General features: G+C 39.9%; 157 protein-coding genes, 3 tRNA genes, 3 rRNA genes and 72 pseudogenes (2 of these 235 only partly in view). 126 read left to right on the forward strand and 109 right to left on the reverse strand.

The genetic code is table 11. The features are described 5' to 3' along the window. Positions 1–91 carry the final stretch of a DEAD/DEAH family ATP-dependent RNA helicase gene (locus tag E3U36_RS05205; protein WP_180817332.1) on the forward strand. It extends 1739 nt beyond the left edge of the window, so 91 of the gene's 1830 nt are visible here — the last part of the coding sequence; the start codon falls outside the window, past its left edge; the stop codon is at positions 89–91. Between the two features lie 86 nt (positions 92–177). Here the strand turns inward: E3U36_RS05205 and btsR are convergent. Then, positions 178–894, reverse strand: a pseudogene (gene btsR / locus E3U36_RS05210) (two-component system response regulator BtsR). 2 nt (positions 895–896) lie between these two features. Further along, positions 897–2593 (reverse strand): annotated as a pseudogene (locus E3U36_RS05215) (LytS/YhcK type 5TM receptor domain-containing protein). 253 nt (positions 2594–2846) lie between these two features. Here E3U36_RS05215 and E3U36_RS05220 point away from each other — a divergent pair. The 3 genes and pseudogenes from E3U36_RS05220 (at position 2847) to E3U36_RS05230 (ending at position 6130) form a co-directional block, all read left to right on the forward strand. Beyond that, positions 2847–3818: pseudogene (locus E3U36_RS05220) on the forward strand (HlyD family secretion protein). Positions 3819–3827: 9 nt separating this feature from the next. After that, positions 3828–4970, forward strand: coding sequence for an ABC transporter permease (locus E3U36_RS05225; RefSeq protein WP_180817544.1), 1143 nt, complete (start codon positions 3828–3830; stop codon positions 4968–4970). Beyond that, positions 4970–6130 (forward strand): annotated as a pseudogene (locus E3U36_RS05230) (ABC transporter permease). The gene E3U36_RS05225 and the pseudogene E3U36_RS05230 overlap by 1 nt, the downstream one beginning before the upstream one ends. Positions 6131–6133: 3 nt before the next feature. Here E3U36_RS05230 and E3U36_RS05235 read toward each other — a convergent pair. Then, on the reverse strand, positions 6134–7012 hold the full coding sequence (locus E3U36_RS05235; RefSeq protein WP_180817545.1) for a U32 family peptidase: 879 nt from the start codon (positions 7010–7012) through the stop codon (positions 6134–6136). Positions 7013–7025: 13 nt separating this feature from the next. Beyond that, positions 7026–8017, reverse strand: a pseudogene (gene ubiU / locus E3U36_RS05240) (ubiquinone anaerobic biosynthesis protein UbiU). 251 nt (positions 8018–8268) lie between these two features. Here ubiU and ubiT point away from each other — a divergent pair. Both ubiT and E3U36_RS05250 read left to right on the forward strand, forming a co-directional pair. Beyond that, a pseudogene (gene ubiT / locus E3U36_RS05245) lies at positions 8269–8745 on the forward strand (ubiquinone anaerobic biosynthesis accessory factor UbiT). Positions 8746–8780: 35 nt separating this feature from the next. Further along, on the forward strand, positions 8781–9287 hold the full coding sequence (locus E3U36_RS05250; protein ID WP_180817333.1) for a GNAT family N-acetyltransferase: 507 nt from the start codon (positions 8781–8783) through the stop codon (positions 9285–9287). Here E3U36_RS05250 and E3U36_RS13405 read toward each other — a convergent pair. Beyond that, positions 9246–9567 (reverse strand): annotated as a pseudogene (locus E3U36_RS13405) (GIY-YIG nuclease family protein). The gene E3U36_RS05250 and the pseudogene E3U36_RS13405 sit on opposite strands and share 42 nt — an antisense overlap. A 381-nt stretch (positions 9568–9948) precedes the next feature. Between E3U36_RS13405 and E3U36_RS05255 the strand changes: the two are divergent. Further along, positions 9949–10137 carry a DUF1471 domain-containing protein gene (locus tag E3U36_RS05255; protein WP_180817334.1) on the forward strand — a complete coding sequence of 63 codons (189 nt, stop codon included), beginning with the start codon at positions 9949–9951 and terminating at the stop codon, positions 10135–10137. A gap of 105 nt (positions 10138–10242) precedes the next feature. Next, the gene (locus tag E3U36_RS05260) at positions 10243–10683 is read left to right on the forward strand and encodes a YhbP family protein (protein ID WP_180817335.1); all 441 of its coding nucleotides are present in this window, start codon (positions 10243–10245) and stop codon (positions 10681–10683) included. Here E3U36_RS05260 and nrdG read toward each other — a convergent pair. The 5 genes and pseudogenes from nrdG to pyrB all read right to left on the reverse strand — a co-directional run bounded on the left by nrdG (position 10680) and on the right by pyrB (position 15527). Beyond that, entirely contained in the window at positions 10680–11144 is a 465-nt protein-coding gene (gene nrdG / locus E3U36_RS05265; protein WP_180817546.1) for an anaerobic ribonucleoside-triphosphate reductase-activating protein, read from the reverse strand. The genes E3U36_RS05260 and nrdG overlap by 4 nt on opposite strands. A 5-nt stretch (positions 11145–11149) precedes the next feature. After that, positions 11150–13287 (reverse strand): annotated as a pseudogene (gene nrdD / locus E3U36_RS05270) (anaerobic ribonucleoside-triphosphate reductase). A gap of 346 nt (positions 13288–13633) precedes the next feature. Continuing rightward, positions 13634–14017, reverse strand: a complete 384-nt coding sequence (locus E3U36_RS05275) for a RidA family protein (RefSeq protein WP_180817336.1) — start codon at positions 14015–14017, stop codon at positions 13634–13636. A gap of 98 nt (positions 14018–14115) precedes the next feature. After that, positions 14116–14580 (reverse strand): aspartate carbamoyltransferase regulatory subunit, encoded by a 465-nt coding sequence (gene pyrI, locus E3U36_RS05280; RefSeq protein WP_180817337.1) that lies wholly within the window; start codon positions 14578–14580, stop codon positions 14116–14118. Between the two features lie 11 nt (positions 14581–14591). Beyond that, the gene (pyrB, locus tag E3U36_RS05285) at positions 14592–15527 is read right to left on the reverse strand and encodes an aspartate carbamoyltransferase (RefSeq protein ID WP_180817338.1); all 936 of its coding nucleotides are present in this window, start codon (positions 15525–15527) and stop codon (positions 14592–14594) included. Positions 15528–16329: 802 nt separating this feature from the next. Between pyrB and rraB the strand changes: the two genes are divergently transcribed. Further along, the gene (gene rraB / locus E3U36_RS05295) at positions 16330–16752 is read left to right on the forward strand and encodes a ribonuclease E inhibitor RraB (protein WP_439647290.1); all 423 of its coding nucleotides are present in this window, start codon (positions 16330–16332) and stop codon (positions 16750–16752) included. A 136-nt stretch (positions 16753–16888) separates the two neighbouring features. Here the strand turns inward: rraB and E3U36_RS05300 are convergent, their stop codons facing one another. The 3 genes from E3U36_RS05300 to pepA form a co-directional block, all read right to left on the reverse strand. Continuing rightward, positions 16889–19786: a valine--tRNA ligase gene (locus E3U36_RS05300; protein WP_180817341.1), complete on the reverse strand. Its 2898-nt coding sequence runs from the start codon at positions 19784–19786 to the stop codon at positions 16889–16891. A gap of 16 nt (positions 19787–19802) precedes the next feature. Further along, the gene (locus E3U36_RS05305; protein ID WP_180817342.1) at positions 19803–20252 is read right to left on the reverse strand and encodes a DNA polymerase III subunit chi; all 450 of its coding nucleotides are present in this window, start codon (positions 20250–20252) and stop codon (positions 19803–19805) included. A 63-nt stretch (positions 20253–20315) separates the two neighbouring features. Further along, positions 20316–21824 (reverse strand): leucyl aminopeptidase, encoded by a 1509-nt coding sequence (pepA, locus tag E3U36_RS05310; protein WP_180817343.1) that lies wholly within the window; start codon positions 21822–21824, stop codon positions 20316–20318. 291 nt (positions 21825–22115) lie between these two features. Here pepA and lptF point away from each other — a divergent pair, with 291 nt between their 5' ends. Continuing rightward, positions 22116–23213: an LPS export ABC transporter permease LptF gene (lptF, locus tag E3U36_RS05315; protein ID WP_180817344.1), complete on the forward strand. Its 1098-nt coding sequence runs from the start codon at positions 22116–22118 to the stop codon at positions 23211–23213. Beyond that, a complete protein-coding gene (lptG, locus tag E3U36_RS05320) occupies positions 23213–24289 on the forward strand; it encodes an LPS export ABC transporter permease LptG (RefSeq protein ID WP_180817345.1) in 1077 nt (358 codons plus the stop codon). The genes lptF and lptG overlap by 1 nt, the downstream gene beginning before the upstream one ends. 30 nt (positions 24290–24319) lie before the next feature. On the opposite strand, the gene ampH is transcribed toward lptG, so the two are convergent. The 4 genes and pseudogenes from ampH to E3U36_RS05340 all read right to left on the reverse strand — a co-directional run. Beyond that, the gene (gene ampH, locus E3U36_RS05325; RefSeq protein WP_238337524.1) at positions 24320–25633 is read right to left on the reverse strand and encodes a D-alanyl-D-alanine-carboxypeptidase/endopeptidase AmpH; all 1314 of its coding nucleotides are present in this window, start codon (positions 25631–25633) and stop codon (positions 24320–24322) included. Between the two features lie 311 nt (positions 25634–25944). After that, complete coding sequence (locus tag E3U36_RS05330; protein ID WP_180817346.1) at positions 25945–26259, reverse strand: IpaD/SipD/SspD family type III secretion system needle tip protein; 315 nt, start codon at positions 26257–26259, stop codon at positions 25945–25947. A gap of 14 nt (positions 26260–26273) precedes the next feature. Then, the gene (locus E3U36_RS05335) at positions 26274–26600 is read right to left on the reverse strand and encodes a hypothetical protein (RefSeq protein ID WP_180817347.1); all 327 of its coding nucleotides are present in this window, start codon (positions 26598–26600) and stop codon (positions 26274–26276) included. A gap of 61 nt (positions 26601–26661) precedes the next feature. After that, positions 26662–26790: pseudogene (locus tag E3U36_RS05340) on the reverse strand (IS5/IS1182 family transposase); the annotation flags it as partial. Between the two features lie 222 nt (positions 26791–27012). Here E3U36_RS05340 and E3U36_RS05345 point away from each other — a divergent pair. Beyond that, positions 27013–27288 carry a helix-turn-helix domain-containing protein gene (locus E3U36_RS05345; RefSeq protein ID WP_180817548.1) on the forward strand — a complete coding sequence of 92 codons (276 nt, stop codon included), beginning with the start codon at positions 27013–27015 and terminating at the stop codon, positions 27286–27288. A gap of 58 nt (positions 27289–27346) precedes the next feature. On the opposite strand, the gene mdh is transcribed toward E3U36_RS05345, so the two are convergent. Next, a complete protein-coding gene (gene mdh / locus E3U36_RS05350) occupies positions 27347–28285 on the reverse strand; it encodes a malate dehydrogenase (RefSeq protein WP_180817348.1) in 939 nt (312 codons plus the stop codon). Positions 28286–28705: 420 nt separating this feature from the next. On the opposite strand from mdh, the gene argR reads away from it, so the two are divergent. Together argR and E3U36_RS05360 are read left to right on the forward strand one after the other, a co-directional pair. Next, entirely contained in the window at positions 28706–29176 is a 471-nt protein-coding gene (argR, locus tag E3U36_RS05355; protein ID WP_180817349.1) for a transcriptional regulator ArgR, read from the forward strand. 168 nt (positions 29177–29344) lie between these two features. Continuing rightward, positions 29345–29943, forward strand: a pseudogene (locus E3U36_RS05360) (class 1 fructose-bisphosphatase); the annotation flags it as partial. A gap of 57 nt (positions 29944–30000) precedes the next feature. Here the strand turns inward: E3U36_RS05360 and E3U36_RS05365 are convergent. After that, positions 30001–30924, reverse strand: coding sequence for an IS5 family transposase (locus E3U36_RS05365; protein ID WP_180817350.1), 924 nt, complete (start codon positions 30922–30924; stop codon positions 30001–30003). A gap of 58 nt (positions 30925–30982) precedes the next feature. Here E3U36_RS05365 and uraA point away from each other — a divergent pair. After that, a pseudogene (gene uraA, locus E3U36_RS05370) lies at positions 30983–32218 on the forward strand (uracil permease). Positions 32219–32349: 131 nt separating this feature from the next. Further along, on the forward strand, positions 32350–33072 hold the full coding sequence (gene hda / locus E3U36_RS05375; RefSeq protein WP_180817549.1) for a DnaA inactivator Hda: 723 nt from the start codon (positions 32350–32352) through the stop codon (positions 33070–33072). A 40-nt stretch (positions 33073–33112) separates the two neighbouring features. Here hda and arsC read toward each other — a convergent pair. After that, positions 33113–33474 (reverse strand): annotated as a pseudogene (gene arsC / locus E3U36_RS05380) (arsenate reductase (glutaredoxin)). Between the two features lie 12 nt (positions 33475–33486). Then, entirely contained in the window at positions 33487–34953 is a 1467-nt protein-coding gene (gene bepA / locus E3U36_RS05385; protein ID WP_180817351.1) for a beta-barrel assembly-enhancing protease, read from the reverse strand. 136 nt (positions 34954–35089) lie between these two features. Between bepA and E3U36_RS05390 the strand changes: the two genes are divergently transcribed. After that, on the forward strand, positions 35090–36154 hold the full coding sequence (locus tag E3U36_RS05390; protein WP_180817352.1) for an AI-2E family transporter: 1065 nt from the start codon (positions 35090–35092) through the stop codon (positions 36152–36154). A gap of 57 nt (positions 36155–36211) precedes the next feature. Here E3U36_RS05390 and bcp read toward each other — a convergent pair whose 3' ends face one another. Beyond that, positions 36212–36682, reverse strand: coding sequence for a thioredoxin-dependent thiol peroxidase (gene bcp / locus E3U36_RS05395; protein ID WP_180817353.1), 471 nt, complete (start codon positions 36680–36682; stop codon positions 36212–36214). A 163-nt stretch (positions 36683–36845) separates the two neighbouring features. Further along, positions 36846–36983: a hypothetical protein gene (locus E3U36_RS05400; RefSeq protein WP_180817354.1), complete on the reverse strand. Its 138-nt coding sequence runs from the start codon at positions 36981–36983 to the stop codon at positions 36846–36848. Between E3U36_RS05400 and E3U36_RS05405 the strand changes: the two genes are divergently transcribed. Beyond that, a complete protein-coding gene (locus E3U36_RS05405) occupies positions 36977–37900 on the forward strand; it encodes an IS5 family transposase (protein WP_180817355.1) in 924 nt (307 codons plus the stop codon). The genes E3U36_RS05400 and E3U36_RS05405 overlap by 7 nt on opposite strands. 41 nt (positions 37901–37941) lie before the next feature. Here the strand turns inward: E3U36_RS05405 and E3U36_RS13540 are convergent, their stop codons facing one another. Beyond that, positions 37942–38340, reverse strand: a complete 399-nt coding sequence (locus E3U36_RS13540; protein WP_180817550.1) for an ACT domain-containing protein — start codon at positions 38338–38340, stop codon at positions 37942–37944. Between the two features lie 348 nt (positions 38341–38688). On the opposite strand from E3U36_RS13540, the gene dapA reads away from it, so the two are divergent. The 3 genes and pseudogenes from dapA to E3U36_RS05425 all read left to right on the forward strand — a co-directional run. After that, positions 38689–39606 carry a 4-hydroxy-tetrahydrodipicolinate synthase gene (gene dapA / locus E3U36_RS05415; RefSeq protein ID WP_180817356.1) on the forward strand — a complete coding sequence of 306 codons (918 nt, stop codon included), beginning with the start codon at positions 38689–38691 and terminating at the stop codon, positions 39604–39606. 9 nt (positions 39607–39615) lie between these two features. Next, a complete protein-coding gene (gene bamC, locus E3U36_RS05420) occupies positions 39616–40665 on the forward strand; it encodes an outer membrane protein assembly factor BamC (protein WP_180817357.1) in 1050 nt (349 codons plus the stop codon). A 276-nt stretch (positions 40666–40941) separates the two neighbouring features. Further along, positions 40942–41349 (forward strand): annotated as a pseudogene (locus E3U36_RS05425) (phosphoribosylaminoimidazolesuccinocarboxamide synthase); the annotation flags it as partial. Positions 41350–41406: 57 nt separating this feature from the next. On the opposite strand, the gene E3U36_RS05430 reads toward E3U36_RS05425, so the two are convergent. After that, positions 41407–42330 (reverse strand): IS5 family transposase, encoded by a 924-nt coding sequence (locus E3U36_RS05430; RefSeq protein WP_180817358.1) that lies wholly within the window; start codon positions 42328–42330, stop codon positions 41407–41409. 102 nt (positions 42331–42432) lie between these two features. On the opposite strand from E3U36_RS05430, the pseudogene E3U36_RS05435 reads away from it, so the two are divergent. The 6 genes and pseudogenes from E3U36_RS05435 to E3U36_RS05455 all read left to right on the forward strand — a co-directional run. Further along, positions 42433–42707, forward strand: a pseudogene (locus E3U36_RS05435) (neutral zinc metallopeptidase); the annotation flags it as partial. A gap of 124 nt (positions 42708–42831) precedes the next feature. Beyond that, positions 42832–43284, forward strand: coding sequence for a DUF441 domain-containing protein (locus E3U36_RS05440; protein WP_180817359.1), 453 nt, complete (start codon positions 42832–42834; stop codon positions 43282–43284). After that, positions 43284–44288 (forward strand): annotated as a pseudogene (locus E3U36_RS12545) (tRNA(Met) cytidine acetyltransferase TmcA domain-containing protein); the annotation flags it as partial. The gene E3U36_RS05440 and the pseudogene E3U36_RS12545, both read left to right, overlap by 1 nt. 283 nt (positions 44289–44571) lie before the next feature. Then, positions 44572–44679, forward strand: coding sequence for a GNAT family N-acetyltransferase (locus E3U36_RS12550; RefSeq protein WP_238337526.1), 108 nt, complete (start codon positions 44572–44574; stop codon positions 44677–44679). A gap of 36 nt (positions 44680–44715) precedes the next feature. After that, positions 44716–45009, forward strand: coding sequence for a hypothetical protein (locus tag E3U36_RS05450; protein WP_180817361.1), 294 nt, complete (start codon positions 44716–44718; stop codon positions 45007–45009). Then, positions 44943–45149, forward strand: a complete 207-nt coding sequence (locus tag E3U36_RS05455) for a tRNA-binding protein (RefSeq protein WP_180817362.1) — start codon at positions 44943–44945, stop codon at positions 45147–45149. Before E3U36_RS05450 ends, E3U36_RS05455 begins: the two co-directional genes overlap by 67 nt. A 43-nt stretch (positions 45150–45192) precedes the next feature. On the opposite strand, the gene E3U36_RS05460 is transcribed toward E3U36_RS05455, so the two are convergent. Next, positions 45193–45387: a YpfN family protein gene (locus tag E3U36_RS05460; RefSeq protein WP_032114903.1), complete on the reverse strand. Its 195-nt coding sequence runs from the start codon at positions 45385–45387 to the stop codon at positions 45193–45195. Positions 45388–45466: 79 nt separating this feature from the next. Between E3U36_RS05460 and E3U36_RS05465 the strand changes: the two genes are divergently transcribed. Then, positions 45467–45844, forward strand: coding sequence for a DUF454 family protein (locus tag E3U36_RS05465; protein WP_180817363.1), 378 nt, complete (start codon positions 45467–45469; stop codon positions 45842–45844). Positions 45845–45895: 51 nt separating this feature from the next. Here E3U36_RS05465 and dapE read toward each other — a convergent pair whose 3' ends face one another. Both dapE and E3U36_RS05475 read right to left on the reverse strand, forming a co-directional pair. Continuing rightward, positions 45896–47026 carry a succinyl-diaminopimelate desuccinylase gene (gene dapE / locus E3U36_RS05470; RefSeq protein ID WP_180817364.1) on the reverse strand — a complete coding sequence of 377 codons (1131 nt, stop codon included), beginning with the start codon at positions 47024–47026 and terminating at the stop codon, positions 45896–45898. A gap of 2 nt (positions 47027–47028) precedes the next feature. Then, a complete protein-coding gene (locus E3U36_RS05475) occupies positions 47029–47229 on the reverse strand; it encodes an ArsC/Spx/MgsR family protein (RefSeq protein ID WP_180817365.1) in 201 nt (66 codons plus the stop codon). 93 nt (positions 47230–47322) lie between these two features. Here E3U36_RS05475 and E3U36_RS05480 point away from each other — a divergent pair. The 7 genes and pseudogenes from E3U36_RS05480 (at position 47323) to E3U36_RS05515 (ending at position 52578) form a co-directional block, all read left to right on the forward strand. Further along, positions 47323–48246: pseudogene (locus E3U36_RS05480) on the forward strand (IS5 family transposase). 61 nt (positions 48247–48307) lie between these two features. Further along, positions 48308–48544, forward strand: coding sequence for a FimD/PapC N-terminal domain-containing protein (locus E3U36_RS05485; protein WP_180817366.1), 237 nt, complete (start codon positions 48308–48310; stop codon positions 48542–48544). Beyond that, positions 48541–48933, forward strand: a pseudogene (locus tag E3U36_RS12945) (fimbria/pilus outer membrane usher protein). The gene E3U36_RS05485 and the pseudogene E3U36_RS12945 overlap by 4 nt, the downstream one beginning before the upstream one ends. 26 nt (positions 48934–48959) lie before the next feature. Continuing rightward, complete coding sequence (locus E3U36_RS05500; protein WP_180817369.1) at positions 48960–50153, forward strand: fimbria/pilus outer membrane usher protein; 1194 nt, start codon at positions 48960–48962, stop codon at positions 50151–50153. Between the two features lie 51 nt (positions 50154–50204). Next, positions 50205–50489, forward strand: a complete 285-nt coding sequence (locus tag E3U36_RS05505) for a FimD/PapC C-terminal domain-containing protein (RefSeq protein ID WP_180817370.1) — start codon at positions 50205–50207, stop codon at positions 50487–50489. Positions 50490–50506: 17 nt separating this feature from the next. Beyond that, complete coding sequence (locus tag E3U36_RS05510) at positions 50507–51847, forward strand: fimbrial protein (RefSeq protein WP_180817371.1); 1341 nt, start codon at positions 50507–50509, stop codon at positions 51845–51847. A 65-nt stretch (positions 51848–51912) separates the two neighbouring features. Then, positions 51913–52578: a fimbrial biogenesis chaperone gene (locus tag E3U36_RS05515; RefSeq protein ID WP_238337527.1), complete on the forward strand. Its 666-nt coding sequence runs from the start codon at positions 51913–51915 to the stop codon at positions 52576–52578. A gap of 61 nt (positions 52579–52639) precedes the next feature. On the opposite strand, the gene mqo is transcribed toward E3U36_RS05515, so the two are convergent. Both mqo and E3U36_RS12950 read right to left on the reverse strand, forming a co-directional pair. Beyond that, on the reverse strand, positions 52640–54304 hold the full coding sequence (gene mqo / locus E3U36_RS05520; RefSeq protein WP_180817373.1) for a malate dehydrogenase (quinone): 1665 nt from the start codon (positions 54302–54304) through the stop codon (positions 52640–52642). Between the two features lie 252 nt (positions 54305–54556). Further along, the gene (locus E3U36_RS12950) at positions 54557–54688 is read right to left on the reverse strand and encodes a hypothetical protein (protein ID WP_255479092.1); all 132 of its coding nucleotides are present in this window, start codon (positions 54686–54688) and stop codon (positions 54557–54559) included. Between E3U36_RS12950 and E3U36_RS05525 the strand changes: the two genes are divergently transcribed. The 3 genes and pseudogenes from E3U36_RS05525 (at position 54682) to E3U36_RS05535 (ending at position 58140) form a co-directional block, all read left to right on the forward strand. After that, positions 54682–55605 (forward strand): IS5 family transposase, encoded by a 924-nt coding sequence (locus tag E3U36_RS05525; RefSeq protein ID WP_180816122.1) that lies wholly within the window; start codon positions 54682–54684, stop codon positions 55603–55605. The two genes, E3U36_RS12950 and E3U36_RS05525, sit on opposite strands and share 7 nt — an antisense overlap. A gap of 203 nt (positions 55606–55808) precedes the next feature. Then, positions 55809–57171 (forward strand): annotated as a pseudogene (dcuC, locus tag E3U36_RS05530) (anaerobic C4-dicarboxylate transporter DcuC). A gap of 177 nt (positions 57172–57348) precedes the next feature. Beyond that, positions 57349–58140, forward strand: coding sequence for a sulfite exporter TauE/SafE family protein (locus tag E3U36_RS05535; protein WP_180817374.1), 792 nt, complete (start codon positions 57349–57351; stop codon positions 58138–58140). Here E3U36_RS05535 and E3U36_RS05540 read toward each other — a convergent pair. The 4 genes and pseudogenes from E3U36_RS05540 to E3U36_RS05555 form a co-directional block, all read right to left on the reverse strand. Next, positions 58137–58631, reverse strand: coding sequence for a nickel/cobalt transporter (locus E3U36_RS05540; protein ID WP_180817551.1), 495 nt, complete (start codon positions 58629–58631; stop codon positions 58137–58139). The genes E3U36_RS05535 and E3U36_RS05540 overlap by 4 nt on opposite strands. Before the next feature lie 78 nt (positions 58632–58709). Beyond that, on the reverse strand, positions 58710–59141 hold the full coding sequence (locus E3U36_RS05545; protein WP_180817375.1) for a HoxN/HupN/NixA family nickel/cobalt transporter: 432 nt from the start codon (positions 59139–59141) through the stop codon (positions 58710–58712). Then, positions 59132–59803, reverse strand: a complete 672-nt coding sequence (locus E3U36_RS05550; protein ID WP_180817552.1) for a DUF1007 family protein — start codon at positions 59801–59803, stop codon at positions 59132–59134. The genes E3U36_RS05545 and E3U36_RS05550 overlap by 10 nt, the downstream gene beginning before the upstream one ends. Positions 59804–60312: 509 nt before the next feature. Continuing rightward, positions 60313–60507: pseudogene (locus tag E3U36_RS05555) on the reverse strand (metal-independent carbonic anhydrase family protein); the annotation flags it as partial. A gap of 77 nt (positions 60508–60584) precedes the next feature. Here E3U36_RS05555 and E3U36_RS05560 point away from each other — a divergent pair. Then, positions 60585–61508 (forward strand): IS5 family transposase, encoded by a 924-nt coding sequence (locus E3U36_RS05560; protein WP_180817376.1) that lies wholly within the window; start codon positions 60585–60587, stop codon positions 61506–61508. A gap of 57 nt (positions 61509–61565) precedes the next feature. Here the strand turns inward: E3U36_RS05560 and E3U36_RS12555 are convergent. The 8 genes and pseudogenes from E3U36_RS12555 to E3U36_RS05595 all read right to left on the reverse strand — a co-directional run. Then, positions 61566–61836, reverse strand: a pseudogene (locus E3U36_RS12555) (DUF4440 domain-containing protein); the annotation flags it as partial. A gap of 511 nt (positions 61837–62347) precedes the next feature. Then, a complete protein-coding gene (frdD, locus tag E3U36_RS05565; RefSeq protein ID WP_180817377.1) occupies positions 62348–62704 on the reverse strand; it encodes a fumarate reductase subunit FrdD in 357 nt (118 codons plus the stop codon). Between the two features lie 13 nt (positions 62705–62717). Continuing rightward, positions 62718–63110, reverse strand: a pseudogene (frdC, locus tag E3U36_RS05570) (fumarate reductase subunit FrdC). Between the two features lie 10 nt (positions 63111–63120). Further along, positions 63121–63855 (reverse strand): succinate dehydrogenase/fumarate reductase iron-sulfur subunit, encoded by a 735-nt coding sequence (locus tag E3U36_RS05575; RefSeq protein ID WP_180817378.1) that lies wholly within the window; start codon positions 63853–63855, stop codon positions 63121–63123. Continuing rightward, positions 63848–65644 (reverse strand): annotated as a pseudogene (frdA, locus tag E3U36_RS05580) (fumarate reductase (quinol) flavoprotein subunit). Before frdA ends, E3U36_RS05575 begins: the two are co-directional and overlap by 8 nt. Positions 65645–65813: 169 nt before the next feature. Then, entirely contained in the window at positions 65814–66668 is an 855-nt protein-coding gene (locus E3U36_RS05585; protein WP_180817379.1) for an IS5 family transposase, read from the reverse strand. Positions 66669–66728: 60 nt separating this feature from the next. After that, the gene (locus E3U36_RS05590) at positions 66729–67466 is read right to left on the reverse strand and encodes a L,D-transpeptidase family protein (protein WP_180817380.1); all 738 of its coding nucleotides are present in this window, start codon (positions 67464–67466) and stop codon (positions 66729–66731) included. Positions 67467–67602: 136 nt separating this feature from the next. Further along, on the reverse strand, positions 67603–68526 hold the full coding sequence (locus tag E3U36_RS05595; RefSeq protein WP_180817381.1) for an IS5 family transposase: 924 nt from the start codon (positions 68524–68526) through the stop codon (positions 67603–67605). 430 nt (positions 68527–68956) lie between these two features. On the opposite strand from E3U36_RS05595, the pseudogene E3U36_RS05600 reads away from it, so the two are divergent. From E3U36_RS05600 to nqrM, 8 genes and pseudogenes are all read left to right on the forward strand, one after another. Next, positions 68957–70293: pseudogene (locus E3U36_RS05600) on the forward strand (Na(+)-translocating NADH-quinone reductase subunit A). A gap of 10 nt (positions 70294–70303) precedes the next feature. Beyond that, positions 70304–71545 (forward strand): annotated as a pseudogene (locus E3U36_RS05605) (NADH:ubiquinone reductase (Na(+)-transporting) subunit B). Further along, positions 71538–72333 (forward strand): annotated as a pseudogene (locus tag E3U36_RS05610) (Na(+)-translocating NADH-quinone reductase subunit C). The pseudogenes E3U36_RS05605 and E3U36_RS05610 overlap by 8 nt, the downstream one beginning before the upstream one ends. Next, positions 72326–72962, forward strand: a pseudogene (locus E3U36_RS05615) (NADH:ubiquinone reductase (Na(+)-transporting) subunit D). Before E3U36_RS05610 ends, E3U36_RS05615 begins: the two co-directional pseudogenes overlap by 8 nt. A gap of 8 nt (positions 72963–72970) precedes the next feature. Then, positions 72971–73566 (forward strand): annotated as a pseudogene (nqrE, locus tag E3U36_RS05620) (NADH:ubiquinone reductase (Na(+)-transporting) subunit E). Between the two features lie 15 nt (positions 73567–73581). Beyond that, positions 73582–74809, forward strand: a pseudogene (nqrF, locus tag E3U36_RS05625) (NADH:ubiquinone reductase (Na(+)-transporting) subunit F). 79 nt (positions 74810–74888) lie between these two features. Beyond that, entirely contained in the window at positions 74889–75920 is a 1032-nt protein-coding gene (locus E3U36_RS05630) for an FAD:protein FMN transferase (RefSeq protein ID WP_180817382.1), read from the forward strand. A 10-nt stretch (positions 75921–75930) separates the two neighbouring features. Continuing rightward, positions 75931–76158, forward strand: a complete 228-nt coding sequence (gene nqrM, locus E3U36_RS05635; protein WP_180817383.1) for a (Na+)-NQR maturation NqrM — start codon at positions 75931–75933, stop codon at positions 76156–76158. 56 nt (positions 76159–76214) lie between these two features. Here the strand turns inward: nqrM and E3U36_RS05640 are convergent. The 3 genes and pseudogenes from E3U36_RS05640 to pitA form a co-directional block, all read right to left on the reverse strand. Continuing rightward, positions 76215–76742: pseudogene (locus E3U36_RS05640) on the reverse strand (PI-PLC domain-containing protein); the annotation flags it as partial. Between the two features lie 56 nt (positions 76743–76798). Then, positions 76799–77722, reverse strand: a complete 924-nt coding sequence (locus E3U36_RS05645; protein WP_180817385.1) for an IS5 family transposase — start codon at positions 77720–77722, stop codon at positions 76799–76801. 225 nt (positions 77723–77947) lie between these two features. Then, the gene (pitA, locus tag E3U36_RS05650; RefSeq protein WP_180817386.1) at positions 77948–79432 is read right to left on the reverse strand and encodes an inorganic phosphate transporter PitA; all 1485 of its coding nucleotides are present in this window, start codon (positions 79430–79432) and stop codon (positions 77948–77950) included. A 290-nt stretch (positions 79433–79722) separates the two neighbouring features. On the opposite strand from pitA, the pseudogene E3U36_RS05655 reads away from it, so the two are divergent. The 3 genes and pseudogenes from E3U36_RS05655 to E3U36_RS05665 all read left to right on the forward strand — a co-directional run. Further along, a pseudogene (locus E3U36_RS05655) lies at positions 79723–80661 on the forward strand (aminoacetone oxidase family FAD-binding enzyme); the annotation flags it as partial. A 74-nt stretch (positions 80662–80735) separates the two neighbouring features. Then, the gene (locus E3U36_RS05660) at positions 80736–81659 is read left to right on the forward strand and encodes an IS5 family transposase (protein WP_180817388.1); all 924 of its coding nucleotides are present in this window, start codon (positions 80736–80738) and stop codon (positions 81657–81659) included. A gap of 87 nt (positions 81660–81746) precedes the next feature. After that, positions 81747–81980, forward strand: a pseudogene (locus E3U36_RS05665) (NAD(P)/FAD-dependent oxidoreductase); the annotation flags it as partial. Positions 81981–82502: 522 nt separating this feature from the next. Here E3U36_RS05665 and pckA read toward each other — a convergent pair. After that, on the reverse strand, positions 82503–84125 hold the full coding sequence (gene pckA / locus E3U36_RS05670; protein WP_180817389.1) for a phosphoenolpyruvate carboxykinase (ATP): 1623 nt from the start codon (positions 84123–84125) through the stop codon (positions 82503–82505). A 180-nt stretch (positions 84126–84305) separates the two neighbouring features. After that, positions 84306–84839, reverse strand: a complete 534-nt coding sequence (gene hslO / locus E3U36_RS05675) for an Hsp33 family molecular chaperone HslO (RefSeq protein ID WP_180817390.1) — start codon at positions 84837–84839, stop codon at positions 84306–84308. Between hslO and E3U36_RS05680 the strand changes: the two genes are divergently transcribed. The 4 genes from E3U36_RS05680 to hemB all read left to right on the forward strand — a co-directional run bounded on the left by E3U36_RS05680 (position 84833) and on the right by hemB (position 89345). Beyond that, positions 84833–85756 (forward strand): IS5 family transposase, encoded by a 924-nt coding sequence (locus E3U36_RS05680; protein WP_180817391.1) that lies wholly within the window; start codon positions 84833–84835, stop codon positions 85754–85756. The two genes, hslO and E3U36_RS05680, sit on opposite strands and share 7 nt — an antisense overlap. A gap of 43 nt (positions 85757–85799) precedes the next feature. Next, positions 85800–86780 (forward strand): trans-sulfuration enzyme family protein, encoded by a 981-nt coding sequence (locus E3U36_RS05685; protein WP_180817553.1) that lies wholly within the window; start codon positions 85800–85802, stop codon positions 86778–86780. A 26-nt stretch (positions 86781–86806) separates the two neighbouring features. Continuing rightward, positions 86807–88225, forward strand: coding sequence for a Na+/H+ antiporter NhaC family protein (locus E3U36_RS05690; RefSeq protein WP_180817392.1), 1419 nt, complete (start codon positions 86807–86809; stop codon positions 88223–88225). 142 nt (positions 88226–88367) lie between these two features. Continuing rightward, the gene (gene hemB, locus E3U36_RS05695) at positions 88368–89345 is read left to right on the forward strand and encodes a porphobilinogen synthase (protein ID WP_180817393.1); all 978 of its coding nucleotides are present in this window, start codon (positions 88368–88370) and stop codon (positions 89343–89345) included. A 30-nt stretch (positions 89346–89375) separates the two neighbouring features. Here hemB and crcB read toward each other — a convergent pair whose 3' ends face one another. Next, positions 89376–89759 carry a fluoride efflux transporter CrcB gene (gene crcB / locus E3U36_RS05700; RefSeq protein ID WP_180817394.1) on the reverse strand — a complete coding sequence of 128 codons (384 nt, stop codon included), beginning with the start codon at positions 89757–89759 and terminating at the stop codon, positions 89376–89378. Positions 89760–90502: 743 nt separating this feature from the next. Here crcB and hcp point away from each other — a divergent pair. Next, positions 90503–92101, forward strand: a complete 1599-nt coding sequence (hcp, locus tag E3U36_RS05705; protein WP_238337547.1) for a hydroxylamine reductase — start codon at positions 90503–90505, stop codon at positions 92099–92101. A gap of 191 nt (positions 92102–92292) precedes the next feature. After that, the gene (locus tag E3U36_RS05710) at positions 92293–93216 is read left to right on the forward strand and encodes an IS5 family transposase (RefSeq protein WP_180816040.1); all 924 of its coding nucleotides are present in this window, start codon (positions 92293–92295) and stop codon (positions 93214–93216) included. A 786-nt stretch (positions 93217–94002) separates the two neighbouring features. On the opposite strand, the pseudogene E3U36_RS05715 reads toward E3U36_RS05710, so the two are convergent. Continuing rightward, positions 94003–94857 (reverse strand): annotated as a pseudogene (locus E3U36_RS05715) (IS5 family transposase). On the opposite strand from E3U36_RS05715, the gene E3U36_RS12565 reads away from it, so the two are divergent. Further along, positions 94851–95387 carry a phosphoethanolamine transferase CptA gene (locus E3U36_RS12565; RefSeq protein ID WP_238337531.1) on the forward strand — a complete coding sequence of 179 codons (537 nt, stop codon included), beginning with the start codon at positions 94851–94853 and terminating at the stop codon, positions 95385–95387. The pseudogene E3U36_RS05715 and the gene E3U36_RS12565 overlap by 7 nt on opposite strands. 220 nt (positions 95388–95607) lie before the next feature. Then, a pseudogene (cptA, locus tag E3U36_RS12570) lies at positions 95608–96402 on the forward strand (phosphoethanolamine transferase CptA). A gap of 55 nt (positions 96403–96457) precedes the next feature. Here the strand turns inward: cptA and E3U36_RS05725 are convergent. Continuing rightward, positions 96458–97381, reverse strand: a pseudogene (locus E3U36_RS05725) (IS5 family transposase). Positions 97382–97472: 91 nt separating this feature from the next. Between E3U36_RS05725 and E3U36_RS12575 the strand changes: the two are divergent. Then, positions 97473–97637, forward strand: a complete 165-nt coding sequence (locus tag E3U36_RS12575; protein ID WP_439647282.1) for a hypothetical protein — start codon at positions 97473–97475, stop codon at positions 97635–97637. Positions 97638–97888: 251 nt separating this feature from the next. On the opposite strand, the gene E3U36_RS05730 is transcribed toward E3U36_RS12575, so the two are convergent. After that, on the reverse strand, positions 97889–98812 hold the full coding sequence (locus E3U36_RS05730) for an IS5 family transposase (RefSeq protein WP_180817395.1): 924 nt from the start codon (positions 98810–98812) through the stop codon (positions 97889–97891). Between E3U36_RS05730 and E3U36_RS12955 the strand changes: the two genes are divergently transcribed. Together E3U36_RS12955 and E3U36_RS05735 are read left to right on the forward strand one after the other, a co-directional pair. After that, entirely contained in the window at positions 98806–98940 is a 135-nt protein-coding gene (locus tag E3U36_RS12955; RefSeq protein WP_255479093.1) for a hypothetical protein, read from the forward strand. The genes E3U36_RS05730 and E3U36_RS12955 overlap by 7 nt on opposite strands. A 424-nt stretch (positions 98941–99364) precedes the next feature. Beyond that, positions 99365–100660, forward strand: a complete 1296-nt coding sequence (locus tag E3U36_RS05735; RefSeq protein ID WP_180817396.1) for a dicarboxylate/amino acid:cation symporter — start codon at positions 99365–99367, stop codon at positions 100658–100660. Positions 100661–101169: 509 nt separating this feature from the next. On the opposite strand, the gene fbaA is transcribed toward E3U36_RS05735, so the two are convergent. From fbaA to dnaQ, 6 genes are all read right to left on the reverse strand, one after another. After that, complete coding sequence (gene fbaA / locus E3U36_RS05740) at positions 101170–102261, reverse strand: class II fructose-bisphosphate aldolase (protein ID WP_180817397.1); 1092 nt, start codon at positions 102259–102261, stop codon at positions 101170–101172. A 61-nt stretch (positions 102262–102322) separates the two neighbouring features. Continuing rightward, a complete protein-coding gene (gene pgk, locus E3U36_RS05745) occupies positions 102323–103486 on the reverse strand; it encodes a phosphoglycerate kinase (protein WP_180817554.1) in 1164 nt (387 codons plus the stop codon). Positions 103487–103562: 76 nt separating this feature from the next. After that, positions 103563–104594, reverse strand: a complete 1032-nt coding sequence (epd, locus tag E3U36_RS05750) for an erythrose-4-phosphate dehydrogenase (protein ID WP_180817398.1) — start codon at positions 104592–104594, stop codon at positions 103563–103565. 121 nt (positions 104595–104715) lie between these two features. Next, positions 104716–106710 carry a transketolase gene (gene tkt / locus E3U36_RS05755; protein ID WP_180817399.1) on the reverse strand — a complete coding sequence of 665 codons (1995 nt, stop codon included), beginning with the start codon at positions 106708–106710 and terminating at the stop codon, positions 104716–104718. Between the two features lie 328 nt (positions 106711–107038). Then, a tRNA-Asp gene (locus E3U36_RS05760) sits at positions 107039–107115 on the reverse strand. Positions 107116–107232: 117 nt separating this feature from the next. Then, the gene (gene dnaQ / locus E3U36_RS05765) at positions 107233–107997 is read right to left on the reverse strand and encodes a DNA polymerase III subunit epsilon (protein ID WP_180817400.1); all 765 of its coding nucleotides are present in this window, start codon (positions 107995–107997) and stop codon (positions 107233–107235) included. A gap of 59 nt (positions 107998–108056) precedes the next feature. Here dnaQ and rnhA point away from each other — a divergent pair, with 59 nt between their 5' ends. Beyond that, complete coding sequence (gene rnhA / locus E3U36_RS05770) at positions 108057–108527, forward strand: ribonuclease HI (protein WP_180817555.1); 471 nt, start codon at positions 108057–108059, stop codon at positions 108525–108527. On the opposite strand, the gene E3U36_RS05775 is transcribed toward rnhA, so the two are convergent. Beyond that, complete coding sequence (locus tag E3U36_RS05775) at positions 108524–109240, reverse strand: class I SAM-dependent methyltransferase (protein WP_180817401.1); 717 nt, start codon at positions 109238–109240, stop codon at positions 108524–108526. The two genes, rnhA and E3U36_RS05775, sit on opposite strands and share 4 nt — an antisense overlap. 44 nt (positions 109241–109284) lie before the next feature. On the opposite strand from E3U36_RS05775, the gene gloB reads away from it, so the two are divergent. Together gloB and mltD are read left to right on the forward strand one after the other, a co-directional pair. Then, positions 109285–110037, forward strand: coding sequence for a hydroxyacylglutathione hydrolase (gene gloB / locus E3U36_RS05780; protein ID WP_180817402.1), 753 nt, complete (start codon positions 109285–109287; stop codon positions 110035–110037). Between the two features lie 89 nt (positions 110038–110126). Continuing rightward, positions 110127–111491, forward strand: a complete 1365-nt coding sequence (gene mltD / locus E3U36_RS05785; protein ID WP_180817403.1) for a murein transglycosylase D — start codon at positions 110127–110129, stop codon at positions 111489–111491. Positions 111492–111512: 21 nt separating this feature from the next. On the opposite strand, the pseudogene serA reads toward mltD, so the two are convergent. Together serA and rpiA are read right to left on the reverse strand one after the other, a co-directional pair. Next, a pseudogene (gene serA, locus E3U36_RS05790) lies at positions 111513–112601 on the reverse strand (phosphoglycerate dehydrogenase); the annotation flags it as partial. A 291-nt stretch (positions 112602–112892) separates the two neighbouring features. Then, on the reverse strand, positions 112893–113558 hold the full coding sequence (gene rpiA, locus E3U36_RS05795; protein WP_180817404.1) for a ribose-5-phosphate isomerase RpiA: 666 nt from the start codon (positions 113556–113558) through the stop codon (positions 112893–112895). 143 nt (positions 113559–113701) lie between these two features. Between rpiA and E3U36_RS05800 the strand changes: the two are divergent. Further along, positions 113702–114622 (forward strand): annotated as a pseudogene (locus E3U36_RS05800) (LysR family transcriptional regulator ArgP). Here the strand turns inward: E3U36_RS05800 and E3U36_RS05805 are convergent. The 3 genes and pseudogenes from E3U36_RS05805 to E3U36_RS05815 all read right to left on the reverse strand — a co-directional run bounded on the left by E3U36_RS05805 (position 114619) and on the right by E3U36_RS05815 (position 116905). Beyond that, positions 114619–115347, reverse strand: a pseudogene (locus E3U36_RS05805) (oxidative stress defense protein). The pseudogenes E3U36_RS05800 and E3U36_RS05805 sit on opposite strands and share 4 nt — an antisense overlap. Before the next feature lie 215 nt (positions 115348–115562). Beyond that, positions 115563–116414: a small-conductance mechanosensitive channel MscS gene (gene mscS, locus E3U36_RS05810; protein WP_180817405.1), complete on the reverse strand. Its 852-nt coding sequence runs from the start codon at positions 116412–116414 to the stop codon at positions 115563–115565. 103 nt (positions 116415–116517) lie between these two features. Beyond that, positions 116518–116905: pseudogene (locus tag E3U36_RS05815) on the reverse strand (YacL family protein). A 267-nt stretch (positions 116906–117172) separates the two neighbouring features. Here E3U36_RS05815 and E3U36_RS05820 point away from each other — a divergent pair. From E3U36_RS05820 to E3U36_RS05830, 3 genes and pseudogenes are all read left to right on the forward strand, one after another. Then, entirely contained in the window at positions 117173–118096 is a 924-nt protein-coding gene (locus E3U36_RS05820; protein ID WP_180815966.1) for an IS5 family transposase, read from the forward strand. Between the two features lie 238 nt (positions 118097–118334). Beyond that, entirely contained in the window at positions 118335–118670 is a 336-nt protein-coding gene (locus E3U36_RS05825; protein ID WP_180817406.1) for a hypothetical protein, read from the forward strand. Between the two features lie 189 nt (positions 118671–118859). Next, positions 118860–119785 (forward strand): annotated as a pseudogene (locus E3U36_RS05830) (IS5 family transposase). Positions 119786–119900: 115 nt separating this feature from the next. Here E3U36_RS05830 and acnB read toward each other — a convergent pair. The 6 genes and pseudogenes from acnB to E3U36_RS05860 form a co-directional block, all read right to left on the reverse strand. Then, positions 119901–122498 (reverse strand): annotated as a pseudogene (gene acnB / locus E3U36_RS05835) (bifunctional aconitate hydratase 2/2-methylisocitrate dehydratase). 456 nt (positions 122499–122954) lie between these two features. Then, positions 122955–124379, reverse strand: a complete 1425-nt coding sequence (gene lpdA, locus E3U36_RS05840) for a dihydrolipoyl dehydrogenase (RefSeq protein ID WP_180817556.1) — start codon at positions 124377–124379, stop codon at positions 122955–122957. Positions 124380–124582: 203 nt separating this feature from the next. Then, positions 124583–126196 carry a pyruvate dehydrogenase complex dihydrolipoyllysine-residue acetyltransferase gene (aceF, locus tag E3U36_RS05845; RefSeq protein WP_180817407.1) on the reverse strand — a complete coding sequence of 538 codons (1614 nt, stop codon included), beginning with the start codon at positions 126194–126196 and terminating at the stop codon, positions 124583–124585. A 12-nt stretch (positions 126197–126208) separates the two neighbouring features. Further along, on the reverse strand, positions 126209–128872 hold the full coding sequence (gene aceE / locus E3U36_RS05850) for a pyruvate dehydrogenase (acetyl-transferring), homodimeric type (RefSeq protein ID WP_180817408.1): 2664 nt from the start codon (positions 128870–128872) through the stop codon (positions 126209–126211). Between the two features lie 166 nt (positions 128873–129038). Next, the gene (gene pdhR / locus E3U36_RS05855) at positions 129039–129794 is read right to left on the reverse strand and encodes a pyruvate dehydrogenase complex transcriptional repressor PdhR (RefSeq protein ID WP_180817409.1); all 756 of its coding nucleotides are present in this window, start codon (positions 129792–129794) and stop codon (positions 129039–129041) included. Between the two features lie 152 nt (positions 129795–129946). Further along, positions 129947–130870 (reverse strand): IS5 family transposase, encoded by a 924-nt coding sequence (locus tag E3U36_RS05860; RefSeq protein WP_180815912.1) that lies wholly within the window; start codon positions 130868–130870, stop codon positions 129947–129949. On the opposite strand from E3U36_RS05860, the gene E3U36_RS05865 reads away from it, so the two are divergent. Together E3U36_RS05865 and E3U36_RS05870 are read left to right on the forward strand one after the other, a co-directional pair. Next, a complete protein-coding gene (locus E3U36_RS05865; RefSeq protein WP_180817410.1) occupies positions 130864–131037 on the forward strand; it encodes a hypothetical protein in 174 nt (57 codons plus the stop codon). The two genes, E3U36_RS05860 and E3U36_RS05865, sit on opposite strands and share 7 nt — an antisense overlap. A gap of 267 nt (positions 131038–131304) precedes the next feature. Further along, complete coding sequence (locus E3U36_RS05870) at positions 131305–132228, forward strand: IS5 family transposase (protein ID WP_180817411.1); 924 nt, start codon at positions 131305–131307, stop codon at positions 132226–132228. 319 nt (positions 132229–132547) lie between these two features. Here the strand turns inward: E3U36_RS05870 and E3U36_RS05875 are convergent, their stop codons facing one another. From E3U36_RS05875 to dnaB, 3 genes are read right to left on the reverse strand one after another with little or no spacing between them, the layout of a single operon-like run. After that, positions 132548–133744, reverse strand: a complete 1197-nt coding sequence (locus E3U36_RS05875; RefSeq protein WP_180817412.1) for an amino acid aminotransferase — start codon at positions 133742–133744, stop codon at positions 132548–132550. A gap of 58 nt (positions 133745–133802) precedes the next feature. Continuing rightward, positions 133803–134888, reverse strand: a complete 1086-nt coding sequence (gene alr, locus E3U36_RS05880) for an alanine racemase (RefSeq protein WP_180817413.1) — start codon at positions 134886–134888, stop codon at positions 133803–133805. A 40-nt stretch (positions 134889–134928) separates the two neighbouring features. Beyond that, positions 134929–136338 carry a replicative DNA helicase gene (gene dnaB, locus E3U36_RS05885; protein WP_180817557.1) on the reverse strand — a complete coding sequence of 470 codons (1410 nt, stop codon included), beginning with the start codon at positions 136336–136338 and terminating at the stop codon, positions 134929–134931. A gap of 346 nt (positions 136339–136684) precedes the next feature. Between dnaB and E3U36_RS05890 the strand changes: the two genes are divergently transcribed. After that, complete coding sequence (locus E3U36_RS05890; protein WP_180817414.1) at positions 136685–137005, forward strand: hypothetical protein; 321 nt, start codon at positions 136685–136687, stop codon at positions 137003–137005. 48 nt (positions 137006–137053) lie between these two features. On the opposite strand, the gene dusA is transcribed toward E3U36_RS05890, so the two are convergent. Then, positions 137054–138088, reverse strand: coding sequence for a tRNA dihydrouridine(20/20a) synthase DusA (gene dusA, locus E3U36_RS05895; protein WP_180817415.1), 1035 nt, complete (start codon positions 138086–138088; stop codon positions 137054–137056). 323 nt (positions 138089–138411) lie between these two features. On the opposite strand from dusA, the gene E3U36_RS05900 reads away from it, so the two are divergent. The 3 genes from E3U36_RS05900 to E3U36_RS05910 all read left to right on the forward strand — a co-directional run bounded on the left by E3U36_RS05900 (position 138412) and on the right by E3U36_RS05910 (position 140728). Beyond that, a complete protein-coding gene (locus E3U36_RS05900) occupies positions 138412–139335 on the forward strand; it encodes an IS5 family transposase (RefSeq protein WP_180816509.1) in 924 nt (307 codons plus the stop codon). A gap of 317 nt (positions 139336–139652) precedes the next feature. After that, the gene (locus tag E3U36_RS05905) at positions 139653–139970 is read left to right on the forward strand and encodes a pentapeptide repeat-containing protein (protein WP_180817416.1); all 318 of its coding nucleotides are present in this window, start codon (positions 139653–139655) and stop codon (positions 139968–139970) included. 497 nt (positions 139971–140467) lie between these two features. Then, a complete protein-coding gene (locus E3U36_RS05910) occupies positions 140468–140728 on the forward strand; it encodes a hypothetical protein (protein ID WP_180817417.1) in 261 nt (86 codons plus the stop codon). A 63-nt stretch (positions 140729–140791) separates the two neighbouring features. On the opposite strand, the gene E3U36_RS05915 is transcribed toward E3U36_RS05910, so the two are convergent. Next, on the reverse strand, positions 140792–140974 hold the full coding sequence (locus E3U36_RS05915) for a hypothetical protein (protein ID WP_180817418.1): 183 nt from the start codon (positions 140972–140974) through the stop codon (positions 140792–140794). Here E3U36_RS05915 and E3U36_RS05920 point away from each other — a divergent pair. From E3U36_RS05920 to E3U36_RS05940, 5 genes and pseudogenes are all read left to right on the forward strand, one after another. Then, positions 140968–141891: pseudogene (locus E3U36_RS05920) on the forward strand (IS5 family transposase). The gene E3U36_RS05915 and the pseudogene E3U36_RS05920 sit on opposite strands and share 7 nt — an antisense overlap. 364 nt (positions 141892–142255) lie before the next feature. Next, complete coding sequence (locus tag E3U36_RS05925; RefSeq protein WP_180817419.1) at positions 142256–142642, forward strand: pyrimidine dimer DNA glycosylase/endonuclease V; 387 nt, start codon at positions 142256–142258, stop codon at positions 142640–142642. A 128-nt stretch (positions 142643–142770) separates the two neighbouring features. Continuing rightward, positions 142771–143706 (forward strand): annotated as a pseudogene (locus E3U36_RS05930) (IS5 family transposase). A 182-nt stretch (positions 143707–143888) separates the two neighbouring features. After that, a pseudogene (locus E3U36_RS05935) lies at positions 143889–145284 on the forward strand (alanine/glycine:cation symporter family protein). Positions 145285–145649: 365 nt separating this feature from the next. Further along, positions 145650–146573 carry an IS5 family transposase gene (locus E3U36_RS05940; RefSeq protein WP_180816509.1) on the forward strand — a complete coding sequence of 308 codons (924 nt, stop codon included), beginning with the start codon at positions 145650–145652 and terminating at the stop codon, positions 146571–146573. A 312-nt stretch (positions 146574–146885) separates the two neighbouring features. Here E3U36_RS05940 and E3U36_RS05945 read toward each other — a convergent pair whose 3' ends face one another. Next, the gene (locus E3U36_RS05945) at positions 146886–147278 is read right to left on the reverse strand and encodes a helix-turn-helix domain-containing protein (protein WP_180817420.1); all 393 of its coding nucleotides are present in this window, start codon (positions 147276–147278) and stop codon (positions 146886–146888) included. 265 nt (positions 147279–147543) lie between these two features. Here E3U36_RS05945 and E3U36_RS05950 point away from each other — a divergent pair, with 265 nt between their 5' ends. The 3 genes from E3U36_RS05950 to E3U36_RS05960 all read left to right on the forward strand — a co-directional run bounded on the left by E3U36_RS05950 (position 147544) and on the right by E3U36_RS05960 (position 150353). After that, on the forward strand, positions 147544–148467 hold the full coding sequence (locus E3U36_RS05950) for an IS5 family transposase (RefSeq protein ID WP_180817421.1): 924 nt from the start codon (positions 147544–147546) through the stop codon (positions 148465–148467). Positions 148468–148689: 222 nt separating this feature from the next. Continuing rightward, the gene (mgrB, locus tag E3U36_RS05955) at positions 148690–148842 is read left to right on the forward strand and encodes a PhoP/PhoQ regulatory lipoprotein MgrB (protein WP_180817422.1); all 153 of its coding nucleotides are present in this window, start codon (positions 148690–148692) and stop codon (positions 148840–148842) included. A gap of 149 nt (positions 148843–148991) precedes the next feature. After that, positions 148992–150353: an amino acid permease gene (locus tag E3U36_RS05960; RefSeq protein ID WP_180817423.1), complete on the forward strand. Its 1362-nt coding sequence runs from the start codon at positions 148992–148994 to the stop codon at positions 150351–150353. 58 nt (positions 150354–150411) lie between these two features. On the opposite strand, the pseudogene pagP reads toward E3U36_RS05960, so the two are convergent. Both pagP and E3U36_RS05970 read right to left on the reverse strand, forming a co-directional pair. After that, positions 150412–150944, reverse strand: a pseudogene (gene pagP / locus E3U36_RS05965) (lipid IV(A) palmitoyltransferase PagP). Between the two features lie 20 nt (positions 150945–150964). After that, positions 150965–151888: an IS5 family transposase gene (locus E3U36_RS05970; protein WP_180817424.1), complete on the reverse strand. Its 924-nt coding sequence runs from the start codon at positions 151886–151888 to the stop codon at positions 150965–150967. On the opposite strand from E3U36_RS05970, the gene E3U36_RS12960 reads away from it, so the two are divergent. The 4 genes and pseudogenes from E3U36_RS12960 to E3U36_RS05985 all read left to right on the forward strand — a co-directional run bounded on the left by E3U36_RS12960 (position 151882) and on the right by E3U36_RS05985 (position 155546). After that, the gene (locus E3U36_RS12960; RefSeq protein WP_255479094.1) at positions 151882–152004 is read left to right on the forward strand and encodes a hypothetical protein; all 123 of its coding nucleotides are present in this window, start codon (positions 151882–151884) and stop codon (positions 152002–152004) included. The genes E3U36_RS05970 and E3U36_RS12960 overlap by 7 nt on opposite strands. Positions 152005–152531: 527 nt before the next feature. Beyond that, on the forward strand, positions 152532–153341 hold the full coding sequence (locus tag E3U36_RS05975) for a hypothetical protein (RefSeq protein ID WP_439647283.1): 810 nt from the start codon (positions 152532–152534) through the stop codon (positions 153339–153341). 136 nt (positions 153342–153477) lie between these two features. After that, a pseudogene (locus E3U36_RS05980) lies at positions 153478–154506 on the forward strand (DUF4056 domain-containing protein). 485 nt (positions 154507–154991) lie between these two features. Beyond that, positions 154992–155546, forward strand: a complete 555-nt coding sequence (locus tag E3U36_RS05985; protein WP_439647284.1) for a protein bax — start codon at positions 154992–154994, stop codon at positions 155544–155546. Positions 155547–155552: 6 nt separating this feature from the next. Here the strand turns inward: E3U36_RS05985 and E3U36_RS05990 are convergent. Both E3U36_RS05990 and gntK read right to left on the reverse strand, forming a co-directional pair. Further along, positions 155553–155786 (reverse strand): annotated as a pseudogene (locus E3U36_RS05990) (GntT/GntP/DsdX family permease); the annotation flags it as partial. Next, a pseudogene (gene gntK, locus E3U36_RS05995) lies at positions 155783–156324 on the reverse strand (gluconokinase). The pseudogenes gntK and E3U36_RS05990, both read right to left, overlap by 4 nt. A gap of 383 nt (positions 156325–156707) precedes the next feature. Here gntK and zur point away from each other — a divergent pair. After that, positions 156708–157178 carry a zinc uptake transcriptional repressor Zur gene (gene zur, locus E3U36_RS06000; protein ID WP_180817426.1) on the forward strand — a complete coding sequence of 157 codons (471 nt, stop codon included), beginning with the start codon at positions 156708–156710 and terminating at the stop codon, positions 157176–157178. A 204-nt stretch (positions 157179–157382) separates the two neighbouring features. On the opposite strand, the gene lexA is transcribed toward zur, so the two are convergent. Then, complete coding sequence (gene lexA / locus E3U36_RS06005; RefSeq protein WP_180817427.1) at positions 157383–157997, reverse strand: transcriptional repressor LexA; 615 nt, start codon at positions 157995–157997, stop codon at positions 157383–157385. A 101-nt stretch (positions 157998–158098) separates the two neighbouring features. After that, the gene (locus tag E3U36_RS06010) at positions 158099–158443 is read right to left on the reverse strand and encodes a diacylglycerol kinase (RefSeq protein ID WP_238337548.1); all 345 of its coding nucleotides are present in this window, start codon (positions 158441–158443) and stop codon (positions 158099–158101) included. A 153-nt stretch (positions 158444–158596) separates the two neighbouring features. Here E3U36_RS06010 and plsB point away from each other — a divergent pair, with 153 nt between their 5' ends. Next, on the forward strand, positions 158597–161047 hold the full coding sequence (gene plsB, locus E3U36_RS06015; protein ID WP_180817428.1) for a glycerol-3-phosphate 1-O-acyltransferase PlsB: 2451 nt from the start codon (positions 158597–158599) through the stop codon (positions 161045–161047). A 93-nt stretch (positions 161048–161140) separates the two neighbouring features. Here the strand turns inward: plsB and ubiA are convergent, their stop codons facing one another. From ubiA to pgi, 3 genes and pseudogenes are all read right to left on the reverse strand, one after another. Then, the gene (gene ubiA / locus E3U36_RS06020) at positions 161141–161995 is read right to left on the reverse strand and encodes a 4-hydroxybenzoate octaprenyltransferase (protein WP_180817429.1); all 855 of its coding nucleotides are present in this window, start codon (positions 161993–161995) and stop codon (positions 161141–161143) included. A gap of 34 nt (positions 161996–162029) precedes the next feature. Next, positions 162030–162560, reverse strand: a pseudogene (ubiC, locus tag E3U36_RS06025) (chorismate lyase). Between the two features lie 212 nt (positions 162561–162772). Next, entirely contained in the window at positions 162773–164422 is a 1650-nt protein-coding gene (gene pgi, locus E3U36_RS06030) for a glucose-6-phosphate isomerase (RefSeq protein WP_180817430.1), read from the reverse strand. 267 nt (positions 164423–164689) lie between these two features. On the opposite strand from pgi, the gene lysC reads away from it, so the two are divergent. After that, positions 164690–166069: a lysine-sensitive aspartokinase 3 gene (gene lysC, locus E3U36_RS06035; protein ID WP_180817431.1), complete on the forward strand. Its 1380-nt coding sequence runs from the start codon at positions 164690–164692 to the stop codon at positions 166067–166069. Between the two features lie 74 nt (positions 166070–166143). On the opposite strand, the gene E3U36_RS06040 is transcribed toward lysC, so the two are convergent. From E3U36_RS06040 to E3U36_RS06050, 3 genes are read right to left on the reverse strand one after another with little or no spacing between them, the layout of a single operon-like run. Continuing rightward, positions 166144–166683 carry a tetratricopeptide repeat protein gene (locus E3U36_RS06040; RefSeq protein WP_180817432.1) on the reverse strand — a complete coding sequence of 180 codons (540 nt, stop codon included), beginning with the start codon at positions 166681–166683 and terminating at the stop codon, positions 166144–166146. After that, complete coding sequence (locus E3U36_RS06045) at positions 166674–167318, reverse strand: tetratricopeptide repeat protein (protein WP_180817433.1); 645 nt, start codon at positions 167316–167318, stop codon at positions 166674–166676. Before E3U36_RS06045 ends, E3U36_RS06040 begins: the two co-directional genes overlap by 10 nt. Positions 167319–167334: 16 nt before the next feature. Then, on the reverse strand, positions 167335–167484 hold the full coding sequence (locus E3U36_RS06050; RefSeq protein ID WP_180817434.1) for a hypothetical protein: 150 nt from the start codon (positions 167482–167484) through the stop codon (positions 167335–167337). A gap of 351 nt (positions 167485–167835) precedes the next feature. Here E3U36_RS06050 and E3U36_RS06055 point away from each other — a divergent pair, with 351 nt between their 5' ends. After that, a complete protein-coding gene (locus E3U36_RS06055; RefSeq protein WP_180817435.1) occupies positions 167836–168759 on the forward strand; it encodes an IS5 family transposase in 924 nt (307 codons plus the stop codon). A 56-nt stretch (positions 168760–168815) separates the two neighbouring features. Here the strand turns inward: E3U36_RS06055 and E3U36_RS06060 are convergent. The 7 genes and pseudogenes from E3U36_RS06060 to E3U36_RS06090 all read right to left on the reverse strand — a co-directional run. Beyond that, positions 168816–169670: pseudogene (locus E3U36_RS06060) on the reverse strand (malate synthase); the annotation flags it as partial. A 387-nt stretch (positions 169671–170057) separates the two neighbouring features. Beyond that, a 5S ribosomal RNA gene (rrf, locus tag E3U36_RS06065) occupies positions 170058–170173 on the reverse strand. A 154-nt stretch (positions 170174–170327) separates the two neighbouring features. Further along, positions 170328–173231 (reverse strand): 23S ribosomal RNA (locus tag E3U36_RS06070). A gap of 336 nt (positions 173232–173567) precedes the next feature. Next, positions 173568–173643: transfer RNA gene (locus E3U36_RS06075), tRNA-Ala, on the reverse strand. Positions 173644–173710: 67 nt separating this feature from the next. Beyond that, positions 173711–173787 (reverse strand) — tRNA-Ile (locus E3U36_RS06080). Positions 173788–173839: 52 nt separating this feature from the next. After that, positions 173840–175384, reverse strand: a 16S ribosomal RNA gene (locus tag E3U36_RS06085). Together the 16S, 23S and 5S rRNA genes with 2 tRNA genes alongside form the textbook arrangement of a ribosomal RNA operon. A gap of 633 nt (positions 175385–176017) precedes the next feature. Next, positions 176018–176167, reverse strand: coding sequence for a hypothetical protein (locus E3U36_RS06090; RefSeq protein WP_180817437.1), 150 nt, complete (start codon positions 176165–176167; stop codon positions 176018–176020). Between E3U36_RS06090 and E3U36_RS06095 the strand changes: the two genes are divergently transcribed. Continuing rightward, positions 176161–177084 (forward strand): IS5 family transposase, encoded by a 924-nt coding sequence (locus E3U36_RS06095; RefSeq protein WP_180816253.1) that lies wholly within the window; start codon positions 176161–176163, stop codon positions 177082–177084. The two genes, E3U36_RS06090 and E3U36_RS06095, sit on opposite strands and share 7 nt — an antisense overlap. A 227-nt stretch (positions 177085–177311) precedes the next feature. Here the strand turns inward: E3U36_RS06095 and ygfZ are convergent, their stop codons facing one another. Next, complete coding sequence (gene ygfZ, locus E3U36_RS06100) at positions 177312–178298, reverse strand: tRNA-modifying protein YgfZ (RefSeq protein WP_180817438.1); 987 nt, start codon at positions 178296–178298, stop codon at positions 177312–177314. A gap of 257 nt (positions 178299–178555) precedes the next feature. On the opposite strand from ygfZ, the pseudogene sdhE reads away from it, so the two are divergent. Beyond that, positions 178556–178818 (forward strand): annotated as a pseudogene (gene sdhE / locus E3U36_RS06105) (FAD assembly factor SdhE). A gap of 46 nt (positions 178819–178864) precedes the next feature. Further along, a pseudogene (locus tag E3U36_RS06110) lies at positions 178865–179206 on the forward strand (protein YgfX). An 18-nt stretch (positions 179207–179224) separates the two neighbouring features. On the opposite strand, the pseudogene fldB reads toward E3U36_RS06110, so the two are convergent. The 3 genes and pseudogenes from fldB to E3U36_RS06130 all read right to left on the reverse strand — a co-directional run bounded on the left by fldB (position 179225) and on the right by E3U36_RS06130 (position 182074). Further along, positions 179225–179732, reverse strand: a pseudogene (gene fldB, locus E3U36_RS06115) (flavodoxin FldB). A gap of 498 nt (positions 179733–180230) precedes the next feature. Beyond that, positions 180231–181154, reverse strand: a pseudogene (locus tag E3U36_RS12580) (S8 family serine peptidase). Then, positions 181151–182074 carry an IS5 family transposase gene (locus tag E3U36_RS06130; protein WP_180816122.1) on the reverse strand — a complete coding sequence of 308 codons (924 nt, stop codon included), beginning with the start codon at positions 182072–182074 and terminating at the stop codon, positions 181151–181153. Before E3U36_RS06130 ends, E3U36_RS12580 begins: the two are co-directional and overlap by 4 nt. On the opposite strand from E3U36_RS06130, the gene E3U36_RS06135 reads away from it, so the two are divergent. The 6 genes from E3U36_RS06135 (at position 182068) to lysS (ending at position 188545) form a co-directional block, all read left to right on the forward strand. Further along, on the forward strand, positions 182068–182223 hold the full coding sequence (locus E3U36_RS06135) for a hypothetical protein (protein WP_180817439.1): 156 nt from the start codon (positions 182068–182070) through the stop codon (positions 182221–182223). The two genes, E3U36_RS06130 and E3U36_RS06135, sit on opposite strands and share 7 nt — an antisense overlap. Positions 182224–182255: 32 nt before the next feature. Continuing rightward, positions 182256–183167: a site-specific tyrosine recombinase XerD gene (gene xerD, locus E3U36_RS06140; protein ID WP_180817440.1), complete on the forward strand. Its 912-nt coding sequence runs from the start codon at positions 182256–182258 to the stop codon at positions 183165–183167. A 22-nt stretch (positions 183168–183189) separates the two neighbouring features. Continuing rightward, positions 183190–183900 carry a bifunctional protein-disulfide isomerase/oxidoreductase DsbC gene (gene dsbC, locus E3U36_RS06145; RefSeq protein WP_180817441.1) on the forward strand — a complete coding sequence of 237 codons (711 nt, stop codon included), beginning with the start codon at positions 183190–183192 and terminating at the stop codon, positions 183898–183900. Between the two features lie 10 nt (positions 183901–183910). Continuing rightward, a complete protein-coding gene (gene recJ, locus E3U36_RS06150; protein ID WP_180817559.1) occupies positions 183911–185647 on the forward strand; it encodes a single-stranded-DNA-specific exonuclease RecJ in 1737 nt (578 codons plus the stop codon). Positions 185648–185922: 275 nt separating this feature from the next. Further along, a protein-coding gene (gene prfB, locus E3U36_RS06155) for a peptide chain release factor 2 (protein ID WP_180817442.1) occupies positions 185923–187021 on the forward strand; the annotation gives its coding sequence in 2 pieces (ribosomal slippage) (positions 185923–185997 and positions 185999–187021; 1098 coding nt in all). Positions 187022–187030: 9 nt separating this feature from the next. Then, positions 187031–188545, forward strand: coding sequence for a lysine--tRNA ligase (gene lysS / locus E3U36_RS06160; RefSeq protein ID WP_180817443.1), 1515 nt, complete (start codon positions 187031–187033; stop codon positions 188543–188545). Between the two features lie 105 nt (positions 188546–188650). Here the strand turns inward: lysS and E3U36_RS06165 are convergent, their stop codons facing one another. Next, on the reverse strand, positions 188651–189310 hold the full coding sequence (locus tag E3U36_RS06165; protein ID WP_180817444.1) for an epoxyqueuosine reductase QueH: 660 nt from the start codon (positions 189308–189310) through the stop codon (positions 188651–188653). An 826-nt stretch (positions 189311–190136) separates the two neighbouring features. Then, positions 190137–190267, reverse strand: a pseudogene (locus E3U36_RS06170) (IS5/IS1182 family transposase); the annotation flags it as partial. Positions 190268–190407: 140 nt separating this feature from the next. Between E3U36_RS06170 and E3U36_RS06175 the strand changes: the two are divergent. The 22 genes and pseudogenes from E3U36_RS06175 to E3U36_RS13195 all read left to right on the forward strand — a co-directional run bounded on the left by E3U36_RS06175 (position 190408) and on the right by E3U36_RS13195 (position 213100). Further along, positions 190408–190848: pseudogene (locus E3U36_RS06175) on the forward strand (NADH-quinone oxidoreductase subunit A). 20 nt (positions 190849–190868) lie between these two features. Next, positions 190869–191545 (forward strand): annotated as a pseudogene (locus tag E3U36_RS06180) (NuoB/complex I 20 kDa subunit family protein). An 82-nt stretch (positions 191546–191627) separates the two neighbouring features. After that, positions 191628–193429: pseudogene (gene nuoC / locus E3U36_RS06185) on the forward strand (NADH-quinone oxidoreductase subunit C/D). 56 nt (positions 193430–193485) lie between these two features. Continuing rightward, positions 193486–193979: pseudogene (gene nuoE, locus E3U36_RS06190) on the forward strand (NADH-quinone oxidoreductase subunit NuoE). Continuing rightward, positions 193976–195331: an NADH-quinone oxidoreductase subunit NuoF gene (gene nuoF, locus E3U36_RS06195; RefSeq protein ID WP_180817445.1), complete on the forward strand. Its 1356-nt coding sequence runs from the start codon at positions 193976–193978 to the stop codon at positions 195329–195331. The pseudogene nuoE and the gene nuoF overlap by 4 nt, the downstream one beginning before the upstream one ends. A gap of 86 nt (positions 195332–195417) precedes the next feature. Next, the gene (gene nuoG, locus E3U36_RS06200) at positions 195418–198150 is read left to right on the forward strand and encodes an NADH-quinone oxidoreductase subunit NuoG (protein ID WP_180817446.1); all 2733 of its coding nucleotides are present in this window, start codon (positions 195418–195420) and stop codon (positions 198148–198150) included. Next, positions 198150–199123: pseudogene (gene nuoH, locus E3U36_RS06205) on the forward strand (NADH-quinone oxidoreductase subunit NuoH). The gene nuoG and the pseudogene nuoH overlap by 1 nt, the downstream one beginning before the upstream one ends. 17 nt (positions 199124–199140) lie before the next feature. Next, positions 199141–199683: an NADH-quinone oxidoreductase subunit NuoI gene (gene nuoI, locus E3U36_RS06210; RefSeq protein ID WP_180817447.1), complete on the forward strand. Its 543-nt coding sequence runs from the start codon at positions 199141–199143 to the stop codon at positions 199681–199683. 12 nt (positions 199684–199695) lie between these two features. Beyond that, positions 199696–199932 (forward strand): annotated as a pseudogene (locus tag E3U36_RS06215) (NADH-quinone oxidoreductase subunit J); the annotation flags it as partial. 56 nt (positions 199933–199988) lie between these two features. Further along, positions 199989–200909: pseudogene (locus E3U36_RS06225) on the forward strand (IS5 family transposase). A gap of 36 nt (positions 200910–200945) precedes the next feature. Next, a pseudogene (locus E3U36_RS06230) lies at positions 200946–201293 on the forward strand (NADH-quinone oxidoreductase subunit J); the annotation flags it as partial. Continuing rightward, positions 201290–201592, forward strand: a pseudogene (gene nuoK, locus E3U36_RS06235) (NADH-quinone oxidoreductase subunit NuoK). The pseudogenes E3U36_RS06230 and nuoK, both read left to right, overlap by 4 nt. Beyond that, the gene (gene nuoL, locus E3U36_RS06240; RefSeq protein WP_180817450.1) at positions 201589–203436 is read left to right on the forward strand and encodes an NADH-quinone oxidoreductase subunit L; all 1848 of its coding nucleotides are present in this window, start codon (positions 201589–201591) and stop codon (positions 203434–203436) included. Before nuoK ends, nuoL begins: the two are co-directional and overlap by 4 nt. 19 nt (positions 203437–203455) lie before the next feature. After that, positions 203456–204973, forward strand: a pseudogene (gene nuoM, locus E3U36_RS06245) (NADH-quinone oxidoreductase subunit M). Between the two features lie 6 nt (positions 204974–204979). Next, complete coding sequence (nuoN, locus tag E3U36_RS06250; protein WP_180817451.1) at positions 204980–206434, forward strand: NADH-quinone oxidoreductase subunit NuoN; 1455 nt, start codon at positions 204980–204982, stop codon at positions 206432–206434. Positions 206435–206635: 201 nt separating this feature from the next. Continuing rightward, positions 206636–207952: pseudogene (locus tag E3U36_RS12585) on the forward strand (isochorismate synthase). Between the two features lie 116 nt (positions 207953–208068). Beyond that, positions 208069–209742 (forward strand): annotated as a pseudogene (menD, locus tag E3U36_RS06260) (2-succinyl-5-enolpyruvyl-6-hydroxy-3-cyclohexene-1-carboxylic-acid synthase). After that, positions 209742–210515 (forward strand): annotated as a pseudogene (gene menH / locus E3U36_RS06265) (2-succinyl-6-hydroxy-2,4-cyclohexadiene-1-carboxylate synthase). The pseudogenes menD and menH overlap by 1 nt, the downstream one beginning before the upstream one ends. Positions 210516–210517: 2 nt before the next feature. Next, a pseudogene (gene menB / locus E3U36_RS06270) lies at positions 210518–211370 on the forward strand (1,4-dihydroxy-2-naphthoyl-CoA synthase). Between the two features lie 52 nt (positions 211371–211422). Continuing rightward, a pseudogene (menC, locus tag E3U36_RS06275) lies at positions 211423–211842 on the forward strand (o-succinylbenzoate synthase); the annotation flags it as partial. A gap of 17 nt (positions 211843–211859) precedes the next feature. Continuing rightward, a complete protein-coding gene (locus tag E3U36_RS06280; protein WP_369412958.1) occupies positions 211860–212885 on the forward strand; it encodes an AMP-binding protein in 1026 nt (341 codons plus the stop codon). Between the two features lie 68 nt (positions 212886–212953). Further along, on the forward strand, positions 212954–213100 hold the full coding sequence (locus tag E3U36_RS13195; RefSeq protein ID WP_369412959.1) for a hypothetical protein: 147 nt from the start codon (positions 212954–212956) through the stop codon (positions 213098–213100). 320 nt (positions 213101–213420) lie between these two features. Here the strand turns inward: E3U36_RS13195 and E3U36_RS06285 are convergent. Continuing rightward, positions 213421–214873, reverse strand: a pseudogene (locus tag E3U36_RS06285) (catalase). Between the two features lie 267 nt (positions 214874–215140). Between E3U36_RS06285 and E3U36_RS06290 the strand changes: the two are divergent. Then, positions 215141–215614, forward strand: a complete 474-nt coding sequence (locus E3U36_RS06290) for a YfaZ family outer membrane protein (protein ID WP_369412960.1) — start codon at positions 215141–215143, stop codon at positions 215612–215614. A 130-nt stretch (positions 215615–215744) separates the two neighbouring features. Here the strand turns inward: E3U36_RS06290 and tyrP are convergent, their stop codons facing one another. Further along, positions 215745–216899 carry a tyrosine transporter TyrP gene (tyrP, locus tag E3U36_RS06295; protein ID WP_439647285.1) on the reverse strand — a complete coding sequence of 385 codons (1155 nt, stop codon included), beginning with the start codon at positions 216897–216899 and terminating at the stop codon, positions 215745–215747. A 273-nt stretch (positions 216900–217172) separates the two neighbouring features. Here tyrP and E3U36_RS13545 point away from each other — a divergent pair. Further along, positions 217173–217832: pseudogene (locus E3U36_RS13545) on the forward strand (class I SAM-dependent methyltransferase). A 93-nt stretch (positions 217833–217925) separates the two neighbouring features. Here the strand turns inward: E3U36_RS13545 and yfaE are convergent. The 4 genes from yfaE to ubiG all read right to left on the reverse strand — a co-directional run bounded on the left by yfaE (position 217926) and on the right by ubiG (position 222730). Continuing rightward, positions 217926–218192 (reverse strand): class I ribonucleotide reductase maintenance protein YfaE, encoded by a 267-nt coding sequence (gene yfaE, locus E3U36_RS06305; RefSeq protein WP_180817454.1) that lies wholly within the window; start codon positions 218190–218192, stop codon positions 217926–217928. Positions 218193–218197: 5 nt separating this feature from the next. Beyond that, a complete protein-coding gene (gene nrdB, locus E3U36_RS06310) occupies positions 218198–219334 on the reverse strand; it encodes a class Ia ribonucleoside-diphosphate reductase subunit beta (protein WP_180817455.1) in 1137 nt (378 codons plus the stop codon). Positions 219335–219345: 11 nt separating this feature from the next. Next, positions 219346–221637, reverse strand: a complete 2292-nt coding sequence (gene nrdA / locus E3U36_RS06315) for a class 1a ribonucleoside-diphosphate reductase subunit alpha (RefSeq protein WP_180817456.1) — start codon at positions 221635–221637, stop codon at positions 219346–219348. 361 nt (positions 221638–221998) lie between these two features. Then, on the reverse strand, positions 221999–222730 hold the full coding sequence (ubiG, locus tag E3U36_RS06320) for a bifunctional 2-polyprenyl-6-hydroxyphenol methylase/3-demethylubiquinol 3-O-methyltransferase UbiG (RefSeq protein WP_180817457.1): 732 nt from the start codon (positions 222728–222730) through the stop codon (positions 221999–222001). Positions 222731–222896: 166 nt separating this feature from the next. On the opposite strand from ubiG, the gene gyrA reads away from it, so the two are divergent. Next, positions 222897–225524, forward strand: coding sequence for a DNA topoisomerase (ATP-hydrolyzing) subunit A (gyrA, locus tag E3U36_RS06325; RefSeq protein WP_180817458.1), 2628 nt, complete (start codon positions 222897–222899; stop codon positions 225522–225524). A 142-nt stretch (positions 225525–225666) separates the two neighbouring features. Further along, a complete protein-coding gene (gene rcsC / locus E3U36_RS06330) occupies positions 225667–228525 on the forward strand; it encodes a two-component system sensor histidine kinase RcsC (protein WP_180815863.1) in 2859 nt (952 codons plus the stop codon). 126 nt (positions 228526–228651) lie between these two features. Here the strand turns inward: rcsC and E3U36_RS06335 are convergent. Continuing rightward, positions 228652–229575 (reverse strand): annotated as a pseudogene (locus E3U36_RS06335) (IS5 family transposase). Here E3U36_RS06335 and E3U36_RS06340 point away from each other — a divergent pair. Continuing rightward, positions 229569–229709 carry a hypothetical protein gene (locus tag E3U36_RS06340; protein ID WP_180815864.1) on the forward strand — a complete coding sequence of 47 codons (141 nt, stop codon included), beginning with the start codon at positions 229569–229571 and terminating at the stop codon, positions 229707–229709. The pseudogene E3U36_RS06335 and the gene E3U36_RS06340 sit on opposite strands and share 7 nt — an antisense overlap. Here E3U36_RS06340 and rcsB read toward each other — a convergent pair. Both rcsB and rcsD read right to left on the reverse strand, forming a co-directional pair. Next, positions 229706–230353 (reverse strand): response regulator transcription factor RcsB, encoded by a 648-nt coding sequence (gene rcsB, locus E3U36_RS06345; protein ID WP_180815866.1) that lies wholly within the window; start codon positions 230351–230353, stop codon positions 229706–229708. The genes E3U36_RS06340 and rcsB overlap by 4 nt on opposite strands. A 1-nt stretch (position 230354) precedes the next feature. Continuing rightward, positions 230355–230686, reverse strand: partial view of a phosphotransferase RcsD gene (gene rcsD, locus E3U36_RS06350; protein WP_180815868.1) — the 3' end only. 2404 nt of this gene lie beyond the right edge of the window; 332 of the gene's 2736 nt are visible here — the last part of the coding sequence; its start codon lies off the right edge, out of view; it ends in the stop codon at positions 230355–230357.

Below are 230686 nucleotides of genomic sequence, written 5' to 3' on the forward strand. Positions count from 1 at the left end.
TGAACGTCGTAGTGAGCGTGAACAGTTCAGTGGTCGTAACGAAGGGAATAATAACGCTGGATTACGCCGTCGTAGCAATCACAATATCTAATGTAATAGGATTATTGTCCTATTTAGCGCCAAAAGCTGAATTCAATTGAATTCAGCTTTTTGTTTATTAAAAGGTTATCAACCGAATTAGCATAATCCTAACGCTTCTTTAAAGACTTTCAGGTAGCGACGGCTGATCGGAATATGCTGATCATTACTTAATACCAGTTTTGCCTGATTATTTTCAGTAAAAATAATTTCTTTTAGTTGGGCCATATTGATCAAGTATTGGCGGTGGCAACGAACCAATGTGGTACGCATTTCGATAGTGCGTAGTGTCAGTTCGGTAAATCCTTCTTGATTTTTGTTGTTCATAACATATACACCATTCATACGAGATGTAATGTAGAGCACTTCGCCAAGGGGTATCAACCAAATACGATTATGGCCTACACATGGAATGTATTTAAGGGAGATATTACTCGACAATTGTTCAATATTCTGTTTTTGTCGATAGTGATGTAACCGCTGAAGGGTTTTTGATAAACGGTTTTTTTCTAACGGTTTTAGCAAATAGTCAAAAACATGCTCCTCAAAAGCTTGAATAGCGTCTTCGTCGAAAGCGGTAACAAATATAATATAAGGCCGATGTTGCGGACCGAGCATTTGTACCATTTCAAGTCCTGTAATGCGAGGCATTTGAATATCAAGGAAAACAACATTCGGTTTTTTATGATGAATAACCCTGAGCGCTTCAATGGCATTAGAGCATTAGCTAATAATATCAATATTGGCTTCCTGCTCTAATAGGTAACGTAAATTCTCGCGTGCAAGAGGTTCGTCATCAACAATTACAATCTTCATTGTTAAGTCGCCTGGTTTGTTACGTTAATATCGGTGATACACAGCCTGACACAAGTAAATTGTTCTGGTTGGCAGAAGATATTGATACCATATTGTTCACCGTAGTGGAGTTTCAGACGCTTATCTACCAGCTTTATGCCTAATCCATCATTGATTTCCGCAGGTTGATATAATCCTGCATTATCTTTAATTTCAATATAAATATGCCCATGTTGTTGAAAGGCACGAAGGCTAATTCGGCCAGTATTTAATAAATGTGCGGTTCCATGTTTGATCGCATTTTCAACTAGAGGTTGTAGTGAAAACGTCGGTAATTTAGTGACTTGCAATTTTGGCGGGATCTGGATTTTAATTTGCAGATGCTCACCAAAACACGCTTTTTCAATTTGTAAGTAAGTGTTTACATGTTCAATTTCTGCATACAATGTTGTTATCGTTTCAGGGCGTTTTAAATTTTTACGCAAGAAGATAGAGAGTGAGTTTATCAGTTCAGTAGCTTGTTTGCGGTCGTTACGTATCACGGCTTGTAGGGTATTGAGTGTATTAAATAAAAAATGAGGATTAACTTGTGCATGAAGCAATTTTATTTCTGACTTTAACAAAGATTGTTTATTTCGTTCATATTGGCCGGATAGAGTTTGGGCGGATATGAGGCTAGCAATAGCCTCTCCTAAAGTAAGATTAATTGAACTAAATAATCGATTTTTTCCTCATAAAGCTTAATGGTACCAATAACTTGTTGATTTTCTGCTCGTAACGGGATCACTAAAACTGAACCAATTTTACAGTTGATACTCATTGAGCATTGATAGGGTTCTTCATTTCTGTCTGCGTATACCACCTGATTATTTTTAATCGCACGCATTGTTGGTTTAGAAGTAAGTTTAGCGCCGGCAATATGATGATCAGAGCCAATGCCAACAAAAGCGAGAATTTTTTCTGTATCAGTGATTGCAACTGCACCAATTTGTAATTGTTGATAAATAATCTTAGCAACATGCATACTATTATGAGTATTAAATCCTTGGCGCAATATTCCTTCGGTATGAGCCGCAATTTTTAACGCTTGGGTAGAAAGGGCCGTGGTATATTTTTCAATAATAGCGCGCCTATCCAACAAAATACGAATAAATATCGCTGCACCTATACTATTGCTAATAATCATCGGCAGGGCAATATTTTTAACCAGGGCGATAGCGTTAGCAAAGGGTTTTGTTCGTAATAAAATGATTAACATTTGCAGAATTACAACTAAAAAAGTCACACTGGCAGCAGTATAGGGATTAAACAGCTTGTTGATTTGCATCTGTTTTATGTAATAACGATGTACCAATCCGCCAATTAAACCCTCCATAATCGTTGACAGCATGCAACTAGTTGCTGTTGCACCACCGAGTGAATAACGGTGTATTCCGCCGGTAATACCAACCAATATTCCCACACTGTGACCGCCGAGGAAACCGCTTAATACGGTACCGATGGCGCGAGTGTTAGCAATTGCATCACCAATATATAACCCCAAATAGCTACCGATAATTGAACAAGCAGCAAAGATAACATAACACATCAGCTTATGAGAGGTAAAAATCGTGACTTTTAATAATGGAATAATGAGCGTGGTTTTACTAAGTATCCAGGCGATAATTAAATAAACACACATTTGTTGGAGTAATAACAGTAATAAATCAAAGGCATACATAGTTAATCCAGTAAAAAATACATTTCATGGTATCGCATAACTGAATGAGCAAGACTAAAATTGAATGGTTACTAGTCAAAATATGAGTAGGATAAAGATTAGATTGTACAATAGTAAAGGTATACCGTCTGTTTTGTGCGATTTAGAGCACGAATTTATTAACAACTTACATTTTAAAAGCGCATACTGAATTGTTTGTTAATTGCAAACAGTATAGTTGTATGTGAAATAGTTAAGGTATGTTATAGTTAATATGAAAAGAAGAATCTCATTTTTAGTGCTACTGATGCTGATCGTTGTTGCGATTGCTGTATTGCTTTATACACAGAATAAGCACATTTTGTTACAAGGAGAAGTTGATGCACCTGAAGTCATCGTTACCTCTAAAGCTAGAGGACGTGTAATTGAGCGTCATATTGAACGCGGTGACATGGTACAAAAAGGACAATTGTTGATCACCTTGGAAAGCGCGGAATTGCAAGCGCAACTAGCGGCATTGAAGGCAGTACGTGATCAAGCTAAAGCGCAACTTGATTGATCTTTAAATGGTACTCGCGAAGAGACGATCAGTAATGTTCAAGCTGTATTAAAACAGGCCCAATCCCAATATACCAATGCAAATAACGAATATATCCGACTGAATAATTTATCGGGTAAAGGCTATGTTTCGGCTAATGAGTTAGATAAAGCACGGCCGGCGAAAGATGTCGCTTTCCATCAGGTAAATAGCGCTCAGGCGCAATTAGATGAAGCTAAAAATGGTGATCGCATTGAATTGCGGAATAAATATGCCGCTGCATTACGGCAAACCGAGCAACAAATGATTGAGTTGCAGGTGCAAGTTGATGATTTACTTGTTAAAGCACCGGTTGATGGTGAAGTTGGCCCCATACCGGCCGAAGTTGGCGAATTATTTAATGCCAATAGCCCACTGCTGACACTTGTTTGTTTGCCACAGGCCTACTTTATTTATAATTTACGCGAAGATATTATGGCCTACGTTCGTAAAGGCGATAAGGTATCGATACGTGTTCCTGCTTTACAGGACAAAATTATTGTAGCGGAAATACGCTATATTGCACCAATGGGCGACTATGCAACTAAACGCGCAACACGTGCAACTGGAGACTTTGATTTAAGGACATTTGAAGTACGCTTTTATCCACTAGAGCCTATTGATGGATTGCGTCCTGGGATGAGCGCACTGTGGGCTTGGGATAAATAGATGTTTTTTATGACAATAAAAGCAATATGGGCTAACTTTAGTTTTGCTTGTAATCAAGAAATACAGATTGCTGTTCGTAGCCCGATCCTACATTGGTTAAGTTGGATATTTCCATTACTTCTATTTATATTAGTAAGCGATAACTTTTCTGAAGGAACCTTGTTAAATCTTCCGGGTTCAGTGGTTGATCATGACCATAGCCTATTATCAAATAAGTTAATTCGTAATTTAAATGCAGCGCCACATGCTGATATTAAAGAGATTGATGGCACAATCAATACTTCGTTATTACGTTTAGGCAGTGCTAAAGATTATGCTTTGCTCTACATTCCCTCTCATTTTGAAAAGGATGTTCTTACGGGTCGGCAACCGACAGTCAGAATGTATTATAATGCCTTATTTTATGCCTCTGGCAGTTATGCCATCCAAGATTTTAGCGGGGTAATCGCTCAACTGAATGCACAATTCCGTCCAATATTAGCTTCATCAATGGGACGTAGTATACCTCCTTTGGCCATAGTTACCCTCTCTTATGACAGTCTGTTTAACCCTAGTGGAAACTATATCTATTATCAGCAATTTGCTGCTACTATCCATATGTTACAGTTGTTTGTTATCACTTGTACTATCTATATTATGTCGCGTGGCACGGCATTATTAACCAACAAAACATTTACCAGTGCATTATTAGGCAAATTAGCGCCTTACACCCTGTTTTTTACCACATTATTATTAATTGAAATTGCTGCTCTCTCTTTTTTCTTTGACGCTCAAATTACCGGTAACCCGTTTTACCTTTTGCTGATGGGCTTTTTTTATGTCATTGCCGTCCAGAGTGTCGGTATGTTGTTATTCGTTTTTACCAAAAGTATTTTTACTGCCTATAGTTTGATCGGCATGTTGGTTAGTCTGGCATTAGCTTTTTCCGGTTTTGCCATGCCAATAATGGCAATGGCTTGGCCCGCACAGATTGTAGCAAATATTCAACCACTTACTCATGTACTAAATGTGATGTTTGATATTTTTTTGCGAGATGTTTCTTTGCTACGCGTCATGCAAGTCTGTTTAATATTACTAATTTACCCTGCTATTTGTGCCTTTTTGATCCGTAATCGCCTGTTAACAAGGCTAAGAATGCAGGAGGCATTTTGATAAAGCTATATTTTCGGACTTTTTATCGGGTATTACTTGGCATGTTGGCAAAGCCTATGTGGTTATTGTTGTTGATTTCGTTATCGATTATGAGTCTGGTTTATATTCGGCCAGTACTGTGGGATTTGCCGGTAGCAATTATTAATCAAGATCATAGTTCTGCTAGCCGCTTACTGATGAACCGACTGGATACGATACCAAAAATAAAATTACACAGTTATGATGATTTTGCCAGAGCAAGGGCTGATATGCGTGAACGGAAATTGTTTGCCATTATTCTTATTCCTATCGATTTTGAAAAGAGTTTACTCAATGGTAAAAATATTACGGTACCCGTTTATGGTGATGGTACTAATTGACTTGCCAGCGGCCAAATACAGCAAGAAATTTCCTCTGCTTATATTCAGTTGTTAAACGAATATAATACTCAACGGCTAAGAAATGCAGGGTTTACTGATCAACAGGCCAGTACATTATTAACACCCATTAAAGGAATAACAGAACCTTTATTCAATCCGGGCCCGAGTTTTGCTGCGATTGTTTTTCCAGGTTTATTGGTCATGTTATTACAACACTCATTGTTAGTCGCTTGTGTGAAAGCCTATATTGACGTTCACAGAGCGGCAAACGGCAAAATTTCATCCGCTGTTTATCTGGGGGCATGGTCAGCGTTGCTACCCATTTGGTTATTCCTATCGGCCATCTTTTTTGCACTTTGGCCTTGGGTATTGGGTTACCGACAAGAAGCACCACTTTATCAGCTTGTGATCGTCACCTTACCATTCTTATTGGCGGTTTTAGGATTAAGTAAGTTTGTTACCGAATTTTTACGTAGTGTCGAAATGATTTATCTAACACTGGCTTTTCTAACCACGCCGGTATTTTATATTTCAGTCGCTATTTGGGCATTACAAGCAATGCCGGATTGGGTAAGAATGGTTGCTTATTCCTTACCTTCAACATGTGCAATAAAAACGATAGCGGGTATTAACCAACTTGATTTAAGTTTATCTGACGTAGGTATTGATATCTTGATGATGCTAATGTTAGGCACAATTTATGCGTTACTTGGCATATTGATCAATATGTTACGTAGTGGCGAACTGCGCCAGTTCAGCCACCATTTGCGTTGTTTATTGAAAAGAAAAAAACGTTATTAATTTTTATGGTATAAGCGATAAACCGGCTGCGTGCCGCCAAAAGCCGTTACAGTTTGTATCATTAGTTAATGTTAGTGGATACTGACCTTGCTGATTAGCTCTAAATTGTTCGAAAATACTGAGTGAATCTAGATTTTCAGCGGAGATCCGCACTATATCGACTAATCCGACCATTGACGTTTGTTCATTGCCTAGATTATAGCAGTAGCCACTTTGCGTCTGGGTACCATTTAGGGTAAAGAGTAATTTCTTTTCCTGCGAAAAGACTTTTCTACCCTGTGGATATTTTTCACAACAAGTATCACAGTTATCTTTATGGCGATTTTCTGAGCGGGCAGTAAAACAGCGAGCTGACAGTGCTAGTGGTAGATGTCCATAACCAAATACTTCGACTTCAAAATTGTGGCGAAATCCTAGCTGTTCACATTGATAAAGCAGATATTGTAACCAATCACGAGAAAGTTCAATCGGTAAGCACCAACGTATCATTCCTTGGCGATAAAGCAGGCGTAAGGTATAGGCATTGTAGCAATTGAGTCCATATCCTGCCATAAAGGGTATTTTTTGCTCAATAAGCTTATTAACGACACCGAAATCGTGTGCTTCAACTAAAAATTCACCATTATCGACCAATTTAGCTATTTGTCGAAGCTCGGCCGCGTTTTGCAATAAAGATAAACTAGAGATTACTACTTGTTTACCGTGTAAAGTTATTTCTTTTGCCAGTTCAAGCCAGTCTGCTGCTTGCATTTCTCGACGCTTACTACAAACCGTTTCACCAAGATAAATAATATCTGCGCTACTGTTCATCGCTTGTTGATAAAACTGAATTAATGTTTCTTTTGACCAATAATAAAGTACTGAACCTAAGGAATATTTCATTTTTCGTCTTATCCTATTGCCATTTACGATGATAAGCACCTAATGTGGTCTGTTTACCTTCAGAGAGATTTTCCAATACATTGCTCCAGTTTTGATTGGTAATGAATTTTTTAGGATCATTTTTGCAATAATCAATAGCTTGCCGCCAGATATGGGTAACGTCGCCAACATAAGTTGGGCTTCGCTGGCGGCCTTCGATTTTGACAGCGGCAATATCTGCCAGCATCAATTCTGGTAACAATTCCAACGTATTTAGGCTAGTAGGCTCTTCTAATACATGTTTTTTCCATTGAGACAGTATCTTCCTTTACAAAGAGTTGGGTAACTAGCATTTTCATTATTTGAATAGCAATCGATTAAAATGTTATTTAAGCGCGACTCCATACCTTGGTCGGTTTGTTGCCAGCGTACAAATCTGGCTGGAGAACAAGCCCCCACGGTATTGGGTGATTCTCCTGTCAGATAAGAAGAAAGATAACAGCGTCCTTCCGCCATGATGCAAAGGCTGCCGAAAGCAAAAACTTCCAATGCTACCGGGCTGGTTTTGCCTAACTGTTTAACTTGATGTAATGATAGAACACGAGGAAGCACTATTCGTTGGACAGCGAAATTACGGTGATAAAATTGAATCGCTGCAATATTTGTCACTGAAGCTTGAACGGAAACATGACGTTCAATATGGGGATATTTATTGGCCGCATATTCTAAGATAGCCAGATCAACCAGGATCAGCGCATCAACACCGATTTGCGCAGCCATATCAACAGCGGATAGCCAGCGATTAAAACCATTGGGGTGAGCAAAAGTATTGATAGCAACATGTAATTTGCAATTATGATCATAAACGTATTTGACGGCTTCAACCAATTTTTTTTCGCTAAAATTTAAACCAGCAAAATGACGTGCATTAGTGTCATCTTTAAAACCAATATAGACCGCATCAGCTCCATTATCGACAGCTACTTTTAAGGCAGGCAGGTTGCCTGCCGGACATAATAATTCCATTGATGATCCTAGCGTATAGTTAGATGTCTATCGATTGTAGTCAAGGTGTAATATGGTTGTTTTGACTTAAACCAGATTACTTTCTTTTGTGAATTGATTTTGCTGGATGGAGCATAAAATTGAACGGACTTAATCTATTGTTGGTTAAATTTTGATGTGGATTCAAGGATATTAATTAATAATTTGGCAGAATTGATGATTATCATTAATGCTTAAAAATATATCATAAAAGTGTAAGAGGAATTTGCAACGTGTTAAAAAAAATTCGCCAGCAAATTATCCAACAAGGGCCTAAATTGATGCGTTTACCATTAAAAGCTACGCCTTTTATATTAGAGCGTCAAATTCTGGAGCAATTACTAAGTTGGCAATTTCAGCAGGCATTAAACGATGGCGAACTGGATTTTTTGCAGAATAAATGGCTAAGAGTTGAGGTGCAAGATGTACAACTTGTTTGGTATATTAGCCTGCAGGCAGGTAAAATCATAGTTAGTAAGGATCAACAAGCAGATGTCAGTTTTTGTAGTGATGCGAATGATTTAATTTTAATTGCCGCGCGTAAATAAGATCCTTATACCTTATTTTTCCAACGTCGATTGCATATCGAAGGTGATACAGAGCTTGGTTTGTATGTAAAAAACCTTTTAGATGCATTTGAGTTAGAGACCATGCCGGCAATTTTACGTTTTGGTTTATTGCAATTAGCCGATTTGATTAAACTAGTATAAAATAAAAATATTGATTATAAAGAGCGTGCATTATCATGCTAATTCGAGTTGAAATTCCTATTGATGCGCCAGGTATTGATCAATTATTACGTCAAACTTTTTCCACCGATGCTGAGGCTGATTTGGTGCAGAAATTGCGTCAGGACGGTTTATTGGTATTGGGAATGGTGGCGACTGATGATACAGGAAAAATTATTGGCTATATCGGTTTTACGTTAGTAGATGTCAACGGTGATAAGGAGTGTCAATGGGTGGGGTTAGCTCCATTAGCTGTTGATAGCGCTTATCAGCGACAAGGTATTGGGGCAAAATTGGTTTGTGAGGGATTAGATAGTCTAAACGAATGTGGTTATAAAGCGGTAGTAGTGTTGGATGATCCGGACTATTACCGTCGTTTTGGTTTTACTAAGGCTTTACCGCATACATTAACATGTAAATGGCCTGGAATGGAGGCCTATTTTCAAGTTTATGCGTTAGATAATGGTAATTTAGCCGATTATTCAGGATTGGTTAAGTTTTCGTCTTATTTTGATGATTGCTAATTTGGCAAGATAACCAACCAGATCTAAAGGTTGGTCTGCGACAAGTTGTTCTTTTTGTGCTTTGGTTAATTGTTTTATTTGATATTCTAAGGACAATGCATCTGAATGACTTGTTAGTTGGCATTGGTAGACTAATAAAAGAGGGGGGGTTACCTCTTAAAGCTTTAGCACCTTTGCCTCAGAGAGGTTTTTGTAGGCGGCGCTCGATATCTGTGGTGATAACAGTATAAAGCGTATTTTGTCCATTTTTTATCAAGTAAATTGACCAATGCTTTTTCATCATATTGGTTTGATTAAATTAGGTTTTAGTTAATTTTATAGAAAAAATAAGTCAATGTTCTATACTGATTTTGTGGTGATTATGTGCCCTGTAAGGTGTGTAAACACTATTTTAACAAAATTAAAAGAATTATTTTTTATATGTTATTCATTTTTTTTGAAAGACAGCAACAAAAAAAACTAATCCAAAATTTTAACTAGTGCCTATACTATGATCTATATCACAGGAATAACCAATAATATTTCTGAATGATAATAATCAATTAAGGAGTTTATGATGAAAAAATTACCAGCTGCTTTAATTTTGGTTTTAGGTGCGTTGTCATGCGGTGCAATCGCTGATGAGGCAAAACAAGTCATGCAATTTCCTACCCAGTAGCCAATGGATGTTGTCTCTGTTGTTGTGGTAGAAACGCCTACTAGTGCCGTTGAGCAGTTAGCTAAAGAAGATACCAAAAAAGGGGCAACTACTAGCTATTATGTTACCTTTTTAGCCTATACACAAAATAAAGTACAAGCTAATGCTCGCATCTATGGTAACAGTCAAGCTACTTCTCCAGCCTATAGATAATTGGTAGTATAAATTATCGGATGATGATAGCGCTTTAATTTTTGATAAAAACACGCTGAAGAGTTATTCTCAGCGTGTTTTTACTTAAGTATATATATTACGACTATGTTAGCTGATCAATCATCATTAGCTATTATGCAACAATATCTTTCGCGTCAGCATGTTTTTTCGCTATTTACCTCTTTTCAGTCAGATGTCTGGCCTGCCATTTGTTTTTATACCTTTAACTCCCAAACGATGTCGTTATATTTTTTGACTGAAACCAGTACTTGCCATGGGCAACTGATGCTTAAAAACCCGTTTGTGGCTGGCACTATTTGTTGTCAAAATAAAACAGTGGCCAACATACAAGGAATACAATTTATCGGTAAAGTCGATTATCTAACCGGTAAAGAAGAAAAGCAAGCCAGGCAAGATTATAATCGACGATTTCCAGTCGCTATGGCAGCCAGTATCCCTATTTGGCAATTATCTTTACAACAGATCAAAATGGTCAATAATAAGTTAGGTTTTGGCACTAAACAGGTCTGGCATCGTGATAGTTAATTCAGTCTATGGATCACTTGATTATGACTACCTCGCCATAATAGATTGGGGTCATAGCGCGCTTGAATAAATTTACCATCAACTAATACATCAAGATAGTTAACCACGGCTCGTTGATTATCAGTTAATTGGTTAAGGGTATAACCGGTCCACAACCAAATATCTTTATCTGGGCATTCGCGTTTAATGCGTTTAACCAGTTGTAAAATCGTCTCTACATTTTGTGGATGTAATGGGTCGCCGCCAGAGAGGGAAAGTCCCTGACGAACGAGCCTTTGGTCTTGCAAATCAGTGATGATTTGATTTTCTATTGCTTGGGTAAACGGTTTACCCGAATCAATTTTCCAGGTGCTTTTGTTGTAACAACCTTTGCATTGATGGAGACAGCCCGCAACAAATAACGTACAACGTGTTCCTGGGCCATTGACCACATCAACCGGGTAATATCGATGATAATTCATAATCATTATCCAAGTTGACCATTTTTCAAATGTTTAACGCGTCGTTTGACTTCTTCTTGTTTACCGCTATTGAATGGTCTAGCATCGGGACTGCCAAGATAACCACAAACGCGACGAATAACCGAAACGCGGGTTGGATCATGATTGTCGCAAGATGGGCAGACGAATCCTTTACTGGTACAGGCAAATTCACCTGCAAAACCACATTCATAACACTCGTCAATTGGGGTATTGGTGCCATAATAGGGGATATGGTGGTAACTGTAATCCCAGACATCTTCTAATGCTTTTAAGTTATGCTGTAAGTTTGGATATTCACCGTAGCAGATAAAGCCGCCATTGGCTAAAGCTGGGTAAGGAGCTTCAAAATCAATTTTATCGTAGGGATTGACTTGTTTTTCGACATCCAGATGAAAACTATTGGTACAGTATCTTTTATCAGTAACCCCCTCAATTAAACCGAATTCAGCCACATCTAAGCGACAAAATCGGTCACATAAATTCTCACTGGGGGTACTATATAAGCTAAATCCATAGCCGGTTTCAGCTTTCCAGTGATCTGTCGCTGCACGTAGCTGCTTAATGATCTGATAGGATTTTTGTCGCAGAGTTTGATCATCAAAAACATGTTGTTGCGTACCATAAAGTGCATTGATTGTTTCATGCAGGCCGATATAACCTAAAGAGATCGATGCACGACCACGTTTAAATATTTCAGCAATATTGTCTTCTGCTTGTAAACGAACGCCACAAGCACCTTCCATATAAAGAATTGGGGCGACACGCGCTTTGACATTTTCCAGTCTGGCGATACGCGTCATCAGTGCTTTTTTGGTAATTGCCAATCTGTTCTCCAATATTTGGTAAAATCGTTGTTCGTCACCTTTGGCCTCAATTGCTATCCGGGGCAAGTTAATACTGATCACACCGAGATTATTACGTCCTTCATGAATAGCTTGACCTTGCTCTTCATAAACGCCCAAGAAACTGCGGCAACCCATCGGTGTTTTGAAAGAGCCGGTGACGTTTACCACCTTCTCGTAGTTAAGAATATCTGGATACATCCGTTTACTGGCACATTCAAGTGTAAGCTGTTTAATGTCGTAGTTGGGATCGCCATATTGGTGATTGACACCCTTACGGATAGCAAAAAATCATTTTGGAAATACCGCGGTTTTACGATTTTTACCTAATCCAGCTAAACGATTTTGTAAGATAGATTTTTGGATTAACCGTGACTCGTTTGAGGTTCCTAAGCCAAATCCAAAGGTAACAAAAGGTGTTTGGCCATTTGCAGTGTGAAGTGTATTGACTTCATATTCTAGTGATTGAAAAGCGTCATAACACTCTTTTTCTGTTCTGCTCTCAGCATAGGCAAATTGGTCGGCAATTTGCCATTCTTTGGCAATTTTTAAGTTTTTTTTATAGCTCGCCTGAACAAATGGAGCCAGCACTTCATCGATACGATTAATAGTAGTACCACCATAAATATGGCTGGCCACTTGGGCTATAATTTGTGCTGTGACGGCGGTGTCGGTTGAAATTGATTTTGGTGGCTCAATTTCAGCATTTCCCATTTTAAAACCTTTGGTTAACATGCCTTGCAAATCGATAAGCATACAGTTAAACATTGGAAAAATGGTGAGTAATCCAGATCATGATAGTGAATTTCACCACGTTCATGCGCCATAACGACATCACGCGGTAAAATATGTTGCTTAGCATAATTTTTAGCAAAAATACCTGCTAATAAATCGCGTTGAGTTGGAATAACCTTACTGTCCTTATTCGCATTCTCATTAAGTAACGAAACATTACTTTGCTCAATTAAGCCGCGAATTTCGTGAGTGAGACGGCTACGTTGTTCTCTGGCAATGTCCCGTTCATGGCGATATTAAATGTAATTTCTGGCCAGATCGTTATAAAGACCAGCCATCAGTTGATTTGCAACTGCATCTTGAATTTCATGAATATCAACGGTTTGGCGGTTGCCTAATTGTTGTTCGACGACTGAGGAGACAACTGCACAATATTGATCATCGCAAATCCCAGTGGCAGTGGCTGCACGCATGACGGCTTCTTGGATCCGATTTTTATCAAAAACGACCTGACAACCATCGCGTTTAATAACTACTGTTTTCACAATAGGCTCCTCCAATTATTATCCACAACTTAATCACAATTAATTAGGTAGCATTAAATTGTGGATAACTTGTCTATAAATTCTATATATAGTGCTTTTAAGTACATTAAAGTACAATATATAGTATCTGGAGGTTATTTAGCAGGGCTTTTATTGATCTAAAACAAAGAAGTTTGATGTTGTTTGCTTTTTAGCTAAATGTTAATAACAGCAGAGAGGTTTAAGTTGCTAATTATTTAAAAATCTTTATAGAAAAAGTTTCTATAAAGATTTGGTTAAGTAAATGGTTAAATCATAAGCGTTAGCTAAGTTTGATTAGGCATAATATCAAAGTTAGGGGTTTTTATTAACGAATAGCTATCGCTTCAATTTCAATACCAACATCTTTTGGTAAGCGAGCAACTTCGACGCAAGAACGAGCAGGATAAGGCGCATTATGTTGGTTAAAAAACGCTTCATAAGTGGCATTTACGCTCGCAAAATCATTCATATCTTTAACAAAAACGGTAGTTTTAACAATATTAGCCACACTGAGCCCCGCTTTTTCTACGATAGCCTGAATATTTTTCAGTGACTGTGTTGTTTGGGCAATTATGTCTTCAGCTATTTCACCGGTTTTCGGATCAATCGGAATTTGGCCGGATGTAATAAGCATGTTGCCAAGATCAATACCTTGCACATAAGGGCCGATAGCTGCTGGTGCATTTTCAGTTTTAATTTCGTATGACATAAGTTGTTATTTACCTTGTAGTCTAAAAGTTAATTATAAATTTACTACCACCACTATTCTAGTGGTCGACATGAATGAGAGGGTTATATAATACTGCATTACATATTATTAATTACCGCATGTCGATCAAAGGTTTTTTCACAATATTTGCATGTCAGAATGACTTCATTATGTCGCTGCTTAATGATAAAACTGCTACTGACCGGTTCATTATTGCTAATGCAGTTACTGTTAGGACAGATCAAAACTGCATCAATTTGCTCAGGTAAGGTAATTGATAGCTTTTTTTCCACTTTATAGTCTTTAATACAGTTAACCGTGGCATGGGGAGCATACATTGCCAGTTCGTTTGCTTGTTCAGGGGTGAGAAAGGTATTTTCAATTTTAATCAGATCTTTTTTACCTAAGTGATTAGAAGGTAGATTTAAACCTATGGTAATACGCTGATCAGTTTGCGTTAATTTAAACAACGAAAGTAATTTAAAACCCATTTGGGCAGGAATATGGTCGATAACGGTGCCACAGCTAATTGCTTCTACTTGTAATTTGTGGTTATTTGCCATAATTGAATGCCTCAGAAATTAATGGTTTTATTTAAGATCAGTGCTAGAAGTGCTTGTCGTGCATAAATACCATTACCGGCTTGCTGAAAATAGTAAGCATGTGATGTTTTATCAACATCTGTAGTAATTTCGTCCATGCGTGGTAGAGGATGTAAAACTTTCATGCCAGGTTTAGCGACAGCTAATTCATGGCTGTTTAAAATGAATTGGGCTTTAACATTGGCATATTCAGAAGGATCTAAACGTTCTTTTTGCACTCGAGTTATATAGAGAATGTCCAGTTTTGGCAAGACCGCCTCTATGTTGTCATGTAAACTATAAGTTACCCCTTTTTCTTCTAGCAGCTGAAGGATATGAGCTGGCATCGATAAAGCTTCAGGTGCAATAAAATAGAGATGATTATTATCAAACTTCGATAATGCTTGGGTTAATGAATGAACGGTTCGGCCATATTTTAGGTCACCAACCATCGCAATATGCAAATTATTTAAGCTGACTTGGCTCTCTTGAATGGTGAATAGATCGAGTAATGTCTGGGTAGGATGTTGGTTGGCACCATCACCGGCATTGATCACCGGAATTTTTCCTGAAAATTGAGCCGCTAAACGTGATGCACCCTCTTGTGGATGACGAATAACAATGGCATCAACATATTGACTAATAACCGATATCGTATCGGCCAAGGTTTCGCCTTTTTTACCTAACGAAGTATTATTACTGTCGGAAAAACCCACCACCGCAGCACCTAAGCGGTGAATGGCTGTTTCGAATGAAAAGCGTGTACGGGTGGAAGCTTCAAAGAAACAACTGGCAATCACTTTATGTTTTAGCAGATTCGGTTGGGGATGTTGTTTTAGTGATGTAGCAACTTCAAGTACAGTGAGTAGATCTTCACGCTTTAAATCATTAATCGAGATTATGTCTCGAAGATACAACGGATTAACCATCGTGTTGTTCCTCCTTTCTTTGTGCCATATCTAAGTATTGTTATGCCAAAAAAAAGCCCCTCATTGAGGGGCTTGAATAAATAGGGTCAATTGAGGAGGAAATGCAATAACTAAATAGCCCAATGGCAGCAATGCATATATTGATTCTTTTAAGCATTGGTTATGCATTTCTTCTCCCACAAAAATTTTGTGGCATTATACGCCGCTCTGTCAGTATAGCAAGTGATTACAGAAAGAAAATTGAAAAAATGGTTAAAAATATAATGCATTGAATTCAGAAAAATTTTTGCGCGGTAATAAAATAATTGTTACTGAACCTACTGAGGAATATTTTAGCAACATTAAACCTACAATTCTTAGCTGCCAATAATCAAATGGGTGGTCTATTTTTCGTTATCTGCTAATCGAAAATCAATTTTTTTGTTGATATTCACTTAAATAATCATACCAGAGTTGCTTTTTATTAAATAGAACTCGGTAACTTTACTTATTTTTTTATATTGAACTTATATTCAAATCATGATCATAAAAAATCCAAATCAATCTGAATATAAATTTCTTTGTTGTAATAGTAGCTCTCCTTCGTTGGCTATGGGAGAATGCAAAAGTTACTGTCATATTAATACAGAGGGCGCGCGACATGGTTAATAAAAAAGTACTAGGAGAGCAGCACGCAGATACCAGTTTGGATGTTGAAAATGTAGCGACGGATAGCAGTGATCCTAATGTGTTTTATGAAATAGAGCAGTACCTTTCAGCTGAAGAGTTGACGTCTTTTAAAAAAGCATTATCAGAACAGCAAATTTCCACAGAAAATTTGTTACTGGAGCAAAAAGCAGTTGCAGAGCAGCGAGCAGAGACGCATTCAATCATCGAAGAATTATTGGTAGATGGTAGTGATCCGAATGCTTTGTATGAAATAGAACATCACTTTTCGGCCAAAGACTTTAAGTTATTGGAAAAAGCGGCAATAGTGGCATTTAAATTGGGTTATGAAGTGCATGATGCTGAAGAGCTAGAAATTGAAGATGGTACAGTACTGATGTGTTGTGATGTCTATCGAGATAGCGCGCTTGATGCAGAATTAATTGATAAGCAAGTCGTACAATTGATGATGTTAACTGAGAAAATTGGCATTAACTACGATGGTTGGGGTACTTTCTTTGAAGATCCTAATTATGATGATGCGGAAGAAAAAGACGTTGAATCGAAGGCATTACACTAGAATCAAATTGTTAGAATAGAAAGGACAGGGATTATAAATCAGCTGATGATGCATATTGAGTTGAGTAAGTAGGGTGGTTAGAGTAAATTTGTCAGTTAACAACACTGCTACATAAAGTAGCAATGTTGTTTCTTATTTAAAGTGAGCTAATAGTTACTTTTTGATTAGTCAGTTTTTGTTTTGCTGCTAACTGTCCCGCCAGGCGCTCACGCTCTTTTTTAACAACAGCAGCAGGCGCTCGGCCGACAAAACTATCGTTAGCTAACTTGTTTTCAATCGCCTCTATCTCTTTGGTTAATTTATCCAGCTCTTTATCTAGCCGCGCTAGTTCGGTATCTTTATCGACTAAATCTGCCATTGGGATCAACACTTCTGCACCATCTATCAGTTTAGTTACAGCAAGTGGTGTTGGTTGCTGTTCATCCAAAATAGTAATAGAACTAAGGCGGGCCATTGCTTGAATAAAATTCAGATTTTCTGTAATACGCCGTTTGGTTGCATGATTAGCACCACGTAGTAGCAGATCTAATGGCTTACCGGGTGAGATATTCATTGCTGCCCGAATGTTACGTATGGCAATAATCAGTTCTTTGATCCATTCCAGATCATAACGCGCTTCTTCATCAACTTTGGCTGGTTCAAAGATTGGGAAAGGCTGTAACATAATAGTGTCTTGTTGGATGCCTTTAATTACTTTCACCCGTTGCCAAATCGTCTCGGTAATAAATGGAATAATAGGATGTGCCAGCCGTAATAGGCTTTCCAGTATTTCAATCAAGGTATAACGTTTGGCACGAATTTCTGTCTCATTTACTTTATGGATAGCCGGCTTAGACAGTTCTAAGTACCAATCGCAGAACTGGTTCCAGGTAAACTCATACAAAATATTGGCAGCGATATCAAAACGATAAGTATCCAATGCTTCACGATACAATTTTACCGTTTGGTTAAATTCTGCCATGATCCAGCGATCAGCCAGCGAAAAAGTCATTTCCCCACCATGCTGACCACAATCTAGACCTTCTGTATTCATCAGGACATAACGACTGGCATTCCAAAGTTTATTACAAAAATTGCGATAACCAGTAAGACGTTTCATATCCCAATTGATGTCTCGCCCGGTCGATGCTAATGCTGCAAGCGTAAAGCGTAAAGCGTCAGTACCATGCGCTTCGATGCCTTGCGGATATTCTTGACGGGTACGTTTAGCAATTTTTTCAGCTAATTGGGGTTGCATCATATTGCCAGTACGTTTTGTCAGTAAATCTTCCAGCGAGATACCATCGATCATATCCAATGGATCGATGACATTGCCTTTGGATTTTGACATTTTTTGCCCTTCTTCATCGCGGATCAGGCCTGTCATATAGACGGTTTTAAAAGGAATTTGCCCTTGGCCATTTTCATCTTTGATGAAATACATCGTCAGCATGATCATGCGTGCTATCCAGAAAAAGATAATATCAAAGCCACTAACCAACACATCCGTTGGATAGAAAGTTTTTAACGCCTCGCTATTTTCTGGCCAGCCTAATGTTGAAAAGGTCCACAGACCAGAAGAGAACCAGGTATCTAATACATCTTCATCTTGATGTAGGCTAATATCAGCGCTGAGGTTGTTATCTCGACGAACTTCCTCTTCGTTATGTCCGACATAGACGTTACCGTTTTTATCATACCAGGCGGGTATTCTATGTCCCCACCATAATTGGCGTGAAATACACCAATCTTGAATATCCTTCATCCAGGAAAAATACATATTCTCATACTGTTTAGGTACAAACTGAATACGGCAATCTTTTACCGCCGCAATGGCTTGCTCTGCTAATGTTAGGGTACGAACATACCATTGATCTGTCAGAATGGGTTCAATAACAACACCGCCACGATCGCCATAAGGGATGGTCAGTTGATGCGGCTTTACGGCAACTAATAATCCTAATTTTTCTAATTCGTTGACCATCGCTTTACGGGCAGCAAAACGTTCTATTCCCTGATAGTTTGCAGGGATTGTTGTGGTATAAATAGTGCTAGGGTTGCCTGCGTTGTCGAATACTTCAGCTTGTTGGCGGATATGGCCATTGAAATCGAAAATATTGATCATTGGCAACTGATGACGTTTTCCCACTTCATAGTCGTTAAAATCGTGTGCTGGTGTGATCTTCACACAGCCGGTGCCTTTTTCCATATCGGCGTGTTCATCACCGACGATAGGAATACGGCGATTAACCAATGGCAGTATAATTTGTTTGCCGATTAAATCCTTATAGCGCGGATCAGCGGGATTAACTGCAACACCCGTATCACCAAGCATGGTTTCTGGTCGAGTCGTGGCAACAACCAGATAATCTTGGCCTTCGGCAGTTTTTACCCCATCAGCAAGGGGATAACGTAAATGCCACATAAAACCGTTAACTTCTCGATTTTCAACTTCTAAATCGGAAATAGCGGTATGTAGCTTAGGATCCCAGTTAACTAATCGTTTGCCGCGATAAATAAGATCATCTTGATAGAGCAGAATAAATGCTTCTTTTACTGCTTTCGAGAGGCCTTCATCCATGGTAAAGCGTTCACGTTGCCAATCAACAGAGTCACCCAGTCGTCGCATTTGCTGAGAAATATTACCGCCAGACTCGGCTTTCCATTGCCAAATTTTTTCAATAAACGCTTCTCTGCCATAGTCATGACGAGTGTTATTCTCTTCTACATCAATTTTGCGCTCAACAACCATTTGAGTGGCGATCCCCGCGTGATCTGTGCCACTTTGCCATAGGGTATTTTTCCCTTGCATGCGCTGGTAGCGAATTAAGGTATCCATGATCGTTTGCTGAAAAGCATGCCCCATATGCAGGTTACCCGTGACATTAGGCGGCGGGATCACGATACAAAAACTCTCTTTGCTGTTATCACCGTGTGGTGCAAAATAGCCGTTTTTTTCCCAGTGTGCATATAAAGGTTGTTCAATTGCAGCTGGCTGATAAGTTTTTTCGAGTGATGGCTCAGACTGAGTTTGATTTGCGGGTTTCTTTTCCATCTTGCTTCGTTATTTATTAAGTGGTTGGAGGTGGTGCCATGATCAAATTAAAACCCATACTGCGATAAGTTTTGTATCGTTCACGTGCCAACTGTTTCAAATTTTCATCAATGGGTACAAAGTCTATCACTTCATGGAAGGCTGTGGCAAAGTTTGCAAATGTTGATTGTAGATTTATCAATATATATCTTGCTGAGCTACCACGTTTTGTTGGCCAACAAAGCTCAACCGGCGCGCCATAGCGAGGGCCCTCACCGGCTAAATTGTGTGGGACAAATTGATAAGGTTCTATTTGCCAAAGTATTTCATCCAATTTTTCGGCTTGTATTTGATCCTCACAAGCAATTAAAACACGTTTACCCATCCGCCAGTTTTCTGCTGCTAGCTGACAGGCTAACCATTCATGACTTTCAAGTTCTGCTTGTGAAGATAGCTGCGCTATTAAATAGAAAGTTGCTTTTTTCATCGCATTACTATTATAGAAAAAGGGTATTGCTTACAACACCCTATTATAAATTCACTGGTGCGATTATTCGTCACAGTTTATATAAGCACGATTTAACAGAAATTGAGCAAGTAAAGCCACCGGGCGGCCTGTTGCTCCTTTTGCTTGTCCTGATTGCCAAGCTGTTCCTGCAATATCTAAATGTGCCCAGTGATATTTAGTAGCAAAATGTTCCAGGAAACAGCCAGCGGTAATTGCACCACCCGAACGGCCGCCTATATTGGCAAGATCTGCAAAATTTGATTCTAACTGCTCAGAGAACTCTTCAGCCAGAGGCAGTCGCCATGCTTTATCGCCTGCTTGCTTAGCGGCATTCAGTAATTCATGTGCTAAGGGATTATGGTTTGACATTAATCCACTATAGTGATTACCAAGTGCAATAATACAGGCTCCGGTTAAAGTTGCAACATCAATTACCAAATCAGGATCAAAACGTTCTACATAAGTTAGTGTGTCACAAAGAACCAATCTTCCTTCCGCATCAGTATTAAGAACTTCTACTGTCTGCCCTGACATGGTGGTTAAAATATCACCAGGGCGATAAGCTTTACCGCTCGGCATGTTTTCACAGCCGGCCAACACTGCGGTGACGTTAATCGGCAGTTTTAGTTCAGCAACAAAGCGCATAACGCCATAAACAGTTGCGGCTCCACACATATCGTATTTCATTTCATCCATGCCATCGGATGGTTTAATAGAAATCCCACCAGAGTCAAAAGTTAATCCTTTACCGACCAACACAATCGGTTTAGCCGTTGGATCGTCACTTCCTTTATATTGCATGATCGACATTAGCGATTCGTTTTGTGAGCCTTGGCCTACGGCTAAATAGGCATTCATCGCCAGTTCTTTCATCTGTTCTTCGCCGATCACTTTGGTGGTAAGATTTTCATAATCATCGGCTAATTGACGTGCTTGTGAGGCTAAATAGGCTGCATTGCAAATATTGGGCGGCATGTTAGCCAGATCTTTGGTTGACTTTATACCCAGCGCGACAGCCAGGCCGTGTTGAATAGCGCGCTCGCCATTAGGTAAATCACGGCGTTTTGGAACATTGAAGACAATTTTACGTAATGGAGGTCGTGGCTCGCTCTTATTGCTTTTAAGTTGGTTAAATACATATAATGTTTCTTTTGCAGTTTCTACTGCCTGGCGAACTTTCCAATAATTATTGCTGCTTTTTACATGCAATTCAGTTAGAAAGCAGACGGCTTCCATTGAGCCGGTTTCATTCAAGGTATTAATTGTTTTTTGGATAATCTGTTTATATTGACGCTCATCGAGTTCACGTTCTTTTCCGCATCCAACTAACAGAATGCGTTCAGATAATATATTAGGAACATGGTGAAGTAATAGCATTTGGCCAACTTTACCTTCCAGTTCTCCGCGGCGTAGTAAGGCACTGATATAGCCGTCACTGATCGTATCCAGTTGTTCGGCTATAGGGGATAAGCGGCGAGGTTCAAATACCCCAACAATGATACAGGCGCTACGCTGTTTCTCTGGGCTACCGCTTTTTACACTAAACTCCATGCATTCTCCTGAATTTTAAAGACAAAGATTAATACTATCGCTAAAATTAACGAACAGTATAAATTTACCTTATGAAATAGCAGCTTTATGTTAAACTAACCGAATGGTTTACGGATAGTAATAGGTAACGATTAAGCATATTCTGTTTGGTGATCGAATAGTTAATGCTTCATTTATCATCATGATACATTGTAACCATTAAGAAAACCAAAATATTGTACGTAACTGTAACTATACGACGAAGTTAGCTATTTTGCTGCAAAAAAAAATTTTTTCACAGGTGTAATTAGTGTGATTATAATTCGATACTTAGTTAATGAAACGCTGAAAAGTCAAGTTGCAATACTTTTTATCCTGATTTTAATTTTTTTTAGTCAAAAAACAATCAATATATTAAGTTCAGCGGTTCAGGGAAATATTCCTTCCGATTTAGTTTTTCCTCTTCTGGGGCTTGGAATTCCTGAAATGGCACAATTGATTTTTCCATTAAGTCTGTTTCTTGGCCTGTTAATGACCTACAGCAAACTCTATATCGATAGTGAAATTACTGTCATGCATGCCTGTGGCTTAGGTAAACGGGTATTAGTGACAGCGGCTTTAATTTTGGCATTGTTTACCGCTCTGGTTGCGGCAATAAATGTAGCCTTGATGTTACCCTGGTCGGCAAAATATCAAGAGCAAGCATTAGCCGATGCGAAAGCCAATCCTGGTTTGGCCAGTATGGTTGAGGGACAATTTAAAACCACTAAGGATCAAAATATTGTTCTTTATATTAGTGATATAAAAGGCAAAAATTTTACTGATGTTTTTATGGCGCAATTACGCCCGATTAATAACCAACGTCCTTCCGTGGTGATTTCTGAAAGTGGACGTATCCGAGAGGATCAAAACGGTAATCAAATTGTGGTATTAGATAAGGGAACCCGCTATGAAGGTACAGCACTATTACGTGATTTTCGTATAACGGATTTGAAAGATTATCAGGCGGTAATCGATCATAAAGAAACCGCAGTTACAGACGATAAAATCGAGCAAAAGGATATGTTGCAATTGTGGCGTGCTACAGATGCTAAATCAAAATCAGAATTTCACTGGCGCTTAACATTAGTCGTTTCGGTACTTATTATGGCCTTGATGGTTGTGCCACTAAGTGAAGTTAATCCCAGACAGGGACGAGTCTTAAGTATGTTACCTGCGATGTTGCTTTATTTAATTTTCTTTTTATTACAAAGTACCCTGCACTCTAATGCTGAGAAAGGTGAAATTGATCCCAGAATAACAATGTGGCTGGTTAATGGGGCTTTTTTGCTATTAGCTATCATATTGAATATTTGGGATACCCTTTCGATGCGTCGAATACGTGCTAAGTTCTTTAAAGGAGTCGCCTGATGTTTGGTGTATTAGATAAATATATTGGGCGTACTATTCTCTCCTCAATCCTAATGACCCTTTTTATGTTGGTTTCATTATCGGGCATTATTAAATTTGTTGAGCAATTAAGAAAAGTCGGTGATGGTGACTATACCACCTGGAGTGCCGGAATTTTTACTTTATTAACCGTTCCGAGAGATATTGAAGTATTTTTTCCGATGGCAGCACTGTTAGGCGCATTACTTGGATTGGGAACCCTGGCAACCCGTAGTGAATTGGTAGTGATGCAGGCGGCTGGTTTTTCTCGCTTACAGGTTGCGATGTCAGTGATGAAGACCGCGATCCCTTTAGTAATTTTGACGATGGTTATTGGTGAATGGGTTACGCCTGCAGCAGAGCAGTGGGCAAGTAACTATCGGGCTGAAAAAATTGTCGGTCGATCGCTAATGGTGACAGATCGTGGATTATGGGCTAAAGATGGTAATAATTTTATTCATATTCAACGCGTTATCGATCAAAATGACATAAAAGAAATTTCCATCTACCAAATTGATGCGCAGAAAAAACTGCAAGCTGTCATTTTTGCCGCTTCAGGTCGCTATAATTCTGATACTCACCAGTGGCAATTGTCACAAGTAGATAAGTCATTGATTAATAATGAAAAAGAAATTACTGGTTCTCAGAGTTTATTGATGGATTGGAAAACCAACCTAAGCCCAGAAAAATTAGGGGTAGTTTCTCTGGAACCTGATTCGTTAGCAATCAGGGGCCTGTATAAATATGTTAAATATCTTAAGGAGAGTGGGCAAGAAGCATCAGTCTATCAACTAAGTATGTGGAAGAAAATTCTGTCACCACTTTCTGTTGCTGTTATGATGTTAATGGCACTATCATTTATTTTTGGCCCGCTGCGCAGTGTCGCAATGGGGGTAAGGGTATTGATCGGTATCTCAGGGGGATTTATTTTCTATCTGCTAAATGATGGCTTTGGTAACCTAAGTTTAGTCTATGGTGTTCCTCCTCTGATAGCAGCAATGTTACCTAGTGTATTATTTCTGGGATTTAGCATTTTATTATTAATGCGACGCCAATAATTAGTTTTGACAGCATGGTTAGGTATATTTTCAATGCACTACCATGCTGATAAAAAATTTATTTCTTATTATTTGGCTTAACCATGCATCAGGGCTTTCTAGCAGTTTTTTGACCAGATTTGCCGCAAAATCTTGTTTGGTTGGCTGGAAAGGATTGTTATTGTGATTTATGGTTAACGCGGCAGTTAAATCATTAACTACTTCGGTTAACCCACTAAATTTACTGACTTTTTTGCGTGAAATAACGGCAAATATACCAATACGTTGTTGTGGGATCATGGTCATATAGGTATTAAAACCACCACCGCCACCAGTTTTTTGATAGATACCGGGAATGCCATCGTGCGGATTCATATAAACCCATCCAAGGCCAATACCATCTGCATGGCCAGCGACGTCCATACCTTTAATGTCGGTAAGCATATCGCGAGCAAAATAGATCGCTTGTTCACGTTGAGCGGTTTGTTTACTTACTTGCGTATTGGTTGACAGAAATTGTTGCATCCATCTTTGCATATCAGCTGGCGTTGAATAAACCCCTCCACTACCGGCGGCAGATAAGGTACTAATACATGGACTGGATTTATAACCTACCATTAGGCGAGAACATTGATTGGTAGTTGGTGTAAAGGTGGTATCATACATTTCGGCTGGTAAGGTAATTTTTTCGGCAAATAATTGCTTATAAGATTTTCCTGCCGCTTTTGCCAGGGCATCGGCTAATAGATCATAAGCCAGATTAGAATAAGCAGCTTTGGTTCCTGGTAAGCATTTAATTTTTGCCTTTTTGAGCCATGTCCAACGGTTTGATTGGGTTGGCCAAACAAATACCGGCCGGCCGATTTTACCGCCAGGTTGCTCTCTTGGTAAACCACTGGTATGACTCGCTAGGTGATATAATCGAATAGGCTGTTTGCCATGATAAATAGGAATATGAGTACCGAAATAGCTGTAGTTTTGTAGGGGATCAGTAATACGTAATTTTTTATCCGCTTCTAATTTGATCATGACTTCACTGGTCATTAGTTTGGTTAATGAAGCAATGCGGATCAGTGAATTAGGGCCCGGCTTTTGTCGCGCTCCGGGCGCAGTTTCACCGTAATAGCGGGTCACTATCTGATCATTATCGATGACAACGATTGCCATCCCTTGTGGATTTGTTTCAGCAAAAATTTGGCTAGCAAAACGATCAACCAAATCAGTGGTTTTTTCTGTAGCGGGTTGATGACGATTAAGAATTTCTAGTGCTGTTGGTGAAATTGATGAAGCTTTGTTTCTGTTGTCGATGACGAGCAACCAGTGAGCGATAAAAATAGTGTCAAGGCTGAAAAGAATTTTAGGCAAAATAGTTGCATTCTTAATAAACCAGTATCAATAAATTTTTATAAACAATCGCCTGATAAATACTTAATTTTTCATTAACTACTTCATCAGCCAGCAGGAAAAAATAGATTATGCTATCGATGCTAAACGAATTATATAATATAACTCTCTAATTATAGAAAAATTGTGAATATAAGCTACAAAACTATTTTCTAATGTTTTATTGACAGCACAAAAATCTAATTCTTATAGTGGTTAATATTGAATCGATAAAAGAAAAGAGTAGCCATAACACACTACTCTTTATTATTTAATTGGAAGCTGGTAAGGGATTAACGTAAAAAACTTTTCGCACTATCTAACATAGCATTGATGGTACTGCTTAAAATTTTAACGAAGTTATCATAGTTAGCATTGGCGGCATTATAGCGTTGTGACATTTCATCTAGCATGGCTTGATAATCTTTTGTAGTGGTATCAATGGCGGTATTAATCAGATTGAAACGAGCCTGGGAGATCTCAAGATTATCTCTAGTTGGTTGTTGCAGATTTTTCACTATTTCTATAACACGTTCTAGTGGCTTGATATCAATTTTAATTTTAATTGTAATACCTTGGGTTAAACTATTGGCATTGATTTGATCCAAATTGGGTGCTTCAATTAAAGTGCCAGTAACTTTTTGTTCAAATGATTGGGGCGATAGCTTTGCATCAGTGCCAATGCTTGTGCTTCGGTGTAACGCACATCGCTGTCATCGCCAACTTTTTGATAATCTCCATCCGCATGTTGAATAAATTTAATTTCTTGTTGATAGATGATCCCGTCGGGCTCTTGCGATAATTTAGTTTTCAATTGTTGGAAATCATCCAATATTTTTTGCTGTTTAAGAGTGATAAAGTTATCTTTTGAGCTTTCGTTAACATAGTTACTGACTTCGGAAAGTAAGCCACTAATTTCCTGGAATTTTTCCATACTATTTTTAAACACATCGCGGCTTTGTTGAATAAATCAGAATTAGCCGCCAGGATGGCTCCCTCTGCTACACCTGTTATCCGATCCTGACGCTGTGTGGCATACCCAACAACGTCATAAGGTTCAGCGCTTTGACCATCGCCATTGCTTCACCTACCTGAGCCTCATAGTCACGCAGGCTCAGATGGCCACCCAGTAAAGTTTTTAAGAAGAGAGCCTCACTATATTTCTTAAAATATCTTTAAAATCTCTCTATTTTTTGTAATCAAGTTCAAAAAAGAGATTTTTAAGAAAAAAATAAGAAACTATTAAAGAAAAAAATGTTATTTTATTTCTAATAACAAGTTCTAGTTCGAAATACATGTCAGAACTATCTGTTATTTATACCACTAAGACAGCAATATATTTAATAGAAAAAGGATTAAAAATGATTTCACAGAAATCTGATTGGCATCCTGCGGATATTATTGCAGCGCTAAGAAAACGCGGAACAACATTAGCAGCTATATCAAGACAAGCAGGTTTAAGCTCTTCAACACTAGCCAATGCATTATCTCGGCCCTGGCCAAAAGGAGAATGGATAATTGCGAACTTTTTAAACCTTCATCCTTCTGAAATATGGCCAAGCCGTTATTACGATTTCAATACAGGAGAATTAGTAGAACGAAATATTCGTCGGCCTACTAATAAAAATAACGAATAAATTATAAAAAAACCGCAGACTCATATCTGCGATTTATTATTTAATGAAGTTAATAATATTATTTATTAATAAAATCTTCGCCTAATTTAATATCTTTATTGAGTGTCTCTAACATATTTTCCAATTTATTTTTTTCAAATTTATTCATAATATTAATAGGTAATCTTTCTTCAATCCCATTTTTACCTAAACGTATTGGCTTAGCAAAAAAACGAGCATATGCACCATCACTTTCCACATATGCACACTCGATTATATTTTCTTTACCATTTAAAGCATCAATTAATGATAAACCAAAACGTGCAGCGGCTTGGCCCATAGAAAGTGTCGCTGATCCGCCACCAGCTTTTGCTTCAACAACTTCAGTGCCGGCATTTTGAATACGCTTGGTTAGCTCCTCAGCTTCCTGCTCGGTAAAGCTAACATTGGCAATTTGAGAGAGTAGCGGTAGGATCGTTACGCCAGAATGACCACCAATAACCTTCACTTCGATTTCTTGAGGCTTTTTACCTTTTAATTCAGCAACAAAAGTATTAGAACGAATAATATCTAAGGTTGTTACCCCAAATAATCGATTTCTATCATACACGCCGGCCTTTTTTAATACTTCTGCTGCTATCGGAACAGTAGTATTAACAGGATTAGTAATAATAACAATTAACGCCTTAGGACAGCTCTGAGCAACTTTTTCAATCAGATTACGAACGATACCGGCATTGATATTAAACAAATCTGAGCGCTCCATACCTGGTTTCCTGGCAACACCTGCCGAAATTAATACTACATCAGCACCGTCAAGTGCGGGTGTCGGATCTTCACCAGCAAAACCAATTACCTTTACATCTGTTGGAATATGGCTTAAATCTTTAGCAACACCAGGGGTCACAGGAGCAATATCATAAAGAGAAAGCTCTGAGCCTGATGGAAGCTGGTTTTTAAGAAGAAGTGCAAGTGCTTGGCCGATACCACCTGCTGCTCCAAGAATAGCTAATTTCATGCTGATACTCCTTTATATGATGACACTTCAAAATGGCTTAAAAACTTTCAACCTATTACATACGTTATTCATAACACAGTCTATTAATTACGATTAATTCTTGTTAATAAATAAATCTTGTAAATTTTTTCTTTCATTTTAAATAAAATTCTTATCTACTAATGCGATAAGGGGCACTTTTTTAATATTGCTTAGGTAGCAGCATAATTTAGAGACACGACTGCCATTTTTTACAAATAACATTATTTTTTAAACAATAATTTATCGCTAATTTCCACAAAGTAGGCAAATAACTGACTAATAATTTTTATTATTGCTATTTTTATTATTTTCATAGCACCAGGCTAGAACTGCTTGTTGCATAAAAATTCACCTTTATACATAATACCGCTCTACTTAACGTCTTGAAAAAGGTGATTTATGTATGTTTCGTCTAAACAAGAAGATCTAGTGAAAGCTTTTAAAGCTTTGCTCAAGAAAGAAAAATTTAGCTCCCAAAGTGAGATCGTTATAGCACTTCAAGAGCAAGGCTTTGAAAATATAAACCAGTCAACAATTTCTAGAATGCTGACAAAGTTTGGTACGGTGCGTAACCGTAATGCTAAAATGGAAATGGTTTATTGCCTACCTGCTGAACTGGTTGTTCCCACAACAACTAGCCCGCTAAAAAATTTGGGATTAGATGTTAACTACAATCAATCAATTGTGGTTATTCGTACTAGTCCTGGCGCTGCACAGCTCATTGCTAGTTTATTAGATTCGTTAGGAACTTCAGAAGGAATTTTAGGTAGTATCGCCGGCGATACTACCATTTTTTCTACCCCAACTTTGGGATTTTCCACCGAACAACTTTATGAAGCCATCTTGAATTTGTTTGAACAAGAGTTGTAAAAGCCAAAGTTATCGCGCTGATCAGCGCGATAATATGAAATGAATCGTTCTCTTGATCAGTAAAAATAATCCAACTATTAATTTTGGCCTAATTTGGCTAAACTGCACGCACACAAGGAACACGATTTCTTACAAAATCTCTATAAAATTAGACTCAGTACCTTGGTCATGAAAACATTAGACGAATTTATCGTTGAAAAACAACATGATTTTCCTCATGATACGGGTGAACTTACCGCATTATTATCAGCAATTAAATTAGGTGCAAAAATCATTCACCGCGATATTAATAAAGCCGGTTTGGTGGATATTTTAGGCGCAAGTGTGGTGCCTCTAATATTCAAGGCGAAGTTCAAATGAAACTTGACCTATAAGCTAATGAAAAATTAAAAGCCGCTTTGAAAGAGCTAGGAGAGGTTGCTGGCATTGCTTCCGAAGAAGAAGACGAAATCGTAATTTTCGCTGGTGATCGGGCAGAAAATGCCAAATATGTTGTGCTAATGGATCCATTAGATGGTTCATCAAATATCGATGTAAATGTTTCCGTTGGAACTATTTTCTCTATTTACCGCCGTATTACACCAATTGGCCAATCGGTTACTAAAGCAGATTTTTTACAACCGGGCCATCAACAAGTCGCGGCCGGCTACGTTGTCTATGGTTCTTCAACCATGCTGGTTTACACAACCGGTTATGGTGTGCATGCCTTTACCTATGATCCTTCTCTGGGCGTCTTCTTTTTATCTCACGAAAAAGTGATGTTTCCACGGCTTTGTTGAATAAATCAGAATTAGCCGCCAGGATGGCTCCCTCTGCTACAGCTGTTATCCGATCCTGACGCTGTGTGGCATACCCAACAACGTCATACGGTTCAGCGCTTTGACCATCGCCATTGCTTCACCTACCTGAGCCTCATAGTCACGCAGGCTCAGATGGCCACCCAGCAAAGTTTTTATGCGGAACATCGCTGTTTCTGCCACTGAACGCCGGTGATAACCCACTTTCTTTTTCCACATATCATTACTCCTGCTCAGACGCTGATTCGCCACCGCATGGTTACGTTCATGGTACTTGTCCGGCCAGTATTTCGCTCCGCTTCGCGGCGGGATAAGGGGCCTGATTTTCTTTCTTAGCAACGCATCGTGGCAGTAACAGGCGTCATAAGCACCGTCTGCTGACACTTCCCTGATTTTCCGGTGGTTTTGGTTAATCAGGCCCGGCAGTGCCTGCGCATCTGTCGTTCCGCTGAGCGATAAGTCGGCACAGATAATCTCATGAGTCACACTGTCTGCTGCCAGATGAAGCTTGCGCCACACTCTTCGTCTGTCAGCCCCATGCTGCCTGACTTTCCATTCACCTTCGCCAAAGACCTTCAGACCGGTACTGTCGATGACCAGATGCGAGATTTCACCACGCGTTGGCGTTTTTATGCTGATGTTGACGCTCTTTGCTCGTCTGCTGACCAGCGAGTAGTCCGGACAGCACAGCGGCAAAGACATGAGTTTAAAAATCGAATCAACGAAGCCCTGTAATGCCCGGAGCGACAGGTTAAACACACGCTTCATCATCAGGACAGTGGTAACAGCCATATCGCTGTAGTAAAGCGGCCGGCCACGACCTTCAGGCGAAGAACTGTCAGTCCATCCAGCGATGGCCGACTCATCAAGCCAGACCGTCAGGGAACCACGTTGTCTGAGTGCCTTGTTGTACGCGGGCCAGTTGGTAATTTTAAACTTTTGCTTTGCCATGGGGACCTGATGTTGAAACGAATTTAGCGATCAGCTCCGCCAATCACCTAAAAGTTCGATTTATTCAACAAAGCCGACCCGCCGTGTAATTGGCGTAGCAGAAAGGCCGCCGCTAAGAGAAACCATTCCATTAAGTTTTCAGCATCTGTTTGCTATGTTTGGGGCGACAGTATTAGTCCCCATTTTATTTCACATCAATCCTGCAACCGTTCTATTGTTTAATGGTATTGGTACACTACTCTATTTGATTATTTGTCGAGGACGTATTCCTGCTTATCTGGGCTCAAGTTTTGCTTTTATTTCACCAGTGTTATTGTTATTACCGCTAGGTTATGAGTTAGCATTGGGTGGATTTATTATTTGTGGGCTACTTTTTTGTTTTGTTTAGTCCCACTGATTGTAAAAATAGCAGGTAGAAATTGGATCAATATTATTTTCCCCCTGCGGCAATGGGCGCGATTGTTGCGGTTATTGGTCTGGAATGAGCGCAAACGGCGGCTGGCATGGCAGGGCTTTTACCTAAAGCGGATATTCCAGTTGGTTCAAGCAGTTTGATTATTTCAGTGGTGACGTTGATCGTGAACATTCTATGTTCGGTAGTTTTTCGTGGCTTTTTAGCGATTATTCCTATTTTGCTTGGTGTGATTGTCGGCTATTTACTTGCATTTTTAATGGGAAAAGTGGATTTAACTCCAGTTATTACCGATCCATGGTTTTCATTACCAACATTTTATTCTCCACGATTTGAGTGGTTTGCTATTTTGACTGCAGCGCTAGTTGTTATTGCGGAACATGTAGGTCATTTGGTTGTGACTGCGAATATTGTTGGGCGGGATTTATTAAAATATCCTGGTTTACACCGTTCAATGTTTGCTAATGGTTTATCAACTACCATTTCAGGATTTTTTGGTTCAACACCGAATACCACCTATGGTGAAAATATCGGTGTGATGGTGATAACTAAAGTATATAGCACCTGGGTAATTGGTGGTGCGGCAATTCAGCTTATTCCTGTTCCTGTGATGGGGGCGTTTCGCTATTACTTTATGGTGTTATAGCGGCATCAGGTATCCGAGTGTTAATTGATTCTCGGGTAGATTATAATAAACCACAAAATCTAATATTGACTTCCGTTATTCTGATTATTGGGGTAAGTGGTGCGACTATCCATATTGGTGCTGCTGAGTTGAAGGGGATGGCGCTTGCTACCATTATCGGTATTATTATGTCGTTAGTTTTTCGCCTGATGAATATTATTCGTCCGGAAAAAACTTATATAACTACTAAGCTTTGAGTCGGTAGAGACGATTAAAAAATAGCTAATTTTTACTGGAATAATAGGTAAATTATTAGTTCCATCGGATGATATTGTTTAAGTTCATCTAATTACAACTTTTGTGTTAAGCTGTATGTGTTTTCTTATCTATACAGAAAGAGGTGCTTCTGAATACGCCGTCGCAGCTTTCATTAGCTTTATCCACGCCTGATGATGAAACCTTTGCCAGTTTTATTACTGGCGAAAATGGTATTTTATTAACGGCTATCAAATCTGCTATCAATCAATCCCATAGCAGCTATATTTATTTTTGGTCTCAGCAAGAAGGTAGTGGAAAAAGTCATTTATTACACGCTGCATGTAGTGAATTGTCACAAAAAGGCGAGGCAGTTGGTTATGTTCCTCTGGATAAACGTAGCTATTTTGTCCCTGATGTTTTAGACGGTATGGAACATTTAGCTCTGGTTTGCATTGATAATGCTCATTGTATTGCCGATGATGAAGAGTGGGAAATAGCACTTTTTAATTTATATAATCGTATCTTGGAAAACGGCAAAAGCTGTTTATTGATAACCGGTGATAGGCCGCCTAGGTTGATTGATTTAGCATTACCTGATTTAGCATCCAGACTTGATTGGGGACAGATCTATAGACTTCATTCACTGAGTGATGAAGATAAGATCCAGGCACTGCAATTACGCGCTAAATTACGCGGTTTCGAGTTATCTGAAGAGGTTAGTCGTTTTGTTTTAAAGCGTTTGGATAGGAAAACCCGCACATTATTTACTATGTTAGATGAGTTAGATCATGCTTCGATTGTTGCTCAACGTAAACTGACTATTCCCTTTGTTAAGGATATTCTTAAACTTTAATTTAAGAGGTAAACTTATTTTACCTCTTAAAGATACACGGTTATTTAAATAGCTTTTTTACTTGTTCTGGTGGACGTCCTAGCTGAGCATGGTTATCAACGACAACGATAGGTCGCTCAATCAATATATTGGGTTATCATGCATTGCTTGCAGTAAGATATCATCTGATAACGAGCTGTCAGATAAATTAAGTGTTTGATAAATTGTTTCGTTGCTTCTCATTAATTGACGCGGTTCAGTGAAACCCAGTTGTGAAAGTAAAGTTTTCAAGTTATTAATACTTGGTGGTGTTTTAAGATATTCAATAATGCGTGGTTTAACCCCCATATCTTCTAAAAGCTGTAGGGTTTGTCGACTTTTTGAACACCGAGGGTTATGGTAAATCGTCACTTGTTGAGACATAAGGTAATATCCTTAGCGTTTTTGTAATTGTTTATCACGTGTTTGTAACTGGCGTAGTGTATCAATACGGGCATCATATCTTGCTTGATCATAACTACCGGTTTTTGTTAGCCGACTGGCATCGGTAAGATATTGAATGGCAGTACCATAATTACTACGCAAAGCCATAGCTTCTGCATAATCTGCTAACTGTTCACTACGCTTACCTTGCTTAGCTGAAACTTCTGCCAACAAAGTCCAACCATTTAAGTCATTGGGGTTATCGAAGGTGTATTTACGCAATAATTGACTGCCTTGATCATACTGATTATTAGCAATATAGGCATTTGCCAGATTAATTTGTAGAATTGGGTCATTTGGTGTTTTGGTTAGTGCATTTTGTAAACGAGAAATAGCCTTTAGTGGCTGATTTAACCCTATATCTATATCGGTCATTAGATCAATAAACCAGGGATTAGCAGGTTGCTTAGCCAAAAGTAAGCGCACAATGTTGCTAGCAGCCTGATATTTTTTATCTTCATTAAATTGTAGCGCGTGACCATAATCAGCCGCCATTCTTTCTTTAGTATCACCTTGGCTATACTGAGATAAAATTTGTTCAAGGTTCGGTTTTTGCCCGTCTGTATACATGGCAAGAATGCGTACCCGAGCTAGCATAAAATCCAATGATGGTGGGAGATCCACTTTCGGATATTGATTTGAACGATTTAGTGCATCCGCTAAACGACTATCTGGTAATGGATGGGTTAATAGCATCTCAGGTGGTTTTGACATATACCGGCTCTGATCGGCTAAAATTTGCATAAAATCAGACATGGCGCGCGGATCGAATCCGGCGCGACGTAAAGTCTGTATACCAATTCGGTCAGCTTCTTGTTCGTTAGATTGAGTAAAGCTTATTATACCTTGTTGCACACCGGCTAATGTTCCTGTCAGTGCCGCAATACCTGCTTGTGGATTAGCCATCACTAACAGTGCTGAACCAATGGCGCCTATCCAGGCCAATGGTGCGTTCCGTTCACGATCTTCTAGCATACGGGCAAGATGTCTTTGTGTTACATGAGAAATTTCATGGGTGATCACTGAGGCCAGCTGACTTTCATTTTGGCTATAACGAAACAGGGCAGAATGGAGAACGACGTTGCCACCAAAATAAGCGTAAGCATTAATATTAGGATTATTTATCAGGTAAAAATGGAACGGAGTTTTTACTGAGTGGGCATTTTTTACTAAGCGCATGCCAATATGATTAATATATTGGTTTAACATGGGATCGTAAATAAGTGGTGTGCTAGCACGTAATTGGCTAGTTAGTGCGTCACCAATGACGATCTCTTGATTAATAGTTAGTGTACCACCTGCTGTGGTACCAATATCGGGCAAATTATCTTCAATAGCGGTATAAACAGGCTTCATAGTAACTGCTAACATTATTGTTATTACAATAGTAATGAGTGGTTTAGTAAATTTTGTATTCATAAACCGGAAGTATCCCTTACGATTGATTATATTGTTAAATGATATTTTTTATGATAGCAAAGCTTACTGGATAATCTGTCAATTGGTATAATTTCGTGGATTAAAAGACTAATTTACCACATTCAGGAGTGAATATATGCTGGAGATGTTTTTGCAATGGTATCGTCGAAGATTTTCAGATCCTCAGGTCGTTGCATTGTTTATCAGCCTGATTATCGGTTTTTGTATCATATTCTTTTTTCATGATATTTTAGCTCCTTTATTAGTTGCTATTGTGTTGGCTTATTTACTTGAATGGCCAACCCAACAACTGGGTAATTTAGGCTTATCAAGGCTGATGGCGTCGTCCATTGTACTGACAATATTTATGGGTATTAGTGCCATGGTTTTTTTAATTATTGTGCCCATTGTCTGGCAGCAAGGCATGAATTTATTATTTGATTTACCTTCAATGGTAAATAGCTTTAATGAATATGCCAAAGCATTGACTGAACGCTATCCCGCTTTAGTTGATGCCGGTATTATTGATATGATAGCGGATAATTTACGCGGTCGTTTATCGACTTTAGGTGACTCTGTGGTTAAGTATTCTGTTGCTTCGTTTATTGGTATTATTACCATAGCAATATATCTGGTTTTAGTACCGCTAATGGTATTTTTTCTACTGAAAGATAAGACTAAAATAATACGTGGTTTACAACGTATTTTACCACGTGATCGGTTATTGGTAGGACAAGTTTGGCAGGAAATGAACCAACAGATCACTAACTATATCCGTGGTAAAGTTATTGAAATGGTTATTGTTGGTATCTGTACTTATATCGCCTTTGTTTTTTTAGGTTTGCGCTACTCGCTATTTTTGTCAGTACTAGTCGGTATTTCTGTCTTGATCCCCTATATTGGTGCGGTGGTGGTTACCATCCCAGTAGTTTTAGTTGCTTTGTTTCAATGGGGTATTGGACCTGACTTTTGGACTTTACTAATCGCTTATTTAATTGTTCAAGGGCTTGATGGCAATTTATTGGTGCCCATTTTATTCTCTGAAGCGGTTAATTTGCATCCGTTAGTTATTATTTTATCTGTCGTAGTATTTGGTGGGCTTTGGGGTTTTTGGGGGGTATTTTTTGCCATTCCATTGGCAACTTTAATTAAAGCCGTTATGCATGTGTGGCCGGAAGATAATCTCGTAACTGAAAAATAATTTTTTAATTGTTAATTGCCACCAAAACAGGCAGGGGCAATTAACAATCGATTTTAATCACGGATGAGTATTAAGATAATTCAGTACAATTTGGTGATGATCACTAGTTTTAAATTTGTCAAACACATGTTCAATATCACCTTTTGCATTAATCAGAAAACTGATGCGATGAATGCCATTAAACGTTTTTCCCATAAATTGTTTTGCTCCCCATACACCGAATTTTTCCGCTACCTCATGCTTATGATCCGATAGTAATGTAAAATTTAGCATCTCTTTTTCAGTGAAACGTAATAACTTTTCTGCTTTATCAGTACTTATACCAAAAACTTCAACACCCATTTGTTTTAATTTATCCATTTCGTCACGTAATCCACAAGCTTGTATTGTACAGCCAGGAGTCATTGCTTTAGGATAAAAATAAATCAAAATTCGTTGACCAAGATAATCAGATAAATTGATTATTTCGCCATCTTGGTCAGGAAGGCTAAATTGGGGGGCCTTATCACCGGCTTTCAATGGGCTCATTAGATTCTCTCCGTTTAATTCTATATGTTATTGCGATTTGCTGATAATGCTAATTGTACATTGGACATTTAATTTTGTGCACAATTGTTTAAATCTATTTTTGTTAATTCACTCATTATCACCAATAAAACTTTGGGCATTCATATCAATTTCAAGTTGTTGATCATATTTGTTTGTTGCTGGTTGTATTTTTGCAACCAGTTTGGATAGGTTGAAGTTGGCTTTGTTGAATAAATCGAACTTTTAGGTGATTGGCGGAGCTGATCGCTAAATTCGTTTCAACATCAGGTCCCCATGGCAAAGCAAAAGTTTAAAATTACCAACTGGCCCGCGTACAACAAGGCACTCAGACAACGCGGTTCCCTGACGGTCTGGCTTGATGAGTCGGCCATCGCTGGATGGACTGACAGTTCTTCGCCTGAAGGTCGTGGCCGGCCGCTTTACTACAGCGATATGGCTGTTACCACTGTCCTGATGATGAAGCGTGTGTTTAACCTGTCGCTCCGGGCATTACAGGGCTTCGTTGATTCGATTTTTAAACTCATGTCTTTGCCGCTGTGCTGTCCGGACTACTCGCTGGTCAGCAGACGAGCAAAGAGCGTCAACATCAGCATAAAAACGCCAACGCGTGGTGAAATCTCGCATCTGGTCATCGACAGTACCGGTCTGAAGGTCTTTGGCGAAGGTGAATGGAAAGTCAGGCAGCATGGGGCTGACAGACGAAGAGTGTGGCGCAAGCTTCATCTGGCAGCAGACAGTGTGACTCATGAGATTATCTGTGCCGACTTATCGCTCAGCGGAACGACAGATGCGCAGGCACTGCCGGGCCTGATTAACCAAACCCACCGGAAAATCACGGAAGTGTCAGCAGACGGTGCTTATGACGCCTGTTACTGCCACGATGCGTTGCTAAGAAAGAAAATCAGGCCCCTTATCCCGCCGCGAAGCGGAGCGAAATACTGGCCGGATAAGTACCATGAACGTAACCATGCGGTGGCGAATCAGCGTCTGAGCAGGAGTAATGATATGTGGAAAAAGAAAGTGGGTTATCACCGGCGTTCAGTGGCAGAAACAGCGATGTTCCGCATAAAAACTTTGCTGGGTGGCCATCTGAGCCTGCGTGACTATGAGGCTCAGGTAGGTGAAGCAATGGCGATGGTCAAAGCGCTGAACCGTATGACGTTGTTGGGTATGCCACACAGCGTCAGGATCGGATAACAGCTGTAGCAGAGGGAGCCATCCTGGCGGCTAATTCTGATTTATTCAACAAAGCCGTTGAAGTTATGAGTGATAAATAAACAAGTAAATTGTTCAACTATAGCGGGAGCGACATTAACAATAACATTGGCAATTATTATTGAAAAATATTCTTTATAAACGCCAGAAGTGGTTTTTTGCATAATAGATAATAATTTTAATTCAGTATCATGCTTAAGCAACATTGCTGCTATCAAAGAAATTGATTGCCTGCTATCTGATAACATCGTAATAAAGAAGAATTGTTTGCCAAATATAGCAATAAAGCTATCTTCAATATTACATTGACATTTGTTGACCAGTTGGATAACGGTATTACTCTTACCGGGATGATCTGCAACAAGTACAATAATAATGATTGATTGTTGTTCACTATGTGGCCAGTCGTTTTCCTTATGAATTTATGATTTCTGAATATCTTATGGTAACCATAAAAAAAAGCTTCTGCCAAGATAAAAAAACAAATATATCAGTATAATAAGTTTACATACTGAGTAGTGATAAAATGATATTTGATGGAATGAAATATTCACATTTTTGCTAATTTTATAATTTTAAAAGATTTATTTGCTGATAAAATAATAAATTGAACGAGAAAAATAAACTGGAAATATGATGATAATCATTATGTATTTTTCTTAAAACAGAGTGGTTATTAATAAATTTCATTAAATTTTGGGTATAAGAAGGTTTTTTTCTTTAGACTGAAAAAGTACCATAATGTTAATGTCTCATTTAGGAAAAAGGTTATGGTTAATAATTCTATTAAATATCGGAATTTTTTGCGTGGCAGTCTTGCTGCGATTGTTACCCCAATGGATATAAAAGGGCAAATAGATAAACCCAGTCTGAAAAAACTGATTGATTATCATGTTAATAATGGCACAACTGCGATTGTATCTGTTGGTACAACTGGAGAAACAGCAACACTTGATCATAGTGAGCACTTGGATGTGGTATTGACGACATTAGAGTATGCTGATGGCAGAATTCCGATTATTGCAGGCAGTGGCGCAAATGCTACAAAACAAGCTATTGCATTAACTAAATCTTTGGAAAAAACCGGGGTTGTTGCCTGTTTGGCGGTAACACCATACTATAACAAACCTTCACAAGAAGGACTTTATCAGCATTTTAAAGCGATTGCCAAACAGACAGATTTACCACAAATCTTATACAATGTTCCTTCGCGCACCGGTTGTGATTTATTGCCCGAGACAGTTGCCAGATTAGCAAAGTTAGGTAATATTGTTGCCCTTAAGGAAGCTAGTGGTGATTTAAGTCGTGTGAATCGCATTCGCAGATTAATTAATGATGAAAATTTTATTTTGCTTAGCGGTGATGATGCAACTGCGTTAGAATTTATGCAATTAGGTGGGCAGGGGGTAATTTCAGTAACAGCCAATATTGCCGCCAAATTAATGGCTGAAATATGCAAATTAGCATTATCAGAAAAGTATGCCGAAGCGCATAAGTTAAATTATCGACTAAGTGAATTGCATCATCAATTATTTATTGAGCCTAATCCGATTCCAGTTAAATGGGCTTGCTATCAGTTAGGACTTATTAATTCTGATAAATTGCGCTTACCGATGACACCATTAACACTGACCGGTCAGATAGCGGTACAAAAGGCGCTAAAGATCGCTGATTTACAAAAAATTTAGGGAAAGTTAATGGCAACAATATTGCACAAATCAAAGGCTATTAAGCTTGCAGGGCTGTCACTCGCTATATTTTTGGTAGCCTGCACGAGCAATCAACGTTATAAGCGTCAAGTCAGTGGTGACGAATCATATTTAAATACACTTCCGTTAAAAAATTTGACGATTCCTCAAGGTATATCGTTACCGTTACAAAACGGTGAATATGATATTCCGCCAGCTAATCAAAATGGTGCTGTAGGTAAAGCATTAGATATTCGTCCTCCTATTCAAGCACTTTCGTTACTTAGTGATACCCATACCGAAAATAGCCTAACCGCGAGTCGTTTATTTTTAACTAATACAGCTGAAAACAGCGCCCTTTGGTCGCAAATTAACGCTATTTTGCAACAAAAAATGATTAAAGTGAGGCAAAAAAATGATCCTGACCACTCCTTGATTACCGATTGGATTACCTGGCCGCGAGTAGATGAAGATATTGCGATACAAACCAGACAGAAAATTCAGCTGAACCCACAAAATAATCAAATAGTCATCATGGTAACTAATGAAGGTATAAAGCAGGGTGAAGATAGCATCACCGATCAGGCAGAAATACAGCGCTATAATATTTTAATGTTAAATGAGTTGATTGATTCAATAAATAAGCTGCGTAGTACCGCAACCAGTTCTGGTGCCCAAGATTGTTATGCCATTATTGATGTGCAAACGGGTAGTGATAGCAGTGGCTTACCTCAAATAATTGTACGTGCGCCTTATGATGTTGTTTGGGATAGATTACCCTCTGTGCTTGAAAGCATTGGTATACAAGTTGGTGACCGTAGTCGTTCTACCGGATCAATTACCCTCACTTTTAATGGTATGAGTGATAGTGATTGGCAAGCGATTGGCGTCGATAATCCAACCATGACAAAAGGGGATTATAAATTACAAGTTGGCGATATGAATAATCGTAGTAGTCTACAATTTATGGCGGTAAAAGGGACAACCTTAACACAAAAACAAAATGATGAAATGGTCTCGGCATTAAAAGCGGCGTTTAGTAAAGTGAGTAGTAATTAGTTAATAAAACTAGGTTTATTACAATTAGCTATAACATTGCTTATATAAATGATGGATGGTTGGTAGTGATTTATTCACTATGGATCATCTGTTTTTTTGTTTTACTCGGTCAGTTTTTAGGCTAATTAAAATGTTTCCAGTAAAGTAATTTAATTAACATAAATAACCGCTAATCTGTTATTCTCCTTTTCCTAACAAAGTAAACGTTTGCGTCTTGCGTTAACGCCATATTTAAGCGTTTTTTTATTAAAATGATCAAATTTCGGAGTAAATAAAATGCAAAAAAAAGCTGAGTTGTATCGTGGAAAAGAGAAAACCGTATATTTTACGGATGATCCTAATTTATTAGTATTAGAATTCCGCAATGATACATCGGCACTAGATGGTGAGCGTATAGAGCAGTTTGAACGTAAAGGAATGATAAATAATAAATTTAATTATTTCATTATGCAACAACTGGAGCAAACCGGCATTCCAACCCAAATGGAACGATTACTGTCAGATACTGAATCATTAGTAAAAAAATTAACCATGATCCCGGTTGAATGGGTTATTCGTAATCGAGCAGCTGGTTCTTTAGTTAAACGGCTTGGTATCGAAGAGGGTAGGTTGCTTGAGCCACCTATCTTTGATTTGTTTTTGAAAAATGATACGCAGCATGATCCAATGATTAATGAATCTTACTGGCTTTGTTGAATAAATCAGAATTAGCCGCCAGGATGGCTCCCTCTGCTACACCTGTTATCCGATCCTGACGCTGTGTGGCATACCCAACAACGTCATACGGTTCAGCGCTTTGACCATCGCCATTGCTTCACCTACCTGAGCCTCATAGTCACGCAGGCTCAGATGGCCACCCAGCAAAGTTTTTATGCGGAACATCGCTGTTTCTGCCACTGAACGCCGGTGATAACCCACTTTCTTTTTCCACATATCATTACTCCTGCTCAGACGCTGATTCGCCACCGCATGGTTACGTTCATGGTACTTATCCGGCCAGTATTTCGCTCCGCTTCGCAGCGGGATAAGGGGCCTGATTTTCTTTCTTAGCAACGCATCGTGGCAGTAACAGGCGTCATAAGCACCGTCTGCTGACACTTCCCTGATTTTCCGGTGGGTTTGGTTAATCAGGCCCGGCAGTGCCTGCGCATCTGTCGTTCCGCTGAGCGATAAGTCGGCACAGATAATCTCATGAGTCACACTGTCTGCTGCCAGATGAAGCTTGCGCCACACTCTTCGTCTGTCAGCCCCATGCTGCCTAACTTTCCATTCACCTTCGCCAAAGACCTTCAGACCGGTACTGTCGATGACCAGATGCGAGATTTCACCACGCGTTGGCGTTTTTATGCTGATGTTGACGCTCTTTGCTCGTCGGCTGACCAGCGAGTAGTCCGGACAGCACAGCGGCAAAGACATGAGTTTAAAAATCGAATCAACGAAGCCCTGTAATGCCCGTAGCGACAGGTTAAACACACGCTTCATCATCAGGACAGTGGTAACAGCCATATCGCTGTAGTAAAGCGGCCGGCCACGACCTTCAGGCGAAGAACTGTCAGTCCATCCAGCGATGGCCGACTCATCAAGCCAGACCGTCAGGGAACCGCGTTGTCTGAGTGCCTTGTTGTACGCGGGCCAGTTGGTAATTTTAAACTTTTGCTTTGCCATGGGGACCTGATGTTGAAACGAATTTAGCGATCAGCTCCGCCAATCACCTAAAAGTTCGATTTATTCAACAAAGCCCAACAAAGTATGAGTCGTACTGACGCGAATAAACTTTCGGTTAAGCTTGAATTGCAAGCTGACTGTTTTGCTGGTGTATGGGGCAATAAAATGGATGAGCAAGGTCTGCTAGAAGAAGGCGATTTACAACAAGCATTAGCGGCGGCCCAGGCAATCGGTGATGATCGTTTACAGCAACAAAGCCAAGGACGTATTGTACCCGATAGTTTTACCCATGGTACCTCTGAGCAGCGTTATACTTGGTTTAAAAAAGCTATGATAGCGGTGATTTTAAAAGTTGTAATACTTTTGGCGCACTATAGCGCGATAAAAGTTGCCTCGAGTTTGCATAATTTTAACGGCTAATAGGCTCTATTATTTATTTTGATCAGTCATGATTTATTGATAGGATAAATTAATTATATATTTTTATTGGTAAATAATTTTATGGGTAATTTTGATTCAACATTACTTATTTTATTAGTGTTGGCTGGCTTAGGAATAATTAGTCATAACATGACGGTGGCATTGGCAATGCTATTTTTGTTAGTTGTTCGCATGACGCCGCTTAATAATTTTTTCCCTTGGGTTGAAAAATATGGCTTAACCATCGGTATTTTGATTTTAACTATTGGTGTAATGGCCCCTATCGCCAGTGGCAAGATCTCGCCGCAAGATGTTATTAACTCTTTTTTTAACTGGAAATCGTTGTTGGCGATTGTGATTGGCATTTTGGTCTCTTGGCTTGGCAGTAGAGGCGTCTCTTTGATGTCTAATCAACCGTCAACAGTTGCCGGATTATTGGTTGGTACAGTGATAGGCGTTGCTGTTTTCCGTGGTGTTCCAGTTGGTCCATTAATAGCAGCAGGTCTTCTCTCGTTACTAATTGGCAAGTTTTAGTGACTATTGCAAGCCTGATTAATTTACAATCTCAGTTACGCATTCAGGGGCAACGCCGCTTACTCGTGCTAAGCGGTAATAGCAACTGGATCATTGAACAGCTAATTGCACTTAGGCAGGGGATAATTTGCGATTGGCCAACCATTTCACCACATTGGCCTGATGATATACCACCACAAAATGCGGTGTCACTATTAGTACAAGAGTTCTTACATGGTGTTTTTGATGCCACTAAGGGTTTTCATACTGAAGCATTACTGATGTTGGCAGGGACATTAAAAGCGGGTAGTTATCTCATTCTTTGCCTGCCTGAGTGGGGGACTTGGTTTCAACAGCCAGATCAAGATAGTCAACGCTGGAATGAAGTGGCGTCGACAATAGCAGTGCCAAATTTTGTCTGTTGGTTAAAGTATCATCTACAACATGATGCTAATGTTTTGCTATGGTGTGAAGGTAAACCTTTTACCGCTGATAAGCTACCACAATTAACTGCCTGGTATCAGCCGAATAGACAACCAACGATTGAACAACAAAGAATTTTGCAGCGCCTGCTAGCTGTTAAGGTGGTAGTTTGGGCATTAGTTGCCCCGCGTGGCCGTGGAAAAGCTGCGTTAGCAGGTATGTTAATTGAACGTTGGCAGGGGGAATGTTGGGTTTGTGCGCCGGCAAAATTAGCGTCAATGGTATTAACACACTATACCGACAAAAAAATTCGCTATTGGTCAATTGACCATTTATTGGCTGATTGTCGATTACAAAAACCACGTAAGGTTGATTGGTTAATTATTGATGAAGCGGCGATGATCCCGATTGCGCAACTAAATCAATTAACGCACTATTTTCCACGTTTACTCTTTACTACCACTGTTGATGGCTATGAAGGTACAGGGCGCGGATTTTTGCTAAAACTTTGTGCGCAATTAGCTCAATGTCACATTTTGACTTTAACCACGCCGATCCGCTGGGCATCAAATGATCCGTTGGAGAATTGGTTAAATAATAGCTTGTTATTAAAAGAATATATACCAAAATCAACGAAGCTAGCTAAATTAAATAACCAACACATGGTGTTGTTACCTATATCACAGTCTTCATTAATTGAAAAACCAAAATTATTATCAGCAATATATGGTTTACTGACTAATGCGCATTATCGTACCTCACCGCTTGATTTAAGACGATTATTGGATGCGCAAGGGATGCATTTATTGGTTGCACAGCAAAAGGAAAATTTGTTAGCTGTGTTATGGTTAGTGGATGAAGGTGGATTATCTGCGTCGCTTGCCCATGAGGTATGGGCTGGACGGCGTCAACGTTGCTGCAGCTTTTCGTCGTCAGGGTGTGGCAACAAAATTACTCAGTTTTTATAAGCAGCAGGCGATGGAAGAGGGGTAAGATTTTCTTTCTGTCAGCTTTGGCTATTGTGAGCAGTTGCAGTCATTATGGCAGCAAAATGGTTTTCATTTAGTCAGAGTTGGCAGCCGTAAAGAAGCGACCAGTGGATATTATACCGCTATGGCGGTATTGCCTTTATCAACAGCGGCTAAACAATTGGTGTCACGGGCGCAATATTTGTTAAAGCAAGACGCTTTTTATATCAATCAGCTAACCGATTTAGCACTAACAGCAACTAGCGATGATCAATTAAATGATGAAGATTGGCAGGTGTTGCTTATGGTAATAGAAGTTTTTCAGCTAGCTATCCAGAAATCCGACGGTTATTAATGCAGTCGTCACTGGTTTTAACAGCGACTAGAATTCACTGTGAACATACTTTATCTATTGAGATATGCTGTCAGCAGTTAAACTTGACGGGTCAAAAAATGTGGTTAAAACAGATACGCAACGATATTGCTGCGGCATGATCAGAATTGGACTGGCAGCGAGCAGAAAAACTTAAATCATGGGTTAATGCTTCTTTTGCTTAGGCCAGTCATCTTCATCATCCCATTTGTCGTTAAAATCACGGTGAGGAGGAAGTTTTGGTTTGTTATCTAAAAAACGTTTAGGATCGATTTTTTGCATCTGTTTGACGGCACTCCAAATGATACCAATCAGAAGCAAAATAATAATAATCCACCAGTAATCAGTTATCCAATGCATAGCTGTTTTTCCATTAGCAAATGTAGTAAATAAAGTATACTCTTTTTTCCTTTATCGTATAACTATTATAGATTTAAGTATGAGTTTACAACGAATTTTACTCATTATTGTCGGCTGGTTTAGTATTATCTTAGCGATATTGGGTATACTTTTGCCATTATTACCCACTACCCCTTTTTTGTTATTAGCCGCCTGGTGTTTTTCTCGCTCATCACCACGTTTTCATTACTGGTTACTTCATAACTCATGGTTTGGTAAATATATTCGTCATTGGCAACAACATAAAGCGCTGCCTAAAGGGGTTAAAATTAAGATAATTGTTATTATTTTATTTAGTTTTATTTTTTCGCTTTGGTTTGTAGAAAGTTGGTGGATCAGTGGGACACTCCTCATTATCTTAGAGATATTGCTCGCTTATCTATTAAGGTTGCCACAAAGCGATGGGGGAAAAAATTAACCCAATTTATTATTTAGCTAATGATATAGCTAGTGAATTTAAATTTTGGGTTCATAATAATATTTTTTGCATAATTTCCTGATAAACGAGACTTAATTTCTGAAGATCAGCAACACTAACACATTCATCAACTTTATGAATGGTTGCATTTAAAGGGCCTAATTCAACAATTTGTGCCCCCATTTTAGCAATAAAGCGGCCATCTGATGTTCCTCCATCAGTTGATAACTGAGGTTGATAGCCGCAATATTGTTCTATCACCTGGCTGACAATATTAATTAATTTACCTTTTTCTGTTAAAAATGGATGGCCGGATAATGACCACTCAATTTTATAATCGAGTTGATATTTTTCTAGTATTGCTTCAACTTGGTGGCGAATTTGTTGCTCGGTGAGTTCGTTGCTAAAGCGAAAATTGAATTGTATGATTAACTGGCCAGGAATAATATTGTTACTACCAGTACCAGCATGAATATTGGAAATCTGCATGCTGGTGGAAGTAAAATACGCATTGCCTGCATCCCATTTTTTATTAACTAGTTCATGTAAAAAAGCTAATGAACTATGTATTGGATTATTGGCTAAATGGGGGTAAGCAATGTGCCCTTGCGTTCCTTCGATGGTGATTTTGGCGGTGAGTGATCCTCGACGACCATTTTTGATAATATCACCAATTTTAATCTGGCTAGATGGTTCACCAATTATGCAATAACCAATTTGTTCATTGCGTATCATTAATTCATCAACCACTTTTACCGTTCCGTTAGTGGCTTTAGCCTCTTCGTCAGAGGTAATTAAGAAGGCCAATCGGCCAGAATGGTTGGGAAAATCGCTAATAAATCTTTCGGCGGCAATAATCATTGCCGCAAGGGAACCTTTCATATCGGCTGCTCCTCGGCCATAGAGCAGTCCGTTATTTAATGTTGGTGTAAAGGGACGATAACGCCAATTGTCAGTTGCACCTGGCGGAACAACATCGGTATGTCCAGCAAAAGCTAGCGTTTCACCTTGTTCGCCATGATATGCCCATAGATTGGTGGTATCGTCAAAGGGCATGACTTCAATTGAAAAACCAAGTTTTTTCAATCTATTAATTAAAATTGTTTGACAGCCATTATCATCGGGGCTAACAGAGGGTTGTTGAATAAGTTGTTGCGCAAGCTTAAGAACAGGACAAATCATAGTTAGCCTCTGTGATGAATAAATTGTTGGTATTGGTCTATAGAAAAACCGAGTAGATAATGGTTACCAGTAGTTGTTAATAATGGGCGTTTAATAATTGCTGGATATTTTAGCATTAACTCTTTAGCACTAGCGACATCAATAATATTCGCTTTTTGCTCATCGGACAATTTTTTCCAGGTTGTACCACGTTTATTGATCAAGGCTTTCCAGCCTAAGTAGGCTTTGTTGAATAAATCGAACTTTTAGGTGATTGGCGGAGCTGATCGCTAAATTCGTTTCAACATCAGGTCCCCATGGCAAAGCAAAAGTTTAAAATTACCAACTGGCCCACGTACAACAAGGCACTCAGACAACGAGGTTCCCTGACGGTCTGGCTTGATGAGTCGGCCATCGCTGGATGGACTGACAGTTCTTCGCCTGAAGGTCGTGGCCGGCCGCTTTACTACAGCGATATGGCTGTTACCACTGTCCTGATGATGAAGCGTGTGTTTAACCTGTCGCTCCGGGCATTACAGGGCTTCGTTGATTCGATTTTTAAACTCATGTCTTTGCCGCTGTGCTGTCCGGACTACTCGCTGGTCAGCAGACGAGCAAAGAGCGTCAACATCAGCATAAAAACGCCAACGCGTGGTGAAATCTCGCATCTGGTCATCGACAGTACCGGTCTGAAGGTCTTTGGCGAAGGTGAATGGAAAGTCAGGCAGCATGGGGCTGACAGACGAAGAGTGTGGCGCAAGCTTCATCTGGCAGCAGACAGTGTGACTCATGAGATTATCTGTGCCGACTTATCGCTCAACGGAACGACAGATGAGCAGGCACTGCCGGGCCTGATTAACCAAACCCACCGGAAAATCAGGGAAGTGTCAGCAGACGGTGCTTATGACGCCTGTTACTGCCACCATGCGTTGCTAAGAAAGAAAATCAGGCCCCTTATCCCGCCGCGAAGCGGAGCGAAATACTGGCCGGACAAGTACCATTAACGTAACCATGCGGTGGCGAATCAGCGTCTGAGCAGGAGTAATGATATGTGGAAAAAGAAAGTGGGTTATCACTGGCGTTCAGTGGCAGAAACAGCGATGTTCCGCATAAAAACTTTGCTGGGTGGCCATCTGAGCCTGCGTGACTATGAGGCTCAGGTAGGTGAAGCAATGGCGATGGTCAAAGCGCTGAACCGTATGACGTTGTTGGGTATGCCACACAGCGTCAGGATCGGATAACAGCTGTAGCAGAGGGAGCCATCCTGTCGGCTAATTCTGATTTATTCAACAAAGCCTATTTTTGCCTGATTATATTGCTGGTAGTAGAGTCAAGTTAACTTTATCTGATTTACGACTTGATTTAATCATCCCTGATGATGGGTTACAAAATATTCCAAGGGGTTATGTTGATCCTAACTTATTGGATGCTGGTAGTTCTATTTTTTTCTTAACTATATTGGAAATTATTATCATATTAATAATGATAATAATGTCAAAGATCAAGATATTGCTTATCTCTCTTTTAATGGTGGTATGAATTTGGATGTATGGCAATATCGGCAACAGTCGAATTACACTTATTCACGACAAGCAGGGTCTCACTGGAGTAATATCCGTAGTTATTTGCAACGACCTCTTCCCACGATTACGGTGATGTTGTCATTAGGTCAATTGGTTACAAAATGAAAATTTTTTTCTGGGTTGAATTTTAATGGACTAGCTCTTGCTAGTGATGAGCGGACTTTACCTGATTCCTTGCGTGGTTATGCGCCGGTTGTACGGGGAGTCGCTAATACAACTGCAACTGTAACTATCAAGCAAAATGGTAATCAAATTTATGAAAAGACAGTATCACCGGGTGCTTTTTCGATTACCGACCTCTACCCTACCAGTTATAACGGTGATCTTGATGTTGAAATTACCTAGACAGACGGCTCAGGCGCCGTTTTAGTGTGCCATTTTCAGCGGTTCCGGAATCTCTTCGCCCCGGTAGCTATCGCTATAATTTTTATTTCTGGCGAACACGTAATATTGGTCAGGATTCAGTGTTTGCTGATGCTATTTATCAGTATGGTTTGAGTAATATTCTCTCTGTCAGTTCAGGTTTGCGGCTTGCTGATAAATATCAGGCTATTATGTTAGGTGGTGTATATGGCAGTCGATTTGGCGCATTAGGGTTTAATACCACTTATTCTAATTCAGTTGTTGCTATCAATAATCAATCTGCTGATCGTTCTGAACGCCTTCAGGGCTGGATGGCTAATCTGTCTTATAGCCGCACTTTTAATATAACCAATACCACAATTTCATTGGCTGGTTATCGTTATTCGACAGAGGGTTATCGGGAGCTTGCAGATATTTTAGGCATTCGTGAAGCTGTTACTCGAGGCACTCAATGGAGCTCTTCAACTTATAGACAACTTAATCGGCTTGAGCTGACCTTAAGTCAACAATTAGGTGAATTTGGTAATCTATTGCTTTCAGGTTCAATGCAAAATTATCGTGATAACCGGCCGCGCGATAGCCAGTTGCAATTAGGTTACAATAAAGCGTTTGATAATGGCTTAACAATGAATGTTGTCGTTGCTAAGCAGCAGTTGGCTGAATTAAATGAACATTTAGGCAAAGAAGAAACCTCTACCTCTGTTTCCTTTTCTTTTCCATTGGGTAGTCAATATGCTAGTTATACGCCGACAGTAAGTAGCAGCTATACCCATGGTGGAAATATCGGTGATCAATACCAGGTAATGTTGTCAGGAACAGCAAATGAACAACAAAGCCTAAATTATAGTATTGGTTCTAGTTATGTTAGGCAGTATGACCAATCTACCGTTAATGGAAGCTTGCAAAAACGTTTTTCCAATATGAATTTGGGTGTTAATGCGTCTAAGGGCAAAAACTATTGGCAGGTTGGCGCTAATGCTCAGGGAGCTTTAGCACTTCATAGTGGCGGGATAACTTTTGGCCCCTATCTGGGCGATACTTTTGTTTTAGTTGAAGCTAAGGGGGCGTCTGGTGCCTCTGTCTTGAATGCTCAAGGAAAAGTAATTGACGATAATGGTTACGCATTGGTCCCATCTATAACACAATATCGTTACAATAAAATTATTATTGATCCACAGGGAATGGCGGAAAATTTTGAATGAAACGAGAACGAAAAACCAGTTGCGCCGTACGCCGGTGCTGCTGTTAAAGTCATGTTTAAAACCCGTGCAGGTTATGCCTTATTGATTAAAGCACAGTTAGCTGATCATGCTGCTCTCCCTATTGGTACTGAAGTTTTTGACCAAGAAAATAATGTGATTGGCATGGTTGGTCAAAATAATCAAATGTATGTCAGAACGGAACAAGATTCCGGTACCTTACTATTAAAATGTGGTGAGGCGGTTTCCGAACACTGTTATCTAGATTACTCGCGTATGGGTCATGCATCAGATAAACAGCCTATTACAAAATTAACAGCTATGTGCGTTCAACGTTAACTAGCAGCTGGAGTAAGATGATGAAATATATTTCTTATTGGTTAAGAACAGGTTTATTAATCGCGACCCTTTTTACTATATCGTTATTAGCAAGCGCAAATTGTAAAATAACCGGTGTTTCTCAAACTGAGGATAATCGTTCCGCTCAGATGCTTTTTGGTCGGATCAATCTTACTGATACTTATTTTCAGCCGGTTGGTTCGTTACTCGCTTCTATTGTTGTTCCTCCAACCGCTTATACTTTTGGTGGAGCTAATGCTTCCTCGGTATTGTGGATCTGTGACGAGGCCGATCTGCCTCAGCTTTATTTTTTGGTGGCAACAAATGGTGATGATAGAGTCGGTGGATTTCATGAAACTGGTCTTATTGATGGATTGCCTGATGTATATGCATCCTGGCTTGCGTATGTTGGTATAAAACAAACCATGGCAGGTGTTGTTGTACAACGTAATTGGAAAAGGGTTCCACTTACTACTTATTTATTGGTTAAAGGAACGCAACCAGGGAAAGGTCAAATACATATTCGATTACAAGATATTCCGCCAATGCAAGTGGAACTTTATCGAGTCAGTACAATTCCACCCAGCAATGCGGTTTCGAATTATTGTAGTGGGTTAGGTACAAGAGGTTTAGGTTATGCGAGTGCAACAGGAACAAATTACCAATGTACCCAACCGAATGCTTATATTCAATTTGTTGGCCCGGGAATTGTACATGACAACGAAGGGGAAGATTCTGCCCATAATTTTCGCTTTTGGGGGGTAGATAATGGTTTTGGCTACGGTTTGCGGCAGTCTATTACGTTGAGTAATAATGCCACTTGTGTAGCAAAACATGCTACACCATTAGTGCTTTTCCCTACTATTTCTAGCCAAGAATTATTGGCAGGTGGTACCAGAGAAGCTGATATTTCTGTCCAAATCGAATGTAGTGATAATGTGAACTCAGGTACGACAAGTGGGCAAACAGCAATTGGAATTCAAGTTTCGCCAGGTGCTTATCGCGCTGCGCAAGGGTTAAATTTGATTAATGCTCAAGGTGGTGTAATGGCACTCGTTTCAGATAATTATGGACTTGATGCTACATTAGCAACCGGGGTTGGTATTACTTTGCGTAATAGTGTTACTCAACAATCGATGGTATTTGTTGCTCAACCTGGTATTACTGGTATCGGGCCCAGTGGAGAAAATATTGGCTGGTATCCTGTGCTTAGAGATGCTAAAAATCTGGGTCCTTCAGTTTCTGGTTATACACATTACTTACACTCATACACCGTGGTACTACAGCAATTACCAGATCAAGTTATTAAACCAGGAAAAATACATGCTACCGCGTATGTATTGGTAAAAGTACAATGAAGCGACTAACAGTTGTTGTAGCATGTTTATCACTATTCTGGCTGATACCAGGTAAAGCTGGGATCATGGCCAATATGACCCGAATTATTTACCATCAGGGTGATAAAGAACGTTCTGTTTTGTTAGCCAATACTAATAAATACCCGGTTATTGTGCAGAGTTGGGTGGATCATGGTGAAGCAGATCCACAAGCAGAAACACCTTTTGTGGTGCTTGCTTCAATTTTTCATCTGCCAGCGCAAAAAATCCAGGCTATTAGAATTGTTTATAATGGTGATCATCTGCCGGATGATAGAGAGTCAGTTTTTTGGTTAAATTTGAATGAAATACCGCCTAATTTACATCATCAAGCGTTAAATCAGAATAATGCTAAAGTTAGCCTGGCAATGAATAAACAATTAAAATTGTTTTATCGCCCGAAAAAATGGGCTGATTTTCCCGCCAAGCTGGCAGATAAAATAACTTTTACCCTGCAACAAAAAGATCAAGAATGGGTCTTGATCTGCAAAAATTCATCACCTTTTCATATTTCCTTTTCTCAAATCGTTTTTGACAGTCAGCATCAGCGTGATCCGATTAAACAACAGATTGATATGATGACGCCTCCATTTTCAGAGCATATATATCGATTTGAACAACCATTTTCTCAGCACAATGGACAGATAATCTTTTCATATCTGAATGATGCCGGTTTTTCTGTGCGAGAAGTAACCACTCTGCAAACACCTTAGTTTGCTCACCTAGATTAATAGTTAAAAACTATAAATCCGAATTTTTTTGGCCTATTAGCTTTTATTTAACAAAAGAGCATCTGCTGTTTGCCGGCTGTTGTTTGGGTTTTATCGGTTGATTAGTTTGCTCCTGTTGCGTAACAATATAATTAAGGCCCAATATTTCACTGGTGTATCGGCGGATCTGGTTAAGTAATGTTGGATTTTGTTCTAAATACTGACCATAGGATGGAATGATTTCATGTAATTTGGCATTCCACTGATTTTTTACTTTATCAGGAAACGCCTTCTCTAATAAATTTAACATAATATAAGGCGAGGTTGATGCGCCAGGTGAAGCGCCAAGCAGACCAAAGACGGTTTTATCATCAGAGATAAAAGTTTCCGTGCCGAACTGTAGTGTGACGGGTTTATTTTTGGCATTTTTTATGATTTGTACGCGTTGCCCAGCGATTACTAATTGCCAATCTGCTTTTTTGGCGTTTGGGTAATATTCTAACAAAGATTGATAACGTTCTTCATCATTTAACATTAATTGACTGACTAAATATCTCACTAAATCTAAGTGTTTGATGCCAATGGCAATGATGGGAATTATATTACTGTCATTGGTAGCAGCAAAAAGATCTAGTTGACTACCATATTTGAGAAATTTATTAGCATAAGTCGCAAAAGGTCCGAATAGAACATATTTTTTACCGCCCAAATAGCGTGTATCGATATGGGGAACTGACATAGGGGGAGCGCCAAGTGCTGGTTTTCCATAAACTTTTGCGGTATGTCTGTTGACTACCTCAGGGTTATCGGTAACAAGAAATTCACCACCAACAGGAAATCCGGCATACTGTTTTGCTTCTTCTAACCCTGTGTATTGTAGTAATTTAATCGTTGCACCACCTGCACCAATAAAGATTAAGCGAGTTTTTATATGACTATCTTCGCCGGTTGTGAGGTTTTTAAAACCGACACTCCAAGTGCCATCATCATTACGACTAATTGCGTTCACTTCAGCTTTGGTCTGTAACTTAAAGTTTGGATGTTTGAGCAGATTGGCAACTAACTGACGGGTTATTTCACCATAGTTTACATCAGCGCCAATATCCATTCGTGTTGCTGCAACGGGTTGTTTTGCATCTCGCCCTTCTATAATAAGTGGTGCCCACGATTTCATTTCCTCCGCAGAGGTAGAATATTTCATGCCATAAAACATAGGATTTTTGATCATAGCTGCATAGCGTTTTGCTAAGAAATTAATGTCATCTTTTCCCCAAACAAAGGCAATGTGTGGAACAGGATTTATAAAAGTTTGGGATTGGTGGAGAACCAGGTGTTTTAGTTGGTAAGCCCAGAATTGTTTGGAAATTTCAAATTGATGGGCAATTTCTATTGCTTGAGTGATATCAATTTGCCCATCTTTTTCAGATGTATAGTTCATTTCCATGAAGCCTGAATGACCGGTACCTGCATTATTCCAGCCATCAGATGTGTCACCCGCGATCCTATCTAGTCGCTCATACATGCGGATTTGCCAATCTGGTTGCAATTCTGCTAAATATGTAGCTAGTGTCGCACTCGTAATACCAGCGCCGATAAGCACAATATTAACAGTAGGTTCATTGGTTGAAGTATTGATCGTGTTTGAAGCTGTTGGCCTAAATAAATAAATTAAAAAAATAATTACTAACAGACCAATAATCCCAGCTGTATATTTTAATGATCTCTTCATATGAAAATGCACCTTAATTATCGATGAATCATATCAAACATAAGAACTAATTATGGTATTCTGTTGCTCACTCCGCAATAATTTGATGGTTAATTACATAATATGTTGTTTATTATAAAATATTATTGTTTTTTAATTGTTAAATATTATTAACGGTTTAATTTTTTATAAAAAATACTTATAATTAGGTATAAAAAAATACTTTTTGTGTTCTAAAAATAGGTAACAAAAGATAAAAAGTGATAATACTGCTTAAAAGTTAGTATTTAATGGTGATAAAATAGGCAAAACAAGGGTTAATAGGCTTTGTTGAATAAATCGAACTTTTAGGTGATTGGCGGAGCTGATCGCTAAATTCGTTTCAACATCAGGTCCCCATGGCAAAGCAAAAGTTTAAAATTACCAACTGGCCCGCGTACAACAAGGCACTCAGACAACGCGGTTCCCTGACGGTCTGGCTTGATGAGTCGGCCATCGCTGGATGGACTGACAGTTCTTCGCCTGAAGGTCGTGGCCGGCCGCTTTACTACAGCGATATGGCTGTTACCACTGTCCTGATGATGAAGCGTGTGTTTAACCTGTCGCTCCGGGCATTACAGGGCTTCGTTGATTCGATTTTTAAACTCATGTCTTTGCCGCTGTGCTGTCCGGACTACTCGCTGGTCAGCAGACGAGCAAAGAGCGTCAACATCAGCATAAAAACGCCAACGCGCGGTGAAATCTCGCATCTGGTCATCGACAGTACCGGTCTGAAGGTCTTTGGCGAAGGTGAATGGAAAGTCAGGCAGCATGGGGCTGACAGACGAAGAGTGTGGCGCAAGCTTCATCTGGCAGCAGACAGTGTGAATCATGAGATTATCTGTGCCGACTTATCGCTCAGCGGAACGACAGATGCGCAGGCACTGCCGGGCCTGATTAACCAAACCCACCGGAAAATCAGGGAAGTGTCAGCAGACGGTGCTTATGACGCCTGTTACTGCCACGATGCGTTGCTAAGAAAGAAAATCAGGCCCCTTATCCCGCCGCGAAGCGGAGCGAAATACTGGCCGGACAAGTACCATGAACGTAACCATGCGGTGGCGAATCAGCGTCTGAGCAGGAGTAATGATATGTGGAAAAAGAAAGTGGGTTATCACCGGCGTTCAGTGGCAGAAACAGCGATGTTCCGCATAAAAACTTTGCTGGGTGGCCATCTGAGGCTGCGTGACTATGAGGCTCAGGTAGGTGAAGCAATGGCGATGGTCAAAGCGCTGAACCGTATGACGTTGTTGGGTATGCCACACAGCGTCAGGATCGGATAACAGCTGTAGCAGAGGGAGCCATCCTGGCGGCTAATTCTGATTTATTCAACAAAGCCGGGTTAATACTGTTATTAATCAAACTTTAATTGGTAAATTGTTTTTTCATAGTTACTTTATTATTAATATAAATAATATCCATGATAATTAAATAAATTTTTTATTATTATTTTTTGAAGGCCTTGGTGTAGATGTAGAGGAGTAAAATGATGGAACTTTTGATTGGTGTATTGGTTACGATTGGAATAGGTCGTTATATTATTAAAGGCTATTCGGCCACTGGTGTTTTAATGATAGGCGGAATATTGCTGCTTATTATCAGCGCAATTATGGGGGAAAATATATTACCGAATGATGTGCCAGTTACGGGTTGGAAAACCACCGATATTTTAGAATATATCAAATATCTACTGATGAACCGTGGTGGTGATTTAGGGATGATGATTATGATCTTATGTGGTTTTGCTGCTTATATGACTCATATCGGGGCTAATGATGTTGTGGTTAAAATAGCATCTAAGCCATTACAAATGATTAATTCTCCCTATGCATTAATGGTTGCAGCCTATATTGTTGCTTGCGTAATGTCACTGGCTGTGTCTTCAGCAGCGGGATTAGGGGTCTTATTGATGGCGACCCTATTTCCGATTATGGTGAATGTCGGCATTAGTCGCGGCGCCGCTGCAGCAATCTGTGCCTCACCTGCGGCAATAATTTTGGCTCCTACATCAGGTGATGTTGTGTTAGCAGCGAAAGCATCAGGCATGCCACTAATTGATTTTGCTTTTAAAACCACCTTTACCGATTTCGATTATTGCTATTATTGCTATGGCGATTAGCCACTTTTTTTGGCAGCGCTATCTCGACAGACGTGAGCAGGTAAAAACCGAAAAGCTTGATGTTAATGAAATTAAGACCAATGCGCCTGACTATTATGCTATTTTACCTTTTACACCGATTATTGGGGTTTTAATTTTTGATGGTAAATGGGCACCTCAATTACATATTATTACAATTATTGTTGGCTGTATTATTCTAACGAGTCTGATTGAATTTGTGCGCTGTTTTAAAGTAAAAACGGTGTTTGATGGGTTAGATGTTTGTTATCGTGGTATGGCTGATGCATTTGTCTCAGTTGTCGTACTGCTGGTGGCAGCCGGGGTATTTGCGCAAGGATTAAGTACTATTGGTTTTATTTCCTCGTTGATGAATTTGTCACAATCTTTTGGTTCTGGCGCTATAATGATGATGATTGTGCTGGTGGTGATTACTATGTTGGCGGCGATGACAACCGGTTCCGGTAATGCGCCATTTTACTCTTTTGTTGAATTGATCCCACGTTTAGCCAGCCAAATGGGAATTAATCCAACTTACTTGGTGATCCCTATGTTACAGGCCTCTAATCTTGGTCGAACAATGTCACCTGTATCCGGCGTGGTGGTTGCGGTGTCTGGGATGGCAAAAATTTCGCCTTTTGAGGTAGTTAAACGTACGTCTATTCCAGTTTTAGTTGGACTATTGGTTGTTATTATTGCGACTGAAATTTTAGTTCCAGTTCATCCTATATGAATTTTCCCTTTTACATCAAATCCGGAACGATGGCTGTAATCATGTTCCGGCTTTGATGAACAGGTATGTTGGCCATATTTTAACCTCATGTTTAGGGTTGATATTTATCATTAATTATCACTTTCCTGATGGACCGTTTAATCACTAATGTAAATTCTCTCTGCAAGGTAATTAATCATGTTTTTGGTAGCAGAATTGATAGTTGGCGCAATTTTGGGGTTAATTATTAGCTTAACGGGTGTTGGTGGGGGAGTTGTTGTATTACCGGTTTTAACCTATTTTTTTGGTATGGATGCCTTGTCTGCTGTTGCAGCCGCCAATTTTCTCTCTATGTTGATGAAAATCTCATCTTCTTATATACATTTTCGTTTAGGCAATGTTCCGATTAAAAGTGCCATGGTTGTGTTAGCTATTATGATACCTGCCACAGCATTGACAAGTGATCTGGTAAGTTATTTGAGCCAATTACAAAGTTATCAACAGCAAGTTGAGTTAGGCATTAATATACTTATTGTAGTCGCTATTATTTATTACCTTTTTCTGCTTATTTATCGGATATTTTTTTCATTTTCAATCAACCAGTTTGAAAGAAATAATACTATTGATATCAAGTCATTATTCTTGCCGGCTATCAGTGCTGGCGTAGTGCTTGGTGCTACCGGAGTAGGTGGTGTTGTTGTTGTATTACCGCTATTGCTACGCTATCTAAAATTATCTATCAAACAAGCGATTGGCACCGCGATTTTTATAACAACTATTTTGTCAGGTTCATCAGCAATTGCTTATATGCGCAATGGACATACTCACATTATTCTTGCGCTTACCCTATGCATAGGATCATTAATGACTATTCCGTTAGCCAAATATTTAATGTTGCGTTTATCTGATCGTGTTTTGCAGTATCTAACCCTGTTATTTATTTTATCTAGTGCCATTATGATGAGTATAAAGTTCTGGCATTATTTTTAGCGACCAAAAATATAAGAACCCATCGTTTGTGGAATTTCAACACTCTGAAACATAAGCAATCCGGCAATAACTAACACTATTCCACCGATTAACATTATTCCTAAACTCCAGTAAGGATTGACATTAAACCCTTGCCATTTCGAAAACCGAATAGCTAAATGGCTAGCGCTATGGACTAGTAAAGCAATTCCGCTAATAGTGATTGCAGTTCCTAAGGCCATCATTAGCGCGGCGATAATCCCCCAAGAATAAACACCGACTACATAAGAAAAAAGTAGAACAATTAATGCGCCAGAGCAGGGACGTGCTCCCATCGCGGCTATAACTGCAAGTTGGGTTCGCCAATTGCCTTGTAATTCATCATCAGACAATACGTGTTTGTGGCCACAATTGCAGTCATGAGCATGTTGATGTTGGTTAGGCGAATGGATTTTAGTAAATTGAAAGGGGGCTTGACGAGATTGTTTAAATACTTTTCTTAGTCGGGAGATTGCTTTTAGACATAGTTACAGACCAAGAAAAAAGACTAAGCCATAGCTTATTTGTTCTAACCAGAAGCGACTTAGATGTCAGTGTCGGCTAGATAGCTGGAATAAGCCAAGAACAATGGATGTTAAAACAATAGCAATAGAGCCCTGTAATAATGATGCTAATAGCGTTAGGGTAAGGCTTTTTTTTAGTCTTGAAGAGTGGGTGGCAATATAGGTGGTAATAATGATTTTGCCATACCCTGGTCCCAAGGCATGTAATAAACCATAACAAAAGCTAAAGCCAACGAGTAATAATCCTGCTTCAGTTGGTGAGCTCGCCACTCGCATCAGGAGAGAAGAAAGATGTTGATTAAGTTCTCGTTGCCAATTTACCGCTAGTTGTAAACCAAAATGCCAATATTTGAACAAATAAAATGACAATATGCCAAAAAAAGGACTAAATAATCCGATTACTAGATAGTACTTTTTATTAAGTAAATTGATTGCTGGCTTGCTGGGCATTATTGACATGTTATGTTTACCTTTTGCGCAAATTGTTGGCCGAGACTAAGGTCTTCTTGCGGTGTTTCTGCTTTATCAAGAGAGAGGGCATAATCGATTATCGATGCGCTGGGCTTAGGTGTTATAAGCTGAATTTGGCATTGGATTGAGGTATTAGTTGATGAAATTTTTGCTTTGTTGCTATAGGTCATATCAACATAATAATTTGGGTCATAAGTCATTATGGTTAATGTCTTACCAGTTAGAGTTTCTGGCTTAGCTAATTTTAGAGTAAAAGAGAGCACGGCTTGGTTCCCTTTGCGCGATAGGTGATAGTCTTTTGGGTAAAAGGAAAATTTTATTAATTTATTTTTATAATATAGGGAGGTAAAATAGTGTTGTTTAATAACATTAGCCATTACTTCAGCACTTAATTGTTTCCACACTGTATAACTTTCTTTTGCTTGTTGTGCATCATAGAGTAAATCGGCTGATGTAATGGCATCCATAACCCAAGTCATTTTCATGGCAATGAGATTACCATCTTTTATTTGTAATTCATTTTGCATATTAATAAAACTGTGGGGATGAGCAAAAACGGTTATTGAATAGCATAATGTTAACGCCATTAATAGATTTTGTAGCAAAATTTTCACTATAGCTATTGATTTGTAAGGGTGCATTTGAGTCATCAAATAGGATATTTTGATTAACCGAAAATAGCATATCTATGCTATCAATTTTCTTTGATAATTAAATGTTACTTTGCTATTTAATCGGTTAAAAGGTTTATTACTTATATTTACTCAGATTTTTTGCAATCTTGGCTCATATTTCATTGATAATAAATTTATTGTTATTTAAACCCTCCATTTTTGTTATAAATAGATTAATTAATCGCTTTATTCGATCAATTATTATCAATTGATAGTTTTTGTAAATCATAAATGTTTGTATCGATCGTTTTAAACGATTGGAAGTCATTTGAATTAATATGTTAAAAATAAAAGAACAAGGAAGAAGCTTAACAATACATGGATGTATTTATAAATACTAAAATTAGTATCTACAAAGTGAAGTGATAGAGAAAAATTATATTTACCTGTTTAGGGCTATTTTTAATTCAAATTGGTGACTACCTAATTAGTCACCTTTGTATAGCTGAAGCTTATTTTGAACAGGTAGCTAATTTAAAAAATTTTTAGTTGTTTGCCGGTACTTCAGATGAATGATGAGTTGATATTTTCCATTCTTTTCCATCCCAGACGTAGGTAAATGTATAACGAGCTGAAACAGTGGATTTATCTTTAAAAGTAAAAGTATAAGTACCGATATCGATTGCCTTATTACAACCAATACGAATAGTTCGACCATCAATTTTTCCTACAGGCTTTTTGGGGCTTTGTTGAATAAATCGAACTTTTAGGTGATTGGCGGAGCTGATCGCTAAATTCGTTTCAACATCAGGTCCCCATGTCAAAGCAAAAGTTTAAAATTACCAACTGGCCCGCGTACAACAAGGCACTCAGACAACGCGGTTCCCTGACGGTCTGGCTTGATGAGTCGGCCATCGCTGGATGGACTGACAGTTCTTCGCCTGAAGGTCGTGGCCGGCCGCTTTACTACAGCGATATGGCTGTTACCACTGTCCTGATGATGAAGCGTGTGTTTAACCTGTCGCTCCGGGCATTACAGGGCTTCGTTGATTCGATTTTTAAACTCATGTCTTTGCCGCTGTGCTGTCCGGACTACTCGCTGGTCAGCAGACGAGAAAAGAGCGTCAACATCAGCATAAAAACGCCAACGCGTGGTGAAATCTCGCATCTGGTCATCGACAGTACCGGTCTGAAGGTCTTTGGCGAAGGTGAATGGAAAGTCAGGCAGCATGGGGCTGACAGACGAAGAGTGTGGCGCAAGCTTCATCTGGCAGCAGACAGTGTGACTCATGAGATTATCTGTGCCGACTTATCGCTCAGCGGAACGACAGATGCGCAGGCACTGCCGGGCCTTATTAACCAAACCCACCGGAAAATCAGGGAAGTGTCAGCAGACGGTGCTTATGACGCCTGTTACTGCCACGATGCGTTGCTAAGAAAGAAAATCAGGCCCCTTATCCCGCCGCGAAGCGGAGCGAAATACTGGCCGGACAAGTACCATGAACGTAACCATGCGGTGGCGAATCAGCGTCTGAGCAGGAGTAATGATATGTGGAAAAAGAAAGTGGGTTATCACCGGCGTTCAGTGGCAGAAACAGCGATGTTCCGCATAAAAACTTTGCTGGGTGGCCATCTGAGGCTGCGTGACTATGAGGCTCAGGTAGGTGAAGCAATGGCGATGGTCAAAGCGCTGAACCGTATGACGTTGTTGGGTATGCCACACAGCGTCAGGATCGGATAACAGCTGTAGCAGAGGGAGCCATCCTGGCGGCTAATTCTGATTTATTCAACAAAGCCGCTTTTTGGCTAAAAAGTGTTTGAAATAGTCGGTACGCTCAGCATCCGTTAAACGAACTTGACTTGATATAGTTGGTAATAGTACTGCATCATCGAGATAGTTTGCCGAAACCTTTTTCGCATCGCCACCTTTTTAATGAATCATTCCAGCGCTCAAATAAACCAGCAATTTGTTGTTGATCTACCTTTACACATTTGGGAGCTGTCTCTAGAGCGAATGTATAACTAGAGAGTAAAGTTAGTGGAATAATTAAAAAACTCAGTTTTCTCATAAATGTCTCGCTATTAAGTATTATTTTTTTATGATGTTTTAGAATGATTATTATTTCATATGGAAATAATTTTTCCTATATTTAGTAACCTATTTCAGTAATAGCCAGAACCGGTAAAAAAATTAAAATTTCCACTGAAACTTTTTTCATGCTGGTATTTAAAAAGTTCATTTTATAAATCAATTTCATATAGTTAACTGGAATTGTTTTTTGCCGATGTTGATTAAGGCACAATTAAAGATTAGGTTAATCAATAGGATTAGTACAATGGTTACTTTAACTAATAGCGGTTTTTATTGTTAGTTACCCAACGTTTTAGTTATCAATCTTTCATTAGTTTAAACCGGTGGAATTCGTGGTTAGTAATCCGTATCTGACAGTTAATAATATAGATGAACTGGAACGAACGTTTGCTAAGCCGTCTATCAATTAACCTAGCCAATGCTTATCACAAACAATAAAGCCAGATGTTTTGAAACTATCTGGCTTTTTTTATTAGATTAACTTTTGATTAGAGTTTGATGATAGCAATAATAGCAATCACACTAATAATGGCAGCCGCACCATAAAAAATCCATTTACCGGCTGGAATCGCTATTTTTAGATCATGCATGCCATGATGAAGTCGATGCAGTCCACACCAGATAGGTAAAATGATCATTAATAGCAAAAAAATACGGCCAATAAAGCTTTGGCAAAATGTCAGAATGCGTTCATAACTTAACATTTCTGGTGCTAAACCTAGAGGAATAAAAATTGCTAGCAAAAGAATAATAACCGGAGAGATAATTGCACTCCACATACCACCAGCACCAAATAATCCCCAAAAAATAGGTTCATCAGAACGTTTAGGAGGTTGCTTCATCATTGTTCTCCTTAAATTATATTAGCGCTATAGCTAAGATAATGATTGTTGCTAGAAAAGTAATACCCCAAAGTAATTTTATAATGATTTCTTGGGCTATTTTTTTATTTTTTATCATGATATTAACAGCTTTAGGCGCCAGTTCGAACCAGGTTTTTGTATGGAATAAAGTGGCTATTAAAGTGAAAATATTAATTAATAAAACGATTGGATTATGCATAAAGGTAACATAATTAAACCAGCTTTCAGGCCCTGCTGTTAACGAAAATAGGCCATAAAGCACGACTAAACTAAACCAAATTTGAGGGATGGCGGTTGCTTACCGAATAACATAAAAACAATAAAATCCAATCTGTTGCCACCAATTTGATGACATTTCGCGTACATAAGGCTTACGTTTTGTCGTCATTTTTTCTTCCTTATCTTGGTTTCAACATAGCAATAATAAAATCTTCTGCGCTTGCGGCTTTTCCTTGCTGAATAGCAGCGGCAGGATCGACATGTTTAGGACATACTTCAGAGCAGTAACCGACAAATGTACAGCTCCATACACCATTATCGCTATTTAATAATGGCATGCGCTCTTTTTTGCCTTTATCGCGGCTATCAAGGTTATAACGTTCTGCCTGTGTGATTGCAGCAGGGCCAATAAATTCTGGATTAAGGCCAAATTGAGGGCAAGCTGCATAACACAGGCCACAATTAATACAGCCAGAGAATTGATGATATTTAGCCATTTGACTAGGGGTTTGTTTATTGGGACCATCACTAACTTTACGATTATTACCAATAATATAGGGTTTAATAGCTTCAAGACTCTCAATAAAATGGGTCATATCTACCACTAAATCTCTTTCGATAGGAAAATTGCCTAATGCTTCTACTTTTAAGCCATCGGTATAGTCCCGTAAAAAAGTCTTGCAGGCTAATTTAGGCATCTGGTTAACCATCATACCGCAAGAGCCACATATTGCCATACGACAAAACCAACGGTATGAGAGCTCAGGTGCTAAGTGGTCTTTAACATAACCGAGAGCATCTAGTAAAGAGGTCTGTTCATCATAAGGTACTTCATAAGTAACAGAATAGGGGACATCGTCAGTTTTAGGATTATAGCGCATGATTTCCATTTTCAGTTTTTTCATCTTAGCCATTCACCTGCTCCTTCTTTGCTTGCTCTTGTGCTGTTGCTTCACCACCATAAACTCGCTTAGCTGGCGCTAATTTGGTAATTTTCACATCGCGATAAGCAATATTTGGGGCGCCTTGTGAGTTATAATAGGCAAGAGAATGTTTTAGAAAATTAACATCATCACGGACAGTACAACCCTCATCCAGACGCTGATGAGCACCACGCGATTCTTTGCGATAGAAAGCAGAATGAGCCATACATTCCGCTACATCTAGACTAAAGCATAATTCGATAGTGTAGAGCAGTTGAGTATTAAAGACGCTGCTATGGTCTGTAATTTCAATATGTTTAAAGCGTTCTTTAAGTTCAGCCAGTTTATCCATGGTTTTTTGCATTAATTCAGGTGTACGATAGATGCCACAACCTTACTCCATTGCTATCCCCATTTCATCACGGATGTTAGCCCAATTCTCTTTACCTTTTTGGTTGATCAGTTTGGTTAAATTGGTTTCAACTTCACGCGCTTTTAATTCAATGGCGTTATTATTGGCTGGAGAGACTTCAGTGTCATATTTAGCCGCTTCAATGCCAGCTAATCGCCCAAAAACGACTAATTCTGCTAAAGAGTTAGAACCCAGACGGTTTGCACCATGTAAGCCAACTGACGAACATTCGCCCACAGCAAACAGACCTTTAATTGATGTTTCACATTTCTGATTCGTTTCAATTCCCCCCATTGTATAATGTGCGGTTGGGCGAACAGGGATAGGATCAGTAACGGGATCGACGCCGACATAAGCTTTGGCTAATTCACAAATAAAGGGTAGGCGTTCATGTAGTTTCGCAGCGCCCAAATGGCGTAAGTCAAGATGCACGACATCACCGCGTGATGACTTTATTGTGCTACCTGCACGCCACTCATGCCAAAAAGCTTGAGAAACCTTGTCTCGAGGGCCTAATTCCATATATTTATTTTCTGGTTTACCTAGAGGGGTTTCAGGCCCTAAACCATAATCTTGTAGATAACGATAGCCATCTTTGTTGATGAGGATCCCGCCTTCACCTCTACAACCTTCAGTCATAAGTATTCCAGAACCTGGCAAGCCAGTCGGATGGTATTGGACAAATTCCATATCACGTAATGGAATGCCATGCCGTAATACAATACCCATACCGTCACCGGTAACAATTCCGCCGTTAGTATTATAACGGTAAACACGGCCGGCTCCACCGGTGGCCATAATAACGGCTTTTGCGTTAATTTGAATATGAGTGCCCTCCATCATATGGATAGCGATTAGGCCATGTACTCTTCCTTCATCAACCAGAATGTCTAACACAACATGTTCATCAAATCGCTGGATTTGTGGGTATTTGAGAGATGTTTGAAATAGAGTATGCAACATATGGAAGCCTGTTTTATCAGCAGCAAACCAAGTGCGCTCGATTTTCATTCCTCCAAAGCGACGGACATTCACTGTACCATCTTTTTTACGACTCCATGGGCATCCCCATAATTCCAGTTGTGTCATTTCGGTTGGACAATGTTTCACAAAATATTCAACCACATCTTGTTCACATAACCAATCTCCCCCTGAAACTGTATCATTAAAGTGATAATCATAGGTATCATGGGATTGAGCAATTGCAGCTGCGCCACCTTCTGCAGCGACAGTATAACTGCGCATGGGATAGACTTTTGAAACTAAAGCAATTTTTAGATTGGGATTAGCTTCAGTAGCAGCAATTGCTGCCCTCAAACCAGCTCCATCAGCGCCTATTATGACTAAATCAGCATTAAAGGTTTGCACACTATGCTTCTCCATTACTAATTGAAAATAAACTTCATGTTGTTACGGCATTGTTATTTAATTATGATTAATAATTAACAATAAATTATTATTTCGCAATTTATAACAAATTGGGCTTTGTTGAATAAATCAGAATTAGCCGCCAGGATGGCTCCCTCTGCTACAGCTGTTATCCGATCCTGACGCTGTGTGGCATACCCAACAACGTCATACGGTTCAGCGCTTTGACCATCGCCATTGCTTCACCTACCTGAGCCTCATAGTCACGCAGCCTCAGATGGCCACCCAGCAAAGTTTTTATGCGGAACATCGCTGTTTCTGCCACTGAACGCCGGTGATAACCCACTTTCTTTTTCCACATATCATTACTCCTGCTCAGACGCTGATTCGCCACCGCATGGTTACGTTCATGGTACTTGTCCGGCCAGTATTTCGCTCCGCTTCGCGGCGGGATAAGGGGCCTGATTTTCCGGTGGGTTTGGTTAATCAGGCCCGGCAGTGCCTGCGCATCTGTCGTTCCGCTGAGCGATAAGTCGGCACAGATAATCTCATGATTCACACTGTCTGCTGCCAGATGAAGCTTGCGCCACACTCTTCGTCTGTCAGCCCCATGCTGCCTGACTTTCCTTTCACCTTCGCCAAAGACCTTCAGACCGGTACTGTCGATGACCAGATGCGAGATTTCACCACGCGTTGGCGTTTTTATGCTGATGTTGACGCTCTTTGCTCGTCTGCTGACCAGCGAGTAGTCCGGACAGCACAGCGGCAAAGACATGAGTTTAAAAATCGAATCAACGAAGCCCTGTAATGCCCGTAGCGACAGGTTAAACACACGCTTCATCATCAGGACAGTGGTAACAGCCATATCGCTGTAGTAAAGCGGCCGGCCACGACCTTCAGGCGAAGAACTGTCAGTCCATCCAGCGATGGCCGACTCATCAAGCCAGACCGTCAGGGAACCGCGTTGTCTGAGTGCCTTGTTGTACGCGGGCCAGTTGGTAATTTTAAACTTTTGCTTTGACATGGGGACCTGATGTTGAAACGAATTTAGCGATCAGCTCCGCCAATCACCTAAAAGTTCGATTTATTCAACAAAGCCCCTTTCATCTGCTGTAGCTGGCGATGATTGATGGTTAGTAAATTTGTTTACTAAGTATTGTCCTTGCTGAATATTAATTACTGGCAATCGACTTGTTTTAGTAAAATATTCATACGCGGGTTGCTGTTGTCGCCAGAAGGTATAGTAACGTGAATTACGATGGCGATTCATATTGTTAGAAGTCATTTTAAATGGATATATATTGACTTGTATTTCATATTGACCATTTTGTAATGCATTTTCCACATAACGATAGATTTCATTTATATAGCTATCAGTCATCGCGTAGCAGTCAATTGATTTACAGCCACCATGTACCATCAAACAAGCGCCAGTATAGCCATGAGCCTGGTCGTATTTATTGGGACAACCTAAATTACAAGCGCGATAATATTTGCTATCAGGTTTTAATTGTGAGCGTGTGATGCGATAAAACCCTTCTGTACTCTTTAAGTCACCTTCTCTTTTCTTAGGTCCTAATCCACCAGAGAAATTACATATTGGATAACTTTTAAATAGTGAAAATAAGCCTTTTTCATTTTTAGTATAGAGTTCTAGCACTCTTTCTTCTTTGAAAATTTGAATAAATATTGAATTATTTAAATATTTTTTGCCGTTATTACTGCTATCTGATGGGTAATATAGCTTTGTCGCTGAGTAGCTATTATTGATAAAAAATGACAGAGAAAAGATCCCTATGCTAATAAAAAAAGAGAGTTTCATAAGCTTCCATATAAAAGTGATGTATTGTACAAAAAAAATACACAAATATTAATCATATATTTGTATTGTAGTTTTTTATAGGCTTTGTTGAATAAATCAGAATTAGCCGACAGGATGGCTCCCTCTGCTACACCTGTTATCCGATCCTGACGCTGTGTGGCATACCCAACAACGTCATACGGTTCAGCGCTTTGACCATCGCCATTGCTTCACCTACCTGAGCCTCATAGTCACGCAGGCTCAGATGGCCACCCAGCAAAGTTTTTATGCGGAACATCGCTGTTTCTGCCACTGAACGCCGGTGATAACCCACTTTCTTTTTCCACATATCATTACTCCTGCTCAGACGCTGATTCGCCACCGCATGGTTACGTTCATGGTACTTGTCCGGCCAGTATTTCGCTCCGCTTCGCGGCGGGATAAGGGGCCTGATTTTCTTTCTTAGCAACGCGTCGTGGCAGTAACAGGCGTCATAAGCACCGTCTGCTAACACTTCCCTGATTTTCCGGTGGGTTTGGTTAATCAGGCCCGGCAGTGCCTGCGCATCTGTCGTTCCGCTGAGCGATAAGTCGGCACAGATAATCTCATGAGTCACACTGTCTGCTGCCAGATGAAGCTTGCGCCACACTCTTCGTCTGTCAGCCCCATGCTGCCTGACTTTCCATTCACCTTCGCCAAAGACCTTCAGACCGGTACTGTCGATGACCAGATGCGAGATTTCACCACGCGTTGGCGTTTTTATGCTGATGTTGACGCTCTTTGCTCGTCTGCTGACCAGCGAGTAGTCCGGACAGCACAGCGGCAAAGACATGAGTTTAAAAATCGAATCAACGAAGCCCTGTAATGCCCGGAGCGACAGGTTAAACACACGCTTCATCATCAGGACAGTGGTAACAGCCATATCGCTGTAGTAAAGCGGCCGGCCACGACCTTCAGGCGAAGAACTGTCAGTCCATCCAGCGATGGCCGACTCATCAAGCCAGACCGTCAGGGAACCGCGTTGTCTGAGTGCCTTGTTGTACGCGGGCCAGTTGGTAATTTTAAACTTTTGCTTTGCCATGGGGACCTGATGTTGAAACGAATTTAGCGATCAGCTCCGCCAATCACCTAAAAGTTCGATTTATTCAACAAAGCCTTTTTTATATTAAAAATTAATAATTTTGTCTCCTGTCATTTTTGTCTTATTTTGGCAAAAATACTGACATTCTTCGAAAAAAATGATTTATAAGATCGTTTTTTGCGAAGTGTGCTCAATATATTAAACAATTTATTCTTATGTGCTTGAACTAAATCACTTGTTCTATCAGACAGAAAGCGAGGGAACTGATAAAATCATCTGCGTTAAAATAATAGGTAAATTGTAATTAATTAGTTTATATTCATTAGCTGGCTTGTTTCAATTATTCAACAGCCTTTTGATTATTGGTTGCTATCTGATTTCATTTGCAATCGTTAGCTTAGGGTTTAACTGATAAACTTGTGCAATTCTTATGATTAAAATTAAAAAAGGACTCGACCTCCCGATTGCAGGAGTGACCGCTCAAGTAGTAGAGGATGGCCCTGTTATTCATCATGTAGCAGTATTGGGTGAAGAGTATATAGGGATGCGTCCTTCAATGTTGGTGAAGGAATGTGAGCAAGTTAAAAAGGGGCAAATTCTTTTCGAAGATAAGAAAAATCCAGGCGTATTTTTCACCAGCCAGGCTTGTGGCACTATCATAAAAATCAATTGAGGTGAACGCCGAGTTCTTCAATCTATTGTTATTGAAATTAATGGCGATGAGCAAATCGTATTTAACCGCTATGATAATAATCAAATCGATACATTAACGTATCAACAAGTAGAAGCTAACTTCCTTCAGTCAGGTTTGTGGACAGCATTGCGAACGCATCCTTTTAGCCATACTCCAGTGCCAGGTACTAGCCCAAAAGCAATTTTTGTTACTGCGATGGATACGCGTCCACTGGCGGCTGATCCCTTGTTGATTATTGCAGCGGAGGAAACGGCTTTCAATCAATAATTGTTTGAAAGTATTGACTAAATTAACAGAAGGAAAAATTTATTTATGCCATGGAAACGGCAACTTAGTCAAGTTAACTTATAATGAAAAAATTATTTATAAGCAATTTATTGGACCACATCCTGCAGGGTTAGTCGGTACCCATATCCATTTTCTAGAGCCGGTAAGTATAGAGAAAACTGTTTGGTATTTAAATTATCAAGATGTGATTGCGATTGGTAAACTTTTTACAACGGGTCATCTTTATTCGGATCGCGTTATCTTAATTGCTGGGCATCAAGTTAAAAAACCACGTTTAGTTCGTACTTGTTTAGGCGCTGATCTCTATGAGTTAACTGATGGTGAAATAAAAATAGGCGAAAATAGGATTATTTCAAGGTCAATCTTGTGGGGCAATAAATGTGATGATACTCGGGGTGGGAAGATTCCATAATCAAGTTTCGGTATTGAGTGAAGGACGTGAAAAAGAGTTATTTGGATGGATTGCGCCTGGAATAAATAAGTTTACTATCACCCGTACAACACTTGGCCATTTCCTGAAAAATAAACAGTTTAATTTCACCACCACGACCAATGGTAGTGAACGTTCTATCGTTCCTATTGGTAATTATGAACGTATTATGCCACTTGATATTATGATCACTCATTTATTACGAGATCTGCTTGTTGGTGATTTAGCCAGCTCACAGCAACTTGGTTGTTTGGAAATGGATGAAGAAGATTTGGAGCTGTGCACCTATGTATGCCCAGCCAAATATGAGTATGGTCCTGTACTACGTGAGGTATTGGCCAGAATTGAGCAATAAGGTTAACTACATGGGCTTAAAAAATTTATTTGAAAAGTATGAACGTCATTTTGAACACGGTGGAAAACTAGAAAAATACTATGTGCTCTATGAGGCTGTGGCAACTATTTTTTATACTCCGGTAACCATCACACATGGGAGTTACCATGTTCGTGATAGTATTGACCTAAAACGAATGATGATTTTAGTCTGGCTGTCGGTTTTTCCAGCCATGTTTTGGGACATGTATAATGTCGGTGCACAAGCGATCCCAGCTCTTTATCAATTACATAGTGAAGCTGAGTTGCAAAAGATCCTTGTTTCTGATTGGCACTATATAGTTGCTCAATTTTTGGGCGCTTCATTAACACCAGAGAGGCAGGCTGGGTAAGTAAAATATTGCTTGGGTCGGTATATTTTTTACCTATCTATATGGTTATTTTTTTGGTTGGTGGTTTTTGGGAAGTATTATTTTCGCTGCTCCGTGGTCATGAAATCAACGAAGGTTTTTTTGTCTCTTCTATTCTGTTTGCCCTGATTGTGCCGCCTACTATACCGCTTTGGCAGGCGGCATTAGGTATTACGTTTGGTATTGTTGTGGCGAAAGAAATTTTTGGTGGTACTGGGCGTAATTTTTTAAATCCAGCATTAGCTGGGCGCGCATTTCTATTTTTTGCTTATCCTGCGCAAATTTCAGGTGATTTAGTTTGGACTGCGACAGATGGTTATTCTGGCGCTACGCCATTATCACAATGGGCTAGGGGCGGAGATCATGCACTAATAAATAATTTGACACATCAGCCTGTTACCTGGATGGATGCTTTTTTGGGCAATATTCCAGGCTCAATTGGTGAAGTTTCAACATTAATGATCTTAATCGGTGGAGAATTGATTATTTTTTGCCGAATAGCTTCATGGCGTATCGTTGCCGGTGTACTGATAGGCATGATGGTAATGTCTTATCTATTTAATGTTATTGGATCAACGACTAATCCTTTATTTGCGATGCCTTGGTTACTGGCATTTGGTACTAGGCGGTTTTGCTTTTGGCATGATGTTTATGGCGACTGATACCGTTTCGGCTTCTTTTACCAACAAAGGTAAATGGGCATACGGAATATTGATCGGTGTAATGTGTGTTCTCATCAGAGTCATTAATCCTGCTTATCCGGAAGGGATGATGTTGGCAATTTTGTTTGCTAACTTATTTGCGCCTCTGTTTGATTATCTGGTAGTTCAGGCAAATATTAAACGGAGAAAAGCCCGTGGCTAACAATAAAATAAAAAATCCAAAAGATAGCAGCGGCAGAACATTTCTTGTGGTATTTATTCTGTGTTTAGTGTGTTCAGTAGTTGTATCTGGTGCAGCGGTAGGTTTGAAATCTAAACAGCAAGCGCAAATATTATTAGATAAGCAACGTAATATTCTTGATGTTGCTGGTTTACTCAAACCAAAAATGTCAGCTGAAGAGATACAATCTCTTTATAATACTCGTATGAGCGCTAAGATTTTGGATTTCAACACAACTGAAATATCAAATAGTAATGGCAACTTCGATCTTAATAGTCAGCTACGTAATGATGAAACCCGAATTGCATTATCTCCTGAACAGGATGTTGCTAAGATCCGTTATAGAGCCAACTCGGCAGAAATTTATTTAGTCAACGATGATAATGGAAAAACCATCGCACTGGTTACCGGTTTATGGTTCTGGTTTATGGTCGGTAATGTATGCTTTTATCGCTGTTGATATAGATGGAACGACATCACGAGGTATAACTTATTATTCTCATGGTGAAACGCCAGGTCTAGGTGGAGAGGTAGATAATTTACAATGGTGCGCCCAATGGATTGGTAAAAAACTTTATAATCAACAAGGGAAACCGGCGATAAAAATTGTGCGTGGTGGAGCATTAGATGGTCCCTCTAGTATCGATGGCCTATCAGGGGCAACACTGACATCAAACGGTATCCAGAATATGTTTGATTTCTGGTTGGGTAATAATGGTTTTGGCCCATTTCTGAATAAAGTACGCAAAGGAGAGTTAAATCATGGCTGATAGTAAAGAGATTAAACTCGTGCTAATTGGACCTTTATTGGATAACAATCCTATTACATTGCAAGTTCTAGGTGTTTGTTCGGCTTTGGCGGTAACGACTAAATTAGAAACCGCCCTTGTGATGGCCATTGCTGTGACTTTAGTCACTGGTTTTTCTAGTTTTTTTATCTCATTGATCCGTCATTATATTCCTAATAGTGTGCGAATTATTGCTCAAATGACAATCATAGCTTCTGTAGTTATCGTTGTAGATCAAAGCCTGCGCGCTTACGCTTATGAAGTTTCTAAGCAACTTCCAGTATTTGTCGGTTTAATTATTACTAATTGTATCGTCATGGGACGTGCTGAAGCTTATGCAATGAAATCACCACCAATTGAAAGTTTTATGGATGGTATTGGTAATTGTTTGTGATATGGTGCTATTTTAATTTTAGTTGGTTTTCTAAGAGAACTATTTGGTTCAGGTAAACTATTCGGTATTACTATTCTGCAATCGGTTCAGAATGGTGGTTTGTATCAGCCAAATGGCTTGTTCCTGCTTGCACCAAGCGCGTTTTTCATCATAAGTATGTTGATTTGGGGACTGGGGACTGCGCACATTGAAACCTTCACAGGTTGAAAAGGAGTAACTGACGCAATGGAACATTATATCAGCTTGTTTGTTCGAGCTGTGTTTATTGAAAACATGGCTCTTGCCTTTTTTCTGGGGATGTGTACATTTTTGGCGGTTTCTAAAAATGTCAAAACAGCCTTTGGAGTAGGAATTGCAGTTACTGTTGTTCTGGGTATTTCAGTACCTGCGAATAATTTAGTTTATAATTTCATTCTACGTGATGGTGCCCTGATAGAAGGCGTTGATTTAATTTTTTAAACTTCATTACTTTTATCGGTGTAATTGCGGCATTAGTACAAATTCTAGAAATGATTTTGGATCGTTATTTTCCCGTCCTTTATAACGCATTAGGTATTTTTCTACCACTAATAACCGTTAATTGTGCGATTTTTGGTGGTGTCTCGTTTATGGCTCAGCGCGAATATCATTTTAGTGAATCTATTGTTTATGGATTTGGTTCAGGATTGGGATGGATGCTGGCCATTGTTTTAGTGGCATCTATTCGTGAGAAAATGAAATATGCAGATATCCCATCGGGTTTAAAAGGTGTAGGGATCACCTTTGTCACTACTGGTTTGATGGCATTGGGTTTTATGTCTTTTTCCGGTGTACAGTTATAAGGGTGAAAATAATTCATGGATATTATTATTCTTGGTGTAGCAATGTTTACCATAATTGTGTTAATTCTAACGGCAATGATTTTATTTGCCAAATCTAAGTTAGTAAACACAGGGGATGTAAAAATTGAAGTTAATGGTGACCCTGAAAAGAGTTTTGCTGCGCCAGCAGGTGACAAGCTATTAAATATGTTGTCCAGTCAGGGAATTTTTGTTTCATCTGCCTGTGGTGGCGGTGGTTCTTGTGGCCAATGTCGGGTGACAATCAAGCATGGTGGCGGTGATATCCTGCCGACTGAACTTGCCCATATTAATAAGCGTGAAGCTAGAGCTGGATGTCGTTTGGCTTGCCAGGTTAATGTAAAACATGATCTAGCAATCGAATTACCTGAGGAAATTTTTGGTGTAAAAAACTGGGCATGTGAAGTTATTTCGAATGAAAATAAAGCGACTTTCATTAAAGAATTAAAATTGAAAATTCCAGCAGGAGAAGTTGTCCCATTTCGGGCAGGTGGCTTTATTCAGTTCGAATGTCCTCCACATAAAGTTTCTTATGCTGATTTTGATGTATCTGATGAGTATCGTGAAGATTGGGATAAATTCAATTTATTTCGTTATCTTTCTGAAGTAAAACAGCAGACAGTAAGAGTTTATTCGATGGCAAATTATCCAGAAGAGCATGGGATAATCATGCTAAATGTCAGGATAGCAACACCTCCGCCGAAAGCTGCCGATTTACCTCCGGGTATTATGTCTTCATACATTTGGTCATTAACACCAGGCAACAAAGTCACTATTTCTGGGCCATTTGGTGAATTTTTTGCTAAAGAAACCAATGCGGAAATGATTTTTATTGGTGGTGGTGCGGGTATGGCACCAATGAGGTCACATATTTTTGATCAATGAAAGCGTTTAAAATCTAAACGAAAAATCAGCTTTTGGTATGGGGCCTCGTTCAAAACGTGAATTATTTTATGTTGAAGATTTTGATCAATTAGCTGCTGCTAATGAAAATTTTACCTGGCATGTTGCGCTATCAGATGCAATACCTGAAGATAACTGGCAAGGGTATACTGGTTTTATTCATAACGTTTTATATGAAAACTATTTGAAAGATCACCCAGCGCCAGAGGATTGTGAGTTTTATATGTGTGGTCCTCCTGTGATGAACGCCGCAGTTATTAAGATGCTTAAAGATTTAGGTGTTGAAGATGAAAATATTTTATTAGATGATTTTGGTGGTTGATTGTTTGATTGTTTCCGGTATTTTAACTTTTTGTGTCATCATTGAGTTAATATGGACTTAATATGCTTAAAAAAATTTTATGCTAAAAAATAAATTATTCAATTTGATTATTACCTTATCTACTATTTTCATGCTTTGTGGTTGTTTTGAGACAGAGCAAAAGAGTATTCAAGGGCAAACGATGGGAACTTACTATGTTGTTAAGTATGTTAGTGAATCATCTCATCCTTTTTGGGAAATATTGCGTGACGATATTGATAGCCGTTTAGAAGAAGTTAACTATCAAATGTCAACTTACCGCCCTAAATCTGAATTAAGCCAATTTAATCAATTTCAACATGTAAATACGCCATTTCCTGTTTCGTTAGCCATGATGACAGTGATTAAAGAAGCAATTCATATTAATAAATTAACCAATGGTGCGCTCGATATTACTATCGGACCATTGGTTAATTTATGGGGATTTGGCCCGGAAGGAAGGATAACCAAAGCACCACCGGAAGAGACGCTGCAGTTGCGCCGGCAATGGATTGGTATTGATAAACTTGCGATTAGAGGTAATAGCCTGATAAAAAAAATACCTCAGCTCTATATAGATCTGTCAGCTATCGCTAAGGGTTACGGCGTTGATGTTATAGCAGAATATTTAGAGTCACAAAATATTGATAATTATATGGTCGACATTGGTGGTGAAGTCCGCACCAAAGGCCATAACGGTAAAGGTGTAGCGTGGCGTATTGCGATTGAAAAACCTTCGGATAAAGGGCTAGAACAGTCGGTACAAGAAATTATTGAACCTGGAAATATGTCAGTTGCTACCTCTGGTGACTATCGTAATTATTTTGAACAAGATGGAGTTTATTATTCACATACTATTGATCCGAAGACCGGTAGACCGATTATTCATAATTTGATTTCTATTACTGTTATCGCCCCGACTTGCATGATGGCAGATGGTTTATCTACTGGTCTAAATGTGTTGGGGGCTGAAAAAGGAATGGAGTTAGCTGAACGTTTAAATTTACCGGTTTTCATGGTCGTTACGACTAAGAAAGGTTTCGAAGAACGTTATAGTTCAGCATTTAAACCTTATTTAGTAAAAAAAATGTAGAGGAGTCATTATGTTAAAAATATTTATCGCTACTTTGGTTTTTTTCCTGCTTGCTTTTATTGCTATGTCACTTGGCTATATTATTAAACGCAAGCAACTTCAAGGAAGTTGTGGTGGATTAAGTAATATAGGCATTGAAAAAGTTTGTGATTGCCCGGAGCCATGTGAGCTTCGCAAGAAACGTATAGCAATGGAAAAGCGTCAAAAGCATCAGCAGATTAACAACCGTATTATTTAATAAAAAATCTCGTTATTAATACTAATAACGAGATTATTAATATTTTGATTTTTTTATTATCTTATATCTTTAAAATATTTAGGTGAATCGACCATAACTTCATCTGCACCTAGTTCTTTAGCCAGTTTATAATCAGCTTCATCTTTTATGCCAAATAAAACGATATGTGCACCACCGCTGGCGCGGAAACATTTCATTGCTTCATGATCCCAAACTAAATCTGAGGATGAGCGAGCTTCACCAAGAGTATATTTTTCCACAACTTCTACTTTACGTCGCAGTTCCAGTCCATACCAGCGCTGAGTATTAACTTTTTTATCAATCACACAATGATGATTCATGGTAATATTTGCTAGAATATCACGCGTTTCATCACGACTTTCAAAACGTTGTACATGATCAGATAAAGCATTCAAGAAAGCTTGGTTGGTGGAATAAAAGCGAGTACGTAGAAACGCTTTTTTTTCTTTTAACAATTTTTCAATTGCTTTTGCTTGTTCGTAAGGATCGGCATCGGGAGATTTTAGATCGATATAGAAATCGGTCGCTGGAAACTGTTGCAGTACTTGCTTCAAGGTCGGAATGGCTTTGTTGAATAAATCAGAATTAGCCGCCAGGATGGCTCCCTCTGCTACAGCTGTTATCCGATCCTGACGCTGTGTGGCATACCCAACAACGTCATACGGTTCAGCGCTTTGACCATCGCCATTGCTTCACCTACCTGAGCCTCATAGTCACGCAGCCTCAGATGGCCACCCAGCAAAGTTTTTATGCGGAACATCGCTGTTTCTGCCACTGAACGCCGGTGATAACCCACTTTCTTTTTCCACATATCATTACTCCTGCTCAGATGCTGATTCGCCACCGCATGGTTACGTTCATGGTACTTGTCCGGCCAGTATTTCGCTCCGCTTCGCGGCGGGATAAGGGGCCTGATTTTCTTTCTTAGCAACGCATCGTGGCAGTAACAGGCGTCATAAGCACCGTCTGCTGACACTTCCGTGATTTTCCGGTGGGTTTGGTTAATCAGGCCCGGCAGTGACTGCGCATCTGTCGTTCCGCTGAGCGATAAGTCGGCACAGATAATCTCATGAGTCACACTGTCTGCTGCCAGATGAAGCTTGCGCCACACTCTTCGTCTGTCAGCCCCATGCTGCCTGACTTTCCATTCACCTTCGCCAAAGACCTTCAGACCGGTACTGTCGATGACCAGATGCGAGATTTCACCACGCGTTGGCGTTTTTATGCTGATGTTGACGCTCTTTGCTCGTCTGCTGACCAGCGAGTAGTCCGGACAGCACAGCGGCAAAGACATGAGTTTAAAAATCGAATCAACGAAGCCCTGTAATGCCCGGAGCGACAGGTTAAACACACGCTTCATCATCAGGACAGTGGTAACAGCCATATCGCTGTAGTAAAGCGGCCGGCCACGACCTTCAGGCGAAGAACTGTCAGTCCATCCAGCGATGGCCGACTCATCAAGCCAGACCGTCAGGGAACCGCGTTGTCTGAGTGCCTTGTTGTACGCGGGCCAGTTGGTAATTTTAAACTTTTGCTTTGCCATGGGGACCTGATGTTGAAACGAATTTAGCGATCAGCTCCGCCAATCACCTAAAAGTTCGATTTATTCAACAAAGCCAAGTTTAATATGGAACATTTGGTGATATTAATGGACTCAAGTAATATTTAAATGATATAGATAATATATTATTCAATGAAAAAAAATAGCGATGTCCACATTAAGCATCACTATTACTATTTTTTGTTATATATAGTTTATCTGATATGTCTATATAAATTTTAATGATATCCAATAAAACAAACCAGAAAGTATAATAGAAATAGGTAATGTAAATAACCAAGCCAGTAATATATTTTTAATTGTTTTAGCTTGTACACCACCATCAACAACCATTGTACCGGCTACCGCAGAAGATAAAACTTGTGTTGTTGATACAGGCATACCAGTATAACTTGCAACACCAATGGAAATTGCCGCAGTAACTTGAGCAGAAACACCTTGCGCATAAGTCATACCTTTTTTACCAATTTTTTCACCAATCGTTATAGCAACACGTTGCCAACCAATCATAGTACCGACAGAAAGCGCCAAAGCAACGGCAATAATAATCCACAGTGGCGCATACTCCACTGTATTAAGCAAATCGTTACTCAAGTTACGCAGAAAACGAGCATCCGAAGAGGACGTCTCTGGTAGTTTAGCTACATCTAATGCTGTATCAGATAAACACATTAATAATCGGCGCATTTGATTACGTTGTTCAGGTTTTAGTGCTGAATAACTTTGAATATCCGTCAACATCAGTGATGTCTGTTTTAGCACAGTAATAGGACGTGAATTATCACAATGGAATTTCTCATCTAAAATTTCCAATTCCGACTCATGTTGTGACTTATTAACAATATGTTTTACCGCTGACTGATGCTCTTCATAATAATATTGTAGATGCACTATCGCGTCATGGGTACGAGTGATATCATAACCACTGGCATTCATATTAAGCACAAACCCGGCAGGCGCCACGCCAATTAACACTAGCATAATAAGACCAATACCCTTCTGACCATCATTAGCACCATGAGAAAAACTGACGCCAACGGCAGATAAAATCAATGCAGTACGTGTCCAAAAAGGGGGTTTTCTTTTACCATATTTCTTCTCTCGCTCAGCTGGTGTTAAATGAATACGACGACGTTTTTTCGTACCACTCCAATAACGGCGTAAAAAGAAAATTAGCAATCCAGCTATAACAAAACCAATAGCAGGAGAAATGATGAGGGAAAGAAAGATTTCAATGACTTTTGGAATGTTCAATGCATCCACTATAGAGGAGTCTGTCACTAATGCATTGGTTAAACCAACACCAATAATGGCACCTATTAATGTATGTGAACTAGAAGCCGGTAACCCCAAATACCAGGTACCCAAATTCCAAATAATGGCCGCCAATAGCATGGAAAAAACCATTGCCAGGCCATGAGCAGAACTTACATTCAAGAGAAGATCTGTTGGCAACAAATGCACAATAGCATAAGCAACACTCAAGCCACCTAAAATAACGCCAAAAAAGTTAAAAACACCAGCCATAACAACCGCAAATTGAGCTCGCATTGTTCGAGTATAGATAACCGTTGCTACTGCATTTGCGGTATCATGGAAACCATTAATTGCTTCGTAAAATAGCACAAATAATAGCGCTAGTATTAATAACAGACCGGTGTAAAAATCCAAACCAGTAAATAAATGTAGCATAAACCTTAAGCCCATTTGTTGAATATGAACTCAATGCATTATCAGTGACAAACGTTAGCGGTGGAAGCAAAATTTACATCTTTTTTGACTTTAATTGACAAAAAAAACAAAAAAAACAAAAATATTCTTTACTTTCATTAAGTTAATAAAATCAAGAATATGTAGATTTATAGTGCTTACTAACATTTGTCCACACACATTTAAATCGTAATAAATATTTTACGCTATTTAATAAAAAACGCGCTATTTGTATTATTAATAAATATCTTTTCAGATAAAAGAGAAATTTTGTGGAAAAATTTGACGTAATCATTATAGGTGCAGGAGCGGCCGGTCTATTTTGTGCAGCCAATGCAGGCCAAAAAGGGTTAAAAGTACTTATATTGGATAATGGCAAAAAAGCGGGTAGAAAAATTTTAATGTTTGGTGGCGGACTATGCAACTTCACCAATCTTTATATTGATCCTAATGCTTATATATCTACTAATCCCCATTTTTGTAAGTCAGCACTGGCTCGCTTTACGCAATGGGATTTTATTGAGTTAGTACAAAAACATCATATTCCTTATCATGAAAAAACATTAGGTCAACTTTTTTGTGACAATAGCGCACAAGATATTGTCGATTTACTATTAACTGAATGTAAAGTAGCTGGCGTTAGTTTACTCTTGCAAAGCGAAATCACTCAGATAAAAAAAATAGATAATAAATTTTTAGTGTATGTTAATGAAAAAATTATTAGTTCAAACGCACTAATTGTTGCTAGCGGTGGCCTTTCAATGCCTAAATTGGGGGCAACTCCTTTTGGTTATCGTATAGCTGAGCAATTTGGCCATACCATCCAACCGACGCGAGCAGCTTTAGTGCCTTTCACATTACATAAGGAGCTGCTTGACGTTTTACACACACTTTCTGGCATTGCTATTCCAGTAAAAATCAGTTCACAAAATGCCATGACATTCCAAGAAAATCTTCTGTTTACACATAGAGGATTATCAGGCCCAGCTATTTTGCAAATCTCAAGTTACTGGCAACCTGGGGAGCATATAAGTATTAATTTATTTCCCAATATTAATCTTATCGATTGTTTAATCCATGAACAAACCATTCATCCTAATCTGTCGTTAAAAAACTTATTAACAAAATATGTACCTAAACGACTTATCGAGACATTACAAGTATTAAAAAAAATCCCAGATAACTCGTTAAAACAGCTTAATATGAAACAGGCTTTGTTGAATAAATCGAACTTTTAGGTGATTGGCGGAGCTGATCGCTAAATTCGTTTCAACATCAGGTCCCCATGGCAAAGCAAAAGTTTAAAATTACCAACTGGCCCGCGTACAACAAGGCACTCAGACAACGCGGTTCCCTGACGGTCTGGCTTGATGAGTCGGCCATCGCTGGATGGACTGACAGTTCTTCGCCTGAAGGTCGTGGCCGGCCGCTTTACTACAGCGATATGGCTGTTACCACTGTCCTGATGATGAAGCGTGTGTTTAACCTGTCGCTCCGGGCATTACAGGGCTTCGTTTATTCGATTTTTAAACTCATGTCTTTGCCGCTGTGCTGTCCGGACTACTCGCTGGTCAGCCGACGAGCAAAGAGCGTCAACATCAGCATAAAAACGCCAACGCGTGGTGAAATCTCGCATCTGGTCATCGACAGTACCGATCTGAAGGTCTTTGGCGAAGGTGAATGGAAAGTTAGGCAGCATGGGGCTGACAGACGAAGAGTGTGGCGCAAGCTTCATCTGGCAGCAGACAGTGTGACTCATGAGATTATCTGTGCCGACTTATCGCTCAGCGGAACGACAGATGCGCAGGCACTGCCGGGCCTGATTAACCAAACCCACCGGAAAATCAGGGAAGTGTCAGCAGACGGTGCTTATGACGCCTGTTACTGCCACGATGCGTTGCTAAGAAAGAAAATCAGGCCCCTTATCCCGCCGCGAAGCGGAGCGAAATACTGGCCGGACAAGTACCATGAACGTAACCATGCGGTGGCGAATCAGCGTCTGAGCAGGAGTAATGATATGTGGAAAAAGAAAGTGGGTTATCACCGGCGTTCAGTGGCAGAAACAGCGATGTTCCGCATAAAAACTTTGCTGGGTGGCCATCTGAGCCTGCGTGACTATGAGGCTCAGGTAGGTGAAGCAATGGCGATGGTCAAAGCGCTGAACCGTATGACGTTGTTGGGTATGCCACACAGCGTCAGGATCGGATAACAGCTGTAGCAGAGGGAGCCATCCTGGCGGCTAATTCTGATTTATTCAACAAAGCCTATGAAACAGATAAATACGATTGCGTAAATGCTACACAACTGTCAGATACAACCAAATAGCACAGAAGGTTATCGTACCGCAGAAGTCAATCTTGTAGGCGTTGATACAAATAGTATTTCCTCAAAAACGATGGAATCAGAAAAAGTAGCCGTACTCTACTTTATTGGTGAAGTGGTTGATGTCACTGGTGGGTTAGGCGGATATAACTTTCAATGGGCATGGAGTTCAGCTTGGGCGTGTGTTCAACACCTTACAAAATCATAACTATCTCGTTATAGTTAAATTTTTAATATTGTCAGCTAAAGTGATCTAGCCATTTGCTATCAACGATAAAACCAATTGTTTTTAAATTTTGAATTAAATATCATATAAATATATTATAATTATCAATATATTATCATAATGAATGATTTTTTTACATTTATATTAAAAAAATCACTTTACAAATGATAGCGATAACCATTATCATTAAAATACTTTCAGATGAACCTTTCTGGAATCATATGAAAGGACGACATTGCTCACATTGCTTCCAGTGTTTACTTATGCCAGCCTAGCGCTGGCACTTTTTTAACTTTTATCAATTTTTAACAAAATGTTTTAATAGACCTCACTCCTGACTTATATCCTATCCGCTCTAACAGAACCGCAAAACGATAGAGAAAATTTAAGCAAAATTTTGCCATTCCTTTTCAGTTCATGAAATTCACAACTAAATAAAAAGTGCATAGTTTTTATTATATTCTATGCACTTTTTATTTTACTATTGACAACTATTATTGAAAATTACAGCTCAGGGCCAGCTTTCACAAGTGCTGACCCAACTGTGGTATCAGTATATTTTTCAAAGTTATTAATAAATCGCTTAGCCAAATCTTTAGCTTTAAATTCCCATTGGCTGTTATCTGTATAAGTATGACGAGGATCCAGAATATTGTTATCAACTCCTGGCAAATTGGTAGGTACAGCTAAATTAAAAATGGGTAAATTTATGGTTTCTGCTTTATCTATATCCCCATTTAAGATCGCATCGATAATTGCACGAGTATCTTTGATCGAAATACGTTTAGCCGTTCCATTCCAACCGGTATTAACCAGATATGCTTTTGCACCAGCCGCTTTCATTCGCTTACCTAATACTTCAGCATATTGAGTAGGATGTAATGTCAGAAAAGCCGCGCCAAAACAGGCTGAAAAAGTTGGCGTTGGTTCAGTTATACCGCGCTCAGTGCCCGCTAATTTAGCGGTAAAACCCGACAAAAAGTGGTACTCAGTTTGTTCAGGCGTCAAACAAGATACCGGCGGCAAAACACCAAATGCATCAGCTGTCAAAAAAATAACTTTTGTCGCATGGCCTGCTTTTGAAATCGGTTTAACAATATTATTAATATGATAAATAGAATAAGAAACGCGGGTATTTTCTGTTTTGGCTCCATCATTAAAATCAACAGAGCCATCAGTCAAAACAGTGACATTTTCTAATAATGCATCGCGTTTGATCGCATGATAAATATCAGGCTCTGCCGCTTCAGACAAATGTATGGTCTTAGCATAACAACCACCTTCAAAATTAAACACACCATCATCATCCCATCCGTGTTCATCATCACCAATTAATTTACGTTTAGGATCGGTCGAAAGAGTTGTTTTTCCGGTGCCCGACAAACCAAAGAAGATAGCCACATCACCTTTTTCACCAACATTAGCGGAGCAATGCATTGACGCAATTCCTTTTAATGGCAGCAAATAATTCATGATCGAAAACAATCCTTTCTTCATTTCACCGCCATACCAAGTACCGCCAATCAGTTGCATACGCTCAGTCAAATTAAACGCCACAAAATTTTCTGAGTTTAAGCCTTGAGCCTGCCAGTTGGGATTAGTACATTTTGCGCCATTCATTACAACAAAATCTGGTTGAAAATCAATCAATTCTTGTTCAGTAGGTCGAATAAACATATTTTTGACAAAATGTGCCTGCCAGGCAACTTCGGTAATAAAACGCACTTTCAAACGGGTATCTGCATTTGCACCGCAAAAAGCGTCAATGATAAATAAACGCTTACCTGACAATTGGTTAGTCACCAAATCTTTTAATGATTGCCAAACCGCTTCGGTCATCGGTTTGTTATCATTTTTTCCTTTACCTTGATCCGCCCACCAAACAGTATCCTTAGAAACGTTATCACGAACGATATACTTATCCTTTGGTGATCTACCAGTAAAAATACCGGTATCAACCGCTACTGCGCCTAAGTTGGTTTCAATCCCACGTTCATAGCCTTTTAAAGAAGGTTTTGTTTCTTCTGCAAATAGTTGTTCATATCCTGGGTTATAAACGATTTCAGTTACTTGATGAATACCATATCTAGCTATCTCTTCTGGAGTAATCTTTTTTTTTGCACTCATTAATTTATGCTCCTAAATGAATATTAACCTTAATTTTTACTCGAAATTAACAGCGATAAAAATCAATAAATTTTATCTAAACTATTTTCTGAACTAAAAATGCGATCTAGAGCAAAATCAACGCTACAGTAAAAAATGTATTTATATCCTTTATTACGGTATAAAATAAGCAATACTGACTCAATGAATTTGCTGTTTTTTAATTCGCTTCAATTCCTCTATATATTGTTTATTAAACAGATAGACAGCCCCACAAAATTCACATTCAATATCAATTTCACCACGTTCATGCAATATATGCTCAATATCTTCATCACAAAGAGATAGCAAAATGTTTTCACAACGCTTTTTTGAACAACTGCAATGAAAGGCGACTAGCTGTGGATCATATAATGTCACATCTTCTTCATGATAAAGACGATGAAGAATTTCCTTTGGCTCTAAAGTTAATAGTTCCTCGCCCTTAATCGTAGCGGTTAATTGCACCAGATGATCAAATTGATGCTGACTTTCAATACCAGCAGAGGGCAATACCTGCAATAATATTCCACCAGCAGCAGGCTCACCATTTATTTCACCTGAATGAATGAATAAACGTGTCTGCAACTGTTCTGCTTGTTTAAAATAATCATGGCTTTGTTGAATAAATCGAACTTTTAGGTGATTGGCGGAGCTGATCGCTAAATTCGTTTCAACATCAGGTCCGCATGGCAAAGCAAAAGTTTAAAATTACCAACTGGCCCGCGTACAACAAGGCACTCAGACAACGCGGTTCCCTGACGGTCTGGCTTGATGAGTCGGCCATCGCTGGATGGACTGACAGTTCTTCGCCTGAAGGTCGTGGCCGGCCGCTTTACTACAGCGATATGGCTGTTACCACTGTCCTGATGATGAAGCGTGTGTTTAACCTGTCGCTCCGGGCATTACAGGGCTTCGTTGATTCGATTTTTAAACTCATGTCTTTGCCGCTGTGCTGTCCGGACTACTCGCTGGTCAGCAGACGAGCAAAGAGCGTCAACATCAGCATAAAAACGCCAACGCGTGGTGAAATCTCGCATCTGGTCATCGACAGTACCGGTCTGAAGGTCTTTGGCGAAGGTGAATGGAAAGTCAGGCAGCATGGGGCTGACAGACGAAGAGTGTGGCGCAAGCTTCATCTGGCAGCAGACAGTGTGACTCATGAGATTATCTGTGCCGACTTATCGCTCAGCGGAACGACAGATGCGCAGGCACTGCCGGGCCTGATTAACCAAACCCACCGGAAAATCAGGGAAGTGTCAGCAGACGGTGCTTATGACGCCTGTTACTGCCACGATGCGTTGCTAAGAAAGAAAATCAGGCCCCTTATCCCGCCGCGAAGCGGAGCGAAATACTGGCCGGACAAGTACCATGAACGTAACCATACGGTGGCGAATCAGCGTCTGAGCAGGAGTAATGATATGTGGAAAAAGAAAGTGGGTTATCACCGGCGTTCAGTGGCAGAAACAGCGATGTTCCGCATAAAAACTTTGCTGGGTGGCCATCTGAGGCTGCGTGACTATGAGGCTCAGGTAGGTGAAGCAATGGCAATGGTCAAAGCGCTGAACCGTATGACGTTGTTGGGTATGCCACACAGCGTCAGGATCGGATAACAGGTGTAGCAGAGGGAGCCATCCTGTCGGCTAATTCTGATTTATTCAACAAAGCCTTGCCGATATTGAAAAGGGTATTTATGCTACCGCAACCGCATCGGGTGTCGCTGCAACATTACTAGTATTAAATTTGCTACCACAAAACTCTCATATTATTGCCATGCAAGGGGTCTATGGCGGTACTTACCGTATATTTGAAAAGTTAATCAAAGAAACAAGTGGTCATCAAGTTGATTACATTGATCTCAATAATCTCCAACTCGTCAAACAACATTTACGCAATAATACCCGTCTGATTTGGATAGAAAGCCCTACTAATCCGCTATTAGAACTTGTTGATATCAGTAAAATTTGTCAGTTGGCAAAAGAAAATAACATCATAACCTGTGTCGATAATACTTTTGCTACCGCCTGGAATCAAAAACCCCTTGAATTAGGCGCTGATATTGTCATGTTGTCTACCAGTAAATACATAGGCGGACACTCAGACTTAATCGGTGGCGCCGCTATCACTAATCAATCTACAATAGCCGATAAAATTGATGGTATTAAAACAACCATCGGTGCTATTGCTTCACCTTTTGATGCTTATCTTGCATTAAGGGGATTAAAAACTTTAGATCTTCGCATGACAAGACAATGCGCTAATGCACTGACAATTGCCAAGTTTTTAAATAATCATCGTAATATCACAAAAGTATACTATCCAGGGCTATCAGATAATCCCCAGTATCATATTTGTCAGACACAAATGAAAACTGGTGGCGCTGTTGTTACCATTAACATTAATGGCAATCGAGATAACGTAAAAAATATTATCAGCAAATTGCAATATTTTGTTCTGGCCGAGTCATTAGGTGGTGTTGAAAGCATGGTAAATCATTCAGCAACAATGTCCCATGCCGCTATGACTGAAGATGAAAGAGTCAAAATGGGCATTTACAATACAACATTACGTCTATCCGTAGGGATAGAAGATATTAACGATCTACTTAACGATTTAGAGAAAGCACTTAATTTTTAATATTAAGCTAGAGACAGGGTATCGCAATGAATGACTACGGAATTTGGACAGTAATTACGCCGCTTATCACTATTATACTCGCGATAATAACACGTCAAGTGATCTTATCATTATTGATAGGTATTTTAGTTGGTTATACCGTTATTAACGATCACAATATTTTGTTAGGCATTCAAGCAACACTAACAGGAATTATTGCTACTTTTGCCTCCCCCGGCAATACACAAACTATTATTTTTATTTTGTTAATTGGCGGAATTATGCGGTTAATTAGCGTCACCGGCGGTGTTAGAAGTTTAGTATATTTACTAACCAATAAAACGCGTTTAATAAAAAATAAAAAAGCAATTCAACTGATAGCCATGTTTATTTCAATAATCATTTTTATTGAAAGTTCTATTAATCAATTAGTCGCTGGTGCTTCCACTAAAAATATTGCTAGATATTATGGTGTTTCCGCAGAAAAAATGGCCTATATTATTCAAACCTCTGGTGTCTCTGTATGTTCTTCTGTCATGATCAATGGTTGGGGAGCAGCCATGATGGGGGTTATTGGCGTACAAATCTCTAAAGGTTTTATTTCTGGCGAACCATTCGAAATTCTTGCTACCGCTATGCCATATAATATTATGGCTTGGTTATCACTAGCTTCAGTACTATTTTATATCCTCACCGATTATTCATGGGGGCCGATGAAAATAGCTGAACAAAAAGCGATTGCCAATCAACATCGATCTCATCAGCCATCTTCCATTACTGATGAGGAAGTCATTGATCATCCAGCAACCAACACTGTATTGAACTTTTTTATTCCTATTCTGGCAACGGTTTTAATGGTACCTATCGCTCTATATATCACCGGTAATGGCGAGTTCACTAAAGGCAGTGGCTCAACCTCAGTTTACTGGGCAGTTATATTTGGTACTTTAGTCTCTTTTATCTGGTTTTTAGCCCGCCATATTTTGACGATCGAAAGTTTCTTTAAGGAAATTTATATCGGTTACGCCAGCATGATCAAAATTAGCTCAGTGATGATTTTAGCTTTTTTAATGGGCAATGTTTCTGCCGATCTTAATACTGGTGCTTATATTGCACAAATTTCTTCAGGCGTGTTGCCGGCAGGGTTTTCGATAGCTTTCATTTTCTTAATCAGCGCTATCATGTCATTAGCAACCGGCACTTCATGGGGAACTTTTGCTATTATGATCACAATTGGCGTGCAATTAGCGCTTTCCGTTAATATGCCTACCGAATTAATGATCGGAGCAGCAATTACCGGCTCGATTTTTGGTGATATGACTTCGCCAATTTCTAGCGACGCCATCGTTGCTTCAATGGCGACTGATTGCGATCATATTGAACATATCAGAACCCAGATGCCTTATGCTATTGTTACCGCAATAATCGTATTAATTATTTATCTCTATTTAGGATTCAGCCAATAAGACAAAATGGCATGCATAGAGAAAAAGCGCTATCAATAAAGATGTAAGATGAATTAATAGCATTTATAATACGATGCAAATATTATTATTAAAAAAATTATATGATTCATTATAATTTATGTAACAATAGCAAGGAGAAGGTGTGCAATACCAACAGCCTATTCGTCGTTTAAGGCGATTACGTCAAACAGAAACAGTTCGCGCTTTATTTAAAGAAACAATTTTAACGCTAAATGATCTTATATTGCCCATTTTCGTGGAAGAAGAAATTAAAGATTCTCAGCCTATTGCAACTATGCCTGGGGTTTTTCGTATCCCGGAACACAAATTACCTTATGAAATCGAACGGATCGCTAAAGCCGGGCTCAAGTCAGTGATGTTATTTGGTATTTCCCATCATCTTGACGAAACAGGTAGCGATAGCTGGCAAGAGAATGGTTTAGTTGCCCGTATGTCAAAAGCCTGCAAGGATAGCGTACCCGATATGCTAGTCATGTCAGATACTTGTTTTTGTGAATACACCTCCCACGGCCACTGTGGTGTTTTAGGTAGCAATGGCGTTGATAATGACGCAACATTACTCAACCTCGGCCGACAAGCAGTCACTGCGGCAAATGCTGGTGCTGATTTTATCGCGCCCTCTGCCGCAATGGACGGGCAAGTCAGGGCAATTCGTGAGGCGCTGGATAAAGCAGGTGTTACTAACACCGGTATTATGTCCTATTCAACCAAATTTGCATCTAACCTTTATGGCCCTTTTCGCGAAGCGGCAGGTTCTTGCTTAATTGGTGATCGCAAAAGTTATCAAATGGATCCAATGAATCGTCATGAAGCAATTAGAGAATCATTGATAGATGAGCAAGAAGGCGCTGACGTTTTAATGATAAAACCTGCTGGTGCTTATCTCGATATTATTCGTGATATTCGTGAGCGAACTGAACTGCCATTAGCAGCTTACCAGGTCAGCGGTGAATATGCCCAAATTAAATTTGCTGCTCAAGCAGGCGCGATTAATGAAATCGATGTTGCGCTAGAAACATTAGGTGCCATCAAACGTGCCGGTGCTAATCTGATTTTGAGCTATTTTGCGTTAGATTTAGCAGAAAAAGAGTGTCTTTAATCAATTTAGGTTGACAAAAATTGTCAGATGCTAGCGATTCTGAATTAATTGATAAATCACTATACCAAGGTAAGTTACCAATAAGGTACTAACCACATGAATTAAGATTTCCAAAAATCCATGATAGTAGCGCTGTTGCTGAAAGGAGAGCATAACTTCCAATGAAAAGGTAGAAAAAGTTGATAAACCACCACAAAAACCGGTCATTACCATCAATCGCCACTCAGGTGATAGGGTATAATGGTTAGCAAAATAAGCAAAAGCAAGACCTAATATAAAACTAGCAATAACATTTGACAGATAAGTCCCTAATGGTACAAGTGCAATTAATGGATTTAATTTGGTTGACAAAAGCCAACGTGAGATACCACCAAGCGCAGAGCCTATTGAGATCGCCAAAAAGATTTTAATCATAAATTTATTTCATCCAATAGAACACATCATCAGCAATATTTTGTGCCATTTTTTCTATAGTAGCAATCGCCTTGATATAACAAATAATTAATAGTAAATAATACAATAATAATTTATTAGTATTCCCAATAGCTGGAAATTATGCCACCCTACCGCCTAAATTCACTTCTTTGATCGCATTAATCGTGATAAGTTAAAATGACTTAAAGTGTATACCCCAATATAGTTATCTCTTTTCATTTGCTACCATAACTTTTGCGTTTCCCGTTGGCAACAGTGGTCAATTAGCGCTTAAGCATAAAACTTAATGATTAAAAGTAGAGGCATTAATTAAAGCGTAAAAATACCATTATGGTTGCATTAATACCCATCAATGAAAATGAAAGTATAGTGATAAACAGATAGATATTTTACTTAATAGTGGTGTAATGGTAGATGCCTAGCCGTCACTACCCTAGATATTAACGCTGTCGCTAACTTAACTAATATTATAAGCGTGATGTTCAATGATAATAAAAAGCAAAATTGTTGGTTGTTTATACCATTATTACTGTTAGATGCATTCCCTTTAACGCCAAAACTATACTAAATCAATTTTCTATCAAGTTGTTTTAAAAATATATTTTCAACTGCTTAAGCTCAAGTATAGTATAAACGTGCATATAAAATGCAAATTTAACGGAGTTAACATGTTTTGTGTGCAATGTGAGCAAACAATGTGCAGTTGAGCTAGCAATGGCTGTATTTATACTCGTGGTGTATGTGGTAAAACAGCTGAAACATCTGATTTACAAGATCTATTGATCGCTGAGCTACAGAGTCTATCGGCATGGACAGTTAAAGCTTATCAAAACGGTATCATTGATCATCAAGCCAACCACTTTTCACCGCGCATCCTTTTTTCTACTTTAACTAATGTAAATTTTGACTCTTCGCTTATCATTGCCTATACACGTGAAGCAATAGCCAAACGTGAGGCACTGAAAATCCAATGCTTAGCTAAAGATCCAACGATTATTATAAATCATCCAATGGCCGAACTGCAGTTATTCAGTGACGATCCTAGCGAGTTACAGTATCAAGCAGCAGAGTACGCGCTACATAAAGATAAAGAGGTGATTGGTGAAAATATTCTTGGTTTACGTCTGCTTTGTCTGTACGGTTTGAAAGGTGCTGCGGCTTATATGGAGCATGCCAGAGTTCTCGGTCAATACAATAACGATATTTACTACCAATACCATAAAATTATGGCATGGTTAGGTAGCCTGCCATCTGATATGGATGCCTTATTGCAATGTGCAATGGAAATTGGTCAGATGAATTTTAAAGTAATGGGCATTTTAGATGCCGGTGCAACTGACACTTATGGCCACCCAATACCCACTCAAGTTAACGTAAAACCCATTGCAGGTAAATGTATTCTAGTGTCTGGCCATGATCTGAAAGATCTACACAACTTATTGCAACAGACTGCAGGTACAGGTATTAATATTTTCACCCATGGTGAAATGTTACCAGCACACGGCTACCCAGCAATACATAAGTTCAAACATCTGGCCGGTAACTATGGAGGTGGCTGGCAGGATCAACAAATCGAGTTTGCCAAGTTCCCCGGCCCCATTATTATGACATCAAATTGTATTATCGATCCATTTGTTGGCAACTATTCCGATCGTATCTGGAGCCGCAGTATTGTTGGATGGCCAGAGATAAACCATTTGAAAGGTAACAATTTTAGCCCCGTGATTGCTATGGCACAGCAGATGGCTGGATTCCCATATAGTGAAATTGAACATAAGATTACAGTTGGTTTTGGTCGCCACACTCTGCTGGATGCAACAGATACACTAATTGAGTTAATCAACAGTAAAAAATTACGCCATATCTTTCTAGTAGCTGGTTGTGATGGAGCGCGCGCTAATCGTAGCTATTTCACCAATTTTGCCACTCATGTGCCAAATGATTGTATAATTCTAACTTTAGCTTGTGGTAAATATCGTTTTAATAAATTGGATTTTGGTGAAATAGCAGGCTTACCACGCTTAATCGATGTTGGTCAATGTAATGACGCTTATGGTGCAATTATTCTTGCCACCAAGCTGGCGAAAAAATTATCGTGTAACGTGAATGATCTACCACTATCACTGGTTTTTTCCTGGTTTGAGCAAAAAGCGATTGCTATTTTACTCACCTTGCTGTCACTTGGCATAACTAATATCATAATTTGCCCAACGACACCCGCTTTCTTGACGCCAGATTTGCTCACTATCTTCGAGAAAAAATTTGGTTTAAGAAAAATCACTAATGTGGAGCAGGATATGCGGCAATTGCTGTCTGCATAAGAATAAAAGATATCAATAGATACAATTAATGCCAGGGAACGGCAGCGGGCCGCACCTTTGTTTAACGCTAGCGCCTTCAATTCCTTACCAATGGCGGTAACTTTATTGTTTTCACTGGCTTTGTTGAATAAATCGAACTTTTAGGTGATTGGCGGAGCTGATCGCTAAATTCGTTTCAACATCAGGTCCCCATGGCAAAGCAAAAGTTTAAAATTACCAACTGGCCCGCGTACAACAAGGCACTCAGACAACGCGGTTCCCTGACGGTCTGGCTTGATGAGTCGGCCATCGCTGGATGGACTGACAGTTCTTCGCCTGAAGGTCGTGGCCGGCCGCTTTACTACAGCGATATGGCTGTTACCACTGTCCTGATGATGAAGCGTGTGTTTAACCTGTCGCTCCGGGCATTACAGGGCTTCGTTGATTCGATTTTTAAACTCATGTCTTTGCCGCTGTGCTGTCCGGACTACTCGCTGGTCAGCAGACGAGCAAAGAGCGTCAACATCAGCATAAAAACGCCAACGCGTGGTGAAATCTCGCATCTGGTCATCGACAGTACCGGTCTGAAGGTCTTTGGCGAAGGTGAATGGAAAGTCAGGCAGCATGGGGCTGACAGACGAAGAGTGTGGCGCAAGCTTCATCTGGCAGCAGACAGTGTGACTCATGAGATTATCTGTGCCGACTTATCGCTCAGCGGAACGACAGATGCGCAGGCACTGCCGGGCCTGATTAACCAAACCCACCGGAAAATCAGGGAAGTGTCAGCAGACGGTGCTTATGACGCCTGTTACTGCCACGATGCGTTGCTAAGAAAGAAAATCAGGCCCCTTATCCCGCCGCGAAGCGGAGCGAAATACTGGCCGGACAAGTACCATGAACGTAACCATGCGGTGGCGAATCAGCGTCTGAGCAGGAGTAATGATATGTGGAAAAAGAAAGTGGGTTATCACCGGCGTTCAGTGGCAGAAACAGCGATGTTCCGCATAAAAACTTTGCTGGGTGGCCATCTGAGGCTGCGTGACTATGAGGCTCAGGTAGGTGAAGCAATGGCGATGGTCAAAGCGCTGAACCGTATGACGTTGTTGGGTATGCCACACAGCGTCAGGATCGGATAACAGCTGTAGCAGAGGGAGCCATCATGGCGGCTAATTCTGATTTATTCAACAAAGCCCTGTAGAAAAATAGAGAAAAAAGACAAGCAACCAGATAAAGGCTACTAAGTTATTTTTTTTATTTGGTGAAGAATTAAACATATAATTTATGCTCATCAATTTTGGTTTTTTTAACATAAGTTTTTATGTCTTATTTTCATTATCAGCTATTTTGGTGGCTGATAATTTTTTGAACATTAATCTAAATAGAAATAATTGCAACAAAAATATTGTTACCTTTAAGCAATTGTTTGGAATATGTTGCCAGTTTTTTGGTTGGAAAAATTATATTTTAATTTGACTAACACCATAGTCAATTATTTTTGTTTTTTATAATAAATATAAAAAATACTGTAATAATAACAATAGTAAGTTTTTTTTGTGACAAAATAAATAAAATTCAATCTTCTTTTTGCATCTTTTATCTGTTTTGCCGAAAGTATTAACTAAACGATTTATTGGGTTAATTTGGGGAATTAAATATCTTGATAGCTTAAATTTAATATTGATAATTAGTGTTTAGAAAAATTTATATTTAACTAGAGAGATTGTAATAAAGAATTAAACCGGCGAAATAGAATATTATTGAATAATAATTATTTGTGTAAAATAGATTTATTAATAAAAAATATTTTATTGTGAAATTTATAATAAAAAAATTTATTAAAAGATTAATAATAATGTAAGTGAAAACGGCTTTGTTGAATAAATCAGAATTAGCCGCCAGGATGGCTCCCTCTGCTACAGCTGTTATCCGATCCTGACGCTGGGTGGCATACCCAACAACGTCATACGGTTCAGCGCTTTGACCATCGCCATTGCTTCACCTACCTGAGCCTCATAGTCACGCAGCCTCAGATGGCCACCCAGCAAAGTTTTTATGCGGAACATCGCTGTTTCTGCCACTGAACGCCGGTGATAACCCACTTTCTTTTTCCACATATCATTACTCCTGCTCAGACGCTGATTCGCCACCGCATGGTTACGTTAATGGTACTTGTCCGGCCAGTATTTCGCTCCGCTTCGCGGCGGGATAAGGGGCCTGATTTTCCGGTGGGTTTGGTTAATCAGGCCCGGCAGTGCCTGCGCATCTGTCGTTCCGCTGAGCGATAAGTCGGCACAGATAATCTCATGAGTCACACTGTCTGCTGCCAGATGAAGCTTGCGCCACACTCTTCGTCTGTCAGCCCCATGCTGCCTGACTTTCCATTCACCTTCGCCAAAGACCTTCAGACCGGTACTGTCGATGACCAGATGCGAGATTTCACCACGCGTTGGCGTTTTTATGCTGATGTTGACGCTCTTTGCTCGTCTGCTGACCAGCGAGTAGTCCGGACAGCACAGCGGCAAAGACATGAGTTTAAAAATCGAATCAACGAAGCCCTGTAATGCCCGGAGCGACAGGTTAAACACACGCTTCATCATCAGGACAGTGGTAACAGTCATATCGCTGTAGTAAAGCGGCCGGCCACGACCTTCAGGCGAAGAACTGTCAGTCCATCCAGCGATGGCCGACTCATCAAGCCAGACCGTCAGGGAACCGCGTTGTCTGAGTGCCTTGTTGTACGCGGGCCAGTTGGTAATTTTAAACTTTTGCTTTGCCATGGGGACCTGATGTTGAAACGAATTTAGCGATCAGCTCCGCCAATCACCTAAAAGTTCGATTTATTCAACAAAGCCTTTCTACAGTTATTCAAATCATTATTGTAACAACCGGTCAAAGTAATACCATTGGTCTAAGAGATTCCCTTTTATACAGCACTCTTTGGCTCATTCCTGCACTGTTTTTTTCTCGCCATATCAAATTGGTTGCCGCCATTATAGGCATTTTTCTCTGGCTATCTTCTGCCATCGCCTTGGCATATTATATTGTTTATGGCCAACAGTGTTCACAAAGTGTCATGTTTATCATGTTTGAAACAAACACACATGAAGCAAGTGAATTCTTAACCCAATATTTAAGTATTAAAGTTATCGCAAGCCTATTGGTTTATACACTTATCGCTATTTTTTTTATGGACACGCATAAAACCTATTCATATTTCCGTTTCGGCCAAAGTTATATTGACAACAATTATTATCGGTATTCTTTTTGGTGCCCCTTTTTACAAAAAAGTCATCAAATCAAACGGTGATCTTGATGATCTAATGCCATATTTAAATGCCAGGATGGCTTATGCTGCTCCTTGGCAATTTATTAGCGGTTATTTTCTTTATCAAAATCAGCTTACTAATATGGAAGCTATGTTAACCCACAATGCTAAAATACCCCCTTTAAAAAATTTGATTGATAATAATGGCGCTACTCCAAGAACATTAGTGTTAGTCATTGGTGAATCGACAAGTCGAAACCGTATGAGTTTATATGGATATGGCCGCCAAACAACACCACAATTAAGCGCATTAAAAGCACAATATCCAAATAATTTCAAAGTATTCAACGATGTAGTTACCTCACGCCCTTACACTATCGAAGTGTTACAACAAGCATTAACTTTTGCCGATCAATTACACCCAGAACTTTATAAAACAGCTCCTTCGTTAATGAATATGATGAAGCAAGCGGGTTATAAAACTTTCTGGATCACCAATCAGCAAACCATAACTCAGCGTAATACGATGTTAACCGCATTTTCGCGCCAGACAGATAAACAATATTATCTAAACAACGATATGGCGTAAAGTTCACGACAATATGACACATCAGTATTAGCACCATTCAATGAAGTCTTAAAAGATCCAGCAGAAAAGAAATTCATCATTGTCCATTTACTTGGCACCCATATGAAATATGCCTATTGTTACCCTAAAGATGAGGGAATATTTGATAATAAAATAGATACTATGCCCACCAATTTGGCTAAAAGTGATCAAGCCGATTATAACGACTATGATAGTGCACAACACTTCAACGATAAGGTAGTGGCAACACTAATCAGAGATTTTGCTGCATCTAACGAAAACGGTTTCTTGGTCTATTTTTCTGATCATGGCGAAGAGGTTTTTGACACACCGCCACCCCATATTTTAGGTCGTAATGAAGCAGCACCAACCCGTCCTATGTATGAGATCCCTTTTATTATCTGGCAATCAACCCAATGGATTAATACTCACCAACGCCATTTAGATACCATGGTAAATAGGCCCTAGGCTTTGTTGAATAAATCAGAATTAGCCGCCAGGATGTCTCCCTCTGCTACAGCTGTTATCCGATCCTGACGCTGTGTGGCATACCCAACAACGTCATACGGTTCAGCGCTTTGACCATCGCCATTGCTTCACCTACCTGAGCCTCATAGTCACGCAGGCTCAGATGGCCACCCAGCAAAGTTTTTATGCGGAACATCGCTGTTTCTGCCACTGAACGCCGTTGATAACCCACTTTCTTTTTCCACATATCATTACTCCTGCTCAGACGCTGATTCGCCACCGCATGGTTACGTTCATGGTACTTGTCCGGCAAGTATTGCGCTCCGCTTCGCGGCGGGATAAGGGGCCTGATTTTCTTTCTTAGCAACGCGTCGTGGCAGTAACAGGCGTCATAAGCACCGTCTGCTAACACTTCCCTGATTTTCCGGTGGGTTTGGTTAATCAGGCCCGGCAGTGCCTGCGCATCTGTCGTTCCGCTGAGCGATAAGTCGGCACAGATAATCTCATGAGTCACACTGTCTGCTGCCAGATGAAGCTTGCGCCACACTCTTCGTCTGTCAGCCCCATGCTGCCTGACTTTCCATTCACCTTCGCCAAAGACCTTCAGACCGGTACTGTCGATGACCAGATGCGAGATTTCACCACGCGTTGGCGTTTTTATGCTGATGTTGACGCTCTTTTCTCGTCTGCTGACCAGCGAGTAGTCCGGACAGCACAGCGGCTAAGACATGAGTTTAAAAATCGAATCAACGAAGCCCTGTAATGCCCGGAGCGACAGGTTAAACACACGCTTCATCATCAGGACAGTGGTAACAGCCATATCGCTGTAGTAAAGCGGCCGGCCACGACCTTCAGGCGAAGAACTGTCAGTCCATCCAGCGATGGCCGACTCATCAAGCCAGACCGTCAGGGAACCGCGTTGTCTGAGTGCCTTGTTGTACGCGGGCCAGTTGGTAATTTTAAACTTTTGCTTTGCCATGGGGACCTGATGTTGAAACGAATTTAGCGATCAGCTCCGCCAATCACCTAAAAGTTCGATTTATTCAACAAAGCCTAGGCCCTATAGTATTATGCATTTGATTCACACTTGGTCAGATTTAGCCGGGCTTGATTATGATGGATTGGATGTCAGTAAAAGTGTCATTAACAAAGATTTTCAACCTTCTCCCCGTTATATTGGTGATCCTTATAACAAACAGCAACCACTAAAAACATATGATCAACTAAAAAAATAGTCCTTTCATTTATTCCTCTCCCCGGGTTAATTCTTAGGGGAGAGTTACACCATTAATCATAAAATTTATAGATACAAATCATATCTGATAACCAGTTTTAAACTGGCCAGTTTTCAAACAATTCGTTAGTAACGTACTTTTGTTTAAGATATCAATTAATCAATAACTAAAAAGCTAAATTATTAGTTAAAAATGGGCTTTGTTGAATAAATCAGAATTAGCCGCCAGGATGGCTCCCTCTGCTACAGCTGTTATCCGATCCTGACGCTGTGTGGCATACCCAACAACGTCATACGGTTCAGCGCTTTGACCATCGCCATTGCTTCACCTACCTGAGCCTCATAGTCACGCAGGCTCAGATGGCCACCCAGCAAAGTTTTTATGCGGAACATCGCTGTTTCTGCCACTGAACGCCGTTGATAACCCACTTTCTTTTTCCACATATCATTACTCCTGCTCAGACGCTGATTCGCCACCGCATGGTTACGTTCATGGTACTTGTCCGGCCAGTATTTCGCTCCGCTTCGCGGCGGGATAAGGGGCCTGATTTTCTTTCTTAGCAACGCATCGTGGCAGTAACAGGCGTCATAAGCACCGTCTGCTGACACTTCCCTGATTTTCCGGTGGTTTTGGTTAATCAGGCCCGGCAGTGCCTGCGCATCTGTCGTTCCGCTGAGCGATAAGTCGGCACAGATAATCTCATGATTCACACTGTCTGCTGCCAGATGAAGCTTGCGCCACACTCTTCGTCTGTCAGCCCCATGCTGCCTGACTTTCCATTCACCTTCGCCAAAGACCTTCAGACCGGTACTGTCGATGACCAGATGCGAGATTTCACCACGCGTTGGCGTTTTTATGCTGATGTTGACGCTCTTTGCTCGTCTGCTGACCAGCGAGTAGTCCGGACAGCACAGCGGCAAAGACATGAGTTTAAAAATCGAATCAACGAAGCCCTGTAATGCCCGGAGCGACAGGTTAAACACACGCTTCATCATCAGGACAGTGGTAACAGCCATATCGCTGTAGTAAAGCGGCCGGCCACGACCTTCAGGCGAAGAACTGTCAGTCCATCCAGCGATGGCCGACTCATCAAGCCAGACCGTCAGGGAACCGCGTTGTCTGAGTGCCTTGTTGTACGCGGGCCAGTTGGTAATTTTAAACTTTTGCTTTGCCATGGGGACCTGATGTTGAAACGAATTTAGCGATCAGCTCCGCCAATCACCTAAAAGTTCGATTTATTCAACAAAGCCTTAAAAATGATAAAAAAAGTCGAATAGCCACTATTACTAGAACATTTTATTAATTAAATAAACTAATAATATCCGCTTGTTAAGTCACAAAATTTAAAATTATTCATTAAATTATATGGTTTGTTCACTTTAATACTGTTATGGTTATCATTCTACACTGTAGTATTGCAGACAAAATAAAAATACTAACGTGCCTAATAATAAATAACGTAAATCATTTTTGACATAAAATGTAACACTTAATTAAATAACAAATAATCAATATAAACATTCATTTAACTTGATACTAAACATGTATCTATACCAGGATATTGTATCAATTTCGATAAAAACAAATCGATATTATTTCTCATTTTAAATACATTTATTTAACACAATTAAAGGAAAGGATAACTTAGGTAATAACACTGAAATACTAATTCAGGGCTTGTTAAATAATATGAGATCTAATACCGGCCTGACTAAAACGGAATCATTATGAAATCGAAAAGTTTAACCACTTGGATTATTGTAGGCCTGATCGCCGGGATAATAGTTGGATTTGCATTAAATTCATTCACCAATCCAGAAATAACCGCCAGCTACGCCAAAAATATTTCGATCATTACAGATATTTTTTTGCGTTTGATTAAAATGATTATTGCACCATTAATTATTTCAACCTTGATCGTCGGGATCGCCAAAATGGGTGACGCCAAAACCTTAGGGCGTGTTTTCTCAAAAACATTGTTACTGTTCATGGTTGCTTCTTTCATTTCAATTACCATTGGCCTGGTTATTGTTAATATTCTTACACCAGGAGTAGGTATCAATTTCGTGGCAGAGACCAATTCAACGGTGACAAATATCGAACCAACCACTTTTTCTTTCCACAATTTTATTTCCCATGCTATACCTACTAGTATCATTGATGCGATGTCGCGTAATGAGATTTTACAGATTGTAATTTTCTCAATTTTTATGGGATGCAGCATATCTGCCATAGGTAAAAAAGGTGAACCGATTATTAAAATTCTAGATTCACTGGTTTACGTAATGTTGAAGCTGACAAGCTATGTTATGCTTTTTGCCCCTATTACTGTTTTTGCTGCTATCTCAGCCCTGATTGCTGAACGCGGATTGAGTGTACTGATCAATACTAGCATTTTTATGGGAGAATTTTACTTTACTCTAGCGTTACTCTGGGTGATCTTAATTGGGGTATCCGTGTTAATCGTTGGCCCATGCATTTTACGCTTAGTCAAAAACATCATGGAACCGGCTTTACTCGCTTTCACCACCTCAAGTTCTGAAGCGGCTTTTCCGGGTACTTTAGAAAAACTGGAACAGTTTGGTATTTCTAATAAGATTGCTAGCTTTGTTTTACCAATTGGTTACTCATTCAACCTTGTTGGTTCAATGGCTTATTGTTCATTTGCAGTTATCTTTATCGGTCAAGCATGTAATATCCATTTAAGTATGGGTGAACAAATCACTATGTTGTTGATTTTGATGCTGACATCTAAAGGTATGGCTGGTATACCACGGGCATCGTTGGTCGTTATTGCAGCGACACTAAGCCAATTTAATATTCCAGAAGCCGGCTTAATTTTATTAATGGGTATTGATCCTTTCTTAGATATGGGACGTTCAGCAACGAATGTCATGAGTAATGCCATGGGATCGGCACTGGTTGGTCGCTGGGAAGGTGAACACTATGGCGACGGTTGCCGAGGCACACCGAAAGAAAAATCTGATAATCTTTTTACTGATAAAATTAGTTTGAAATCTTAATAATAGATAATATTCCAGCCAAATAGCACAACAAGACGCGCCTGTAGGCGCGACTTATTTACTTAAGATATAATATGCTTGATTGATTTTAAGTATTTAATTAATTCAACTTAAGAAGGATTAGCCATTTTCATTTTTAGCTGGCTAACAGATAAAATTGGTTGGCCAGCAACAAGTCATCCCTTTTCGGATGTTGAAGTTGCTGCTTATTTAACATATGTATCAATTCGATATTTGTAAACAAAGTTTGGGTACACTGCAATGATTTGAATACCAGTATAGCTGGTATTCGTCGCTTAATATGTCGATGTTCCGTTTTTACCCGAATGGTTAATTATTTATTCTATTCAACAGTAATATCTTTAACCGTATAATATTCTATTAGTTTTGTTAAAATTGATATCTCACTTATACCTAAAACATCTTTTTTGTCAAAACTTACGTCGGATAATAAAAAACCCTATGGTTCACCATAGGGTTGAGAACTAGGAAAATAAAATAGCGTTTAATTACAGCACATTGATACAGTTTAACTCTTTGTTTAACTCTTTATATGCAAGTTCTAAACGCTCAATCATGGAAGTCTGACCCGCACGCATCCAAACACGAGGGTCATAATATTTTTTATTAGGTTTATCTTCACCTTCTGGATTACCCAGTTGGCTTTGTAGATAACCTTCATTTTTCTTATAATAATTCAAAATGCCTTCCCAGGTCGCCCACTGGGTGTCAGTATCAATATTCATTTTTACCACACCATAACTGACCGCTTCTTTAATTTCTTCAGCAGTAGAGCCTGAACCTCCATGGAAAACAAAATTCAGATTATTTTCCGCTGGCAAATTAAATTTCTGCGCAACGTACTGTTGTGAGTTGTGTAGAATTTTTGGTGTTAATTGAACGTTGCCTGGCTTATAAACACCATGCACATTACCGAAAGATGCCGCAATAGTAAATCGATGACTAATTTTACTCAATTGCTCATAAGCATAAGCGACATCTTCAGGCTGTGTATAAAGCGATGAGCTATCTAAGCCAGTGTTATCGACACCATCTTCCTCACCACCAGTGCAACCTAACTCAATTTCTAATGTCATGCCCATTTTGCTCATCCAATGCAAATATTGAGAGCAAATTTCAATATTTTCCGCCAATGACTCTTCAGACAAATCGATCATATGCGATGAAAACAGTGGCTTACCGGTGGTTTTATAATATTCCTCGCCAGCATCTAGCAAGCCATCAATCCATGGCAGTAGTTTACGTGCACAATGATCAGTGTGTAAGATAACAGCGACACCATAATGTTTTGCCATTTGATGCACATGATGAGCACCTGATATTGCGCCTAAAATCGCAGCTTGTTGACCTTCTGCTTTGAGACCTTTACCAGCGATAAACGCAGCACCACCGTTAGAAAATTGGACAATTACCGGAGAACGAACTTTAGCAGCGGTTTCCAAAACAGCATTAATCGAATCTGTACCGACACAATTGACTGCCGGCAACGCAAATTTATGTTCTTTTGCAACGGCAAAAACTTTTTGCACATCATCGCCGGTAATAACACCTGGTTTTACAAAATCAAAAATCTTAGACATGAGATAAAATCCTATTATTGGACAGGTGAACAGTGCTACCTGTCATTTTCTTCAGATATAATTACTGTTTTGCTCGTTCTTCTAACACAACAACTGCAGGTAATTTTTTACCTTCCACCAATTCAAGAAAAGCACCACCGCCAGTAGAAATATAAGAAATTTTATCCGCAATACCAAACAGATCAATCGCCGCTAATGTATCACCACCACCTGCTATAGAAAAAGCTTCACTTTCTGCAATTGCTTGGGCAATCACTGCGGTGCCGTGGCGAAAATTAGGGAACTCGAAAACCCCAACTGGACCATTCCATAAAATCGTTTTTGCTTTTTTAAGAATACCCGCCAAACGTTCAGCCGTTTCATCGCCTAAGTCCAAAATCTGCTCATAATCTTTAACATCATTGACAGATTTCATTACCGCATCGGCTGTTTCAGAAAATTCAGTCGCTACACGAACATCAGTAGGTACAGGAATATCGCAAGTAGATAATAATTTTTCTGCTTCTGTGATCAAGTCATCTTCATATAAAGAACGGCCGACTTTATGACCTTCAGCTGCGATAAAGGTATTGGCAATACCGCCTCCCACAATAATTTGGTCGGCAATTTTTGCTAAAGAATCCAAAACAGTTAATTTAGTCGAAACTTTTGAACCACCAACGATTGCAACCATTGGCCGAGCAGGCTCTTTCAATGCTTTACCTAATGCGTCCAACTCAGCAAATAACAGCGGCCCTGCGCATGCTATAGGAGCAAATTTTGCCACACCATGGGTTGATGCCTGAGCACGGTGCGCCGTACCAAATGCATCCATTACATAGATGTCACAAAGTGCAGCATATTGCTTAGATAAATTTTCATCATCCTTTTTTTCACCCCGGTTGAAGCGTACATTCTCAAGAACCACCAGCTCGCCATTAGCAACTTCAACTCCATTTAAATAATCTTTTACTAAACGAACAGGATAGTCGAGCTTATCTGCTAAATAGTCTACAACGGGTTTCAATGAAAATTCCTCATTATACTCACCTCCAATCGGTCGACCTAAATGAGACGTTACCATTACCTTTGCGCCTTGCTTGAAAGCGATTTCAATCGTCGGTAAAGAAGCACAGATCCGTGCATCAGAGGTAACTTTGCCATCTTTGACAGGAACGTTTAGGTCAGCCCGGATGAATACTTTTTTACCAGCCAGATCTAAATCGGTCATCTTAATTACAGATATGGTGAATCCTCTCGTTGATTCTCTAAATTATTAATCTTCTGCTGTGTATGGAGAGCAATATTCCCCATACTGTCTGTCAACAGATAGATTTGTTGAAACCAGTAGCAGCCATTGCTAATGTCGTATCAAGCATACGATTGGCAAAACCCCACTCATTATCGCACCAAACTAAAATCTTAATTAGGTGTTGCCCACTAACTCGTGTTTGCGTACCATCTACAATAGCACTATGTGGGTCATGATTAAAATCTGTTGATACTAACGGCAATTCAGTATAATCAACTATACCACGAAATGAACCTTCTGCTGCTTGTTGCACCAGCTGATTGACTTTAGCTACCGTTACTTTAGATCTTACCGTCACACTGAGGTCGATCGCCGTTACATTGATAGTTGGTACGCGAACCGATATCGCTTCAAAATGATCTTTGAATTTTGGAAATATTCGTGTGATCCCAGCAGCCAAGTTGGTATAAACAGGAATAATAGATTGGCTAGCGGCCCGTGTACGACGTAGATCTTGATGATAAGCATCAATAACCGGCTGATCATTCATTGCAGCGTGAATCGTTGTCACTGTACCAGACTCAATATCCAAAGCATCATCTAATATTTTAATCACAGGAATAATACAATTTGTGGTACAAGATGCGTTTGATACCAGTTGATCGCTATTTTTCAAACTGGTTTCATTAACCCCATAAACAATAGTTGCATCAAGATCAGTACTTCCTGGATGAGAAAATAGCACCTTTTTTGCGCCATTTGATAAATGCGCAGAGCCATCGACCTTTGAACCATAAACACCGGTACAATCGAGTACTACATCAATATCCAATGCTCGCCATGGTAGTTTTTCAATCTCAGATTGATGAAAAAGATGAATACTGTCATTACCTACAACTAACAAATCGTTATTCAGGCGCACATCATAAGCAAATCGGCCATGACTAGAATCATACTTTAATAAATGCGCTATTCCTTCCGAAGTAGCAATTTCATTAATTGCAACAACAGCAATTTGAGCTCGGTGATCTGATTCATAAAGCGCTCTTAATATGCTACGCCCTATTCGCCCAAAACCATTAATTGCCACTCTAACTACCATACTCTTCCTTCAATATAACAACTGCTTTGTTAATAGCTAAGAATACCGATAATGACAGCTTTTGTAAAGAGCGTATCTAATCATATAAAGCTGATCAATACGCTCATATCATTTTCATCAATTACGGCAATAAAGCTTTAGCCTTCTCTATCACATTTTCCACACTAAAACCAAACTCTTTAAATAAAGCCTCTGCCGGTGCTGACTCACCAAAAGTATGCATACCAACAACCCCACCGGTTGTGCCAACATATTTGTACCAATAATCAGCAATACCCGCCTCAACAGCTAATCGTGCAGTAACTGAAGAGGGTAATACAGACTCACGATAAGCGGCGTCCTGTTTATCAAAAGTATCCGTTGATGGCATAGAAACCACTCGTACTTGATAGCCTTCGGCAGTCAATTTTTCATAAGCATTAACCGCTAATCCAACCTCAGAGCCAGTTGCAATCAAAATAAGCGCGGGTGTTTTTTCGCTATCTTTGAGCACATAAGCCCCTTTAATAATATTGGCTAACTGTTTAGTATCACGTGGTTGCTGTTCAAGATTTTGACGGGAAAAAATCAACGCACTTGGCCCCTCATTACGCTCAATCGCATACTGCCAGGCAATGGCCGATTCAACCTGATCACAAGGACGCCAAGTACTTATATTAGGCGTCAGGCGCAAACTGGCTAATTGCTCAACAGGTTGATGGGTTGGACCATCCTCACCCAGACCAATAGAATCATGAGTATAGACAAAAATACTGCTAATTGTCATTAACGCAGCCATGCGTACTGCATTACGCGCATACTCAACAAACATTAAAAAGGTTGCACCATAGGGTATAAAACCACCATGCAAGGCAATACCATTCATAATAGCCGACATACCAAATTCACGTACACCATAGTGAATATAATTACCTGCTGGAGAATCTTTTATTGACTTAGACACTGACCACATAGTTAAATTACTGGGAGCTAAATCAGCGGAGCCGCCTAAAAGTTCAGGCAATATCTTACCGAAAACCTCCAACGTATTTTGTGAGGCTTTACGGCTGGCAATATTAGCAGGATTGCGTTGTAATTCCGTCACCAAATCATTTGCAACAGCTTGCCAATTAGTCGGTAATTCACCTTTGGTCCGACGGATAAACTCTTCGGCAAGTTGCGGGAAAGCCCGTTGATACTCAGCAAATTTTTCACGCCAGGTAGCTTCTTTTTGCTGACCAATTTCGCGGGCATCCCAGGCTTGATAAATATCTGCTGGTATTTCAAAAGGTGGATATGACCAATCTAGTGCTGCCCGGGTTTCAGCGATCTCAGTTTCACCTAATGGTGAACCATGCGCTTCTTCGGAACCAGCCTTATGGGGCGAGCCATAACCAATTATCGTTTTGCAGATTAATAGAGAGGGCTTATCGGTAACCTTACGGGCTTGTTCTATTGCTGACTTGATTTGTTCAGGATCATGTCCATCAATACCTTTGATAACATGCCAATGATAAGCGGCAAAACGTTCAGCAGTATTATCTGTAAACCAACCTTCCACCTCACCATCGATTGAAATGCCATTATCATCATAAAAAGCAATCAATTTACCTAATTTCAATGTTCCAGCCAACGAACAAGCTTCATGTGAAATGCCTTCCATCATGCAACCATCACCCATAAATACATAGGTATAATGATCAACAATAGTATGGTCTGGACGATTAAATTGAGCAGCTAACGTTCGTTCGGCAATAGCAAAACCTACAGCATTTGCAATTCCTTGTCCCAGCGGGCCAGTCGTGGTTTCAACACCTGGCGTATAACCATATTCGGGATGTCCTGGTGTTTTGGAATGAAGTTGGCGAAAATTTTTTAATTCTTTGATCGGTAAATCATAACCGGTAAGATGCAGCAAGCTATAAAGTAGCATAGAACCATGGCCATTAGATAATACAAAACGGTCACGATCTACCCAGTCAGGATCAGCAGGATTATGATCCAGATAGTCACGCCAGAGTACTTCAGCAATATCCGCCATTCCCATTGGCGCACCTGGATGCCCTGATTTTGCTTTCTGTACCGCATCTATACTGAGGAAACGGATAGCATTAGCAAGGATTTTACGAGTGATCATTGTTTACTCCAAATCGAATAAATAGCAAATTTGATACTGATTTTCTCAAGGTAGTTTTGCCATCTTAACAGTTAAAATCTAATCTAGGTATCTGCACTAAATAATCAGCGGTAACAAAATTTTAATCAATAGCAAAATAATTAAAAATAAGTGAATGAAACAATAATAACAATCACTGTTTGTGCTATAGCGAAAATCAAAACACGAATATCATAATTTTTTCTAAGCAAAAAGGCTGTGAGATTGGATATGATTTTCTGGCAAAAAGAATGATTATTATCTTAAAATACAGAAAACCCCGAGGCTTATACTCAGGGTTTTATAATATTGGCGGTGCGGACGGGACTTGAACCCGCGACCCACGGCGTGACAGGCCGTTATTCTAACCAACTGAACTACCGCACCACGGTATAATCGATTTAAGAACGGCCATGATCTTACGAATCAGCAATCTATACGTCAATATTTTTTAGAAAAAAAATCACTATTTGCGCATTTTTTCAGCTAAAAGTGTAACAATGCTTAATGTTTAACCTGATCCTTTTCGCAATCATCGGAACGCCAAAGTGAAATCTTTCCACTTTTATTTTCAATCAGATCCAGTTTTGCTTCATGACCAGTAATTTCTTCTTGATTAGCATAAATCACGGTTAATCCCATTGCTGAGCGTTCTATTCGTTTAATATCATCGGTATAGGTTTCACTACCTGGCTCTGAATCAACTGAAAAAGCTAACGAGGTTTGTCCTCCGGTCATTGCCATATAGACTTCGGCCAAGATCTCTGCATCGAGCAAGGCGCCATGGAGTGTACGCTTTGAATTATCGATATGATAGCGATCACATAAAGCATCAAGATTATTCCGTTTTCCCGGAAACAGCTTTCTGGCCAATACCAAGCTATCAGTGATCTGACAAAAGTTTGCTGTCGGTGGAATATCTCTATTTAACTTGGAAAACTCATAATCCATAAACCCAATATCAAAAGGGGCATTGTGTATGATTAACTCAGCGCCGCGAATAAAATCTAAAAATTCATCGGCTATTTCAGCAAAAGTTGGTTTATCTTGTAAAAACTCATCACTAATCCCATGAACTTCGAAAGCTTCAGGATCAACTAATCGTGCTGGTTTTATATAAACATGGAAATGACGACCAGTTAAGCGGCGATTGATCACTTCTACCGCGCCAATTTCAATAATATTATGTCCTTCATCATGGATCCCTAGCTTATTCATACCAGTAGTTTCCGTATCAAGAACAATTTGTCGTGTAATCACAGTGCTCATAGTGCCTTTTTATGTCAGACTTAGGGTTATAAATCACGAATAAAATGAGTTTATCAGAAATGACGAAACAGGTAGAAATTTTCACCGATGGTTCTTGCTTAGGCAATCCAGGCCCAGGCGGTTATGGTATTTTACTGCGTTATAATAAACATGAAAAAACATTAAGCAAAGGGTATTTTCGTACCACCAATAATCGTATGGAATTAATGGCTGCCATTATTGGTTTGGAAACGCTTAAACAACCCTGCCAGGTTATTCTAACGACTGATAGTCAATATGTCCGTCAGTGTATCACCCAATGGATCCACAACTGGAAAAATCGCCAATGGCGACGCGCAGATAAATCACCTGTTTTGAATGTTGATTTATGGCAACGATTAGACGCAGCAATTTCTCGACACCAAATAGAATGGCACTGGGTCAAAGGCCATGCTGGACATGCAGAAAATGAGCGATGCGATGAATTAGCAAGAAATGCGGCAAATTCACCAACAGAAGAGGATAGCGGCTACCAAACGGAACAAAATTAATGACGTTTGCGCCAACACTTAACAAACCCCATTGTATTACCTATTTTCATGCGGGTTCGCATAAATTTTATGGGTGTTGGCGTCAACGGTAATGTTCTTTTACGGGCAATGATAAGATTGATACAACCGGCAAATTGCAAATTTCTATTGATAAAATGATCAGGGTTTATCCAGGGTATAATTTGAAAACTTTGTCGCTGCAGTACTTCGTAATTCAATAAGCTCAACCAATCAAGTTGACGCCAGGTAGAAAACATATGACTACGATATGGTTGCCGCTTACGCAAAAGAGGAATACATTTCCCTAACCCTAGCAAACTAAAAGGATTAAAATTAGATAAAATTAGCCAACCATCATCAACCAAAACCCTATCAGCTGCACGCAATAACCAATGTGGGTTAGTACTGTAAGATAGTTGTTGTATTAAAAGACAGGCATCGATCGATTTGTCCTCGAAAGGCATTTCATTAGGATCACCTAATAATTGACAGTTACTTCCAGCTATATTCATGCTAAATTGATGGGTAATCAGCGATGCTTGGGTATCAATCTGTAAACTCAATTGGCCAATTTTTAATAAATGGAAACCAAATATTTTTGGCCACCATGGTTGTAGCTGCTGGTTCAATGCAATACGATAATATTCTCCCCATGGAATGTCTTCCCAGGAGTCAGGCATTTTAGATCGTTGAGCAATACGAGCTGACTTCATTGTAATATCCTTCTAACCCTTTAGTTATGAGGCATTATTATATTATGGAGCTTATCAGAATTCCTTCCTTAGTTGATAATTATATATGGCTATTAATCTATCAAGGTAACTGTATTATTGTCGATCCTGGTACTGCTAAGCCAGTGCAGCAATTTTTACAACAAAATGCTATAAAACCGGTCGCTATTTTACTTACTCACCACCATCATGATCACGTCGATGGCGTCAAAGAATTACAAAAATATTATCCCGAATTAGTCGTCTATGGTCCAATGGAAACCAGTAGCAAAGGAGCAACATGTATCATAAAAGGTGGAGAGCAGCTAAATTTTGCCGGCTTTTCATGGCAAATTTTTGCCGTACCTGGACATACTTTAGGACATGTTGCTTACTATCAAAAACCATATCTATTTTGCGGTGATACCCTATTTTCTGGTGGTTGTGGCCGTATTTTTGAAGGAACAGCTGAACAAATGTATCATTCGCTTGAAACGCTTAAAGCTTTACATGATGAGAAGTTAGTCTGTTGCGCACATGAATATACCGCTGCGAATATGGTATTTGCCAGTTATTTGCTACCCCACGATGAAGCAATAAAAGCTTATACTTTTGCCGTGAACCAAAAACGAGCCCAAAAACAATCCACACTGCCATCACAACTTAAAGTAGAAAAAAAGATCAATATCTTCTTAAAATATGACGATCCTTACTTACAAAAAGTATTGGGGTTTTCTCCTGCTACTTGTTCAAATTGTGATGTATTTGCCAAAATTCGCAAACTAAAAGATCGCTTTTAAATTGATGGTTGTCATTAGCTAACGAGATCAGTATCATTCCCTCTTTATTAAACAATTGAATAAATAACAACCTAGGATAGGTTACATTAATGAAGACAAAAGCGATACTATTCGCCTATGTTCTGCTTGTTGGTTGTCACATGACACCCAATGAGCAAACACCAGATCCGTCTTCAGCCAATCAAGATATTGAAACTACCACTTGGGAATCAACCTATTTAATAGAAAATGATTTGTGGGGTTATATTAGTAATGAGCTGAAAATGGATATTCCTGATAATGCCAGGATCAGAAATCAAATCAAATCTTATTTGGCCAAAGAAAGCTATTTGCGGAATGTGACATTACGCGCAGAGCCTTACATGTACTGGATTGTTGAAAAAATTGATCAACGCCACCTGCCAATGGAGCTTGCCCTGGTTCCTATCGTTGAAAGTGCTTTTAATCCCCATGCAACCTCACAGGCTCAGGCTACAGGTTTATGGCAGATTATTCCATTGACTGGTCAGTCATATGGATTAAAACAAAATAAATGGGTTGATGAACGCAGAGATGTCGCTGCCTCGACTAGTGCAGCACTAAATTTACTTGAACGATTAAATAACCTATTCGACGGTGATTGGCCTCTAACACTTGCTGCTTATAATTGTGGCGAAGGTTGTGTGCTTAATGCCATCAAGAAAAATGAAGAGCTGGGATTACCTACTAATTATTGGTCGTTATCACTCCCCAAAGAAACAATGAATTATGTACCAAAAATTTTGGCTCTCAGTAATATATTACGCAATAGCGAACAATATGCATTGCAATTACCAACAACCAATAAAAATAATGCACTTACCCAGGTTAATATAGGCGAACAAATTACCTTACCTCAAGCAGCTAGACTTTCTGGACTGCCATTAACCGCTCTTAAAGCCTATAATCCAAATTTAAAACATAATATAACACCTCCAGCCGGTCCCTATACTATTATGCTACCAACAGATAAAGCGGATCTGCTTAAGGATGCGCTTTCTGATCAAGACGTATTAAATAGTATTCGCCTTGCTGTTGCCAACAATAATAAACAGATATTAGCTAGACAGCGTTCTATCACTAATTACAAAGTTAAACGCGGTGACTCCTTATCGATTATTGCCAAACGTTTTAATACCACAACCGATAAGCTTAAGTCACTCAATGGCATGAAAACAGCCAACTTGCGGATCGGGCAAACATTAAAAATTAGCGGTAAAAATAGTTATCGTGCACCAACTATGATTGCTAAAAATAGCACTTCATCAGGCAAGAAAGTTAAAGTAAATATCAAGACCTACAAAGTCCGTCAAGGTGATTCCTATTACAGTATTGCTAAACGCCACGGCATCGATCTTAAAGATCTGATGAATTGGAACTCTAGCGTTAGAATAGCAGATTTAAAACCGGGCATAACGCTGACTATTCACCTCTAATAATATTATGGTAAAATAGCCCTTCGCGCGAAAGATCTGATTAATACGATTTAACATCCCCGGACGATTTGCATGAATATGCAATAAACAATTAGTATCGTCAGTATGAATAGGTAATGAAACTTCAGGGACATTGACCGCCGATAAAGTAGAACCATTATCAGAATATTTTGCTAACTTATTAGCCACTTCAGAACCAATATTTTCCTGTGCTTCTTGCGTTGAGCCACCAATATGAGGGGTTAAAATAACATTATCAAAACCTATTAACGGTGAGCTGAAAGGATCACCATTACTGGCTGGTTCTTTAGGAAATACATCAATTGCAGCACCTGAGATATGCTGACTTTTCAACGCCTCAGCTAAGGCCGGGATATCAACTACGCTACCACGTGAAGTATTGATCAAAATCGCGCCGGGTTTCATCAAGGTTAGTTGTTCTTTGCCAAACATATTCTTAGTACTCGCTGTTTCAGGAACATGTAAGCTAATAACATCACTCATATTGAGTAATTCGGTCATAGTAGGAACTTGGCAAGCATTACCTAGCGGTCACTTATTTGCAATATCATAGAAATAAACATTCATTCCAATATTTTCAGCTAAGATACCTAATTGAGTACCAATATGACCATAACCAATGATAACTAATTTCTTACCGCGTGCTTCATAGCTTCCTTTGGCTTGTTTATTCCATATTCCACGATGGGCTTTCATGCTCGCTTCTGGAATACGACGTAAAAGCAATAGTAATTCGCCAAGTACCATTTCTGCCACAGAGCGTGTATTGGAAAATGGCGCATTAAAAACTGGAATGCCCCGCTTAGCCGCAGCCTGCATATCAACTTGATTGGTGCCAATGCAAAAGCAACCGACTGCAATCAATTTTTCAGCCACGGCTAAAACCTGTTCGCTAAGATAGGTACGGGAACGAATACCGATAAAGTGGACATCAGGGATCACTGCGATGAATTCTTCTGTTGATAATGCACCTTCATGATATTCAATATTGTCATAGCCTGCTGCCCGCAGATTATTAATTGAACTTTGATGCACACCCTCTAAAAGCAAAAATTTAATTTTCTGTTTTTGTAAAGATACATTAACCATTTACCCCATCCTATCATTAAGATTACGGCTATCACCTATTTTGTCATACAAACATAACAAAAATTTTCCCAGTAGCAATACTATCATTTACCCAAGCAACGAAATAAATCTCAACTAAAACGCTATAACGAACAAAAAGGAAATTAAAGAGGCAAAAATAAGATTTTTATCATACTAAATCAATTATTATGATATAACTCACTAAATTTGAGAGTAAAAAAATATAAATTTAATATAGGCAATAAGTACTACCTTAATAGGCCGGTCAGCACTTTAAAAACCACCAAATAATTAGCTGTTAGCCGTTAATTTTTTTACTCCAGCTGATGTTGCCAGCAAAATAATATCTGCTGGGCGATTGGCAAATAACCCTACCGTTACTACACCGGCAATCGCATTAATTTTATTTTCAAGCTCTATCGGATCTAGGATCTCTAAATTGTGAACATCAAGAATGACATTACCATTATCAGTAACCACATTTTGCCGATATTCTGGCATGCCTCCTAACCTTACCAATTGACGAGCGACATAAGCGCGCGCCATCGGAATTACTTCAACAGGTAATGGAAATTTACCTAAAATATCCACTTGCTTAGATTTATCAGCTATAGTGATAAATTGCTTAGCCATCGCAGCGATGACTTTTTCACGCGTCAAGGCAGCGCCACCCCCTTTGATCATCATTAGATCTGGATTAAATTCATCAGCACCATCAATATCAATATCAATACCATCCACATCATTACTATCAAGAATAGGAATGGCTAACGCGGTTAATTTGTCTGTAGAAGCAACCGAACTTGAGACTGCACCTTTAATTAAATGTTTTTGTGTCGCTAAGCCATCAATAAAATGCGCAACGGTAGAGCCTGTTCCAACACCAACCACCATATCTGGTTTGATATATTCCAAAGCAGCCCAGCCGACCATTTTTTTTAATTCATCCTGTGTCATAATTAGTTGCCCTATTATTTTTTATTGCTAAAACCTACTAATTAATTAGTATAACGAAATTTGCCCGGCTATCGATTGGAAAAATATTGCATAGTAAGATATAGAATAACATCTGAATTGAATTTTAAAGAGATTTTTTCGTGATTAAACGCCCTGACTATCGAGCACTACAAGCATTGGATACTGTGATCCGTGAACGCGGCTTTGAGCGCGCTGCGCAAAAGTTATGTATCACTCAATCTGCCGTTTCCCAACGAATTAAGCAGCTTGAGAACCTATTTGGTCAACCATTATGAGTGAGGAATATCCCTCCTCAACCGACTGAGCAAGGACAAAAACAACTCTCGCTATTACATCAAGTGGAATTACTAGAAGAGCAATGGCTTGGTGACGAAAGTAATGGCACAACCCCGTTTTTACTATCAGTGGCAGTCAATGCTGATAGTTTAGCAACCTGGTTCCTGCCGGCTCTTAATCCAGTACTACATGACAGCCCTATTCGTATTAATATTCAAGTCGAAGATGAAACCCGGACTCAAGAGCTGCTACGTAGAGGAGAGGTCGTTGGCGCGATTAGTATTCAACCAGAGCCTTTACCTGGCTGCCTGGTAGATAAATTGGGTGCACTGGATTATGTATTTGTGTCCTCACCTACTTTTGCTGAGCGTTATTTCCCTACTGGGGTAACAAAAGCCTCACTGTTAAGGGCACCTGCTGTCGCTTTTGATCATCTAGATGATATGCATCCAGCTTTTGTGCAACAGAATTTTAACCTATCTCCGGGTAGTGTTCCTTGCCATATTGTGAATTCCTCAGAGGCATTTGTTCAACTTGCTAAGCAAGGCTCAACCTGTTGTATGATCCCACATTTACAAATTATTGATGAATTAAATTCAGGTGAACTAGTCGACCTCACGCCCGGACTATGTCAGCGTAGAATGCTATACTGGCACCGCCTTTCGCCTGAAAGCAGGACAATGAGAAAGGTAACTGACGCCCTGGTAAAAACTGGACGCCAGATATTAAAACAAACAGATAATGATAATGTGGCAAATAACAATTAACGTTTCAATTCAAAAACAACATCAACTTGATCGGTAAAATCAATACTCTGTTGTTCGTAAGTTTGATTGCTATCACTGGCAGCAGCAGCCACCATTTGGTTCATAGCCTTCATTCTTGTCATTGGATAAGGGGTTGCATCAGGTGCTCGATAATTAATACTATAAACTTTGCCTAATTTAACATTAAATCCTGCTGCTAACGCTTCTGCTTGCACTTTAGCATTGTCAATTGCTTTATTACGAGCTTCATCACGATAGTGTTTAGGATCCTTAACACAAAATTGCACCGAATTAATTTCATTTAAACCAGCTGCTAATGCACCATCCAATAAAGTATTCAATTGATCTAGTTTATATAGTTTAACTTCTACTGAACGTTCTGCAGTATAACCGACTATTTTAGATTTTTCGGCCCTTTTATCATATTCATATTTCGGTTGAGTCGTGATATTTGCCGCATTGATATAGCCACTTTCTATCCCTTTATCCTTGAGAAAGTCAAAATATTGCTTAACACGTGCGTCAACCGCCGTTTTAGCTGAGGCAGCATTTTTTTCAGTTACAGCAACATTAATTAGTAAAGTGACCATATCTGGTGTGGCTTTAATCGTTGCATTACCTGAGGTCACGATATGTGGCCCATTAGGTCAGGAGTTAGATTGAGCAAGTAATGGTAATGAACTGACTGACATCATCGCTAAAAATATAATTGAACTAAGCTTCACGAGACCTCCTGCACATAATTAATCAACTCTAGATAGACTATTTGCTAGCCAATAATCGTTTATTCTTAACATAATAGAATATTAAAAAGCATAATAGGAAGGTTAATCATAATGAATAATTTTAATCAACACTAACTAATGCAAATTTAAATAGCGAGATTTTACTGACCAATAAAAATATTGGTGTGAAAGCTAATTCACACCAAAATAATTGGCTAGCTATTTTTGGTTTGATATAAATGAACATCCATTTGTGGAAAAGGTATACCAATATTATGTGCATCTAACTGTTTTTTAAAATTTTCCATCAAGTCCCAATAGACATTCCATCCATCAGCATTAGTCGTCCAAACACGTACGACAAAATTAAGAGAAGAAGGTGCCATTTCATGTAAACGGATAGTAACACCTTTATCATGCTGAATACGCTCATCTGCCGCAATAACATCACCTAACACTTTTTTAACCTTATCAATATCCGCATTATAGCCGACACCCACCATAATTTGAGTACGCCGATTAGGTTCACGAGAAGTGTTTATAATATTGTCGTTAATCACTTTGCTATTGGGTATAACAACAATGCGATCATCAGCCGTACGTAATGAAGTTGAAAAAATCTGGACATGCTCAACGGTTCCTTCCACTGCACCTAAAATCACATATTCTCCAGCTCGCAGTGGCCTAAAAATAACCAATAACACACCAGCAGCAAAATTAGATAAAGAACCCTGTAAAGCTAAACCAATCGCCAAACCGGCAGCACCTAAAACAGCAATAACGGAGGCAGTTTGCACACCTAACTTACTTAATACTGCTATTAAGGTAAATGCAATAATGCCATAACGAACAATTGCTGATAAAAAATCTCTGACCGTCTTATCTATACCGCGTAATGACATTAATCGATTAGTGATGTGACTCATCCATTTAGCAACAATCAAACCAGCAAATAAAATCACTAATGCAAAAACGATATTTACCGCATACTGAATTAACAAATCCTGATGATTAATAAGCCAACTCGTTGCCTGATCGATCGTTTCTACCACACCATTTGCATCCATCTCAATCCCCCTCGAGAAAATAAATTAATTACTAATCATATATCCGAAACTGTATAATTTTAGATATAACATTGACAAAATAAAACAGCGATTTTGTTATCTTTTAATCGATAATGTTTAATAAAATAAAGTTACGATAGTTTTCCAGCATTTTAATAAAATCATCTAAACCACAAAATGCAATACTCTCGTTATCGTAATAACACATCCCTTCTTCTAAATCTTCTGTTTGAAAATGTAACTGGTTAGCTCGTATCATGATCTCTTTATCATCCATGAACAATGTAAATTCACGTCCGATTTTTTTCCATTGACGCCCGCTGCCTTTAATAGAATGATAACCTGCCTGAATCTGCTCTAACTGACATAAATCACCTTTAATTTCCTCATTCAACCAATAACCCATTCAACCAATAACCAATTGCTTCATGATCCATTGAAAATCGAGCAATGATATGGCCAGTGACATCCTGTTGAAATTCATAATCCATACCTGATCTCCGTCCTGTTCCTCGAGTGTATTTTTTATTTATATCAGTCTAAATATTATCATTACCATAAAAATACTTTATTTTAACAATAATATAAATACCCTATTACATATAGAGGTGGCTATTTAAAAATTGGCGATTAATAAGTAATATTGTTTCAGCCACTAAAGAGACGAGACTTAGCTAATTTTAGGCTTTGTTGAATAAATCGAACTTTTAGGTGATTGGCGGAGCTGATCGCTAAATTCGTTTCAACATCAGGTCCCCATGGCAAAGCAAAAGTTTAAAATTACCAACTGGCCCGCGTACAACAAGGCACTCAGACAACGCGGTTCCCTGACGGTCTGGCTTGATGAGTCGGCCATCGCTGGATGGACTGACAGTTCTTCGCCTGAAGGTCGTGGCCGGCCGCTTTACTACAGCGATATGGCTGTTACCACTGTCCTGATGATGAAGCGTGTGTTTAACCTGTCGCTACGGGCATTACAGGGCTTCGTTGATTCGATTTTTAAACTCATGTCTTTGCCGCTGTGCTGTCCGGACTACTCGCTGGTCAGCAGACGAGCAAAGAGCGTCAACATCAGCATAAAAACGCCAACGCGTGGTGAAATCTCGCATCTGGTCATCGACAGTACCGGTCTGAAGGTCTTTGGCGAAGGTGAATGGAAAGTCAGGCAGCATGGGGCTGACAGACGAAGAGTGTGGCGCAAGCTTCATCTGGCAGCAGACAGTGTGACTCATGAGATTATCTGTGCCGACTTATCGCTCAGCGGAACGACAGATGCGCAGGCACTGCCGGGCCTGATTAACCAAACCCACCGGAAAATCAGGGAAGTGTCAGCAGACGGTGCTTATGACGCCTGTTACTGCCACGATGCGTTGCTAAGAAAGAAAATCAGGCCCCTTATCCCGCCGCGAAGCGGAGCGAAATACTGGCCGGACAAGTACCATGAACGTAACCATGCGGTGGCGAATCAGCGTCTGAGCAGGAGTAATGATATGTGGAAAAAGAAAGTGGGTTATCACCGGCGTTCAGTGGCAGAAACAGCGATGTTCCGCATAAAAACTTTGCTGGGTGGCCATCTGAGCCTGCGTGACTATGAGGCTCAGGTAGGTGAAGCAATGGCGATGGTCAAAGCGCTGAACCGTATGACGTTGTTGGGTATGCCACACAGCGTCAGGATCGGATAACAGCTGTAGCAGAGGGAGCCATCCTGTCGGCTAATTCTGATTTATTCAACAAAGCCCTAATTTTATGTAACAACGCCATTTTTAAGAGAGTTTATAGTTATATTGTCTTGTAAGCATATTTCTAAATATGTAACCTTAAATTATAGCCGTTCAAAAATTATTTTCTTCGTAAAATGGGTAGATGATGGCTGTAATTCTCTACAGTTGGAATTTAATATTTAATAAAAGGATTTAAGTTATGGATGTTAAAGAAATTAATGATAAATTAGATAAAATTATAACCCAAGCATATCAAGATGATAGAATTAATAACGAAGAAGTTCAGAATATTCGTGACATTGCCGATCTTGTTTTTGAAAAAATTGTCATTGAAGCGGCTAACACTGGTAAAAATAATTCCATAACAGCATTCCAGAAATCATGCGATGTAACGGTTCAATTAATGCAAGATTCTTTTTTTAAATTGAAAAAAGAAAATCTTAACAGCAGTCAAAAAGATCTAGTTAAAACAGCATTTAATGCACAACTTACTTACATAAAAGCAAATTTTGATCGCTTTTTTAATTCCCTTTAACAAATATAATCTGAAGTTGTCTGGTAAATAATCAATTTTCTAAATAATAGATACAAATTCTAAAGAGGCATAAATTTTTCAGATAGCAGATAGATGAATCTAAACGCTATACACGGCTTTGTTGAATAAATCGAACTTTTAGGTGATTGGCGGAGCTGATCGCTAAATTCGTTTCAACATCAGGTCCCCATGGCAAAGCAAAAGTTTAAAATTACCAACTGGCCCGCGTACAACAAGGCACTCAGACAACGCGGTTCCCTGACGGTCTGGCTTGATGAGTCGGCCATCGCTGGATGGACTGACAGTTCTTCGCCTGAAGGTCGTGGCCGGTCTCTTTACTACAGCGATATGGCTGTTACCACTGTCCTGATGATGAAGCGTGTGTTTAACCTGTCGCTCCGGGCATTACAGGGCTTCGTTGATTCGATTTTTAAACTCATGTCTTTGCCGCTGTGCTGTCCGGACTACTCGCTGGTCAGCAGACGAGCAAAGAGCGTCAACATCAGCATAAAAACGCCAACGCGTGGTGAAATCTCGCATCTGGTCATCGACAGTACCGGTCTGAAGGTCTTTGGCGAAGGTGAAAGGAAAGTCAGGCAGCATGGGGCTGACAGACGAAGAGTGTGGCGCAAGCTTCATCTGGCAGCAGACAGTGTGAATCATGAGATTATCTGTGCCGACTTATCGCTCAGCGGAACGACAGATGCGCAGGCACTGCCGGGCCTGATTAACCAAACCCACCGGAAAATCAGGGAAGTGTCAGCAGACGGTGCTTATGACGCCTGTTACTGCCACGATGCGTTGCTAAGAAAGAAAATCAGGCCCCTTATCCCGCCGCGCGAAGCGGAGCGAAATACCGGCCGGACAAGTACCATGAACGTAACCATGCGGTGGCGAATCAGCGTCTGAGCAGGAGTAATGATATGTGGAAAAAGAAAGTGGGTTATCACCGGCGTTCAGTGGCAGAAACAGCGATGTTCCGCATAAAAACTTTGTTGGGTGACCATCTGAGCCTGCGTGACTATGAGGCTCAGGTAGGTGAAGCAATGGCGATGGTCAAAGCGCTGAACCGTATGACGTTGTTGGGTATGCCACACAGCGTCAGGATCGGATAACAGCTGTAGCAGAGGGAGCCATCCTGGCGGCTAATTCTGATTTATTCAACAAAGCCGCTATACACTATCTCTGACTAATTACAGCAAGAAATAGGGTATATGAAAAATTATTGTTTTAAACGGTGGACTGGATGATTATTGTTTCTGCTTTTTTTGTATATTGAGGCAGTAAGTCAAAATTTAAGTATTGGTAAATATTTTGATTATTATTCCCCATGCCATTAATCAATTGCAGATACTCTTCTACCGTTGGTAAGTATCCCAATAATGAATCAACTGCTGCCAACTCTGCTGAAGCAAGAAAAACCCTTGCGCCAGTTCCTAGTCGATTAGGGAAATTACGGGTAGAGGTTGAAACCACAGTTGCTCCATCCAGAACACGTGCCTGATTACCCATACATAGTGAGCAACCAGGAATTTCAATCCGTGCCCCACTTTTACCAAAAATATTGTAATAACCTTCTTCGATTAGCTTAGCAGCATCCATTTTAGTCGGCGGAGCAATCCATAAACGGGTGGGAATTTGTCCTTTATATTGCTCTAGAAGCTCACCTGCTGCACGGAAATGACCAATATTAGTCATACAGGAGCCAATGAAAACTTCATCAATTTTTTCATTCGCCACGGAAGATAATAAACGTGCATCATCTGGATCATTTGGTGCACATAAAATGGGTTCGATTATTTCATTTAAATTAATTTCAATAACTGCTGCATAATCTGCATCAGCATCAGCCGTTAATAGTTGCGGATCAGCCAACCATTTATTCATTGAACTAATGCGACGTTCGAGAGTACGGCGATCACCATATCCATTCGCAATCATCCATTTCAATAATACAATGTTAGATTGTAGATATTCGATAATGGGCTCTTTATCTAACTTGATAGTACAACCCGCAGCTGAGCGTTCTGCCGAGGCATCCGCTAATTCAAACGCTTGTTCAACTTTTAATTGGGGTAAGCCTTCAATTTCTAATATTCGGCCTGAGAAAATATTTTTCTTAACTCGTTTTTCAACCGTCAATAAATCCTGTTGGATCGCATAGTAAGGGATAGCATGAACTAAATCACGTAAAGTAATACCTGGCTGCATTTGACCTTTAAAGCGGACTAATACCGATTCAGGAATATCTAAAGGCATAACACCGGTCGCCGCAGCAAAAGCAACTAATCCGGAACCAGCAGGAAATGAAATACCGATAGGAAAACTCGTGTGTGAATCACCACCCGTTCCCACTGTATCCGGCAACAGCATCCTGTTTAACCAAGAATGAATAATACCATCACCGGGACGCAAAGAAACACAGCCACGATCCATAACAAAATCAGGTAAAGTATCATGGGTGGTTACATCGATAGGCTTTGGATAAGCGGCAGTATGACACAATGACTGCATAACCAAATCGGCTGAAAAACCTAAACAAGCTAAATCCTTAAGCTCATCTCGGGTCATTGGTCCTGTAGTGTCCTGCTAACCAACCGACGTCATCTTCGGTTCACAATATTCACCAGGACGAATTCCAAGCTTATTACAAGCACGACCAACCATTTTTTGTGACAGGGTAAAACCTCGGCCACTTTGTATAACTGATTTTACCTGGCGAAATACTTCAATCGCAGGCAAGCCCAAAGACTCCCGCGCTCTTGCTGTCAGTCCACGGCCTATAATCAGCGCAATCCGGCCGCCGGATCGAACTTCATCAAGTAAAACGTCGGTTTTTAATGCAAAAGTTGTTAATAAGGCATTAGTGGCATGACAGCTAATTTCTCCTTTATAGGGATAAATATCAATCACATCTCCCATATTCAGTGAAGTCACATCAACTTCAATCGGCAGGGCGCCCGCATCTTGCATCGTATTAAAAAATATTGGTGCAATTTTTCCACCCAAAACAATGCCGCCATTACGTTTATTTGGTACAAAAGGAATATCTTTGCCCATAAACCATATTACTGAATTGGCTGCTGATTTTCGCGAAGAGCCTGTACCGACAACATCACCAACATAAGCTAATGGGAAACCTTTTTTACACAATGTTTCAATCTGTTTGATAGGCCCAATGACACCAAGCTCATCGGGTATAATTCCATCACGGGTATTTTTAAGCATTGCCTGTGCATGTAAAGGAATATCTGGTCGTGACCAGGCATCAGGTGCTGGTGATAAATCATCAGTATTGGTTTCCCCCGTTACCTTAAAGACAGTTACAGTCAGTTTCTCTGCTAATGCAGGTTTATCAAGAAACCATTCGGCATTTGCCCATGAATCTATAACTTGGCGCGCATATTGGTTGCCCATATTTGCTTTTTCTTCTACGTCATAGAAGTTATCAAACATTAACAAAGTATGGGACAATGCTTTGGCTGCTATTGGTGCCAACTGTTCATCATCCAGCGCATCAATTAATGGGGAGATATTATAGCCACCCTGCATAGTGCCTAATAACTCTGTCGCTTTTGCTGGTGTAAGTAAGGGGGAATATGTTTTTCCTTTAGTAATAGCAGCTAAGAAGTCAGCTTTCACGTAAGCAGCTTCATCAACACCCGGAGGAATAGGATTACTTAACAGATCTAATAGGAAATTTTTTTCAGTTTCAGGTGTGGTTTTTATTAGTTCAACTAATTTATCAACTTGGGTAGCATTTAGTGGCTTGGGTATTATTCCTTGTACTGCACGTTCAGCTACATGCTCACGGTACTCTTTTAGCACGACGTTCTCCTCAATTGATTTTAATTTATATACCTGGCTGTCTACATCTCAAATAAAAAATGAAGGGCCTGGTCAGAGGAATTGGCTTGACATAATTTTACTTCTATCAATTATGCCCAGTATGGAACATCCAGAATAACAGAATTTAATTATACTGTTAATTTATGTACATACCTCCAACATTCATCAGAGTCAATAAATATTGCTGCGGTTTTTTGATCTCATGTATTGCTATTCTAGGTAAAAAATTTTATCCATTAGTAGCAAAAATGGTTTGTTTTTTATAGACAATTGCAATAACTAGTTAATTTTATTAAATAATAAACATTTCAATTGAATAAAATATTATTCTTACTTTTCAAGCAAAAAATAGCTCCCTTATTTAAATCAAATAAAGGAGCTAGTAATAAGTCGAATAATGCTTACAACAAATTTATTTTACGAGAATAACATAAATTACTTTTTCTTTGCTTTTGGATTAGGCAAATCAGTAATACTTCCCTCAAATATTTCAGCTGCCATACCGATTGATTCGTATAATGTCGGGTGAGCATGAATAGTCAATGCAATGTCTTCTGCATCACACCCCATTTCAATTGCTAAGCCAATTTCACCTAGTAATTCGCCACCATTAACACCGACAACCGCCCCACCAATAACGCGGTGGGTTTCCTTATCAAAAATAAGCTTAGTCATACCCTCTGAACAATCAGATGCAATAGCACGACCAGAAGCAGCCCATGGGAAAGTGGCTACTTCATAACTGATACCTTTTTCTTTAGCTTCTTTTTCTGTCAAACCAACCCAAGCAACTTCAGCCTCAGTATAAGCAATTGAAGGAATGACTTTTGGATCAAAATAGTGTTTCAAACCAGAAATCACTTCAGCCGCCACATGACCCTCATGAACACCTTTATGAGCCAGCATTGGCTGACCGACAATGTCACCAATCGCATAAATATGGGGCACATTGGTACGCATCTGTTTATCTGTGTGGATAAAACCTCTCTCATCTACTTCTACTCCGGCTTTACCCGCATCAATTAATTTACCATTCGGTACACGACCAATTGCCACTAAAACAGCATCATAACATTGTGGTTTGGCCGGTGCCTTCTTGCCTTCCATCGTTACATAGATACCATCTTTTTTGGCTTCCACCGCAGTCACTTTCGTCTCGAGCATTAAATTAAACTTCTTACTTATCTGTTTAGTAAAAAGCTTAACAATGTCCTTATCTGCTGCAGGAATAACCTGATCGAACATTTCAACCACATCAATTTCCGATCCTAATGCATGATAAACAGTACCCATTTCTAAACCGATGATACCGCCGCCCATCACTAACATACGCTTGGGTACTTTTGTTAGTTGCAAAGCATCAGTAGAATCCCATACTCGCGGGTCGTCATGAGGAATAAATGGAAGCTGGATCGGATGTGAACCTGCAGCAATAATAGCATTGTCAAAGTTTATGGTTGTTGTTTCTTTTTTACCTTCAACAACCAATGTATTAGCACCGGTAAATCTACCTAATCCATTAACAACTTTAACTTTACGACCCTTTGCCATCCCTGCCAAACCAGTTGTTAATTGGCCAATAACCTTTTCTTTCCACAGCCGTACTTTATCAATATCTGTTTTCGGTTCGCCAAATACGATCCCATGTGCCGCCAATGCCTTCGCTTCTTCAATAACTTTTGCAACATGCAATAATGCTTTGGAAGGAATACAACCGACATTAAGGCAAACACCGCCTAATGTATCATAACGCTCGACTAAAACCGTTTCTAAACCAAGATCTGCACAGCGAAAAGCTGCTGAATAACCCGCAGGTCCCGCTCCTAGAACCACTACTTGGGTGTTAATTTCAGTACTCATCATGACCTCTTACTTTTGTTGTCCGGCGGGTCAGACGAAAAAATTTATAACCACCGAGACGTGTGTACTAAAGGCAGTTTATAGAATTGTTAACATCCTTGAAAGTGCTCTAACGTGACATAACTCTCAACCTATAGGACGAATTAGAAAAAATTCTGTAATTACTAATAATAAAACAGACCGACATTCAGTCGGTCTATAAATTACATAACCAAACGGCGAATATCACTCATTAACTGTGCAATACGAGTGGCAAAACGAGCGCCATCTGCACCATCGATGACACGATGATCAAAGGAGAGTGACATAGGTAATATCAGACGTGAAATAAATTCACTGCCATTCCATACTGGCTTCATAGATGAGCGAGATAACCCCATAATAGCCACTTCTGGCGCATTAATAATTGGTGTAAAACTTGTTGTACCGATACCACCTAAGCTAGAAATAGTAAAGCTGCCACCTTGCATATCAGACGCGGTCAACTTGCCGGCACGTGCTTTCTTCGATACTTCCATCAATTCTTTGGAAAGCTCGATAATACCTTTCTTATTAACATCGCGAATAACAGGCACAACCAAACCATTTGGGGTATCAACGGCAATACCAATATGAACATATTTTTTCAATGTTAATCGCTGAGCATCGGCAGAAATTGAACTATTGAAACGAGGCATTTCTTCTAATGCTCGAGCAACCGCTTTCATGACAAAAACTAATGGTGTAATTTTTACTCCCGTTTGCAACTTTTCTATCTCTTTATTTTGCTGCTTACGGAAAGCTTCTACTTCGGTAATATCAGCATCTTCCATGACAGTCACATGCGGGATCATTACCCAGTTACGACTCAAATTAGCGCTAGATATCTTTTGAATGCGGCCAAGTTCAACTTCTTCAACTTCACCCAATTTACTAAAATCAACTTTTGGCCATGGTAGCATGCCTGGCAAACCACCCGCAGTAGTCGCTCCAGCTTCAGAACGTTTTACCGCCTCTTTGACATAAGTCTGAACGTCCTCACGCAGAATGCGACCTTTACGCCCTGTTCCATTTACCTTAGCCAAATTAACACCAAATGCACGCGCTAAACGGCGAATAAGCGGTGTTGCATGCACATACGCATCATTTTCAATAAATTCATTTTTAGTCTCAGAAACATTACTTGCCTGTGCTGTAGATGATACTTGAGGGGGTTCAGAAGGCGAGGCCTCTGATTTTTTCGCTATTTCAGCGTTGCTAGTTTCCGCACTGGCAGCTGGCGAAGCTGCGGTGGCATCAACCGCAAAAATCATAATTAGTGAACCGGTTTTAACTTTATCGCCTTTAGCAATTTTGATCTCTTTAACTTCGCCGGCAAAAGGCGCTGGCACTTCCATCGATGCCTTTTCACCTTCTACAGTAATTAGCGATTGCTCAACGGAGATTTTATCACCAACGTTAACCATTATATCGGTAACTTCAACTTCATCATTACCAATATCCGGTACAATAACTTCCGTTAATTCACTTTTTGCTTGACCCACATCTTTGCTATCTGCTTTATCCGTGTTTGCATCAGAGGTTGTTTTAGCGCTAGCTTCTGTTACTTTTTCCACTGTATCAAAAACCATAATCAACTTACCGGTTGTGACTTTGTCACCAACTGCGACTTTAATTTCTTTTACAACACCAGCCTGTGGTGACGGAACTTCCATTGACGCCTTTTCACCTTCTACGGTAATTAACGACTGCTCAACATCAACTTTGTCGCCCACTTTTACCATAATTTCGGTAACTTCAACTGCACCAATATCAGGAACGTTAATTTCAATAGACATTGATTTTACCTCTTATGCCAAACGCGGGTTAATTTTTTCTGGGTTGATGTTGTATTTTTTGATGGCTTCATTAACCCATTTTACATCCATTTCACCACGTTTAGCTAATTCACCCAACGCTGCTACTACCACATAGGAAGTATCAACCTCAAAATGATGACGGAGGTTTTCACGGCTATCTGAACGACCAAAACCATCAGTACCCAAAACACGATAATCACGTGCAGGAATGTAGGAACGAATTTGTTCTGCAAATAATTTCATATAATCTGTTGATGCAACTGCCGGAGCATCATTCATGATTTGAGCAACATAAGGTACACGAGGTTTATCAGATGGATGTAACATATTCCAACGCTCACAATCCTGTCCTTCACGAGCTAATTCGGTAAATGACGTTACACTATAAACATCGGAAGCAATACCATACTCACTAGACAAAATTTTTGCAGCTTCGCGAACATGGCGCATCATTGAACCCGATCCCAACAATTGAATTTTGCCTTTTTCGCCTTTTAGTGACTCCAGTTTATAGATACCTTTACGAATACCTTCCTCAACACCAGTAGGCATCGCTGGCATATGATAATTTTCGTTCAAGGTAGTAATATAGTAGTAAACATTTTCTTGTTTCTCACCATACATACGAACTAAACCATCATGCATAATAACAGCAACTTCATAAGCATAAGCTGGATCATAAGAGATACAGTTAGGTATGGTTAGTGACTGGATATGGCTATGCCCATCTTCATGCTGCAAGCCTTCACCATTCAATGTGGTACGTCCTGAGGTTCCGCCAATTAGGAAGCCACGCGCTTGCTGGTCTCCAGCTGCCCATAACAGATCACCAATCCGCTGAAAGCCGAACATGGAGTAATAAATATAAAATGGGATCATCGGCAGATTATTTGTGCTATACGATGTAGCAGCAGCTAACCAAGAAGCGCCGGCACCCAATTCGTTGATGCCTTCTTGAAGAATTTGACCTTTTTCGTCTTCTTTGTAGTAAGCAACTTGTTCACGATCTTGAGGGGTGTACTGTTGTCCATTTGGACTATAGATCCCAATTTGACGGAATAAACCTTCCATACCAAAAGTACGTGCTTCATCAGCAATAATTGACACTAGGCGATCTTTAAGTGAGTTATTTTTTAACATTACATTCAAAGCACGTACAAATGCGATCGTAGTAGAGATCTCTTTATTTTGCTCTGCTAATAATTGGCCAAAATCTTCTAGGCTAGGAATATCCAATTTTTCATCAAATGTAAGATTTCGTGCAGGTAAATATCCACATAATCCCTTACGACGCTCATGCAGATATTTATATTCAGCTGAATCTTCTTTAAAAGTAATAAAAGGTAATTTTTCTACTTGATCATCCGCTACCGGCACATTAAAGCGATCACGGAAATAACGAACCCCTTCTAGGTTCATTTTTTTCACCTGATGGGCAATATTTTTACCTTCAGCAGTATCGCCCATGCCGTAGCCTTTAACTGTTTGAGCTAAAATGACTGTTGGCTTGCCTTTAGTCTCTTGCGCTTTTTTAAAAGCGGCATAAACTTTTTTCGGATCATGACCACCACGGTTTAACGACCAGATTTCATCATCGGTCATATCCTTGACTAGTGCACTTGTCTCAGGGTAACGATTGAAAAAGTGTTCACGGACATAAGCGCCATCTTTAGACTTAAATGTTTGATAATCACCATCCAAAGTTTCATTCATCAACTGAATTAGTTTACCTGAAGTATCCTTACGCAATAATTCATCCCATCGGCCACCCCACAGGACTTTAATGACCTGCCATCCAGCACCGCTAAAGATACCTGCTAATTCATTAACAATCTTACCATTACCAGTAACTGGCCCATCAAGGCGTTGTAAGTTACAGTTGATCACAAAAACCAGGTTATCTAACTTTTCACGAGTCGCAATTGTGATAGCACCTTTAGATTCAGGTTCATCCATTTCACCGTCACCAAGGAAAGCATAAACTGTCTGATCTGCGGTATCCTTTAAACCTCGGTGTTGTAAGTATTTTAAGAATTTTGCTTGATAAATAGCACCTATTGGACCTAATCCCATCGACACCGTAGGAAATTGCCAAAATTCAGGCATCAATTTAGGATGAGGATAAGAGGAAAGACCTTTGCCACCAATTTCTTGCCGGAAATTGTCCATTTGCTCTTCAGTGAGGCGACCTTCCAAAAATGCGCGTGCATAAATACCAGGCGAAATATGTCCTTGGAAATAAACTAAATCTCCACCATTTTTATTGTTTTTTGCCTGGAAGAAGTGATTAAAACAGACTTCATATAAAGTTGCAGAAGACTGGAAAGATGCCATATGACCACCTAACTCCAGATCTTTTTTAGAAGCTCGTAAAACTGCCATTACAGCATTCCAACGAATCGCAGAGCGAATACGACGCTCTAAATCCATGTTGCCTGGATAATCAGGCTCATCCTCTACGGAAATAGTGTTGATATAATCACAGTTTCCAGAACCAGCTGCGATATTAACGCCGCCCTTGCGTGCTTGTTGTAATACTTGATCAATAAGATACTGAGCACGATCAACACCTTCTTCACGGATGACCGATTCGATCGCCTGTAACCAGTCGCGAGTTTCGATCGGATCCACGTCATTCTTCGACATATCTGACATGGTCTATTCCTTATCTATTATCTGTTTCTAATGTAGTTACTGAGCCATTTTTTGAACATATTTACTAAACCAGAAAGAAGAACAAAAGATAGTCACTATTGCCGCAACTTTGTCTCTAATAAATCAGAGCGGTAATGCAGACGCAGCAACAAAAAAATCTGCACTACTAAATTAAATTTTGATATTGTTTTATTCGACGTAAAGAACGCTCACGACTGATGTCCAGCAAAATCTCCTCAATAAATGCTAAATGACGATGTGAAGCTTCCTGTGCTTTTTCAGGTTCACGCGCGATAATAGCTTCAAAAATTTGAGTTCTATGTTTACTTACTGCTGCGTGCATTTCTTGACGGGTATATAAGCACTCAAAATTTTGTCTAATATTCTGCTCTAACAATGGAACCATACAACGAAGTATATGAAGTAATACCACATTATGAGCCGCTTCAGTAACAACCAGCTGATATTGCAAAACAGCCTCAACTTCAGCATTAACATCCCCACGCTCTTCAATATCCTGAATTTGTAAATGACTGATCTTAATCCGAGACAGATCCTCATCGGTTCCTCTTAAAGCAGCATAATAAGCAGCAATACCTTCAAGTGCATGAAGTGTTTCTAAAAGATCAAATTGTGATTCCATATGCCCAGATAATAACTGGGTAAGCGGATCACTAAAGCTTTGCCATAGATTTGTTTGGACGAACGTCCCCCCTCCTTGTCGGCGAAGAAGAAAACCTTTTGCTTCAAGCCTCTGAATCGCCTCACGCAAAGAAGGACGAGAAACATCAAATTGCTTAGCCAACTCAAGTTCAGGTAGCAATTTTTCTCCGGGGCGCAATATTCCTTCAAGGATTAAATGCTCAAGGCGATGTTCAATGACATCAGATAATTTAGGTTGGCGAATTTTGCTATAAACCATATTTACAATAGGCCACTTATATTTTGCGTAAATACTTATTTAACACTACCAAAGTCAATTGGTAATACCAATTTATCCTAGATGTACATAAAGTAAGGCTTTGTTGAATAAATCAGAATTAGCCGCCAGGATGGCTCCCTCTGCTACAGCTGTTATCCGATCCTGACGCTGTGTGGCATACCCAACAACGTCATACGGTTCAGCGCTTTGACCATCGCCATTGCTTCACCTACCTGAGCCTCATAGTCACGCAGCCTCAGATGGCCACCCAGCAAAGTTTTTATGCGGAACATCGCTGTTTCTGCCACTGAACGCCGGTGATAACCCACTTTCTTTTTCCACATATCATTACTCCTGCTCAGACGCTGATTCGCCACCGCATGGTTACGTTCATGGTACTTGTCCGGCCAGTATTTCGCTCCGCTTCGCGGCGGGATAAGGGGCCTGATTTTCTTTCTTAGCAACGCATCGTGGCAGTAACAGGCGTCATAAGCACCGTCTGCTGACACTTCCCTGATTTTCCGGTGGGTTTGGTTAATCAGGCCCGGCAGTGCCTGCGCATCTGTCGTTCCGCTGAGCGATAAGTCGGCACAGATAATCTCATGAGTCACACTGTCTGCTGCCAGATGAAGCTTGCGCCACACTCTTCGTCTGTCAGCCCCATGCTGCCTGACTTTCCTTTCACCTTCGCCAAAGACCTTCAGACCGGTACTGTCGATGACCAGATGCGATATTTCACCACGCGTTGGCGTTTTTATGCTGATGTTGACGCTCTTTGCTCGTCTGCTGACCAGCGAGTAGTCCGGACAGCACAGCGGCAAAGACATGAGTTTAAAAATCGAATCAACGAAGCCCTGTAATGCCCGTAGCGACAGGTTAAACACACGCTTCATCATCAGGACAGTGGTAACAGCCATATCGCTGTAGTAAAGCGGCCGGCCACGACCTTCAGGCGAAGAACTGTCAGTCCATCCAGCGATGGCCGACTCATCAAGCCAGACCGTCAGGGAACCGCGTTGTCTGAGTGCCTTGTTGTACGCTGGCCAGTTGGTAATTTTAAACTTTTGCTTTGCCATGGGGAACTGATGTTGAAACGAATTTAGCGATCAGATCCGCCAATCACCTAAAAGTTCGATTTATTCAACAAAGCCATAAAGTAACAAAGTATTCACCAACTGTCCATAAGAGCTTATATTTAACCTTAAGAAAGTCGCATTTTTTGATAAAGATTTTTAAAAATTAAAAATAAATGATAGTTTTAATTTGTTTTTAGCAACGATGTTAATTTTTTTATACATATAATTAATCAACTGAAACGTTACTATTTACCTTTAATTAAATTATTAATCAATATAAATGAATTAATATTCAATCTAACAGTTAAGAACATAACAATTTTATTATAAATAACATTAATGGTTTTCAGTGAAAACGAGGCTTTGTTGAATAAATCGAACTTTTAGGTGATTGGCGGAGCTGATCGCTAAATTCGTTTCAACATCAGGTCCCCATGGCAAAGCAAAAGTTTAAAATTACCAACTGGCCCGCGTACAACAAGGCACTCAGACAACGCGGTTCCCTGACGGTCTGGCTTGATGAGTCGGCCATCGCTGGATGGACTGACAGTTCTTCGCCTGAAGGTCGTGGCCGGCCGCTTTACTACAGCGATATGGCTGTTACCACTGTCCTGATGATGAAGCGTGTGTTTAACCTGTCGCTCCGGGCATTACAGGGCTTCGTTGATTCGATTTTTAAACTCATGTCTTTGCCGCTGTGCTGTCCGGACTACTCGCTGGTCAGCAGACGAGCAAAGAGCGTCAACATCAGCATAAAAACGCCAACGCGTGGTGAAATCTCGCATCTGGTCATCGACAGTACCGGTCTGAAGGTCTTTGGCGAAGGTGAATGGAAAGTCAGGCAGCATGGGGCTGACAGACGAAGAGTGTGGCGCAAGCTTCATCTGGCAGCAGACAGTGTGACTCATGAGATTATCTGTGCCGACTTATCGCTCAGCGGAACGACAGATGCGCAGGCACTGCCGGGCCTGATTAACCAAAACCACCGGAAAATCAGGGAAGTGTCAGCAGACGGTGCTTATGACGCCTGTTACTGCCACGATGCGTTGCTAAGAAAGAAAATCAGGCCCCTTATCCCGCCGCGAAGCGGAGCGAAATACTGGCCGGACAAGTACCATGAACGTAACCATGCGGTGGCGAATCAGCGTCTGAGCAGGAGTAATGATATGTGGAAAAAGAAAGTGGGTTATCAACGGCGTTCAGTGGCAGAAACAGCGATGTTCCGCATAAAAACTTTGCTGGGTGGCCATCTGAGGCTGCGTGACTATGAGGCTCAGGTAGGTGAAGCAATGGCGATGGTCAAAGCGCTGAACCGTATGACGTTGTTGGGTATGCCACACAGCGTCAGGATCGGATAACAGCTGTAGCAGAGGGAGCCATCCTGGCGGCTAATTCTGATTTATTCAACAAAGCCATTAATATGGCGATGAATGTTACCGCTTCAAAATAGAAAAGAAAAATTTAATAGGCAATATATAATAATCAATAATTTAATTAGTTAATCCAATGATAATAATTATTTTTAATTATAATTCAATATGTTAAATTTAATTAATACTATTTTATTTTTATTCCTAAAATTAAATCTGATTTTAATATTTTTATATTTAATAAATTAAAGCCAGTGATTAAATAATCACTGGCTTTAATAGAATTATTGATTGTAATTAAATTCAGTTAACGACTTACTGCTGCAAAAGCCTTAGCAATACGCTGAACATTATGTTCATTAACACCCGCCATACAAATACGCCCAGTACTACCCAGATATATGGCAAATTCCTCACGTAGACGCTTAACCTGTTCTGCGCTAAAATCGGTGTAACTAAACATACCATGCTGCTTTAATAGGTGATCAAAGTTTTTTTCAGGTAACGCATTTTCCAAATTGCTAACGAGCATTTTCCGCATCTCAAAGATGCGCCGACGCATCGATTCTACCTCACTTAACCATTCAGCGCGTAATGTGTCATTTGTTAAAACATGTTCAACAATTTTTGCTCCATTTGATGGTGGGCTCGAATAGAAACGACGCACACCCGCCTTTAGTTGGCCAAATACCCGCTCACACTCCGGTTGATTTTGACAAATAATCGATAGACCGCCAACCCGATCACCATACAGACCAAAAATCTTGGAAAATGAATTACTGACAAATACCGGTAATCCGGCCTGAGCCATAGTGCGAATAGCATAAACATCCTCATCCATACTTTTAGCAAATCCTTGATAAGCCATATCAAGAAAGGGAATAAGGCGCCGCTCTTTAGCCACTTTGGTTATTTGATCCCACTGTTGCGGTGTTAAATCAGAACCGGTTGGATTATGACAACATGGATGCATTAAGATAATGCTTTTTTCTGGCAGCTGTTTGAATGTTGCCAGCATTTCAGCAAATTTTATCCCTTTGGTCTCGGCATCAAAATAGGGGTAATAATGGACGTTAATTCCTGAACCCATGAAGATAGAAGCATGATTTTCCCAGGTAGGATCACTACACCAAACCTCTGACTCAGGGAAATAACGATGTAAAAAATCGGCTCCCAGTTTTAACGCCCCTGAGCCACCAATAGTCTGTATTGTTGCAATTCGTTGTTCTTTAATTAGTGGGCTATTAGCGCCAAAAAGCAGTTTTTGAATCGCTAACAGGTAGTTATGTAGTCCTTCCATCGGTAAATATAGGGAGGCTATAGCAGGAAATTGATTAAGCTTGATTTTCGCTTTACCGACAGTGCCAAGTTGGGGAGTATTACCCTTGCCGTCATAATAAAGGCCAATGCTAAGGTTAATTTTATTTTCACGCGGATCTTTATTAAATTCATCCATCAACGACAGGATAGGATCACCGGCAAAAGCATCAACATTCTGAAACACTTAAAATTCTCTCCACTATCATCATATCTATTTTTTTATTAAATAACCGACAACAAATTTATTTGTCCAGGTATTCCATTGCCACCCGTGAGGTTAGCTTGGTCAGTAATTCATAATCACTGACACCAGTATATGCTGCCACCTCTTCAACAGGCAATAGATCTCCCCATATAATTGCTTCATCGCCGACCTTATCGTTGGTTTCAATTCCTAAATCGACTGAAATTATATCCATGGAGACTCTACCTACAATCGGCACTTTGCGCACATTTATTAATACTGGTGTGCCTGACGGGGCATTACGGGGATAACCATCGCCATAACCAATTGCCACTACACCAAGATTGGTATCCTGCTCACTAACCCAAACTCCACCATAACCGACCGGCTCTCCGGCTTTATGTTGACGAATAGCAATTAGATTAGATTTGAGGGTCATCGCTGGCAGGAGACCAAAATCTTTGCCTTGTTTACCTTCTTGTGGTGAAGCGCCATACATCATGATGCCAGGACGCACCCAATCAAAATGTGATGTTTGCCATAGTAGAATACCGGCAGATGCCGCGATCGATTTTTCTCCTGGTTTATCTTTTATAAAAGCATTAAAACAAGCCAATTGCTGCTCTGTCGCCGCGGGTAAACCAGGCTCATCAGCACGACTAAAATGACTCATAATATTGATAGGCTTTTGAATATTTTGACATGCCATCAAGCGCGTATAAGATATTTTCGCCTCTTCAGGTCTGAACCCCAAACGGTGCATACCGGTATCAAGTTTCATCCAAACTTTTATCGGCTTTTCTAATTTAATCTGTTCTAATGTTTCAAGTTGTTCAATACTCTGTACAACAACATCAATCTCATGCCTGGTGATAATAGGTAATTCAGCTAGCTCAAAAAAACCTTCTAATAATAAGATGGGGTTGTTGATGCCATTTTCACGTAATGCGATTGCTTCGCTAATACGAGCAACACCAAAGCTATCAGCCAGATCTTTAACTGTGTGCGCTGTTTCTAGTAAACCATGCCCATAAGCATTAGCTTTAACGACAGCAATTATGCGGCTATGAGGCGCAATTTCCCGAACTCGTTGTAAATTGTGACTCAGAGCGCGGCGGTGAATGACAGCGGTTGCCGCTTTCATTTTACTCTCCGTATTAACGTATTAAAATTAAATAGATAGATTATTTGTCGTGGTAGATTGGCCCAGCATAGTTATCAAAACGTGACCATTGTCCATTGAAAGTCAGACGTACTGTTCCAATAGGGCCATTACGCTGCTTACCGATAATAATTTCTGCTACCCCTTTAAGATCTGAATTATCGTTATAAACCTCATCTCGATAAATAAACATAATTAAATCGGCATCCTGCTCAATGGAGCCGGATTCCCGTAAATCTGAATTAACCGGTTTCTTATCCGCTCTTTGTTCCAGGCTACGATTAAGTTGTGACAATGCGATCACAGGTACTTGTAACTCTTTTGCCAATGATTTAAGCGAACGGGAAATTTCGGCAATCTCAAGTGTACGATTATCAGACAGGGAAGGAACTCGCATAAGCTGAAGATAATCGATCATAATTAGACTTAAACCACCATGTTCACGGTAAACCCGGCGAGCACGTGAACGAACTTCTGTCGGTGTTAACCCAGCGGAGTCATCAATATACATATTGCGTTTTTCCATCAACAACCCCATGGTACTGGAAATACGCGCCCAATCTTCGTCATCAAGTTGGCCAGTTCGAATACGAGTTTGATCAACACGAGATAAAGAAGCTAACATACGCATCATGATTTGATTAGCCGGCATTTCCAAACTAAAAATCAAAACCGGTTTTTCTTCTATCATGGCCGCATGTTCACATAAATTCATCGCAAAAGTTGTTTTACCCATGGAAGGACGAGCTGCTACGATAATCAGATCAGAGTTTTGTAATCCTGCCGTTTTTCGATCCAGATCCTGGTAGCCGGTAGAGACACCGGTTACGCCATCATGAGGATTCTGATATAACTGTTCAATTTTTTCCACCGTCTCAGACAGGATCTCTTCAATCCCTTTAGGACCGTCATCTTTATTAGCACGAGTTTCTGCAATTTGAAAAACACGTGATTCAGCTAAATCCAGTAACTCTTCGCTGCTGCGACCTTGAGGATCATAACCCGCATCAGCGATCTCATTTGCCACCGCAATCATGTCACGCACAACAGCACGTTCGCGCACAATATCTGCATAAGCGTTAATGTTGGCAGCACTTGGGGTATTTTTAGCTAATTCTGCTAAATAGGCAAAACCACCGACGCTATCCAATTCGCCTTGCTGTTCTAACGATGCAGATAAAGTAATTAAATCAATTGGTCTACTCTGTTCAAGCAGACGTTGCATTTCAGCAAAAATTGTGCGGTGTGGTCGGCTAAAAAAATCTGCGTTGGTCACGCGTTCTGAGACATGATCCCAACGCTCGTTATCCAACATTAATCCACCCAGTACCGATTGCTCAGCTTCTAAGGAGTGAGGTGGCATTTTTAGCCCCTCTATTTGACGATCTTTCTGACCAATAAATACGGTTTCTGCGGAATACTTCTTCGCCATAGCACTTTCTTTACCCATTAATCAATAGAGTCGCTCATCAGTATATGCTATTTACTGCTATTTCGTGACAATTTGATTATTTAATGTGAGATAAAACCTCAACGATTCTTTACTGTTATCTTTTACAGAAAATCTGAAAATGTTGCAATGTTCCTCAATCAAACATAGCAAAATATTGGCAATAAATCTGAACTTTCCGAAAAATATTGCAATCATGGCTAATAAGCGACTAGTTAAACATAACCATTAACCAACTGCACTTTCAGATTGTTTTATTCGCGAATATTTAAATAGCTTATTAATTCTTTAATAAGGAAACCTTTTAATTAAACGGAGTTTAATTGCTATGAATAGTTATCAAGAGATCAATACATTTATTAATCATGTTTATGGCGAAAACCGCTTTTCTAATGATGAATTTCAAACTATTTTTCATTATGCCAATCATAAATTTGACACTCTTCTGACACAATTTGATAAAAATCAGGAATTAGCCGATTTTCAGCAATCAATTAATCATGCCGTACAATTGATGCAAAACAGTCTGGAAAAAGTGGGCCAAAACGGGGACATAGAATGCGAACAAAAAAATAAAATAAAAGTCGTTTTTATTAGTCAAATGCTCTATTTATTCGCTAATTTTGATCGCGCGTTTAGCTCTCTTTAATTAAACACACCCAGGTATGGCATAGATAAAATAACCTGGGTTAGTCAATTATTTACCGGTAATAAACTCGAGTGCCTGCTTAACCACGGTTACATCGGCGCCTTTTTTATGGGCATTTTCACTCAAATGACGGCGCCACTGGCGAGCGCCCGGAATAGCTTGAAATATTCCCAACATATGACGAGTAATATGACCTAAATAAGTTCCCTGTTTCAACTCTCGCTCAATATAAGGATACATTGCTTGTACTGCAACAATCGGATCAATAACCAGATTACTTTGATCAAAAAATTCAACATCAACCTGAGTTAATAATGCAGGATTTTGATAAGCTTCCCTCCCTATCATAACACCATCAAGATGGTGTAAATGCTGTTTAGCCTGATTAATGCTTTTGATACCTCCATTAACCACAATGGTTAACTGAGGAAAATCTTTTTTCAATTGATAAACGCGTAAATAGTCTAAAGGTGGTATTTCCCGATTCTGTTTTGGACTTAACCCCGATAGCCAAGCTTTACGAGCATGAATGATAAATAAACCACATTGACTCTCTGCCACAATTTTATCAATAAAATCGGTTAAAAACGCATAACTATCGTCATCATCAACGCCAATACGGGTTTTTACTGTTATCGGGATCGTAGTAGCATCCTGCATTGCTTTTATACAATCCGCTACTAGTGCGCCTTCACGCATCAAACATGCACCAAAACGGCCATTTTGGACCCGATCTGAAGGACAGCCAATATTTAAATTAACCTCATAATAACCGCTTTGCTGAGCCATTTTTGCACAATCGGCCAAGGCCGCAGGCTCATTACCACCCAACTGCAAAGCAACTGGATGTTCCTCTTCACTATAAGCCAGATAATCACCTTTACCATAAATAAGCGCACCAGTTGTCACCATTTCTGTATAAAGTAACGCTTCTTTAGTTAATAAACGGTGAAAATAACGGCAATGACGATCTGTCCAATCAAGCATTGGCGCCACGCTAAAAAGGTGGTGGTTAAAATTGCCTATCGATGCCGTTAATTCGTTACCTGGCGTTAATTTTGTGTTAGTTGTGTTATCGTGCATTTTTCGGTTTTTTGGTATGTTGTTTTTTATTACAACTAAATAGCATTACTCGTTTTTAACAGCCATTATAGCGAGAATTTATTTGTATGCTGCCTATTATACCATAGAGAAACACCCTGGTGTGGGATGGCTTCACTCACAACAAAAAACTACCAGACAGCCATGACTTCAAGCCAATAGTTTCAATTGAAAATGGTAATTAGTGAGAGTTAAAAATTAAATGATAAGCAATTGATAACCACCGTAGAGGCTTTGTTGAATAAATCGAACTTTTAGGTGATTGGCGGAGCTGATCGCTAAATTCGTTTCAACATCAGGTCCCCATGGCAAAGCAAAAGTTTAAAATTACCAACTGGCCCGCGTACAACAAGGCACTCAGACAACGCGGTTCCCTGACGGTCTGGCTTGATGAGTCGGCCATCGCTGGATGGACTGACAGTTCTTCGCCTGAAGGTCGTGGCCGGCCGCTTTACTACAGCGATATGGCTGTTACCACTGTCCTGATGATGAAGCGTGTGTTTAACCTGTCGCTCCGGGCATTACAGGGCTTCGTTGATTCGATTTTTAAACTCATGTCTTTGCCGCTGTGCTGTCCGGACTACTCGCTGGTCAGCAGACGAGCAAAGAGCGTCAACATCAGCATAAAAACGCCAACGCGTGGTGAAATCTCGCATCTGGTCATCGACAGTACCGGTCTGAAGGTCTTTGGCGAAGGTGAATGGAAAGTCAGGCAGCATGGGGCTGACAGACGAAGAGTGTGGCGCAAGCTTCATCTGGCAGCAGACAGTGTGACTCATGAGATTATCTGTGCCGACTTATCGCTCAGCGGAACGACAGATGCGCAGGCACTGCCGGGCCTGATTAACCAAACCCACCGGAAAATCAGGGAAGTGTTAGCAGACGGTGCTTATGACGCCTGTTACTGCCACGACGCGTTGCTAAGAAAGAAAATCAGGCCCCTTATCCCGCCGCGAAGCGGAGCGAAATACTGGCCGGATAAGTACCATGAACGTAACCATGCGGTGGCGAATCAGCGTCTGAGCAGGAGTAATGATATGTGGAAAAAGAAAGTGGGTTATCACCGGCGTTCAGTGGCAGAAACAGCGATGTTCCGCATAAAAACTTTGCTGGGTGGCCATCTGAGGCTGCGTGACTATGAGGCTCAGGTAGGTGAAGCAATGGCGATGGTCAAAGCGCTGAACCGTATGACGTTGTTGGGTATGCCACACAGCGTCAGGATCGGATAACAGCTGTAGCAGAGGGAGCCATCCTGTCGGCTAATTCTGATTTATTCAACAAAGCCCACCGTAGACTCAATAGCGTTCATCACAAAAATTAGATTATATACTCATGCATTCTCTGATGAGATCATAGAAAAATTGGTTAATTGAATTGATACTCCTGCTTAGCTGATAGTTTTAACACCAGCTGTGTGAAAACTTATATAAAAAATTAAAAAAATTCTATTTGTGACAATTTATTGCATTTACAAAAATGTAATTGCTTTATGGATAATAAAATTAATATTGTTACTTTTTTGTTGCTTATGCTTTAATGGTAAATTATGAATTTATTATTTAAGACATTAACTATTGTCTCACTTTTAGGACTTAGCTCTCTTTCTTTAGCAGATAAAAACAATGAGACTATATCAGGAGATACGAATTACCCAGATTTAACTGCCGCAAATTTAGGTAGAACGAATTTAATTAAAGCAAATTTAACCGCAACAAATTTAGCTACAACAGATTTAACTAAAGTAGATTTAACTGCCGCAAATCTAGGTGTAACACATTTAACTGAAACAGATTTAAGTACAGAAATTTTAACTGAAATAGAAAATGGAAAAATTCTCGCTGAAGCAGGTTTTGATGCCAACTGATGTTACGCCACTAACAAAAATCATACATTCTATAGTATTGACAAATAGAAATTAAGAAAAAGGTTTTTAGCTCCGTTCCTTAGTGAAACACTTAAATAAACCAAGCATACCTCTTCAAACCAAGCATACCTCTTCACATTAAGAAGAGGTTAATAAGATAATTATCTATACTTTATTCAAAGTAAATTAAGATAATAATTGGCATAACGATAATTATAACTACAGAGATACTGATTTATTCTTTTACTTTATAATCTGTCTTAACCGCTTCCTTAACCCAGAAACCAAGCTTCTAAGGTTTCAAGTTAACTCCTGAGACAAAATCATTTACACTAAATCAACTATTAATTTAATAGATTTTGCATCTTTGATAGTGGATTTCACTAGAAATGTTATTAATTTAATTATAATCATTTTAATTAAATTAATGGTTAATTAAATGTTAAATATTAGTGTATTGTTAATAGTGATTTTCATTTATTTTAGGAGGATAAATTATGAGATCATTATGCAAAATCTTTTCGATTATCGCTGCTCTAGGATTTAGTTTTATTACGATAGCCAATGATAATAACACCACAAGTCTAGGTTATGTTATTGTTCCAACACCTAAAGGTGATGTAAAAGCAGAATCTTGGTCTAATCAAAAGAAAAACGGTGATATAGATCTTTGTTGGCACGATCCTAACAAAGGGCCAAGTTGTTTTGATTATGGTACTCGTGAAGTATATGAAACCCCTAACAAAATATCTAACTAAATACAGATATAACTGTTTTAATCTTTAAAAAAGTAAATAAAACTCATCCTTCAGTGCTGTAAGCTAAAAACATTTGATTGTTTTACCAAAGCAACTGCGATCAATATTAGCAATGGTGGAATAACGTGAGCCGAAGAGATGGGTTTTAAGATCAACTAAATTGGGGCTTTGTTGAATAAATCGAACTTTTAGGTGATTGGCGGAGCTGATCGCTAAATTCGTTTCAACATCAGGTCCCCATGGCAAAGCAAAAGTTTAAAATTACCAACTGGCCCGCGTACAACAAGGCACTCAGACAACGCGGTTCCCTGACGGTCTGGCTTGATGAGTCGGCCATCGCTGGATGGACTGACAGTTCTTCGCCTGAAGGTCGTGGCCGGCCGCTTTACTACAGCGATATGGCTGTTACCACTGTCCTGATGATGAAGCGTGTGTTTAACCTGTCGCTCCGGGCATTACAGGGCTTCGTTGATTCGATTTTTAAACTCATGTCTTAGCCGCTGTGCTGTCCGGACTACTAGCTGGTCAGCAGACGAGCAAAGAGCGTCAACATCAGCATAAAAACGCCAACGCGTGGTGAAATCTCGCATCTGGTCATCGACAGTACCGGTCTGAAGGTCTTTGGCGAAGGTGAAAGGAAAGTCAGGCAGCATGGGGCTGACAGACGAAGAGTGTGGCGCAAGCTTCATCTGGCAGCAGACAGTGTGACTCATGAGATTATCTGTGCCGACTTATCGCTCAGCGGAACGACAGATGCGCAGTCACTGCCGGGCCTGATTAACCAAACCCACCGGAAAATCAGGGAAGTGTCAGCAGACGGTGCTTATGACGCCTGTTACTGCCACGACGCGTTGCTAAGAAAGAAAATCAGGCCCCTTATCCCGCCGCGAAGCGGAGCGAAATACTGGCCGGACAAGTACCATGAACGTAACCATGCGGTGGCGAATCAGCGTCTGAGCAGGAGTAATGATATGTGGAAAAAGAAAGTGGGTTATCACCGGCGTTCAGTGGCAGAAACAGCGATGTTCCGCATAAAAACTTTGCTGGGTGGCCATCTGAGCCTGCGTGACTATGAGGCTCAGGTAGGTGAAGCAATGGCGATGGTCAAAGCGCTGAACCGTATGACGTTGTTGGGTATGCCACACAGCGTCAGGATCGGATAACAGGTGTAGCAGAGGGAGCCATCCTGTCGGCTAATTCTGATTTATTCAACAAAGCCATGCTAAATATGATAATGTCTTTGGCTGATAAAAAACATGGCTAATTTTGAAGTAGCTAATGCATACAAGGTTGATGTTTAAGCTGTAAAATTGTTTGCGATAGCTGGAGTTGATTTATTGCAGCAAATAATATCGCCATAATCAAACTTAATAATAAATTCTCCCATGACAAAAATACACCTACAGGTTCAGGTAATTGATTGGTTATGCATAGTAAAAATATAATATAAAATAAATTTTAATATAAATTTAGTAAATAGAGATATAATAAGATTTTTAACATAAAAATTTTGATTATTAGCTAATTATGACGAGAATAAATGTAATCCCACCTAGTGAATTATGCGATCAGCACTTGTTAGCTGAACATAGAGAATTAACTCGTATACCAAATTATATTGTTAAAAAAGAAGGCAATGTTACATTGTCTAAGTTAACTTCATATACCTTAGGAAAGGGACATGTCATATTTTTGAGGGATAAATTGCTATTTTTGCATTGGCGATATACATCACTACATCAGGAATGTCTTAAGCGGGGATTTTCTGTTATCAATAAATGGCCTGAAGAGGTGAAAACCTATTCTCATTTATGGAAAAATTATCAAATTACTGAGCTAGACATTATGATTAATAAGGCTCGGATCGATGAAAGAATGCCATTAAAACCACGATTCACGCCTTATAAAAAATGATACTATTAACAAAAAATTGAATTAGGCTTGATATTAATTTTTTTCTATAAATAGGCTTTGTTGAATAAATCGAACTTTTAGGTGATTGGCGGATCTGATCGCTAAATTCGTTTCAACATCAGTTCCCCATGGCAAAGCAAAAGTTTAAAATTACCAACTGGCCAGCGTACAACAAGGCACTCAGACAACGCGGTTCCCTGACGGTCTGGCTTGATGAGTCGGCCATCGCTGGATGGACTGACAGTTCTTCGCCTGAAGGTCGTGGCCGGCCGCTTTACTACAGCGATATGGCTGTTACCACTGTCCTGATGATGAAGCGTGTGTTTAACCTGTCGCTACGGGCATTACAGGGCTTCGTTGATTCGATTTTTAAACTCATGTCTTTGCCGCTGTGCTGTCCGGACTACTCGCTGGTCAGCAGACGAGCAAAGAGCGTCAACATCAGCATAAAAACGCCAACGCTTGGTGAAATATCGCATCTGGTCATCGACAGTACCGGTCTGAAAGTCTTTGGCGAAGGTGAATGGAAAGTCAGGCAGCATGGGGCTGACAGACGAAGAGTGTGGCGCAAGCTTCATCTGGCAGCAGACAGTGTGACTCATGAGATTATCTGTGCCGACTTATCGCTCAGCGGAACGACAGATGCGCAGGCACTGCCGGGCCTGATTAACCAAAACCACCGGAAAATCAGGGAAGTGTCAGCAGACGGTGCTTATGACGCCTGTTACTGCCAAGATGCGTTGCTAAGAAAGAAAATCAGGCCCCTTATCCCGCTGCGAAGCGGAGCGAAATACTAGCCGGACAAGTACCATGAACGTAACCATGCGGTGGCGAATCAGCGTCTGAGCAGGAGTAATGATATGTGGAAAAAGAAAGTGGGTTATCACCGGCGTTCAGTGGCAGAAACAGCGATGTTCCGCATAAAAACTTTGCTGGGTGGCCATCTGAGGCTGCGTAACTATGAGGTTCAGGTAGGTGAAGCAATGGCGATGGTCAAAGCGCTGAACCGTACGCTGAACCGTATGACGTTGTTGGGTATGCCACACAGCGTCAGGATCGGATAACAGGTGTAGCAGAGGGAGCCATCCTGGCGGCTAATTCTGATTTATTCAACAAAGCCTATTTTTTATTAAAAGAGTGAAATTTATACAAATAAAAGGGTTGTTTTTAAAAAAGGTTTAGTATTATTTATTAGTGTATTTGATTTATTGGACAGTTTTTATTAATACAGATAAGGGGAAATGTTTTGACGGAACTGATAGACAATTTTAATAATATTCTCTGGAGTGGTGTATTAATCTATTTATTGCTTGGAGTAGGTATCTATTTTACGTTAGGCACTGGTCTTATTCAATTCCGCCATTTTGGGCATATGTTTACTATACTGAAGAATAGTAATAAATCGGATAGTTCAGGTATATCTTCCTTTCAAGCTTTATGTACAAGTCTTGCAGCCAGAGTTGGAACTGGAAATCTAACGGGTTTTGCTATTGCATTAACTGCTGGAGGACCAGGTGCTATTTTTTGGATGTGGCTTGTTGCTTTAATTGGTATGGCAACCTCTTTTGCTGAGAGCACCTTGGCACAATTATATAAGACAAAAGATGATCAAGGGAATTATCGTGTCGGCCCCGCCTACTATATGGAAAAGGGCCTTAAAATGCGTTGGATGGGGGTAATTTTTTCTATCTTTCTCATTATCGCTTTTGGCCTAGTATTCAATTCTTTTCAAGCTAATTCAATTGCACAGGCAACAGCAGTAGCTTTTGGTTTTAACCCTCTTTACGTAGGAATTGTGCTTGCAATAATTTGTGGCATTATTATTTTTGGTGGTATACGTTCAATTGCTCTAGTGGCAGAATTCGTTGTTCCTATAATGGCAATCGCTTATTTGATATTAGCATTTTGGGTAATGAGCAATAATATTGAACGTTTACCAGATGTTTTTTTACTAATTATTAAACATGCTTTTGGTTTACAGGAAGCAGTTGGCGGTGTAGTTGGTTATGGGGTTGCGCAAGCGATGACACAAGGGATAGGCTCAGCGCCGAATGCTGCAGCTACTGCTTCACCTTATCCACCTCATCCGGCATCGCAAGGATATGTACAAATGATAGGTGTTTTTATGGACACTTTAGTGATCTGTAGCGCAACAGCAATTATTATTATCTCTTCTGGTGCATTAGATAGCGCTGATGCCACTATTAGTGGAATTGAATTAACACAGCGAGCTTTTTCTTCAGCTGTTGGCGATTGTGGTGCAATTTTCATTGCAATAGCTATTTTCTTCTTTGCTTTTACTTCAATTATTGCAAATTATGCATATGCAGAAAGTAATATGGTATTTTTAGAAAATAACCATACTGCTGGATTGTATATTCTCAGACTTGCTACTTTGGGAATGGTTATTTTTGGCTCAATGGCATAAATGCCCTTAGTTTGTAAATTAGCTGATCTCTCGATGGGTTTTGATGGCGTTAACAAATATAATTGCAATATTGATGCTTTCAGGTATCGCGTTTAAACTTACTAAAGATTACAATCAACAACGAAAAGCTGGCAAATTACCCACATTTGATATAGATGCTTATCCTGAGATTAAAAAACAGGTAGAAGATGGTATTGGGAAAATGACAATTTAAAGTAATGGAATGAACGAGAAATTAACAGTTAGTTAATATAATAAAAACCTTCCTATAAGAAGGTTTTTATCGCTATATCCATCTAAATCTTTATTTACTTTTTTATTAATAAATCTATTTGAGTAAAAATTAAAATGGAATAATCTAATGCAGTAGTTTGATAAAATAAAATAGTATATTTTTTATAATATCATTATCTGTCAAACGCTGGTTTATTCCGTATTGTATTATAGTTAATTTTATAATATTAGTGTCGATTTATTATTGTCCAAGAATTGGTATATTTTTGTGGCTTTGTTGAATAAATCGAACTTTTAGGTGATTGGCGGATCTGATCGCTAAATTCGTTTCAACATCAGGTCCCCATGGCAAAGCAAAAGTTTAAAATTACCAACTGGCCCGCGTACAACAAGGCACTCAGACAACGCGGTTCCCTGACGGTCTGGCTTGATGAGTCGGCCATCGCTGGATGGACTGACAGTTCTTCGCCTGAAGGTCGTGGCCGGCCGCTTTACTACAGCGATATGGCTGTTACCACTGTCCTGATGATGAAGCGTGTGTTTAACCTGTCGCTACGGGCATTACAGGGCTTCGTTGATTCGATTTTTAAACTCATGTCTTTGCCGCTGTGCTGTCCGGACTACTCGCTGGTCAGCAGACGAGCAAAGAGCGTCAACATCAGCATAAAAACGCCAACGCGTGGTGAAATCTCGCATCTGGTCATCGACAGTACCGGTCTGAAGGTCTTTGGCGAAGGTGAATGGAAAGTCAGGCAGCATGGGGCTGACAGACGAAGAGTGTGGCGCAAGCTTCATCTGGCAGCAGACAGTGTGACTCATGAGATTATCTGTGCCGACTTATCGCTCAGCGGAACGACAGATGCGCAGGCACTGCCGGGCCTGATTAACCAAACCCACCGGAAAATCAGGGAAGTGTTAGCAGACGGTGCTTATGACGCCTGTTACTGCCACGACGCGTTGCTAAGAAAGAAAATCAGGCCCCTTATCCCGCCGCGAAGCGGAGCGAAATACTGGCCGGATAAGTACCATGAACGTAACCATGCGGTGGCGAATCAGCGTCTGAGCAGGAGTAATGATATGTGGAAAAAGAAAGTGGGTTATCACCGGCGTTCAGTGGCAGAAACAGCGATGTTCCGCATAAAAACTTTGCTGGGTGGCCATCTGAGGCTGCGTGACTATGAGGCTCAGGTAGGTGAAGCAATGGCGATGGTCAAAGCGCTGAACCGTATGACGTTGTTGGGTATGCCACACAGCGTCAGGATCGGATAACAGCTGTAGCAGAGGGAGCCATCCTGGCGGCTAATTCTGATTTATTCAACAAAGCCTATTTTTGTTCGAATTTTATATATTTTTTATATTTATAGTTTATTACATATTTATTATTATAAATAGTATGGTAATTATTTGTACTTAAGAGAGAGCTCATATTGAGCATTAATAAAAGATGCTAAATTAAAATAAAGTAGCGGTAGATTTATGTCATTTTACCTTAGCATCTAAAATTACCCTCCTTTTTAATGGATTATTGATTACAGTTTTGGTTAGTTAACACCTGTTTGATTAACCTATTATTTCCACTGGTTAACTATTTGATGACTTTTGGTAAATTAAATGTAGTGGTTCCTTGATGTCTAATTTAATATTAGGGTTTTGCCGAAAATCGTAAGGTGTGATACCAAATTCTTTACGAAACATATAGGTGAAATGAGATTGCGAGCCAAAGCCAAAATCCAACGCAATATCAAAAATGGCTTTGGAACTATTTCTCAGAAGATTAACGGCCTTGGCAAGTCTACGTTGTCGAATGTATTTACCAAGTGAAATTCCGGTGATCTCTTTAAAAATTTTTTGCATATGCCAAAGAGAATAACCTGAGTAGGCGGCAAGCTCTTCCAGGTAGATTATTCTTCCTATGTGTTCTTCGATCCATTTACTTAATTCGTAAACAAGTGCTAAGTGGGTATCTTGTAGCATTGTGATATCATACTAGTTATTGGTTAAAGAAGTATACACAACTTTTTTTAGGGATGACAAAGTCCTAAAGCTTAATGTTTAAATAATTTATATAAAAATTTATGTTAATCTTTAAAAAAGATCAGTTTATCTCTTTAAGTGGGTATTTAAGCCATTTTTTATCTATAATAATTTTTTTTAACTTTTACAGGGCTTTGTTGAATAAATCGAACTTTTAGGTGATTGGCGGAGCTGATCGCTAAATTCGTTTCAACATCAGGTCCCCATGGCAAAGCAAAAGTTTAAAATTACCAACTGGCCCGCGTACAACAAGGCACTCAGACAACGCGGTTCCCTGACGGTCTTGCTTGATGAGTCGGCCATCGCTGGATGGACTGACAGTTCTTCGCCTGAAGGTCGTGGCCGGCCGCTTTACTACAGCGATATGACTGTTACCACTGTCCTGATGATGAAGCGTGTGTTTAACCTGTCGCTCCGGGCATTACAGGGCTTCGTTGATTCGATTTTTAAACTCATGTCTTTGCCGCTATGCTGTCCGGACTACTCGCTGGTCAGCAGACGAGCAAAGAGCGTCAACATCAGCATAAAAACGCCAACGCGTGGTGAAATCTCGCATCTGGTCATCGACAGTACCGGTCTGAAGGTCTTTGGCGAAGGTGAATGGAAAGTCAGGCAGCATGGGGCTGACAGACGAAGAGTGTGGCGCAAGCTTCATCTGGCAGCAGACAGTGTGACTCATGAGATTATCTGTGCCGACTTATCGCTCAGCGGAACGACAGATGCGCAGGCACTGCCGGGCCTGATTAACCAAACCCACCGGAAAATCAGGGAAGTGTCAGCAGACGGTGCTTATGACGCCTGTTACTGCCACGATGCGTTGCTAAGAAAGAAAATCAGGCCCCTTATCCCGCCGCGAAGCGGAGCGAAATACTGGCCGGACAAGTACCATGAACGTAACCATACGGTGGCGAATCAGCGTCTGAGCAGGAGTAATGATATGTGGAAAAAGAAAGTGGGTTATCACCGGCGTTCAGTGGCAGAAACAGCGATGTTCCGCATAAAAACTTTGCTGGGTGGCCATCTGAGGCTGCGTGACTATGAGGCTCAGGTAGGTGAAGCAATGGTGATGGTCAAAGCGCTGAACCGTATGACGTTGTTGGGTATGCCACACAGCGTCAGGATCGGATAACAGGTGTAGCAGAGGGAGCCATCCTGTCGGCTAATTCTGATTTATTCAACAAAGCCCTTTTACAGCTAACTGACAAACAGCATGTAGCATAAATTAATAAAAAGATTTTATTGATTTCAGCAATGACGCTATGGTTACTTTAGTAAGTGACTTGATTTTTATACAGTGACATATTAATTGTTTTTTATCATGTGGTATTAAAAATATGAAAAGGGTTAGATATTGAAAATAAAAAAAATAGTAATTGCGACACTGATCGTTTTACTCTGCTTATTTTTATATTTAGTCGCATTAGACAGTTTTTGTGACCAGGATCAAAATGGTGGGAATTTCACCATCGGCATCTTTAAAATAACTGGTTATTTGCCATTTTAACTAAAATTAATAGGGTTTTAATCTTATTTAATGATTTAATATAGGCTTAAAGAAAAATTAATGTTTTAATTAACAGTTTTGACATGCGCTTTAATTAAGGCTTGCATCGATAAAAATATTAGGAAATTAGAATAAAATGAAGGTTAATTATGGCGGAAGAAGTTGGGCAAACGCTTAAGCGTGGGTTAAAAAACAGACATATTCAATTGATTGTACTTGGTGGGGCTGTTGGAACAGGCCTTTTTTTAGGAATTGCACAAACTATAAACATGGCAGGGCCATCTGTTTTATTAGGTTATGCAATTGGTGGATTTATTGCTTTCCTGATTATGCGTCAATTAGGAGAGATGATTGTCGAAGAACCTGTAGCTGGTTCTTTTAGTCACTTTGCTTATAAATATTGGGGCCCTTTTGCTGGTTTTTTATCTGGCTGGAACTATTGGGCAATGTTTATCTTGGTTGGTATGGCTGAGCTGACTGCAGCAGGTATTTATGTCCAATATTGGTGGGATATCCCAACCTGGATTTCAGCTGCAATCTTTTTTATCGCTATCAATCTTATCAATTTGACCAATGTACGTTTATATGGTGAAACAGAATTTTGGTTTGCAATAATCAAGGTGTTCGCAATTATTGCGATGATTATTTTTGGCTGCTATCTGTTAATCAGTGGAAAAGGTGGCCCACAAGCATCGGTATCAAATCTTTGGCAATATGGAGGATTCTTTCCTAATGGGATTGCTGGATTGGTAATGGCGATGGCAGTTATTATGTTTTCTTTTGGTGGATTAGAGCTCGTTGGCATAACAGCGGAGGAAGCGGAAAATCCAACGCAAAGTATTCCTAAAGCGACTAATCAAGTTGTTTATCGTATTTTAATTTTTTATATTGGTTCTTTATTTGTATTGCTCTCACTGTATCCTTGGATAAATGTAGTTAGTGGTGAAAGCCCGTTTGTGCTTATTTTTCATGACATAGGCGATAAATTTGTTTCTAATTCTTTGAATATTGTCGTTTTAATTGCAGCATTATCAGTTTATAACAGTGGAGTATATAGTAATAGTCGTATGCTTTATGGTTTAGCAAAACAAGGTAACGCCCCACATTTTTTGAATATCGTGACTAAGCGTGGTGTGCCTATTGTCTCAATTGCTATTTCAGCTTTAGCAACATCAGGTGGTATTTTAATTAATTATTTATTAGATGGTAAAGCGCTAGAATTACTAATGTCATTGGTTGTGACAACCTTAGTAATTAATTGGATTATGATTTGTATATCTAATTTAAAATTTAGAGCGGTAAAAATAAAAGAAGGTATTAAACCTAAATTCAAAGCATTATGGTATCCATTTGGTAATTATCTCTGTTTAATTTTTTTGTTTCTTATTTTGGTTATCATTTTACTGACTGATGGAATTCGTATTTCAGTTATTCTTATGCCATTTTGGGTTCTGTTTTTATGGATAGGATTTTTACTCACAAAATTTAGAAAACAAAATCGAGCAAATTGATAAAATAGTCACTAATTACCCTGGTTTAAACTAGGGTATAAGTATAACACTTAAAAATTTATTGCCATTGCCAGCGTATCCAAGCAAAAAATACATTACCGTTATTATATGTTCCAGGAACATATGTTGCTTGGATTGAGAATTGTTTATATTCAATAGAAGCAATCGGAAGTGGTAATTGGATCGGTATATACCAATATTCATTTCTGGCCGTAACGCTTAGTGTAAAACCTGCTCCTATACGAAATTCATCAAGCTCACTTGGTCGCCAAATTTTTTGAAATCCATATCCGACTATGGGTTGTACTTTATTATGGGAATCAGCAAAAGCCATAGCATAGATAGAATGCCAATTTCTATTTTGATCAAAGCGGTATTTTCCAATACCTAATCCCCAAGGAGTTTCAGTATATCCAGAAATTTTTTTATTATCATAAGTTAATCGATTATGCCAAATTAAAAAAGTAGATAAATTTCGTACTGATTAGAATTCCAAGTTTTATTAATATTATAAGTGAATCTTTCGCTAAGAGAGAAAGGTTTATTACTTTTTGTGGCTTTGTTGAATAAATCAGAATTAGCCGACAGGATGGCTCCCTCTGCTACACCTGTTATCCGATCCTGACGCTGTGTGGCATACCCAACAACGTCATAAGGTTCAGCGCTTTGACCATCGCCATTGCTTTACCTACCTGAGCCTCATAGTCACGCAGGCTCAGATGGCCACCCAGCAAAGTTTTTATGCGGAACATCGCTGTTTCTGCCACTGAACGCCGGTGATAACCCACTTTCTTTTTCCACATATCATTACTCCTGCTCAGACGCTGATTCGCCACCGCATGGTTACGTTCATGGTACTTGTCAGGCCAGTATTTCGCTCCGCTTCGCGGCGGGATAAGGGGCCTGATTTTCTTTCTTAGCAACGCATCGTGGCAGTAACAGGCGTCATAAGCACCGTCTGCTGACACTTCCCTGATTTTCCGGTGGTTTTGGTTAATCAGGCCCGGCAGTGCCTGCGCATCTGTCGTTCCGCTGAGCGATAAGTCGGCACAGATAATCTCATGAGTCACACTGTCTGCTGCCAGATGAAGCTTGCGCCACACTCTTCGTCTGTCAGCCCCATGCTGCCTGACTTTCCATTCACCTTCGCCAAAGACCTTCAGACCGGTACTGTCGATGACCAGATGCGAGATTTCACCACGCGTTGGCGTTTTTATGCTGATGTTGACGCTCTTTGCTCGTCTGCTGACCAGCGAGTAGTCCGGACAGCATAGCGGCAAAGACATGAGTTTAAAAATCGAATCAACGAAGCCCTGTAATGCCCGGAGCGACAGGTTAAACACACGCTTCATCATCAGGACAGTGGTAACAGCCATATCGCTGTAGTAAAGCGGCCGGCCACGACCTTCAGGCGAAGAACTGTCAGTCCATCCAGCGATGGCCGACTCATCAAGCAAGACCGTCAGGGAACCGCGTTGTCTGAGTGCCTTGTTGTACGCGGGCCAGTTGGTAATTTTAAACTTTTGCTTTGCCATGGGGACCTGATGTTGAAACGAATTTAGCGATCAGATCCGCCAATCACCTAAAAGTTCGATTTATTCAACAAAGCCATCGCACATTTAAACAAGTTTTATATATCTCAGCTAATTAAAATTAAAATTAAAAGAATCGATAATCGTAAATTCAAGTTAGTTTTGAGATAAGTAAAACCACTCAATCAGAATTATATTTTTCGCAAAAAAAATTAATAGGATTTTCATGATAAAATAAAATATTTTGATTCTCCATATTGAAAATACAATCTAAATGCTTTTAACTACAAAAACTAACCCTAATTGATAAATATTCGACAATAATTTATATTTCTAGAAATTTACAGGATATGCAATGTAACTAACAAAAATATTTAATAAATAACAACATAGCTACATCACTCGCTTAATCAAGGTCAGCTATTTCCGTTTGCTTACTCTGTTTTTTTAAGTATTTTACATATTAGATGGTGTTTTTAATCAATGAAATCTATTCACCTATATAAATTATTGTTACTGATAACAACTTTTGCTCTTCCATATTCTGGTTTTGCACAAGAGCGGCCATTATTATCAATTACGGTAAATGAGTCTTCTTACCAACAGCAACGCGATGACGATCTATCTCGGCCAGCGGTCCCGTATTTTGCCAATTTGGGGTAATGAAGCTCGTGCTCGTGGTTATGCTCTCCCTGAACCATTTGGTATTGGCTACGGCTATATGAATTTACGGCAGGACGTAGTAGTAGATAAAATTAATTTTATCTCACCGAAAATCCCACAACTATCTAACCGAGTAATAATAGATGCCGGCCATACCCGCGAGAAAAATGAATCGCATATGTTAAAATTAGATACTTGGCTATTTCCTTTTTTAAATATTTATGGCGTTTATGGCAAAACCAAGGGTTCCTCGAAAACCAAATTAGCTAGCGTTTATTTCGGGGACGCTGAACTAGATTTCGCACGAAATATGCCTTTCGTATTAGATTTTGAAGGAAAAACCTACGGTGGTGGAGCTGTTCTTGCCGGTGGATATAAGCAATTCTTTGCTACCTTAGATGCTAATTATACGCGCACAAACCTTGATATTTTAGATGGTGAGATCAGTGCATTAGTTATCACTCCGCGCATCGGTTACGAGTTTACTTTTCAGCCCTTATTATCAGGTCAAGGCAATACCAAAGTACAAGTGTGGGTAGGTGCAATGTATCAGGATATCACTCAACGCTTTAAAGGTAATATTAATAAACTGAATTTACCTGAGGAATTCGCCGGATTAATCAAATTGCTTGATGATCCTAATATGAAATTTGATGTTAAACAACATTTAGCACACAAATGGAATAGCACGATAGGCGCTAGAATAGAAATTACTCGTAATTTTAATATTTTATCTGAAGTGGGATTTAATAATCGCAATAGTTTCTATATCTCGGGCGAATTACGTTTTTAAATAAAATAGCATTATCCATTAAGTTGATTAATTTATGTACTTCTGGCCTATACCATCAATTTTAAAAAAAGTTAGTTCAGCTAAACGGTACGGATTACAGTATGTGAAAGGCTGGAGGTTGAATTTGAAATTTTTTATTAAGATCTTCAGTCGTTGCCTTTTCTTAATTAGTTGCAAAGAAAATACGGCAACTTCAATAACCATTGAACCAGTACTCACAACAGAAACTCACGAAGAGGCCCACAGGATTTGGCCTGTTATGCAATCAATAGCACCACCGCAAGGCTTAAGACCGTGTTGTGCTTTTGGTTATAATCTCAAAGTTAAGCTTTGGCAAATACCAATCCCTTTTTATCAAATTGATAATATTGTTGAAGCTAACAAACTAGGTGAACATCATTATAATGATAGCTTTTGGGCAACATTGACAGTACTTAGCGGGTTGAGTAAAGAAAAATTAGGCCTTATTTATACTGAAAAAGGCGGGTTTATTGACATTGCCCATGTAAAAGATACTGCAGATTATACCCTATATCTTTTTACTGAAATTTTTGCTCATCTAGGAGAAAATTATCAAATTCAACTAGATGATGAATTAGCTGCCTGGCACGAAATCGCTCAAAGTTATTGCTATGAATCTGTACCTGGTATTTCTGAAGGTATTTCAGCTTTTTCTCCTGAAGATCTCTATTCCAACCTGTTAGGTGCCCGTATTGCCCTTACATTGATTTTACAAGGTCAGGCCAGTTGAGTGACTCAATTTAGTGTAGACATGGCTAAAACATTACCATTATCATTATCATTAAAAGACTTAGGCGCTTACGCTAAAAACGAAACCAAACAAATGTTCGATCAAATAGATAATCAATGGTGGAATAGCAAAATGAATGTCCCTGAAAAATTTCTGGTCCTAAAACGAGACTATGAAACCAGTAGTACACGTATGCCAGTCATGCCGCCAAAAAATATCCAACACGGACACAAATTGTCCCTTCCTCAGAATTATAAACACTATAAGCTATCCCAATTTGCGCAACTACAGCTGTGGCCAACAAAATATTCTACTGCCTTACCAGCTAAAAATGGTTATTGGACACGTGAAGACTTTCCACAAATAGCAAAATTTACTGAAATTCGCGATAATTTGGAATTAAAGAAGCAATAAAATCATTAATTTTTGCTAAAAATATAGTAATCCCATATGTAATTAATTAAATAAATTTAACCATATTAATATAGATATAAATATAACTTATTGTAAAATAATGATAAATGTTTTTTTAATTAAAATTAACAAATTTAAACTAACATTTAATTAATAAATAGCCAATAATAAGTAGCACTTGTTAACTTTATCTGCTAGGATTTGTGCAATTTTTGTTCAACTTGAAACGAGGAGAAGCGCCATGCCCTCTCGAACGATGAGGACTAACGCCGTCTTCGCTTTCTTGGTGTTATTGTTTTCAACTAGTTTTAGTTATTCATCAACCAGTATGAGTTTGTCTCTAAAAGAGTATTATCACAAACCTGTGCAGACAAAAAAACTAACTCGTCTGCCTGATATGCGAAAATACCCATCAGGAGCTACTCGCAAGAAAGCGTTTTTAAAACGCGATTGTCCCAATAATTGAAAAGTACAACTACAAGATCATGCAAGATCGCCAGTGGTTATTATCCAAACGTTACAATAAAAATTGGAACGCTGCTGATAAACAACGATTAAATCAAATTTGTACCAGTTATAATATACCATGCAGTTCACCTGTTAGTTTAAACTGGAACAAGTTGCTAAGTCGTGTTGATATTATTCCTACCCACTTAGTTGTTACCCAAGCAGCAACAGAATCAGGGTGGGGAGCTTCTGGCTTAGCCCAGAAAAATAATAATTTGTTTGGCATGAAATGCGGTCGTAAATGTACCTACAGTCCAGGTACCATCAAAGGCTATGCGGTTTATTCATCTGTCGATGCATCTGTCAATGCATACTTAAGAAATTTGAATACCAATAATGCCTATCAATTATTACACAATTCACGTGCACAGCAGCGTAGTACTCAGAATTCATTAAGTACCAGTGTATTAATTGATAATCTGAAAAACTACTCACAACTTGGAGATAAATATAATCGTTATTTACAAAATATGTTCTCAAGTAACGAAGAGTTAATCACCCAAGTTCAGCAAAATATGCCAAAGCATATTTAATCAACTTGCTGTAATAATTGCTAAAAATCCTAATGTTCCTGCCATACCTTCTTGCATTGTTTCTATGATTTTTTTAACCGGCATACCAGAAAATAATCCTGCTAAAATAGAAACCACCATCAACGCAATGAACGCATGTAATCTTGCATACATAACCAGAAACAACAATAAAAAGACAGCCCCTGCGGCAGTCAATGTCAATACAAGCATATTTAATGTTTCAGGTATAGGCGTGTTCATCTATTTTTTTTAGTAATAATTTTCTCAATTAATTTTACTGTATTATCAATAACTTCAGCTAATGGTGGCTTAATATCGATGACATACACATCTTTTTCATCATTACTAGGTACTTCCAAAGTATCAAACTGCGAGACCAACATATTTGGTTTGAAAAAATGATTTTTACGCTTTTTTAATCGGTCTTCTATTAATTTAAAGTCTCCTGCAAGGTAAAGAAATGACAAATGTTGGTTTCCGTCTCTTAAAATATCTCGATATTTTTTTTCAACGCGGAACAAACAATCAAAGAAACCTTATTTGTTCTCTGCATAGCAAAAATAGCATTACTCAATGCCTTAAGACAAGGCAGTCGATCAGAATCATTCACCACATAGCCATCCGACATCTTTCTAATATTGGCACATGGATGCAAAAAATCACCATCTAAAAACGCAGCTCCTATTTTTTGAGCGATCCCACTCGCAACTGCTGATTTACCACTACCTGATACCCCCATAAGTATAAAAACATGGTGTATTTTTTTACTCTCACGCATTATTAACTCCTTTAAAAATCAAGCAATATATAAAATGTTACTGATAATTTTCAGTTATAAAAAATAATATAATAGAATTGTGATAAGAATCTCAGTAAAGAGGGAGGCGTGAGCGCAAGTAAAATTTGTTATCCATTTTATCACCCTTAATTTAAATAGAAATAACTTCTATTAATTCACTAGATAATCAAAATTAATAATCTTAATTTCTACTCAATATTTATTCCATTTTCCAATTAAGTATCAGTGTATCGCAACAGGAAATAAAAAAGAATTATTACAAAATAGTAAAAGATATTATTTATTTTAGAACTATGGTAGATATCAAAAAGTATAAATATGATAATATCATTATTATAATGATCTTCACCTTAGGATAATTCATGACAAAGCAAGATCAGGAAAAAATACTGTCCCAGGCAAAAAAAATATGCCAAGCGCGTAATGTACGTTTAACACCCCAAAGAGAAGAGGTATTAAGCCTTATAGCAGCCCAACCTTGTGCTATTAGTGCTTATGATTTGCTTGATTTACTTATACTTTCTGAACCTCAAGCTAAACCGCCGACTATTTATCGTGGCCTGGAGTTTCTCTTAGAACAAGGTTTTATACACAAGATAGAATCAACAAATAGCTATGTTATTTGTCATCATTTTGAGGATCCTAAACATACCTCAGTTATGCTAATTTGTGATAATTGCGGTAGTGTTGCCGAAAGTAATGGCCAAGCGGTAGAAACTGCTATTTTAAAATTAGCCAAACAGACTGGTTTCCAGTTGTCCCATACCGTTGTTGAAAGCCATGGGTTATGTTTACCCTGCAACAAAATTGAGAAAAAACAGTGTCAAAGCTAAGGTATTATTAGGCTTAAATAGTGATATAAAAGCCGGCGGCTCATACAACCGGCATTTATTAAAAAAGCAATAAAAATTTAAAAATAGTTTGCTTAATACCCATCAATCAAAAAATCAAACAAACTAGGAAATAATATTATATTCAATAAATTAAGCTGAATTTACTTAAAAAATTAATTAGAGATAAAAGCGCAAAAAGTTTGACTAAAATGAGTTACTACTACGAATAATACCAACAGCTAGTCCTTCAATAGTTAAGGTTTGTGTCCGCAAATCCACAATAATTGGCTCAAATTCACGATTTTCAGCAATTAATTCAACTTTACTACCCACTTGCTTGAAGCGTTTAACCGTCACTTCATCATCAATCCGCGCTACAACGATTTGTCCATTATGTACCTGCTGGGTTTTATGTACAGCAAGTAAATCCCCATCAATAATTCCAATATTTTTCATGGACATGCCATTAACACGCAATAAAAAATCAGCACTAGGTCTAAAAATAGTAGCATCAATCCGATAATGACTCTCGATATGTTCTTGAGCAAGTAAGGGTTCTCCTGCCGCCACCCGACCAATAAGTAGTAATCCTTCATCCTCATGTTCTTCTTGCAGTAGCCGGATACCGCGAGACGCACCAGAAACAATTTCTATCACTCCTTTTCGCACCAACGCCTTTAAGTGTTCCTCTGCTGCATTTGGTGAACGAAAACCTAAACTTGATGCAATTTCAGCGCGTGTCGGCGGCATACCCGTTTGCGAAATGTGTTCACGCACTAGATCATAGACCTGCTGCTGCCTCAACGTTAATTCTTTCATTTCGCCCCCTATTTATTCGCATCCACACATTGTAACTGTAAGTATATACAGGTATATTAAGATTTAAAATCAATAAATGTGTAAAACCCTATTTTTTATAACTAGCTCACGAAATAATGATTACCAATTACAACTGACCAAATAAAAATTGCTAAACAAATTGCAATAAAAACCGCCGCCGAGCCGATATCTTTCGCTTTAGCAGAAAGCTCATGCAATTCTGTACAAATTCGATAAACCACTGCTTCAATCGCACTATTTAATAATTCAACAATAGCTATCAATACCATTGAGCTAATAAGTAATAACCGTTCAATCCATTGCACATCAAGTAAAAAAGCCACAATAATGGCAATAATCACCATAATTGCTTCTTGTCTAAAAGCGGCTTCACGCTTCCAGGCTGCTCTTAACCCTTTCAGCGAATAACTAGTTGCTTTAATAATTCGGGTTAAGCCGGTTGTTTAATTTGCCATAAAATTTACTCTCTAGGTTTAGATAAATGTGGGATTTAATATAATTATTATCTTTTAAACAGATATTAATTACTATTTCTGATATGCTTTGGTAGGATTCAAACAAGAGGTTATCGCTCATCTATGTCATTTTGGCGTACAATTTACTATAATCTATTAGATTTACCAATGAAATTGTTGGTAAAAAGTAAGCTCATACCAGCAGATCCAATTAAAGAATTGCGTCTTGATACGACACATCCTTTTCTATATGTATTACCTTATCATTCTAAAACAGATTTATTGACCTTACGGCAACAATGTTGTTCTATTGGCTTACCTGATCCACTCGATCCGATTGAAATAGACGAAATTAAATTACCTGCCTATGTCTTTATCGATGATGGCCCGCGTGTATTTCGTTATTATTCGCCAGATCCACGTAAAGATTCAGTAAAAACATTTACTGCTTATCTTGATCTTCATTGCCATAATCCCGAGCTACACATTCAGATGCTACCCGTATCAGTAATGTTCGGTCGAGCGCCTGGTCGAGAAGGCCACTCGCCAGCGCCTCCGTTACGTTTACTGAATGGTATCCAAAAATTCTTTGCCGTTATCTGGTTAGGACGTGACAGTTTTGTTCGTTTTTCTCCCACTGTCTCTTTACGCCAAATGGCTGGCGAATATGGTACTGATACAATTATCGCCAATAAACTTGCCCGAGTAGCTCGAATTCACTATTCACGGCAACGATTAGCTGCGGTTGGCCCCAAACTCCCTGTACGCCACGATCTATTCAATAAACTGTTAACTTCAAAAGCGATAGAAAAAGCAGTTGAAGATGAAGCTAAAGCAAAAAAAATATCCCTTGAGAAGGCAAAACATAATGCGATTGCCATGATGGAAGAAATTGCCGCTAATTTTTCCTATGAAGCGATCCGCATTACTGACCGCGTACTTAGTTGGACATGGAATCGACTCTATCAAGGAATTAATGTGCAACACGCCGAACGTGTGCGCCAATTAGCACAAGATGGTCATGAAATTGTCTATATTCCTTCTCATCGTAGTCACATGGATTATCTATTATTATCTTATGTGCTTTATCATCAAGGTTTAGTTCCGCCTCATATCGCTGCAGGTATCAACCTTAATTTTTGGCCGGCTGGGCCAATTTTTCGTCACTTAGGTGCTTTTTTCATTCGTCGCTCTTTCAAAGGCAATAAACTTTACTCGACCATATTTCGTGAATATCTCAGCGAATTATTTGCGCGTGGTTACTCAATTGAATATTTTGTTGAAGGTGGCCGCTCTCGAACAGGCCGACTACTGGAACCAAAGACTGGTACGCTGTCAATGACCCTGCAAGCAATGCTACGAGGTGATTCACGTCCAATTACCATTGTTCCAATCTACATAGGTTATGAACATGTATTAGAAGTTGCGACCTACGCTAAGGAACTAAAAGGGGCGGCAAAAGAGAAAGAAGGGTTTTTCGCAATGTTAAAAGGTCTACGCAAATTACGTAAACTAGGGCAAGGTTATGTTAACTTTGGTCAACCGATTGCACTAACTCAATATTTAAACAAACATGTTCCCGAGTGGCGTCAATCTATCGATGCTATTGAGCCCCAGCGTCCAACTTGGTTAAATTCAACCGTGACTCGGTTAGCTCATAAAATCATGGTTAGAATTAACAACGCTGCTGCGGCTAATGCAGTCAATTTATGTTCAACTGCTTTGTTAGCTTCTCGCCAACGTGCATTAACCCGTGAACAATTAATTGAACAAATCGAATGTTACCTCCAACTATTAAGAAATGTGCCTTATAGCGATGATAGCACGACACCCAGCAAAACTGCTGAGCAACTATTAGAAGACGCCTTGCAATTGGATAAGTTTGAAGTCGAGCATGACAGCATGGGCGATATTGTAGTATTACCTCGAGAAAATGCTGTCTTGATGACTTATTATCGAAATAATATTATGCATTTGTTGGTTTTGCCTTCTTTGGTAGCCAATATCGTATTACATAATGAAAGTGTTCAACGCCAGGAAATTGGTGATCAAATTGCACTCATTTATCCATTCTTAAAAGCAGAACTGTTCATGCGCTATAGCATAGAAGAATTACCTGAATATATCGATATTCTGCTGAATGAATTGGCGCGTCCACAACTAATATTATTAACAGTACAGGGTGTTGTAACTATCAATCCAGCTCGTATTCGCCCTCTTCAGCTTTTAGCTGCTGGTATCAAAGAAACTCTACAACGCTATGCAATTACACTTTCACTACTGAGTACGATACCTGAAATTAGCCGAGGAATATTAGAAAAAGAGAGCCGTATTCTTGCTCAACGTCTATCTGTACTACATGGTATCAACGCGCCTGAATTCTTTGATAAGGCGGTTTTCTCCACACTGGTAAATACATTAAAGCAGGAAGGTTATATTAATAGAGAAGAAGATACGATTATCATCGCCAATGCACAACGGCTTTATCGTATTATCGCTAAATTAATATCTCCAGAAGTGTGCTTAACTATTGATAGTGTCAAACACGTTACTGAAAAGCCATTACCTAAATAAATCATCTTTATATTAGTATAGTAACGTAAAACGGATTTAGACTAAAATCGACCAACATTATAAAGGATAATCATTCGAGATTATCCTTTATAATTAAAAATAATTTAATAAGATGCCAATAAATAAAACCAACCCCACATACTTGTTATTCATAAATGCTTTAAAAAATAATATTGGTTGTCGATTGGCTATTAGTTTTTGTTGATAGGTAAATAAGCCTAATACCAATATCAAACTAACAAAATAAAACCCACCCAAATCTAGCAGTTGCCCTATATAAAATAACACCAGCACCATAGCTAATTGTAAAATGCCAATAATTAATTTATCAAAACCGGCAAAAATAATTGCGGTTGATTTTACACCAATTTTTATATCATCATTGCGATCAACCATCGCATACTGGGTATCATAAACAATAGACCAAATAATATTAACCAGAAATAATAACCAACATTCTAAAGGTAAGGACTCACTAACTGCTGCATATGCCATTGGAATTGACCAACCAAACGCAGCACCCAATACAATCTGCGGAAAATGGCTAAATCGTTTGATAAATGGATAAATCCAAGCTAATAGCAACCCAATCACCGATAACCAAATTGCCATTTTATTTAAGGTCAACACTAATATAAAAGCGATGACGATCAATGAAAAAAATAGTGTCTTAGCTTCTTTTTCTGTTACATCACCATTTGGCAGGGGACGTTCCTTGGTTCTTGCAACATAACCATCAAATTTTCGATCCGCAAAATCATTGATAACACAACCAGCTGCACGCATCAAAAAAACACCCGCAGTAAAAACTAATAAAATAAAAAGATCTGGTAACCCCCGGCTTGCTAACCATAATGCCCAATAAGTAGGACATAGTAATAATAAAATACCTATCGGTTTATCAATTCGCATTAAACGAAAATAGGCGCGCCATTTATTCAATTTCAACGTTGTTTGCCCTGCCAATCTATTTATCTCCCTATTATTTTGTATAGATAGGTGAATCTGGCAAAAAAAGTTCTGTTAATAATAAAGATTTAGCCGATAATCTTAACAATGAACGCCTTACCCAACAATTATTCTGTATACCTAGATTAATATAATCACGAGTCAAATTATTTCCACTAAATAGGTATTTTCCCAATGGCACACTGCCTAAATTTATTAGCTCACTTTCATGGCCAGTTAATGTCTCTTCTGGAATAACCGTCCGCCCATATAACCATGGACAACCATCGCCCAAAAGCACCACTTCACGTAACCAATAACGTTGACTATTAGGCAAAAGTTTAGCTTCTTCGTACTGACTATCTAACAGAATAAAACCTTCTTGATACAGTTTTACGGTGACTTGCTGGCAATAACGCGCAAGACGCTCAGTCATTGAACCTAATTCGGTTAACCAATTATATATTGGATTCTGTACGGTAACTTATTGCGTCGAAAACCAATGAATCGGTTGATTGCAGAAAAGTGACTGATTGATATGGCTTATCTTTACAGTTACGCCCATAGAATACTTCTCTCACTCTATATTGAGATTTAAAATACAAGATAGCATGCTAATAATGAATAGAATGATAGGATCTGCTAATTTGTATAAAAAGTTATCTCTGATTGCAAAATTTTTATTAATTTTGCAATCTTTATATTAGCAAGAAGTGATCTATCTGGCAGGTTATTCATTGTCACCAAAACCTGCTGTTACAAGCTTTGGTGATAAAATTATTGTCGCCAGCTTTTAAAACAATTAATCAAGCCATTGGTAGAGGTGTCATGGCTGTTAATTTGATCTTCAGTTGCCAGCTCGGGCAAAATGCGACCAGCTAATTGCTTACCAAGTTCGACCCCCCATTGGTCAAAACTAAAAATATTCAATATAGCACCTTGCACAAAAATCTTGTGTTCATACATCGCAATCAAAGCGCCTAGCGTATATGGCGCAATTTGATCAACAAGGATAGAGTTAGTTGGGCGATTACCTTGGAAAACTTTATAAAGTGCCACATTAGCCATTTTAGCCGGATCTTGACCTGCCGCTTTAAATTCTTCGTCCACTTCAAGCCGATTTTTACCAAATGCTAACGCTTCTGTTTGGGCAAAAAAATTAGACATTAATTTATTATGGTGATCACTTAATGGATTATGGCTTATCGCTGGTGCAATGAAATCACAAGGGATAAGTTTGGTACCCTGATGGATTAATTGATAAAATGCATGCTGACCATTAGTACCTGGTTCACCCCAAATAATGGGCCCAGTTTGATAATTCACTTTTTCGCCATTACGATCAACATACTTGCCATTTGATTCCATGTTGCCTTGTTGAAAATAAGCCGCAAATCGATGTAAATATTGATCATAAGGTAAAATGGCTTCAGTCTCAGTAGCAAAAAAATTATTATACCAAATCCCGATTAACGCCAATATCACCGGAATATTATGCTCAAAAGGTGTCTGTGCAAAATGTTGATCCATTGCATGAGCACCACTTAGTAATTGTTCAAAATTATTAAATCCGATGGATAAAACAATCGACAGGCCAATAGCTGAACACAATGAATAACGACCGCCAACCCAATCCCAGAATTCGAACATATTTTGTGTATCGATGCCAAATTTGGCCACTTGTTGCTCATTGGTTGATAAAGCGACAAAATGTTTGGCAATCTGTGTTTCATCCGCGGCAGCAGCTAAAAACCATTTTCTGGCTGTATGAGCATTAGTCATTGTCTCCTGGGTGGTAAAAGTTTTAGAGGCAATCAAAAATAATGTTGTTTCAGGTTTAATTTTTTGCAATGTTTCAGCAATATGGCTGCCATCTATATTGGAAACAAAATGCATATTTAAATGGTTTTTGTAAGGCCTGAGTGCTTCGGTTACCATATATGGCCCAAGATCAGAGCCTCCAATACCAATATTAACAACATCTGTTATTGCCTGGCCGGTATAACCTTTCCAATCACCATTAATGACTCGTTCACTGAAACAACGCATTTTGTCTATCACAGCATTAACTTGTGGCATAATATCAACACCATCAAGCTTTATCGGACTATTGCTACGATTACGTAAAGCAATATGCAAAACAGCTCTATCTTCTGTTCTATTAATTTTCTCTCCAGAAAACATGCTGTTAATTGCGGCGCTTAGCTTTGTCTCTTTTGCTAAATCTAGTAATTTAAGCAAGGTATTTTCAGTTATTCGATTTTTAGAAAAATCAACCAAGATCTGTTCATTAAAAGTGAGTGAAAAATTAGCAAAACGATCAGCATCATTAGCAAAAAGATCACGCAGATGGATATCTTTTACTGATTGATAATGTTGTTCTAATTCGTGCCATGCTGCGGTTAAACTTGGATTAATGTTTTCCATTGAAATACTCTCTATCTTTCTTCAACTCAGATTTACAACTACCAATGATTGGATAGTAACTCATTCTCCCCACCAATTTAACTTCTTTTAATGCCTTCCACTGGCCAATTTAATCGTATCTGTTCAATTGATCGAATATTGATAAAATCAATAATTTTTTGGTAATTATAAAAATTATTGATTTCGCTAAAAATAAATTGACCTTCAGACAATAACTCGATAATGGTAGATTACTTGTTCACCTTTCAAATACATGGAGATAGTATTATGAGTGCAGTGTCTACCGCCTCTGCAAATAAAAAATTTCATATTGCCAAATTTGGTGGCACCAGTGTCGCTAATTTTAAGACCATGTATAAAAGCGCGGATATCGTTATTGCTAATAAAAATGTGCGAATTGTTGTGCTTTCAGCTTCATCAGGCATTACCAATCTGCTGATCAAACTTACTGAGACGTGTAATGACAATAGACGTAAGGCGCTATTAAAACAAATTCGTCAGCACCAATACACGATAATCAATTGTCTAGACAACCCTTTTAGCATTCAACCAATAATTGATCACTTACTGGCAAGACTTACTGCTTTATCCGCAGTCACGACCCAACAACCCCTTACCGCACCACACATTGATGAAATTGTCAGTTATGGTGAACTAATGTCAAGCTACTTATTTGTCGAAATCCTACGACAACGGGGGGTGATCGCAACCTGGTTTGATGTTCGTAATATTATGCAGACCAATGATAAATTTGGTAAAGCCGAACCCAATCAGCAACAATTAAAGCGACTAGCTAATAAATATCTACTACCTAAACTGCAAGAAAACCTGATTGTAACTCAAGGTTTTATTGGTCAGGATGAAGCCGGTCGCACAACAACATTGGGGCGAGGAGGTAGCGATTACACCGCTGCGCTGATTGCTGAAGCGTTATCCTTTGACCAGGTTGATATCTGGACAGATGTTGCCGGTATCTATACGACCGATCCTCGTATTGTTGCTAGTGCCAAATCGATTAGCGCTATCACTTTTAATGAAGCCGCAGAAATGGCTGTATTCGGCGCTAAAATATTACATTCAGCAACATTATTACCCGCTATCCGAGCAGGCATTCCCGTATTTGTTGGTTCAAGCCAAATACCAGAAAAGAGTGGCACCTATATCTGCGCCAGCACCAAGAAATTACCTCAATTTCGAGCGCTGACCATAAGGAGAAAACAGACGCTTCTCACTTTGCATAGTCTAAATATGCTTCCCGCTCGCGGATTTCTTGCTGAGGTATTCACACTATTATCACAACATCATATTTCTGTCGACCTCATTACTACATCCGAAGTTAGCATTGCTTTAACCTTGGATACAACCGGCTCTACCACTACCAAAAGAAACCTATTAACTGACACTTTAATGACAGAATTAGCCAAATTATGTCGTGTAGATGTTGAGGAGGGGTTAGCACTAGTTGCCATTATTGGTAATAACTTATCGCAAATAGATGGTCTGGGAAGTCACATTTTTAGCGCGCTAGCAACTCATAATATCCGTATGATATGTTACGGAGCCAGTAGTCATAATATTTGTCTACTGGTCTCTGATAAAGAAGCTGAGACGATTATCCAAATACTGCATAAAAATCTTTTTGAATAACCGAAATATAATTACCGCTTAAAATGACTAATGCTAAATGACGCAGTGAGACTTATTTTTACCAATGCAAAGTTTTAGTCATATTTTTTTGATAATTTCAAATCTGTCGGCTTCACAACCAAGCTGGTTTGTAATCGTGTAAGATTTTCTTTCGCAAGACTATTATTAAGTTTTGCCGCAGTTGCAAACCACATAATGGCACGGAAAATATTTTTCTTTATACCCTCGCCTGTGGCATATAATACCGCTAAATTATTTTGTGCATCGGTTTCTTGTTTATAAACCGAAGACAAAAACAGTTCACTAGCTTTTTGTGGATTTTTTTCAGTGCCTATGCCATATAAATAAAAAAGTCCCAACTGGTTTTTTGCTTGTTGTATTTTCTGCGCGGCTTTCTGCATTAAGCTAAATGCTTTTTTAGGTTGCTTATTAATACCTTGACCAGCCAAATAGATTTTTGCCAGTCGGTATTGCGCTTCAGCTTCACCTCTATTTGCCATGATCCGATACAATTCCGCAGCCTTAGTAAGATCTTTTTTTATACTGATGCCTTTTTCATAATAATAAGCAACTTTCATACTTGCATCAGCATAGCCAGCATCCGCTAATACCACTGCCTGGCTATAATAGCATTCTGCTCAACTCCATAGCCATGTTGATAAAATTCGGCAAGACGATACTGTGCATCAACATGTCCTTGCTCTGCGGCTCGTTTGTACCAATAAAAAACCTGATAATTATTTTTCTCTAAATATTTACCATCATCATAAATAAATCCCATATTATATTGCGCAATAGCATCACCATTATATGCTGCGCACCGATACAATTCAATGGCATAAGCCGGATTTTTCTTAACGCTATAACCTTTCTCATAAATCTGCGCTAAATTATTCAATGCACCTAAATCACCTAAATCACCTAAATCACCTAAATCACCTAAATCACCTAAATCACCTAAATCACCTAAATCACCTAAATCACCTAAATCACCTAAATCACCTAAATCACCTAAATCAGCACTTTTCTCATACAACTCTCTTGATTTCTGATAGTCTTGATTAACACCAAACCCATTCTGGTATAAATATCCCAAAACAAACTGAGCATAAGCTTCCTGCTGCAAAGCGGCTTTGTCATACCAATTTTTCGCTTGTTTATAGTCTTTATCAACCCCTAACCCAACGCTATACATATAACCCAAACCAGATTGAGCGTAAGGATCACCTTTGTTTGCGCCACGCTGCAACCAGATTACCGCAGCTTTATAATTTTTTTCTTTGATTAATCACGCCCATATAATAAAAGGCATCGCTATTGCCTTTTACAATCGCTTTTTCAAACCAAAAATTGGCTTTTCCAACGTCTTCTTGTATATCTTTTGAGCCATAAAGATAAGTTATCGCAACATGCATTATGGCATTCATCTCACCTTGAGATGCTTTTTTTAATTGTTGGCTAAACGAATCGTTTTTTTATTGTTCAACCGATTGCGTATTATTTGATATATTCATGTCAATTTGTGGCAAGACATCGCTGTTTGCCATTGGAAAATTCAATAATATCAACCAAGTTATAAATAATTTTTTTTCATTTAGTCTACTATCCAAATATTAACTTGAACCCAAAACACTAGGAAGAAAACTATATTATAAAACAGAGAATGTTAATAATATTTTTACATTTTTAAAGGCTTTGTTGAATAAATCGAACTTTTAGGTGATTGGCGGAGCTGATCGCTAAATTCGTTTCAACATCAGGTCCCCATGGCAAAGCAAAAGTTTAAAATTACCAACTGGCCCGCGTACAACAAGGCACTCAGACAACGCGGTTCCCTGACGGTCTGGCTTGATGAGTCGGCCATCGCTGGATGGACTGACAGTTCTTCGCCTGAAGGTCGTGGCCGGCCGCTTTACTACAGCGATATGGCTGTTACCACTGTCCTGATGATGAAGCGTGTGTTTAATCTGTCGCTCCGGGCATTACAGGGCTTCGTTGATTCGATTTTTAAACTCATGTCTTTGCCGCTGTGCTGTCCGGACTACTCGCTGGTCAGCAGACGAGCAAAGAGCGTCAACATCAGCATAAAAACGCCAACGCGTGGTGAAATCTCGCATCTGGTCATCGACAGTACCGGTCTGAAGGTCTTTGGCGAAGGTGAATGGAAAGTTAGGCAGCATGGGGCTGACAGACGAAGAGTGTGGCGCAAGCTTCATCTGGCAGCAGACAGTGTGACTCATGAGATTATCTGTGCCGACTTATCGCTCAGCGGAACGACAGATGCGCAGGCACTGCCGGGCCTGATTAACCAAACCCACCGGAAAATCAGGGAAGTGTCAGCAGACGGTGCTTATGACGCCTGTTACTGCCACGACGCGTTGCTAAGAAAGAAAATCAGGCCCCTTATCCCGCCGCGAAACGGAGCGAAATACTGGCCGGACAAGTACCATGAACGTAACCATGCGGTGGCGAATCAGCGTCTGAGCAGGAGTAATGATATGTGGAAAAAGAAAGTGGGTTATCACCGGCGTTCAGTGGCAGAAACAGCGATGTTCCGCATAAAAACTTTGCTGGGTGGCCATCTGAGGCTGCGTGACTATGAGGCTCAGGTAGGTGAAGCAATGGCGATGGTCAAAGCGCTGAACCGTATGACGTTGTTGGGTATGCCACACAGCGTCAGGATCGGATAACAGCTGTAGCAGAGGGAGCCATCCTGTCGGCTAATTCTGATTTATTCAACAAAGCCCGTTTTAATATAACTAAAAATATAATCCCAACGACCACAATTAAGCCCAACAATATGATTACGCAGATAATAAAGAATTTCGTCCATCTGAAAGACAGCTGGTAGTGTCTCAATAAGTACAGTTGCTTTAATTGTACCAATGGATAATCCGTATCGCTCTTCGGTATAGCTAAATACTTCATTCCACCATTGATCCTCTTTATAAGATTCTAATTTGGGAATATAAAAATAAGGGCCACTCCCTTTTTCCAATAGCTTTTTATAGTTATGAAAGAAATAAAGTGCAAAATCCAATAATGCCCCTGGAATTGCTTTTCCTCGATATAAAATATGTTTTTCAGGTAAATGTAAGCCTCGCACACGAACCATCAAAACAGCCGGATCAGACTTTAATTGATAAACTTTGCCTTGCTTATTAATAAATGAAATAGTGCCATTAACCGCATCACGTAAATTAATGTGTACTTCAATCAATTTTTCCCAAGCAGGTGAAAGTGAGTCATCAAAATCAGCCATAAAGACTTTTACATTAGCATTCAAAGCATTAATAATCATTTTACGTTCTACTGGACCGGTTATTTCAACTCGACGATCAAGTAAATCTGCAGGAATACCTTGTATTTTCCAATCATCCTTCCTAATTGAAATCGTTTCTGGCATAAAATCAGGTAAAATACCTTGATCAATCTGCAACTGTCGCTCAACTCTAGCATTAAGTAAAACATCACAAGGTCCAGCAAACTGCTCAACTAAATCTGTTAAAAAATCAATTGCAGCTGGTGTCAAAAGTTGCTTTTCTGGTGCGCCAAACGGTTGCAAAAAAGTTAATTCATTGATCACTGTCTGCTGATCCATGGAGCATCTCCTTTAATATAAGGTACACTTGCTAAAGACTATCTCAAAATCAGCAAAAATCAAAAATCCTTCCATTTTCCAAAAAAAGTTATTTTATTGAAAATAAAGAATTTATTTCAAATATAATAACGATAATTAACTTAATTTAAGACAACGAAAATGTTGCATATTTGTTATATAAATATGCATTTAATTGATTAAATGTAATATTACAAGAAGAAATAAGGGGAAAAACATTCTAGCCTAGTTTTTTTCTTTTTTCTCGATTCATAGCAAATCAAAAAATTTATAAATAAAATTTTACAATAAATAAACTAAACCGTTTTACGATATAACTAGCCAAACGTCAAAAAGCCACCCTGGGGTGGCTTTCTTAACATAATTAAAGTCTGGCAGCTCCCTACTCTCACATGGGGATACCCCACACTACCATCGGCGCTACGGCATTTCACTTCTGAGTTCGGCATGGGGTCAGGTGGGACCACCGCGCTATTACCGCCAGACAAATTCTTTTCTATTTATCCCGTCTTATTTCGCTGCCTTATAGTCTGCTCACCTACCTCAGTAGCGAACATACCTCGGCCTTCAGCAAAATCCGACCAGATTCAATCTCAAAACAAGCTAAAATTCTCTCTCTCAAAACACCTTCGGTGTTGTCAGGTTAAGCCTCTCGGGTCATTAGTACTGGTTAGCTCAACGTATCGCTACGCTTACACATCCAGCCTATCTACGTCCTCGTCTCGAACACCCCTTATAGGACATTACTGTCAGGGAAGACTCATCTTGAGGCCAGTTTCCCGCTTAGATGCTTTCAGCGGTTATCTCTTCCGCACTTAGCTACCAGGCGATGCCATTGGCATGACAACCTGTACACCAGTGGTGCGTCCACTCCGGTCCTCTCGTACTAGGAGCAGCCCCCCTCAATCTTCCTTCGCCCACGACAGATAGGGACCGAACTGTCTCACGACGTTCTAAACCCAGCTCGCGTACCACTTTAAATGGCGAACAGCCATACCCTTGGGACCTACTTCAGCCCCAGGATGTGATGAGCCGACATCGAGGTGCCAAACACCGCCGTCGATATGAACTCTTGGGCGGTATCAGCCTGTTATCCCCGGAGTACCTTTTATCCGTTGAGCGATGGCCCTTCCATTCAGAACCACCGGATCACTAAGACCTACTTTCGTACCTGCTCGCGCCGTCACGCTCGCAGTCAAGCTGGCTTATGTCTTTGCACTAACCTCACGATGTCCGACCGTGATTAGCCAACCTTCGTGCTCCTCCGTTACGCTTTGGGAGGAGACCGCCCCAGTCAAACTACCCACCAGACACTGTCCTCAGCCCGGATTACGGGCCTAAGTTAGAACATCAAACATTAAAGGGTGGTATTTCAACGTTGGCTCCATGCAGACTGCCGTCCACACTTCAAAGCCTCCCACCTATCCTACACATCAAGGCTCAATGTTCAGTGTCAAGCTATAGTAAAGGTTCACGGGGTCTTTCCGTCTTGCCGCGGGTACACTGCATCTTCACAGCGAGTTCAATTTCACTGAGTCTCGGGTGGAGACAGCCTGGCCATCATTACGCCATTCGTGCAGGTCGGAACTTACCCGACAAGGAATTTCGCTACCTTAGGACCGTTATAGTTACGGCCGCCGTTTACTGGGGCTTCGATCAAGAGCTTCGCCTTACTGCTTACCCCATCAATTAACCTTCCAGCACCGGGCAGGCGTCACACCGTATACGTCCACTTTCGTGTTTGCACAGTGCTGTGTTTTTAATAAACAGTTGCAGCCAGCTGGTATCTTCGACTGGCTTCAGCTCCGGATGCTAGACCCTTCACCTAATGCCAGCGTGCCTTCTCCCGAAGTTACGGCACCATTTTGCCTAGTTCCTTCACCCGAGTTCTCTCAAGCGCCTGAGTATTCTCTACCTAACCACCTGTGTCGGTTTTGGGTACGATTAATGATTACCTATCGCTTAGAGGCTTTTCCTGGAAGCTGGGCATCAACTACTTCACCACCTTGGTGGCTCGTCATCACGTCTCAGTGTTGTAGCAGTGCGGATTTGCCTGCACTACCCACCTACTCGCTTAAACCGGGACAACCGTCGCCCGGATAGCCTAGCCTTCTCCGTCCCCCCTTCGCAGTAACCATTAGTACGGGAATATTAACCCGTTTCCCATCGACTACGCTTTTCAGCCTCGCCTTAGGGGTCGACTTACCCTGCCCCGATTAACGTTGGACAGGAAACCTTGGTCTTTCGGCGAGCGGGTTTTTTACCCGCTTTATCGTTACTTATGTCAGCATTCGCACTTCTGATACCTCCAGCAGACCTCTCAGTCCACCTTCTACGGCTTACAGAACGCTCCCCTACCCAACAACATCTAAATGTCGCTGCCGCAGCTTCGGTGCATGGTTTAGCCCCGTTACATCTTCCGTGCAGGCCGACTCGACCAGTGAGCTATTACGCTTTCTTTAAATGATGGCTGCTTCTAAGCCAACATCCTGGCTGTCTAAGCCTTCCCACTTCGTTTCCCACTTAACCATGACTTCGGGACCTTAGCTGGCGGTCTGGGTTGTTTCCCTCTTCACGACGGACGTTAGCACCCGCCGTATGTCTCCCGTGATAACATTCTTCGGTATTCGTAGTTTGCATCGGGTTGGTAAGTCGGGATGACCCCCTAGCCGAAACAGTGCTCTACCCCCGAAGATGAATGCACGAGGCGCTACCTAAATAGCTTTCGGGGAGAACCAGCTATCTCCCGGTTTGATTGGCCTTTCACCCCCAGCCACAAGTCATCCGCTAATTTTTCAACATTAGTCGGTTCGGTCCTCCAGTTAGTGTTACCCAACCTTCAACCTGCCCATGGCTAGATCACCGGGTTTCGGGTCTATACCCTGCAACTTAACGCCCAGTTCAGACTCGGTTTCCCTACGGCTCCCCTATACGGTTAACCTTGCTACAGAATATAAGTCGCTGACCCATTATACAAAAGGTACGCAGTCACACCCTGTCGGGTGCTCCCACTGCTTGTACGTACACGGTTTCAGGTTCTATTTCACTCCCCTCGCCGGGGTTCTTTTCGCCTTTCCCTCACGGTACTGGTTTACTATCGGTCAGTCAGTAGTATTTAGCCTTGGAGGATGGTCCCCCCATATTCAGACAGGATAACACGTGTCCCGCCTTACTCTTCGAGTTCACAACACTTACCGTTTCAGATACGGGGCTATCACCCTTTATTGCTGGCCTTTCCAGACCCTTCTCCTGCGGTAAATATTGATGTTGACTCTGGGCTGCTCCCCGTTCGCTCGCCGCTACTGGGGGAATCTCGGTTGATTTCTTTTCCTCGGGATACTGAGATGTTTCAGTTCCCCCGGTTCGCCTCGTTTGACTATGAATTCATCAAACGATAGTGCATTAATGCACTGGGTTTCCCCATTCGGACATCGCCGGCTAATACGCTTCATATCAGCTTACCGACGCTTTTCGCAGATTAGCACGTCCTTCATCGCCTCTGACTGCCTAGGCATCCACCGTGTACGCTTCATTCGCTTAACCTCACAACCCGAAGGGGTCTTCTACTGTCTTTTTGTTGGGTTATGGATGAGCGTCCACCAATTCTGTGTTGGGCATTGCGCGCAATGCTCACGTACTTTAGTACGCTGCGCTTGCTGTGCGCTGGCCGCCTCGAATTGCTGACTGCTCGCTCATAACTCTTCATCATGACAACAAAAACCCAACTGATTGGAGTTTTGAGAGTTCTCCACACTATTTTTTTAATAATGTGTGTTTCAATTTTCAGCTTGTTCCAGATTGTTAAAGAGCATAATTATTCGCAGCATACTGTTGCCAGCCTGCTCTGAATAACTTTTTTTCTATTTTTATCTTGCAATATGGTGGAGCTAAGCGGGATCGAACCGCTGACCTCCTGCGTGCAAAGCAGGCGCTCTCCCAGCTGAGCTATAGCCCCATTAAGATTGTCGTATCATTACACCTTACTGCTAACCTTGCCTTTCAGCCACTTCCGTCAGCAATGTTGGTAGGCCTGAGTGGACTTGAACCACCGACCTCACCCTTATCAGGGGTGCGCTCTAACCACCTGAGCTACAAGCCTAATGATACACATCAGACAATCTGTGTGAACACTCACATTCCATCTATCTAGGTAAGGAGGTGATCCAACCGCAGGTTCCCCTACGGTTACCTTGTTACGACTTCACCCCAGTCATGAATCACAAAGTGGTAAGCGCCATCCAAAAAGGTTAAGCTACCTACTTCTTTTGCAACCCACTCCCATGGTGTGACGGGCGGTGTGTACAAGGCCCGGGAACGTATTCACCGCGACATGCTGATCCGCGATTACTAGCGATTCCGACTTCATGGAGTCGAGTTGCAGACTCCAATCCGGACTTCGACGTACTTTCTGAGTTCCGCTTCCCATCGCTGGCTCGCCTCTCTCTGTATACGCCATTGTAGCACGTGTGTAGCCCTACTCGTAAGGGCCATGATGACTTGACGTCATCCCAACCTTCCTCCGGTTTATCACCGGCAGTCTCCTTTGAGTTCCCGACACTACTCGCTGGCAACAAAGGATAAGGGTTGCGCTCGTTGCGGGACTTAACCCAACATTTCACAACACGAGCTGACGACAGCCATGCAGCACCTGTCTCAGCGTTCCCGAAGGCACTCCTCTATCTCTAAAGGATTCGCTGGATGTCAAGAGTAGGTAAGGTTCTTCGCGTTGCATCGAATTAAACCACATGCTCCACCGCTTGTGCGGGCCCCCGTCAATTCATTTGAGTTTTAACCTTGCGGCCGTACTCCCCAGGCGGTCGATTTAACGCGTTAGCTCCGGAGGCCACAGTTTATGACCACAACCTCCAAATCGACATCGTTTACAGCGTGGACTACCAGGGTATCTAATCCTGTTTGCTCCCCACGCTTTCGCACATGAGCGTCAGTCTTTGTCCAGGGGGCCGCCTTCGCCACCGGTATTCCTCCACATCTCTACGCATTTCACCGCTACACATGGAATTCTACCCCCCTCTACACGACTCTAGCTAACCAGTCTTGAATGCCATTCCCAGGTTAAGCCCGGGGATTTCACATCCAACTTAATTAACCGCCTGCGTGCCCTTTACGCCCAGTAATTCCGATTAACGCTCGCACCCTCCGTATTACCGCGGCTGCTGGCACGGAGTTAGCCGGTGCTTCTTCTGTCGCTAACGTCAATTGCTAAGGTTATTAACCTTAACACCTTCCTCACGACTGAAAGTACTTTACAACCCGAAGGCCTTCTTCATACACGCGGCATGGCTGCATCAGGCTTGCGCCCATTGTGCAATATTCCCCACTGCTGCCTCCCGTAGGAGTCTGGGCCGTGTCTCAGTCCCAGTGTGGCTGATCATCCTCTCAGACCAGCTAGAGATCGTCGCCTAGGTGAGCCATTACCCCACCTACTAGCTAATCTCATATGGGTTCATCCGCAGGTGTGAGGCCAGAACGGTCCCCCACTTTGCTCCTTAGAGATTATGCGGTATTAGCCACCGTTTCCAGTGGTTATCCCCCGCCTTCGGCCAGATCCCCATACCTTACTCACCCGTCCGCCGCTCGCCGGCAAGGAAGCAAGCTTCCTTCCGCTGCCGCTCGACTTGCATGTGTTAGGCCTGCCGCCAGCGTTCAATCTGAGCCATGATCAAACTCTTCAATTAAAAGCTTGATGCTCAAAGAATGTTTTACTGACCGTAACGCCCTTTTGTTCAACCCGCTTTGCCGATGTTTGACCACCTTCGCCGCTGCCGTCCAAAATAACGTTACTGCATATTAGTTCATATATGAATTAACTGTTTGTCACTCTTCAAGACTTTAAAATCAAATATTTTTTGATGATGTCTTGCGAGTGCCCACACAGATTGTCTGATTAATTGTTAAAGAGCGTGCGACCTAGGCCGCGAGGTGGCGTATATTACGCTTTTCACCTGTAAAGTCAAGTAGTTATTTCTACTTTTCTTTACCATGCGTCAAGAAAATTCAATTCAATTGATTCGTTCTATACTGACTCAGTGGGGGCGCATTATAGGCAGTTTTACGCAGCTAGCAAGCAATAATTTGTAAACTTTAGTCGTTTGCTCTTTTTTTCTACAAAAATATCTTATTTATGTTTGAGTGAGCTATGAATCTAAATTTTAAATTTATTCATTAGAATTATTTAGAAACAATTGCCTCGCGTAAAGTTATATAAGTAATGATTCATTAGATATCTGTTAGTGCTATAATTTTCTAAAATAAATAAAAGATAATCTATTTTACAATCTGATTTATTTCGGTTTACCTTATTTTTTAGGTTATTTAATGTTAAAAACAATACAAAATATGTTTGGCTTACCAGTCATAGCAGCTATGGCCTTTTTTAGGCTTTGTTGAATAAATCGAACTTTTAGGTGATTGGCGGAGCTGATCGCTAAATTCGTTTCAACATCAGGTCCCCATGGCAAAGCAAAAGTTTAAAATTACCAACTGGCCCGCGTACAACAAGGCACTCAGACAACGCGGTTCCCTGACGGTCTGGCTTGATGAGTCGGCCATCGCTGGATGGACTGACAGTTCTTCGCCTGAAGGTCGTGGCCGGCCGCTTTACTACAGCGATATGGCTGTTACCACTGTCCTGATGATGAAGCGTGTGTTTAACCTGTCGCTCCGGGCATTACAGGGCTTCGTTGATTCGATTTTTAAACTCATGTCTTTGCCGCTGTGCTGTCCGGACTACTCGCTGGTCAGCAGACGAGCAAAGAGCGTCAACATCAGCATAAAAACGCCAACGCGTGGTGAAATCTCGCATCTGGTCATCGACAGTACCGGTCTGAAGGTCTTTGGCGAAGGTGAATGGAAAGTCAGGCAGCATGGGGCTGACAGACGAAGAGTGTGGCGCAAGCTTCATCTGGCAGCAGACAGTGTGACTCATGAGATTATCTGTGCCGACTTATCGCTCAGCGGAACGACAGATGCGCAGGCACTGCCGGGCCTGATTAACCAAACCCACCGGAAAATCAGGGAAGTGTCAGCAGACGGTGCTTATGACGCCTGTTACTGCCACGATGCGTTGCTAAGAAAGAAAATCAGGCCCCTTATCCCGCCGCGAAGCGGAGCGAAATACTGGCCGGACAAGTACCATGAACGTAACCATGCGGTGGCGAATCAGCGTCTGAGCAGGAGTAATGATATGTGGAAAAAGAAAGTGGGTTATCAACGGCGTTCAGTGGCAGAAACAGCGATGTTCCGCATAAAAACTTTGCTGGGTGGCCATCTGAGCCTGCGTGACTATGAGGCTCAGGTAGGTGAAGCAATGGCGATGGTCAAAGCGCTGAACCGTATGACGTTGTTGGGTATGCCACACAGCGTCAGGATCGGATAACAGCTGTAGCAGAGGGAGCCATCCTGTCGGCTAATTCTGATTTATTCAACAAAGCCCCCTAACGCTAAACCTACTGACTGGGATCCAACAGTATTTTTTACCAATAACATGAATAAGGTTACATTAATTAGGTATTAATTTTATAACAGTGATATTTTCAGGATCCCTGTTTTGCTATATGAAAACTGCTTATCTGAATACCTTTTTATTAGCAATCGACGGATATGTTATTCCTCTTCCGACAATGAGTAAGGCAAAGGCTGAATAGTGAGCTGACTATTGGTTTCGCCAACCAGCCGAAAAATACTCTCTTTAGGCATATCATTATTCATGACAACTTGCACACTAATAAAACCTTTTGTCATGGTAACAGCAGCTAATACTGTTCCAGTGCGCCGCCAGTTATCACCTATTTTCCATTCGATAGCATCTCCAGTTTTTGGCAGCGTATTTGCTGTCCCGGTTAACCAAAACATGGCACGCTTATTGGCGCCGCGATATTTTGCTCGAGCGACCGTTTCCTGCCCGCTATAGCAGCCTTTCTGAAAACTAATACTTGCGGGTAATGCTTGTAGATTAACGGCTTGAGGAATAAATTGTTCGCTATTCTCAACATCAATATTAGCAATGCCAGCGGCAATATCAAACGCTAACCATTGCTGACTATCACTATGTTGGGGGAAATGTTTTGTTAGTTCAGCAGCAGTTGCGCTATCAGTAACAATTAAAAAACGTTCAAACGGTAAACTAAAGTGCAGTAAAGTCGTCTGCCCTAGATGAATAACGGGCTTTTCCTTATCGGGTAATAGAGAAAAGTGGCTGCTCAATGCGTCACGAACTTCTTGGCCGGCAGCACCTAACAGCACAGTATTGTGCTGCTGGCTGAGTGTTATTTGCGAGAAAACCGCGTATTTTTTCAGTTCAGTAAGTTGTTTTGCTGCCACGCTAGTGCGTAAAATATAGCCAAAGCCTTGGTTATAATGAAATAAACGTAGTGTGCTCCACATTTTTCCTTTGGCATCACAGTGGGCGGTGAATATATGTTGTTGTGAAGTTAATGTAGCAATATCCGCGGTTAATTGACCCTGTAGATATTTTTCAGCATCAACCCCTGTTGCTGTGATGAAACTCCAATCATTAAGTGACATTAACGTTAAGGGTAATTGATGGTCTATTTCACAAGTTGCTGGTGTAAATCTATTTAGGCTTGTCATGTGTTCATCCGCTAGTAACCTGGATAAGAGTAGTTATAATGGTAAAATAGCTAACAGAAACAGCAAGTAATATTATCAAAATTAACTAACAAAATTAATGTCGAATCATTTATCTATATAAAGTTTTTAGTTAGTGGTTAGTTGTGGTTTTTACAAAAATGTTACTTAAATCATTTCGATATTGATGAGAATTTGCTACGCTAAATTCTATATGGAATCAAAAATTATTCACAAAGTTTTTAAGGTTATTTTATCGTATGGATATCGATAATAAACCCAGGATCCACTGGGCTTGTCGCAGAGGAATGCGTGAGTTGGACATCGCCATTATGCTTTTTTTGAGTATGAATATGATTCACTCACAGAGGATGAGAAATGTCTGTTTGTTCGTTTACTAGAGTGTGCAGATCCTGATTTGTTCAACTGGTTGATGAATCATGGACGTCCTGATGATGGTCTTTATCATATGATTCAATTGATACAGAGTAGAAATAAACAACGTGGTTCTTTGGAAATTTAATATCACTGTTTCGTGGCTGACACAGCTTTTTTCAACAGGTGTTCATGTGGGAATTGGCTTGGTAGTTTTCTTTTCATCTTTGCCGCCGAATAATCTGGTCACTTGGTTGATAGCGACCTTATTAATTGTGGCAAGTTGGGTAAGGAGTCAAAAAAATATAACTCGTTGTAAAGGTAGTTTAGCTTTACTTAATGGTAATAAGATACAGTGGAAGAAAAGTGAATGGCTGATTGTTAAAAAACCTTGATTGTGCTTATTGGGTATAAAACTTACTCTTCGTTCATTGCAATGTAATAAGCGGATTCGCTTATGGATTGCTTCAGATAGTATGCCAGAAGAGGAGTGGCGCAATTTAAATCAATTGTTGTTGCAGTACCCTGATATTTGATATGAAATAGAAGCCTTATTATAAGGCTTCTATTTCATTTAATATTTGCATACACCACTGTTCTATCCGTTCATCCGAATTGGTTGGTTTCATCGAGCGCTAGTACGACAAATTGGCTACCATCAGTGGTTAATGGTTTAAGGCTACTAAAGGTATATCCTGTTGTAGGCCAAAAGCAGACAAATTTTACATTCATCCGTAATAGCTGCTCATAAAGCATACATAGTGCGTCAAGAAACCAGTCACTATAATCGATTTGATCGCCTCAACCATATAGGGATACAAATTTGCCGGCTAAATTTAACGAACAGAGTTCATCCCAAATTGCTTGCCAGTCTTCTTGTAGTTCGCCGAAATCCCAAGTAGGAATACCTAAAATCAGAATTTGGTAATTTTCCATTAATTGCGGCGAAATATCTTTAAGGTTATATAAATCAACTAATTCTGCGCCTAGATTATACTGGATTTTTTCTGCAACCATTTCGGTGTAGCAGGTACTGGAACCATAAAAAAGACCAATTTTCATTTTGCAACTTGTTGTCATTTTGCGAGTAATAATAGAGTATTATAGCAGAAAAACATTAAAAAAATATTATAATTCAGTTAATTAAGGTTAATTTATAGGTTGAACTATAAGTCATATTATTTCATTAACGTTAATTAATATGGCTTTTTTTTTGATATGCCTCATATTATCATCAATAAAGATAGAAAATAATTATTTTTAACCTATTCTCTAATTAGTCCTTGCAATTTCTACGCCTTATTTGTTCATTCTATTCTTGTTAGATAGATACTTTCCCTGGTGTTGTGTTTGATATGTTTGCCAGTTAAAACTGGCTTTTTTTTATGCTATTTTCTATTTTTTATAATATTTAATATTATTTCTTTCAGATAATGGGATAAAAAACCAGATCTTAATCAGTCTAAAAGATAAATGTCGCGATCTGGTTTTAAGTTAATTTGCTAAAAAATTATCACATGGCAAGATATTATATTATTAGTGATCATGTTTAGCGCTTATTTATTGTAAACGCCTTTGTAGTGTACTAATTGCTCGGCGTACATTAGGTAATGGACCAATATTTATCCATTTATTACTAGTTTGATTGTATCCTTGCGGTGTGCCTGTTTCGATTAACAGTGAACGCATGTCTTTTGGTTTAATAACCTCACCAATATATTGTTTATACCATGATTGGATCGCCACAACAGCGGAAGCAACAATCGGCGTAGCAGATGATGTCCCCGAAAAAGTATGGGTATAATTATTATGCTCACCGGTATTGTAGAGATCGTTATAGCCGGTTGTGACAACATTTAGCCCCCAGCCTTACACATGTATCATGCTGCCATAAGTGGTGAAATCAGTGGGGATCCAGTATTTTTTATCACCTGCACCAACACGAATTGCACCGTTATCACCATCGTCATTACGATTTCTATATTCACTGTATAATTGATGATCTAAATCTTCAGCGCCATTGCCAGCCGCCATAATGACAATAATGCCGGCATCAGTGGCTTCTTTTGTGATATCCCAAACCGCTTTTTGGTAATCGGCTGGGACATATTTATTACGTGGCCCCATTGATTGTAATTCATAAATAAATACGTCTCCCGCCCTTAAGTATTTTAATGCTTTAGCAATTCCATTAACTCGTCCTGCTGGCGCTTCTGAAACACCATAAAAAGTATCTGCTCCATGCACTAATCCTTTTATACCCAATCCCATATCTTTGGCATACATTATTCCAGCAACTGCGGTGCCATGTTCATTTTTAAGTGGATACTCAGGTGATAGATTTATAAAACTTTTTCTTTGTAAATTAACATGCTCAAAATCAAATCCACCTTCTATATCGGCGCAGCGGATCCCTTGACCAACGGCTTTGTTGAATAAATCAGAATTAGCCGCCAGGATGGCTCCCTCTGCTACACCTGTTATCCGATCCTGACGCTGTGTGGCATACCCAACAACGTCATACGGTTCAGCGCTTTGACCATCGCCATTGCTTCACCTACCTGAGCCTCATAGTCACGCAGCCTCAGATGGCCACCCAGCAAAGTTTTTATGCGGAACATTGCTGTTTCTGCCACTGAACGCCGGTGATAACCCACTTTCTTTTTCCACATATCATTACTCCTGCTCAGACGCTGATTCGCCACCGCATGGTTACGTTCATGGTACTTGTCCGGCCAGTATTTCGCTCCGCTTCGCGGCGGGATAAGGGGCCTGATTTTCTTTCTTAGCAACGCGTCGTGGCAGTAACAGGCGTCATAAGCACCGTCTGCTGACACTTCCCTGATTTTCCGGTGGGTTTGGTTAATCAGGCCCGGCAGTGCCTGCGCATCTGTCGTTCCGCTGAGCGATAAGTCGGCACAGATAATCTCATGATTCACACTGTCTGCTGCCAGATGAAGCTTGCGCCACACTCTTCGTCTGTCAGCCCCATGCTGCCTGACTTTCCATTCACCTTCGCCAAAGACCTTCAGACCGGTACTGTCGATGACCAGATGCGAGATTTCACCACGCGTTGGCGTTTTTATGCTGATGTTGACGCTCTTTGCTCGTCTGCTGACCAGCGAGTAGTCCGGACAGCACAGCGGCAAAGACATGAGTTTAAAAATCGAATCAACGAAGCCCTGTAATGCCCGGAGTGACAGGTTAAACACACGCTTCATCATCAGGACAGTGGTAACAGCCATATCGCTGTAGTAAAGCGGCCGGCCACGACCTTCAGGCGAAGAACTGTCAGTCCATCCAGCGATGGCCGACTCATCAAGCCATACCGTCAGGGAACCGCGTTGTCTGAGTGCCTTGTTGTACGCGGGCCAGTTGGTAATTTTAAACTTTTGCTTTGCCATGGGGACCTGATGTTGAAACGAATTTAGCGATCAGCTCCGCCAATCACCTAAAAGTTCGATTTATTCAACAAAGCCATTTAATTCATAAAGAAACAATATTCATAAATGTGAAGATGACATTGTGGCAGAAAGCATTTTTTGAGGCATAATATGGTGCAATTAATTTACTAGGAGTGCTGTTGTGTCAACTGAAAAAAATAGAGACAGTCATCCGTTGATAGAACAATTTCTCGATACTGTTTGGCTTGAGCACAATTTAGCCGCTAATACGCTTTCTTCTTACCGTACTGATTTACAAGCATTAGTTAATTGGTTATCGCGCCATGGTAATGATCTGCTTACGGTGGAGATCATGGATTTACAATCTTTTCTGGCAGAACGCGTAGAGGGCGGTTATAAAGCTACCAGTTCTGCTCGTTTACTGAGTGCCATGCGACGCTTATTTCAGTATTTCTATCGTGAGAAACTGCGCACCGATGATCCGACGGCACAATTGTCGGCACCTAAATTGCCGAAACTGCTTCCTAAAGATCTCAATGAGAAAAAAGTTGAAGATTTACTGTATGCACCTATCACTAATGATCCGATTGAATTAAGAGATAAAACGATGCTTGAGGTGCTTTATGCATGTGGGCTACGTGTTTCTGAACTGGTTGGGCTAACATTAACAGATATTAGTTTACGTCAGGGTGTTATTCGGGTAGTGGGAAAAGGTAATAAAGAACGATTGGTACCCTTGGGTGAAGAGGCTATTTATTGGTTGGAAACTTATTTAACCGAAAGTCGTCCAATTTTACTTAATGGATTGACTAATGATGTATTATTTCCGAGTAAAAGAGGTACACAAATGACACGTCAGACTTTTTGGCATCGGATTAAACATTATGCAGCAATTGCTGGAATTGATAGTGAAAAAATTTCTCCTCACGTATTAAGACATGCTTTTGCCACCCATTTGCTGAATCATGGAGCAGATCTCCGTGTAGTACAAATGTTACTTGGACATAGTGATCTTTCTACCACCCAGATCTATACCCATGTTGCCACAGAGCGTTTAAGGCAATTGCACCAACAACATCATCCTCGAGGTTGATTGAGGATCAAGAAAATTCTAAATGAAAAAAAATATCGTATGGTTACTTGGTCTTCTGGCCGCAATGTCACATTCTGCATTGGCTGATGATGTGGCAATTAAAAGAACATTGAATAAAATGGGCATAGAAACTGAGAATATCCCTCCGTCACCTATTGTAGGTTTAAGTACAGTAATTACTAGCCAAGGTCTGGTTTATGTGACTGAAGACGGTAAGTATTTATTAGAAGGACCGATTTATGATTTAAGTGGTCCAATGCTAGTTAATGTTACAAATCAGATTTTGGCAAAGAAAATAGAAGCAATGAGTGACCAGATGATCATATTTAAAGCACCAGAGGAAAAATATGTTGTCACCGTTTTTACCGATGTTACATGTGGTTATTGCAAGAAATTTCATCAAGATATAGCAGAATATAATACAAAGGGTATCACCATACGTTATTTGGCATTCCCTCGTAATGGCCTTTACCACGAATTAGCTAAAACAATGACATCTATTTGGTGTAGTGCTGATCGACAAAAAGCATTAATAGACGCTTTTAAAGGCGAAACGATTTCTCCGATTGAAAAATGCAAAACAGTCGATATTGCCGCTCAATTTAATATCGGTCATATGCTTGGTATCAATGGGACACCCGCTATGGTGTTAGAAGATGGCACAGTAATACCTGGTTATATGACGGCAGATGATTTAGTTAAAGGGTTAGAAAAACTTAAGAAAAAATCATAATGAGTTAACAATAAATATGAAAATACAGCTTCGTCGCCGACCGAAAGCAGATGATAGCCACCTTCCTGCTCATTTGTCTCCGGTATTACGCCGTTTGTACGCTATGAGAGGTGTGTTATCAGAAAATGAGTTAGAAACAGGTGCAAAAGGATTGCTTAATTACCAATCACTTAATGGTATTGAAACAGCGGTTCAGTTATTAATCACTGCTCTGAATGAACATTGGCGAATTATAGTGGTCGGTGATTTCGACGCCGATGGTGCAACCAGTACGGCATTGACACTGCGAGCGCTGGGTGCGATGGGATATCGTCATTTTGATTATTTGGTTCCTAACCGATTTGAAGATGGCTATGGGCTTAGCCCGCAGGTTGTTGATCAAGCAATTAAAAGAAAAGCGCAACTTATTATTACCGTTGATAATGGTATATCTTCCTATGAAGGCGTTGCTGTTGCTCAACGACACGGTATAAAAGTGATTATTACCGACCACCATTTACCAGGAGAAACCCTGCCTTGTGCAGAAGCAATTATTAACCCTAATTTAGCTGATTGTCACTTTCCATCAAAAGCATTAGCGGGGGTTGGTGTCAGTTTTTATTTGATGTCAGCATTACGTGCTGCGTTGCGCCAGACTGGTTGGTTTGAGCAACAAGCACGTAAGATGCCTAATCTGGCTGAATTATTAGATTTGGTTGCATTAGGTACGGTAGCCGATGTTGTTCCCTTGGATAGTAATAATCGTATTTTAGTCTATCAAGGTTTAAACCGTATTCGGGCGGGACGAAGCTGTGTCGGGATCAAAGCCTTGATTGAAGTTTCCAAACGTGATGTTAGTCGTCTGGTTGCTAATGATTTAGGTTTCTCAATTGGGCCACGGCTTAATGCAGCGGGAAGATTAGATGATATGTCAATCGGTGTAGAACTGTTATTGACTGATGATATCGTTCACGCTAGAAAATTGGCTAATGAATTAGATAGTTTAAATCGTACCCGCCGCGAAATTGAACAGGATATGCAGCAAGAAGCTTGGCAGATTTTTGAGCAAATAGAAGAAAAACGTCATCAAATACCCAGTGGTCTTGCACTTTATCATCCTGAATGGCATCAGGGAGTAGTAGGAATATTGGCTTCTCGGATCAAAGAACGATTTCATCGTCCGGTTATTGCTTTCGCGCCGGCTGGTGAAGGGATTTTGAATGGGTCAGGGCGTTCCATCTATGGTTTGCATTTACGGGATGCCCTTGAACGCTTAGATACGCTTAATCCGGGATTAATTTTAAAGTTTGGTGGCCATGCTATGGCGGCAGGATTAACGCTGGAGGAGCAGAAGTTTACTCAGTTTCAAGAGAACTTTGCTAATCTGATGGCAGAACTACTGGATAACGATATGCTTGAAGGGATTATTTGGAGTGATGGTGAACTAAATAATGAAGAGTTGTCATTGGATATTGCTGAACTAATTAGAAATGGTGGGCCATGGGGACAGGCTTTTCCAGAGCCAATTTTTGATGGCAAATTTCACCTACTACAACAACGTCTCGTCGGTGATTGTCATCTAAAAGTGATGTTAGAACCACTGGCTGGTGGTCCGATGATAGATGGCATCGCCTTTAATATTGATACCGCTTATTGGCCTGACAATAGTATTAAAATGGTCGAATTGGCTTATAAACTAGATGTGAATGAGTATCGTGGTAATCGTAACATCCAGTTACTCATTCAGCATTTATGGCCTTGCGAATAGTATTTAGCCTATTTTGACCATCAACAGTGGTAGGTATAGTTATGATTTCCCTTATTATAATCACTATTTTTCTGCCACTAATTGCAACTAGTTAGATTTCAAGCATTATTCTTATAGTGGCATTTACTGACTAAAAGCGGCTATTTGGTTGGTAAAATGAGTTATCATGAAGCATATTGACTGAAAAACTATCATCCAGCAATCAGATCCGCTACAATAGGCGTTTTATATTTTTATGACTTTTAATGAAAATAACATAAATAAGATATAAGGGTATGTTTGAAATTAATCCAATAAAAAATCAAATTCAGGATCTGTCTGAGCGGACGAAGATCTTGAGGGGGTATCTTTGACTATGATGCCAAGAAAGAACGTTTGGAAGAAGTAAATGCAGAACTTGAGCAGCCTGATGTGTGGAACGAACCAGAGCGAGCCCAAGCATTGGGTAAGGAGCGTTCTTCTCTTGAAGCAATAGTAGAAACTATTGATGCCTTGATCCAAGGTTTAGACGATGTATCTGGTTTGCTCGATTTGGCAATTGAAGCTGATGATGAAGAAACTTTTCATGAGGCGGTCGCGGAGTTAACGCAGCTAGAAGGAAAACTGGGACAATTAGAGTTTCGTCGTATGTTTTCAGGGCAGTATGACAGTGCTAATTGTTATCTTGATTTACAGGCAGGCTCAGGGGGAACTGAGGCGCAAGATTGGGCTAGCATGTTGATGCGCATGTATCTTCGTTGGGCAGAATCAAAAGGTTTTAAAACAGAAATTATTGAAGCGTCAGATGGTGATGTTGCAGGCTTAAAATCTGCCACGATAAAGATTATTGGTGAGTATGCTTTTGGTTGGTTACGGACTGAAACCGGTGTTCATCGATTAGTGCGTAAAAGTCCTTTTGATTCTGGTGGTCGCCGCCATACCTCATTTAGCTCAGCGTTTATTTATCCTGAAGTAGATGATGATATAGATATTGAAATCAATCCGGCGGATTTACGCATTGATGTTTATCGGGCGTCAGGGGCTGGAGGCCAACATGTTAATAAAACAGAGTCAGCGGTACGTATAACCCATATTCCAACTGGCATTGTTACCCAATGTCAGAATGACCGTTCTCAACATAAGAATAAAGATCAGGCATTGAAGCAACTACAAGCAAAATTATATGAACTAGATATGCAAAAGAAAAATGCCGATAAACAAGCATTAGAAGAAAATAAATCTGATATTGGCTGGGGTAGCCAAATTCGTTCTTATGTGCTGGATAATTCTCGAATTAAAGATCTACGAACCGGTGTTGAAAATCGCAATACCCAAGCTGTGCTGGATGGTGATCTGGACAAATTCATTGAAGCAAGCTTAAAAGCTGGCCTATGAGGAAAAAAGATGTCTCAACAACAACAGGGTACTGAGCGGTCCTTTGATTTAAATAATGAATTAAAAACTCGGCGTGAAAAACTGGCCGGATTGCGTGGTAATGGCATTGCTTTTCCTAATGATTTTCGCCGTGAGTATTTATCTGGCGATTTGCATGGTAAATATGATGAGAACCATGCGGAAGAACTTACTGCACTGAATATTGACGTCTCTGTTGCCGGCCGAATGATCACACGCCGTATCATGGGTAAAGCCTCTTTTGCGACTTTACAAGATATGGGCGGTCGGATTCAGATTTATGTTTCTCGCGATGACTTACCAGAAGGTATTTATAACGAACAGTTTAAGAAATGGGATCTGGGTGATATTCTTGGTGTTAAGGGTAAATTATTTAAGACCCAAACAGGTGAGTTAACCATCCATGCGCATGAAGTCTATTTATTAACCAAAGCATTACGACCTCTGCCAGATAAATTCCATGGGCTGGCAGATCAGGAAACGCGTTATCGCCAACGTGACCTCGATCTTATTGCGAATGAACAATCGCGCCAGACTTTTATTACGCGTTCACGTGTGTTGTCGGCTTTACGTAACTTCATGGTTAGTAAAGATTTCATGGAAGTCGAAACACCCATGATGCAGGTTATACCGGGTGGTGCAGCGGCACGTCCATTTATTACTCATCATAATGCGTTAGATATTGATATGTATCTGCGTATTGCGCCAGAACTTTATTTGAAACGTTTAGTTGTTGGCGGATTCGAGCGAGTTTTTGAAATTAATCGTAATTTTCGTAATGAAGGCATTTCGCCGCGGCATAATCCAGAGTTTACCATGATGGAACTGTATATGGCTTATGCTGATTATAAAGATCTTATTGTGTTAACCGAAGAGTTATTTAAAACGGTAACGCAAGAAGTATTAGGTACAACCCAGGTAACATATGGTGAGCATTCATTTGATTTCGGGCAGTCTTTTAGCAAAATGACGATGAAAGAAGCGATAGTCAAATATCGGGCCGAAACTGATCCGGCTGATTTGGATGATCTGGCTAAAGCGACAATCATCGCAAAATCACTCAATATAGAGGTAGAAAAAGGCTGGGGATTAGGCCGTCTGCAGTGTGAGATTTTTGAGGCAGTGGCGGAAAGCCATTTGATCCAACCGACATTTATTACTGAATATCCGGCAGAAGTTTCTCCGTTGGCTCGTCGTAATGATAATAATCCATTTATTACCGATCGATTTGAATTCTTTATTGGTGGTCGTGAAATTGGTAATGGTTTTTCTGAGCTAAATGATGCAGAAGATCAAGCTGAACGCTTTGCTGAGCAGGTTCGTCAGAAAGATGAGGGTGATGATGAAGCCATGTTTTATGATGAGGATTATATCAATGCACTGGAGCATGGATTACCACCAACGGCTGGTTTAGGTATTGGTATTGATCGGATGATCATGATATTAACCAATAGTCATACAATTCGTGATGTCATTCTGTTTCCAGCATTACGGCCTGGTAAATAGTTTAGCAAATTGGATAAATAGTGCCTGGCTTCAGCCAGGCACTGCTATTATTTGTCGCCAATATAGTATTTAACGCTTGCCTGCTTATTGAAATAGCTTGCCTCATTAGGGTTGTTTGTCGTCAGTATAATATTTAACGCCGATGCGGATAATCTCCCGCCCTTGTGTGCGCCGATGTTTATTGGTATCACGCAGAGAATAGATACAACCGCAGTATTCTTGTTGATAAAATTGTTCGCGCTTACTAATTTCCACCATTCTTGCGGAACCACCTTGTTTACGCCAGTTATAGTCCCAATAAGTTAGGCCATCGTAATGGCTGGCGGCACGCTTACCGCAATCATTGATCTGTTGCATATTCTTCCAACGAGAAATACCTAATGAACTGGAGATAATGCTAAAATCATGCTCGGCAGCATAAAGAGCGGTACGCTCAAATCGCATATCAAAACACATAGTGCAACGAATTCCACGCTCAGGTTCTTGCTCCATCCCCTTGGCACGTGCAAACCAGTTATAACTATCATAATCAGCATCAACAAACGGCACATTATGCTGCTCGGCAAAACGAATATTTTCGTTTTTTCGGCTCTCATATTCTCGTTGTGGGTGAATATTTGGATTATAGAAAAAAATAGTATAATTAATACCTGAAGCACTTAGTGCTTCCATTACTTCACCTGAGCAAGGAGCGCAACAAGAATGCAGTAATAATTTATTTGCGCCATTAGGCAGCGTTAGTTTAGGACGGGTAAATTTATCCATGGTTGCAAATTTTTATAGTAATCGATAATAGGGCTAATAATAACAGCAAGCGAGAGATATATAATAGTCTTTTTATTTTTTGGGTCAAATTTGTTTGCGATGGACGCCGAGAAGGTTTATTGCCGTTTATAATCGATAAAAATACCCACTATATTTTACTTAAAGTAATTTTACATCGATTTAGATTGATATAAAAATTTATTTTATTAGATATTAATATAATATTGGATAATTTTTCATTGTGGTATTAACTAATATAAATAGTTAGTTAAAGTAAAACTTTTTTATATCAAATATTGCAATAAGATAATATTTCAATCAATAAAAAATATAGCAGAAAATATGGTAAATAAAATTTAGCAACTGTTATTTAGTATAAAAACTCCTACTAAACAACAGTGTTAGCTAGTCGTAAATAAATAGAGAAATTTTATGAAGAAATTGAATGTTATAAATTAAATTTTAAGCTGGAGAAAATATTGAAGCATTTGTTAAATATTTTAATAATAGAATTTTTGGTTAAGAAATTCACCTTTTATCTGTTTTTATATCACTAAATGATGCTTTAGTTGCTTGCTGTTAGTCATATAAACCAACAACTGCCAACCAGTTCACACTTTCTTGATATGGTTTTTGCTGTAATAAGCCATGTTACATGCTTTAGGACTTGATTTTTGCAAAATAAAATAATTAAGCAGTCAATAGGAGTTTATTGCATGAGAGCATTGAGCGTTATTATATTGAGTATATTTATGTCATTATGGGCTTTGTTGAATGTTGAATAAATCAGAATTAGCCGACAGGATGGCTCCCTCTGCTACACCTGTTATCCGATCCTGACGCTGTGTGGCATACCCAACAACGTCATACGGTTCAGCGCTTTGACCATCGCCATTGCTTCACCTACCTGAGCCTCATGTCACGCAGCCTCAGATGGCCACCCAGCAAAGTTTTTATTAAGTTGAAGAAAATTGATGTATTTCTGTCTATTGTAATTTTTTCTTCTCATCTAATTATGGTTAGTGTGGTGTAATATTGCGCTAATTCAAGAGCAAAGCAATGACACCGTTTTTATTTATAATGAGTAAGCAGCGAGTATGTCTACATCTATTGAAGTATTTGCTCATCATTGGGCTTTTGCAATATATCTTATCGGTGCTCTTGGTCTGTGTTCCTTAATGTTACTGGGTGCTTATTACCTCGGTGGTAGATCCCAAGCCAGAGCAAAGCATATCCCTTATGAATCCGGCATTAATTCTGTTGGTAGTGCCCGTTTGCGTATATAAGCCAAATTTTACTTGGTTGCAATGTTTTTTGTTATTTTCGATGTTGAAGCGTTATTCCTTTATGCGTGGGCAGTCTCTATTACAGAAAGTGGTTGGTTAGGCTTTATTGAGGCAAGTATTTTTATTTTGGTGCTATTGGTGGGTTTATTCTACTTGGTTCGTATTGGGGCACTTAATTGGACGCCAGAGCGTTCACGTCGCCATGTTGCAAAACCGAGTGAAATAATTAAAACTAAAAATCGTCACCCCTAGTAAAATTGAGGCATTCAAAGATGTATTATACGCTAACTCGCATTGACTTAAATGGTGAGAATGACCGTTATACCTTGCAAACACAGCAAGTTGTCGGGGATCCATTAGAGCAGCATGTTCATCGTAGTGTTTATATGGGTAAATTAGAGCATGCTTTACATAATATGGTGAATTGGGGCAGAAAGAATTCTCTCTGGCCGTACAATTTTGGACTTTCTTGTTGCTATGTTGAAATGGTGACTTCTTTCACTGCGGTGCATGATGTCGCCCGATTTGGTGCTGAGGTACTAAGGGCATCATCGCGACATGCTGATTTTATGGTTGTTGCCGGAACCTGTTTTACTAAGATGGCACCTGTTATTCAACGACTTTATGATCAGATGTTAGCGCCTAAATGGGTAATTTCTATGGGGGCATGTGCTAACTCTGTTGGTATGTACGATATTTATTCTGTTGTACAGGGGGTTGATAAATTTCTTCCTGTTGATGTCTATATACCAGGTTGTGTCCACCACGTCCTGAAGCTTATATGCAAGCTTTATTATTATTACAAGCATCGATTGGTAAAGAACGTCGTCCATTATCGTGGGTGGTCGGCGATCAGGGTGTTTATCGCGCCAATATGCAATCTGAAAAAGAGCGTAAGCGTGGTGAAAGAATAGCGGTCAAAACGCTACGAACACCCGATGAAATATAAGGCTTAAAAATATAAGCTATTCAGCGTAACAGAAGCAATGTGTTGCGGTCGTAATAAACCTGATCAAGCGTTGTGGTGCATAATGATAACAGATCAGATAACGCAAGAGAGTGTCAGGCCGGCATGGCAAACTTATGATCATTGTGATGATCCAATAATTTTGACACTGAGTAACCAATTCAGTCCAGATGCTTTCACCATTCAATCAACTCGTACCGGAATGTTGGTTATATGGATCAAACGTGAACAACTTCTTGCCGTAATAGAGTTTTTGAAAAAACAGCCTAAAACTTATGTAATGCTGTTTGACTTACATGGGGTTGATGAGCGGCAACGAGTATATCTGCAAGGTTTGCCTGAAGCGGATTTTTCCGTTTTTTACCATCTTATTTCTATTGAGCGTAACCGCGATATTATGTTGAAAGTGGCGCTTAGTGAGAAAGATCTTAATATTCCCTCTATCGTTTCTTTATTTCCCAATGCTAATTGGTATGAACGTGAAGTATGGGATATGTTTGGCATAATATTTAATGGCCATCCGAATTTGCGACGGTTATTAATGCCAATGACCTGGGAAGGACATCCGTTATGTAAAGATTATCCGGCCAGGGCCACTGAATTTGACCCTTTTGTTTTAACCCAACAAAAGCTTGATTTAGAGATGGAGTCACTGACCTTTAAACCCGAAGAATGGGGAATGGCGAGGGGCAACGAACATGAAGATTTTATGTTCTTGAATCTGGGCCCCAATAATCCCTCATCTCACGGAGCCTTTCGCATTGTACTGCAACTAGATGGTGAAGAGATTCTCGACTGTGTACCGGATATTGGTTACCATCATCGAGGTGCAGAGAAAATGGGCGAGCGCCAATCTTGGCACAGTTATATTCCCTATACTGACCGCATTGAGTATTTAGGTGGCTGTATTAACGCAATGCCTTATGTATTAGCGGTAGAAAAACTAGCAGGAATTGACGTTCCTGATCGAGTTAAGACTATCCGCGTTATGTTGTCAGAGTTATTCCGTATTAACAGCCATTTACTCTATATCAGTACCTTTATTCAGGATGTCGGTGCCATGACGCCGGTTTTTTTTGCGTTTACCGATCGTCAGAAAATTTATGACATTGTTGAAGCGATCACCGGTTTTCGTATGCATCCAGCTTGGTTTCGGATCGGGGGTGTTGCTCATGATTTACCGAAAGGCTGGCAAAAACTATTGCAGGAGTTCCTTGACTGGATGCCAAAGCGATTGGATTCATATGTCAAGGCAGCATTGCACAATATAGTATTCTTAAAGGGCGTTCAGTTGGTGTCGCTGCTTACACGACTAAAGAAGCATTAGATTGGGGGGTCACTGGCGCCGGATTACGCGCGACGGGCCTTAATTTCGATATTCGTAAATGGCGACCCTATTCAGGTTATGAAAACTTTGAATTTGAAGTTCCTATCGGCAACAATGGCGATTGTTATGATCGAGTGATGTTAAAAGTGGAAGAACTGCGGCAAAGCCTGCGGATTCTTAAGCAATGCTGAAATAATATGCCTGCAGGACCATTTAAAGCCGATCATCCCCTAACTACTCCACCACCGAAGGAACGCACTTTACAGCATATTGAAACCATGATTAATCATTTTTTACAAGTTTCATGGGGGCCAGTTATGCCCGAAAATGAGGCTTTTCAGATGATTGAAGCAAAAAAAGGGATCAATAGTTACTATCTGACCAGTGATGGTAATACTATGAGTTATCGCACCCGCGTTCGTACACCAAGTTTTGCCCATTTACAGCAAATTACTGCTGTGATCAGAGGCAGCCTGGTGTCTGATCTTATTGTCTACCTTGGTAGCATTGATTTTGTCATGTCAGATGTGGATCGTTAATGATGCAAGATGAATTTAATCCCAATCAACAGCAAAAGCGGCTCGATGTCGCTAACATGGTAGAATATCACACCAAACATGATTTTGCCTTGACGACAGAAGAGCGAGAAGAGATCGAGCAAGAAAAACATCACTATGAAGATGCCAGAGCCGCTTCAATTGAAGCATTAAAAATTGTACAAAAAAACGCGGTTGGGTGGAAGACGGTGCTATTTATGCAATTGCCTATCTGTTAGGTATTCCGGCTAGTGATGTAGAAGGAGTGGCCACCTTCTACAGTCAAATTTATCGCCAACCTGTTGGGCGCCATATTATTCGTTATTGTGACAGTGTGGTTTGTCATATTACCGGTTATCAAGGTATTGAGGCTGCAATTATCAAATTATTAAAGATTGCGCCCGGCCAAACAACTACTGATGGCCGGTTTACCTTATTACCAACTTGTTGTCTGGGTAACTGTGATAAAAGTCCGACTATGATGATTGATGAGGATACCCATAGTCATGTAAAGCCATCTGATATTCAACGGCTATTGGAGCAGTATCCATGACAACACAGCGACAAATTACCCGTAGTGCGCAGACACATCTATTAACCTGGCGGTTACGTGAAGATCAGCAGCCGGTCTGGTTAGAGGAATACTTAAGTAAAAATGGTTACCAAGGTGCTAAAAACGCCCTAAAAAGTATGTCGCCAGATCAAGTTGTTAGCTTAGTTAAAGATGCTGGTCTTAAAGGTCGCGGTGGTGCTGGTTTTTCTACCGGCCTCAAATGGAGCTTGATGCCGAAAGATGACAGCATGAATATCCGTTATTTACTTTGCAATGCTGATGAAATGGAGCCTGGAACCTATAAAGATCATCTTTTAATGGAACAGCTACCGCATTTGTTGATCGAGGGAATGTTAATTGGCGCCTTTGCATTAAAAGCGTACCGTGGATATATTTTCCTGCGTGGTGAATATATCGAAGCTGCTAAACATTTGCGGAAAGCGATTGAGGAAGCGAAAGCAGCGGGTTTATTAGGTAAGAATATTCTGGGTACGGATTTTAATTTTGAGCTTTTTGTGCATACCGGTGCTGTGCGCTATATTTGTGGTGAAGAAACAGCGCTGATTAAATCCCTTGAAGGGCGCAGGGCAAATCCGCGCTCAAAACCTCCTTTTCCGGCAACATCCGGTGCCTGGGGTAAGCCGACTTGTGTCAATAATGTGGAAACACTTTGTAACGTGCCTGCGATTATTGAACATGGTAAAGAGTGGTATCTCGGCCTTAGCGAAGGTAAAAGTAAAGATGCCGGAACTAAGCTGATGGGATTTTCCGGGCGGGTTAATAATCCAGGGTTGTGGGAATTACCTTTTGGTATTACTGCTCACGAGATCCTGGAAGATTATGCCGGTGGAATGTGTAAAGGTTTAACGCTTAAAGCCTGGCAACCAGGCGGGGCTGGTACCGACTTTCTAACCGAAGCGCATCTCGATTTAGCAATGGATTTCGACAGTATCGCTAAAGCAGGTAGCCGTCTGGTTACCGGGCTTGCCATGGCGGTTGATAATGAAATTAATATGGTTTCTTTAACTCGCAATTTAGAGCAATTTTTTGCTCGCGAATCCTGTGGCTGGTGTACACCGTGTCGGGATGGCTTAACCTGGAGTGTGAAAATTCTACAGGCGTTAGAGAGTGGTGAAGGACAACCAGGCGATATTGAGACATTAGAGCAACTTTGTCGCTTTCTTGGGCCAGGTAAAACTTTTTGTGCTCATGCACCTGGTGCGGTAGAACCTTTACAGAGTGCTATCAAATATTTTCGTGCTGAATTTGAAGCGGGCATCAGCCAACAGAATTTTACCAACTTGAGTCCAATTACTGGCATTCAACCAAATTTGTTAAAGCAGCGTTGGTGATAACTTATGCTAAGCTGAATAAAAACATATTTAAGTCGACTGAATTTTTGATTAACGCCTGCTGAAAAAGCAGGCCATTAGGAAGCATGCTGACTATGGCTACAATATATGTAGACGGCAAACGATATGATGTAAATGGGGCTGAAACACTATTGCCGGCCTGTCTCTCTCTGGGCCTGGATATCCCTTACTTTTGCTGGCACCCAGCGTTAGGAAGTGTTGGTGCTTGCCGTCAATGCGCAGTTAAGCAATATCAAAATGCTGACGACACACGTGGTCGTCTGGTAATGTCTTGCATGAAACCGGCTTCTGATGGAACCTATATTTCCATCGATGATGATGAAGCCAAACAGTTTCGTGCAAGTGTTGTTGAGTGGTTGATGACAAATCATCCACATGATTGCCCAGTTTGTGAAGAAGGCGGCAATTGCCATTTACAAGATATAACGGTGATGACTAGTCATACAATGCGTAAATATCGTTTTACCAAAAGAACACATCATAATCAGGATCTAGGTCCATTCATTGGTCACGAAATGAATCGTTGTATCGCTTGCTCTAGTTGTGTTCGTTATTACAAAGATTATGCTGATGGCACCGATCTGGGGGTTTATAGCGCCCATAATCATGTCTATTTTGGCCGGGTGGAAGACGGTACGCTAGAGAGTGAATTTGCTGGCAATTTAGTTGAGATCTGCCCAACTGGGGTTTTTACTGATACAACCCATTCTGAACGTTACAATCGCAAGTGGGATATGCAATTTGCGACAGGTATATGTCAACAGTGTAGTATTGGTTGTAATACAAGACCAGGTGAACGTTATGGTGAATTACGCCGGATTGAAAACCGTTATAATGGGGTGGTAAATCACTATTTTTTATGTGATCGTGGCCGCTTTGGTTACGGTTATGTTAATCGCAAAGATCGACCTCGTCAGCCTCAATTAGTTAAAAAAGCAAAACGACACACTATTTCGTTGATAGAGGCGATGCAAACGGGCGCCAAAATTTTACGCCAAGCAATAAAGACTATCGGTATTGGGTCACAAAGAGCTAGTATCGAGAGCAATTATGCATTACGGGCACTGGTTGGCGAAGAAAATTTTTATTCAGGTATATCGACAGCAGAACAACGTCATCTCGAACTAATGGTTAATATTCTGCAAAAAGGAGGCGTCTATACGCCGACATTGCGTGAAATTGAAAATTATGACGCAGTGCTGGTTTTGGGGGAGGATTTAACCCAAACTGGAGCTCGTATAGCATTAGCGGTTCGTCAGGCGGTTAAAGGTAAAGCAAGGGCAATGGCTGAAGCACAAAAAGTGGCAGATTGGCAAATTGCCGCCGTGTTAAATATTGGCCAACAGGCTAAATACCCATTATTTATCACTAATATTGATGATAGCCGTTTAGATGATGGTGCTGCATTAAATTATCGCGCGCCGGTTGATGATCAAGCTGGCTTTGGCTTTGCTATTGCCCATGCTTTGGACAGCAAAGCGCCAGCGGTGGATGATTTGCCAGCGGATATTAAAGCAAATGTTGAATTAGTTGCTGCAGCGTTATTGCAGGCCAAAAAGCCACTTATTATTAGTGGTAGTAATTCTGGTAGTGAAGCACTTATCCAGGCCTCAGCTAATATTGCTTTTTCATTAAAAGCGAAAAATGTCGAAGTTGGAATTAGCTATATTGCAGCTGAAGCTAATAGCTTTGGCTTGGCTTTAATGAATGCTCAATCGTTAGATATCGCAATGGAGCGTCTTTCATCCGGTGAAGTTGATACTGCGGTAGTAATGGAGAATGATCTTTATCGGCATAGTGATGTTGATAGTGTTAATAATGCTCTGAAAAAGCTGAATAAATTTATTGTTGCGGATCATCAACATACTACTATTATGGATCAGGCGGATCTGATTTTACCAGCTGCCAGCTTTGCTGAAAGCAGTGGAACATTAATTAATAATGAAGGTCGAGCGCAACGTTATTTTCAGGTGTTTGATCCGACTTATTACCAACCTAATATTGCCATTAATGAAAGTTGGCGTTGGTTACATTCATTGCAGGCAGAGCTCAAAACACGTCAAATCGATTGGTCACAAGTAGATCATGTTATACAGGCCTGTATAACCGCTATGCCGCAGTTTGCGGCTATTGTCGATGCGGCACCTAATGCCACATTCCGTATCCATGGACAAAAATTAGCCCGTTCGCCCCAGCGTTATAGTGGACGTACCTCAATATTGGCTGATATAGAGGTCAGTGAACCTGGTCAACCATGTGACATTGATACGCCATTTGCTTTTTCGATGGAAGGTAATAATAGCCCCACCGCTATTCGCCAGCAAATTCCGTTTGCATGGTCGCCAGGCTGGAATTCACCTCAAGCGTGGACTAAGTTTCAAGCTGAAGTCGGTGGCCATTTACGTTTTGGCGATCCGGGGATCCGATTATTTGATTCAACTGATAGTCACTTAGATTATTTTACTGCTATTCCGCTTGCCTGGCAGCGGCAGGATAATCAATGGACGATTGCACCTTACTATCATTTATTTGGTAGCAATGAAACCTCACAGCGAGCTGAAGCAATACAACAACGTATGCCAGAAGCTTACATTATGCTCAATATTCAGGATGCTGAACACCTGGTTGTTAAAGCTGGGACAGTGCTTGAATTCAGTTATGGTGGGCAAATTTATCGATTGCCAGTTCGTCTCAGTTATCATTTGGCGCCAGGACAGATTGGTTTACCTTTAGGTATGCCTGTGATTGCACCAACGATGGCAGGTATGGCGGTGAAAAATTTACGGAGGGCGACATAATGACCCTATTTTCTGCTGAAGTCACCGCATCGATTATTGCTGTTCTACAAGCAATAGTTGTTTTGCTGGTGGTGGTTATTTGCGGCGCTTTAATGAGTTTTGGCGAACGTCGTTTATTGGCACTGTTCCAGAATCGTTATGGACCTAATCGGGTAGGTTGGGGAGGCTCATTACAGATTGCTGCTGATATGATTAAAATGTTATTTAAAGAAGATTGGATCCCACAATTTTCAGATAAGCGCATTTTTATGTTGGCACCAGTAATTGCCTTTTGTTCCATGTTATTGGTATTTGCCATTATTCCGGTTAGCGCAACTTGGTATGTTGCCGATCTTAATATATGTCTGCTGTTTTTTTCATGATGGCTGGCTTAGCGGTTTATTCGGTACTGTTTGCAGGTTGGTCAAGTAATAATAAATACTCTTTATTAGGCGCGATGCGCGCCTCAGCTCAGACGTTAAGTTATGAAGTTTTTCTCGGCCTTTCATTAATGGGGATCGTTGCCCGAGCTGGCTCCTTTAACTTAATTGATATTGTCAATTCGCAAGCTGGATTATGGAATATTATTCCACACTTTTTCGGCTTTTTAACCTTTGTCATCTCGGGTGTTGCTGTTTGTCACCGGCATCCATTTGATCAACCTGAATCAGAACAAGAACTGGCCGATGGCTATCATATTGAATATTCCGGTATGAAATTTGGTCTGTTTTTCGTCGGCTAATATATCAGTATTGTCACCGTTTCTGCATTAATTGTGACCTTATTTTTCGGCGGCTGGCTTGGCCCATTTTTACCTGGCTTTATTTGGTTTGCATTAAAAACAGCTTTCTTCATGGTGATGTTTATTCTTGTTCGCGCCTCATTACCACGTCCGCGTTATGATCAAGTGATGGCTTTTGGTTGGAAAGTGTGTTTGCCATTGACGTTGATCAATCTGTTAGCAACCGCAGCAGTTATTCTATGTAACGCTTAATAAGGGAGGATTGAGCCATGACATTAAAAGAGTTAGTGGTTGGTTTGGCCACCCAGATACGTAGTATTTGTATGATCGGGCTACATGCTTTTCATAAATGTGAAACGAAAATCTACCCGGAGGAGCAGGTTTATGTACCTCCTCGTTATCGCGGGCGTGTTGTATTGACCCGAGATCCTGACGGTAAAGAACGTTGTGTGGCTTGTAATTTATGTGCGGTAGTTTGTCCGGTTGGCTGCATTTCATTACAAAAAGCGGAACAGCCAGATGGCCGTTGGTATCCAGAACTTTTCCAGATCAATTTTTCCCGTTGTATTTTCTGCGGTTTATGTGAAGAGGCTTGTCCGACTACCGCTATTCAACTAACGCCTGATTTTGAAATGGGGGAATATAAACGCCAAGATTTGGTCTATGAAAAACAAGATTTGTTGATTTCAGGTCCAGGTAAATACCCAGATTATAATTTTTATCACAAAACGGGTATGGCGATTAGTGGTAAAGATAAAGGTGAAGCGGATAATAAAGCTAAGCCTATTAATGTTAAAGATTTGTTGCCATAAGGAGCGATGTTTATGGAATTTGCATTTTATGTCGCTGGATTGGTGGCTATTTTGGCAACGCTTAGGGTAATAACACATACCAATCCAGTACATGCGCTGTTGTATCTGATCGTTTCTCTGTTAGCTTTATCGATCGTTTTCTTCTCGGTTGGTTCTTATTTTGCCGGTGCCTTAGAGATTATCGTCTATGCCGGGGCTATTATGGTGCTGTTTGTGTTTGTGGTCATTATGGCTTTGTTGAATAAATCGAACTTTTAGGTGATTGGCGGAGCTGATCGCTAAATTCGTTTCAACATCAGGTCCCCATGGCAAAGCAAAAGTTTAAAATTACCAACTGGCCCGCGTACAACAAGGCACTCAGACAACGCGGTTCCCTGACGGTCTGGCTTGATGAGTCGGCCATCGCTGGATGGACTGACAGTTCTTCGCCTGAAGGTCGTGGCCGGCCGCTTTACTACAGCGATATGGCTGTTACCACTGTCCTGATGATGAAGCGTGTGTTTAACCTGTCACTCCGGGCATTACAGGGCTTCGTTGATTCGATTTTTAAACTCATGTCTTAGCCGCTGTGCTGTCCGGACTACTAGCTGGTCAGCAGACGAGCAAAGAGCGTCAACATCAGCATAAAAACGCCACCGCGTGGTGAAATCTCGCATCTGGTCATCGACAGTACCGGTCTGAAGGTCTTTGGCGAAGGTGAATGGAAAGTCAGGCAGCATGGGGCTGACAGACGAAGAGTGTGGCGCAAGCTTCATCTGGCAGCAGACAGTGTGAATCATGAGATTATCTGTGCCGACTTATCGCTCAGCGGAACGACAGATGCGCAGGCACTGCCGGGCCTGATTAACCAAACCCACCGGAAAATCAGGGAAGTGTCAGCAGACGGTGCTTATGACGCCTGTTACTGCCACGACGCGTTGCTAAGAAAGAAAATCAGGCCCCTTATCCCGCCGCGAAGCGGAGCGAAATACTGGCCGGACAAGTACCATGAACGTAACCATGCGGTGGCGAATCAGCGTCTGAGCAGGAGTAATGATATGTGGAAAAAGAAAGTGGGTTATCACCGGCGTTCAGTGGCAGAAACAGCGATGTTCCGCATAAAAACTTTGCTGGGTGGCCATCTGAGGCTGCGTGACTATGAGGCTCAGGTAGGTGAAGCAATGGCGATAGTCAAAGCGCTGAACCGTATGACGTTGTTGGGTATGCCATACAGCGTCAGGATCTGATAACAGGTGTAGCAGAGGGAGCCATCCTGTCGGCTAATTCTGATTTATTCAACAAAGCCGGTCATTATGCTTAATTTAGGTAAATCAGTCGTTGATCAGGAGCGTGCCTGGCTACAACCAAAAGCATGGATTGGCCCAGCTATCCTTTCAGCAATTTTACTTAGCGTGATTATCTATGCCATTGTTTCAATAAAACATAGACAGATAAAAGGTCAGATGATTAGTGCTAAGGAGGTTGGTATGAGGTTATTTGGTCCTTACGTATTGGCCGTTGAACTGATTTCTTTACTGTTATTGGCGGGTCTTGTCGTGGCATTTCATATTGGGCGTGAAAAGCGGCTTAACTCTCTGGATAGTCATTCGGATGTTGAGGAACAAGTATGATCCTTCTGCAACACGGTTTAATTTTAGCGGCAATTTGATTTGTTTTAGGTTTAAGTTGTCTGCTGATCCGGCGCAATCTTCTCTTTATGTTAATTGGATTAGAAATAATGATTAACTCAACCGCATTGGCTTTTGTGGTGGCGGGTAGTGATTGGGGACAAGCTGATTGCCAAGTCATGTATATTCTAACGATTAGCTTGGCTGCCGCGGAAGCAAGTATAGGATTGGCGTTGTTATTACAACTTCATCGTCATCGCCAGAACCTTAATATTGATGAAGTCAGTGAGATGCGCGGATGAATTTACTCTATTTAACCATTCTGCTGCCACTATTGGGATTTCTACTACTCGCATTCTCTCGCGGACGTTTGTCGGAAAATGTGTCCGCTATCATCGGGGTTGGTTCGGTAGGGTTGGCAGCACTGGTAACATTTTGGCTAGCGATTGATTTTTGCGCTAATAATGCTGACGGTGGTTATGCTGATCGTCAAATATTGTGGCACTGGATAGCAGTAGGCGACTTGAACATCCCAATTACACTGGTATTTGACGGTTTATCGTTAACCATGTTGGCAGTTGTGACTGGCGTCGGCTTTTTAATTCATCTATACGCTTCTTGGTATATGCGTGGTGAAGAAGGTTATTCTCGTTTTTTTGCTTATACCAATTTGTTTATTGCCAGTATGGTTGTTTTAGTTTTGGCTGATAACATGATGCTAATGTACCTGGGTTGGGAAGGCGTCGGGTTATGTAGTTACTTGCTAATCGGTTTTTATTACACCAATCCAGAAAATGGCAAAGCAGCCATGAAGGCTTTTTTTGTCACGCGGATTGGTGATGTATTTTTAGCTATTGACATGTTTATTCTCTATAACCAATTTGGCACCCTTAATTTCCATCAATTGAGCATACTGGTACCACAACAAATTAGTGCAGGCTCTTCGCTGATTAATTGGGCTACGCTTATGATCCTTGGCGGTGCGGTCGGTAAATCTGCTCAGTTGCCTTTGCAGACCTGGTTAGCCGATGCAATGGCGGGGCCAACTCCAGTATCTGCGCTTATTCATGCCGCAACAATGGTAACTGCTGAAGTTTATTTAATCGCACGCACGCATAGCCTATTTTTGATGGCGCCGGAAATATTGCACTTAGTCGCTATTATTGGTGCAGTCACCCTAATATTGGCTGGATTTGCGGCCTTAGTACAAACAGATATCAAGCGCGTATTAGCTTATTCGACGATGAGTCAAATAGGTTATATGTTTTTAGCTTTAGGTGTTCAGGCTTGGGATGCGGCTATTTTTCATTTAATGACCCACGCTTTCTTTAAAGCTTTACTCTTTTTATCCGCTGGCTCAGTGATTGTTGCCTGTCACCATGAACAAAATATATTCAAGATGGGTGGTTTACGTAAAACGTTACCTTTTGTTTATGGTTGTTTTTTAATCGGCGGTGGCGCGCTAGCGGCAATACCACTAGTTACTGCCGGTTTTTATAGCAAATACGATATCTTATGGGGAGCAGCCCTTCAAGGAGAAACAGTTTTACTCTGGGCTGGTATAGTTGGTGCATTTATGACCGCACTTTATACCTTCCGTATGATTTTTATTGTCTTCCATGGCAAAAAACAGACATCAGCTCAAACTGTCGGTGGTATTAGTCATACTCTGCCGTTAGCGGTATTAGCAGTTTTATCTACGGTTATTGGTGCACAGATTGTTCAACCGTTAGCGGGCATATTTCCTGTCAATGAAACAATCAATGAGTCGGGTAAAGTGAGGCTGGAAATAATTTCAGCAATTGTTGCATTATTGGGGTTGGAACTGGCGGTATTCCTCTATATAGGCAAACGTAAGGTTGTTAAATCAATTGCTAAAAGCGCAGCAGGGCGTTTCTTTACTATTTGGTGGTATCAGGCTTGGGGATTTGACCAACTCTATAACCTTATTTTTGTAAAACCATTTAAAGCAATTGCTCAATTATTGGCAAATGATCCTGTCAATTCATTAATGAATATTCCCGCTGTGATGTCACGTTGGGGCAATAAAGGCTTAACTTTAAGCCAGAATGGGCAGATCCGTTGGTATTTGGCTTCTATGGGGTTAGGGGCAGTGTTGATGTTAGCACTGTTACTTCTGGTTTAATTAAGGGACACATTGCGCCATGCTATTACCTTGGCTAATACTTCGCCCCTTCATCGGTGGTGTATGTTGGCTGTCCGAACGATTCAATAAAGGGGCACCACGCTATTTGGCACTGCTTGTGATGGGGTTAACTCTGCTCCTCTCTGTATTACTTTGGTTGCAGGGAAATTATTCGTTGCCTGATACGTTGGTATTACCCCAATGGCAGGCGATCTTTTTCATGCCATGGATCACGCCATTAGGTATTAATATTGCCCTAGCCATTGATGGTTTATCATTACTAATGATAGTGCTAACGGCTATTATGGGGATTTTTTCCATATTGAGTTCGTGGAGTGAAAATCAACCTAATCAGGGTGCTTATCACTTCCATTTGATGTGGATTTTAGCCGGCGTGATGGGAATTTTCATGGCGGTGGATCTGTTTTTGTTTTTTTTCTTCTGGGAAATGATGTTGATCCCGATGTATTTCCTAATTGCTAATTGGGGACATAAAGGCTCAGAAGAACGTGTACATGTTAATGCTGCAACTAAGTTTTTTATTTATACCCAAGCAAGTGGCTTGATTATGTTGCTGGCGATTGTGGCATTGGCATTGATTCATTATCAATCATCGGGTCATTGGTCATTTGCCTATCACGATCTGTTAAATACCAAAATGTCAGCGCTGACACAGTATTTATTGATGCTGGGGTTTTTTATTGCCTTTGCGGTAAAAATGCCTTTGGTACCTTTTCATGGATGGATGGCAGACGCGCAGGAACAATACCCAACGGCCGGCTCCGTTGATATTTCAGGTATCATGCTGAAAACGGCCGCTTATGGTTTATTGCGTTTCACTTTACCGCTATTTCCTGAAGCATCGATTCAATTTACCCCTATCGCCATGACGTTAGGTGTGATTAGTATATTTTATGGTGCATGGTTAGCATTTAAATAGACAGATATCAAACGTCTGGTGGCTTATAGTAGTTTGTCGCATATGGGGTTTGTTACCGTCGCCATTTATGCAGGCTCCATTCTTGCTTACCAAGGAGCTATGTTACAGATGATAGCCAATGGCTTATCAGGTGCGGCTTTGATCATTATTAGTGGTCAACTTTATGAACGCACCGGAACACGTGATATGCGCATGATGGGCGGATTATGGAAACGGATCATGTGGCTGCCTGCGCTATCACTATTTTTTGCGGTTGCAACCTTAGGAATGCAGGGTACCGGAAATTTTGTCGGTGAGTTTATGATCCTATTTGGTACTTTTGGCCAATTCAAATTGGTGACCATTATTATGGTATTCGGTGTGGTATTTGCATCTATTTATGCACTTTGGATGATGCAACAAGTTTATTATGGTACTGCAAAATCGGAAAAAGTACTGCCTGCTTTAAATGGTCGCGAGGTGTTGGTTTTATTGACATTAGCACTGTTATTAGTTGTATTAGGTTTTTATCCGCAACCGGTGTTAGATACTTCAAAAAATGTGATGGAATCACTCCACAGTTTATATTCCATTTCATTTTCAACATTAAGGCCATAATTCGTCATGACCATAACTTTTGAACAATTGATCGCATTGTCACCACTTTTGATCGTTGGGCTATTAGTGGTGATTGTGATGTTATCCATTGCCTGGCAACGCCATCATTTAATCAATGTCACATTAACAATAACCGGTTTTATTATTGCCCTGCTATCTTGCTTGTTAATTGGAGATAGGTTGCCGATTGAAGTGACGCCATTAATCTATGTCGATAAATATTCACTTTTCTATAGCATACTGATTTTGATTGCCGGTATTGGCACAGCAATTTATGCCTATCGATGGCTTGCAGGGTATCTGGATAATAAAGAAGAGTTTTATTTATTACTAAGTATTGCGGTAACGGGCGTGATTCTGTTATCAATGGCTAATCATTTAGCAACCTTATTTATTGGTATTGAATTGATTTCATTGCCATTATTTGGCTTGGTTGGTTATGCCTGTACTCAGAAGCGTTCATTAGAAGCTAGCATTAAATATATGTTACTATCCGCCGCTGCTTCTGCATTTTTATTGTTCGGTATGGCATTACTTTATGCTGAATCAGGCAGTTTAGCCTTTGCCAAATTAGGTTCAAGCCTAAATGAGCATATTATTCACTATCCAGTCCTTATGGTTGGTTTAGGTATGATGTTGGTTGGTATTGGTTTTAAACTCTCTTTTGTCCCATTCCAATTATGGACGCCGGATGTTTATCAAGGTGCGCCTGCACCAGTTGCGACATTTTTGGCAACTGCCAGCAAGATCGCTATTTTTGCGGTTTTAATGCGTCTACTGATGACATCGCCCCTAGCAGAAAGTCAGGCATTATTGTCAGTACTCAGCGTTATTGCCATTGCTTTTATACTGTTTGGTAATTTGATGGCTATTTCACAACAGAGTATTAAGCGTCTGTTAGGCTACTCATCTATTGCCCATATGGGATATTTGCTACTACCGTTAATTGCTGTACAGACTGATAGTGTTGCAGCACAAATTACAGTGTCAATCTACTTTATTGGCTATTTATTCGCTAATTTAGGGGCTTTTGGCGTGGTAAGTATTCTATCCAGTCCTTATTGTGGCGATGATAAAGACGATATTAGTGTTTATCGGGGATTATATTGGCGCCAACCGGTTCTAGCGATTATTTTGACTATCATGATGTTGTCGTTAGCTGGCATACCGATTACTTTAGGTTTTATTGGTAAATTTTATCTCATCATTAGCGCTATCAATGCTGAGCTGTGGTGGCTAACGGCTGCCGTTATTGTCGGTAGTGCGATGGGTTTATACTATTATTTACGTTTTATGGCCAGTCTATATAGCCGTCAGCCAATAACAAATAATCAATCTGACAAACAGTCAAATGTTAATTTAGCAACTTTATTTGCGCTCTTGGGTGCTGTTATTACAATTTTATTGGGAATATGGCCACAACCATTGTTTGAGATTGCGGTTGCTGCCTTGGCGGCATAAATATCAGTATACGTTAATAACCCAGCGCTAATATCTCTGGGTTTTTTACGCTCAATGTTATCAAAAGTGAAAAAACTAACCAATGGTTTGCTAAAGATACAAATAGCAGAATAAATACGAGGTTAGCCAATTGGCTTGATAAAATGATTTATTGGATGGCAAGTCAAGAGGATAGTAATAGTGGTTAATATTACCGAGTTTATGGCAAGTGTTCATCAATTTTTATCTGAACAACAAATCGATGCAGGAAGTGTGCGACAATATGAATTCCCTTTACCCGCTGATATCACATTTCCTGCTTTAGATTGGTTAGCCAGTCAGCAATTTTATCCTCAATTTTATTGGTATCATCGCGATGGTCATGAAGAAGCGGTTTTACTCGGTGAGGTAAAACATTTTAGCAACATTGCTGATGCTGAACAATTTTTACAGCAACAAACAGCAATACCAACCATGCTTATCTGGGGATTGAACGCTTGGCAGCCACTGCCGGATAAGGAATATTATGCCGATTTTGTTGGTAATGATAGCTATTTTGTTTTACCACGAATTGAGTTTTGTCATTGTCAGGAAAAGTGGATATTGGCTATCAATATTATTGATCAACAAGATCTGCCAGATGCCCTGCAATTTTTATCCAAATTGCAATCAGTCAAACCCATCTTGCCTATTAATAGCCGTATTAAGCGAATTCAACACCTTCCTGAATATCAACAATCGCACGATTTAACCACTCAGGCAGTAGAACTGATCAATAGTGGGGGTATGGATAAAGTTGTGATTGCCCGTCAAACGGATATTCAATTAACCAAACCGTTAAATCCGGCAAGTCTACTGTCGGCAAGTAAAGCGGTTAATGGTAAATGTTATCATTTTATGATGTCCTTTAACGCTCAACATACCTTTTTATCATCAACTCCTGAGCGACTTTATTATCGTAAATTTCAACAACTTTACACTGAAGCATTAGCTGGAACAGTAGTTAATTCATCAGACCCCATAGTCAGAAAAACCAATTCCGATTGGTTAATGCATGATGATAACAATCAACATGAAAATTTACTGGTGGTGGAAGATATTTGCCAAAGATTGCACAATAATAGTGAAAAAATTGATGTTTCCCCACCTGATATTATTTTATGACGTAAAATTCAGCATTTGCGTCGTCTTATTCATGTCACGTTACATCATGCTAGCGATAGCGACTGTCTATACCGTTTACAGCCAACCGCTGCGGTTGCCGGTGTACCGAGGAAAATAGCCAAGAATTTTTTACAGCAAAATGAGCCTATTTGCCGCGGTTGGTACGCAGGTAGTGCCGGTTATTTATCACTAAATCAAAGTGAATTTGTGGTTTCTTTGCGTTGTGCACATATCAATTATGATCATCTTCGGCTTTATGCCGGCGCCGGTATTGTTAAGGATTCAGATCCGCAGCAAGAATGGCTTGAAGTCGAAAATAAGGCCGCAGGTTTACAAACATTGCTAAATAGAGAAATATTTTGTTGTGAAAGTTGATATTAACAACAAAAATAATTTTTTAGCGTCATTTTATTGAACTGGAATAAGGAAAATCACGTAATTTTACTTAAAATTGTTATTATTTTATTTCTTATTTCTGCTTTAAGTAATATATGTCGCATAGTGTTTTTAACCGTCAATGGGCGGAAGTCATTTTGGAAGCATTAACCAGACATGGTTTAAGTCATGTTTGTATTGCGCCAGGCTCTCGCTCTACGCCATTGACATTGGCAGCTGCGGCACATAGTAAATTAGTTTGCCATACTCACTATGATGAGCGAGGGTTGGGCTATTTTGCTTTAGGCTTATCTAAAGTTATTAGTAAACCGGTGGCGGTTATTGTTACTTCTGGTACCGCAGTAGCTAACTTATATCCTGCTTTAATAGAAGCCGGCTTGACCGGTGAAAATATCATTTTTTTAACCGCCGATAGACCTGCTGAATTAATTGATTGTGGTGCTAATCAGGCTATACGACAAACGGCTATTTTTGCTGATCATCCAGCACAAACATTAGCATTGCCTAACCCAACACAAGCTATCAATGCACAATGGTTGGTGAGCACTATTGACAATGCGATGAATAATCTTTCTCACGGCACTTTGCATATCAATTGCCCATTTGCTGAACCTTTATATGGTTACAGCTCAGCACAAATTGACTGGTAAAATTCACTGGCTAGTTGGTGGCAATCTTCGACACCCTGGTTGATAGGTTCCAGATCCAGCTCACTAGCATTAGTTGTTGATTGGCATATTTGGCGACAAAAAAAAGGTCTCGTGATTGCGGGCAGAATGCGGCCTGATGAGGGAAAAAAAGTTGTCCAGTGAGCAGAAATGCTAGGCTGGCCAGTTATTAGTGATGTTTTATCACAAACTGGGCAACCTTTACCATGCGCTGATCTCTGGCTATCCGCAACAGAGGCAAAAAACATTCTGCAAAATGTAGAGCTAGTCGTCCAGTTTGGCTCAAGTTTAACCAGTAAACGTTTATTAGAGTGGCAAGCACAATGCCAACCAGAGGAATATTGGATTATTGATAGCATTCCCGGTCGTTTGGATCCGACTCATCATCGTGGTAGGCGGTTGGTTGGTACCGTATCTTACTGGTTAATTGCGCATCCGCCAATTAGCTGTTTGCCTTGGGCGCATGTATTGACAGAAATTGTCAATAACGTTCATAGCACGGTTAGTAAACAGTTTGCTCAACAATTTTCAGAGGCCGCTATTGCTCATCAACTTGCACATTTGTTACCGACAGATGGGCAACTTTTTGTTGGTAATAGTTTGATTGTCAGATTAATTGATGCTCTAGGCCAATTACCGACTAGTTATCCAATTTATAGCAATCGTGGAGCAAGTGGTATTGATGGTTTGATTGCTACGCTAGCCGGTGTGCAAGCTGCCAATGCAAAACCCACATTGGGGATTATCGGCGATATTTCAGCGCTTTATGACTTAAATAGTCTAAATTTATTACGTGCTTGCGTGACGCCCATGGTGTTGATTGTGGTGAATAATAATGGTGGCCAAATATTCTCTATGTTACCTCCTCCTGAGATGGAAAGAGAACGTTTTTATTGCCTGACTCATCATCTGCAATTTAAGCATGCGGCCGCTATGTTTGGACTATCTTACGCCTCACCATCAAATTGGCTTCAGTTGAAAGATACCATCAACAATTATTGGCAGCAGGGCCGCAGGGCGTTGATGATCGAATTGTTAGTAGCCGGTGATGAAGGCGCGAGAACACTCAATCAGCTTGTTAACCAGATGATGGAATTATAATGCTATATACGCGAAGATATCATGAAAAATGTGCTGGAACATGGTTAGTTTGGTTACATGGTCTACTTGGAAACGGCAGTGAATGGCTACCTATTATAGAAAAATGCGTTAATCGTCCGTTACTTACAATTGACTTACCGGGACATGGGCGCTCACCTCATATTCAATTAACCGATTTTTCTCACGTAAATCGGCTAATTGAGCAGGCTATTGGGGCTAATCAAATTGATAGTTACTATCTAATCGGCTATTCGTTGGGTGGCAGAATTGCTATGTATTACGCCTGTCAGTTTCAACCCACTAAATTAAAAGGCTTGATTGTTGAGGGGGCTAATGTTGGTTTAACACAGCCAACGGATCGCCTGCTACGTATAAAGCATGATCAGTCTTGGGCAAAACGCTTTCGATGTGAGCCAATGGATAGTGTCTTATCTGACTGGTATCAGCAAGCCGTTTTTGATGATTTATCTACCCAACAACGGCAACAATTAATTACTGAACGCAGCAATAACCGTGGTGAATATGTAGCTCATTGATTGGAAACGACTTCACTAGGTAAACAACCTTTTTTAGTCAATAAATTATTACAGCGAAACTACCCGTTCAGCTACCTCTGTGGTGAGTATGACGAAAAATTTTGCTCTATCTCACAACAATTTTCGTTACCACTTATCCGGATACCTGGAGCTGGGCATAATGCCCATCGTAGTAATCCAGTCGCTTATGCTACAGCAGTGGAGCGTTTTTTAACATTTTCTGACGGAAGGAATTGAATATGCAATGTCTGAATGAAGAACAACTTTATGCTGTTGCTCAATGGCATGATTATTCAGCCCAATTTGAAGATATTCTTTATCATAAAATCAAAGATGGAATTGCTAAAATTACAATCAATCGTCCACATGTTCGTAATGCATTTCGGCCACAAACCGTCAAAGAGATGATCAAGGCGTTATCCGACGCCCGTTACGATAATGCGATAGGTTGCATCATTTTAACCGGCCAGAGTGAGAAAGCCTTTTGTGCCGGTGGTGATCAGAAAATTCGTGGTGATTACGGTGGTTATCGAGATGATAATGGTGTTCACCACTTAAATATTTTAGATTTTCAACGGCAAATGAGGACCTGTCCAAAGCCGATTGTTGCTATGGTTGCAGGTTATGCGATTGGCGGTGGGCATGTATTACATATGATGTGTAACCATTGCTGCTGACAATGCCATATTTGGTCAAACGGGGCCTAAGGTTGGCTCATTTGATGGTGGTTGGGGAGCGTCCTATATGGCACGCATCGTTGGACAAAAAAAAGTACGCGAAATTTGGTTCTTATGCCGTCAATATGATGCACGGTCAGCACTAGAGATGGGATTGGTAAATCAGGTTGTGCCTTATGCTAAATTGGAGCGTGAAACGGTAGGCTGGTGTCGTGAGATATTAAAAAATAGCCCAATGGCACTACGCTGTCTGAAAGCAGCGCTTAATGCGGATTGTGACGGCCAGGCCGGTTTACAAGAGTTAGCCGGTAATGCAACCATGTTATTTTACATGACCGAAGAAGGGCAGGAAGGGAGAAATGCTTTCAATGAAAAACGGCAACCTGATTTTTCAAGCTTTGAGCGTAATCCATAATGCGTAAGGCGGCAATATATCAATTTAGTCTACCTATGGAAGCAGGGATCGTATTAAGCCAGCCAATCGCAGTAGAATTGATTTTATTGAAGAGCCTTGTAAAACCATGCTTGACTAATTAGCGTTTGCTCAACAAACGGGGATCGCTACTGCTTGGGATGAAAGTATGCGCGAACCTAATTTTAAACTTGAAAAACAGCCAGGTGTTAGCGCCATTGTTCTTAAACCTACCTTACTGGGTAGCTTAAATCACTGTAAGCAACTTATTGATGACGCCAGGGCTGTGGGATTAAATAGTGTAATTAGTTCAAGTCTTGAAAGTAGTTTTGGTCTAACACAATTAGCTAGAATAGCAAGCTGGTTAACACCAGAAACCGTTCCCGGATTAGATACCTTGTCTTTGTTCCAGACTCAACTGGTTCGTCAATGGCCTGAAAGTTCATTGCCATTAATCGGATTAAATGAATTATAACTAATATGGCAGAATAAATGATATTTAATCAATGGCCTTGGATCTATTGGGCAGAAAAATCGCCTGCTGACATTGCACTGATAACTGAGCATAGACAATATAGTTGGCGGCAATTGGTAGCAAAAATTAAGTGCGTTGCCGACAATCTCCACCGTCAGTTGCTTGCTCCCGAGTCGATGATCGTCATGCTAAGAGGAAAAAATAGTTTTTCTATGCTGTTATGTCAGCTGGCATTACTGCAGTTGGGGGCGCGTATTTTGCCCCTCAATCCACAACTGCCAGAGAGCACAGTAGTAGAATTAATTACCGGTTTGTCGGTTGATTATATGATTGATTTTACTGAACAACCGTTGTTTTTGCCGAAGGTAAAATTGTTATACTATCGCGCAGTAATAGCAAAATCGGTTAATCTTCAACATGGTGTTACTGGCCCGCTACCTTTTATGCCATCGCTGCCGGCAACATTAATATTAACTTCTGGTTCAACCGGAATGGCGAAAGCGGTGGTGCATAATATTACTGCTCATCTCAATAGTGCTAAAGGTGTGCTTTCGTTATTAGCGTTTGAACGTGAGGATTGTTGGTTACTTTCTTTACCTCTTTTTCACGTCTCAGGTCAGGGGATTGTTTGGCGGTGGTTATATCGAGGAGCAAGATTAGCAATAAAAGCAACCATTTCATTACCACATGCATTACAGCAATGCAGCCACGCTTCTTTAGTACCCACTCAATTATGGCGTTTATTGAAGATAAAAGAGGTTGAGCAAAAATTCAGTTTACAAAATGTGTTATTAGGCGGTGCGATGATCCCGCATGAGCTAGTCACTACGGCTAAGCAGCATGGCATCCGTTGTTGGCTCGGCTATGGTATGACAGAAACAGCCTCCACGCTTTTCGCGAAACAAGCAGATAGTACTCTAGGCGTCGGTTTACCTTTAATCGGCAAGTCTCTTCGCTTAGTGAATAATGAAATTCATATTCAGGCTGATAGTTTGGCATTAGGCTATTGGTGGCAGGGTAAAATCTTACCCTTAGCATTATAGTTAATGGTTGGTTTGTTAGCCGTGATAAAGGTACTTTTTCGGGTGGAGAATGGCGGATCTTAGGTCGATTGGATAATCAATTTTTTAGTGGCGGGGAAGGTATTCAACCCGAAGATATCGAATCGATATTGAATAGTCATCCTGATATTAAACAGAGTTTTGTCATTCCAATAGCTGATAAAGAATTTAGTCACCGTCCAGTTGCGGTCATTTAGTCTGATAATCAACAACTGGTAACCAGCTTAAGTCAGTGGTTAAATCATCGGTTAGCGGCCTTTCAACGACCTATTGCTTATTCTTTATTGCCCCTAGTATGTTAATCGATAATGCCGGCATTAAGCGTTCACGCCGCAATATAAAGCAATGGCTTTTGCAGCATCATAATGATAATAAAGTGGATTAAGATAATCTGGTGCTGGCTTTAAGGCGATAATAGATAGTAATGTATATCCTTGGCTAAATACAATTTTTAGACTGCATCAGCGTAAAAATGATCCGGAGAGGTTTTACTCTCTCCGTTTGCTAGCAAGCAATTTTATTTATGCTGTTTTTTTCGCCATTTTTCTAATGCTTTTTCAACCCCTTCACCATATTTAGGGTGTATCTTGCTAAATAGCGCAACCTGCCGCTGCTGGGTTTCAATTGAAGCTTCAACTAATTTACTGGCAATTCTGTCAAACATACGTTTATGTTCGTGTTTACTGAGCAATTTATAAAGTGATCTTGGCTGACTGTAATAATCTTCATCTTCCCGATGATTCCAGTGATCGGCTGTTCCACATAGTGTCAACGGTGGTTCTTTGAATTGAGGTTGTTCTTGAAATTGGCCCGCACTATTTGGTTCGTAAGTAACCCCATTGCCACTATTACCATCCACTCTCATTGCACCATCACGGTGGTAGTTATGAAATGGACAGTTAGCCTGTGGTTTATTTACTGGGATCTGAAAATTATTGACGCCTAACCGATAACGATGCGCGTCGCCATAAGAGAATCACCGGCCTTGTAACATTTTATCCGGCGAAAAACTAATACCTGGCACGATATTCTCTAGGCTAAAGGCGGCTTGTTCCACATCAGAAAAATAATTATCAGGATTGCGGTTTAATTCAAACTCACCAACATCTATTAATGGGCAATCTTTATGTCGCCATACTTTGGTCAAATCAAATGGGTTGTAAGGCAGTTTAGCGGCATCGGCTTCATGCATCACTTGGATTTGCAATTTCCAACGTGGATAATTTTGGCTGTTAATGGCATTAAACAGATCACGTTGTGAACTTGCACGATCTTTAGCGATAATTTGTTCCGCTGCGGCATCCATCAAATTTTCAATACCTTGTTGGCAACGAAAATGAAATTTAACCCAGAATCGCTGATTTTTTTCATTAATAAAACTATAGGTATGACTGCATATGACGGTAGGATTTAGGTATACCTCGGTCACTCATATCAATAGTTAATTGATGAAGAGATTCGGGCAAATGCGAGAAAAAATCCCATTTATAAGCAGGGTGACGTAAATTAGTGTCCGGATCACGTTTTACCACATGATTAAGATCAGGAAATTTTAATGGATCACGTAAATAAAAAACCGGTTGATTGTTACCCACTAAATCTAAATTACCTTCTTCAGTGTAAAACTTTAAGGCAAAGCCACGAATATCTCGCTCTGCATCAGCAGCTCCCCGTTCGCCGGCCACGGTAGAAAAACGGATAAATAATTTGGTTTCCTTACCTATTTCAGAGAAGATTTTTGCCCGTGTATATTGGCTAATATCATGGGTAACGGTAAAAGTACCAAATGCCCCAGAGCCCTTGGCATGCATACGGCGTTCAGGAATAACTTCACGATCAAAGTGAGCCAATTTTTCTAAAAACCAAACATCTTGTAATAACATCGGGCCTCTAGGGCCTGCGGTGATAACATTATTATTATCAACGACGGGTGAGCCTGCAGCAGTAGTAAGACCTTCTTTTTTCTCCATTACTCATCTCCAGTTTTAGTTGAAATAGATAGAAAATGTAGTTAAAAACAATTAGCCGGTGTTACATAATTTTTATTAATCTTATTAAAGTCATATCAAATAGATTATCTAAGCTAATAAAGTATATAGCCAATCAAAAATACATATTGCTGCGATATATCAGGCAAAAAATGTTTTTTACAAAATAATAATAATTCGAAAGAAAATGAAATATATTGTTGATATTTTAGTAACCAGAATAATTAGTAGCTTAGGATAACTATTTTAATGAAAAAATTTTTATTACCGGTAACAGTTGGATGTTTTTTATTCTCAGGTCATTCTAATGCCGCTTCTGTCAGTGCACAAGTAGGAAAAGATTTTACTGAACTAGCGGCTGGCATTGGCAGCAAAGGGGCAGGGTTAGTCATAAATGGCAATTGGGCACGTAGCGATCATGACGGTCAGGTAGTTAGCTTAGGGGCAATTTTTGGCTTACCTTTAGGGCCGTTTAGCGCTTATATTGGTGGAAAAGCTTATTATTTATCACCACAAGATAATAATAACGGTTTTGCCTTTGCGGCTGGTGTTGGTGCCAATTGGCAAATTATGCCATCGTTGGCTTTATATGAGGAAGTTTATGGCTCACCGCGTGATTTCACTTCGGGCAATTATGCTTATCAGGAAGCGGATGTGGGCATTAAATATGAAGTGATTAAACCATTAGCGATTCATTTTGGTTATCGTTTTATGACACTGTAAGGCAAGAGTCAGCATCCTAACAATACCATTGCAGATGGTTTTTATCTGGGTGCAGGCGTCAGTTTCTAGCTGCTTAATTGTTCGCACCATATGAATTATGGTGCTTTACTTTTTCTTTATGTTAAAAGTGTTATCCAACAGCAGGTAACATACCACTAACAATACCAATCTGAATTAAAATCACGGCAACACCACAAGTTAGCACTATTAGTAATGCGGGAGTTCCACCTTTAACCCGATAACGATTAGTTTTATTTGCTTCGATTTTTCTGACGCGCATCACCATCAAAGTTGGCAGAATGAGTGCTAAAATCGATAAAGCAACGGCTGCATAGGTTAAGGCTTGAACAAAACTGCTGAAAAATAGCGCGCAAACCAGTGGTGGCAGGAAGGTTAATAATCCACTCTGCAAGCGACCAAATGACGTATTTTTACGTTTAAACATATCGGCCAAATAGTCAAACAAACCCAGCGTAACACCTAAAAAAGAGGTCGCCAACGCCAGATCCATGAATAGGTTAACAGCAATATTTACTTGTGAAGTGGCGACGATATCATTAATTGCACTCAGTAATCCGTTTAAACCCGACCGGTTGGCTAATATACCGATAAAGTTGGTTTGTGGGATAGCTCCTAAGGTGGCTATCTGCCATAAAATATAAGCGAATAGAGGGATAGCACTACCAATAATAAAAATTTTACGTAATTTATTGATATTACCATCCATATAGCTTACCAGGCTCGGAATACTACCGTGAAAGCCAAATGAAGTAAAAATGACTGGGATCGCTGATAAGACTAATCCTTTTTCTACTGGCATAGCGGTAAGATTAATATTTTCTACGTGGGGCATCATGACGATTAGCATGATGAGCAGAAAAACAATTTTTGCGATAAACAAAATGCGATTTATCAAATCTACTGAATGAGTGCCAATACAGACAATCGTACCGCCAATAATGGTGAATAAAATAATTGCAGAATTGATGCTAATATTTATACCTGTCCAAGATGAAAGGCTATTAGCGATCAAAACTCCTGCGCCACCGATATAAGCGGTCGCTAATGAATACATCAGTAGTAGCATGCTTAAACTGGTTATCACTCTTCCAGGTAAACCAAGATAACGTTTGGCAATAGAGCATAAACCTAAATGTGCGGGGTTGTATTGATATACTTCGACTAATAATAACGCGGTATAACTCATTAAAGCCCATAACCCAATTAGCATAAGTGCAATCATGGGAAAACCAACGCCTGATGCGGCAAGCGGCATTGCCAACATACCGGCACCGATTGTTGTGCCAGCAACAATTAAAATACTACCCAGTGTGAGATTTTTCACAAGTGATCCTGAGCCTTATAGCGCTAAATTTAATATGGGGACAGAGTAAATGATTGATTATTATGTGTCAAATTAATATTACATTTTATGGAATTTTATGTTTACATTATCAGTCTGAACAGTAGTTAATTGAATGATGATCAGGCATAATATAAAAATTTGATTAGAGAGTGATAGTTAAGCTAGTTATATACCAATCATTGGAATTTAGTTATGAAAGAGAATATTTACGATCAGGATGATTTTTTTATTGCCTATAGCCAGTTTCCTCGTTCTGTTGATGGATTAAATGCCGCTGGTGAATGGCCAGTATTACAAAGTTTATTACCTAATTTTCAAGGTAAATCAGTTTTAGATTTGGGCTGTGGTTACGGTTGGCATTGTTTATATGCAGCAGAGCATGGCGCGAGAAAAGTGATTGGTACAGATATTTCGCAGAAAATGTTAAAGGTAGCAAAAGAAAAAAATCGCTTTCCTGATATCATTGAATATCGGCAACAAGCGATATAGGATATTCAGTTTGCTAATGCTAGCTTTGATCTGGTTGTCAGTTCGCTAGCATTACATTATGTCGCTGATTTGGCTCAAGTATGCCATAAAATCTACGCTTGTTTAACTGAGAAAGGCCAGTTTATATTTTCAATCGAGCACCCAGTTTTTACTGCTCATGGTTCACAAGATTGGTGTTATAATAGTTCAGGCTATAAGCTCCATTGGCCAGTTGATAACTATTTTAACGAAAGTGCGCGTTATGCAGAATTTCTCGGTCACAAAGTGACTAAGTATCATAAAACCTTAACAACTTATTTAACCAGTTTATTAACAGCTGGATTTTCTATTGCGCGACTCATTGAGCCTCAGCCGGCTGATTAATTGATGGCATGAGAGATTAGATAAGACGTCCGATGATGTTACTGGTGGTTGTTGAAAAAGCGTAAACAGTCTTAATGTTAGCGCCAGCTGGTGTTATTGATTGATATCAATATCGGTGATAGGCCGGCAACTACAGGCTAATATCTCATCTTTATCAATGAAAGCTATTGGTTTATGACGATATCCCACTTTTCCTTTTCGCAGACGAACCCGGCAGGCACCACAAAAGCCTTCCCGACATTGAAATTCAATTTGAATTTTACTCTGTTCCAGAGCATCAAGTAGACTAGTATGTTGTTCGGAATGAAAAGGGATCATTATACCCTGTGCGTTGCGCAGGGTAATTTTATAGCTTGCCATAACGGTTATAACTCAAAGTTGCCCAATTCATCGGTATCGACCTGAGCATCAATTTGCCCTACCAAGTAAGAACTCACTTCTACTTCTTGTGGGGCCACCTGAACGTTATCAGAAACTAGCCAGGCGTTGATCCATGGGATTGGATTAGAACGCGTTTTGAAGGGTAATTTTAATCCAACCGCTTGCATGCGAATATTGGTAATATATTCGATGTATGGACATAGAATATCTTTATTAAGACCGATCATAGAACCATTTGAGAAGAGATATTCTGCCCACTCCTTTTCCTGTTCGGCGGCTTGTACAAACAATTTGTAACATGCTTCTTCACACTCTTTGGCAATGATGGCCATTTCAGGATCATCTTGACCAGAACGCATCAGGTTTAACATATGTTGGGTGCCGGTGAGATGCAACGCTTCATCACGGGCAATCAATTTAATAATTTTAGCGTTTCCTTCCATCAATTCACGTTCAGCAAAGGCAAATGAACAAGCGAAGCTGACATAAAAACGAATCGCTTCTAATGCATTAACGCTCATCAAACATAAATAGAGCTGCTTTTTCAAATTGTGTAAAGAAATAATGACATTTTTGCCATTAATTGTATGATTGCCCTCACCTAACATATGGTAATAGCTGGTCATCTCAATTAAATCGTCATAATAAGTAGAAATATCTTTTGCCCGCTTTAAAATTTCGTCATTAGTTACGATATCGTCAAAAATAATTGATGGGTCATTCACAATATTACGAATAATATGAGTATAAGAGCGCGAATGAATAGTTTCTGCAAATGACCAGGTTTCTATCCAGGTTTCAAGTTCAGGAATTGAAATAAGGGGCAGTAGTGCCACGTTAGGGCTACGTCCTTGAATAGAATCTAATAGTGTTTGATATTTTAAATTACTGATAAAAATGTGTTTTTCATGTTTAGGTAGCGCTTGATAATCAATACGATCACGAGAAACATCAATTTCTTCTGGGCGCCAGAAAAAAGAGAGTTGTTTTTCAATTAGCTGCTCGAAAATAGGATATTTTTGCTGATCATAACGGGCAACGTTGACAGGCTGTCCAAAGAACATCGGTTCGTGCAATTGATCGTTTTTGGTTTGCGAAAATGTTGTATATTGGTATTCCATACGTCCTCACGTTAAATCTTACAAGCGCCGCCATCACAATCGCTGTCAGCTGATTCAATCACCTCTTCAAGATCGGCTTGGCTATCCTCTGCACCATCTCGGGTATTATGGTAATAAAGCGTTTTTAACCCATATTTATAAGCGAGTAACAAATCTTTCAGTAATTGATTCATTGGAACTTTATTATTTGGGAAGCGGGTTGGATCATAATTCGTATTAGCCGAAATTGATTGATCAATAAATTTTTGCATAATACCAACCAACTGCAAGTAACCGTCATTGTTGGGCATTTGCCATAACAGTTCATAATCATCTTTCAGGCGTTCGTATTCAGGTACAACTTGACGCAAAATACCATCTTTGGATGCTTTAATACTGATATAGCCTCGTGGTGGTTCAATGCCATTGGTAGCATTGGATATTTGCGAAGAAGTTTCTGATGGCATCAAGGCGGAAAGCGTTGAGTTACGCAAACCATATTGCTTGATATCTTTGCGTAAAGTTTGCCAATCATAATGTAGCGGTTCAGATGTTAGTGCATCTAATGATTTTTTATAACTATCAATCGGTAAAATACCTTTTGCATAAGTAGTTTCGTTCAACCATGGGCAAGCACCTTGCTCTTTTGCCAGTTCATTGGATGCTTTCAATAAATAATATTGGATCGCTTCAAAGGTTTTGTGGGTCAGATTATTGGCACTACCATCGGAGTAGTGAACGCCATGTTTAGCTAAATAATAAGCATAATTTATGACGCCAATACCTAAAGTACGACGACCCATAGAGCCTTTTTGCGCTGCAACAATCGGATAGTTTTGATAATCGAGCAGTGAATCTAATGCACGCACCGCTAATACCGCCAACTCTTCCAATTCTTCCAATGAGGTAATGGCACCCAAATTAAAGGCGGAAAGAGTACAGAGAGCAATTTCACCATTTTTGTCGTTAACATCATTTAAGGGCCTGGTTGGCAAGGCGATTTCCAGACAGAGGTTTGATTGACGAATTGGCGCAACTGTAGCATCAAATGGACTATGGGTGTTACAGTGGTCGACATTTTGAATATAAATACGTCCGGTTGACGCTCGCTCTTGCATCATAAGTGAAAATAGATCGAGCGCTTTAACGCGTTTTTGGCGTATGTTTGCGTCTTGCTCATATTTTAAATATAAACGTTCAAATTCGTTTTGATCAGCAAAAAATGCTTCATATAAGCCGGGCACATCAGAAGGGCTAAAGAGGGTAATTTCTTTACCTTTGATAAGGCGTTCATACATCAGTTTGTTAATTTGTACGCCATAGTCCAGGTGACGAACACGATTACCTTCAACGCCACGGTTATTTTTCAATACTAATAGGCTTTCAACCTCTAAATGCCAGAGCGGATAAAATAGCGTAGCGGCACCACCACGTACGCCACCTTGAGAACAAGATTTTACCGCAGTTTGAAAATGTTTATAGAACGGGATACAGCCTGTATGAAACGCTTCACCTCCCCGAATTGGACTACCTAGTGCGCGAATATGGCCGGCATTAATACCAATACCGGCACGCTGAGAAACATATTTTACAATCGCGCTAGAAGTGGCATTAATTGAATCAAGGCTATCGCCACATTCAATTAATACGCAAGAACTAAATTGGCGGGTTGGGGTGCGTACCCCCGCCATAATCGGGGTAGGTAGTGAAATTTTGAAAGTTGAGATTGCATCATAAAAACGATGAATATAGTTTAACCGCGTCTCTTTTGGATAGCGTGAAAAAAGGCAAGCTGAAATAAGGATATAGAGAAACTGGGCACTTTCATAAATTTCACCGCTTACCCGGTTTTGTACTAAGTATTTGCCTTCTAATTGCTTAACTGCCGCATAGGAAAAATTCATGTCACGCCAGTGATCCAGAAAACTATCCATCTGCTCGAATTCTTCAGCTGTATAATCTGTCAGCAGATGCTTATCATATTTACCTATTTTAACCATATGCAAAACATGCTGATATAGTGCTGGTGGTTCAAATTGGCCATATGCTTTTTTGCGTAGATGGAAAATAGCTAATCGAGCTGCAAGATATTGGTAATCGGGTGTATCAGCTGAAATAAGATCTGCCGCCGCTTTGATCATGGTTTCGTGAATATCGGACGTTTTAATACCATCATAAAACTGGATCTGAGAACGTAGCTCTACTTGTGAAATGGATACATCTTTTAGACCTTCAGCCGCCCAGGTAATGACTTTATGGATTTTATCAAGATCAATGCGCTCTTTATGTCCATCACGTTTAGTGACTAACAGACTTTGGTTCATGGGTAGATACACCTAAAGTTAACTAGCTAAATATTTATCGATCACTGCACTCAATGGTTAATAATAAAATACAAAACGGTGGGCTGTTAATAGCATATTATGTTTGTATTTTGAACTAAAATGGAGAGCAGTAAACACAATATATAGTGTTTGATTGCGTTTATACTAACAAGATAATGGCATTTGCTACTTTTATCAAGTCTATAAAAAATGGGGTTTTTAGCAATAATCGAGCGCTAAATTTTGTTAATTGGCCGATAACTCTGTGTGATAATATAAGAATATTATAATTTATGTTACCGGCAATGGTGAAAAATAAATTTAATAATGACCTACTGACTGCTGCTTTCTTCAGCAAATGTTAACAATTATTTGCATTTGACAAGTGCAACATATAATTAACATCAACATTCGAGCCTAACGAAAATTTGTTGCTGATCGGATTATAATGTAATCCGATCATATGCTGTTCTTGTAAAGAGGTTTTATCTATCCAACTGAGTAGCTCTGAAGGTCGAATAAATTTTTTTACATCATGAGTACCTTTGGGAACTATTTTTAAAATATGCTCAGCGGCAATAATTGCCAATAACCAGGCTTTTTTATTACGATTAATAGTAGAAAAAAATACATGACCGCCCGGTTTGACTAATTTTGCGCATGATTGAACGACAGACTCGGGATCGGGCACATGTTCCAACATTTCCATACAGGTAACGATATCATAAGTTTTAGGGTATTTTTCGGCATGACTCTCAGCGGTTTCCTGTAGATAGTTGATCTGCATATTGCTTTCTAATGCATGGAGCTTTGCGACTTCCAGCGGCTCTGCGGCCATATCAATTCCTGTCACCAGGGCGCCTTCTTTAGCCATACTTTCTGATAAAATTCCGCCTCCGCAGCCAATATCGAGTACTTTTTTACCAAACAGACCATTAGCCTGTTGTAGGATATAGTTTAAACGTAATGTATTAATCCGATGAAGAGGTTGGAATTCACTCGTTTCATCCCACCAACGAGTCGCAACAGAGCTAAATTTGTCGATTTCAGCTAGATCAACATTTGCCTCGCTGAGCGAATTCTTGTTATTCATCAGAAAATTTACTCCTTAATTTTTTTATTAACATAGACTGTATAATGGCATTAGGTCATTATACATGTTTTATTGATCATTATGCGTTTCCTGTTTTTATAAAATGGCGATTTTGTGGTATAATTTTACTCCTTAATGAATAAGGAGTATGAGGGACATTGGCTCCATGAGTGACATAGCAAGAGAAATTACCCCGGTCAATATCGAAGAGGAGCTGAAAAGCTCTTATTTGGATTATGCGATGTCTGTAATTGTTGGACGCGCCCTTCCAGATGTACGAGATGGATTAAAGCCTGTTCACCGTCGCGTATTATATGCGATGAATGTATTGGGCAATGATTGGAATAAACCGTACAAAAAATCAGCCCGTGTAGTCGGTGACGTCATTGGTAAATACCATCCTCATGGCGATAGCGCTGTTTATGATGCGATAGTACGTCTTGCACAACCTTTTTCAATGCGTTATATGCTAGTTGATGGGCAAGGTAATTTTGGCTCTGTTGATGGCGACTCTGCTGCAGCTATGCGTTATACCGAAGTACGCATGGCAAAAATTGCCCATGAATTGTTGGCAGATTTAGATAAAGAAACCGTTGATTTGATTCCTAACTATGATGGTACAGAGCAGATCCCTGATGTTATGCCAACGCGGGTGCTAAACTTGCTGGTTAACGGCTCTTCAGGTATCGCTGTTGGTATGGCTACCAATATTCCACCTCATAACCTTAGTGAAGTCATTGATGGCTGTCTGGCTTATATCAATGATGAAAATATTAGTATTGAAGGATTACTGGAGTATATTCCAGGTCCTGATTTTCCAACCGCTGCGATTATTAATGGTCGCCGCGGTATCATCGACGCATATCGGACGGGACGTGGTAAAGTCTATATCCGTGCACGAGCTAACGTTGAAGTTGATGATAAAAGTGGTCGTGAAACAATTATTTTCAATGAGATCCCTTATCAGGTTAATAAAGCTCGTTTAATTGAAAAAATTGCAGAATTGGTTAAAGATAAGCGTGTTGAGGGGATTAGTGCATTACGTGATGAATCTGATAAAGATGGCATGCGTATTGTTATTGAAGTAAAACGAGATGCAGTGGCGGAAGTGGTACTGAATAATTTGTATTCCCTCACTCAACTTCAAGTCTCATTTGGCATTAATATGGTTGCCTTATGTGATGGCCAGCCTAGACTTTTAAACTTAAAAGAAATTCTTGAAGCTTTTGTTCGCCATCGTAGAGAAGTGGTCACTCGACGGACTATTTTTGAATTGCGTAAAGCGCGTGAACGGGCTCATATTTTGGAAGCTCTCGCCGTCGCATTAGCAAATATTGATCCAATAATTGAACTGATCCGCCAAGCATCAACGCCTCATGAAGCGAAATTGGCTTTGATTGCTCGTCCTTGGCAATTAGGTAATGTTTCTGCCATGTTATCCAATGCAGGTGATAACGCTGCTCGCCATGAATGGCTTGAACCCGAATACGGTGTGCGCGATGGTCAATATTATTTGACTGAAACGCAAGCTCAGGCAATTCTTGATTTGCGTTTGCAAAAATTAACTAGCTTAGAACATGACAAAATATTGGATGAATATAGTGAGCTGCTAAAACTGATTGGCGCATTGCTATATATATTAACCAGCCCAGAACGGTTAATGGAAGTTATCCGTGAAGAGCTGGAAGCTGTTAAAGATCAGTATCGTGATGTCCGTCGCACCGAAATTACTGAAAATAGCGCGGATATTAATATCGAAGATTTAATTACCCAGGAAGATGTGGTCGTCACCTTATCACATCAGGGGTATGTTAAATATCAGCCACTATCTGATTACGAAGCACAGCGACGTGGGGGTAAAGGTAAGTCGGCTGCGCGTATTAAAGAAGAAGATTTTATTGAGCGTTTGTTAGTTGCCAATACCCATGACACAATTCTATGCTTCTCTAGCCGTGGCCGCCTCTATTGGATGAAAGTTTACCAATTACCCGAAGCTAGCCGTGGCGCACGTGGACGACCAATAGTCAATTTATTACCGTTAGAACAGAATGAACGTATTACCGCAATTTTGCCGGTACGTGAATTTGATGATGGTCATTATGTATTTATGGCAACCGCGAGTGGTACAGTTAAAAAGACATCACTAAAAGATTTTAGTCGTCCCAGAAGCGCCGGCATTATTGCAGTTAATCTTAATGATGGCGATGAGCTGATTGGCGTTGATTTGACTGCTGGTAAAAATGAGGTAATGCTTTTCTCTGCTGGTGGTAAAGTTGTTCGTTTTGCGGAAAATGCGGTTCGTCCTATGGGACGTACAGCAACGGGTGTTCGAGGTATTAAGCTACAAGCTGGCGATAAGGTCGTTTCGCTGATTGTACCCCGTGGTGAAGGTAATATTTTAACCGTTACAGAAAATGGTTATGGAAAACGAACCGAGCAGAGTGAATACCCACCAAAATCTCGAGCTACTCAAGGTGTTATTTCCATTAAGGTTAGTGAACGTAATGGTAATGTGGTCGGAGCAATTCAGGTAGAAAAAACTGATCAAATCATGATGATCACGGATGCTGGTACCTTGGTGCGTACCCGAGTTGTAGAGGTTAGCATTGTCGGTAGAAATACTCAGGGTGTCACTTTGATTCGTACTGCTGAAGATGAAAAAGTAGTTGGTTTACAACGCGTTGTTGATCCTGAAGAAGAGGAAGATGATAACCAAACGTTAACAGAAGATACAATCAGCGTAAAAGTAGAGCCTGATATCAATAACGTAAAAACTATTTCGCTTAATGAGTGATAAATTAGTTTTGTCTGAGCGGGCACAGTAGGTGCCCATTTTTACACTTTATGTCAATTCATTATTAGTGATAACTTTTTATTATTCCGCTTATCGTATATGCTTTACCATTGATACACTTCTTTTATAGTTAGGACAGTGTTTGAGATATATATCTTCATTTAGAACGTCATTGAAAATTTCTCGCTATTTGTTCCGTACTCTCGGCGTCATGCTGTGGGCAATGGGAGCTGTAATCACACTTTTTTATCTATTTAATATCTTTAATGAAGTTAAATCTGATATACATCAACAGTATTCATCTACTTATGACAGTATGGTTGAATATGTGCCTTATATGGATAAAACCCTGCGATCAATCCAATATATGATAGATAGCCATATCGAAAAATTAGCGCAAGATCCTAATTATACGCCTGTCTTGCCAAAACAACTTAATTTCACCTACTTACCCCTAACGGCAGATGCTGATTGTAGCAAATTGCATGAAACATCAAAGATTTACTTAGTCGCATTTAATCAATTATTCTCTTTTTGGCGAAATAATATTGTGCCACCACAAGGTTTAAAAACGGTTTTTATTGTTGGCCCAGAAAGTAACTGCATGATTGATTTGGCTATCCGAAACAGTATTACCAGTCTTCAATCGTTTAAAAAAATCATCCATGAAAATATGCGGACTTATATGAGCTTGAGGGCACAAGGCAGAGAGCAAAATATTTATTGGATCACACCAGCGTCGGGAACTGATAATGGCTCTTTCTACATATTAGCGCCTATTTATGATAAAGGGACTTTGATTGGTCTAATTGGTTTAGAACGTTCAATACGCTTGGAGCAATTTAATTTACGCTATGAAAGGCCAATTATTACCTTCGTTTTAAATGCAAATAATAGATTAGTATTACATTTTTCTTATGATAGTAATTTAAGATCTGATGATTATGTTTATCAGTTAGAAAACTTTCATTTTGGCTATGATAATGATTTTAGTCGATTAATTTATAAAAACCGCTTACTACCTTCGTTATTAAGTGTTGTTTTTTCTGTACCTATTAGTGATATTCTTAATGAATTTAAGCTGTCAATTATAAACGGCATTCTGTTAAATATAATCTCATTTATTTTAATTACTTTTTTGATCTGGCTATTAGAAAGGAAGATGTTATTACCAGCAGAAGATAATGCCATTCGTTTAGAAGAACATGAGCAATTTAATCATAAAATAGTGGCGTCGGCGCCGGTTGGTATCATTATTTTACGTCTTGTTGATGGTGTTAATATATTGAGTAATGAACTGGCCCATGATTATTTTCGATTATTAAGCCATGATGATAAAACCCGCATCGTATCAATTATTCAAGATAAATCTAGTAGTTATATTGATGTTGTTACTACCAGTCATACCCATTTACAAATAAGTTATGTTATTTCTCGTTATCAAAATAAGGAAGTGGCCATTTGTGTTTTGGTTGATATTAGTGCCCGTGTTCAGATGGAAAAATCTTTACATAATATGGCGCAGGCATCAGAGCAGGCCAACCAAGCCAAATCTATGTTTTTAGCAACCGTTAGCCATGAATTACGAACACCACTTTATGGCATCATTGGTAATTTAGAGTTATTGCAATCTTATGAATTGCCGATTCAAGCTGATCGCCTTTTGACGACAATGGATCACTCTTCATCATTATTATTAAAAATAATTAATGATATTTTAGATTTTTCAAAAATTGAATCTAAGCAACTTAATATTGATCCAGCACCGTTTAATTGTCGTGAGGTTTTCTCATTTATTATTTCTAATTATATTCCGCTGATAGGTAAAAAGGGTCTTTCGATTTATTACTATATTGATCCTAATGTGCCCGATATTATTAATGCCGATTCGGTTCGAGTACAGCAAATTGTTTCTAATATTCTCAGTAATGCGATTAAATTTACAAAAACTGGTTTTATTCTGTTAAATATTTTCATAAGAGATTTTTATATTTATATTGAAATTAGGGATACTGGGATTGGTATGCCTGATAATATATTAATGCAACTTTTTGATCCTTTTTTTCAGATTAAAGTTAATAATGAGAGTTTTTCCCAGGGCACTGGTTTGGGGTTACCTATTTGTGAAAAATTAATTAACTTAATGGATGGCGATATTGAAGTTGACAGCCAGGTTGGTATAGGTAGTAGTTTTACCGTTAGGCTACCTTTGTTTGATAGTGAATATGTGGTTTGTCTCCACCCAGAATATCGGCAAAATTTTCGTATCGGTCTGTATTTTTTAAATCATTACCTGCGAGATTATCTACAAACTTATTTAGACTACAATGGCTTTAAGATAACGACAGTTTGCAATGAACACCATAAAGATAAAATATATGATTTGATTATTACTGATTATGAAGGCTTGGTGGCTGAAAGCAAATTTACACTTAGGCTATTTTCAACTTTTATCGGTGAACCCCAGGAAAATGCGAAAAATGATTGGTTTCATAATACTTACCAACTTGATAAATTAGATGGTTTTATTGATCAATTAGTGATGGAAAATGGTGAGCAAGAGGTTGTTAATCCATCTTCAATAATGTCGCTACCAGATAAAAAATTATGTTTTCTAACGGTATTGATTGTTGATGATCATCCAATTAATCGGAGTTTACTGGCTGATCAGCTGAAATCAATAGGCTTTAATATAGTACTTGCTGAAGATGGGCTAATCGCTTTGGATTATGTTCGACAAAATAATATAGATATCGTTTTGACAGATGTAAATATGCCTAATCTCGATGGCTATGGTTTGACAAAGTTAATTAGAGAAGAAGGTTATGCGATACCGATTGTTGCTTTAACGGCTAATGCCATGGCAGAAGAAAAGCAGCGTTGCTTAAGTGTAGGAATGGATGACTGTCTATCCAAACCGGTTACATTAAAAAAATTAAATCAATCGCTATTGAAGTGTTGCGATGTTAGTATATTAGCAACACAAGAAAATAATGATTAGATACTATTTTAATATTCAAATGATTATTAATTTATAAAAACAGGATGGAAAACCGATTAACCTTATTCATGGCTTTGTTGAATAAATCAGAATTAGCCGCCAGGATGGCTCCCTCTGCTACAGCTGTTATCCGATCCTGACGCTGTGTGGCATACCCAACAACGTCATACGGTTCAGCGCTTTGACCATCGCCATTGCTTCACCTACCTGAGCCTCATAGTCACGCAGCCTCAGATGGCCACCCAGCAAAGTTTTTATGCGGAACATCGCTGTTTCTGCCACTGAACGCCGGTGATAACCCACTTTCTTTTTCCACATATCATTACTCCTGCTCAGACGCTGATTCGCCACCGCATAGTTACGTTCATGGTACTTGTCCGGCCAGTATTTCGCTCCGCTTCGCGGCGGGATAAGGGGCCTGATTTTCTTTCTTAGCAACGCATCGTGGCAGTAACAGGCGTCATAAGCACCGTCTGCTGACACTTCCCTGATTTTCCGGTGGGTTTGGTTAATCAGGCCCGGCAGTGCCTGCGCATCTGTCGTTCCGCTGAGCGATAAGTCGGCACAGATAATCTCATGAGTCACACTGTCTGCTGCCAGATGAAGCTTGCGCCACACTCTTCGTCTGTCAGCCCCATGCTGCCTGACTTTCCATTCACCTTCGCCAAAGACCTTCAGACCGGTACTGTCGATGACCAGATGCGAGATTTCACCACGCGTTGGCGTTTTTATGCTGATGTTGACGCTCTTTGCTCGTCTGCTGACCAGCGAGTAGTCCGAACAGCACAGCGGCTAAGACATGAGTTTAAAAATCGAATCAACGAAGCCCTGTAATGCCCGGAGCGACAGGTTAAACACACGCTTCATCATCAGGACAGTGGTAACAGCCATATCGCTGTAGTAAAGCGGCCGGCCACGACCTTCAGGCGAAGAACTGTCAGTCCATCCAGCGATGGCCGACTCATCAAGCCAGACCGTCAGGGAACCGCGTTGTCTGAGTGCCTTGTTGTACGCGGGCCAGTTGGTAATTTTAAACTTTTGCTTTGCCATGGGGACCTGATGTTGAAACGAATTTAGCGATCAGCTCCGCCAATCACCTAAAAGTTCGATTTATTCAACAAAGCCCTTATTCATTGCACATAAGATTAGGATCAATCAGTTTTTTATTTGTATCATATTACTAGTTAATTTCTTTCTCAATTGTGACTGAAGAAAGATAATTTAATAATGCTATATCATTTTCAACACCGAGTTTTAACATAGCCGACTTTTTGTGGCTACTAATTGTTTTAATACTTCGATTAAGTTTTTTTGCAATTTCGGTGACTAAAAAACCTTCCGCAAATAGGCGCAACACTTCACTTTCTTTTGGCGATAAACGTTTATCGCCATAACCATTCGCATTAACTTTCTCCAATAATTTCGATACATTTTCAGGAGTGAATTTTTTTCCTTTTTGTAAAGCTGATAATGCCTTTGGTAAGTCAGCAGGAGCGCCTTGTTTCAATACGATGCCTTCGATATCTAAATCTAACACAGCACTGAGTATTGCGGGATTATTATTCATGGTAAGGACTATTATTGATAGGTTAGGGTAGTGGCGTTTAATGTATTTAATTAATGTAATTCCATCACCGTATTTATCACCGGGCATCGAAAGATCAGTAATTAGAATATCTGCTTTAAGTTTGGCTATATTATTGATAAGAGATGTGGAATCTTCAAATTGACCAACCAAATTAATTCCCTCGATTTGCTCAAGAGATTTTCGTATACCAAATAGTACAATAGGATGATCATCAGCGATAATGACATTAAGGTTATTCATTTTATTGGTTGCCCTCTGGCATTAGTTTTTTGATAAAGATATCAATATCTCTAATGCTATTTAAAATCTCCAATTCATTATTATCTGCTATGTGCTGTTCTAATTGCTCACATGCTTTTTTAAGAAGCTCAAAGTTCAGCATAGCAAAAACACCTTTTAGTCTATGTGCTATATCTTCTAGTTTTTTTAAGTTACCTTTTTCTTGGTTAGTATACAGCTTATTAATATCTATAGGTACTGTAGTAAGGAATAAATTAAGATAGTCACTATCAGAAAGCTCTTTTTTATAATCCTCAAGGATTATAAGGTTTGAAGTATTGTTATGATTGATGA

Source organism: Arsenophonus endosymbiont of Aphis craccivora, assembly GCF_013460135.1.
GTDB lineage: Bacteria > Pseudomonadota > Gammaproteobacteria > Enterobacterales > Enterobacteriaceae > Arsenophonus > Arsenophonus nilaparvatae.

Coding starts and splice junctions, on each gene's coding strand:
- frdD (WP_180817377.1), bottom strand. CDS start 62,704: ATGATGAAGCAACCTCCTAAACGTTCTGATGAACCTATTTTTTGGGGA.
- pckA (WP_180817389.1), bottom strand. CDS start 84,125: ATGAGTGCAAAAAAAAAGATTACTCCAGAAGAGATAGCTAGATATGGT.
- nqrM (WP_180817383.1), top strand. CDS start 75,931: ATGTTAAAAATATTTATCGCTACTTTGGTTTTTTTCCTGCTTGCTTTT.
- E3U36_RS05545 (WP_180817375.1), bottom strand. CDS start 59,141: ATGTCAATAATGCCCAGCAAGCCAGCAATCAATTTACTTAATAAAAAG.
- E3U36_RS05300 (WP_180817341.1), bottom strand. CDS start 19,786: ATGGAAAAGAAACCCGCAAATCAAACTCAGTCTGAGCCATCACTCGAA.
- E3U36_RS05365 (WP_180817350.1), bottom strand. CDS start 30,924: ATGGCAAAGCAAAAGTTTAAAATTACCAACTGGCCCGCGTACAACAAG.
- lpdA (WP_180817556.1), bottom strand. CDS start 124,379: ATGAGTACTGAAATTAACACCCAAGTAGTGGTTCTAGGAGCGGGACCT.
- aceF (WP_180817407.1), bottom strand. CDS start 126,196: ATGTCTATTGAAATTAACGTTCCTGATATTGGTGCAGTTGAAGTTACC.
- dnaQ (WP_180817400.1), bottom strand. CDS start 107,997: ATGAGCACTGTGATTACACGACAAATTGTTCTTGATACGGAAACTACT.
- mdh (WP_180817348.1), bottom strand. CDS start 28,285: ATGAAATTAGCTATTCTTGGAGCAGCAGGTGGTATCGGCCAAGCACTT.
- E3U36_RS05465 (WP_180817363.1), top strand. CDS start 45,467: ATGAGTTTACAACGAATTTTACTCATTATTGTCGGCTGGTTTAGTATT.
- gyrA (WP_180817458.1), top strand. CDS start 222,897: ATGAGTGACATAGCAAGAGAAATTACCCCGGTCAATATCGAAGAGGAG.
- bepA (WP_180817351.1), bottom strand. CDS start 34,953: ATGAATACAAAATTTACTAAACCACTCATTACTATTGTAATAACAATA.
- yfaE (WP_180817454.1), bottom strand. CDS start 218,192: ATGGCAAGCTATAAAATTACCCTGCGCAACGCACAGGGTATAATGATC.
- E3U36_RS05515 (WP_238337527.1), top strand. CDS start 51,913: ATGGCCAATATGACCCGAATTATTTACCATCAGGGTGATAAAGAACGT.
- lptG (WP_180817345.1), top strand. CDS start 23,213: ATGTTTGGTGTATTAGATAAATATATTGGGCGTACTATTCTCTCCTCA.
- nrdB (WP_180817455.1), bottom strand. CDS start 219,334: ATGGAATACCAATATACAACATTTTCGCAAACCAAAAACGATCAATTG.
- E3U36_RS05775 (WP_180817401.1), bottom strand. CDS start 109,240: ATGAAGTCAGCTCGTATTGCTCAACGATCTAAAATGCCTGACTCCTGG.
- mqo (WP_180817373.1), bottom strand. CDS start 54,304: ATGAAGAGATCATTAAAATATACAGCTGGGATTATTGGTCTGTTAGTA.
- E3U36_RS05870 (WP_180817411.1), top strand. CDS start 131,305: ATGGCAAAGCAAAAGTTTAAAATTACCAACTGGCCCGCGTACAACAAG.
- E3U36_RS05595 (WP_180817381.1), bottom strand. CDS start 68,526: ATGGCAAAGCAAAAGTTTAAAATTACCAACTGGCCCGCGTACAACAAG.
- E3U36_RS06280 (WP_369412958.1), top strand. CDS start 211,860: ATGATATTTAATCAATGGCCTTGGATCTATTGGGCAGAAAAATCGCCT.
- E3U36_RS05680 (WP_180817391.1), top strand. CDS start 84,833: ATGGCAAAGCAAAAGTTTAAAATTACCAACTGGCCCGCGTACAACAAG.
- E3U36_RS05860 (WP_180815912.1), bottom strand. CDS start 130,870: ATGGCAAAGCAAAAGTTTAAAATTACCAACTGGCCAGCGTACAACAAG.
- E3U36_RS05910 (WP_180817417.1), top strand. CDS start 140,468: ATGAGATCATTATGCAAAATCTTTTCGATTATCGCTGCTCTAGGATTT.
- pepA (WP_180817343.1), bottom strand. CDS start 21,824: ATGGAGTTTAGTGTAAAAAGCGGTAGCCCAGAGAAACAGCGTAGCGCC.
- E3U36_RS05925 (WP_180817419.1), top strand. CDS start 142,256: ATGACGAGAATAAATGTAATCCCACCTAGTGAATTATGCGATCAGCAC.
- crcB (WP_180817394.1), bottom strand. CDS start 89,759: ATGATTAAAATCTTTTTGGCGATCTCAATAGGCTCTGCGCTTGGTGGT.
- E3U36_RS05945 (WP_180817420.1), bottom strand. CDS start 147,278: ATGCTACAAGATACCCACTTAGCACTTGTTTACGAATTAAGTAAATGG.
- E3U36_RS05900 (WP_180816509.1), top strand. CDS start 138,412: ATGGCAAAGCAAAAGTTTAAAATTACCAACTGGCCCGCGTACAACAAG.
- E3U36_RS05460 (WP_032114903.1), bottom strand. CDS start 45,387: ATGCATTGGATAACTGATTACTGGTGGATTATTATTATTTTGCTTCTG.
- lysS (WP_180817443.1), top strand. CDS start 187,031: ATGTCTCAACAACAACAGGGTACTGAGCGGTCCTTTGATTTAAATAAT.
- E3U36_RS12575 (WP_439647282.1), top strand. CDS start 97,473: ATGCATTTGATTCACACTTGGTCAGATTTAGCCGGGCTTGATTATGAT.
- E3U36_RS05235 (WP_180817545.1), bottom strand. CDS start 7,012: ATGAAATATTCCTTAGGTTCAGTACTTTATTATTGGTCAAAAGAAACA.
- pitA (WP_180817386.1), bottom strand. CDS start 79,432: ATGCTACATTTATTTACTGGTTTGGATTTTTACACCGGTCTGTTATTA.
- E3U36_RS05505 (WP_180817370.1), top strand. CDS start 50,205: ATGTTTAAAACCCGTGCAGGTTATGCCTTATTGATTAAAGCACAGTTA.
- E3U36_RS05405 (WP_180817355.1), top strand. CDS start 36,977: ATGGCAAAGCAAAAGTTTAAAATTACCAACTGGCCCGCGTACAACAAG.
- E3U36_RS05825 (WP_180817406.1), top strand. CDS start 118,335: ATGGATGTTAAAGAAATTAATGATAAATTAGATAAAATTATAACCCAA.
- E3U36_RS05440 (WP_180817359.1), top strand. CDS start 42,832: ATGGGTAATTTTGATTCAACATTACTTATTTTATTAGTGTTGGCTGGC.
- bamC (WP_180817357.1), top strand. CDS start 39,616: ATGGCAACAATATTGCACAAATCAAAGGCTATTAAGCTTGCAGGGCTG.
- nuoN (WP_180817451.1), top strand. CDS start 204,980: ATGACCATAACTTTTGAACAATTGATCGCATTGTCACCACTTTTGATC.
- gloB (WP_180817402.1), top strand. CDS start 109,285: ATGGAGCTTATCAGAATTCCTTCCTTAGTTGATAATTATATATGGCTA.
- E3U36_RS05585 (WP_180817379.1), bottom strand. CDS start 66,668: ATGTCAAAGCAAAAGTTTAAAATTACCAACTGGCCCGCGTACAACAAG.
- nuoI (WP_180817447.1), top strand. CDS start 199,141: ATGACATTAAAAGAGTTAGTGGTTGGTTTGGCCACCCAGATACGTAGT.
- lexA (WP_180817427.1), bottom strand. CDS start 157,997: ATGAAAGAATTAACGTTGAGGCAGCAGCAGGTCTATGATCTAGTGCGT.
- epd (WP_180817398.1), bottom strand. CDS start 104,594: ATGGTAGTTAGAGTGGCAATTAATGGTTTTGGGCGAATAGGGCGTAGC.
- nuoL (WP_180817450.1), top strand. CDS start 201,589: ATGAATTTACTCTATTTAACCATTCTGCTGCCACTATTGGGATTTCTA.
- E3U36_RS06055 (WP_180817435.1), top strand. CDS start 167,836: ATGGCAAAGCAAAAGTTTAAAATTACCAACTGGCCCGCGTACAACAAG.
- E3U36_RS05905 (WP_180817416.1), top strand. CDS start 139,653: ATGAATTTATTATTTAAGACATTAACTATTGTCTCACTTTTAGGACTT.
- E3U36_RS05560 (WP_180817376.1), top strand. CDS start 60,585: ATGTCAAAGCAAAAGTTTAAAATTACCAACTGGCCCGCGTACAACAAG.
- rcsB (WP_180815866.1), bottom strand. CDS start 230,353: ATGAATAACCTTAATGTCATTATCGCTGATGATCATCCTATTGTACTA.
- aceE (WP_180817408.1), bottom strand. CDS start 128,872: ATGTCAGATATGTCGAAGAATGACGTGGATCCGATCGAAACTCGCGAC.
- E3U36_RS06050 (WP_180817434.1), bottom strand. CDS start 167,484: ATGCATGTTGCGATAACTTATCTTTATGGCTCAAAAGATATACAAGAA.
- nrdA (WP_180817456.1), bottom strand. CDS start 221,637: ATGAACCAAAGTCTGTTAGTCACTAAACGTGATGGACATAAAGAGCGC.
- E3U36_RS05525 (WP_180816122.1), top strand. CDS start 54,682: ATGGCAAAGCAAAAGTTTAAAATTACCAACTGGCCCGCGTACAACAAG.
- nrdG (WP_180817546.1), bottom strand. CDS start 11,144: ATGAATTATCATCGATATTACCCGGTTGATGTGGTCAATGGCCCAGGA.
- E3U36_RS05550 (WP_180817552.1), bottom strand. CDS start 59,803: ATGACTCAAATGCACCCTTACAAATCAATAGCTATAGTGAAAATTTTG.
- E3U36_RS05890 (WP_180817414.1), top strand. CDS start 136,685: ATGAATAGTTATCAAGAGATCAATACATTTATTAATCATGTTTATGGC.
- E3U36_RS05430 (WP_180817358.1), bottom strand. CDS start 42,330: ATGGCAAAGCAAAAGTTTAAAATTACCAACTGGCCCGCGTACAACAAG.
- E3U36_RS05255 (WP_180817334.1), top strand. CDS start 9,949: ATGGATGTTGTCTCTGTTGTTGTGGTAGAAACGCCTACTAGTGCCGTT.
- E3U36_RS05730 (WP_180817395.1), bottom strand. CDS start 98,812: ATGGCAAAGCAAAAGTTTAAAATTACCAACTGGCCCGCGTACAACAAG.
- E3U36_RS05535 (WP_180817374.1), top strand. CDS start 57,349: ATGTTTTTGGTAGCAGAATTGATAGTTGGCGCAATTTTGGGGTTAATT.
- E3U36_RS05690 (WP_180817392.1), top strand. CDS start 86,807: ATGAATGACTACGGAATTTGGACAGTAATTACGCCGCTTATCACTATT.
- E3U36_RS05390 (WP_180817352.1), top strand. CDS start 35,090: ATGCTGGAGATGTTTTTGCAATGGTATCGTCGAAGATTTTCAGATCCT.
- zur (WP_180817426.1), top strand. CDS start 156,708: ATGACAAAGCAAGATCAGGAAAAAATACTGTCCCAGGCAAAAAAAATA.
- E3U36_RS06095 (WP_180816253.1), top strand. CDS start 176,161: ATGGCAAAGCAAAAGTTTAAAATTACCAACTGGCCCGCGTACAACAAG.
- tyrP (WP_439647285.1), bottom strand. CDS start 216,899: ATGTTGGCAATGCCGCTTGCCGCATCAGGCGTTGGTTTTCCCATGATT.
- E3U36_RS05590 (WP_180817380.1), bottom strand. CDS start 67,466: ATGAAACTCTCTTTTTTTATTAGCATAGGGATCTTTTCTCTGTCATTT.
- E3U36_RS05275 (WP_180817336.1), bottom strand. CDS start 14,017: ATGTCATACGAAATTAAAACTGAAAATGCACCAGCAGCTATCGGCCCT.
- E3U36_RS05225 (WP_180817544.1), top strand. CDS start 3,828: ATGACAATAAAAGCAATATGGGCTAACTTTAGTTTTGCTTGTAATCAA.
- rnhA (WP_180817555.1), top strand. CDS start 108,057: ATGACGAAACAGGTAGAAATTTTCACCGATGGTTCTTGCTTAGGCAAT.
- mltD (WP_180817403.1), top strand. CDS start 110,127: ATGAAGACAAAAGCGATACTATTCGCCTATGTTCTGCTTGTTGGTTGT.
- E3U36_RS05960 (WP_180817423.1), top strand. CDS start 148,992: ATGGCGGAAGAAGTTGGGCAAACGCTTAAGCGTGGGTTAAAAAACAGA.
- E3U36_RS05950 (WP_180817421.1), top strand. CDS start 147,544: ATGGCAAAGCAAAAGTTTAAAATTACCAACTGGCCCGCGTACAACAAG.
- dsbC (WP_180817441.1), top strand. CDS start 183,190: ATGAAAAAAAATATCGTATGGTTACTTGGTCTTCTGGCCGCAATGTCA.
- E3U36_RS05345 (WP_180817548.1), top strand. CDS start 27,013: ATGATTTCACAGAAATCTGATTGGCATCCTGCGGATATTATTGCAGCG.
- E3U36_RS05710 (WP_180816040.1), top strand. CDS start 92,293: ATGGCAAAGCAAAAGTTTAAAATTACCAACTGGCCCGCGTACAACAAG.
- nuoG (WP_180817446.1), top strand. CDS start 195,418: ATGCTGACTATGGCTACAATATATGTAGACGGCAAACGATATGATGTA.
- tkt (WP_180817399.1), bottom strand. CDS start 106,710: ATGATCACTCGTAAAATCCTTGCTAATGCTATCCGTTTCCTCAGTATA.
- E3U36_RS05735 (WP_180817396.1), top strand. CDS start 99,365: ATGAAATCGAAAAGTTTAACCACTTGGATTATTGTAGGCCTGATCGCC.
- pyrB (WP_180817338.1), bottom strand. CDS start 15,527: ATGGTTAATCCGTTGTATCTTCGAGACATAATCTCGATTAATGATTTA.
- alr (WP_180817413.1), bottom strand. CDS start 134,888: ATGAAAGCGGCAACCGCTGTCATTCACCGCCGCGCTCTGAGTCACAAT.
- nuoF (WP_180817445.1), top strand. CDS start 193,976: ATGACAACACAGCGACAAATTACCCGTAGTGCGCAGACACATCTATTA.
- E3U36_RS06165 (WP_180817444.1), bottom strand. CDS start 189,310: ATGGATAAATTTACCCGTCCTAAACTAACGCTGCCTAATGGCGCAAAT.
- pgi (WP_180817430.1), bottom strand. CDS start 164,422: ATGGAAAACATTAATCCAAGTTTAACCGCAGCATGGCACGAATTAGAA.
- E3U36_RS05660 (WP_180817388.1), top strand. CDS start 80,736: ATGGCAAAGCAAAAGTTTAAAATTACCAACTGGCCCGCGTACAACAAG.
- E3U36_RS05305 (WP_180817342.1), bottom strand. CDS start 20,252: ATGAAAAAAGCAACTTTCTATTTAATAGCGCAGCTATCTTCACAAGCA.
- E3U36_RS05940 (WP_180816509.1), top strand. CDS start 145,650: ATGGCAAAGCAAAAGTTTAAAATTACCAACTGGCCCGCGTACAACAAG.
- E3U36_RS05260 (WP_180817335.1), top strand. CDS start 10,243: ATGTTAGCTGATCAATCATCATTAGCTATTATGCAACAATATCTTTCG.
- dusA (WP_180817415.1), bottom strand. CDS start 138,088: ATGCACGATAACACAACTAACACAAAATTAACGCCAGGTAACGAATTA.
- E3U36_RS05630 (WP_180817382.1), top strand. CDS start 74,889: ATGCTAAAAAATAAATTATTCAATTTGATTATTACCTTATCTACTATT.
- E3U36_RS05970 (WP_180817424.1), bottom strand. CDS start 151,888: ATGGCAAAGCAAAAGTTTAAAATTACCAACTGGCCCGCGTACAACAAG.
- rpiA (WP_180817404.1), bottom strand. CDS start 113,558: ATGACACAGGATGAATTAAAAAAAATGGTCGGCTGGGCTGCTTTGGAA.
- argR (WP_180817349.1), top strand. CDS start 28,706: ATGTATGTTTCGTCTAAACAAGAAGATCTAGTGAAAGCTTTTAAAGCT.
- lysC (WP_180817431.1), top strand. CDS start 164,690: ATGAGTGCAGTGTCTACCGCCTCTGCAAATAAAAAATTTCATATTGCC.
- E3U36_RS06290 (WP_369412960.1), top strand. CDS start 215,141: ATGAAAAAATTTTTATTACCGGTAACAGTTGGATGTTTTTTATTCTCA.
- pyrI (WP_180817337.1), bottom strand. CDS start 14,580: ATGGCAAATAACCACAAATTACAAGTAGAAGCAATTAGCTGTGGCACC.
- E3U36_RS05820 (WP_180815966.1), top strand. CDS start 117,173: ATGGCAAAGCAAAAGTTTAAAATTACCAACTGGCCCGCGTACAACAAG.
- E3U36_RS05575 (WP_180817378.1), bottom strand. CDS start 63,855: ATGGCTAAGATGAAAAAACTGAAAATGGAAATCATGCGCTATAATCCT.
- pdhR (WP_180817409.1), bottom strand. CDS start 129,794: ATGGTTTATAGCAAAATTCGCCAACCTAAATTATCTGATGTCATTGAA.
- mscS (WP_180817405.1), bottom strand. CDS start 116,414: ATGGATGCAAATGGTGTGGTAGAAACGATCGATCAGGCAACGAGTTGG.
- ubiG (WP_180817457.1), bottom strand. CDS start 222,730: ATGAATAACAAGAATTCGCTCAGCGAGGCAAATGTTGATCTAGCTGAA.
- E3U36_RS12550 (WP_238337526.1), top strand. CDS start 44,572: ATGAGGTATGGGCTGGACGGCGTCAACGTTGCTGCAGCTTTTCGTCGT.
- E3U36_RS05985 (WP_439647284.1), top strand. CDS start 154,992: ATGCAAGATCGCCAGTGGTTATTATCCAAACGTTACAATAAAAATTGG.
- bcp (WP_180817353.1), bottom strand. CDS start 36,682: ATGAGCCCATTGAAAGCCGGTGATAAGGCCCCCCAATTTAGCCTTCCT.
- fbaA (WP_180817397.1), bottom strand. CDS start 102,261: ATGTCTAAGATTTTTGATTTTGTAAAACCAGGTGTTATTACCGGCGAT.
- dnaB (WP_180817557.1), bottom strand. CDS start 136,338: ATGGCGAAGAAGTATTCCGCAGAAACCGTATTTATTGGTCAGAAAGAT.
- E3U36_RS05510 (WP_180817371.1), top strand. CDS start 50,507: ATGATGAAATATATTTCTTATTGGTTAAGAACAGGTTTATTAATCGCG.
- ygfZ (WP_180817438.1), bottom strand. CDS start 178,298: ATGACAAGCCTAAATAGATTTACACCAGCAACTTGTGAAATAGACCAT.
- E3U36_RS06130 (WP_180816122.1), bottom strand. CDS start 182,074: ATGGCAAAGCAAAAGTTTAAAATTACCAACTGGCCCGCGTACAACAAG.
- E3U36_RS05250 (WP_180817333.1), top strand. CDS start 8,781: ATGCTAATTCGAGTTGAAATTCCTATTGATGCGCCAGGTATTGATCAA.
- dapE (WP_180817364.1), bottom strand. CDS start 47,026: ATGATTTGTCCTGTTCTTAAGCTTGCGCAACAACTTATTCAACAACCC.
- E3U36_RS05645 (WP_180817385.1), bottom strand. CDS start 77,722: ATGGCAAAGCAAAAGTTTAAAATTACCAACTGGCCCGCGTACAACAAG.
- dapA (WP_180817356.1), top strand. CDS start 38,689: ATGGTTAATAATTCTATTAAATATCGGAATTTTTTGCGTGGCAGTCTT.
- plsB (WP_180817428.1), top strand. CDS start 158,597: ATGTCATTTTGGCGTACAATTTACTATAATCTATTAGATTTACCAATG.